This window comes from Tessaracoccus luoxuelianae, assembly GCF_054483915.1.
Window position 1 is genome coordinate 2678160 of sequence record NZ_CM137013.1, and the last position, 224336, is coordinate 2902495.

Sequence of the window (224336 nt, forward strand, 5' to 3'; positions counted from 1 at the left end):
GGCCGCGCACAAAGAGGGTCCCGTCCTCCGCATCGAGAATCTCGGCAGCCAGGGTGATCGACGACGACCCCAGCGCCACCGGTGCGATTCGGACCTCGTAGGGCTTCATCCGGTGGTCCATCTGGGCCACGTAGTCCACGTCCTGGCGAGCCACCAGCCACAGATGCCGACTCCCCGCCGAGCCGGCGCGGGCCATGTCCGGATCCCACGCCGTCGTCGCAGAGATCCGCGCCTGCTGCAGGTAGTCGAACACCTTGGCGTTGTTGATGTGGCCGTAGGAGTCCAGGTCCGTCCAGCGCACGGGCAACGGCACCTTCGTCCCGCGACCCTCGAGCGACGGCGCCGCCAGCGCCCTGAGCGGCTCGGCCTCCACGCGATGGGCCTGAAGGAACTCCCGGTACTCCGGGAGGATCCGCGTGGGCGCCTGCGCCTCGAAATCGAAGGGACACAGCAGCGTCCGGGCGACGACGGCGAGCTCGCCCGCCTGGCGTAGCTCATAGGACAGCGCGATCCGCGCCGCGCCGAGCTCCGCCACGCCGAGCCGGACGTCCACGCCGTCGTCCGAATAGTCGATGGCCCGCCGATACTCCACCTCGTGGCCGACCACGACCACCCCGGCGTCCAGGAGGTCGGAGGCCGGGCCGCTGCGGAGGAACGCCACGCGGGCCTCCTGCAGGTAATCCACCACGATGGCGTTGTTCACGTGCCCCTGCGCGTCCAGATCTGACCAGCGCAGGGGGCAGCGGACCTCGAACACTCAGCCTTCCTGCGGGTACAGGGAGTTGACCAGGTCCGAGTACTTCTCCGTGACGATGGAGCGACGGATCTTCATGTTGGGCGTGACGCCCTCGTTGTCCACCGTCAGCTCGTGGTCCAGGATGGCGAACTGCTTGACCGTCTCCCACCGCTCGAGCTTGGCGTTGACGCGCTCCATCCAACGCTCGATCGAGGCCCGGATCTCGGGACGCCGGCTGAGCTCGGCGTAGCTGAGCCCGCCGTGCCCGTGGTTGTCCGCCCACTTCTGCAGCATCACCGGGTCCAGCACCACCAGGGCGGAGACGTATTTGCGGCCGTCGCCGATGGCGATCGACTGCGCCACGTAGGGGATGTTGGCCTGGATGGCGCTCTCCACCTTCTGCGGGGCCACGAACTTTCCGCCGGAGGTCTTGAAGAGGTCCTTCTTGCGGTCCGTGATCTTGACGTGGCCGGTCGGCGTGATCTCGGCGATGTCGCCCGTGTGGTACCAGCCGTCGGCGTCGAGCGCCTCCGCCGTCTCCTCGGGAAGGTTGTGGTACCCGGGTGTGATGATGGGGCCGCGCAGCAGCAGCTCGCCGTCGTCCGCCAGCTTCCGCTCGATGCCGGGCAGGATGGGGCCGACGGTGCCGAAGTGCGGGTCACGCGGGAGGTCGACGCCGGCGATGGCGCTGGTCTCGGTGGCGCCGTAGCCCTCCACGATGAGGATGCCCGCACCGTAGAACCACTGCTGCACCTGCGGCGAGAGCTTGGCCGCGCCGGAGATCATGAACTTGATGTTGCCGCCCAGCTTCTCCTTGAGCTTGGAGAAGACAAGCTTGTCCGCGACCTTGTACTGCAGCGCCAGGGCCCCCGTCAGCGGGCGGCCCGCGAGGCGGTCGTCGATGGACTGGTAGCCCACGTGGAAGGCCCAGCGGGCGATCCTGCCCTTGAGCCCGGTGGACCCCGTCATGACGGCGGCACGGACCTTCTCGAAGATGCGGGGCGCGCCGCACATGAACGAAGGCTTCACGATGCCGAGGTTCTCGACGATCTTGTCGATGCGCCCGTCGACGGCGGAGGCGAAGCCGTAGTCGAGCTGAACGGCGATCAACGCCTTGCCGAAGACGTGGCTGAGCGGCAGCCACAGGTACTGCAGCTCGTCCGGGCCGATGATGTCCAGGTACTTGGTGGCCGCGCCCTCGTAGACCCAGGACATGTGGTTGAGCCGGACGCCCTTGGGTCGGCCCGTGGTGCCGGAGGTGTAGATCAGGGTGGACAGCGACTCCCGGTGGGTGGAGGAGACCGCCTCGTCGACGGCCTCGGGATGCTCGGCCAGGTAGCGCTCGCCGGATTCGCGCAGGTGCTCGAAGGAGATGATCCGGTCGTCAAGGGTCAGGCCTGTGGTGTCGAACACGACGATGGTGTGCACCTGCGCATCGAACTCGGGCGTGTCGGTGAGCTTGGCCACCTGCTCGGCGTTCTCCGCCACGAAGATCACCGAGTCGGAGTCCTTGACGATGAAGTGGAGGTCCCCGGCCTGCGTGTTCGGGTACACCGTGGTGGTGGCCCCGGCGGCGAGCGCGATCGCGAGATCCATGAAGATCCACTCGATGCGCGTGTTGGAGCAGATCGCGACGCGCTGCTCGTACTGCAGACCGCGTGCGAGCAGTCCGGCAGCCAGACGTTCCACGACGTCGTTGGTCTCCTGCCAGGTCAGCTTCGTCCACCCGGCCGGCATGTCGGCCGCCGCCTCGGGATACATGAAGGCGAGCTTGTTGGGCGTCGCCTCAACGCGCCGCCGGAACATGTGGCCGACGCTGTCGGCCGCCTTCTCCAAGATGTCTTCACGAATACCCACGGTGGCAGTCCCTTCTCACTTTCAGCCAAGACTATCGGGGGTGGCATTGAGCGGGTAGGGGTTTGAGCCGTGGGCGAAGTATCGGCAGGGATACTTGAAAGCTTAACAACCTGCTAGACTGACGGAATGTCCGAACCAGTGAACGGGTGGCTCAGCGAGAGCCAGCAACGCGTCTGGCGGAGCTATCTCCTGGCCAAGACCCACATCGAGGAATACCTGGAGGAGGCCCTGCGCGACTTCGGGCTGAGCCTCGCCGAATACGAGCTGCTCGTGCGCCTGTCCGAGTCCCCGGACCATACCATCCGGATGGGGGAGCTGGCCGCCTCGGTCGGGCACTCGAGGTCGCGCCTCACGCACACCGTCAAGCGGATGGAGCAGGCGGGCTTCGTCAAGCGGACGTCGTGCGCCTCCGACGGTCGCGGGGTCCAGGCCACCATGACCCAGACTGGGTTCGATCTGTTGAAGAAGGCCGCGCCTGCCCATGTGGATTCGGTGCGGCGCGTGTTCGTCGACGCCATGTCCCCGGAGGACTATGTTGCGCTCGGGCGCGCGATGTCGGCGGTGTTGGCGGTGGCAGACTAGGGCGGGTGACCACCACCTCCGCGCCCCACGCTCAGCTGCTCGACCGCCTCGGGGACCTCGCGGGGATCGTCGACACCTCCACGCTCACCCGCGCTCTGTACTCCAGCGACTCCTCGCTGTACCGGGTGGCCCCGCAGGCGGTGGCCCATCCCCGCACCACCGAAGAGCTGATCTCGCTGGTGCGCGCAGCCCTGGACACCGGCACCCCGATCACCGCCCGCGGCGCGGGCACCTCCTGCGCCGGCAACGCCGTCGGCCCCGGCCTGGTCATCGACACCTCCCGGCATCTCAATCGGATCCACTCCATCGACCCGCAGACCCGCACCGCCGTGATCGATCCCGGCGTGGTACAGGAGCAACTGCAGATCGCCGCCCGGCCGTTCGGCCTGAGGCTGGGCCCGGATCCTTCCACCTCGAACCGGTGCACCGTCGGCGGCATGATCGGCAACAACGCCTGCGGCCCCCGCGCGCTCGGCTACGGCCGGATGGCGGACAACGTGGTCAGCTTGGACATCATCACCGGGAACGGCGAGCTGCTGACCCTCGGCGCCGACGACGTGCCCGAGCTGCGCTCGCTGGTGGCGGCCAACCTCGGGGTCATCCGCACCGAGTTCGGCCGGTTCACCCGCCAGGTCTCCGGCTACTCGCTCGAGCACCTGCTGCCGGAGCGGAAGTTCGACGTGGCGAAGTTCTTCGCCGGCACCGAGGGCACGCTCGGCGTGATCGTCCGCGCGACCGTTCGCCTTGTAGCCGACGCCCCTGAGCGGCTCATGGTGGCGCTCGGCTATCCGACGATGGCCGACGCGGGAGACGACATCGCCAACCTGCTGCGCTTCAAGCCCTCCGCGTGCGAGGGCCTGGACCGGCGCATCGTGGACGTGGTGGTCGCCAAGTCGGGCGCCGCCGCCGTCCCGCCACTGCCCGCCGGTGACGGCTGGATGTTCCTCGAGGTGGTCGGCGACGACGCCGCCGAGGTCCGCGCCAGGGCTGAGGCGCTGGCGGCCGCCGCGAAGGCCGGCGAGGGCTGGGTGGTCGACGATCCGGCCCTGGCCTCCCAGCTGTGGAAGATCCGCGCAGATGGCGCCGGCCTCGCGGGCGTCAGCCTGGCCAAGCCCGCCTACGGGGGCTGGGAGGACGCGGCGGTCCCGCCCGCCCAGCTCGGCCACTACCTGCGCGCGTTCGACGACCTCCTGGCCAGGTACGGCCTGCACGGCCTCCCCTACGGCCACTTCGGCGACGGCTGCGTGCACTGCCGGATCGACTTCCCCCTCACCGAACCCGACGGCGCCGCGCGGTACCGCGCCTTCGTCGAGGAGGCGGCCGCGCTGGTGGCGGGCTTCGGGGGCTCGATGTCCGGCGAGCACGGCGACGGACGGGCACGCTCGGCCCTGCTGCCGCACATGTACTCGCCCAAAGCGCTGGAGCTGTTCTCGGGCGTCAAGCAGATCTTCGATCCGAGGAACCTGCTCAACCCCGGGGTGCTCGTCGACCCCGCCCCCGTGGAGGCCGATCTCAGGATGGTGGCCGCCAGCCGGTCACCGTTGTCACTGTCGGAGCCTGAGTTCGTCGAGCAGGTCCACCAGTGCAGCGGGGTGGGCAAGTGCCTGGCGGACACCACGGGCGCAGGCGGGGTGATGTGCCCGAGCTTCCAGGCCACCCGCAACGAGAAGGACTCCACGCGTGGCCGGGCGCGGGCGCTCCAGGAGATGGTCAACGGTTCGCTGATCACCCAGGGCTGGCGCTCCCCCGAGGTGCACGCCGCGCTGGACCTGTGCCTCTCCTGCAAGGGCTGTGCACGCGACTGCCCCACCGGTATCGACATGGCCGCCTACAAGGCCCGCGTCACCCACGAGCGGTACAAGGGCAGGCTCCGCCCCCGCAACCACTACGCGCTGGGCTGGCTCCCCCGCTGGGGTCGGCTCATCACCGCCATCCCCGGGCTGGGCTCGCTGATCAACGTGGTGGGCAAGACCCCCGGGCTCGGGCGGCTGCTGCGCTGGGGGGCCGGCGTGGACGCCCGCCGCGACATTCCCCGCTTCGCCAACCGCAGCGCCCGGAGCCGGATGCCCGCGGTGCCCGCGGGCAGCAAGGGTCGGGTCCTCATCTGGGTGGACTCGTTCTCGGACTGCTTCGAGTCCACCTCGTTCGCCGCCACGGTCCAGGTGCTGGTGCGGCTCGGCTACGAGCCCGAGGTCCTGAACGAGAACGCCTGCTGCGGCCTGACCTGGATCTCCACCGGTCAGCTCGACGGCGCCCGCCGTCAGCTGACCAACGCCGCGGCCGTCCTGGCCCCGTACGTGCGAGACGGGGTGCCGATCGTCGGAGTCGAGCCCTCCTGCACCGCGGTCTGGCGCAGCGATGCCCCCGAGCTTCTCCCGGACAACGCCGACGTCGCCGCGCTCGACGGCACAGTGCTGACTCTGGCGGAGTTCCTGGCCACCGACGCCGACTTCCGCGCGCCGGACCTCACGGGTCACACCATCGTCGCGCAGCCGCACTGCCACCACGCCTCGGTCATCGGTTGGGGACACGACAAGGCGCTCATCGAGTCCACCGGAGCCACCCTGGTCGCGGTGGGCGGCTGCTGCGGGCTGGCCGGCAACTTCGGCGTGGAGCGCGGGCACCACGAGGTGAGCGTGGCTGTGTTCGAGCACGATCTCGGCCCCGCCGTCGAGGCGCACCCGGACGCGATCGTGCTGGCCGACGGGTTCAGCTGCCAGACGCAGCTGACGTCGCTGGCGGGACGGTCCTCGATGTCGCTGGCGGAGCTGCTCGCCACACACTGATCGCGGCGCGCCGGAAACTGAAATGCAACCGGCACCCTCCCCCCGGGCGTAGACAGGACACATCAGTCACAACGCCACAAAGGAGGGGGAGGGACGTGGACGAAGCCCAATTCGACCGGTTCTACGCGAACTCGTATTCCAAGCTCGTGGGCCAGGTCTATGCAATGTGCGGCAACCTGGCCGAGGCCCAGGACTGCGTCCAGGAGGCGTTCATCCGGGCGTGGGACCATCGCAGCCAACTCGACGTGCTCCGCAGCCCCGACGCCTGGGTCCGCACCACGGCCTACCGCCTGGCCGTCAGCCGCTGGCGCAAGGCGCGCCGCGCTCTCCGCCAACCCGACCGGGCACTCGAGCCGGAGCGCACCGTCGAGCCCACACCGGACCGGGTCGCCATCAACCGCGCCCTCGAACAACTGCCAGATGCCCAACGCCGAGCGATCGTGCTCTACCACCTGTGCGATCTGAGCGTCAACGAGATCGCCCAGGAGGTGGGTTCCCCCACCGGCACCGTCAAGGCCAGGCTCGCCCGCGGGCGGCAGACACTCGCCCGCCTACTCAACACCGACTTGGAGGTCCGTCATGCCTGAACACATCCCCCAACTGGACGACCTCGCGGCCCACGCTCAGGAGGCCCCCATGCTCCCCGCTCATGAAGTCCGTCGCCTCGGTGACCGCCGTCGCACCACGCGGCGCGCGGGCCTTGCCGTGGCCGCCGTCGGTGCCGTCGCCGCGCTCGGCGTGGGCGTCTGGGCCGTCACTCCCCTGCTCCGAGGGGCCGACAACCCGGACTGGGCCGCCTCGCCCAGCCCAACCGTCAGCCCCACTTCGAGCCCCAGCGCCTCGCCGGACCCGACGATGTCGCCGAGCCCGACGGAGGCGCCGTCGCCCTCCGCCCCGGCGGGCCCGGTCCCCCCGACGTGGGCCAACGTGCCCACCGTCGAGCTGATCTATCCCTACGAGTGGTCGATGGTGGGGGTGCTGTCCGAGAGCGAGGCCATGGGCGATTCCGCCAAGGGCCTGTGCGACCGTGGCGAGTGGGGAGATCCCACCACAACCCTGGTCCGCTCGTTCGGGATCGAGGGCGAGCTGCCCACCTACGCCATCGTGCTGGGGTACGCCGACGAGGCCGCGGCCTCAGCCGGCTACGACGAGATCCACACCGCCGCCGTCGAGTGCGAGTCGATCATGACGGAGGCGGGCTGGGACCGGGTCAGCTCAGCGGAGGACACCCGGCTGCCGTTCGACGGCTCCACCGTCGACAAGGAACCCACGCGCGCCGCGTACTTCTACGGCATGGCCGTCATGGAGGGCGAGGACATCGGAGTGTTCAACGACACCCTGGTGATGCAGGCCGGCGAGCGCGTGGTGTGGCTGGTCAGCACCTTCGAGGGCATGGACAACAACTGCTCGGTCCTGGCAGGTGACGACGCGGGCCAGTGCTCCTTCGCCAAGTCGATGCCGGAGGTGCTCGAGCTCCTCGTCAAGTAGGCACAACACGCAAGCGCTCCCCGGCCGTGCGGCCGGGGAGCGCTTGGGTGTGCGGGGTCAGCGGGTGAGGCGACGGTGGGTGGAGCGGTGCGGGCGGGCCGCCTCCGGGCCGAGGCGCTCCAGCTTGTTGACCTCGTAGTCGGCGAAGTTGCCCTCGAACCAGAACCAGCGCGGGGTGCCGTCCTCGTCCTCGCCCTCCCAGGCGAGCATGTGGGTGGCGACGCGGTCCAGGAACCACCGGTCGTGGGAGATCACGACCGCGCAGCCGGGGAAGTCCAGCAGGGCGTCCTCCAGGCTTGAGAGGGTCTCCACGTCCAGGTCGTTGGTGGGCTCGTCGAGCAGCAGCACGTTGCCGCCCTGCTTGAGCGTCAACGCCAGGTTGAGGCGGTTGCGCTCACCGCCGGACAGGATGCCGGCCTTCTTCTGCTGGTCCGGGCCCTTGAAGCCGAACGAGGCGACGTAGGCACGCGAGGGCACCTCGAAGTTGGCCACCTTGATGAAGTCCAGCCCGTCCGAGACCACCTGCCAGACGTTGTCCTCCGGGTTGAGGCCGGAGCGATTCTGGTCCACGTAGCTGAAGGAGACCGTCTCGCCGATCTTCACGACGCCGGAATCCGGCTCCTCCTGGCCCGTGATGGTCTTGAACAGGGTGGTCTTGCCCACGCCGTTGGGGCCGATGATGCCCACGATGCCGGCGCGCGGCAGGGTGAAGGACAGGTCCTTGATCAGCACCCGGTCACCGAAGCCCTTCGTGAGCTTTTTGACCTCGAGCACGATCGACCCGAGGCGGGGGCCGGGCGGGATGTTGATCTCGCCCGTGTCCAGCTTGCGGTCGCGCTCAGCCTCGGCCGCCATCTCCTCGTAGCGCTGGAGGCGGGCCTTGCTCTTGGCCTGGCGGGCCTTGGGCGAGGACCGCACCCACTCGAGTTCCTTCTCCAGGATCTTGGCGCGCTTGGCGTCCTTCTTGCCCTCGATCTGGAGGCGCTGGCGCTTGGTGTCGAGGTAGGTGGAGTAGTTGCCCTCGTAGGGGTGGAGCTTGCCGCGGTCCACCTCGCAGATCCATTGCGCCACGTTGTCGAGGAAGTACCGGTCGTGCGTGACGGCCAGGACTGCGCCCGGGTAGGCCTTGAGGTGGCCCTCCAGCCAGTTCACGGACTCGGCATCCAGGTGGTTGGTGGGCTCGTCGAGGAGCAGGAGGTCCGGCTGCTGCAGGAGCAGCTTGCACAGCGCCACCCGGCGGCGCTCACCGCCGGAGAGCACGTCGACGATGGCATCCGCCGGCGGGCACTGGAGCGCATCCATCGCCTGGTCCAGGCGGGCGTCGACGTCCCATGCCTCGTGCGCGTCGAGGTAGGTCTGGAGGTCCCCCATCTCGGCGAGCAGGGCGTCGAAGTCCGCATCCGGCTCGGCCATCTCGTGGCCGATCGCCTCGAAGCGGGCCATCTTCGCCTTGATCTCGGCGACGGCCTCCTCCACGTTCTCCTGAACCGTCTTGCCCTCGGTGAGCGGCGGCTCCTGCAGCAGGATGCCGACGGTGGCCCCCTTCTGCAGCTGCGCATCCCCGTTGTTGGGGCGGTCCATGCCCGCCATCAGCTTGAGCATGGTGGACTTGCCGGCGCCGTTGGGGCCGACGATGCCGATCTTCGCGCCGGGGTAGAAGGAGAGGGTGACGTTGTCAAGGATGACCTTGTCGCCCACCGCTTTGCGCACGTTGTGCATGGTGTAGATGAACTCAGCCACTTGAGAGCCTTTCGAATTGACCGCACGCCAGTATGCCAGCAATCCCCAGGAGACCCGATTCGGCGGTGTGGCCTCAGAGCAGACGGTCCAGCGCGGCCCGGGCGGCGGCGTAGCGGGCCACCTCACCCTCAGCGGGCCGCAGCACCAGCTCGTGGGCCACCGTCGCGACGGAGGCCTCCAGCGCCTTCTTCGCCCTGCGGGCGGCGCGGTTGGCCGATGCGCCGATGGCCAGCTGCGACCCGAAGGACAAGAGGATCCCGGCAGCCACCCCGCCCAGCACAAGCACCGTGGGCAGCGGCACCCGCGGGCCGTCCGCGGGTCCGACGGGCACCGTGGTCAGCTGCCCCAGCCCGAAGTAGGAGAGGACCACGTTGAGCGTGAGCCAGCCCAGACCCACCACGACGGCGCCGATCAGGAGCCACTGCAGGACACGGATCACCTGCCACCACAGCGGCGTCCGCGACACCCGCAGGTCTGTGGCGACGACGGCGCGGTCCAACTCGTCGGCCAGCGTGTGTTCGTTGCTGCGCACGGCCCGGCCAATGGCCTCCTGCCACACCGGCGGCATCCCCTCGCCCAGCTCGGCCGCGACTGCCCGGAGGCCGGAGGACTGCTGCGCGCCTGCCGCGGCTGAGCGGGCCGGCAGCGAGCTGCGCGTCAGCGCCGGTCCCTCCAGCTGCGCCTTCTCCTTCGGCGCGCCGAGCCGCAGTCGCTTGAGGGGGTCCGGCCGGAGCCTTCCGAGCCACTTGACCAGGGGCCAGCCGGTGTGGAGCTGGCCACGGTGGCGCACAGAGGTTCGCACGGCGTCGACGACTATGGGAACGCCGGCGGCGCCCGACAGGTCGGCGGTGAGTCGGCTGACGGTGCCCTTGTCCGCGGTTCCGACGCGCCCCCGGCCGACGGCCTCGTCGAGCGCCCCGGCCGCGACACTCACGTCCGCGGCCAGCCGGGCCGCAGCGGCCCGCTTCCCGGCCGCCACGCGGGCCAGGTGGTCGCGTAGTTCGGCCACGCCCGTGCCGGTGACGGCGCTGGTGGCGATCAGCGGCACGTCGTCCAGGCCGTCGTCGATCAGTAGTCGGCGGATGTGGGCCAGGCACAGTTCGAGCTGGGCCGGGGTGAGCCGGTCCGCCTGGTTGAGCACCACCGTGATCACCTCGCGGTGCTGGGCCAGGGGGCGCAGGTAGTTCTTGTGCAGCGCCGCGTCGGCGTACTTCTGCGGATCGAGCACCCAGACGAACTGGTCCACCACCCCCACCATGCGGTCCACCTCCACGCGGTGCGACGAGGCGGTGGAGTCGTGGTCCGGGAGGTCCAGCAACACCAGATCCGCCATCCGCGGCTCCGGAGGGGCCACCTCGTGGCGGCGCTCCACGCCGAGGAAGTCCAGCAGCGCGACATTGGTGGCCGAGAAGCTGGCCGCCAGCGTGGTGGAGGTGGTGGGGCGGCGGGGGCCCTGTTCGGCCAGTCGAGCGCCTGTCAGCGCGTTGAACAGGGACGACTTCCCGGAGCCGGTGGCGCCGGCCAGCGCCACCACGGTCTGCTCGCCGGCGGCGAGGCGGCGCCCGGCGCGCCCGAGGACGTCGAGGGTTCGCCGCTCCACCTCCTCGGGAATGCGCCCGGCCACCAGGTCCAGCGCCTCGCGCAGCACCTCCAGCTGCTGGGCGACGGCGGCCATCAATCCATCCCCACGGGCTTGGTCAGGTCGTCGAACGCGTCCCGGGCTGCCGACCGGAGGGAGCTGCGGGCGGCCTCGAGCCCGGCCGCGGCCCCCGCTTCCACGGCCAGCGAGTCCAGCACCTCGGTGTAGCGGGCGAGCTCGAGCCCCAGGGCGCCGTCGACGCGGGCCTCCAGCTCCCGCCGCGCCTGCTCGGCCAGCTTGCGGACGGCGTCCTCGCCGAAGACGGCCTCCAGGAGGCGCTGGGCCAGGACCGAGGCGCCGCCCGCGATGCCCACCTCGGCGCCGGTGAGGCCGCCGGTGAGCGTGAACACGTAGATGATGAGCGCGGCGCCGACGGCGTTGGTGCCGAGCGCCAGGAACCGGGCCCGCATCCGCCGCCCGCGACCCTGCTCCTCGACGAGTTGAAGCACATCGGACTGCCAGGCCCGGATGGCGGCGGCCGCGGCCTCGTCGAAGCCTGCCGACGCAGTGGCCAGCGAGGGTTCGGCGACGATGATGTCGCGGCCCCATCGGGTGTGCGACCACGCCACGGCGGTGGCCTCGGCGGCCCGCTCGCCGGCGTCCTTGACGACGGCGGCCAGGTTGTCCGAGATGGCCACCTCGACGGCTTGGACGCGCTCGTCGCCGGTGAACCAGCCGGTGATCCGGTCTCGGAGAGCGCCGATGCGCTGTTCGACGGTGCGCATGAACTCGCCGGTGCCCACCAGGTCCTGCCAACGGCTGAGGATTTCGCCGCGAAGCATGGTGCCGTCGCCGGCGGCCTGGCTGACGTCCGCCGCGGACTGGCGGTAGGCGAGGGCGGCCTGCTCACGGAGCTCCTCGATGGCGGCCTCCTGGCGCGCCATTCCCTCGCCGAGGTCCTTCAGCTGGGTGTCGATGGAGCGCACTGACCCCGCCAGTGTCTGTACCGCCACCTGGGAGCGGGCCTCGGACTGGGCGGCGAGGGACTCCAGCCAGTGCCGGATGCCGGCCACGTCCCCGGCCGGGAGCATGCCGTCCGGCGGCAGCGAGCGTTCCACGACGGCGAACAGCTTGGCCGAGGCCAGCCCGCGCTCGGCCAGCATCTCGGAGAGGTGGCCGGAGACCTCGCCGACTGCGCCGGGCGGGCACCGGTTGACGATGACGCCGACGACGGTGTTGCGCTCGGCGGCGGCGGCCAGGTAGTCCCAGGGCACGGCGTCGGCGTAGCGGGCGGCCGAGGTGACGAACAGCCACAGGTCCGCGGCCAGCAGAAGCTGGCGCGCCAGGGTTCGGTTGGCGTCGTCGACCGAGTCGATGTCTGGCGCGTCGAGCAGCGCCAGGCCCGGCTTGAGGTCCGGGAAGGAGACGATGTGCAGGGCGCGCGAGTCGTGCAGCTGGGTGTCGGTGCGCACCAGCGCGGGCAGCACCTGGTCGCTGCGGAACCAGGCCTCGTCTGCCGGGTTGCACACCAGCACCGGGGACTTGGTGGTGGGGCGCAGGACGCCGGGCCTGGTGACGGAGGCCCGCAGCAGGGAGTTGACGAGGGTGGATTTGCCTGCGCCTGTGGACCCGCCGACGACGGCCAGCAGGGGGGCGTCGAGGCGCGAGGCGCGGGGAAGGAGGTAGTCGCGCACCTGGTGACCCAGCGAAACCGTCAGGGCCCGCAGCTCCTCGGCTCCTGGCAGGGGCAGGGGGAACTGGGCGCCGCCGAGGGCGTCGTCGAGTTGGTGGAAGGCCCGGGCGAGGCTGTCTGCGCCGCTCATCGGGGCCAGTTCCCGCCTACGCCGGCGGGGCCGGGCGCCTGGGGTGGCGGATAGCTGCTGGTCAGCGGGCCGGGGGTGGCGCCGTCGGGCGGTGGGGGCGGCAGGGACCGGGCGCGGCGGCGCTCGATCAGGCGCAGGCCGGTGGTGTCGGTGAGGGCCTTGCCGCGGAGGGCGTCGATCTCGTGGACGAGATCTCTGGCGTGCAGGTCCCCCGCCTCGTCGACGACGCCGCGCGTCATGGAGTTGCGGAGGTAGGCCAGCTCGGTGACGCGCCGCACGAGGGTGGCCGTGTGCCACCAGGTGCGGGGCCCTCTGAAGAGAGCGAACCAGAGCAGCTTGAGCCGCTTGAGGGGGCCGCCGAACACCGCGACATCCTGCTCGGTGAGCCATCCGGCGCGCTGATAGTCGGTGAGCCGGGCACGGATCAGCTGGCCGTTTCCGACGACGCTGACGATCAGGGAGATGATGATCACACCGACGAGCGCGAGGGCGAGGTACCAGGCCCGCTGCAGCTGGTCCATGGGATTGGTGGAGGCGAGGCCGTTGAACAACATGTGGCCGGCGCAGGCGAGCAGGAAGCCGCCCACCGGGGCCAGGACGCGCACGATCCTGCTGCGCGCGCCCAGCCCGATGACCAGGCCCGAGGCCGTCATCAGGGTGAACAGCGGATGCCCGAACGAGGTGTAGACCCCGCGCAGCATGACCAGCTCCATCATGGTCTCGTCCGGGTTGGCGATGGTGATGTCGTTGGTGGCCTGCATCCACACGCGGGCGTAGTAGATGATGTTCTCCGTGAAGGCGAAGCCCGCCGCGGACAGGCCCGCCAGCGCCACCATGCTCAGCCGCGACACCAGCCGCCGCCGCATGAAGATCACCAGCACCACGAGGATCGTGGCCTTGGACAGCTCCTCGATGAACGGCGCCGAGAACACCGCCGCGCGTGATCCGGTGTCCGAGTTGGCTTCTGTGGTGGCCATCATCTCCGCGGCCCACGAGTTGACGTGGATGGACACCCAGGTGGAGGCGCAGGCTCCCCACAGGAACGTCAACAGCCACGCGACCGGCGACGACGCCCGGAAGCGGTCCAGCCAGATGAACAGCGCCGAGTAGGCCAGCGCCGTCCACATCGCCCAGAAGGCGGCCTTTCGGAACGCCTCCGTGGTGATGCCGAGGGTCTGGGTGCCGTCCTCGAAGGTCTGCGGCGGAGCCAGAATCCAGTACTGGGCGTAGACGAAGTACGCGTAGGCCGGGAGGAGGACGAGCGTCATCCAGAACAGCGGATTGGCGAGCATGCGCCGGTACCACGGGCGGGCATCCGGCACGGGCAGCCCGTTGAGGCGTCGCTGCCTGGTGGCGATCTCCGCGGTAGTCATGATGGCGACAGCCTACCCGCCGCGCCTCCGGGACCGGTGAGATGCCGTTACGGTGTGGCCATGCAGAGCTTCTTCGCCTCCATGACGCCCTGGGACCAGCCCGATGGCTCACTCCACGTCTACGTGTTGCCCGACGACGAGGCCGCGGACCGCCTGGAGGACCTGCAGTCCCGGCTGGCCGGGGTGCCGAACCTCCCCGTGATGCCGCGCGCGTGGCTGCACTTCACCGTCAACCGGTTGGCCCAGTTCGACGATCTGTCGATGGCCGAACTGACGCGCCTCGGCGACGCCCTCACCGTCGAGCTGGCCGGCGTCCCGGCATTCGATCTGGAGGTGGGGGCGCCGGAGGTGCACGACGTCGCCGTCGAGTGTGTCGCGGGGTCCACGTCCGGGTGGGAGTCGCTGGTCGACGCGGTGCGCCGCGCCGCCCTGGCCACGTTCGGGGGCACGATGCCCGACCGCCCGTACGCGCCGCACGTGACGCTGGCCTATGCCACAGGGGAGGTCTCCGACGACGAGGTGCGGGGCAGGCTGACGGGCGCTGCGCCGGTGGGTCGGATGCGGGTGGCGACGGCGCACCTGCTGTCCGTGACAGTGCGCCCGGAGCTGGGGTGGTTCGACTTCATCGAGTTGGCCAATTGGTCTCTGCCAACGACGGCGCCCCAGGCAGGACTCGAACCTGCGACCGGCTGATTAGAAGTCAGATGCTCTATCCGCTGAGCTACAGGGGCTGGTCACCTGAGTGTAACGGGCTTGGCCCGAGGGCCTAGATTTGGCTCCCATGAGCGAGAAACTGGTGTGGGTCGACTGCGAGATGACCGGCTTGGACGTCGTCGAGGACGCGATGATCGAGGTGGCCGTGCTCGTCACCGACGGCGACCTCAACGTGCTGGGCGAGGGTGTGGACATCCTCATCAAGCCCAGCAACGCGGCCCTGGCGCAGATGGGGGACTTCGTCCGCGCCATGCACACCAAGTCCGGTCTCCTCGATCAGCTGCCCCTGGGCGTGACCATGGCCGAGGCCACCGAGCAGGTGATGGAATACGTCCGGGCCCACGTGCCGGTGGCCCGCAAGGCTCCGCTGGCGGGCAATACCATCGGGACGGACCGCGCGTTCCTCGCCCGCGACATGCCGGAGCTGGAGCAGTGGGTGCACTACCGCAACGTGGACGTGTCCACCATCAAGGAGCTGTCGAAGCGGTGGTACCCGCGGGTGCACTACGGTGCGCCGAAGAAGGCCGGCAACCACCGGGCTCTGGCGGACATCCAGGAATCCATCGAGGAGCTGCGCTACTACCGCGAGGCGGTCTTCGTGCCGCCGCCAGGTCCGTCGCCGACGGAGCTGCGCGCCATCGCGGAGCGCCATCGCGGGACCCTCACCGGGGCCGCAGGAGAGGCAATTTCGCAGGGCCACTAGGGGTGCGCTATTGTTTCTCAGTCGTCGCGCCCCTGTGGGCTTGACGGCAACATGGTGGGTATAGCTCAGCTGGTAGAGCACCTGGTTGTGGTCCAGGGGGCCGCGGGTTCAAGTCCCGTTACTCACCCCACGCAGAACCCGCCCCGAGCATCTCGGGGCGGGTTTTCTGCGCCATCGGCGCTCACACGGCCAGGTCGCGGTCCGCGAAGAGGCGATAGGTCCCGGCGACGGCAAGCGCGATGATGCCGACAGACAGTGCCACGAACACCGGGTCCAGGGCGCCGTCGGCCATCAGCGTGGCCGCGTCGAAGTACTTGAACGGCGTCAGGAACCTCAGGAAGGCGAGGTCCTCGTTGAGGTTGACCAGGTAGTAGACGAGGAAGGTCAGGAACATCACCGAGGTAGACCTTGAGGCGGCCAGCTTCGGGCGCCTCGACGCCCCCGCAACGAGGGCGCCCACCGCCAGGAAGATGAGTTGAAGGAACAGCAGCCCCACCATCAGGACGGCGACCTCATCGCTGGAGGACCGCCCGTCGCCGAAGAAGCCGACGAAGTAGAGCGACGAGGCGGTGGTCACGAGGTTGAGGACAAGGACATTGACCAGGCCGGCGAGCAGCTTGCCGGTCAGCGCACGGCCACGGGTGATGGGCTTGGCGAACAGGAACTCGGAGGTCCTGTCCCGCTCCTCCTTCGAGATGAGGGTGGAGCCGAGGAGGACGGCGTGTACGGCCCCCATCACGGCCACGTACAGGAACAGCACACCGTAGAACCCGCTCGCCGTCGACAGATCGAAGCCGGTCATCCCGAACACCACCAGGACCGCCTTCGGCAGCGTGGCCATCAACTGCTCCACCGACTGGCCCGCCTCCTCGTAGCCGGCGAACTTCGCCATGCCGGCGCCCACCATCGCCACCATGCCGAGCGACCAGAAGAGCAGCCCCAGGCGGTGGACCTTCAACTCACGCAGAAAGACGTTCATCACTTCTCCTACGCCGACGCCCGCACGTCTTTGCGTACGTAGATCAGGTAGCTCAGTGCGATCGTGACGACGACGAAGGCAGCCAGGACGACGAGGGGCGCGGTTTCCAGGCTCGAGTTGGCGATGATGTGCCCGGTCTCAAAGTACTTGAACGGCGTCAGGAACCAGGCTTCGTCGTTGGCCAGGACGTCTCCCACCACGCCGACGATGTAGAACGCGAAGACAGTGGGCAGAGACACCGCGACCACCGACTTGATCCGGGGAATCGTGACGGCGAACAGCGTCCCGAGGGCTAGGAAGAACAACTGCACCAGGAACAGGGTGGACGCCATGAGAAGGAAGGTCCGAGCCGAGAAGCCCTCTTCGGACAGGACAGAGCCGACGGTGAAGGCGACCGCCGCGAAGACGAGATTGGTGAGGATGAGCAGCGCCAGAGCCGCGCCGAGCTTGGCGGTGACCACGCGGGACCTGGTGATCGGCTTCGACAACAGGAAGTCCGCCGTCTTTCCCGAGGTTTCCTTCGAGATGATCCCGGTCCCGAGGTTCATCGCCTGGATGGATCCGGCGAGGATCGCGAAGCTGAGCAGGTAGCCGAAGAAGCCGTAGATGCTGAAGAAGGTCTCCACCGAGATGTTCAGCGCGTCGAGCACGACCTCCGGGAACTGCCCGAACACCTCACTCATCACCTCGACGTCACGGGTGAACGTGGGATACAGCGCCATGAACGCCACCAGGATCCCGGAGAGGGACAGCACCCAGCTGAGCGTCGACCTGCCGTGGGCCCTCAGCTCCCTCAGGAAGACGTTCACCGCTCGTCCCCCCTCTGGTAGTAGTGCAGGAAGATCTCCTCCAGGTCCGGTTCTTCGACGAGGAGGTCGACGAGGTCCTGCTCGGCGAGCATCCGTGTGACCTCGTTGATCCGGCCGCGGTAGAGGAAACTCGCAGAGTGGTTGGTCACCACAAGGTCGCTCACGCCGTCGATCCGGAAGCGCGACGGGTCCGGCGGCCCGGTCAGCTCCACCCGGAAACGCTTGGTCTGGTTCTCGAGAAGCGTCCTGATCTCCTCGACCTTGATGATCGAGCCCTCCTTGATGATGGCCACCCGGTCACAGAGTCGCTGCACCTCCCCCAGGATGTGCGAGGAGAACAGGATGGTGGCGCCCCTCTGGTTCTCCTCCCTCAGCCGGTGGAAGAACTGCTGCTGGATGAGCGGATCCAGGCCGCCGGTGGGCTCGTCGAGGATGATCAGCTTCGGCTCGTGGGCCAAGCCCTGGATGATCCCGACCTTCTTCTTGTTGCCGTAGGACAGGTCGTCGATCTTCTTCTTCAGGTCCAGATCGAACATCTCGGCGAGCTCCCGGATCCTCACCTCGGTGGCCTTGCGATCTTTGGCGTAGAAGCTCGCCGAGTACTTCAGGAGGTCGATGGCCCGCATGTCGTCGTAGTAGAAGACCTCAGAGGGCAGGTATCCGACCTCCTGCCGGATCTCGGGACCGAATTCGGTGATGTCCTTCCCGAACACGGTCGCGGAGCCGCTGGTGGGGTGGATCAGGCCGAGCAGGGTTCTGATGGTGGTGGACTTGCCGGCCCCGTTGGGCCCGATGAAGCCGTAGATCTCGCCGTCCAGCACCGACATGTCGACATCAACGATGCCGCGGGCGCTGCCGTAGGATTTGGTCAACTTCTGCGTCTCGATGACGTACATCTCTGCTCCGATGAGCGGTGGAAACCACCTCCAATCGTAGCCATCCGCGGTTGACGGAGTGAGCTTCGGGCCACACTGGGATCATGACCGCGATCACTGCCGTGAAGGGCGACATCACCGAACAGAGCGTGGACGCGATCGTCAACGCCGCCAACAACCGGATGCGCGGAGGCGGGGGCGTCGACGGCGCCATCCATCGAGCCGGCGGCCCCGCGATCCTCCGCGACTGCATCGCCCGGTTCCCGACCGGGCTCGCCACAGGAGACGCGGGATGGACCACAGGCGGCGACCTGCCGGCCCGCTGGGTGATCCACACCGTCGGCCCCAATCACGCCGCGGGCCAGCGGGACCGTGCGCTGCTCGAATCCTGCTACCGCCGCGCGCTGGGCGTGGCCGACGAGCTGGGCGCCCGCAGCGTGGCGTTCCCGCTCATCAGCGCAGGGGTGTACGGCTGGCCGCTGAGCGACGCCGTGGCCGCGGCCGTCGAGAGCATCGCGTCGACGTCGACCCGGGTCGACGAGGTGAGGATCGTGACGCCCGCCCAGAGCACGCTGGAGGAGGTCCGGCAGGCGCTCGCGGCGGGGACGCCGCTGCGCATCCTCCGGGGGGTGCGCGCGCTGCACGAGCGCGGCCATCACCGCATCCGGGTCTGGCCGAGCATCAGCCCCTCGGGCATGCACTGGCGCGCCACCCTCACCGCGACGGATCCCGGTGCGGATCGCCCGCCACGCGAGGTGCTCCGCTACACCACCGGCGACCTGACGGGATTCGCCGACGGAGAGGTCACCCTCGCCACCAGCCCCGAGGAGGTGGCCGAGCTCATCCTCGATCAGTGGCCGGGGCTCGCCGCCACGCACGACGATCCTGCCTACGTCGAGTGGTTCGCCGGGCTGCTGAGCCGCGTCGAGGAGGCCGGACGCCTGCCTCTCGCCTCTGCCGACTACTTCGACGACTCCGCAGGCTGGGAGATCGGCTGGGGAAGCGGTGTTCGGTACCCCCACCCACCGGGCGGGGCTTGATGCGCTCAGAAGACCGGACGCCCGCCGGTGACCCCGATCACGGTGCCGCTGACGTAGGACGCCTCGGCCGGGCTGGCGAGGAACACGAAGGCGCCGGCGAGCTCCGACGGCTGGCCCGCGCGGCCCAGCGGGGTGTTTCCGCCGAACGTGGGCATGCCCTCCCCCGGCTTCGTGGCCGGCTGCAGCGGCGTCCAGATGGGCCCGGGCGCCACCGCGTTGACCCTGATGCCCTTCGGGCCCAGGTCGGCGGCCAGGTTGACGCTGAAGTTGTTGATCGCGGCCTTCGTGGCCGCGTAGTCGATGAGCGATTCCGACGGATCGTAGGCCTGGATGGAGCTCACGTTGATGATGCTGGAACCCCTGCCCAGGTACTTGAGTGCCTGTTGGGTCACCCAGAACAGCGCATACAGGTTGGTCTTGAACACGCGGTCCATCTCGTCGGTGGTCACATCGGCCAACCCGTTCTCGCGGCGGGCCCACTGGAAGCCTGCGTTGTTGACGACGATGTCAAGGCCGCCGAGCGCGGAGGCCGCGTCGTCGACGATTCCGCGCGCGACGGCCTCGTCGGTCAGGTCGCCGGGCAGGAGCACGCAGGTCCGGCCCGCCTTCTCCACCCACGTCCGGGTCTCGTCGGCATCGGACTGCTCCTCGGCGAGGTAATTGATGGCGACGTCGGCGCCTTCACGGGCGTAGGCGATGGCCACGGCACGCCCAATGCCCGAGTCTCCTCCGGTGATGAGCGCCTTGAGGCCGGCAAGGCGGTCGCGGCCCACCCACGACTCCTCGCCGTGATCGGGGTACGGGTCCATCGGTGGGGTCAGGCCCGGGGGTTGCTGCTCCTGGGCGGGGAACCCGCCCTTCTCCCCTGCGAGCTCTCGAGCCGACTTGTCCACTGCGTACAGATCCATGGTCATCCTCCCGTGGTTCTCTCTGGTCGGAGCGTTGCCCCTGGAGGGGACGTACCCACTTCCTCTGAGTGGCAAACAACGTCCCGCCTCCCGATTTATGCGGCGCTACCATGAGCGAACCTGCGGGCGAAGGAGTTCACATGGGCAACTGGGGGCCGGGCAACGAGGATCAGGCGGTGGACGTGGACGCGCCAGCTGCCGCGCTACCCGGAAGCCATGGGGTACAGCAGGCCGCCGTCGGGCTGACCGAGGGCGAAGTGACGATGAACCGCGAACTCCTGAGAACGCTGCCTTACTTCCTCGACGGCGGGGAGACCGCCATCCTGGTGTGCGTCGGCCAGGTGCCGGTGGACAAGTCGCTGACGCTCGAGCCGGCGGCAATCGTGTTGACGGACCGGTTTCTCCGCATCATCCGGGAACCCGACGATCAAAGCACCGCGATCAGCATCGACTACCGGGCCCACCCCGATCTCAGGCTGACCTCCGCCCGCGGCATTCTGGCCGACTCGTTGGCCATCGAGTGGCAGGGGGCGGTGGCCGTTCAGGTGTCGGACGTGTCGAAGAACGGACGCAACCTGGAGCCGGCGCTCCTGGAGCTCATCCAAGCGGCACCCTGAGCGTCACCCGGTCAGAGCCGGCCCGCCGATTGGACTTCGCCGGAAGGTAGCGTCTACAGTTGGTCCTCGCGCGCACCGCTAGCTCAACTGGCAGAGCAGCTGACTCTTAATCAGCGGGTTCAGGGTTCAAGTCCCTGGCGGTGTACCAACGTCGTAGCCACGTGGCCCTCGCCCTTCGGGGCGGGGGCCACGTGGCGTTTGTGCCCCACGGGGCCCCTCTTCGATCTGGTCAGCGCCGGACTCATCATCGAATCGCGAGCGACATCAGGTAGCCACTCCTGTGCGCCCATCGCCTCGCGGACCCAGCACATTGCACCTTGTATCGACGCATGTCACTATTTATCTATGTCAATTTGTGAGCAGGTAGACCTACCTGATCCGCTCAGCCCGGAGCGCGCCTCCGAGCTCACCACCGCCCTCAAGGCACTGTCAGACCCCGCACGCCTGCGCATGGTGGCCATGATCGCCGCCGACCCGCGCGGCGAGGCCTGCGTCTGCGACTTCACCGGCTCAATCGACCTGGCCCAGCCCACCGTCTCCCACCACCTCAAGGTGCTGTTCGAGGCCGGGCTCCTCACCCGCCGCAAGGAGGGCACGTGGGTCTTCTACCGCGTGGTGCCCACCAAGCTGGATGAGGTCGCCCAGGCGCTGGGCTCCTTCAGCAAGGGGCCGGCGCCCGAGGTCCACGAATCCGCTCACCTCGAGCTGCCCTCGGCAGGAACCGTCGAGCATGTCCTGGCCCGCGGCGTCGACGAGCTCACCTACCGCTTCACCGGCACCTTCGCCCGCGAGACCGTGGACCGCTACGTCCACGAGTCCTTCCAGACGCTGTACCGCACGGCACGGATCAAGACCTTCGTGCCGGTGCTGGCCGTCCGCTTCGCCCAGGAGCGGCTGACTGCTCTGGCGCAGTCGCAGGGCCACATCGCCAAGACGGTCCCCGAGGTGCTGTTCGTCTGCACCCACAACGCGGGCCGCTCCCAGATGGCCGCCGCGCTCCTCACCGCGATGGCCCCCGGCCGGGTGCACGTGCGCTCCGCCGGCTCGCTGCCTGCCTCCGAGATCAACCCAGCCGTGATCGAGTCCCTCGCCGAGATCGGCCTCGAGCTTGGTCAGGCGTTCCCGAAGCCCCTCACCGACGACGTGGTGCGCGCCGCCGACGTCGTCGTCACCATGGGCTGCGGCGATTCGTGCCCCATCTACCCCGGGAAGCGCTACCTGGACTGGGAGCTCCCGGACCCGGCGGGCCAGTCACCCGACGACGTCCGCCCCATCCGCGACCAGATCTCCGCCAAGCTTCAAGGCCTGCTCGTCGAGCTCGGCATCCCCACCACCTGAAAGGCCCCTGACCCCATGACCGACAAGCCCAGTGTCCTCTTCGTCTGCATCCACAACGCCGGCCGCTCCCAGATGGCCGCCGGCTATCTGCGCCACCTCGGCCAGGGAAGGATCGACGTCCTCTCAGCCGGCTCGGCCCCCGCCGACAGCATCAACCCGGCCGCCGTCGAGGCGATGGCCGAGGAGGGGATCGACATCTCGGCCGAGAGCCCCAAGATCCTCACCACGGAGGCCGTGCAGGTCTCCGACGTGGTGGTCACCATGGGCTGCGGCGACACCTGCCCCTTCTACCCGGGCAAGCGCTATGAGGACTGGGTCCTGGAGGACCCTGCCGGGAAGGGCGTGGAGTCCGTGCGCCCCATCCGCGACGACATCCGCCGTCGCGTGGAGGAGCTGATCGCCGAGCTACTGCCGGCTGCGTGATCAGCGGGTGAGGGCCCGCCGGGTGCGCGCCTCAAGGGAGGTGCGACGGTTGGCGATGGTGTTGATGGTCACCACGAACACCACCAGCCCGAGCACCGCCCCACCGATGGCGATCAGTCGGTCGGTGCGCCAGCCGCCCTCATCGTCGCGAACCTGGGCGGCCACAGCGTCGAACTCGGCCTTGGCGAACTGCTTGGCCTGGTCCACCCCAGCCCGGGCGATGTTCTGCGGCTTGACGGACTCCACCGCATCCGACGTGGCCTGAGCGAGCTTCGCGCGCGCCGCGGCCAGGTCTGCGCGGATCTCATCGACGGATCGTGAGCCATTAGACATGCGGTTCTCCTCAACTGACTGCCCCCAGCCTATTCAACGAAACCAGCCCGTGGTTGGGGGCCCTAGAATGTGGCGCATGACCGCACGCCTGACCACCGGCTCCGCCGCCCCCGCCTTCACCCTCCCTGATCAGGACGGCGCGAGCGTCTCCCTGGCAGATCACGCCGGCGGCACTGTGATCCTCTACTTCTACCCCGCGGCGATGACGCCCGGATGCACCACGCAGGCCGTGGACTTCTCCGAGTCACTGGAGGAGTTCACCGAAGCCGGCTACACGGTGCTCGGCTGCTCGCCGGACCCGGTGGAACGCCTAGCCAAGTTCAAGCAGACCTCTGAAGTGGGCTTCACCCTCCTTGCGGATCCGGGCAAGGCGGTGCACAACCTGTACGGCGCCTACGGCCCTCGCAAGTTGTACGGCAAGGAGATCGAGGGCGTGCTCCGCTCCACCTTCGTCATCGACGTCGACGACGCCGGCGAGGGCATCGTGCGCGTGGCGCAGTACAACGTGAAGGCCACGGGCCACGTGGCCAAGCTGCGGCGCGAGCTGGGTGTCTGAGACCTCGTTCCGCACCATCGACGTCTCGCAGGGCGGTGGCGTCGACGTCGAACTCGAGATCAGGCGGTCGCGGTTCCTCACCCGGCTCCGCAGGGTGTCCACTGAAAACGCCGCCCGCGCCGTCGTCGAGGAACGGCGATCGGCACATTTTGACGCCCGCCACCACTGTTCCGCGTTCGTTCTGGGGGTGGATGGGCGCACCGCCCGCAGCTCTGACGACGGCGAGCCCGCCGGCACCGCCGGGCTGCCGATGCTGCAGGTGCTGCAGAAGAACGCGCTGACCGACGTTGTCGCGGTGGTGACCCGCTACTTCGGCGGCATCAAGCTGGGCGCCGGAGGACTTGTGCGGGCGTACTCCGACGCCGTCGCCGCGGCCGTGGAGGCGGTGGGCATCCGCGAGGTGCGGCTGAGCCGCCTGCTCAGGGTCGACGTGGACTACGCCGAGGCCGGCGCCTACGAGAACCAGCTACGGGGGCTGATCCTGCCGTCCGGCCTGACCGTGGTGGTCGACGGGGTGGAGTGGACCGACCGCGCACACATCACGGTCGCGGTGCAGGCCGGCGGCGAGTCCGACTTCGCGGCGGTGCTGGCAACGATCTCCGGGGGGAGCCTGACAGCGGCGCCAGCCGGCGAGCGCTGGATGGGATAGCTCGCGTATCAGGACGGCTGTTGCGCGCCTCTTCACGGGTGTGACCGCTGGCACGGCGGTCCCAGACGAGGGAGATGACCATGAGCTCCGAACCGATCCGCTATGAGCGCCTCGAACGCGCCGTCCAGGCCCGCGAGGCCCTCACATCACCGCCCGATGAGGGCGTGACCGAGACCCTGTTCCTCACCGGCCGCGAACCCATCCCGGAGGTGCGCCACGTCGAGGTGGTCGAGCCTGTGGTTGCGCTCAGCGACGACAAGACCTTCCGCGTGGACCTGACCATCCCTCGCAAGGCCATCGGCTTCCACTCGTTCGGACCCGGCGTGGACAGCACCAAACTCTCCTCTCGACGACGGTTGTTCACGGAGGAGGAGCACTCCGACGCGGTGGTCGGTTTCCTGCCTGACCACCTGGATCTCCGGGTGAAGCCGGAGAAGCTGGACCGAAGGCTGCGCCGTCGACTCAAGGGCCGCATCCCCAGCCTCGATGACCCGGACGCGAAGTGGGCCACTACCGTCTTCGGCACCGACAACCGCTACGACTTCAGCGACACCGGCTTCCCGTGGTGCACCGCCGGAAGGGTGGAGACGTCCAACGGCGGCTGGGCGTCGGGGGCGATGGTGGGCCCCCGCCACCTCCTGACCTGCAGCCACGCCATCGGCTGGATCGTCAACCCGGACCCGCACGTGGCCGGCTGGATCAAGTTCATGCCCAGCTTCTTCGACGGCAGCACCCCGTTCGGCACGGCATGGGGGATCCACATCTACTGGCAGGAGCAGGTGTTCGGGCCCACCATCGAGGGCACGGAGGAACGGCACGACTACGTGGTGGTTGTGCTCGACCGGCGGATGGGTGACCTGACCGGGTGGATGGGCTCGCGCACCTACTCGGACTCGTGGGACGGCGGCAACTACTGGAGCCACATCGGCTACCCGCAGGACATCGCCGGCGGCAGCCGCCCATGCTTCGTCGGGGACTTCAGCCTCGACGGGCACGACTCCCAGCCGGAGACGGCGCAGGCCATCATGCACCAGGCCGACGTGATCCCGGGCCAGTCCGGCGGGCCCATGTTCGGGTGGTGGGAGGGTGAGCCGTGGCCCCGAGTGGTGGCCGACCAGAGTTGGCAGAACGCCTCCACCAATGGTGCGAGCGGCGGCTCACACATGGTGGACCTCATCATCCGAGCCCGCAACGACTTCCCCTGAGCAGCTCCGCTTAAGGAGCGGCGTGGCAGGTCGACTCCCGCTCCCTGAGGAGGGCCGCCCGCGGAAGCGGCGTGGCAGGTCGACTCCCGCTCCCTGAGGCGGGCCGCCCGCGAAGCGACGTGGCAGGTCGACTCCCGCTCCCTGAGGAGGGCCGCCCGCGGAGCGGCGAGGCCCGTCTCGAAGGGTCGTGACTACCACCTTCGTGCGAATCTCATGGCCGGGTGCGGTGAGCCGTGAGTCGATGTCCGGGCGGCCGTTGTCCAGAGTCCCGTTGTCGACTGCTGGTCTGGTTGGTGGCTGGGGTGTTGAGGCCGCCCGGGCATCGTCTCCCGTCTCCCCGCACTCGGTCTGGGGTGGCGTGCCTGGCCCGGGTGCGGGCCGGCAGGGCGGCGTCGGGGTTGGGTCTGCTTGGGCGGGATGCCAGCTGGGTGATCGTCGGGTTGGGCACCGCTGCGCAGTGCCGCCCTGCAGTCCCCCACCCTTACCTGTCAGGCGCGGGACCCTCCGTGCTCGAACTTGCCCGCGGAGGGCGCAACCTCCGTCGTGGCCAACCCGCCCCATTCCGACAGCTGGGTGAGCAGGGCCGAGCCGCGTAGCGGCGCAGCCCGCGTCGAAGCCAACCCGACCGTCGAGCAGGCCCCGACCAAGTGTTCACATCGGGAACCACGGATGCTCTCGAACCGACTCAACTGTCGGTTGACAAGGCATGTCACTTCCTGGCCTCGACCTACGCGGCATGCTCCCAGAGACAACCAGAAATTGCCTGAATTTCTTTCTGCAGGGGCGGGGTTCTGGGCCCGTTTCTGTCGGTGGCGGGTGACAGAATTGTTCACATGAGCGAGACGGTGGCAGATCTGGGGCAGCGATACATCGCCGCCCTGTGGGACGCCGCCGCATCCATCGGGGCAGACGAGATCGCGATGCAACGCCTGGCCGGGCTGATGGACTCCATCAGTGAGGCCGAAGCCCAACTGGCCGGGCTGCGTCTGCACCTGCTCCACGAGGCCAAGCTCTCGGCCGCGGACGCGGTGATCGACGGTGTGCGGCAGTCGGTGCGCACCACCCCCGCCCAAGCCACCGCGACACTGCGCCTCGCGCAGGATTTGGGGGACCGGTTCCCGCTGATCGGCGCCGCCCTCAACGAGGGCGTGGTCTCCGTGGCGCAAGCTGAGGCGATCGTCGCCGGGCTCAGGAAACTCCCGGCGCGCCTGACCCGCGCCCAGCTGATCGAATGCCAGGAACTGATCCTCGCGCATGTCGACACCCTCGGCCCACAGAGTTACGCACCCTGGCAGCGCGACTGGTGGAGGTGATCGACCCCCACGGGTCGGATGCCGACGACGCCACACGCCTCGCCCGGGAAGAGGCCGCCGCGCGGCGGGATAGGTTCCTGCACCTCGCGCCGGACTTCCACGGGTCGATGCGGATCACCGGACAACTCCCCGTCGCCGACGCCGCCCTCCTCACCGCGCAACTCGACGCCCTGATGCCCGCGGCCTCCACCTACGGCACCACCGGCGAGACCCCCAGCAGGGATGCCCGCCGCGCCGACGCCCTCGTACTCCTCACCCAGCACGCCGCCAGTGGCGGCACCCTGCCCTCGCATGGGGTGGACCGGCCCCAGGTCCACATCACCCTCAACTTCGACACCCTCAAATCCGGCTTGGGTGAGGTCAGCGTCCTCGGAGCGGGCGGGGTCGATGGTTTGTCGGCGGGGGAAGCCCGCCGGTTGGCCTGCGACGCGCGCCTGATCCCGATGGTGCTGGGCACCGCGTCGCGGCCGCTGGACGTGGGGCGGGCGCATCGCCTGTTCACCCCCGCCCTCCGCGCCGCGCTCGTGCAGCGGGACCGGGGGTGTGTGTTCCCCGGCTGTGCTGCTACCCCAGCGGGCTGTGAGGCGCATCACATCGTTCCGTGGTGGCAGGGCGGTGCAACGTGCCTGGCCAACATTACAAGGTGTTAAGCTGCCCTCCTCAACACCCGGCTCGTCGTGCGCGGATGTTGCGCTTGGCGATAACTTGGACTGCGTGACTTGGGACTCCTTCTTGCAGGCCGTGCTGGCGTTCGACTGGTCTGGGCTATTAAAGACCCTGGGCACGCTGGCCGCATCGGCATTTGCCGTGTTCAAGTTCGGCGCGCGTCAGAGTTCACTACGAGAACACATCAAGGGCGATCTTGAGCTAATCGATGAGTTGAATAAGAACTCTCTCCTTAGGGACCACACCGAAGCGTCTGCATGGTTGAGCGGGAAGATCCTACTGGACGTCGCCAAGCTTTCCGGGGCGCCGATAGGGGCTAAGAAGAAGCCCATCCCTTGGGGAACGGTTGTATTCGCCACCTTGGTTGTTGTCGTCTTCGGACTCTGGACATTGGACCTAAATCAGAACGGATTCAATTGGTGGTCTATCGCGACGGGTGCTGTGACTGGGTTGTTCCTGATCAGCATCCTTGGGATGACTACCAATCGCGCAATAAGTCCCGACCAGGACTTGCCACCCGGGGCCGTGCCACTACAGAGCGGCACGGCTAGCGAACAGGTGGCTGGCAGGGTTGCGGCCCTTTCGGTCAACGCCAGCTCACCGCAATTTGGAGCCACCGGAGTCGCTACAGCCGCGCTGGAAGTATTCGAAAAGCTCCAAGGTGGCTTCTTTGAACACGCGCTAGACGAAATGGACCCTCTTTGGCTGGAATGCCGGCTTCGCTCGTGGTTGTGGGGTGGTCAGGTTGAGCTCGGACTCCAGGGCGTGGCGGAACTCGACGCCAAACTCGCGGCCATCCTGAAGGATCGAGTATCCGATCCCCACTGGTCCAACTTCGTCCAGTCCGAATCGCAACAGTTCCAGGATACGTGGCGGGCCTTCGGCCTGATGGGGGCAGGTAGCGCTCGGCGCAGTCTCCTGCCGGGAATGGAAGTCGTGATTCTGGCGCCGATTGGGAATACCGGCGGGTACTACGTACCCACAGCAGCCATGGTGCCCCAGTCGCTGACCTTTCTTATGAGCCTGAATGGCAGCAAATGGCGTCTGGTGAACCATGTCGGAATGGCGCCACCTCTTCCCCAATGGGGCTCTTCTTACTTGAGCGTGGGGTGAGCGTGGATCCGATGGTGGGCGTGTCGGCGGGGTGAAGGGGGTCGAGGCCCTCAAGAATCGGGGTTACCACACCACCTGATCTTCAAGGACCTCGACGATGCCTGATTCTACTTCCTGCTGCCGTGCCTCCGGCGGCTACTGCCAGCGCTGCGACCTTCTGCTGGGCCTGCCCGGGCTCCACGTGATCGGCGTCCAGCGCGACGACGCTGGGCTCAGGGTTGAGGTCGAATCCGTCCGACCGGAGGTGATGGGCTGCCCCGCCTGCGGCGTGATCGCGCATGCCCATGGCAGGCAGAAGGTGAAGCTGATCGACGCGCCGTGCTTCACGGCACCGGTGCGGTTGTGGTGGCGGAAACGACGCTGGCTCTGTCCCGATCCGATGTGTCCGGTGAACTCATTCACGGAACAGAACCCCGACATCGCGCGACCCAGAGCGCTGCTCACCAGCCGCGCCACGTCGTGGGCGATCGGGCAGCTGCGACGGGAGAACGCCTCGGTCCAGGGGATGGCCCGGCAGCTCGGCTGCACCTGGAGGACGCTGTGGCGAGCCGTCAAGCCGATCCTTGAAGCCGCCGCCGACGACGAGGCCCGCTTCGCCGGCGTCACCTCGCTGGGCGTCGACGAACACATTTGGCATCACGTCTCCACCAAGCCCGTCGACCAGGGCGGGCGCGGGCCGAAGGAGTTCACCGGCATGGTCGATCTCACCCGCGACAAGGAGGGACGCGTCCGGGCCCGGCTCCTCGATCTGGTCCCGGGCCGCTCGGGTGAGGCCTACAAGACCTGGCTGCGTGACCGCGGGGACACGTTCCGGAAAGGGATCGCGATCGCCACCCTGGACCCGTTCCACGGCTACAAGAACGCCATCGACGACCAGTTGGAGGACGCCGTTGCGGTGCTCGATGCGTTCCACGTAGTCAAGCTCGGGACGGCCGCGGTCGATGAGGTCCGTCGCCGGGTCCAGCAGGACATCCACGGCCACCGCGGTCGCCGAGACGATCCGCTGTATCGGATCCGCAACCTGCTGCGCGCCGGGCAGGAACACCTCACCGACCGACAGAAGACCCGCCTCGAGACCGCGTTCACAGCCGACGACCGCCACGTCGAAGTCGAGGTCGCCTGGCACTGCGCCCAACAGCTCCGCTCGGTCTATCACCAGTCCTGTCACGCCGACGGGCGCAGGGTCGCGGAGAAGATCCTCGCCACGTTCCCGTCGTGTCCGATCCCGGAGATCGCCCGCCTCGGCCGGACGCTGAACCAGTGGCGCGACGCGTTCCTGGGCTACTTCACCACCGGCGGTGCCAACAATGGCGGAACCGAGAGCATCAACGGGTTGATCGAACTCGCCCGCCGCGTCGCCAGAGGGTTCCGCGACCCCGACAACTACCGCCTCAGAATGCTCCTCATCGGCGGCGGTCTAAGCATCTGACCCCACGCTCAGGTACGAAGAGCCTGAAAAGGATCTGGCCGCGTGACCGCGGGGACACGTTCCGGAAAGGGATCGCGATCGCCACCCTGGACCCGTTCCACGGCTACAAGAACGCCATCGACGACCAGTTGGAGGACGCCGTTGCGGTGCTCGATGCGTTCCACGTAGTCAAGCTCGGGACGGCCGCGGTCGATGAGGTCCGTCGCCGGGTCCAGCAGGACATCCACGGCCACCGCGGTCGCCGAGACGATCCGCTGTATCGGATCCGCAACCTGCTGCGCGCCGGGCAGGAACACCTCACCGACCGACAGAAGACCCGCCTCGAGACCGCGTTCACAGCCGACGACCGCCACGTCGAAGTCGAGGTCGCCTGGCACTGCGCCCAACAGCTCCGCTCGGTCTATCACCAGTCCTGTCACGCCGACGGGCGCAGGGTCGCGGAGAAGATCCTCGCCACGTTCCCGTCGTGTCCGATCCCGGAGATCGCCCGCCTCGGCCGGACGCTGAACCAGTGGCGCGACGCGTTCCTGGGCTACTTCACCACCGGCGGTGCCAACAATGGCGGAACCGAGAGCATCAACGGGTTGATCGAACTCGCCCGCCGCGTCGCCAGAGGGTTCCGCGACCCCGACAACTACCGCCTCAGAATGCTCCTCATCGGCGGCGGTCTAAGCATCTGACCCCACGCTCAGGTACGAAGAGCCCCCAATGGCCCCCCGTGTGGTGGGCTGTCAACGACCCAGCGTTAAGCGAACCAGAGGGCCAGCCAGGACTTGACTTGAACTAGCTAGTTGGCCATTCCCCCCGAGCCGCCTTGGGGACCGGGGGTTTTCCCAGCTATGGGAGGTCAAGAGCAGTTGGCGTCCCCCGCCTCAATGCGCTTCCTGAAGTTCCCAAGAACTGGGATTGCTGCGTACCAGCCGCAGGATTAGTGTTCCGACAATGTGGATCATCATCCAGGCATCATGCCTGGTGGCATCGCTCACGTGGTGGCTATCCCCCGCCTCGCTCCGATTAGCAGATGCCCAATTCAGGAACTTCATCAGCCCTTCCGTCAATAGCGAGTCGTGCCTCTGCAGCAGCCCTCTCTTTGAAGCGTCCTTAATCAGTGGCCCTAGTGCGTTTCCTTGGCAACCGAGTGCTGTGAGGGTTTCCTGGAGGGCTGTCCCTGCATCGGTGATGGCGTTAGCCGGGTCGGAGGCGAGTTCTCGCAGAGCGTCCAGATATGCGGTGTGCGCCTTCTCGAATTGGACGCCAACCAACAGGCGTAAGGTGGGAACCACTACTTTCCGGTGCAGTTCGTCGGACTCAATAGGCACGACTTCAGCGTCAACCACTCGGTATCCAACACGGTGATCCTCGAATGCCTCGTTCACTGTCTCCTCGAAGACGACCGCGAGATTGTGGTGAGAATTGGACGAGGTGAGGGTCTCGCACACAGCACCGATCAGGTCGAGCGCAAGATCGTCCGTGGTGTCCATCTTAAGTAGTTGGCCGCTGTAGACGTTAGCACCTGCCGGAATGCCATTGATTCGCAAGATCTTCGACACGTCGGCAGGAATATCGAGCCATGTGGCGTCCCGTTCGATCATTTCCCACACCGTGCTAATCGAAATCCGGGCCGCTCGGGGGACCTTGTCTGTCCAGAGCTGTTCGCCAGCAGCTTCGCGGGAGTCACGTTCGGCTCGCCGCTTGCGCTGAGAATGAAGTGCCATGTCCGGCATCCTATCGTTGGCCGTGGCCATCGACTCGGCCTCAAGCTGTGGCTTCTGGCGCGTGAGCGTTGCATACTGGATTTCCGCTACTCCCGGGCGGTCCCCGGTGGCACGCCGCAGGCGGGCCGCTTCAGTCCAACTAGCAACATAACTCTCTGGGTTGTGGGGTGGGGTGGGGCCGTGGTCGGGCCTCGGTCCCTTCCCCCTTGGAGCGCGCTTAGGGGTCCCCGGGCATCGCGGAGCGATGTTTGGGGGCGCGCAGGGACCGAGCACGGGCCCATCCCCTTGGCAGAGAGTTACACGGATGGTGTTTTGAATGTCATCCCCGCATCGGTTGCTCTCCAGGACCGTGGGTGAGATTTGAGATGACAGGCCCGCCTGGAGGGGTCGAGCGGCACCGGTAGGCCAGTGCTCCCGCTTATAGCCACCAATTTGAGAGGCCCTTCCCGGGGCGAGCCCGGGAACGCTGAGCCTCTCACCCTCTGAGTTCTTGACGTTGTGGCGTCTCCCTGTGGTCAGGGGCCAGCAGTTCCTGTTGGCTCTGACGGAGGGTTTCGGGCTGTGGTCGTGGATGACGATCCGGTGGCGCGGTTGGCTGGGCAGGTCCCTGCTCGGTGGACGCTGAATGTGTATCCCGGGGCCGGTGAGGCTGGCGGCTGTTTCGTGCCGTCCCTGGTCCGCCGCTCGGTGGGGGTGAAAGGTGCTGCGGCCGATCCTGAGCGGGCAGCGTTGGAGGCGGGGCGCCGGGCTCGCGGGGTTGTCCGCCGGTATTGCGCTCACAACGCCCCTTCGGGTTGCATCGCTACGACTGGGCGCAGGGCTTTAATCCTGACGTGGTGCGGGTCTCGGGTAACACTGCTTCTGAGGTCGTGGCCCAGGCCTGTGAGATTGTCGGGGAGCGGTTCACCCTGGCGTGGTCCTCCGATGAGGTCGATGATTGGCGCGGTGCTCCGGCGCTGTGGCTGCAATGGGGCCTCTGATGCCGCGGTTCGCTGCTGATGTGGTGGCCGCCTGGGTGCAGGCCTCGTGTGATGCTCAGGGGGTGCCGGTGCTGGTCACTGATGCCGGCGTGGTGGCCGATGTGGCGGTACTGCTGACGGGCCGGGCAGCCCCGGGAGGGCCGCAGCGCTTCTGCGCGGGCCCTCCGGGGCGGCCGCCCGTGTCAGAGCCTCCAGACGGCGGTCACTCGGTTGTGGTCCACGCTGCGGGCTCCTGGGCGGCCGGGGCCGATGACGGCATGGTCCATCACGGCGGCCACGATCTGGGTCTGGCGGGATAGGTCCAACCCTGCGAACTGCGCTTCGAGGTCCTGGCTTCGGTTCAGGTCGAGGAAGTCCAGCGCATCGACGCGGGCCGCTTGGGCCAGCTGCCTTCGTCCCGTGTTGATGCGTTGCTCGATGACCTCTCGGGCCTTGCGCCACTCGGGGGCGGTGATCTCACGGCTGGCGTACATCTCTGCCAGCTCCTGCAGCTGGGCGGCGTCCTGGTTGACCTCGGCGGCGATCTTGTCGGCGTCGATGGTGGCGCGGGCTCGTCCGGCGATCGCGTCGAACAGCGCCGGGCTCGCCAACCTGCCCAGCACCCCCCGGCTGACCAGCTCCTCCACCGGTCCCGCCGCGATCATCGTCCCCCCACAGCCGCCGTGATCCGGGCCAGACATACACACATAGCGGCGCCGTTCCTGTCGTGCGGCCGCGAACAGCTTCCCTCCGCACTTGTGACAGCGCAGCATTCCCGACAGCAGATAGCTGCGCGGTGTCCGGCGGCCGGTGGCCTTCCCGGCCTGGACCCTGGCCAACATCGCGTCTCGCTGCTCCGGGGTGATGATCGCCTCCCACACCGCCGGACCCACGATCTGCCCGCCGTGGGCCCGCAACCCTGCCAGCCTCGCCGACAGCAGCATGGTCCTCAGCCCCGTCGATGCCCAGTCCCTGCCGGTGGGGGTCTTGATCCCCTCGCGCTGCGTCCAATCTGCTAAGGACCGCCACGACTCGCCCGCCAGATACCGCGCCACCAGGTCACGGATCACACCGGCCTCGAACTCGTCCACAGTCACCCGATCCACCTGGTAGCCGAACGGCCGGTTCGTCCCGCCCATCGACGGCAACCCCTTCTCGGCGAGCTCCAGGTTCTTGCGCTTGAGGCGCCTGGACTTTGCGTCAGATTCGCCGGCGGCGAAGGCAGCCATCACTCGCAGCATCATGAGCCCGTCACCAGTCGTCAAGTCAGCGTCACCGGTCACGAACTCCACCTGCATCTCCGCGGCCTGACACACCGACACGAACTCCTCAAGCTCGATCGGCCGCCTGGTCAACCGGTCCATGTGATAGATCACCACCGCGTCACGCCGCCCGGCGCGGATGTCCTCGACCAGGCGCCGATACGCCGGGCGCTTCTTCCCGCTGTGCGCGGAAATGTCATTGTCGGCGTACACCTCCGACACCGGCCACCCCAACCGGTCGGCCAACCCCTGGCAGTCGATCCGTTGGCGCTCCACCCCCAGCCCCGTGCCGTCCTGGTCCTGACTGATCCTGGTGTAGATCGCGGCCGCCGTCACTTGCTCGCCCATGAGGGCAGACTAGCAACTCGCTGCCAACCGCGTGTTGCTCTACCCATTCCATCACCGCCTGCTCGAACCGGACCCGCGCCAATCCGAGGAATCCCAATGGCAGGTCCACCTGGATCCGGCCACTGGGCTGCCGTGGTTCACCCCACCCCGGCACATCGACCCGGCGCGCAGGCCGAGGCAGCATCAACGCCACCGGCTACAGCAACTCGCACCCCGCGTCGCGGGACCACCCTGCCCACCCGACCCCGGCCTGCCTGACTCGGTCTCGCCGGTCGTGCCTGAGCGCCGTGCGCCGGATCTCGACGAACTCATCGGCCGCAGCTCCGCCGTCTGGGCTTCCGCCGGCTAGAGGTCAGCCCGCTGGTTCACCAGGGCCCGACGACCCGCTCACGAGTGCAGGGCAGCGGACTCAGTCAGGGATTGATGTTCAGGTCGAGAACCCTCCCCTGAGAGCCAGGGTGGGGGACGGCAGGGCGGTACTGCGTAGCGGTGCCCAACCCGAGGATCGCCCAACCGGCATCCCGCTCAAGCAGGCCCGACCCCCGACGCCGCGCTGCCGAGCCGCACCCGGGACCTGGCAACGCCACAAGCAGGGCGAGTGCGGGGAGACGGGAGACGACGCCCGGGCGGCCTCAACAACCCGACCACAAACCCTGGCCGTGACGACCTCAAGAACATGGACAACGGCCGCATGGGCATCGGCTCACGGCTCACGGCTCACCACACCCGACCACAAAAACTGCGTGAAGGTGGTAGTCACAACCCTTCGAGACGGCACCCGCGCCTTCGGCGGCGCGCCTCCTCAGGGAGCGAAGGGGACAGGCCATGCTTCGCGGGCGGCCCTCCTCAGGGAGCGGTGGTGCGGGCGGCCTCCAGAGCCTTCAGGATGGAGACGCGGGCGTCGCCAGGAGTGGCCGAGAGGATGGGGATACCCATCGTGTTCATGACGCGCACCATCCCCTCCCCCATGTGATCCACCACGACGGCGCTGATCGACTGGTCCTTGAGGAAGCGCACGATGCGCGCGTGGTGCGAGCCGTGGGTGCCGGCGTCGTGGGACATATCCCAGGCCACCTCGTCGATCCGCCACGACGTGACCTCGCCATCGGTGACCTCCGCGACGCCGATCCAGTGCGCCTTGCCCCAGGACGGTGCGGAGTGGCCATCGGGGGTGACGGGTGTGGCGACGAACATGAGGTCCTCCAGTGAGACGAGCGGAGTGGAACCCGCCCACTATCGCACTGGGCGGAGACGAGGCTGAAGGCGGGTGGGATCATCGCACCTGCGCGGTACCGAAGACGGGACTTGAACCCGCACGCCCGAGGGCACAGGAACCTAAATCCTGCGTGTCTACCAATTCCACCACTTCGGCTCGCCCTGTCGGGGGCGCCGTTCAGTCTAGGGGACCCGTCGGCTTCCCGCCCAGCGGGAACCTCTCCGCGACCACATAGCGCGCGCCCGGGTGCGACTCCACCAGGCACAACTCGTCGGCCACCCAACGCCAGCTGGGAAAGGAGTCGAACACTTCGAGCCAACGCACGGCGAGCAGCCCGCGGTTGTGCCGGGCCAGGGTCAGGTGTCCGACGAACCGGGCGCCGTCCGCCGCGACCCCCGCCCTGCTGGCCGCGGCCCGACAACTCGCAGACAGCAACGCCAACCGGTCGTCCGGGGCGGCCGCCGCGAGGCCCAACACCCGGGACCTGGCCGGATCGGGGAAAGCGATGCCGCCGACGAGCTCCACGTCGAACGGCCGCGTCCGGGCCGCCAGCTCCGCCAGGTTCTCCTCCAGCCGCTCGAGGTTCTCCTCCGGCACCTCGCCCATGAACGAGGTGGTGATGTGCCACCCCTCGGGGCGGGTCCAGCGCAGCGACGGTTCGGCGTCGCGTCTGGGCTCCAGCAGGGTGTCCAACTGACGGATGACACCGGCGGGCGGCAGGACTGCGGTAAACATGCGCGCTCCCATGCGGCCAGCGTACGCCCGTCGCTCTCTGGTCAACCGCCCTGAGCCGGACGTAGAGTGAGGCATGGATCCCAGGTCTGCCGCACTTGAGGCTGAGGATGCCAGGCCGCCGGCCGGCACCGACGAACGGTTCGCGGGTTTCGGCGTGGTCGGCCAGCCCTTCTCGTCGGGGCACCTCCTCGCCCTTCGTCATTTTCCGGTCTCGACGGTGGGGCCGGGGTACAACGCTGTCTGGATCAGGGATCCCGCCGGATCCTGGACGATGGCCGCCAACGTCGCCCCTCAGCAGTCCTGCCCCCGGTACTTCGGGGCCGCCCTGGACGGGGAGTTCGAAACAGCTGTCTCGATTGCCTGGACCGGAGACTCGACCCTTCGGGTCCATGTGGGTCACCCCGTGGACCTCGATTGGACGATCACCCTGCGATCCACTCCCCTGACGACGGCGATGTCGGCCGCCTGCAACGCCCTCCCCGATCCGCTGTGGCGAGGTGAGGTGTTCTCCCGGATGATGGGGGCGGTCGCCTCCGCCTTCCTCCGCACCGGCCGGCTGGCGCTGATCGGCGGGACGCCCAATGGACAGAGCTATGTGGCCAGACCGCGCCGCATCTGGCTGGTTGAGGATTCGTCAGCGACGCTGGCCGGGGTTTCTCTCGGCGTCCCGGCCCCGCTTGCCGAGCAGCAGGCGCTGGGCGACTTCTGGTTGCCCCAGCGCGGGCTGTTCATGGTGGGCTGGTCCGCCTTCAGCTAGGGCGTCGCTGACCGACCCGTGACGCGGGCCTCTCCCACGGCGGAGCGCCCTCCACTAGCCTGCCGACATGGGCAGATTCCGCAGTTGGCTGACAGAGATTCCGCAACGGTTCTGGTTCATCCCCGCGCTGTTCATCACCGCGGCGATCGCCGCGTCGCAACTCCTCGTGGGGGCCGATCGCGCGCAACTCCCCCTCCCGGGCGTGGTGGAGGCCTTCCTGTTCGACACCGGCGTCGACGGGGCACGGGCGCTGCTCTCCGCGGTCGCGTCGTTCCTCGGCGTCGCGGGCACAGCATTCTCCATCACCATCTCGGTGATCAGCACCACCTCCACCACGTACGGGCCGCGCCTGGTGCGCAACTTCATGCGTGACCGCAACAACCAGATGGTCCTGGGGGTGCTGGTGGCCACGTTCGTCTACACGCTGATGGTGTTGCGCACCATCCGCTCCGAGAGCGACGACGGCTCCGCCTTCGTGCCGCATATCGCTGTCAACGGCGCCATCGCCCTGGGCGTGGTGGACGTCTTCCTGTTCGTCTGGTTCATTCATCACATCGCCGGATCGGTCCAGGTCGACGCCCTCGTCAAGGGCGCCCGCGACGACTTCCGCCGCGCGGTCAGGAACAACTGGCTCGACCCCGACGACGAGCACGTCGACCACTTCGATCATCCCCGCGATGGTGGCGGCGTCGCGACGCTCGGCCGGTCCGGCTACCTCACCAGGATCGACGTCCGCGACCTCGCCGAGGACCTCACCCAGACCGCCACCTCCGTGCGGCTGCTCAAGCGGGTCGGGGACCAGGTGATGGAGGACGAGCCCTTGGCCCTGGTGTGGCCGGCGGAGGCCGTCGACGTGGCACAGCACAGGATCCGCGACCACGTGCACGTCGGCCCCTCCCGGACGACGGAACAGGACCTGCGGTTCGCGGAGCAACAGGTGGTGGAGCTCGCCGTCCGGGCGCTCTCCCCCGGCACCAACGACCCCTACACGGCGGTCAACGCCGTCGAGGAGGTGGCCGCCGGGGTGCTGACCGCCGTCTCCCGGCCGGACACCGGCACCATCCTCGTCGACGACGACGGGGCCCCGCGCCTGTATCTGAGGCCTGTGCGCGCCGCGGAGATCGTCGATATGCCCTTCGAACACCTTCGCCCGTACGCGCTGAACGCCCGCATCGTGCTGGAGTCGTTGGTGGACCTCGCCGCCAGGATCCGGGTGGCGGCGGTGGACCCCGAGCTGGCCGCCCGGGCCGACCGCCACGTCGATCTGCTGGTGCAGGAGGCCGAGGGTCAACTCACCGCCCCGGATCTGGCTATCCTCAAGCAGTACGTCGCCACGAGCCGGGCGGACTCCGTCACGCAGCCCCCGGCGCGGCCCTGAGCGGTCACCCGTCGTCGTCGACGACGGCTCGCGGGAGCGGGTGGATCCCCGCAGGGCTGAGGGCCGGGTCGTCGACGGGCAGGGTCCTGATCGGCCCCGGACCCGTGGTGCGCGTCTCGAACCGCACCGTCACCCTCCCCAGGCCGGACCCCCACACCCAGCCGCGACCATGCTCGTCGTGGACCACATCCGCCCCGGGATGGAAGCCGCGGCCCCGCACCCCGCTGAGCCCCACGTCGTCGCCGAGGCTCACCTCAGTGACCGTCGACGCGGCCTCCTCGTCACCGAAGAGCCGCTCCTGCGCCGAGGTGGCGAAGTTGCTCACCCCGATCCCCAGCAGCCGCACCCCCTCCCGCACATCCACCTCGCTCAGCAGTGCCAGTCCGGCGGCCGTGATGGCGTCGACGGCGTCGGTGGCACCTCCCAGGCTCCGCGCCACGGTGCGGGTGGTGAAGTCCGGGAACCGCACCTTGACGGTGACGGTGCGCGCGAAGTAGCCGGCACGGCTGAGCCGGCCCGCGACGGCCGCAGCGTCGCGGCGCAGGATCGCCTCCAGTTGGGCGCGGTCCGTGAGGTCCGTGGCGAAGGTGTCCTCCGTCGAGATGGACTTCGGGTCACGCTGGGGCTGCACCGCGCGGGTGTCGCGGCCCCAGGCGAGCGCGGCCAGGCCTTCACCGGCGGCCTGACCCAGCTCACGGATCAGTTCGGCACTGTCCGCGGCCCGCAGGTCCACGACGGTGTGCACGCCGATGGCCGACAGTCTCTGTTCGGTGGCCGGACCTACCCCGGGGATGGATCGCACCGGCAGCTGGGACAGGAAATCGAGTTCCTCGGCGGGGTCCATGATGCGGGCACCGTCTGGCTTGGCCGCCTCCGAGGCGAGCTTGGCCAGGAACTTCGACGACGCCACACCCACGGAGGCCGTCAGACCCTCGGTGCGGGCGGTGAGCTCGGCCCGCAGCGCGGCCACCCGCTCGGGCACCTCGTCGTCGGCCCACCCAGAGGGCCCGAGGTCCACGAACGCCTCGTCGAGGCTCAGCGGCTCCACCAGGGGCGACACCTCCCGCAGGAGCGCCATCACGATCCGCGAGGACTCCCGGTACGCCGCGAACCGGCCTCCCAGGAAGGCGGCGTTCGGCACTCGGCGGCGCGCCTCGGCCCCGGACATCGCGGAGCGTACCCCGAACCGGCGGGCCTCGTAGGAGGCGGTGGCCACCACCCCTCGCGGCCCCGCCCCGCCCACGACCACGGCCTTGCCGCGCAGGCTGGGCTTGTCGCGCTGCTCGACGGCGGCGAAGAAGGCGTCCAGGTCAAGGTGCAGTATGCGGCGTGGCATGGGCCGATCAGCCGGCGGCCGACGGGGTGGGCACGTACTGCGAGAAGTGGAAGCCCTCCCGCACCTCGCGGGAGATCTCCGTCCACTCGCGCGGCGAGATGACCGGGAACCGAGCGTCCCCGTCGGGTTGCTGGTTGACGTGGGTGATGTCCAGCTCGGTGAGGTACGGCCATGCCGCCTCGTAGATCTGCGATCCGCCGCCGACGAAGCACACCCGCTCGGGGGTCTCGGCGGCCAGGTCCAGGGCCTCGGTGATCGAGTGCGCCACCTCGACGCCCTCGTCGCTCCAGTCCGGGTCTCGGGTGACGACGATGATCCGCCGGTTGGGCAGCAGCCCGATCTGCTCGTGGGTGCGCCGCCCGAAGATGAGCGTGTTGCCGGTGGTGACCTTCTTGAAGCGGCGGAAGTCCTCGGGGATGTGCCACAGCATGTCCTCCCCGGAGCCGATCACCCAGTTATCCGCCACGGCCGCGATCGCCACGATCCTCATCGTGGCTCCATCGGCTGAAAGTCGAGCATCCCCCCGTTGGCGTCGATCTGGATCGACCCGGACGCTGGACCGTCGGTGGCCGTGACGCGCACCGTCGGGTCGCCGGCCTCCGTCCACAGCAGCAGCACCTCGGACACGGCACCGGTGAGGTTGGCCCCGGCCATGTCCAGCGCCTGCGGGACGAGCCCGTCGACGAGGTTCAGGTCCGCGAGGCTGACCGGCCCGGCGGCCGTCGATCCGCTCATCTCGATGGGCCCCATGCCCAGCCGCGAGAAGGTGGTGAGCTCGCCGGGCGCGCGGGCCTGAGATCCCACACCGCCGATCTCATCGACCGTGATGCGCAACTCGAGGAGGGAGTCCAAGCCGTGTTCACGCAGCAGCGCCGAGGTCTCGCCCCATCCCTCGAAGTACACGGGGTCCAGGTCGAGGGCTCCCCCGGCCCACTCGGGCTCCGGCATCATCGGGTCCATGACCCCCGAGCCGGACTCGCTCGTCCGCATACCGGAAAAGCTGATCACACCCAAAGCCCCCATCCCGACGATGGCTGCCGCGACGCCGAGCACAACCCGGCGTCCTACTCCACTCGACGACGGGCCGCGGTACACCTCCGGAAGGGGCTGAAATGCCTGCGGCGGCCCAGGTTGGGGGCGCGGATAGGTTGGCGTCACGGGCACGATGTTGGGCTGCGGCAGGCCCTGGAACTGGGCCATGGCGTCGCGGTGGGTGACCGCGGCCAGCACGGCGTTGCTGCGCGCCTCGAACTCGGACTCATCCAGCCGGCCGTCGGCGTAGGCCGTGGACAGCAGGTCCAGGTACCGGTCCCGCTCCTGGAAGGACGGCCGCAGTTCGCTCATGACGGACAGGTTAGCCGCCTACACGGCGATGGGCGCCTTGATGGCGGGGTGCGGGTCGTATCCCACCAGCTCGATGTCTGCCAGAGTGAACGCGTCCAGCTCGGTGACCTCGGGGTTGAGCCGCAGCTGCGGCAGGTCCCTCGGTTCGCGGGTCAGCTGCTCGGCCACCTGATCAACGTGGTTGGAGTAGATGTGCGCATCTCCGAGCGTGTGGACGAACTCCCCTACGCGCAGCCCGGTCACCTGAGCGACGAGGTGCGTGAGCAGGGCGTAGGAGGCGATGTTGAACGGCACGCCGAGGAAGATGTCCGCTGAGCGCTGGTACAGCTGGCAGCTCAGCCGCGCTGGGCCGCCGTCGTCCGCGGGCGCCACGTAGAACTGGAACATCATGTGGCACGGCGGGAGCGCCATGGCTTCCACGTCCGCCACGTTCCAGGCGGAGACGATGTGACGGCGGGAGTCCGGCTTGGTCTTGAGGGACTCGACGACGGCCGCCAGCTGGTCGATGTGGCGACCCTCCGGCGTGGGCCAGGAGCGCCACTGGTAGCCGTAGATGGGGCCCAGGTTGCCGTCGGCGTCGGCCCATTCGTCCCAGATGGTGATGTTGTTCTGGTGCAGCCAGGCCAGGTTCGTGTCGCCGCGGAGGAACCACAACAGCTCGCCGAACACCGACCGGGTGTGCACCTTCTTGGTGGTGAGCAGCGGGAAGCCCTCGGCCAGATCGAAGCGCATCTGGTAGCCGAACACGGACCGCGTCCCGGTGCCGGTGCGGTCCGGCTTGTCCACGCCGGTGTCGGTGACGTGGCGCAGGAGGTCCAGGTACTGCTTCACGCGAGGCCCTTGAGGTAGTCGACGAATCCGCGCACGGCGATGCCGCGGTGGCTGATGGAGTCCTTCTCCTCGGCGCTGAGCTCGGCGGAGCTGACGTCCAGACCGGCTGGGATGAACAGCGGATCGTAGCCGAAGCCGTGCTCCCCCTCGGGGGCCTCAGCGATCCGGCCCGGCATGGTGCCGTGCCAGATCCTCCGCTCCCCGGCGGGGGAGACCATGGCCAGCGCGCACACGAACCGCGCCGTGCGGCGCTCCGTGGGTACTCCGTCGAGCTGGGCCAGCAGCAGCTGGTTGTTGTCCTCGTCGTCGCAGGCCGGGCCCGCCCATCGCGCGGAGCGGACACCGGGCATGCCGTTGAGCTCGTCCACCTCGAGGCCGGAATCGTCGGCGACGGCCATCAGGCCCGTCTCGCGCGCGGCCGCCGCGGCCTTGAGGAACGCGTTGCCCTCGAAGGTGCGTTCGGTCTCGGCGGGCTCAGGGTAGCGGCCGACGTCGCCGAGGCCGAGCACCTCGACGCCCACCCCCTCGGACACCAGGATGCGCCGCAGCTCCGCCAGCTTCTTCGGGTTGTTGGTGGCCAGCACCAGCCGCTCGGGGAGCCTCACGCCAAGGCCTCCCGCTGCAGCCGGGTGAGTTCCTCGCAGCCGGCCGTGCCCAGGTCCAGCAGGGTGCCCAGCTCCTCGCGGCTGAACGGAGTGCCCTCGGCGGTGCCCTGCACCTCGATGAAGGCCCCCGACCCGGTCATCACGATGTTCATGTCCGTGCCGGCCGCCGAATCCTCCTCGTAGGCGAGATCCAGCAGGGCCACACCGTCGGCGTCGAAGCCCACCGACACGGCCGCCACCGAATCCGTGAGCGGCTCCCCCTTCAACGCTCCGAGCGCGCGCAGGTGCTCGACGGCGTCGGCCAGGGCCACATAGGCCCCGGTGATGGCGGCGGTGCGGGTGCCCCCGTCGGCCTGCAGCACGTCACAGTCCAGCACGATCGTGTTCTCGCCGAGCGCCTTGTAGTCCACCACGGCCCGCAGCGAGCGGCCGATGAGGCGGGAGATTTCATGGGTGCGCCCGCCGAGGCGCCCCTTGACGGATTCCCGGTCCGAGCGGGTGTGCGTGGCACGCGGCAGCATGGCGTACTCGGCCGTGACCCAGCCCAGTCCGGAGCCCTTGCGCCAGCGTGGGACGCCGACGGTGACGGAGGCCGCGACGAGCACACGGGTGCGGCCGAACTCCACCAGCACAGATCCCTCGGCGTGATCGAGCCAGCTGCGGGTGATGCGCACCTCGCGGAGCTGATCGGGGGCGCGTCCATCTGCACGGCGAAAGGTCATGGCGCCTAACTTACCGTGGCGGCGGCGATGCTCACCTGCTCGACATTGGTGACGAAACTGCCCAGTAGACGCCGCCCGATGCCGTGGAAGTCCGTGGCGTCTCCGGTGGTGAGGAAGCGGCGCGTGGCCTCACGGGGCTGGTGCCGCAACAGGCCGGCCTGGGTGAGGTGGGAGTAGGTGGACTGCGCGCAGGCTTCGGCCGACGACACCAGCGTCACGCCGTTGCCGAGCACATAGCTGATCACCCCGCTCAGCAGCGGGTAGTGGGTGCAGCCGAGGATCAGCGTGTCGACGTGGGCCTTGGCCACGGGCTCGAGATACTCGCGGGCCACGTCCAGGAGCTCGTCGCCGCCGGTGATGCCCGCCTCGACGAACTCGACGAACCTCGGGCAGGCCTGGGCGGTCAGCGTGATGTGGGGCGCGATGGCGAATGCGTCGTCGTAGGAGCGGGAGTTCACCGTCGACTCAGTGGCCACCACGCCCACCCTGCCGTTGCGGGTGGCCGCGACAGCCCGGCTGGCGGCGGGCAGCACCACCTCGGTGATGGGCACGTCGTAGCGCTCTCGCGCGTCCCGCAGCACCGCCGAGGAAGCGGAGTTGCAGGCGATCACCAGTGCCTTCACACCCTGGGCGGCGAGGAAGTCCAGGCCCTCCAGCGCGAAGGCCCGCACCTCGGCGATAGAGCGCGGCCCGTAGGGCGCGCGCGCGGTGTCGCCGAGGTAGATGAAGTCCTCGTTGGGCAGCTGTTCGACGAGGGAGCGCATCACCGTGAGGCCCCCGAAGCCCGAGTCGAAGACGCCGATGGGCCGCTCGATGAGTTGACTAGTCATCTTCCGCCTCGAAGTCCATCGGGTCCATGCTGACTCCCAGCCGTAGGCACGTGGTGCGCGATTCCATGAGGTCGTCCAGGAGGAATCCCAGCCACTCGATCAGGTCGTGCAGGCCACCGGACTCGACGGCGGCGTCGTCCGGCTCCGCCAGACGCTCCGGGCCGGCCAGCTCGGTGTACCAGAAGAGCCGCAGCGCGCCGAGCACCTTCGCCCAGTCATCGACTCGGCCCAACGCCACGGGCACATGGCCCTCCCACCCCTGGAGGTCCTGTGCGACGGCGCGGGCGGCGGCCACCCGGGCGCGGGCCTGGCTGTGGATCGAGTCACGCCAGAAGTCGTCGGCGCTCTTGGCGTCCGGAAGGGCCGGCGGGAACAGGCGCACCAGCCGCGGATTGCCGAGCATCCGGTTGGTGGGGTCGTCGGAGAGGTCGGAGACGATCTGCTCGAACGGGTCGTCGCTCTCGGTGGGCAGCAGCGTGACCACCTGGGTGACGTACAGCTCGATCATCGAGCGCAGCCCGTCTGCCCGGCCGTCGTTGCCGTCGAACGCCCAGACGATGTCGTCGGGTTCCAGTATCATGACTGCTCCATCGAGGCCCACAGGTTGTAGCCCTGCATCGCCAGCACGTCTCGCTCCATGGACTCGCGGTTGCCCGTGGAGACCACCGCCTTCCCCTCGTTGTGCACCTGCAGCATGAGCTTCTCCGCCTTGTCCAGCGGATATTTGAAGTACTCCTGGAACACGTAGGTGACGTAGCTCATCAGGTTCACGGGGTCGTCCCACACGATGGTGACCCACTGGCCCACCGTCACCGGGGTCTCCGCGGGCGCCTCGAGGATCTCGACTCCGCCATCGCCTGCACTGCTCATGGCCCCAGGATAGGGTGCCGTTCATGACCACCGCGCTGCTCACCGATCACTACGAGCTCACCATGGTGCAGGCCGCGATGAACGCCGGCACCGCCAACCGGCGCAGCCTCTTCGACCTGTTCACCCGCAGGCTCCCCGAGGGCCGCCGCTACGGGGTGGCGGCCGGGCTGGGCCGCGCCGTCGAAGCCATCGAGCGCTTCCGGTTCGACGAGGCAGAGCTGACCTGGCTCCTGCAGCGCGGCATCATCCAGGACAACCTGGCCGAGTGGCTGGCCAACTACCGCTTCAACGGCGATATCTGGGGCTATCCGGAGGGCGAGGTCTACTTCCCCGGCTCGCCCGTGCTCTCCGTCGAGGGCACCTTCGCGGAGGCGTGCCTGCTGGAGACGGTGCTGCTGGCGATATACAACCACGACTCTGCGATCGCCGCGGCCGCCTCGCGCATGACGTCGATGGCCGGCGACAGGCCCTGCGCCGAGATGGGGTCCCGACGCACTCAGGAGTGGTCCGCCGTCGCCGCGGCCCGCGCCGCCTACGTGGCGGGCTTCGCCTCCACCTCGAACCTTGAGGCCGGCCGCAGCTACGGGGTCCCCACGATCGGGACCGCAGCCCACTCGTTCACACTCCTGCACGACACGGAGGAGGACGCCTTCCGGGCGCAGCTCGCCACCTTGGGAGACTCCACCACGCTGCTGGTGGACACCTACGACATCGACGCCGCGATCCGGCTCGGCGTGGAGCTCACCGAAGGCCGACTGGGAGCTATCCGCCTGGACTCCGGTGATCTGGCCATCGTCGCCCGCCAGGCCCGCGACCTGCTCGACGATCTCGGCGCCACCCATACCAAGATCATGGTGACCTCGGACCTGGACGAGTGGCAGATCGCGGCCCTCCAAGGCGCTCCCGTCGACGGCTACGGCGTGGGCACGGCCCTGGTGACCGGCTCAGGGCATCCCACCTGCGGATTTGTGTACAAGCTGGTCGCGCGCGCCGACTCCGACGCGCCGGACGCGTACATGACTGCGGTGGCGAAGAAGTCCAAGGGCAAGAACACGCTGGGCGGTCGCAAGTTCGCGATGCGCCGCCGCGGGGCAGACGGCCGGGCCGAGACCGAGGTGATCGGGCTGGGCACCCCGCCCCGCAACGACGGCGACGACCGGGACCTGCTGGTTCCCGTGATCCAGGGCGGCGAGGTGGTCTACCGGGCCACCCTCGACGACGCGCGCCGCAGGCATCTGGACTCCCTGGCGGAGCTCCCGGTGGGGGCGCTGCGGATCTCGAAGGGCGAGCCCGCGCTCGAGACGCTGATCCTCGACGAGACGGGGGACGAGACCACCAACCCCTATCAGGCGGCGCCGGTGGTGCACAACATCTGACCTCGACGAGGTGCCGCCGGGAGTCACACCAGTCGGTCGTCACCACTCCCAGCGCGACTCCGGCTGCTCGTCGAGCCCGTTCATCACGGCAGCCAGGCGGCGAGGCAGCTGCGCCTTGAAGATGTCCTCCAGCGAGATCCGCTTCCCGCGAAGATCCGAGAGCGGCACCCGCCAGTTGGGGTACTCGTCCACCGTCCCCGGCTGGTTCTGTGTCTGCCGCTCCCCCACCGCGTCGGTCAGCGCCGCGAGCAGCACCTTCGACGGGGTGCGCAGGAGGAACTTGTGCAGCGCTAGCAGCACCTCAACCTGGTCGTCGGTCTGATCGGGGGCCAGGAGCCCGTCCTCGACGAGCTTGGCAAGCCAGCCGGCCTGCTCGCGCTGGGCGGTTTCCAACTCCTCCTGGAGGGGCTCGGTGAGCAGACCCAGGTCGTCCCGCAGCCGAACGTGATCTCCGGCCAGGTAGCCAAGCGTGGGAGGGAGGTCATGGGTGGTCACTGACGCCATGCAGTACTGGCGCCACCACTGGGAATCCAGCGGTTCGCCCTGCATGCCGGCCTCGAACCACAGCACCGAGGTGCCGAGGATGCCCCGGCGCGAGAGGTAGTCACGCACCCAGGGCTCGACGGTGCCGAGGTCCTCGCCCACGATCAGGGCCTGCGCGCGTTGCGCCTCCAACGCCAGGATGCCCACCAGCGCCTCGTGGTTGTTGCGGACGTAGGTGCCCTTCGTGGGGCCCAGGCCCATCGGCACCCACCACAGCCGGAACAGTCCGATGATGTGGTCGATCCGAACCCCACCCACGCGCCGCAGAGCTGCCGAGACCATGGCGCGGAACGGGGCGTAGGCCAGCTCCTCCAGCTTGTCCGGGCGCCACGGCGGCTGTCCCCAATCCTGACCGGCCTGGTTGTACTGATCCGGCGGCGCGCCCACGCTCATCCCCCCGGCGAACACGTCGGGCATCATCCACGTCTCGGCGCCCTGACGGTGCACACCCACCGCGAGGTCCGTGACGATACCCACCGGCATGTTGACCTCCGCGGCCACGGTCTGCGCGGCGGACACCTGCGTCTGGGCCACCCACTGCAGCCACTCGAAGAAGTCCACCTCGGCTGCGTGCTCCTCGGCGTAGGCGGCCACCGCCGGCGACGAAGGCCGGCGAAGCTCCTCGGGCCACTCGGTCCACAGCTGACCGTGGGTCAGGCACAGGCAGGACCAGAGCGCGAAGTTGCGCAGACCGCTGCCCTCACGGCGGCGGAAGTCGTCGTAGGCGATCCGCCGGGCCGAGCGCATGCCGGACTCGTGGATGAGCCGCAGAGCCTCGATCTTCAGCGGCCAGATGGCGTTGCGGTCCACGATGCCGGATGATTCCGCGGCGGCCTGCGCCTGCCGCCGGAGCGCCTTGATCCGCATCCGCACGGAGCGGCCGAGGGTGGCGTACTCCTCGATCGCCTCGGGACGGATGTAGATCGGGTTGATGAAGCGGCGGCTCGCCGGGAGGTAGGGCGAGGGCTCCATCGGGGGGACGGGCTGGGCGGCGTGAAGCGGGTTGATCAGCACGTAGCCTGCGAACTGCTTGGTGCCGGACCAGGTGATCAGGTCCGCGAGGTCCGCGAGGTCACCGATCCCCCAGGACTGCCGCGAGGTCACCGAATACAGCTGCGTGCCGTAGCCCCAGATCCGCTGGTTGCGCATCGCGGGAGGGAAGCCGACGAACGACGGAGTGACGATCAACGAGCCCGTGTGCACGCCGGTGTCCGTGTGCGCCACCACGTGGTGGTAGCCGGTGGGAAGATCCTCGCCCAGCCAGAACGTGGCCTCCCCGATGGCGACCCCGTCCACCCACCGGTCCGGTGCGAAGTTCTCGGACTGCCACGCGGGGCGCGTCTCACCCGATTCGAGGCGCACCTGGACCCGGACCTGCGTGCCGGCGGGGACGTGGATCGCCACGTGCACGCCGCGCCCCTCCTCCACGACGGTGCAGGAGGGGACGGTGCGCAACCAGCGCTCGTCCTCCAGCCTGGTCAGTGCTGCGGCTGCCGTCTCTGGCGTGCCGGCGTCGACGTCGAAGGCGGCGAGCACGGACACGATGGTTTCGGCCGGAATGGGCACGTGGCGGCCCTTCCAGTCCCAGAACTCCTGGGCGATGCCGAAGCGCTCTGCCAACTGGGTCAGGCCGGGGTGGAGGTCATTCACGATGAGGGCCCCTTAGCGGATCTTGAGGACGTGTGTTCTGGCGATCATGTCACCGAGCGTCTGCTTCTCGCGCGTGAACGCGGCGAAGAGTCCGTTGATCACCCAGATCACCTCGTAGAGGACGGCGCTGACGATCCCACGGACCGCCGCCGTGCCCCAGTCCAGCTTGGAGTCCGCGGGGGCGCCCGCCTTGACCACCCGTAGCCCCAGCGCCAACTGGCCGACGGTGGCGCTGAGTGTGCCGTACAGGACCGTCCGGTACGCAGCCATCAGGGCGGCCCCCAGGATGGCGCTGTAGAGCATCGCTGTCCAGAAGTCGTCGCCGGGGAGCGGCAGATCGCCGACGGGGTTCTCCGCGAACACGGTGAGGTCCCGCTGCCAGCGCAGGAGCGCCACCTCGAGCGCAGCGTTGAGACCGAGGGCGCCCGCGACGATCTGGGTGAGGATGCCCAGGAGGATGGAGTCGATGATGAAACCGAGCACGCGCCACCCGAAGCCCGCGTAGGGACGCTCCTGCTGGTAGCGCGTGTCCCCCATAGGCGTGCCGTAGCCCGGTTGTGCGCCGTAGCCCGGTTGCGCGCCGTAGGACTGCTGCGGGTGGGGCTGCGGATGCGATGGCGGCGGACTGTGCGGGTCCCGCGTGGCCTGGGACCAGGCGATACCGTCCCAGAAGCGCTCGCCTCCGGAGCCGGCCGGGTCTGGGTACCATCCTGCGGGCGGCTGCTGGGGGGTGTAGGTCATGGGTCCAAGGATGCCACGAGCAACTCGTTGCGGATGCGCCCGATCCGCCTGCTGACGACGATGGCAGCCACCGATGCGACGCTGAGGACCAGCAGCGGCACCGAGTAGGCCAGCTTCGGCGGCTCGACCATCAGCAGCGCGGTGTAGAGGCCACCGGCCAGCGCGGTGATCACCGCGTTGCCCACGGACTCGGCCACCTGCATCGAGGACTGGTTGCGGCCCTGCTGGAAGGCCGACGACAGACTCATCACGGCCACCGCCGAGCTGGGCATGGTCAGGCCCATGCCGAGACCGCCCACGATCCAGGCGCCCAGCCCCACCCATAGCGGGAGGGCCGGCCACCAGGCGAAGGCGGTGATCGCCGCGATGCCCACCGTCGAGCAGGCCGCACCCCAGGTGACGTAGGAGTCGCGGTGCAGGCGCACCCACGCCTGGGACTGCAGCCAGGAGCCGAGGGTCCATCCGATGCTGCCGACGGTGAGCGCCAACCCCACCTCGAACGGGGTGAGCCCGCGCAACTGCTGGAGGGTGACCAGCAGGATGGTCTCGGCGGCGAAGAAGGATCCGGCCTGGATGGCCCGGGCGAGCACCACGCTGGGGATTCCCGGCCCCACGCCGAGGGTCCCGGGCGCGAGGATCCTCGGAAGACCCCACACCAGCGCCGCAACGCCCAGCACGGCTGAGGCCGCGCTCAGCCAGCCGAGGTCCTGCCCGGCCAGCAGGATGAACGAGGGCCCCAGCGTGACCGCCACCGTGGGCCACACTGCGATGGGCGCGACGGCGTCCTCTCCCGCGCGGAACCGCGCCTGGACGCTGCGCAGGCCCGGTCCGGTCATGAGGAACGCGACCACCACCAGCGGAAGCATGGTGGCGAACACCAGGCGCCAGTCGTACTGCGTCAGCCACGCCGCGAACGGGGGGCCGATGAAGGCCGGCAGCAGCCAGCAGAACGAGACCAGGGCCATCACGCGGGGCCGGTCGCGGGGCTCGAACCCATGCGCCACGGTCACCGACAACGTGAGGTTGAGTGCCCCCGCCCCGAGGCCCTGCACCACGCGGGCCGCCAGCACCACCCACACCGTCGGCGCGAGCCAGCCGAGGATCAGGCCGACGGCGAAGAGGGCGAAGCCCGCGTACATCGGCAACGCCGGACCGCGCGTGTCGGCCACCCGGCCACTGACGATGGTGGCCAGCAGCATGCCCGAGATCATGGTGGTGAACGCCCAGGGGTACAGGTGGGCGGAGTTGAACGACTCCATGATGGTGGGGATCGCGGTGGCCAGCCCGATGGACTGGAAGGCCACCGAGAAGACCGACAGCATGATGCCGACGATGAGCATGCGTTGCCCAGACCCGGTCATTGCCCACCTCCGCCGACTAGTGCCCTGCGCCAGAAGTTCGTTGATGGGTGGCGGTGTCCCAGGGGATGGATCGCAAGGCCGACGAGCGAAGTAGCACTTGGTCGTTCGTCGAGTGAGGAGAACGCGGCGAGGCGCCGCTGGGGGGCCGTCAATCGCAGCGAGCTTCTGGCGCAGGACACTAGCATAGGGGGCATGACTGAGCTCGCCCCCGGATCACAGACCGTCACTCAGGAGCGCACTGAGCTGTTCGAGGACGGCGACCAGGACCGCTTCTCGCACTACGTGCCCAAGGAGAAGCTGGTGGCCGCCATGGTCAACGGCACCCCCGTCGTGGCGCTCTGCGGCAAGGTGTGGGTGCCGACGAAGAACCCCGAGAAGTTCCCCGTCTGCCCGGAGTGCAAGGAGATCTGGCAGTCCATGAACCCCGGCGAGTGAGCCTGCCTCAGTAGCGGTAGCTGTCCGGCTTGAACGGGCCGTACGGGTCCACCCCGAGGTAGCCGGCCTGCTTGTCGGTGAGCGTGGACAGCTCCACCCCGAGGGCGGCCAGGTGGAGCCGGGCCACCTCCTCGTCGAGGTGCTTCGGCAGCGTGTACACGCCGACGGGGTACTCGTCGGTCTTGGTGAACAGCTCGATCTGGGCGAGCACCTGGTTGGTGAACGAGTTGCTCATCACGAACGACGGGTGGCCGGTGGCGTTGCCGAGATTCAGCAGCCGGCCCTCGCTCAGGACAAGGACCGAGTGCCCGTCCGCGAAGCGCCACTCGTGCACCTGCGGCTTGATCTCGATCTTCTCCACATCCGAGCGCGACTCCAGGCCAGCCATGTCGATCTCGTTGTCGAAGTGGCCGATGTTGCCGACGATGGCCTGGTGCTTCATCCTGGCCATGTCGTCGGCGGTGATGACGTCGCAGCAGCCGGTGGCGGTGATGAAGATGTCCGCCCGCTCCACCACCGAGTCGAGCGCCGCCACCTGGTAGCCGTCCATCGCGGCCTGGAGGGCGCAGATGGGGTCCACCTCGGTGACGATGACGCGGGCGCCCTGGCCGCGCAGCGACTCGGCGCAGCCCTTGCCGACGTCTCCGTAGCCGAACACCACGGCCACCTTGCCGCCGATCAGGACGTCGGTGGCCCTGTTGATGCCGTCGATGAGGGAGTGCCGGCAGCCGTACTTGTTGTCGAACTTGGACTTGGTGACCGAGTCGTTGACGTTGATGGCCGGGAACAGCAGCGTGCCCTCTCGGAACATCTCGTAGAGGCGGTGGACGCCGGTGGTGGTCTCCTCGGTGACGCCCTTGACGGAGTCCGCGAGCGCCTGCCAGTCCACGACGCCCTGCGCCTGGCGCAGCGTGTCCAGGACGACGCGCCACTCCTGGGGGTCGCGGTCGGCGGCTTCGGGGACTGCGCCGGAGCGCTGGGCCGCGACGCCCTCATGCACCAGCAGCGTGGCGTCCCCGCCGTCGTCGAGGATCATGTTGGGCTGACCGCCGTCCGGCCACTGCAGGATCTGGCGGGTGCACCACCAGTACTCCTCCAGCGTCTCTCCCTTCCAGGCGAAGACGGGAATCCCTGCGGCGGCGATGGCTGCAGCCGCGTGGTCCTGCGTGGAGAAGATGTTGCACGACGCCCACCGCACCTCGGCGCCCAGCGCCACGAGGGTCTCGATGAGGACCGCCGTCTGGATGGTCATGTGCAGGGATCCGGCGATCCTGGCACCGGCCAACGGCCGGCTGGTGCCGTAGCGTTCCCGCATTGCCATCAGGCCGGGCATCTCGTGCTCGGCGAGGGTCATCTCCCTGCGGCCGAAGTCGGCAAGGGACAGGTCAGCTACGCGAAAATCCACGCCGCCACTCTACCCGGCCGACGGGGCCTCCCCCGACGCGGCGATGTGGGCCAGTGCGAGGTCGTAGCCACCCACCCCGCAGCCGATGATGATGCCCTGGGCCTTGGCCGAGAGCACGCTGTGCTGGCGGAACTCCTCGCGGCCGTGGACGTTGGAGATGTGGACCTCGACGTAGCTGGGCACCAGGGCGGCCGCGTCTGCCACCGCGTAGGAGTAGTGGGTCCAGGCCCCCGCGTTGAGCACGACGGGGGCACCGGCGTCGGCAGCCTCGTGCAACCACGCGATCATCTCGCCCTCATGGTCCGTCTGGCGCACCTCTACGTTCAGCCCCATGCCCCGTCCCGACTCGACGAGGTGGGCCGCCAGTTGAGCGTGGGTGGTGGCGCCGTAGACCTCCGGCTGCCGGGTGCCGAGCCGGCCGAGGTTGGGACCATTGAGGACGAAGACCGTGCGCATGGCGTTAGTCTGCCAGCCCGATCTCAAGGTAGGCGGCGCCGTAGAGCCCGCGCTGCAGGAGGGTGACATAGCGCTCCACGTCGCTGAGGGCCAGGTCCGCGTCCCCGGAGGACAGTCGTGCCACCCGGGCTCCGACGGACTCGGCGCGGGCCGCCAGCCGTTCGGCCACGTCGCTGAGGCGATCGGTCAGCTTGTCGTCGTCGAGCAGGACCAGGCACGGCTGGGCCTCGGCGTCGCCCTCGAGGGGATCCGCGAACGGGTCCTTCGGCTTGACCGCGCGCAGCAGGGTGTCGAGCTCGGAGGCATCTGCTGCCAGGGCGGGCCTGCCGGAGGCGCGGCGGACGGCCTCGGCGATCCTGCGCGAGGCCCGGCCTGCCAGCACCGTGCCGCCCCAGATCAGCGGCAGTGTGTCCGCCAGGTTCAGCGCCATCTCTTTCCCCGGATTCACCGACAGGTCCCGGCCGGGAGCGCACGCCTCCGCCACCAGGTCCGCGGCATCTGCCACGTGGCCGGTATGCACGGCGGGCCCGAGCCCGAGGTCGCCCAGCAGCGACAACACCCCCACCGCGGCGGCCAGGGAATCCGGCTCCAAGGTGGGGATGAGCGTGGTGGCAGAGGAGGAGGTCAGCTGCGCCAGGCGCGAATCCATCGGTGCCGCGACGATCATCATCGAGCCGCGGCGCATGGCCTCCGCGGCGCACTGCAGCACCCATTCGGGGGTGTCGTGATCGCCCAGCACGACGGTGAGGTCCAACGGCCCCACCCACGCGGGGAGCCCTGGGCCGGGCCACGCCATGAACGGCACCGGGCAGGCCACCTCCAGCACGGCGCGCACCAGGCGGGCCTCCGTGCCGAGCGCCAGAATGCCGCGGGGCCTGTCAGCCCGCTCCAGATGGCCGACCGGTTCCGACAGTGCCGCGCGCCGGATCCTCGCCCCGGCCGACGCCAGCCGACGGAGACCCTCATGCGCCTCGAGGCCCGGGTCCTCCAACCTCGAGTCGTCGAAGAACTGCCCGTTCACAGCGTGCTGCGGGCCTGGTCGATCAGGAGCACGGGGATGTTGTCCCGTACGGGGTAGGCCAGGCCGCACGCCTGGTTGGTGCACACCAGCTCGTGCGCGTCGTAGTCCACGGCGAACTTCGCGTGGCACGCGGGGCACGCCGCCACCGCCATGAACTCGGGCGAGAGTTCCATCGTGTTTTCTGCCATCGTCCTTGACCTCCCTTGGTTCTCGGTTCGAATCTACCCGGCCCGGACGAGCCCGAGCACCTCGTCGCGCAGGGCGAGCATCGTGGCCTCGTCGCGGGCCTCCACATTGAGTCTGAGCAGGGGCTCGGTGTTGCTGGACCGCAGGTTGATCCACCACCCGGCCTCAGGGTTGCGGACGCTGAGGCCGTCCACCCGGTCCGCCACGCCCCGGCCCTCGAAGGCGGCCGCCACGCGAGCCGTGCACGCGCCGGCGTCGGTGACGGTGGAGTTGAGCTCGCCGGAGCGGTGGTAGCCGTCGAAGACCGCCGCCAGCGCGGACAAGGGCTGGTCCGCACGCCTGACCAGCTCGATCAGGTGGAGAGCGGCCAGCATTCCGGTGTCCGCGGACCAGAAGTCACGGAAGTAGTAGTGGGCGGAGTGTTCGCCGCCGAACACCGCCCCGGTCTCGGCCATCAGCGCCTTCACGTAGGTGTGGCCGACCATCGACTGCTCCACCCGCCCGCCGTGGCGGGCCACGGCCTCGCCGACGCACCAGGACGTGATGGTGTTGGTGACGATCGTGGAGCCGGGATGCTTGGCCAGCTCCGCCACCGCGATCATGGCGGTGACCACCGACGGGTCCACCACGCCTCCGAGCTCGTCGATGATGAAGCAGCGGTCCGCGTCTCCGTCGAACACCAGGCCCAGGTCCGCGCCGTGTTCGAGGACGGCGCGCTGCGCGTCCACCAGGTTCTCCGGCTCCAGCGGGTTGGCGGGATGGTTGGGGAAGGTGCCGTCGAGCTCCAGGTAGAGACCCACCACGTCCAGCCCGCGTCCCGCCAGCGCGGTGAGCGCGGTGTGTCCGGCCATGCCGTTTCCTGCGTCCACGACGACGGTCAGCTCGCGATCCCCCGTCGGCGGGACCAGATCCCCCAGCTTGTCCGCGTAGGGCTCGAGGGCGTCAAGCTCGCGGTAGCCGCCCGTGGGCTCGGGGCCGAGGACAACGGTGGCGGCGACGTCCCGAAGGCGGGCCATGAAGTCCGCCGGCACCGGCCGCGCGTCCGCCAGGCAGAACTTGATGCCGTTGTAGGTGCTGGGGTTGTGGCTGGCGGTGAACTGGACGCCAGGGAGGCGCAACCAGCCGGAGGCGAACCACAGCTCGTCGGTGGAGCTGAGACCGATGTCCACCACCGAGGCCCCGGCACGCCGGGCGCCGTCGGCGAAGGCGAGCGAGAGCTCGCGGCCCAGGGTGCGCATGTCGCGGCCCAGCACGAACTCGTCAGGGCCGAGCAGCTCGACGAACGCGGCGCCGAGCGCCCGGGCGCCGTCGACGTCCCACTCGGGAGCATGGCCGACGACGATGCCACGGATGTCGTTGGCCTTGAAGATCTGCGGGGCTAGCACGCGGGCCAGCCTATCTCCTGGAGCGGTGCGGCTCAGTCGATCGTCGGCACGAGGCGCAGGTGCCCGCCGCGACCACCTGGCGGCAGCTCCGGGGCTGCAGGGAGGGGTGCCGGGACCGGGTCGTCGTGACGCAGCCCGATGGCGCGCACGGCATCGGCCAGGGCCATGAGATCGTCCGACGGGACGTCCGGGGCGGGCCCGCGACCGTCGAGCGGGAGCCGGATGACCTCCCAGCCCTTGGGGACGCTGGTGCGCTCGGCGTGGACGGCGCACAGATCGTAGGAGCCGGGCTCCGCGGCCAACGCGAGCGGCCCCAACACGGCCGTGGAGTCGGCGTAGACGTAGGTCAGCGTGGCGAGGGCGGGGGCCACGCACGCGGTCCTGGAACATCTGCGCACGGGCTGACGCTACCCGACCACGGGCTAGGGTGGCGGCATGCCACGCAGACGAGACCGGCACGGGCGCGGGATTCGCGGCCCCCTGGCCACCCCCAATCAGTGGACCGGCACAGCCGTGCCGTTGAGCCGGCCCTCCCGCGTGGACTTCTTCAACGACTGCGTCACCTCCGCCATGGCCGCCATCGCGGCGGTGGCCCCGGACGCGCTGAACGGCATCGTCGTGGGCGTGGAGGAGGTGCCGCACCTGAATGTGGCCTGGTCCGGTGACCGCGTGCCGCTCTCGGCCGCCCTGGAGTCCAGCCGGGGCCGGAGGGCGCAGATCGTGATCTTCGAGCGTCCGCTGGAGCATCGGTCATCCTCGCGCAGCCAGCTGCGTCGACTGGTGCACCGCACCATCGTCGAGCAGCTGTCGACGCTGACGGGTCGCAGCATCGACGAGCTGGTGGGCGGCGCCTCCTGGGACGACGAGGACTGAGCAGCTCGGTCAGCGCAGCGCGGGGCGCAGCTCTGCAGGCAGGGTCTGCACCTCTGCGACCGCGGCTGGGCCGACGGGAACCACCACGGTGCCCTCCGGTGTCACCGACACGGCAGCGGCGAGCACCTCGGCGTCCGAGGTGACGGAGACCACCACTGGCCCGCCCTCCGGGACCGGCACCGTGACGCTCTGGCCTGGCCCGATGCTGACCTGCTGGTTGGTGGTCTCTCCCCCGACGGGGGTGAGGCCGACGTCCGCGGTGAGTGTGTCCGATCGGCCGGGGTTGCTCAGCAGCAGGGTCCCCGCCCCGGGGACCAACCCTGTCAGGTCCGTGCCTGGCGCCTCAGCCACGACGGTGGCTCGGGCGCCCGTCGCTCCGGTGACGAGCGCCGCCCCCACCGCGACCGTCGACGTGACCCGCACAGCCGTCGGCTCCCCTGCCAGGGGTGCCGTGAGGTCGATCGAGATGGTGCTCATGGCCGGGATGGAGAGCGAATCGGCCACCGCGGGCACGTACGGCCCTGCCGGCCCCATGCCCTCGATGGACACCTCCGTGCGGTTCTCCGTGGGGTTGCTCACCAGGAGCCGCGACGAGGTGGCGCCCCCCGGGGCGCCGGTGAGCAGGTGCTCGGTGGCCACCGTGGTGGGCGGCGCGAACTGCGTGGGGCGGCCCTCCACCGCAGCGGCGATGAGCGCCACGCGGCCCTGACTGGTACTGAACGCGACGCCGACCGGCCCGGCCGGCGCCAGCACCGACAAGGCGACCCTCCTGCTGACGCCTGGCGCCAGGGCGATCCCCCGGGCCCCCACTGCGGTCACCTCGCCGTCGGGGCCGAGGAGGGTGAGATCCACCGCGGCCGCGCCGGGGTCCGTGTTGACCAGGATGAGCTCCGTGGCGGCGGGGTCCGCGACGAGCACCATCCCGGCGGTCGCCGGGGTGCCGCACGGCGCGAAGGCGCGCTGCGGCTCCTCGACGAGGACGCCCGCCGCAATCGTGTCCTCAGCACGGAGGCCCACCGACCCTGTCACAGGCTCGGCCACCGGTGCGGTGACGGCGCGCTCGGCCCCGTCGAGCCCCGTGACGCTGAGCTCACCGGAGCCACTGACGAGGACTTGACCTGCGGGGATGCAGGTCAACGCCGTGCTTCGGGGAAGCTCGATCACCTCGGCGGCCGGCTTCCGGAGCGGGCTGATCAGCGCCAACCCGACAGCCACGGCCACCACCAGCATGAGGGCCGCCAACGACACGCCCAGTCTGCGGATCATTCCTGCCCCCTCCGCGCCACGGTGGCCGCACCCAGCGTGGGGGCCGCCAGGATCGCCAGGACCGCCGCGACGGCGAGCTGGACGGCGAAGCGCCACGGATGCGGCCGCGGCTGCACGGCCACCTCGCCCGCCGACTGGCCCAGGTCGAAGGTCAGGCGGTCCGCGCCGTCGATCCGCTGGAGAGGCCGTCCGTCGAGGGTGGCCTGCCAGTCCGCGTCCGGTGGCTCCGCGACCACCAGTCTGCGCCCGGCGGCACCCTCCTCCACGCGGCCCTGCACCAACGGCTCGGCGGTCTCGCCGTCGACGACCTGAGACCTGGACACGAGGCCGAGCACGGTCCAGACCACCGTCTCGGCGTCCGCCGCTGCGCTGGTCATTCCCGCCGCGTTGTCCAGGGCAGCCCTCAGCTCGGGGTCGAAGCCCCGCAGCCAGACGTGCGAGGTCCCCAGCGCGGTCAGCTGCTGGGCCACGTCGTCTGGCACCGCCCCGGTGGAGAAGGCCTGGACCAGGGCGCGGAACTCGGCGGAGAAATCCCCAGCCGGATTGCGTTCGCCGGTGCCCCACTGGGGTTGGCGGGCGTCAACGACATTCCACGCGAGGGCACCGTCGTCGGTGAGTTCGATCATGAGGGCCCGGGTGTCGCGCGGGGAGTCCAGCACGTCACGCACGTAGCCGGGGAGCGCCGAGGCGGTGTCGTCCACGGGCCCGTTGAAGCCCACCCCAGCCCACACCCCGGCGGCCAGCAGGCCGCTCACGCCCAGCGCAACAGCCGAGCGGGTCAGAGCCGCGCCACCAAGCTCGGCCGCCACCACGGGCGCGAGCAGCGCCGCCACCACGAGCAGCGCCCACGGGGACAGGAGGACCCGGGCGGTGCCGCCATCGACGGTGACCACCAGCCGCGACAGCAGAGTCCCGATCACCAGCGGGGCGGCGATCCCGGCGATCGCCCACCGCCAGGCCGTGCCGGAGAGCCGCGCCAGGGCCACGACGGCGACGAGGGCCAGCACGGCGAAGAAGGTCACGTTGGCCCACAGCGGCAGCCCCGAGGGGAGGATGCGGCCCACCACCAGTGCGAAGGACGCCGGCGGGAAGTCCGGCCACGCATTCGGATCCACCCCGGTGAAGAGGCGGCCGGGGTGCGCGACGAGATGCCCCAGCCAGGGGGCGAAAAACACCCAGGCCGGCAGGACGCCGACGGCGACGTCCGCCACGCGGGAGCGTTCGCGCACGGCCCAGCCGACGGCGGCGAGGGTGGCCAGCACCAGCAGCACCGGCCACACGAGCGAGGCGATGACCAGCCAGAAGGCGGCGCCCGCCGGCGCCCGGAGCCGCTCCGCCCCGGCGGCCTCGTTGCGGACGACGGCGTGCACCGCCCTGGCCAGCAACGGCCCGACCACGGCCAGCACCATGCCGCTGACGTCGCCGGCGGTGACGAGGCCCAGCAGGATGGTGGCACCGGCCCACGCCGCCGAGACGGCCGCCCCGACCGCGGGCGTCACGCCGAGCCGGCGCAGCAGCGCCAGCGCGGACAGCCCCGCCAGCAGCGGGGTGGCGAGCAGGGCCAGGAAAGCGAACCAACCCGGGCTGCCCAGACCGGCCAGCGAGGCGACCGCCGCGACACCCATCCAGGGCGCCTCACCGCTCAGGTACGCCTCCCACACCGCGCCGATCGACCCCGGGGCCGGAAGCAGACCGCCCCCGGAGACCGCGCCGAGGCCGAGCAGGGTACGGCCGGCCGCGACCGCCGCGACGGCGAGCAGGACCAGCAGCGCGGTCACCGGAGAGATCACCCGGCGGCGCACCGGCCCTCCGGCGAAGTCGTCGCCGGTCAGGTCGTCGAGGGTGGTGTCGGCCTCCCGCAGATCCCGGAACCTCTCCGAGACCCCGGCGCCCAGCTTGTCGACGGCGTGGCGCAGCGGCCAGAAGCGGTTGGGGAGCAGGTCGTCGGGGGTGAGGTCCTCCTCCGGCAGCCGGGCCGCCAGCGCGGCCGTGACCTCGCCGCTGCCCAGGTAGCGGCGTATCGCCGCCAGCTCGGCGCCTGCGTGTCCTGGGGATTTGGCCAGGAGGAAGCCCAGCGCCCGCAGCGTCGAGCCCACCGCGACACCCGCGCGGGAGGCGCCCCGCGCCCCGGCCACCCGGAGCGCCGCCAGCCGGTCGTCCTCGTGCGGGTGCAGGTCCGAGGGACGCTCTCCGGTGCGGCCGGCGCGACGGTGCACCAGCGCGGCGGCGGGCCAGGTCAGCACGCGGTAGCCGACGGCGTTGGCGCGCCACCCCAGGTCCACGCCGTCGCGGTGACGGGCCACCTCGGGAGCCAGTCCGCCGATCTCGCGCCACACCTCGCCCCTGACCAGCATGCCGGCGGTGGACCCGCCCAGGACCTCGCGAGGCTCGGTCTGCTGCTGGTCCACGTCGCCCTCCTCCACCAGCGGCACGCGCTGCCCCCCGGGGGTGATGGCCTGCCCCACCTCCGAGAGGGTGTCGGGGTAGTTGCGCCGCTTGGGCTCGAGGAGCTTCGGCACCACCACGTCGGCCTGACGGGCGCCGTCGAGGAGGTGGGCGAGGGTGTCGGGGTGGGGAGATGAGTCGTCGTGCAGCAGCCAGATCCACTCAGGCTCGGACTCCGCGAGCGCCAGGCTCACCGCCTCGCCGAAGCTGCTGCCCGCGTCTGCGTCCACCAGTTCATCCAGGACGCCCTCGGCGACCGCGCGCAGCACCAGGTCTCTCGAGTCGTCGACCGATCCGGTGTCCACCGCGACGATCCTGCCCGGCCGGGGATCAAGGCGGGCCAGGGCGAGTAGTTGACGGGGAAGCCATTCCGCCGCGTCGTGGACCACCATCACGGCGGTCACCGCAGCGGGTTCGATGAGTGGGGTCTCCCCGGCCGGATCCTCGGAATCGATCCAGGACCAGAGATCCTCGAGGCGTCCGTGCTGCGGTTCGTCAGTCACACTGTCCTCCCGGACCTGGGATTAGCCGGCCGCGCGCTTCAGCTTCCGGCGTTCGCGCTCGGAGAGGCCGCCCCAGATCCCGAAGCGCTCGTCGTGGCCCAAAGCGTACTCGAGGCATTCGGTGCGGACGGTGCAGTTCTGACACACCCGCTTGGCTTCGCGGGTGGAGCCGCCCTTCTCCGGGAAGAAGGCCTCGGGGTCCGTTTGCGCGCACAGCGCGTCAGCCTGCCACGAGAAGGCTCCGTCGTCTCCGAAGAGATCGATGGTCTCATCCACCGTCGCCTCCCTTCGTTGTTGTGAATTACACACGAGTGATTTTGATCGGTCAAGCCGATCAGGCGAATTGGTCCCCCGCATTCTCCCGCACGAGGGCCACCAGCTCCTTCACGCGCTCCGAATCGGCGAGCGGCGCCACCAGGGTGGCGGTGGGTGTGGAGACCACGAGGCAGTCGCGGAGTCCGATGGTGCCGAGCACGTGCCCGGCGCCCGTGGTGTTGATGAGGACGCATCCCTGCGAGTCCAGCGTGACGGTGGCTCCGTCGACGGCGTTGCCGTGCTCGTCCTGGGTCAGGAGCCCGGCCAGCGAGACGAAACCACCCACGTCGCGCCAGTCGATCGCCAGGCCGACGCTCACCACCTCGGCGTCGGTGCGGCCGAGGGAGGCGGGCTCCATCACGGCGTAGTCCACTGAGATCTTCTGCAGCGTGGGGAAGATCTCGTCGAGGAGCCCCGGATCGGCGACGATGGCGCGCACCTTGGCGGCGGTGTCCGGGAGCAGCTGGTCCAGCTGACCCAGCAGTGTCGCGGCCCGCCACACGAACATGCCGGCGTTCCACCAGTACTCGCCGGTGGCCAGGTACTGCTCGGCCACCTCCCGCGAGGGCTTCTCCTTGAACTCCGCCACCCGGTGCACCCCGGGGAAACCGTCGAGCTCCTCGGCGCGGTGGAGGTAGCCGTAGCCGGTATGGGGCGAGGTGGGCAACACGCCGAGGGTCACCAGCGCATTCGGCCGCTGCTCGGCCACCTCGAACGCCAGTGCGAGGCTGCGCTGGAACTCCTCGACGGGCGTGATCACCTGATCCGCGGTGACCATGGCCACCACCGCCTCGGGGTCCCTGTCCGCGACCACCGCTGCGGACCAGGCCACCGCGTTGAGCGAATCGCGGCCCTCAGGTTCCCCCAGGATGTTTCCGGCGGCCAGTCCGGGCAGCTGCCGGGCCACATCCTCGGCGTAGGCGCGTCCCGTGCACACCAGGATGCGCTCCGGCGGCACCAGGCCGACGAGCCTCTCGTAGGCCAGCCGCAGCAGCGAGGACCCTCCGAAGAGCTCCAGCAGCTGCTTGGGCCTGCCCTGCCTGGACAGCGGCCAGAGGCGGGTGCCGGATCCACCGGCCATGATGACGACGTAGCGCATGGTGGGAGGCTAGCGAATCCGGAGGGGCCAAGGCCCCCAATAGGATCGGTCCATGCTCATCAGCGCCCTCCGCCGTCGCGTCGCCCGTCAGGGCTCGCAGCCCCTCCTCACCTACTACGACGGGCACGACGGCTCCCGGATCGAGCTGTCGGCCGTCACGTTCGCCAACTGGGTGGACAAGACCGCCAACCTCATCGCGGACCTGGGCCACGACGACGGCGAGCCGATCGACGTGGCGCTCGCCGAGACCCACCCGGCGCACTGGGTGACGTTGGTGTGGGTGGCCGCGGCGTGGCAGCGCGGCTGCCCGGTCAACCCGGGGATCTCGGGCGCGGAGCTGCTGGTGGTGGGTCCGGGCGACGACCGCCGCGCGGCCACGACGGTGGCGTGCTCGCTGCACCCGCTGGGGCTGGGTTTCCCGGTGGCCCCTGACGGCGCGGTGGACTTCCGGGAGGCGATGGCGCAGCCGGATGCCCACGACCTCTCCCCGCTCGGCGAGTCGACGGTGTGGGACGGCGCCCCTGTGCCGGCGACGGCGCCCAGAGACGGACGGCTTCTGCTCCTGGATCCGCCCGCGGGCTGGGCCACCGTGGCCGGGGCGCTCGTGGCGCCCGTCCAGGGGTCCGGCTCGACGGTGGTGGCAGTGGGGGTGTCGCGGGAACGGGCGGCCGAGATCGCCGCCGCGGAGCGCGCGCTACTGATCTGAGGGCTGCTCCGCCTCGTCCGCCTGCGGCTGGGCCTCCGCCTCGGCCTCGGACTCCGGCTCAGGATCCGGCTCCGGGTCCGGGTCCACCGCCGCGAGGACCGCTCCCCCACCGAGGGTGGCCAGCATCTGACGCACATTGGACAGCTGGGAGGTGATCGAATCGCGGCGCTGGGTCACAGCGGCCAGTTCGCGGTCCGAGTCACGGCGGATGCGATCCGCCCGCGTCCGGGCCTCGCTCACCAACGCGTCGGCCTCACGCTCGGCCTTGACGCGCACGGCCTCGGCCTGCGAGGAGGCGTCTGAGATGATGCGCTGCGCCTCGTTCTCGGCTGCCTGAAGGTTCTCCTCGGCCGCCCGGAGCTGATCGTCGCGCTGGCCCATGGCCGCCGCGAAGTCCGCTGCCGCGGCATCGCGCCGCTCGGCGAGCGTCCGCTCGAAGTCCGCGGCGGCCTGGGCGGCCCTTGCCTGCTGGGACTCGTAGACGGCCTCTGCCTCCTCACGGCGGGTGGCGGCCTCGCGGTCCGCGTGGTCCAGCAGCTCGTCGGCGCGACGCTGGGCGCCGGTGAGGCGCGCCTCCGCGTCGGCCTCGGCGGAGGATCGGGTGTCCACCGCGTAGCGGTCAGCCTCGACGGCGGTGGCCTGCGCGATCCGGGTGGCCTCCTCGATCCGGGCGGCGGCCTCCTCCTGCGCGGCGCGGCGGGTGTCGTCGGCCTCCTCCTCGGCGAGGGAGAGGATCTGGCCCACGCGCTCGCCGAGCTCGGCGAAGGTGGGCCGCGAGGCCACGTGCTGGGCGCGGGCGGCCTCCTCGGCCCGGGCCTGCGCCTCGGCGAGGCGGGCTTCAAGAGCGGCCCGCTCCTGGCCGGCCTCCCGCAGCTGGACGCTCAGCTCACCCAGCTCGGCCCTGGCCGAGTCCAGGGCCTGCTGCAACGTGGCGATCTCGGCGTCGACCTGGGACGGCTCGTAGCCGCGCAGCACGGTACGGAAACTGGGTGTGGTCATGATTCCTCGCTGGGGGTGGGGGTGGTTCCTGGGACGGAAAGTGCTTCGATGACGCCGGAGAGGCTGCTGAGCTGCGCGGTGATGTTATCTCGGCGGCGGGTGAGCCGCGCAACCTCGTCGCGGGCGGACGCGACTGTCTCGCGGGCCCCGGATCGGAGCGCCTCGGCCTCGGTGCGGGCTTCGGCGAGCAGCCTCACCGCCTCCTCGCGGGTGGCACGGGTGCGCTCGAAGGAGGCGCGTTGCGAACGCTCCAGATCCGCTGCCAGCGTCTCGCGCACCAGAGCGGCCGTGGTCTCGGCCTCCGCGCTTCGTTCCTCGGCGCGGCGCACGATCGCTTCGGCCTCGCGTCTGGCCCGGTCCAGCGAATCGGTTGCCCTCGTCTCGGCGTCTGCACGGGTGCGAGTGGCGTGGTCTGCGGCGGCGCGCAGCTCGGCTTCGGCCCGCGCCCGGATGTCGGCGGCGTCCACCTCGGCGGATCGGATGCGTTGCCGGGCCACCTCGACGGCACGGTCCGTGGTCCGCGCGAGCTTGGCCCGCAGTTCCCTGGACCGGGTTGCGTTGGCCAGGTGGGAATCGCGGGTGGAGCGGGCGATGTCGGCCTTGGCTCCATCGAGCAGCGCGGAGACTGTGGTGCGGGCCCAGGCCAGCTGCGCGGCCGCGTCGGCCAGCTGGGCCTGCGAGCGACTCTCCGCGTCGTCGATCAGGCGGGCGGCCTGCGCGGCACCCGCCTCACGCTGGATCTCCACCTCTGCCGCGGCGTCGGCGCGGACCCTGGCCGCCTCGTCGCGCGCCTCCCGGAGCAGGTCGTCCACCTCTGCCGCGCTGCGCCGCGCCTCGGCCTCGGCGTCCGCGCGCACCTTGGCAGCGTCCGCGTCGGCCTGGGCGGCCTGCTCGGCCAGTTCCCGCTCGAAGGCCCGGCGTTCGCGCTCCAGTAGCGCGTCGTGCTCCGCGCGGCGCCGCTCTGACTCCTCGCGGATTCGTCCCGTCTCTGCCTCCGCCTCGGCCACGAGCTCAGCCGCTTGCCGGCGCGCGGCCGCGACCTCCGCCTCAGCCTCGGCGCGGGCGTCGCCGATCACCTCATCGGCTGCGCGCTGCGCGGACTCGGTGATCCGGCCGGCCTGGTCCGCAGCCTCGGTGAGGGCCCGTTGCGCGTCCGCGCGGGCATCGTCGAGCCGGTGACGGACGAACTCGAGTTCGCCTGCCGCCTCGTCGCGCTCCCGGAGGAGGCCGGCGAGTTCCTGCCTGGAGCGCGCCACATCAGCCTCGGCCTCCTCGCGGACCCGGTCCGCCAACCGTTGCGCCTGCAGGAGCAGGCCGCTGGCGGTCTCCGCGGCCCCCATGGTCACTGAGGCAGGCCGCGGACGAACCCGGCCCCCCAGAACAGGTGCATGACGGCGAGCACGACGGGGAACCTGAGCCGCGCGGCCGGGGACAATGACCGGACGCTGGCTGTCGCGGCGGCGACGAACGCGAGGTAGACGGCCGGGGTCAGCAGCAGGCCGGTGAGGGCGTTGTTGCGCAGGATCAGTCCAAGCAGCCCGCCGAGGAGCCCCCCGCCGAGCCCGAGCACGGTGAGTGGAGGCGCCAGGTAGCGCAGCGAAAGGGTCTCCGGGTGACGGCGGGCCACCTCACGGCGCCACTGGCCTGTGGTGTAGAACTGCCTGGCCAGGGCGCGGTAACCGTCCCGCGGGTGATAGACGACGCGCAGGCTGGGCGTGAAGTAGACCAGGTGGCCGGCGTGGCGGAGCCGGTAGTTGAGCTCCCAGTCCTGGGCGCGGTGGAGGGTCTCGTCGAAGGCGCCCACCTCCTGGAGCTTCGCCTTGCGAAACACTCCGAGGAAGACTGTGTCGGCCGGACCCGCCGGGGTGTCGGCGAGGTGGAAGCCGCCGCCACCCAGCCCGAGCCGCGAGTTGTACGCCGCCGCGATGGCCTCCGACAGCGGCGTTGTGCCCTGCGCGTCCATGAGCCCGCCGACGTTGGCGGCCCCGGTCTCCTCCAGGAGTGCCACCGCTGTCTCGATGTAGCCGGGGCTGAGCTCGCCGTGCCCGTCGACACGGACGATGATGTCGTGGCTGGAGTGGTCGATGGCGATGTTGAGGCCTGCCGGGGTGAATCCGGTGGGGTTGTCCAGGACGACCACACGGGGATCCGCGGCGGCGAGCTCGTCGGCGATCTCATGGGTCCGGTCCTCGCTCGGCGCCACCGCGAGCACGATCTCGAGCTCACCCGGGTAACGCTGATCCAGCACGCGCTCCACCGCGGCGCGCAGATGCTTTTCCTCGTTTCGGATGGGCATCACCACGCTGACAGGCTGCACCGAGACTCCTTCCTCCGGTGACAACCTAGCTGACCGAGCAAACGGCGGCCAGATCGGGGGTTTCGGTGAACGGCTTGTCGTCGGCCGCCTGGGCGGAAGGCGAGGCTGCGGCCTCCGACCCGCTCGCCGACGGGGCCGCCGAGGTGGCGGTGGGCTCCGGGGTCGGGGTTGGGGAGAGCTTCTCGTCGACGGTGCTGCGGATCAGCTCGAAGTCCGGGTCCGCCGTGACGATGAGCGGCGGGGAGAAGTTGACCGACGTGATGTTCTGCTCGCGCGCCTTGAGGGCCAGCTCGGCCAGGTCGGCGATCGCGCCGGTGCCGACGTCGGTCTTGAGGAGATCCCCACCCGCCTCGCTGAGCTCGACGAACTTCGTGGCCACCGTCGCCGGGTCGAGTTGCTGGACCATGGCGGACATCACGCACTTCTGGCGCACCATCCGCTCGTAGTCGCTTGACTCGGCGCGGGAGCGGGCGAACCACAGCGCGTGGTAGCCGTCGAGCAGCACGTCTTCGCCGGGGTCGATGTAGCCACTGATCGGGGAACCGCCCCCGCCGATGGGAATCGGCTTGGAGATGTCAAGCCTGATGCCGCCCATGGCGTCGATGAGCGCGCTGAACCCGTGCATATCCACCAGCGCGTAGTAGTTGAGGTCCAGGCCGAGGGTCTCCTCGACCGCCTCCTTCATGGCCTCGAGGCCCGCCTGCTGGCCCGGGTACAGGTCCGCGTGTTCCTCGCCGAGCGTCCAGATGCCGTTGAGCATGCAGCCGTTGTCCTCGCAGATGAAGCCGTCGGGGTACAGCTCGTTCAGGGGCGACGAGTCAGGGAACCGCACCTTCTGCAGGTTGCGTGGTAGGCCGAACAGCACCGTTCGGCCCGTCTGGGCGTCCACGGAGGCCACGTTGATCGAGTCCGGGCGCAGGCCCTGCCGGTCCGCCGCGGAATCCGCCCCCAGGAGGAGGACGTTGTAGCGGCCGTCCTTGATCTCCGCCTCGCCGCCGCCCCCGAAGACCTCGCCGACGTTGCGGGCCGCCACCAGGGCGTTCGCGGCTACCGTGGTGACGCCGCCGACGGCGAGCGCCAGGACCAGCGAGGTGATGGTGAGCACCAGGCGCGGCCGCCTGGGTAGGCGCAGCGGGCGGGCGAGCCGCCAGGAGTCCAGGAGCAGCAGCACCCAGCCCGCGAACAGCACCCACAGCGCGAATCTGACGATCGTGGCCACCCAGGGGGTGAGCAGGACTCCGACGGTGGGGCCGCGCCACAGCCAGAGCCCGAGGAGAACCAGCACGCCGAGCAGCGCCGCCGCGCCGTAGACCCGGCCGGCGATCCGGCCCAGGCCGCGGTTCCCCGCGAAACTCTGCACGGAGCCTGGCACCGCCGCGGACATGAGGATGAACCCGAGGGCGCGCCGCGCGTGGACGGCCTGAGCCTCGGTGGGCTGCGGTGGGGTCACGGGTGCTCCTCTTCGGTGACTCGCCCCAGTTTCGCGCCCTCACCGCGGGAGGCCAAATCTGCCACGCCGTCGGCGCCGGATCTCCGCGGGTATCCTGGCCCGCGGACAGGAGGACCCCGGGTGGTCAATCGCGACGACAACATGGACTGGCTGTACCGGCAGGAGTCTCCGGACGAGCCGGAGCCGACCGCGGTCATGCCCGCCTACCCTCCGCCCACTCGACCCGCCGCGCCAGCCCCGAGCGTCGCGGCTCCCCCGCCTCCGCCCAAGGCGCCGCGGCGCCGCACCCGTCGGCGACGACGCCCGCTGCGGCGGTTCGTCGGCACGATGCTGGTGCTGTGGCTGCTCTTCCTGCTCGTCACGCCGCTGTACGCCTGGGTGATCAGCACCAGGGTGGACGCCACCCCTGCCGGAGACCGGCCCGCCGACCAGCCCGGGACCACTGTCCTGCTGGTGGGCTCGGACGCGCGAGCCGGCGTGGCCGGCGCCCGGACGGACACGATGATGCTGATGCACCGGCCCGCCGTCGGGGACCCGGTGCTGCTGTCGATGCCGCGCGACTCGCTGGTCAGCATCCCGGGGCGATCGGACAACAGGCTCAACGCCGCCTTCGCGTTCGGGGGCGCGCCACTGCTCGTCGAGACGGTGGAGGCCAACACCGGCATCCGGATCGACGGCTACCTCGAGGTGGGCTTCGACGGCGTCGTCGACGTGGTCGACGCCCTCGGCGGGATCGAGGTGTGCCCCACGTTCGACATCGACGACCGCGACTCCCACCTCACGATGTCCGCCGGCTGTCAGAGGGTGGACGGGACCACAGCGCTCGGCTACGTCCGGATGCGTAAGGGCGACCCGAGGGGCGACCTCGGCCGGTTAGACCGCCAGCGCGAGGTGATGGGGGCCATGGCCCGGGAGGTGATCCACCCCATGACCGTGCTCAACCCGGTGCGCTACTGGCAGCTCAACATGGCCGCGGCCCAGTCCCTGGGTCGCGGCGAGGACACCGGGCTGCTGGACATGGCGGCCGTGGCCGCGGGCTTCTTCGCCGCGACCACCGGCTCCGGGATCAGCATGACCGTCCCTGTGGCGGGCACGGGCAACGTGAGCGGGGTCGGCTCAGTGGTCCGCTGGGACGACGCGGCGGCAGCCGAGGTGTTCGCGGCGCTCGCCGCGGGCGACACCACCGGGCTCAGCTCTTAGCGTCCAGGGTCAGGAGTTCTGGCCGGACGCCTCGCGGACGACCGCGCCCTTGGCCCGGGCGGCATCGCGCAGGGACTCCTGGAAGTCCAGCATCCGCTCCATCAGCGCCTCGTCCGAGGCCGCCAGTATCCGCACCGCGAGCAGGCCGGCGTTGCGGGCGTTGCCGATGGCCACCGTCGCGACGGGGACGCCCGCGGGCATCTGCACGATCGACAGCAGCGAGTCCATGCCGTCGAGGAACTTCAGCGCCACCGGAACGCCGATCACGGGCAGCGGGGTGAGGGCGGCGAGCATGCCCGGCAGATGGGCCGCGCCGCCGGCGCCGGCGATGATCACCTTGATGCCGCGCGTGTGGGCCTCGCGGCCGAAGCTCACCATGTCCTCGGGCATGCGGTGCGCCGAGACCACATCGGCCTCGAATGGGACGCCGAACTCGGCGAGCGCATCGGCCGAGGCCGACATGGTGGGCCAGTCCGAATCAGAGCCCATCACGATCGAGACGAGCGGTTCAGGCATTCGGGTCTCCCATCAGGTAGCCGGCCGCGTGGTGCGCCCGGCGGCGGACGTCGTCGAGGTCTGTGCCGAGGCAGGTGACGTGGCCCACCTTCCGGCCGGCCTTCACCTCCTTGCCGTAGAGGTGCACGCGGACTGTGCGGTCGCGCGCGAAGACGTGCATGAGCGCGCCGGTGAGGTCCTTCTCGGCGCCGCCGAGGACATTGGTCATCACCACCACGTCGTCGCGGAGCTCCGGGGAGCCGAGCGGCAGGTCGAGGACGGCCCGGATGTGGTTCTCGAACTGGCTGGTGCGGGCGCCGTCGATGGTCCAGTGGCCGGTGTTGTGGGGGCGCATGGCCAGCTCGTTGACCACGATCCGGCCGTCGCGGGCCTCCATCAACTCCACCGCGAGCACCCCGACGACGCCGAGCTCGGTGGCGATCCGGATGGCCATCTGCTGCAGCCCCGAGGCGCGCTCCGGGTCCAGTCCGGGCGCGGGCGTGACGGTCTCCACGCAGATGCCGTCCGTCTGCACCGTCTCGCTGATCGGGTAAGCCACCACCTGCCCCGAGGGTGAGCGCACGACGATGGCGGAGAGCTCCCGGGAGAAGTCGATGAACTCCTCGGCGACGATGCGGACCCGCTCCCCCGCGGACGTGTGGGCGAGGCCCTCGAACGGAACCTCGGCCTGGTCGTCGTCGTCGAGCTTCCAGACACCCTTGCCGTCGTAGCCCCCACGGGAGGTCTTGGCAATGATGGGCCAGCCCTGGCGTTCCCCGAAGGCGGCCAGATCGTTGACGTTCTCGCACACCGCGAAGGCGGGGCAGGCCACGCCCAGCTCGGCCATCTTCTCCCGCATCAGGGCCTTGTCCTGCGCGTAGACCAGCGCGGCGGGGCCCGGCCGCACGGCCACCTTCCGCGAGATCTCCTCGAGGTGCCGAGTGGGGACGTGTTCGTGGTCGAAGGTGAGCGCGTCGACCCCGTCGGTGAAGGTCATCAGCGTGTCGAGGCTGCGGTAGTCGCCGACGGTGGCGCCCGGGATGACCTGCGCCGCGGACACGTCCGGGCCCTCCGCGAGGAGGCGGACGTCGATGCCCAGCGGGATGGCGGCCTGATGCATCATGCGGGCCAGCTGCCCACCGCCGGCGATGGCCACTGCATAGCGACGAGTCACCGGGGCAGCATACCCAAGCGGCTACTCGTCGTCCTCGTCCTCTTCGCTGAACAGCAGCTCGGTGATGGTCACGTGCACCCGCTCCACGTCCGGCACGTCCGGCAGCCGCAGCGGCTGCCCCGCGGCGGTCTCCAGGATCAGCGTGCCGCAGCCGAGCATCCGGTCCGTGAGCGAGCGCTCGTAGTTGACGTTGTTGATCCGGCGCAGCGGCAGGTCGTGGCCGAGCTTGTTGATGATGCCGCGGCGGGTGATGATGCGGCGGTCCGTGATGGTGTAGGACGAGGTCACCCAGCGCAGGAACGGGATGAGCACCAGGACGAGGAAGAGCACCAGCGCGACGGCGACCGCCACGTAGGTGGCCCACGGCTGCCACTCGGGCGGCACCAGCGCGATGGAGGCGCCGAGCCCGGCGCCCAGGAGGATGAGGATCAGCGCAGGGCCGAGGAGCGCCTTGACGTGGGTGTGCATCGAGGCGATGACCACCTCGTCACGGCCCAGCTGGTTCTTGTCGAGTGCCATGGCGCCAAGTGTGGCACGCGGCCACGACACTCAGGCCAGTGTGGCGTGCACCACGTCGCCCACCGGATAGGTCTCGATGCCGGTGGCGGTGGTGACCTGCAGCCGGCCCCACTCGTCGACGCCGCGGCCGGTCCCCGAGACTCGGCGGTCGCCGTCGAGGATCACGGTCAGCTCAGCGCCGACGGACGCGCACCGCGCCTCGTACTCGGCGCGAAGGTTTCCACGCAGCTGCCAGGAGCGGTAGTGCCGCTCGAAGTGGGTGAGCACGCCCGCGACGATTCGGCTCTGATCGGTCGGGAGCCCCTCCAGCGCCAGCGATGTCGCGGTGGGCACCGGCAGCTGGTCGGCGGCGAGGTCCACGTTGATCCCGATGCCGACGACGGCGCGCGCCCCGTCCGGGTGCTCGATCCGCTCCGACAGGATGCCGCACACCTTGCGCCCCCGGATGAGGACGTCGTTGGGCCACTTCAGCGAGACCGGCGCCCCGCCCCCGGCGAGCTCGCCCACGGCCGACGCGACGGCCATGCCCGCCAGCAGCGAGAGCCAGCCCCACTGCGGGAACTCCTGCTGAGGGGTGAGCAGCAGCGACATCGAGATCGACGTGCCGGGAGGGCTCACCCACTGCCGGTCGAGCCGGCCGCGCCCGGCGGTCTGTTCCTTGGACACGAGGACCGCTCCCTCGCCCGCTCCGGCACGGGCGCGGGCGGCGAGATCCGCGTTCGTCGAGCCGGTGGTCTCGATGACCTCGACCGAGCGCCAGAGCGTCGCGGAGGGGAGCACAGCGGCGATGCGGCCCGCGTCGGGAAGGCTGGACGTCACCGCCACATCGTAGCCAGCGCCACAGGGAGAGCGGCGCCTCTGCGAGTCGTCGCAGGAGGCACTGGACGCCGCACCGGCCGGTGTGACACCGTGGCCAGCACCCTGGACACACCGGCCACGAGCACAGGAGGCAGCGGTCATGACGTCGCCGCACACCACCGTGAGAGTGCTGGTTGCGGCCGTCACGGTGGCATCGCTCGCCCTGTGTCTCACCACCGGACCCGAGGCGGCGAAGGCGCCGGCCACGGCCTGGCCGGTTCTCGTCGCCATGGTCGCGTCCGCGGCCGTCACCACCGTGGCAGTCGCCGGCCTCGGGCAGGGGTGGCGCGGGCTCCGCGCGGTTCTCGTTGCCCTCGCCGTCGTGGCTGCCGCCTATCCCGGCCTGTGGGCGCTGGCTGTGCTCGCCAGCGCGCGGTCCCCAGGCTCGGCGAGCGCCTGGGCCGCGGCCGTCGTCGCGGGGGTCGCGCATCTCCCGCTCATCGGCGCATTCTCCGTGGTTCCGCTGCTCAGCGTCCGCTACCTCGGCCGCGGCACCGGGCGTGCCCTCCTGGTGGCCGTGGTAGCCCTGGCAGTGGGGGCCGCAACCTCGTTCGCGCTGTTCTTCGACGACTTCGAGCCGCTCGCCGCTTCGGCCCCCCTACCCTCGAGCAGCGGCGAGCAGGTGGGCATGGCCATCAACGTCGGCTATCTCGCCACGGTCCTGCTCGGCCCAGCGGTCGCGGTGTTCGCCACCTGGCGAAGCGCCCCCGACGTGGCCGCGGCCCGTCGCCTGGCCCTGGTCGCGGGGTCCGCGCTCACCGGCACGCTCCTGGTCATGGTCTGCGGCGCCCTGGGCGGCACCTCTCCACTGGCGGGAACGGTGGTCCTCGTCGGCATGTATGCGGCGTTCAGCATCGTCGTGGCGGGGTGCGTCCGGGCCCTGGCCATCGAGCTGACGGAGCCGACGATGGCGTCGAGCGAGGCCGCCGCCCGCGACCCGGACACGGCGGACGAGCCGGTGTCTTCCCCGGTCCCCGGCGGGCTGTCGATGCTCACGGCTCGCGAGCGGGAGGTACTCGCGTTGTTGGCTGAGGGGCTCTCCAACGCCGGGATCGCCGCCAGGCTCGTCCTCTCCGAGCGCACCGTGGACGCGCACCTGCGCTCGGTGTTCGTGAAACTCGACCTTCCTCAGGGCGCCCACCACAATCGGCGCGTCCAGGCGGGCAACGCCTACCGGGCATCGGTCGACACATCCGCGGCGTGACGCGGCCCGGCCCCGGACAGGCGACTTAGGCGAAAGGGCCGATGCGGGTCCCAGGGCGCCGCTCCTACGGTCGAAGGCATCGCCATCGGCTCGAGAAGGAGACTCCCATGTCCCGCCCCCTCACCCTGCTGGCCCTCGTGTGGGCACCGTTCCTGTCGATCTTCGTGTTCGCGTCCCAGGGGGACACGAGTGCCCTGCACATCGCCTCCCACCTCCTGGCGCTCGCCCTGCTCATCCCCGCGTCCCTCCTCACGTGGCGGATGCGGCCGGAGGCGCCCGGGAGGGCGTCGCGGTGGATCCTGACCATCCTCTCGGCCAGCGTGCCGGTCGCGGTGCTCGGCCACGTGGGCGAGCTGGCCGTGGCAGTTCTCCGGCTGGCCGAGGACGGCTGGGTGAACCTCGACACGGCCGATATCTGGGAGCACGGCCCGCACGTCACGATCGCCAGTGTGACGATCCCGGCGATGATGCTGAGCATGCTGCTGACCGTCGCCCTGGCGGCTCTCTCGCTGCTCGGTCGACGCTCCAGGCCCGGGACCGTCGAGCCAAGCCACCCCACAATCTGAGCGGCCGGAGGGAGTGGCCCGTCCCGCCGCTATGGTGACCCCATGGAGATCGACATCCACACCACTGCCGGTCGGATCGCGAATCTCGGAGTGCGCATCGATGAAGCTGTGCACGCCGGTTCGGCCGAAGCGGTGGAGAAGCAGCATGCCAAGGGGAAGATGACCGCCCGAGAGCGGATCATGGCCCTCCTCGACGAAGGAAGCTTCGCCGAGTTCGACCAGTTCTCACGTCACCGCACCACCGCCTTCGGGATGGACGCGCGGCGTCCGTTCGGCGACGGCGTCATCACGGGCACCGGGTCCATCCACGGCCGCCCGGTGTGCGTGTTCAGCCAGGACGTCACCATCTTCGGTGGCGCGCTTGGCCAGGTGTACGGCGAGAAGATCGTGAAGATCCAGGACTTCGCGCTCAAGACGGGGGTGCCGATCATCGGCATCAACGAGGGCGGCGGGGCCAGGATCCAGGAAGGGGTGGTCTCGCTCGCGCTCTATGGCGAGATCTTCAAGCGCAACACGCGCGCATCGGGCGTGATCCCGCAGATCTCGCTCATCATGGGCGCCGCTGCCGGCGGCCACGTGTACGGCCCGGCCCTGACGGACTTCGTCGTCATGGTGGACAAGACCTCGCAGATGTTCATCACCGGCCCGGAGGTGATCAAGACCGTCACCGGCGAGGACGTCTCCATGGAGGAGCTCGGCGGCGGCCGCACCCACAACACCAGGTCAGGCAACGCCCACTACCTCGCCGCCGACGAGAACGACGCCATCGAGTACGTGCGCGAGTTGCTGACCTACCTGCCGCAGAACAACCTGGAGGACCCGCCGCTCTTCGACGATGAGGAGGTGGACCTCACCATCACCGACCACGACCGCGAACTGGACCTGCTCGTCCCGGACGCGGCCAACCAGCCCTACGACATGCGGGAGGTCATCCGCAACGTCCTCGACGACGACGAGTTCCTCGAGGTGATGCCCCTGTTCGCCGGGTCCATCATCGTCGGCTTCGGCCGGATCGAGGGCCGCTCCATCGGCATCGTCGCCAACCAGCCCACGGTGTTCGCGGGCTGCCTGGACATCGACTCCGCGGAGAAGGCCGCCCGGTTCGTGCGCACCTGCGACGCCTTCAACATCCCCGTGCTCACCTTCGTCGACGTGCCGGGCTTCCTGCCCGGCGTCGGTCAGGAGCATCAAGGCATCATCCGTCGCGGGGCCAAGCTGATCTACGCCTACGCGGAGGCCACCGTGCCGCTACTCACGGTGATCACCCGTAAGGCCTACGGCGGCGCCTACGTGGTGATGGGCTCCAAGCACCTGGGCGCCGACATCAACCTGGCCTGGCCCACGGCGCAGATCGCGGTGATGGGCGGCCAGGGCGCGGTCAACATCCTCTACCGCAAGCAGATCGCGGCGGCGGAGGATCCGGACACCGAGCGCGCCCGGCTGATCCAGGAGTACGACGATGAGCTCACCAACCCCTACGTGGCGGCGGACCGCGGATACATCGATCAGGTGATCTACCCGCACGAGACGCGGGCACAGGTGATCCGGGCTCTGCGGCTGCTGCGCAGCAAGCGCGAGGCCCTCCCGCCGAAGAAGCACGGGAACATTCCGCTATGACCGAGCCGATGGCCCTGCGCGGCGCGCACCTGAGCGAGGAGGAGGTGGCGGCCGTCGTCGCGGTGCTCCACGCCTCCGCGGGGGCGGAGCAGCTCCGCTCACCGGACGACAGGCCGCTGGCCGGCGGCTGGAAGTCCTACTACCGCACCGTCCGCTCGCCGCTCATGGGCGGGCGGGACGCCTGGCGGACCTACCACAGGATGTAACGATGCGCTTCATCCTCGCCTCCAAGTCCCCCGCGCGGCTTGCTGTGCTGCGCCGGGCCGGGCTTGACCCTGAGGTGATCGTCTCCGGATTCGACGAGCGCCAGGTCCTCGACCCGGTGCCCACCAGGCTCGCCGCCCGGCTCGCCGAGTTCAAGGGCGCCGCGGTCATCCCGCAACTCCACGGCGACTTCGTGCTCCTCGCCTGCGACTCGGTACTCGAGTTCGAGGGCCGCGCGCACGGCAAGCCCGGATCGCGGGAGGCGGCGACCGAGCGGTGGCGGCGGATGCGCGGTCGCGAGGGTCTCCTGCATACCGGTCACTTCGTCGCGGTCCGGCAGGGCGGCGAGGAGACGCGCTCCATCCAGGTGGGGTCCACCGTGGTGCGGTTCGCGGACCTGCCCGACGACGAGATCGAGGCCTACGCGGCCACCGGCGAGCCGCAGCGGGTCGCCGGCGGGTTCACCATCGACGGGCGAGGCGGCGCCTACGTCACCTCCATCGAGGGCGATCCCTACAACGTCGTCGGGGTGTCGCTGCCGCTGTTCCGGCAGATGGTCATCGACGCCGGCGTGCCCTGGCAGTCGCTCTGGCGCTGAACGGGCGCCAGTACAGTTGGCCCGTGCTCCGGATCACCCTCGCCGTCGTCGGCCTGCTCGCGGTGGCGGGCTGCTCGGCGCCGCCGCTCCCGTCCACGCCGACGCCGTCGGTGACCGTCAGCGCCCTCACCGAGGCACCGGCCGACGGCGTGCTGCTCTCGGATCTCGGTTTCCTCAACGCGCCTGCCGGCTTCTCGATTCCGCGGGACGCCGAGATTGAGGAGCGGGTGGACAGCGGCAACAACATCACGGTCGTCCTGAGCTCCCCGACCGGCGACGAGGTGGCCGAGTATCTGCGCCGCCACCTCCCCGCCATGGGCTTCACCGTCACAGCAGACGCGGGAGGGTCGCTGCTGTTCGAGTCGGCGGTCCACGACGGCGCGTTCACCGTCACCGGGGAGCTGTCGGCGCTCAGCCTGCGCACAGACCGCGGCGCCTAGGCTGAGGCCATGGAACTGCTGACCCTGGTGGTGTACGCCGTCGCGGGATTCCTCGCGGGCACCGCACTGTCGATCACCATCTCGGTAGTGATGAGCTTCATCGTGCGCCGCAGGAAGGGACTCGCGTTCGTGTCGCGGCGCCTCAAGGTGCCCCAACGGCTGCTCTTCACGCTCGCCGGAACGGGCCTCGGTGTGGCCATCGCGACGGCCGACCCTGAACCGACGTGGCGGCCCCTCTTCATGCAGGGCCTGCTCATCGTGATCATTCTGGCCGGTGCCTACCTGGGCACGGGCGTCATCAAGGCGGTGGAGGACGGCATCGTCGCCGGTGCACGGGAGGAGGAGGGCACCGACACATCGCGCTTCCGCCGGGTACGCACCCAAATGCAGGTGGTGGCCCGGGTCCTGATCGCGGTGCTCTGGACCATCGCCCTGGGCTGGGCGCTCTTCACCTTCCCCGCGTTGCGCACTCTGGGCGCGTCGCTGTTCGCGTCGGCGGGTCTGCTGTCCATCGTCGCCGGCCTGGCCGCGCAGTCGACGCTGTCCAACGTGTTCGCCGGCATGCAGCTGGCCTTCAGCGACGCGCTGCGCGTGGGAGATCTGGTGGTCTTCGACGGCGAGATGGGCACGGTGGAGGAGATCACCCTCACCTATGTGGTCGTGGGCACCTGGGATCAGCGCCGCTGGATCGTGCCCAGCACGTCGTTCACCACCCAGGCCTTTGAGAACTGGACCCGCGGGCAGGCCCATCTGTACGGCACCGTGGAGTTCGATCTGGACTGGCTGGTTCCCGTCGAGGCGATGCGCGTGGAGCTCCACCACATCGTCGAGGCCAGCCCCCTGTGGGACAGGAAGACCGTGAGCCTGCAGGTCACCGACGCCACCGGTGGGCCCGTGCGGCTGTACGCCGTGGTCTCGGCCGCAAGCTCCGGCGACCTGTGGGATCTGCGCTGCCACGTCCGGGAACAGCTCATCTCGTGGGTCCAGCGGCACGCGATCTACGCGCTCCCACGCACCCGCCTCGAGCCGGAGACCACCCCGGCACCGCCCATTGAGGAGCGCGACGAGTTCGTGGACCAGATGGTCACGGAGTACGAGGCGGAGAAGGCCCAGGCGGAGTCGGGCATCGAGACCGCCGTCATGCCCGCCGTCCGCCAGGGGGAGGCCCCGCCGCGACCCTGGTTCCAGGCCCTGCGGGACCGCTGACCGGGTTCGGGTCCAGTGTCGCGGACCTGTCGCCGCGTGGCCCCCTGGCGTGGATAGACTCCTGACAAAGCCAAATAGAGGAGGTCCTAGAGTGGGCAACGTCGCCGTCTCCAAGGTTCTGGTCGCCAACCGAGGCGAGATCGCCGTCCGTGTCATCCGCGCCGCACGGGACGCGGGCATCGCGTCGGTGGCCGTCTACGCGGACTCGGATTCCGAATCGCTCTTCGTCAAGCTCGCGGACGAGGCGTTCGCCCTCAACGGCGCCACCCCTGCAGACACCTACCTCAACATCCCCAAGCTGCTCGACGTTGCCGCCCGCTCCGGCGCCAACGCGGTGCACCCCGGCTACGGCTTCCTCGCGGAGAACGCGCACTTCGCCCAGGCCGTCATGGACGCCGGCCTGATCTGGATCGGCCCTCCCCCGGCAGCCATCGAGGCGCTCGGAGACAAGGTCCAGGCCCGCCACATCGCGCAGAGGGTAGGGGCGCCGCTGGTGCCCGGCACCGCTGATCCGGTCGCCAACGCCGAGGAGGTGGTCGCGTTTGCGACTGAGCATGGCCTCCCGATCGCCATCAAGGCCGCGTTCGGCGGCGGCGGTCGCGGCCTGAAGGTGGCCCGGACGCTGGAGGAGGTGCCGGAGATGTTCGAGTCCGCCACCCGCGAGGCCGTCACCGCCTTCGGACGCGGCGAATGCTTCGTCGAGCGGTACCTGGACAAGCCGCGCCACGTGGAGACACAGTGCCTGGCAGACAGCCACGGCAACGTCGTGGTGGTGTCCACCCGGGACTGCTCGCTACAGCGGCGGCACCAGAAGCTCGTCGAGGAGGCGCCAGCGCCCTTCCTCACCGAGCATCAGGTGTCCCGGCTGTATGAGTCGAGCAAGGCCATCCTCCGGGAGGCGGGGTACGTGGGCGCCGGCACCTGCGAGTTCCTCGTCGCCCTCGACGGCACCATCTCGTTCCTCGAGGTCAACACCCGCCTCCAGGTGGAGCACCCGGTCTCGGAGGAGGTCACCCGGATCGACCTCGTGCGGGAGATGTTCCGCATCGCCGCCGGCGAGGAGCTCGGCTACCCGGACCCGGAGGTGCACGGCCACTCCATCGAGTTCCGCATCAACGCCGAGGACGCCGGCCGCAACTTCATGCCCGCCCCTGGCACCCTGGTCAAGTGGCACGCCCCCACCGGGCCTGGTGTCCGGGTCGACGAGGGCTACCACGTGGGCATGACCGTCCCCGGCGCGTTCGACTCGCTGGTGGCCAAGCTGATCGTCACCGGGGCGGATCGGGACCAGGCGATCGCCCGCTCCCGTCGCGCCCTGGCCGAGCTGCAGATCGAGGGTATGCCCACCGTCGTGCCGTTCCATCAGGCCGTCCTCAACGATCCGGCCTACACGGCCCCGGATGGCCACTTCGGGGTGCACACGCGCTGGATCGAGACCGAATTCACTGGAGAGATCGCTCCCTACACCGGGGTGCTGGGCGAGGCAGACGATGTGCCCGAGCCGGAGATCGTCACCGTCGAGGTCAACGGCAAGCGGGTGGAGGTGAAGCTGCCCGGCGGCTTCGGTGCCCGACCCGCCTCCTCGAAGGCAGTGCGGAAGCCCACCAAGCGTGACCGCGGCGGCAGCAGAGTCTCCGCCCCCTCCGGCAACGCGCTCACCTCCCCCATGCAGGGCACCATCGTCAAGGTGGCCGTCGAAGAGGGGCAGCAGGTCGGCGAGGGCGAGACCATCGCGGTGATCGAGGCCATGAAGATGGAGCAGCCGCTCAACGCCCACCGCGACGGCGTCATCGTCGGGCTGAGTGTGGAGGCCGGCCAGGCGGTCACAGCCGGGGAGGTGCTCTGCGAGATCGTCGACGCCGAGTGAGCCACGCTTGAGGCCGGGGTTATCGTAGAGAGCATGTTCTCCGGTCTGTTCACCATGATCATGGTGATGGTTGTGGTCAGCATCATCGTGTCCATGACCTCGCGTCGCTCGGCGCCGCCGCCGCATCAGATGCACCGCTGGAACGACCCCTACGCGCTCCCGCAGTCCGGATACCAGCAGCCCACCCCGTATCACCAGCCCAACCCCTACCCACAGCCGGTCTATCCCATCAGCCCCGGCGCGCGGGCGGCCCTGGACGCAGACATCACCACCTTCGGCGGCGAGTTGAGAGACCTGGACCTGGACGTGGTGGGCCGAGAACTCGACGCCGGCGCCCAGGCTGACTACACGCGGGCACTGGACGCCTATGACGGCTCCAAGAACCAACTGGAGCGCGCTCAGACCGACGCCGATGTGCGACGCATTGCGGAGATCCTCGAGGACGGCCGGTTTGCGGTTGCCTCCGTGAAGGCCCGGGTCAACGGGCACCCGCTGCCGGAGAAGAGGCCGCCGTGCTTCTTCGACCCAGCACACGGCCCTTCGACGCAGAACGTGCACTGGGCGCCCCCCGGTGGCGCTGTCCGCGAGGTTCCCGCGTGCGCGTCGGACGCCCAACGGGTCATGACAGGCCTGGACCCGTCGATCCGCCTGGTCCCCATGGGTGCCAGCCAGGTGCCCTACTGGGAGAACCAGCAGTACGCGCCTTGGGCCCAGGGCTATTACGGCCGCTACGGCATGGACCCGGCGCTGCGCCAGATCACCCATGGTGCGCTGATGATCGGCGGGTTCTCCCTCCTGATGGGCCTGCTCGACGACTGACCGGGCGCACCCTGTGCTGCGTCAGACCTGGGACATCAGGCGCCCGCCGCGCCCGTCCCCTCGCGATGAGGATCGTGGGCGGGGTCGTCCAGGAAGCCTCTCCAGCCGTGCAGACCACCCAAGCCGAAGGCCACCTCGACGTTGTGCCGGTGACAGACGACCTCGGGCGGTCCGCTCGACACGACGCGTCCACTGACCAGGATCACGTGGTCCGCGGCCCTCGCTTCGTCGAGGTCGTGGGTGGTCAGGACCACGGTCCTGCCCTCGTTCCCCTCTCCGTGGATGATGCGGTCGATGGTCCGCGCAGAGACGATGTCCAACCCTGTGAGAGGTTCGTCCAGCAGCATTACGCGGTGGTCCTGAGCCAGCCCTTGCGCAACATAGACGCGCTGGCGCTGCCCACCCGAGAGCTCGTGCAGGTGTCGCCCGGCCAGATTCTCGATCTCCATGCGTCGCATGGCATCGCCGACCCGCGCGCGATCGTTCGGCGTGAACGGGCGGAAGTAGCCCACGCTCGGGTATCGAGCCATCCCCACGACTTCCTTGACCGTGATGGGCGTTGAGTGAGGCACCACCGTCGACTGCAGCACGTAGCTGATGTCACCGCGCGCCTGCTGCGGGTCCCCTCCCAGAACCTCCAACCGCCCCTCGGAGACTGGGACGAGACCAGCAACGGCGTGCAGGAGCGTCGACTTGCCGGAGCCGTTCGGGCCGATCACTGCCGTGACCCCGTTGAGCGGGATGGTGAAGCTGGAGGTGGCCAAGGCGGTGTGACTTCCGTACCTGAGCACAACGTCGGTTGCCTCAGCGAAATCGTTGAAGCCCGACTCGACGCTGGTCATCTCGCGCCCGGGGAGCGCCTGCGGCTGGTCCGCAGAGGTCGCGTGCCGTCTCGTCCGCGCTGGGGCAACCTCGTCCGGGTTGGTCGTGAGGCGGGCTCGCACCGTGGTCCACGTCAGGGTGAGAAAGAACGCCACGATCGGGATCAGTGCCATGGTGGCCGACCCGGCGGTGCCAAGGTGGTAGCTGAGCAGAAGCCCGAGCCAGACGGACACGACGGAGATCCCCGCCGCGATGGCCATCATCCGCGGGACGGTGCGGACGACCAGGGCAGCGGTGGCCGGCGGGCCGACGAGCAACCCGAAGACCAACAGGGTTCCGACGGACTGGAAACTGCCGATGACGGCAGCGGCGATGAGCACCAGGAGGACCGCGTGGGCCCTGCCGGGGGCCATCCCCAGCAGCTCGGCCTTCTGCCGGTTGAAGGACAGCGCGAGGAACGGTCTGTACATCACGATGGACACCACGACCACGCCCGCGGCCAGAATCGCCTGCTGGACCAGGTCCTGTTGGGTGACGCCCAGGGCATCGCCGAAGAGGATCGTGGTGAGGCTCCCGGTGTAGGAGTCGACGCTTGAGATGATCACGACGCCGAGGGCGAGCATACCGACGAACAGCAGGCCGATGGCGGTGTCCTCGGTGAGCCGGGTCTGCCGGCTGACGATCTCGATCCCGGCGACCATGACGGCCGCCGCCACCGCAGCGCCCAAGGCGGGGCTGACGTCGAGAACCACTGCGGCCGCGATCCCGGGCACGACCCCGTGAACGAATGCATCACCGAAGAAGCTCATGCCGCGCAACACCAGCCACGTCCCGACCACGGCGCACATGAGCCCGGCCAGGATGCCGCCGAGGAGCGCCCGCTGCTGGAAGCCCAACGCGAAGGGCTCGACGAACCACTCCAGCATCATCGCGACCGTCACGTCCCCGCGAGCGCGTCAGCGATGCGGTGTGCGTTCGTCAGCATCATCGCCTCGTAGGTATCGGCACCGGAGCCGGTCTCGCCCAGGCTGCCCACGTACAGCTCGACCACGGCGACCCGCTGCCCGCTCTCCTGCGCCAGCGCGTCGATCAGTGCTGTCGGGTTCGCGGTGTTGGCGAAGATGGCCTTGACCCCGGCGGCCCGGACCGTCTCAGCCAGGTCCGCCAGCTCTGACGAGCTCGGTTGTGCCAGGGTCGACCCACCGGGGACGACCACGCCCGCAACCGTGAAGCCGTACGCGCGGGCGAAGTACCCGAAGGCGTCATGGTCGGTGACCAGCGTGCGGGACTCAGCCGGGACTCCCTCGAGAATGGTCCGCACCTCGCCGTCTGTGACGGTCAGCGTCGCCGCGACCTGCCTCCCGCACTCGCCGAAGTCAGGATCGCTGCGCACCTTGGCGAGTTCATCGCCGATCAATGTCGCGGCCGTCGCCATCCGGGACACGTCCAACCACACATGGGGGTCCAGAGAGTCCGACGACTCACCGAAGGACTCCGGATCCAGGGCGGGCCCCACCTCGAGAACGGTTGCACCGTCCTCGCGAGCGGTCGCCAGCGCCGACGTGAGCCCTTCTTCCAGACCCAGCCCGTTGGTGATGACGAGGTCGGACTCGACCATCAACGCCACGTCGGCCGACGATGGCGAAAAGTCGTGCGGGTCGGCACCGACCGGCATCAGCGTCGTCACCTCCCCGCCACCACACGTCACCACCTGCTCGGCGACACTCCCCAGGATAGTGGTCGACGCTACGACCGAGACCGGATCACCCGTCGACCCCCCCGTCTGCGCATCAACTCCCCCACAGCCGACCAGGCCGAGCGCAAGCGCCGCAGCACCCGCAATCGCCCGCGCCTTTGACCTTGAGGGGACGCCCCTCACACCGTCACTCCATGCCGTCGACACGACCGACTCCCTTGCCTCTACATACCTGGTAATGAGAATCATTCTACTCAGAAGGTCTTCCGGCGGCCACCGCGCACCCGCGTTAACGGGTCAGAAGAGCGTTGGACTGAGCTCGGGGTCCACCAGTTCGACGGGCTTCGTGGGGCGGCTGGGTTCGTGATGATCGGGGGCCAGCCTGCCCCAGGCAACACCGCTCGCCACCAGCAGATCATCCAGGCTCGAGACGGACGCCCGACGCGCCATGTCCAGTGTGATGAGTGCGCAGGCGACCGCGTCGTGAACGGCGTCGTGGTGATGGTCAAGCGGCACCCCGGCGGCACTGGCCACAGCGTCCAGCGTGTATTCGGGAAGGTCGTAGTGGCGCCGCGCGAGGAGCAGCGAGCACCCGAAGTCGAAGGTTGGCCAGTCGAAGTGGCAGTAGCTGGTCGCTTCGCGGATCACCGAGACGTCGAAGGCTGCGTTGTGGGCCATGACTCGGCGTCCGGTGAGGCGCGCAGCGATGTGGGGCCAGAGCTGTTCAAACGTGGGCTGGCCCTCGAGATGACCCTCCCCGATGCCATGGATCTCGCAGCAATCCGGGTCGAACCAGCCTCGGCCACGAGGAGGGCGCATGAGAGACCCCCAGGTTGCCTCGAGCCGGCCGTCGCGGACGAGGGCCATGCCCACCTGACAGGGCGATCCATGTCGTCTGTTCGCCGTCTCGAAATCGATGGCGATGAAGTCCAGGCTCATCTGGGGACCCCGGCGCTGCCCATGGTTGCTCCTTCTGTGCATTCTCCTGGCAGGGAGCTTACGTCAAGGTTGCCTGACGTTCCTGCCTCGGGGAGACTGGCCCGAGGAGGAGTGCGATGGAACAACGAGTAGCGATTGCTGCGGTGGCCGAGGCTGCAACCGGCGTGGCCCAAGCACAGGCACTCCTTGAGGCCACAGTGGTGCTGGCGCGAGGCGAGGGAGCAACCTGGGCCCAGATCGGCGAGGCGACAGGCGTGAGTCGGCAGGCCGCGCACGAGCGCTGGGGGCGCATTCCACGCCTCGGCTGCCCACGCACGGATTGCACGTGCGGAGACCACGCCGCGGATCCCTGCGCCTGCGGGCACGGCCCGGGCCGGGGGCGTCGACGATCAGTGGCGATGCCGGACCCTGAGCCCAGCTGAACGAGGCAGGGGCCTAGTTGGTAAGGAGGGCCCCGTCACGGTTGTGCAGGCGGCGGGCCGCCTCCGCGATCGAGCCGGACATCGATGGGTAGACGGTGAACGCCTGGCTGAAGTCGTCCACAGTGACCTTCTGCGCCACCGCGATCGACACCGCGTGGATGAGCTCGGAGGCGCGCGGCGCCACCACCACGCCGCCGATGATGATGCCGGTGGTGGGCAGGCAGAACAGCTTGACGAAGCCGTCGGTGAAGCCCTGCATCTTCGAGCGGGCATTCGACGCCAACGGCAGCAGCACGGACGCAACCCGGACGTCGCCGGTATCGGCCTGCTCCTGGGTGATGCCGACGGTGGCGATCTCCGGCGTGGTGAACACGTTCGACGACACTCGGCGCAGATCCATGGGCGTCACCGCGTCGCCCAGCGCATGCCACATCGCGATGCGGCCCTGCATCGCGGCCACCGACGCCAAGGCGAAGACGCCGGTCACGTCGCCCGCCGCGTAGATGTTACGCACGCTGGTGCGCGAGACGCGGTCCACCGAGATGTGTCCCGACGGGGTCATCGCCACCCCCGCCTCCTCGAGCCCGAGCCCGGCGGAGTTGGGGATGGCGCCCACCGCCATGAGGCAGTGCGAGCCGCGAACCTCACGGCCGTCCTCCAGCGACACCACCACCTCGTCGCCCTCACGGCGCGCCGCGTAGGCGCGCGATTCGCTCATGATCTCCATGCCCCGGCGTTCAAAGGCGCGCTGCAGGACGGCGGCCGCGTCCTGGTCCTGGCCGGGCAGCACCTGCTTGCGCGAGGACACCAGCACCACGTCACAGCCGAGTCCGTCGTAGGCGGAGGCGAACTCCGCGCCGGTCACGCCCGATCCCACGACGATCAGCCTCTCCGGCACCTCGCTCAGGTTGTAGACCTGTTTCCAGTTGAGGATCCGCTCCCCGTCGCAGGCCGCCTCAGGCAACTCGCGGGGCGTGGTGCCCGTGGCCAGGAGGACGATGTCGGCCTCGAACCTCTGCTCGCCGGCCCCGGTGCTGGCCACCACGCGGGTGGCGCCGTCGAGGCGGGCGCTGCCGGCCACGAGGTGCACCCCGTCCTGCCGGAGGCGCTGAGCGATGTCTGCCGACTGGGCCTTGGCCAGGGTGAGGACGCGCTCGTTGACCTCCGCCAGGTCCACCCGCACCACGTCCGAGACATCCGTCGCCGCGATGTGAAGGCCGAGCTGGCGGGCGCTCTCGATGCGGACCATGACCTCGGCCGTGGCGATCAGCGTCTTCGACGGCACACAGTCGCTCAGCACAGCGGCCCCGCCCATGCCGTCCCGTTCGATCAGGGTGACCTCGCCGCCGAGCTGGTTGGCCACGAGCGCAGCCTCGTAGCCGCCGGGTCCGCCACCGATGATCACTACCTTCGTCACGTGCCCATCCTTCCACAGCGCCCGGGGTGGGGAGCCTGGCACGCGCCTATGCTGGACCGGGTGAGCGAACCCTTCGAGCATGTGGTGACCGGCCACGGCGGGATGCTTGTGCTGGCCGGCACGGCCGCCTGGAGGTGCTCTGGATGAACGAGTTGCTGACCCGCGCCCAGGAGTGGCGCGACGCTGACCCGGACCCCGACACCGCCGGCCGGCTGGACGAGCTGATCGTCCGGGCCCAGGCCAACGACCACACCATCCGCGAGCCCGCCCTCACGGAGCTCGCCTCCGCCTTCGCGGGACCGCTCGAGTTCGGCACGGCCGGCCTCCGCGGACCTCTCGGGCCGGGACCGGCTCGGATGAACCGTGTGGTGGTGACGCAGGCCGCGGCCGGCTTCGCCCTCTGGCTCTCCGCGAACGGCCACTCCGGCGGCCGTGTCATCGTCGGATACGACGCCCGGCACAAGTCCGACGAGTTTGCCCGCGACACCGCCGAGGTGATGGCCGGTGCAGGATTCGACGTGCTCTGGACCAGCGAGCCCATCCCCACCCCCGTCGTCGCCTTCGGCATCCAGCACTTCGGCTGCGTCGCGGGCGTGGTGGTCACCGCGTCCCACAACCCGCCAGCGGACAACGGCTACAAGGTCTTCCTCGGCGACGGCTCGCAGATCGTGCCGCCGACGGACGCCGAGATCGCCGCGAAGATCGCAGTCGTGGCCGATCACGGGTGGGCCAAGCTCCCCCGTTCGGAGGTGCGCCGCGACATCACCGCCGAGCTCCTGGACGCCTACGTGGCGCGGGCGGCCTCCCTGTACCCGGCCGATTCCGCGCGGGAGCTGGTCTGGGTCCACACAGCGCTGCACGGCGTCGGCGCGAAGACGGTGCGGCGGGTCGCGGAGGCCGTCGGGCTCCCCTCCCCCGTCGAGGTGGCGCAGCAGTCTGAGCCCCACCCCGAGTTCCCCACCGTCGCGTTCCCCAATCCGGAGGAGAAGGGAGCGATCGACCTTGCTCTGTCCTTGGCGGAGGCCGAGGGCGCGGACGTGGTGATCGCCAACGACCCGGACGCGGACCGCTGCGCAGTGGCCGCGGTGGTCGACGGTGTGTGGCGGATGCTCACCGGCGATGAGCTGGGCGCCATCCTCGGTCACGACGCGATCGCACGCGGGGTACCCGGCACGTTCGCGAACTCCGTGGTCTCCTCGACGCTGCTCGGCAGGATGGCCCGCCGCGCGGGTCGCCTGCACGTGACCACGTTGACGGGGTTCAAGTGGATCGGCCGCGTGCCGGACCTGGCCTTCGGCTATGAGGAGGCCATCGGCTACTGCGTCGATTCGCGCGCGGTCCCGGACAAGGACGGGATCACCGCCGCGCTGACGGTGCTGCGGATCGTTGCCGACCTCAAGGTCTCGGGCCGCGCGTTGGCGGACCTGCTCGACGACATCGCCCGCGAGCACGGCCTGACCGCCACCTCCCAGCTGTCGGTGCGCGTGGCCGACCGGTCCCTGATCGCCGACGCCATGACGCGGCTGAGGCGCAACCCGCCGTCGGCGCTCCTCGGGGCCCCGGCGACGGTGCTGGACCTCGCCCACGGCTCGGACACGCTGCCCCCCACCGACGCCATCGAACTCACTGGTGAGCGGGTGCACGTGGTGGCCCGCCCCTCGGGCACCGAGCCCAAGTTGAAGTGTTACCTGGAGGTCCGGCTGGACGCCGAGGAGTCCGTCGACGTGCGCGCGGCGCGGCTGGCCGCGGCGGGACGGCTGGCCGAACTGCGGCGGGAGATGGCAGCCGCACTCGGGGTGGAGGGCTGATCCAGCGCCCGCTGTTCGGCGGCATGGATACAGTTGATTCCATGACGAAGCTTCGCGCCGGTCTCCTCGCTCTACTGATCGCCCTCGCCGTGGCCTGGGTGGGGGTGGTGCCGGCGGCCGCCGACGACTCGGCGCCCATCACCCGCTACGACGTGGACGTGGTCCTGAGGACGGATGGTGTCGCGGGCGTCACCATCGACTTCACCATGGACTTCTCCGCGCTGAGGGGCCGCGGGCCCTACATCCTGCTGCCCACGCTGCAGGAGGACGGCGCGAACCCCGACGAGAACTACGTGTTCAGGTACTCCAACATCTCGGTCTCCTCGTCGACGGGGGCCAACACCCAGGTCCTCCAGGAACAGGACGCCGACATGTTGTCGCTGCGCATCGGCAACGAGAACATCTTCAACACCACCCCTGAGGACTACACCCTCACCTACGACGTGACCGGCCTGATCGCCACGGATCACCCTGTCAGCGGCCTCGATGAGTTCAACTGGGACGTCATCGGCCCCGCCTGGGAATCGCGGTTCTCCAACATCACCGTCGACGTCACCGGACCCGCCGGGCTCGAGCAGGTGGCCTGCTTCTACGGTCCCACCGCCGACACCCCGTGTGAGGCGACACAGTCGGTTGACGCGGCCACCTATACGCTGGCTTCGCTGCCGCCCAACACTCGGATGCAGGTGGTGGCGGGCTACCCGGCCGGTACCTTCCCCGGCGTGACGCAGGAGAAGGCCCGCCGGGTGACCGCGGCCAACGCCTTCGAGCTCACCCCCGCCACCGGTGCCGTGACCGGCGCAGGTCTGATCGCCGCCATCGTCGGGCTGATCGCGGTGCGTCGGCGTCATGCCCGAGACGACGTCTATCTGGGGCTCACCCCCGGCCTCACCCCGCTTTCCGGCCAGGAGGAGCGGGTGGGGACGCGCAGCGGCAAGTTCCCGGTCACTGTCCAGTTCCACCCGCCGAAGGGCGCCACCCCTGGTGAGATCGGCACTCTCATGGACACCACGGCGGACAACGTCGACGTGTCCGCCACCATCGTGGATCTCGCAGTCCGCGGCTATCTGCGCATCATCTCGCAGTCGAAGAAGGACTTCACGCTGGAGGCGCTGCACGCGCCGCCCGGACCCCTGGAGCCGTTCGAGGAGAAGCTGCTGGCCGATCTGTTCCAGGGACGCAGCGTGAGGACGTCGAAGGAGCTGAGCAAGGCGAAGTTCGCCGAGGTGCTGCCGGACGCCCGCAACGGCCTGTACTCCTCCGTCGTGGCCAAGGGCTGGTTCAAGGGCAACCCCACCACCGCACAGATGGTGCCCATCGTGCTGGGTGGCCTGGCGATCGGCGCCGGCCTCCTCTTTGCCTTCGTGGGAGCCGCTGTGGGATGGGGCCTCATCGGCATCCCGCTGGCCGTCTTCGGGATCGGCCTCATCGTGATGTCCAGCAAGTTCCGCAAGCGTACCGCCACCGGCTCGGCCTACCTCGCGCAGGCCAAGGGCTTCGAGTTGTACCTGCGTACCGCAGAGAAGGACACGCTGCAGTTCGAGGAGGGGGAGGACATCTTCAGCAAGTACCTCCCCTACGCGATGGTGTTCGGCGTCGCGGACCGCTGGTCCAAGCTGTTCGCAGACCTCGGCGCGCAGGGCCTCTACCAGGCCAACACCTCGTGGTACGTGGGCGCGGACCTCATGCACGGCTACTACTTCGCCAGCGCGATGAACAACCTCACCCACTCCATGTCGGACGCCATGCAGGCCGCCCGGATGGACGGGATGAGCTCGGCCACCGGCGGCTCCAGCGGCTTCTCCGGGTTCAGCGGGGGTGGCGGCTTCGGCGGCGGTGGCGGCGGCTCCTGGTGAGGATCAGCCGGGGATCGGGGCCCAGCTCGGGCCGGTGACGCCCAGGGTGTCGTCGAGCTTCGCGAACAGCGGGGACGGCTTCGCCAGGGGCGTGCCGGCCGCGATCGGCCGCGACTCCCACACGGCCTGCTGGCCGGCGTAGTCGCCCTGCAGTGTCGGGTAGGTGAGGTCGCCTTCGCTGACTTCGACGATCTGCGGCTGCGCGGCCCACACGCCCTGCCCCCCCAATGCCTCGAAGACCTTCTGCGCGGAGTGCGGCAGGTAGGGGGTGAGCAGCGTGTTGCAGTCCGAGACCACCTGGAGGGCGACGTGGAGGACGGTGTCGCGGCGGGCGGCGTCGTCCTTGAGCTTCCACGGCTCCTGATCGGAGAGGTACTTGTTGGCCAGGCCGACGATGCGCATGGCCTCCGTGATGCCGGCCTTGAATCGGCGGGCAGCGATGTGCTCACCCACCACCTCGAACGCGGTGCGCGACTCGTCGAGCAGCGCGCTGTCTGCGTCGGTCAGCTCGCCTGCCGCGGGCACGGAGCCCACGTTTTTGTGTGCCATCGAGATGGAGCGGTTGACCAGATTGCCCCACTCGTTGGCGAGCTCGAAGTTGGTCCGGCGGACGAACTCGTCCCAGGTGAAGTCCGTGTCCTGGTTTTCGGGCCCGGCCATGGCGATGTAGTAGCGCAACGCATCCGGTCCGAACTCGCCGAGGAAGTCTCCGACGAAGATCGAGGCGCCGCGCGAGCTGGACACCTTGGAGCCCTTCATCGTCATGAACTCTGAGCTGACCACCTCGGTGGGCAGCTGCAACTCCCCCAGCGACGGGCGGATCTCGCCGCCCCTGGTCCCCTGGCCGTTGGCGCCGAGCAGGATGCCCGGCCAGATCACCGAATGGAAGACGATGTTGTCCTTGCCCATGAAGTAGTAGGACCGGGCCTCGGTGGAGTTCCAGTACGCGCGCCACGCCTCCGGGTCCCCGGTGCGCCTGGCCCATTCGACCGAGGCGGAGAGGTAGCCGATCACGGCGTCGAACCACACGTAGATGCGCTTCATGGGGGCATCGCGCCAGCCGTCGAGGGGCACGGGGACTCCCCAGTCGAGGTCGCGGGTGATGGCGCGTGGCCTGATCTCCGCCAGGAGATTGTGGGAGAACTTGAGCACGTTGGGCCGCCAGTCCTCGCGGCTGTCGATCCACTGGCCCAGCATCGGGGCGAGCGCGGGCAGATCGAGGAAGAAGTGCTCTGTCTCGACGAACTGCGGCGTCTCGCCGTTCATCTTGGACTTCGGGTTGATCAGGTCCGCCGGGTCGAGCTGGTTGCCGCAGCTGTCGCACTGGTCTCCGCGGGCGTTGTCGTAGCCGCAGAGAGGGCAGGTGCCTTCGATGAATCGGTCCGGCAGCGTTCGGCCCGTTGATGGCGAGATGGCGCCCATCTGGGTCTTGGCCGTGACGTAGCCGTTGTCGTACAGGGCGGTGAAGAGGTCCTGCACCACGCGGTAGTGGTTGGGCGTGGTAGTGCGGGTGTACAGGTCGTAGGACAGGCCCAACCCCTGCAGATCCTCAACGATCTGCCGGTGGTACTTGTCCGCCGTCTCGCGAGGGGTGAGCCCCTCCGCGTCCGCCTTCACCTGGATGGCCGTGCCGTGCTCGTCGGAGCCCGACACCATGAGCACGTCGTGGCCGGCCATCCGCATGTAGCGCGAGAACACATCGGAGGGGACGCCGAATCCGGAGACGTGACCGATGTGGCGGGGGCCGTTGGCGTAAGGCCAGGCGACGGCGGCAAGAACGTGACTCATGCGCGCCATCCTATCGGCGCGCCGAGGCCTCACTCACGCGGCAGAACGGTGAGCACCCGCTCGATGTGCTCGCGGAACTCCCCCATGAACGCGGTGAGCACTTCCCTGAGTCCGTCGTCGGTGATCGTCCCGTCGGCGTCGATGCTGGAGCCGTCGAGCTTGATGTAGGCCTCCGGGGCGGTCATCAGGCGGGCGTTGCAGAACGCGAGGACCGCACGGAGGCTCTGCTGGGCCACCGCCGTGCCGATGTTGCCGATGGAGGCGCCGATGATCGCCGCCGGCATGTGGTCGAACGAGTTCTGGCCCCAGGGCCGCGATGCCCAGTCGATGGCGTTCTTCAGCGCCCCGGGGATGGAGCGGTTGTACTCTGGCGTGACGAACAGCACGGCCTGGGCGGAGGCGAGCGCGGACTTCAGCGCCTGCGCCTCTGCGGGGTAGGCGGCGTCGTGGTCGGGCGAGTAGAGCGGTAGGTCACCGATCGGGATCTCCGTGAACTCCAGGTCCGGGGGCGCCACCGCGATGAGGGCCTTGGACAGCACGCGGTTGATGGATGTCGAGGACAGGCTCCCGACGAAGTACCCGACGCGGTAGGTGGTCATGACGGTTCCCTTCCGCCGCTCGGCCGGGGCGGCCGTGGCCGGCCACTCGGACTCTACCGACCATCGACGCGCACCGGGTCGGGTTCGAACTCCGGGCTGGATCAGACCTGCCGGGTGGCCTGGGTGAATCGCAGTGACCAGCCCGCAGGGAGTTCCACCCACAGCCCCGAACACGTGAGGTCCTGCTGCGCCCACCGCACCAGACCGGCCCCGGCCGTCACCGTGTCGACGGCGAGGAACCGCACCTCATCGGCCGCTGGCCAGGGCAGATCCCAGGTCTGGGCGCCGTCGGCGCCGTGCGCGACGAAGTCGCGGTGGAGCCTGGCCGCTGCAGGGTCGGAGACTGCTTCCCGGGTGAGGCGAACGAGAGCGGCTTTGGTGCGCGGTGACGCGGAACCCGGCACTGGCGCCGGCACGGGCTCCTCGGGGGGCGCTGTGGAAAAGAGGTCGGGTTCCGGCTCGGTCTGCCCCACCGAGAAGTCCCGGCGCCCGGGGGGACGGTGGGTGTCCGGGAAACCCGGGCCATGGTTGACGGGGTCTCCGCGCTGAAAGGCGGTGGCCGCTGCACGGGCCCGCTCGTCCGCGGCCTCGTTCATCGAGTGTCCGGCGTGGCCCTTGACCCATTCGAACTGGACGGTGCGCCCCTGCAGCGCGGCGTCGAGCTCCTTCATCAACTCCACATTGAGCACCGGCTTGCCGTCACCCTTCTTCCACCCCTTGCGCTTCCAGCCGGGCAACCACTTGGTGAGGGAGTTGATGACGTACTGCGAATCGCAGAGGATCCGGAGTGGCTCGTCGAGGTGCGCGGTGGAGCGGAGCAGGTCGAGTACGGCCATCAGTTCGCCCATGTTGTTGGTGCCGTGGTCCCAGCCACCGGCGGCCCAGATGTCGTCGCTGACGTACCAGGCCCAGCCAGCGGGCCCGGGGTTGGAGAGGGCGGACCCATCGGCGGCAGCAACAATCACGCGCCCGAGCCTAGTGCCATGCGCATACCCGCCCGTGCACCTCACCCGCTCCTTGATTCGCTCACGACTCACCGTCACCCCGCGACAGTCCGGCAGCAACGGGCGGATCAGGGGCTACGAGGTGCTGGTCGGCGACGACCCGTCGAGCCTCGTCAGCGTCGCGGCGGGCACGCTGCCGAACTCATCAGATCCCTCCGTCATCCCCCTCACGGGGAGCGGCGACCTCGTCCGCCTCCGGGTGCTCAGCACCTACGGCGACCAGGCCGACCGCTGGGTCTCCACGGCCGAGTTGAGCGTCACGAGGCTGATCGCGGACAGCCGGCCAGGCACGCGCCGGTGAGTGAGCGGCGGGGTCAGTTAGGCTCGCCAACATGGTTGAGCCCCTGATCCCGCCGCACCCCACCGCCCCCGACACCAAGGACTGGACCTGGGTGACCGAGCGGCCATGCCCCGAGTGCGGCTTCGATCCGGCCGCTGTCAGCCCAGAGGCACTTCCCGGGCTGATCCTCGACGCCTCGGCCCGCTTCCAGAGGGCGCTGGAGGGGCGGGGCGCGGAGCGGCGGCCGCAGCCCACCACCTGGTCGCCCATCGAGTACGCCCGGCATGTCGCGGACGTGTGCGAGGTCATGACCACCCGTCTCAGCCTGATCCTCGCCAGCGACGGCGCGGGGGCCGAGTTCGAGGACTGGGACCAGGACCTCGCGGCCACCGAAGAGGAGTACTGGCTCTCCGATGCCAACGCCACCCGGGTCCTCGTGGGCGAGCGCGCCAAGGCCGCGGCGAAGGCGTGGGCCGAGCCCGAGGGCGAGCAGTGGGAGTGGACGGGGGTGCGCAGCAACGGGTCGCGGTTCACGGCGCTCTCTCTGGGCCGCTACTTCGCCCATGACCTCATTCACCACCTGCACGACGTCGGCGCCTGAGGGCCAGCTGTCATGGTGGTGAGTTCGTCGGGGGTCAAGGTCCGGGCGGAGGGGTCGTCCTAGTGTCGCTCCCTGAGCGCCTCCGGAGGCTCTCAAGGGACATCCCCCGCTGAGAAGCATGACCCGTCTCACACTTCCCAGAGGAGGGGCCGCCCGCGGAGCGTCGTGGCCCGTCTCGAAGCCAACCCGCCCCAGCCCGCCGGGTGAGGAGCCGCGCAGCGGCCTCGAAGCTAAGAAACGTGAGCTGACAAGGTCACCTTCTCACGGCTCCGCGGGAGAACCCTCTCCCTGAGCACTCGTTCGCAGCCTGACGGCGAGCTGTCAGGCGAGCATGCGGGTGCCGTTGGGGGTGACTTCGTAGCGGTAGCCCAGGGGGCTGGACCAGTGGAGCTGGCTTGGTCTGGGTTGGTCGGCGCGCCAGGTACGGGCGGTTTTCGCGCGGTGAACCGTGCGGCTGAGTGGGGCAAGGTTCCCGCTCCGGGTCTGCCCGCGGCAGCCGGATGCGAAGGGTTGGGTGTGGTCCAGGTCCAGGCCGTTGGCTCGCCGTTTGGAGTAGGGGAACATTTCGTGGTCCATGCTCAGCAGCAGGGCCTTCTTCAACCCGGCCGATGGGGCGTAGTGGTCTTCGGCGGGGATCTCGGGCAGATCGATCACAGGCTGCACCGTGACATCCACCCCCGGGAGCAGTTCGGCCAGCAGGGCGGTGGTGATGTGCCCGGCGCGGTCGATGCGGGCGGTGCCGGTGAGCTGGCCGAGGGCGTCGGCGTGAATGTGGACGGCCAGCTCCAGCTTGGGGCGGAGCTTGGCCAGTGGGGTGGTGATGGTGCCACACAACGCGCCGAGGCAGTGCGGATCATGACGCTGCCCACCGTCTACAGGCGCAGGCTCCGCAGGTCCGCCGCCGTAGCCGACTGACCCTGTGTCCGGGGCGTTGGCTGTGGTGGGGGCCGGGGCAGTGTCGAGGGCGACGGCGAGGCTGTCGTGGAGGGCGGGCTGCGCCGCGTGCTGGAGCAGGGCCAGGGCGTAGGCGGGGTTGGCGAGCACTCCGAGGGCTTTGGCGCGCAGGATCGTCTTCGATGTGTCGGGCTGCTCGACAGCCAGCAGGTCGGCGATGCGGTCGACGGCGGCATCCAGGTAGCGGGCGTCGAGCACGTCGAGTCGGCCGGTGAGGTTCATCACCCCCTCGTGCAATCCCCACAGGTGGACTCCGCGCGAGGCGCGCTGCCGCCGCTCACGCTCCGCCGCGCGGCTCTGATCCGCCTCGATGATCATCTTCTTCAACAGCGTGAACGCGGCCGTCCAACCCAACCCGTCCTGCCTACCCAACCACCGATCGGTGACGGCCTCGGCCGCGTCGGTGGGTAGCTCGCGGCACAGGTCGGCGGCCTTGCAGGCCCGCCCGGCCTCAATGCGGCCTTCCTGCGTGGCGGCATAAAGCCGGGGGTGGCGATGCTTCAGGTTCAGCGCGTCGGCAAGTTTGGAGGCGGCGACGATGGGTGGGCAGCGCAGCAGGCCGGCCAGTTCGAGGCCGAAGAACTCGGATACCGGCGGGGTCCCGATTCCCCCGACCACCACCCTGCGCTCGGCGAGCACCTCCAGCACCTGGTCGTAGTCCACGTCGTAGTGTTCCGCGAGGTCACACAGCAGGGTCAGGGTCTGGGCTTCGGCGAAGCGGCGCAGTTCGTCGGCGGAGCGCAACTGCTCCGCGATCTCGTGTGCCTTGTCCTTCATGGGTTCCACGCTATGTCCGACCTCTGACATTTTTGGCTCCCAGCAGGGGCGCCCGGCAGAAATTCTTCGAGAAGTTTTTCTGGGGGTTGCTGGGGGGTCGGCGCCCGTGGCGGGGCCTCGACGCGTCGGGGGCTCCGCCCTCGGTCGGCTCACCCAGCTGTCGGGTGAAGGGCCTCGACGACTCGGGAGAATTGGCTCGTCAGCTCGCGTTTCTTAGGCTTCGAGGCCGCTTCGCGGCACCTCAGCCAACGGGAAGGGCTCCAGCCCGCTTCGCGGCTCCTCAGCCAGCCGGGAGGGTCCCAGCCCGCTTCGCGGCACCTCAGCCAACCAGCGATGAAGGCCCTCGAGGCCCCCGGTTCGCGACCTTTCAGCGAACAGAGGTCTGATGGTTGCCAAGAGGGTGGGGGACGGCAGGGCGGCACTGCGCAGCGGTGCCCAACCCGACGATCACCCAGCTGGCATCCCGCCCAAGCAGACGCAACCCCAACGCCGCCCTGCCGGCCCGCACCCGGGACAGGACCACGCCACAGGGAGGACGAGTGCGGGGAGACGGGAGACGATGCCCGGGCGGCCTCAACCACCCGACCACAGTATGACCAGTGGCCACAGCAAGACCCTGGACAACGGCCGCATGGGCATCGACTCACGGCTCACCGCACCCGACAACGGGATCCGCGTGAAGGTGGCACTCACAACCCTTCGAGACGGGCTACGCCGCTCCGCGGGCAGCCCCCCTCAGGGAACGATGGAGACCGGCCACGCCGCTCCGCGGACGGCCCCCTCAGGGAACGATGGAGACCAGCCACGCCGCTCCGCGGACGGCCCCCTCAGGGAACGATGGAGACCGGCCACGCCGCTCCGCGGGCAGCCCCCCTCAGGGAACGATGGGAAGGGCGGCACCCAGGACGCGAGGGCACATGACCCCCGACGAACTACTGAGACGACCGCTAGCCCAGCAGCCCGTGGCGCCGAGCCGCCGCGACCGCGGCGGTGCGGGACTCCGCGCCCAGCTTGGCGTACGCGTGGACGAGGTGCGTCTTGACGGTCCCCTCGGAGATGAACAAGCGCTTGGCGATCCCCCTGTTGGTGACACCCTCCTCGACGAGGCGGAGGACGTCGAGCTCGCGGGCGCTCAGCGTCGGGACTCCCTGGGCCATGCGCTCCACCACCCGCCCCTCCATGTCCCGCGACAGCACCAGCCGCCCCGCGGCGGCGTCCTGGATCCCGGAGACGATGTCCTCAGGCTCCGCGTCCTTGAGCAGGTAGCCGGCCGCGCCGGCCAGCACCGCGCGCGCGATGTCGGAGTCGTTGTCGTAGGTGGTGAGGATGAGGACGGCCGGCCCGCCCTGCTGGGCCTGCAGCGCCGCCGTGACCCCCACCCCGTCGAGCCCGGGCCCCAGCCGCAGGTCGCACAGCACGACGTCCGGGTGGGTCTCTGAGGCGAGCATCAGCGCCTCCTCGCCTGAGGCGGCGGCGCCCACCACCTCGACGCCGTCGGCCCCATCGAGCAGGGCGCGCAGCCCCGAGCGCACCACGGGGTGGTCATCGACGATCAGCACGCGGGTCACCGCGACACCTCGGCTGCCGGAATCAGCGGGAGCCGCAGCGCCACCGCGGTGCCGCCAGCATCTGACTCCACCTCGACGCCACCCCCGAGCTCGGTGAACCTCTCACGCAGTGCACGCAGCCCGTACCCGCCCAGGGGGCCTGCGACGACGGGGCGCGCCGGGTCGAACCCGACCCCGTCGTCGACGATGTCCAGGTGCACCTCGTCACCGGCGCGGGCCAGCTCGACGTTGATCCGCCCGGCCCCGGAATGGAGCCTCACGTTGGACAGCGCGCCCTGCGCGCCGCGCAGCAAGGCCACCTCGATGGGCGTGGCCAGCCTGGGCAGGTCGGGATCGACGGTGACCGCCCACTCGGCTCCCAGAGCCCCCGCCACGTCAGCGGTGAGGCGCCCCAGGGGCGCCGCCAGGCCTCCCGCCCCTGGCGCTTCGGGCGCCAATGCCATGACGACGCGGCGCGACTCCGCCAGGTTCGCGGCAGCGGTGGCCTCGATCTGCCCCAGCAGGTGGGCAGCAGCGGCGGGATCCACCGCCCGAGTGGCCGCGCGTGCCAGCAGCACGATGGAGGAGAAGCCCTGGGCCAGGGTGTCGTGGATGTCGTGGGCGAGGCGCTGCCGCTCGGCGAGTACCCCAGCCTCGCGCTGCAACCTGGCAGTCTCGTCCTCAGCCCGGAGCACCTCCGCCAACAGCCGTCGGTGCTCGGAGGCCTCGTGTTCGAACAGGAGCACCCCTCGGGCAACGCCCACCGCCACCAGTGCCCCCACCAGCGGTCCCAGGACTCCGCCCACGCTGTGCCCCTCGGCCATCGCCAGCACCGTGACGACGACGGCCAGCGTCACCGCGGTCAGCAACAGTGCGGCGAGGAGGGGCAACACCGAGCCGACCAGCAGCCACAGCGGGAAGACCACCCAGAGGAAGTCCCGCGACAGCACCATCGACGTGACCGAGCCGAGGAACAACACACCCACCCACACCGAGCGCCCGAGGATGCCGAGCCGCGGCTGGAGTGAGAGCCCCGCGACGAAGGCCACCAGCATCATGCCCGCCAGGGCCAGCACCGGCCAGCCGGCTCCCTCGATCCAGGCCAGCGCGGTGGCCACCACCAGCAGCCCCACGAAGAGGAGCGCCTGCCCCAGCCTCAGCCACCAGGCCGCCGAGAACCGCGGGGGGTGGTCGGCCGTCGTCGTCGTCACGCCCCCACGTTAGCGGTGGCCGGGGCGGCGGTCAGTGCCCGGCGCAGGATGACGAACAGGTAGACGAAGGTCCCGCTGAGCACCATGTGGCCGAGTCCGGCGATGCCCGCCCACATCGGCGAGGTCGCGATGGGGATCTCGAGGACCTGCAGCGTCCCCTTGACGATCATGGCCCCGAACGTGAGCCCGAGGCCCACGTTCCACAGCACCGTGAACAGCGTCGTGGCCTTGTCCCCCAGGGCGAAGCTCTTCGCCAGGGCCAGCACCACAAGGAGCATCAACGTGCCCAGCGCCAGCGCGTGGGTGTGGGCGGTGGCGAGCTGGGTGTGGCCGGTGAAGTCGTTGAGCTTGGTCATTTCGCGCCAGTACAGGCCGGAGGCGAGGCCCAGAGCCGTCCAGGTGGCGGCGGAGAAGAAGAGTCTGTTCAGCATGGCTCCGATGCTGCCCGCAGAACCACTCCCCCGTCGCCCGCCCGCTATCCACCGTCCGGTGGACCCACTCTCACGGGCGGGTGAGGATGACGGCGCGGTAGCGCTCGACGAAGCCGGCCGCAGCCGCGGCCTCGAGCCCCGCCAGGTCACCGATGTGGACCTCCAGCGCCCAGCCCCTCGTCAGCGGCACCGCCCCGGCCAGCGACGAGGAGGGACCGTCTGCGGTGAGGATCGCGAAGCCGCCGCAGATGCTCAGGCCGAGCGCCGTGAGCGCCTCCGTCGAGCCGCGCAGAGTCCGGACCGGGGCGGATCCACCGATCCACGCCTCCGCGGCCTGCAGCGCGTCGTCGAGGGCAGCGCCAGGGTCGCCGACGGCCAGGACACCGTGGCCGCTCACCCGCCAGCCGCCGAGCCGCGCGCGGCGGACTCCGGGCCGGGCCTGCTCCAGCGCCCGCTCAAGGTCCTCGGGCCGCGACACCGGCAGCACGCTGCGCTCGGGCACGCGGCGCACCCCAGCCGCCTCCGCTCGAGGCACCCACACCGCGGGACGGTCCTCCGGCAGCAGCACATACCACTGCTCGTTGGCCGCCACCAGGTGGCCGACGACGTCCCGGGCCGTCCCGCCGCTGACCCAGCGCAGGCTGAGCCGCGGCGCCCCGGCAGGAGGTTCGAGGATCACTGCGCCGCGGCGTAGGCCGGGGCGATGACGTGCGCGATGATCCGCTCGCGCTGGTCGTGGGGAAGGAACGCGGCGCGCATCGCGTTGACGGTGACGCGCTCCACGTCGATGAGGGTCCAGCCGAAGGCCTCGCTGAGCAGCGCGAACTCCCGCGACATCGTCGTGGCGCTCATCAGCCGGTTGTCGCAGTTGACGGTCACGTTGAACCCCAGCCGGTGCAGCATGTCCACGGGGTGGCTCGCCATCGTCTGGGCGACCCCGGTCTGCAGGTTCGACGACGGGGACACCTCCAGCGCGATGCGTGCGTCGCGGACGTAGTTGGCGAGCCGGCCGAGGAGCGCCCCGTCGTCCGTGGCGTCGATGTCGTCGGCGATCCGCACACCGTGCCCGAGGCGGGACGCGCCGCACACCTGCACCGCCTCCCAGATCGACGGCAGTCCGAACGCCTCACCCGCGTGGATGGTGAAGAACATGTTGTTGTGCTTGAGGTGGCGGAACGCGTCGACGAATCGCGACGGGGGAAAGCCGTCCTCGGCCCCCGCGATGTCGAAGCCGCAGACGGAGTCGTCGCGGTAGGCCAGCGCCAGCTCCGCGACGTCGGTGGAGGGCTCGGAGTGCCTCATCGAGGTGAGGATCTGCTGGGCGACGATGAGCCGCCCGGCGGCGGCCGCGACGGCCATGCCGGAGGCCAGACCGTCGCGGACCGCCTCGACGATGGCCTCGAGGGTGAGGCCCTGGCGCTGATGCTGTCGGGGAGCGTAGCGCGCCTCCGCGTAGACGACGCCGTCGGCGGCCTGGTCCACGACGAACTCGTGGGCCACGCGGCTCAGCTGTTCGGCAGTCTGCATCGCGGCGACGGTGTGCTCGAACGTTTCGAGGTAGCGCTCCAGGGAGCCGGAGTCCGCGGCCTCGAAGAACCAGTGGCGCAGCTCGTCCGGGTCCGTGGCGGGCAGCTCGTGGCCGTTCTCAGCGCAGTGCTCGATCACGGTCTCCGGGCGCAGACCGCCGTCGAGATGGTCGTGGAGGGCCACCTTGGGCAACGCCCTCAGGTCATCGATGGTGAGCATGCGCCAACGCTACCGTCAGGGGGCAGGTGGGGCGATCGCGTCGAGGTCGTCCGGGCCGAACGCCTGCGGGAGCAGGTCCGCCAGGGTCAGGACCCCGGCCGGGGTCTCCATGAGCAGCCCGCGCCCGCCGTGCTCGAAGAGCAGCTGCCGGCAGCGGCCGCACGGCGTGATGACGTCGCCCTCGCCGTTGACGCAGGTGAACGCCACGAGCCGGCCACCGCCGCCCGCCACGAGGTCTGAGATCAGCCCGCACTCGGCGCACAGGGTGACCCCGTAGGCCGCGTTCTCCACGTTGCAGCCGCTGATGGTGCGCCCATCGTCCACGAGCGCCGCGGCCCCCACCCGATACTTCGAGTAGGGCGCGTAGGCCCGCCCCGCGACATCGACGGCCACTGCCCGGAGCCGATCCCAGTCGACCTGCTGCACAGCTGCCACAACATGACTCATTCTCGGACCACCTGCCGCACCAACGCGCCGGCGGACCGCACCATCGCCACGGTCTGTTGCCGCCAGTCCACGTCCTGACTGCGGTAAGGGCCCGTGGCCAGCGAGATGACAACGGCCGCTGCACGTAGCCGCAGCTCCACCGGGTCCACCCGCCGGTCGAACACCGGCACCCACCTGGCCAGAAGGTCTCTGACCTTGTCCGCCTGGGCCGGGTTCATCCGCTGGATGGTGGACAGGTGCCCGATCAGGCAGGCCAGGTCGTCGGCGCGCCGTCCGGGACCGATGGTGTCCACATCGAGCAGGCCCACCACCCGTCCGTCGGCCACCCGGATCTGGCCCTCGTGAAAGTCACCGTGCGTGGGCTCGTCCCCTGGGGTGAACCCCGCCAGGCCGGAGGTGATTCTCGCAACCAGCGCACCCAGCTCCTCGCCCAGCTCGGGCAGTGTGGCCGACACCATGGCGGAGTAGTGCGCCACGGCGTCCGCCCACGGCGCCCGGCGCTCCAGCGAGGCCACCGAGGCGGGCATCGCATCGAGCAGGTCGATCAGCTGTTCGGGGCCGCAGGGGTCTCCCGGGGTGAACAGGGCGCTGGCGAGGGCGGTTCCAGGGAGTTCCCGCAGGATGAGGAGGTGATCGGGTGTGGCCAGCGCCACCTCCGGGGCCGGGACCCCCGCCCTGCGGAGCATGAGGTGCTTGGCGTGGACGTCTGCGAACACCCGCTCCCGCAGCACCTTGACGTAGAACACTTGGGGCGGGTCCGCGACACTCACCTTCACCACGGCGCGCCGCCGGGGACGATAGCCCACCATGGCCAGCGTCAGCTGATCAGCGGCCACCGGGTGGGCCAGCACACCGCCCACGTTGAGCGTCTCGGCCATCCGCTCCGGGAAGGCGGCCCGTGGCAGCCCCGGCAGGTCCGGATCGTCGGGGTACAGCCACACCGCGACCCTGCGGCGCCCGTCGTCGAAGATCTCGGCCCGCGCGTCCGAGGGGAGCAGCTCCCCTGTCCGGGCGCTCACGCCCAGCAGCTCCGTGCGCTCCCCGTGCGGCCACGCCACCGTGGCGAGGTAGGTGGCGGTCGTGGAGTGCTCCGGGGCGGCGTCGACGTGCTCGATCGCCCAGGTGAGAAGCCGGCCGCCCTGGTGCTCGACGGCGGCGCGCAGCAGCGGCTCGACGCCCGGGCCGGTGAGCAGGCCGAGCCCGTCGTCAGGCATCCGTGTCGTCCTCCGGCAGCGTGTCGCGCCGGATGGAGAACCAGGCGGCGCGCCGGCCGTCCATCTGGGTGGCCTCCAGCGTGAACCAGCCACGGGGACCGTCGACGTCATGGTCCGGGCTGAGCGCCACGGTGGCCCTCGCCCCGAGGTGGGGCAGCTCGCCCAGCTCGGCCATGAAGAAGCCGGCCACCGTGTCGTAGGGCCCCTCGGGAATCACGTAGCCGGTCAGTTCGGCGAACTCCTCGATGGTGGTGAGGCCGTCCACCTCGTCGATCTGGCGGGGCACCGAGGATGACGGGAGGTCGTACTCGTCGGTGATGTCGCCGATCAGCTCCTCCATCAGGTCCTCGAGCGTGACGATGCCTGCGGTGCCGCCGTACTCGTCGCGGACGATGGCGAGGTGGGAGCGGGCTGCGCGCATCGCGGTGAGCGCCCGGAGGATCTTGACGGTCTCCGGGAGGAACAGCACCTCGCGCGCGATGCTGCCGACGTCGCTGTCGCGGGCGGTGCCCTCGATGTCCATCAGGTCACGCACGTGGATGAAGCCGACGATCCGGTCCGGGGACCCCTCGGTGACCGGATAGCGGGAGTGGGGCGCGCCCCGGACCTCACGGTAGGCCAACCCGATCGGCATGTCCGCGGGCAGGAAGTCGACCTCGGTGCGGGGCACCATGACCTCGCGCAGGGAGCGTTCGCCGGCGTCGAAGACCTCGTCGACGATGCGCCGCTCCTCCTTGCCGAGCGTGGAGGACCCCACCACCATGGCACGCAGCTCTTCGTCGGTGACGGCGTTGCGGGAGAGCGTCGGGTCGCCCCCGAGGATGCGCACGAGCGCATCGGTGGAGACACCGAGGAACCAAATGAGTGGCCGGGTCAGCGTCGCGATTCCGGAGACCAGCGGCGCCAGGGCGAGCGCGAAACTCTCGGCGCGCTGCATGGCCAGCCGCTTGGCGGTCAGCTCACCCACCACGATCGAGAAGTAGGAGATGACCACCGTGACCAGGACCAGCGAGAGCGTGCCCGAGATGGGCTCGGCCAGGCCCCTCGACTGAAGCTCGGTGGACAGCGCCTCGGCGATGGTGGCGCCGCCGAAGGCGGCCGACAGGAAGCCAGACAGCGTCACGCCGATCTGGACCGAGGACAGGAACCGGTTGGGATTGCCGGTCAGGCGCTCGATGGCACGGCCGCGCTTCCCCTTGCCGGCAAGCTGCTTGACCTGGCTCTCGCGCAGCGTGATGAGCGCCATCTCGGCGGCGGCGAAGGTGCCGCCGATGATGATGAACAGGGAGATCAGGGCGATGTCGGTCAGCACGAGGCTGGGCTCCTCAGTCAGCGGAAGATGACGGTGCGGTCACCGTCGGCGAGGACGCGATGCTCGGCGACGAGGCGCACGGCCTCGGCCAGGGTCTGCGACTCCTGGGCCTGGCCTTTGCGGACCAGCTTCGCCACGTCCATGGTGTGATCCACGCGCACCACGTTCTGCTCGATGATGGGGCCCTCATCCAGGTCTCCGGTGACGAAGTGCGCGGTGGCGCCGATCAGCTTCACACCGCGGGTGTGCGCCTGGCGGTAGGGGTTGGCGCCCTTGAACCCGGGCAGGAACGAGTGGTGGATGTTGATGGCCCGGCCGGCGAGAAACTCGCAGAGTTCGGGGCTGAGGATCTGCATGTAGCGCGCCAGGACCACCAGCTCGATGCCCTCCTGCTCGACGCGCCGGCGCACCTCAGCCTCGAACTCGGGCTTGGTCTCGGCGGTCACAGCCCGGTGCGTGAACGGGACGCCGAAGAACTCGGCCATGGGTGCCAGGACGTCATGGTTGGCCATGATCCCCACCACGTCGATGGGGAGGTCACCCGCACGCCACCGGAAAAGCAGGTCGTTGACCACGTGGCCGGCCTTCGACGCCAGGATCAGAGTCCGCACGGGGCGGGCCACGTCATCGACGCGGAACCGCGCATCCAGGTCCGCGGCCGCCGCACCCACGGCCGCCGCCAGGGACTCCGGCTCGGCGCCGTGGACCTCGATCCGCGTGAAGAAGTGGCCGGTGTCGGGCGAGGAGAACTGCTGCAGCTCGGTGATGTTGCCATGCGCTGCGACGATGCCGCCGGTGATCGCGTGCACGATCCCCGGCCGGTCGGGGCAGTCGAGCGTAACGACGAGCTGATGCATGGGCGCCATGCTAGCGGGTCACCATCAGCCAGTGATTTTGGGCGATGACGCACCTGGACCGTGAACTTGTTACTCTGCGATCGCGCAACGACGCGCGGCTCAACCTGATGCAACGACGCACAGCCCAGAGGAGACGCCCATCCATGCATGACAGCAGCCCCGACGTGCCTACCGGTGAGATCCCGGCCGAAGACTTCCACCGAGTCCAGCAGTCGCCGGAGTTCGCCCACCTGAAGCGGACGTTCCGGTCCTTCGCCTTCCCGATGACCGCAGTGTTCCTGCTGTGGTATTTCGCCTACGTCCTCGGCTCCATCTTCGCCAAGGACCTGATGATGACCAGCGTGGCCGGCAACCTCACCGTCGGCATCCTGTTCGGCCTCGGCCAGTTCGTCAGCACGTTCCTGATCACCTGGCTCTACATCCGCCACTCGGTGAAGAACGTGGACCCGCTGGCGAGGGCCCTGCGTGAGGATCTGGAGGCGAGCGCGCGATGACACTCCTCGAGACTGAGCAGCTCGGCAACCCGATCATCAACATCGCCATCTTCGCCGCCTTCGTCGTTTTCACCATGGCCGTGGTGATCCGCGTCACCCGCGGCGGCAAGAAGAAGGCCGGAGACTTCTACACCGGCGGCGCCCAGTTCGACGGCCGCCAGAACGGCTTCGCCATCGCCGGCGACTACCTCTCGGCCGCCTCGTTCCTCGGCATCGTCGGGGCGGTGGCCCTCTACGGCTACGACGGACTGCTCTACTCCGTCGGCTTCCTGGTGGCGTGGCTCGTTGCCCTCCTTCTGGTGGCCGAGCCGCTGCGCAACACCGGCAAGTACACGATGGCCGACGTGCTGAGCTTCCGCATGCGGCAGAAGCCGGTGCGTCTGGCCGCCGCCACCTCGACCCTGGCGGTGTCCTTCTTCTACCTGCTCGCGCAGATGGCCGGCGCGGGCGCGCTGGTGTCGCTGCTCCTGGGCATCGCCTCGCCGCTCGGCCAGAACATCGTCATCGCCATCGTGGGTCTGCTCATGGTGGGCTACGTGCTGATCGGCGGGATGAAGGGCACCACCTGGGTGCAGATGATCAAGGCCGTGCTGCTGATCCTGGGCGCCGGGGCGATGACCATCTGGGTGCTGGCCTTCGCAGGGTTCAACCTGTCGACGCTCCTGGGCGAGGCGATTGCCACGTCCGCGGCCGACGGGTCCACTGTGGACCTGCTCGCGCCGATGCAGCGCTACAAGGACCCCTGGGCGCTGATCTCGATGGGCCTGGCCCTGGTGCTGGGCGCCTCGGGCCTCCCGCACGTGCTGATGCGCTTCTACACGGTGCCCACCGCCAAGGAGGCGCGCCGCTCGGTGACCTGGGCCATCGGCCTCATCGGCGCCTTCTACCTGTTCACCATGGTGCTCGGCTACGGGGCCGCGTGGCTCGTCGGGCCCAAGGCCATCTCGGAGATGCCCGGCGGGGCGAACGCAGCCGCACCCGCGCTCGCCTACGAGCTCGGCGGCACCGTGCTGATGGCCGTCATCGCAGGTGTGGCGTTCGCCACCATCCTGGCGGTGGTGGCAGGCCTCACCATCACGGCGTCGGCGTCCTTCGCGCACGACATCTACAACTCGGTCCTCAAGGACGGCAAGGCGGACCCGGCCAAGGAGGTGCGGGTCGCCCGTATCACGTCGGTGACCATCGGTTTGGTGGCCATCGTCGGCGGCATCGTCGCCAACGGTCAGAACGTGGCCTTCCTCGTTGCGCTGGCGTTCGCGGTGGCAGCCTCGGCCAATCTGCCCTCGATCCTGTACTCGCTGTACTGGAAGCGGTTCTCCACGGCCGGTGCCGTCTGGTCGATCTTCGGCGGCCTCATCACCGCGGTGACGCTGATCGTCTTCTCCCCCGCCGTGTCGGGCCTGCCCACGTCGATGTTCCCGAACGCCGACTTCGCCTGGTTCCCCATCGACAGCCCGGCCATCGTGTCGGTCCCAGTGGGCTTCTTCCTCGGCTGGCTCGGCTCCGTGATCAAGCCCGACGGCCCGGAGGTGGCCGACCGTGCTGCCGAGATGGAGGTGCGCTCCATGACCGGAGCGGGCGCCGAGGGCGCGATCGACCACTGATCCCCCCTCTCACGACAGAGGCCCGCCCCCGGCGATGGGGGCGGGCCTCTTCGACTGTCGGGGCTGACCTCAGATGAGGCCGAGCTCGGTGACCGCGTTGCGCTCGTCGACCAGCTCTGCGACGGAGGCATCGATCTTGCCGCGGGAGAAGTCGTTGAGCTCAAGACCCTGGACGATCTCGTACCTGCCGTCCTTGACCGTGCACGGGAACGAGGAGATGAGGCCCTCGGGCACGCCGTAGGAGCCGTCGGACGGGACCGCCATGGAGACCCACTCGCCCTCAGCGGTGCCGAGCACCCAGTCGCGCATGTGCTCGACGGTGGCGTTGGCGGCCGAGGCGGCCGACGACAGGCCGCGGGCCTCGATGATGGCCGCGCCGCGCTTGGCGACCGTGGGGATGAAGGTGTTCTCCAGCCACTCCTGGTCGTTGACCAGCGCGGCGGCGCTCTGTCCGTCCACCTTGGCGTTGAACAGGTCAGGGTACTGGGTGGCCGAGTGGTTGCCCCAGATGGTCATGTGGCTGATGTCGGTGACGGGGCGCCCCAGCTTCGCGGCCAGCTGCGAGAGAGCGCGGTTGTGGTCCAGCCGGGTCAGCGCATTGAACCGCTCGGCCGGAATGTCGGGCGCGTTGCGCTGCGCGATGAGCGCATTGGTGTTGGCCGGGTTGCCGGTGACCAGGACCTTGACGTCGTCGGCGGCGGCGGAGTTGAGCGCCTTGCCCTGCGCGGTGAAAATGGCGCCGTTGGCCGACAGCAGGTCGCCACGCTCCATCCCCGCCTTGCGGGGCATCGCGCCCACCAGCATGGCCAGGTTGACGCCGTCGAAGACCTTGTTGGGATCATCGCCGATCTCGATGTTGACCAGGTTGCCGAAGGCGCAGTCCTGGAGCTCCATGACCACGCCCTCCAGCGCCTTGAGCGCAGGGGTGATCTCCAGCAGGCGCAGCTCGATGGGAGTGTCGCCCAGCAGCGATCCACTGGCGATGCGGAACAGCAGGCTGTAGCAGATCTGGCCTGCGGCGCCGGTGACGGCGATCTTGACGGGAGCAGCAGTGCTCACTTCATTTCCTCTCGTGACGGTCCTTGTCGTCTGACGAAACTGACTCTAGCGGGGTCGCGGCCACCCCGGTCGGGCGGGGCGGGTCTCAGATGATGCGGAAGACGTAGTGCGCGACCAGGATGAACACGACGATCGCGAGCCAGACCATCAGCGTGATCGCCAGCCATCCGCCCTTCGCGAAGGCCAGGGCCTTGGCCTGCGCCGACGGGGACAGGAACAGGTTGCCCTCCAGGATGTTCCAGTGCGTCATCGAGGTGAACACAAAGGTGGTCGACACCGTCACGAGCGCACACCAGGGGCAGATCGCACCGATCACGAAGGTGGACTGGAACAGCAGCCAGTAGGCGAAGATCACACCGAGCAGATAGATCACGTTGGCGGTGAACATGAACCACCGCGGGAACCGGGTGCGGGCCAGGGAGGCCACCGCGATGGTCATCACCACCGGCTCGGCGATGAGACCCAGGAACGCGTTGGGGAACCCGAACACATTGGCCTGCCAGGTGGAGCCCACCTTGACGCAGTCGAAGACGGCGTTGATGGAGCAGCTGAGCACCACGTCGGGATTCTGCGCAATGAGGATGGCGTCGTAGGACAGCACGAAGGAGGCGATGAGGCTGAGCGTGGCGAACACCAGCATCTCCAGGAACAGTACGGTGCGTGACCGGGAGCTGGGGCGGTCCTCGGGGGCTTCTGTCTCGTCCTCGTGGACCATGGTTTCCATGGGCCCCATCGTAACCAGACCGACCCAGCGGGCCATCGCGCGTCAGCTCGAGGGAGGCACCACCAGGGCCACCACTGTGATCGCCAGCCCCATGACGGCCATCACCAGGACGTCGAACCACCGTCGCCGGACCGCCAGCAGCCCCGCCATCTCCGTGGACAGGACGAGCCTCAGCAGCGCACCCACCAGCAGTGCCCCGGCCACCATCAGCGCGGCCCGCCGCCAGTGCCCCAAAGCCGCGTAGCCCACGCCGACGCCCACCACCGCCAACACCCCGAGCAGAGGCCACGGGTTGCTGGGGTAGGACTCGGCTGGCTTGTCCGGCCTATCCGGCATGCAGCGCTTCCGCGCGGTCCACGACGTTGCTCAGCAGCATGGCGCGGGTCATCGGCCCAACCCCGCCCGGGTTGGGCGTCACCCAGGCCGCCTTCTCCCAGACATCCGGAGCGAGGTCGCCGACCGTCTTGCCGTCGACGCGGCTGACGCCGACGTCCACCAGCACGGCGCCCTCGCGGATCATGTCGGCTGTGATCATCCCAGGCACGCCGGCGGCTGCCACCACCACGTCCGCGGCCCGGGTGTGGGAAGCGAGATCCCGCGTCCCGGTGTGACACAGGGTGACGGTCGAGTTCTCGCTGCGCCGGGTGAGGATCAGGCCGAGCGGCCGTCCCACGGTGATGCCGCGACCCACGACGCACACCTCGGCGCCGCGAAGCTCCACGCCGTGGCGGCGCAGCAGCTCGACGATGCCGCGCGGCGTGCACGGCAGGGTGGCGGGCTCGTTCAGGACCAGGCGGCCGAGGTTGATCGGGTGCAGACCGTCGGCGTCCTTGTCCGGGTCGATGAGGCCGAGCGCCCAGTTCTCGTCCAGGTGCCTGGGGATGGGCAGCTGCACGATGTAGCCGGTGACCGCCTCGTCCGCGTTGAGCGACTCGATGGCCTCCCGGAGCTGGGCCTTCGTGGCGTCAGCGGGGAGGTGCACCCGGATCGAGGCGATGCCCACCTCCTCGCAGTCGCGGTGCTTCATCTTCACGTAGCTCTGGCTGGCCGGATCCTCACCGACGAGCACCGTGGCCAACCCCGGCACCACGCCGCGGTCCCGCAGCGCCGCCACCCGGACTGCGAGTTCGGCCTTGATGGCGGCGGCGGTGGCCTTGCCGTCGAGTCTCTGGGCGGTCACGGTGCCTCCTGGTGTCAGTGGAAGAAGTGGCGGGTGCCGGTGAGGTACATGGTGACCCCCGCCGCGGCGGCTGCGTCGATGACCTCCTGGTCACGAACTGACCCGCCGGGCTGCACGATGGCGCGGACGCCGGCGTCGAGGAGGACCTGGGCGCCGTCGGCGAAGGGGAAGAAGGCGTCCGAGGCGGCCACCGACCCGGCGGCACGCTCGCCGGCCCGGGTCACGGCCAGATGGCAGGAGTCCACCCGGTTGACCTGGCCCATGCCGACGCCCACGGAGGCGCCGTCGGAGGCCAGCAGGATGGCGTTGGACTTGACGGCGCGCACGGCCCGCCACGCGAACTCGAGGTCGGCGAGCGTCTGCTCGTCCGCCGGCTCGCCGGCCGCGAGGGTCCAGGCCGACGGGTTGTCGCCGGGTGCGTCGATGGCGTCCGTCTGTTGCAACAGCAGGCCCCCGTCGATCTGCCGCAGCGAGATGCCGGCGTTGATGGCGTCCTGCGCCAGCAGGATGCGGAGGTTCTTCTTGGCGGCGAGGACCTCGACGGCGCCCTCCTCGTAGCCGGGGGCCACGATCACCTCGGTGAACACCTCGGAGACCTGGCGCGCCATGTCCACGCTGACGGGCCGGTTGGCGGCGATCACCCCGCCGAAGGCGGACACCGGATCGCAGGCGTGGGCCCGACGGTGCGCCTCCGCGACGTCCGCCCCGACGGCTATGCCGCACGGGTTGGCGTGCTTGATGATGGCCACGGCGGGGCCGTCGAAATCGTAGGCGGCGCGGCGCGCGGCGTCCGCGTCCACGTAGTTGTTGTAGCTCATCTCCTTGCCGTGCAGCTGCGTGGCGTCGGCGAGCCCGTCGGTGCCGTCCCCGTTGCGGTAGACAGCGCTCGCCTGGTGCGAGTTCTCGCCGTAGCGCAGGTCCGCCACCTTGTGCCACGTGGCGCCCACCCAGGCGGGGAACCCGGTGCCGCCTGAGGTGTCGGTGACCACGTTGCCCATCCATGACGCGACGGCCACGTCGTAGGTGGCGGTGTGCACGAACGCGGCCGCCGCCAGCTGCTTGCGCTGCTGGAGGGTGAAACCGCCGGCTGCCAGGGCCGCCCGCAGCATGGGGTACTGCTCGGCGGAGGTGATCACCGCGACACTCGGGTGGTTCTTCGCGGCGGCCCGCACCATCGTGGGCCCGCCGATGTCGATCTGCTCGACGCACTCGTCCTCGGAGGCGCCGGACGCGACTGTCGCGGCGAAGGGGTACAGGTTGGTGATCACCAGATCGAACGGGGCCACGCCGAGTTCGTCGAGCTGTCTGCGGTGCGTCTCGAGCCGGCGGTCCGCCAGGATGCCGGCGTGCACGTGCGGGTGCAGCGTCTTGACGCGGCCGTCGAGGCACTCGGGGAACCCGGTGACCTGTTCCACGGGCGTCACAGGCACGCCCGCGTTCGCCAGCGTCTTTGCCGTGGAGCCCGTCGACACGATCTCAATGCCGGAGGCGTGCAACTCGCGGCCCAGGTCCGCCAGCCCCGTCTTGTCGTAGACCGAGACCAAGGCTCGGCGCAGCGGGATGAGATCGGTCACGGTTTGCCCTCTTTCCATTCGGCCACGGCCTGGATGAGCAGGCGGCGCTCGGCCACTTTGATGCGCTCGTGGAGAGACTCCACGTCGTCGTCCGGCAGCACGTCCACCGCGCGCTGCAGCAGGATCCTACCGGTGTCCACCCCGGCATCGACCACGAAGACGGTGGCACCGGAAACCTTCACCCCGGCGCGGAGCGCATCGCGGGGACCGTGCATGCCCGGGAAGCTCGGCAGCAGCGCCGGATGCGTGTTGATGGTGCGTCCCCCGAATCGATCGAGGAAGGCCGGGCCGAGCAACTTCATGAAACCCGCGGAGGCCACCAGGTCCGGATCGTAGGCCCCCACGATGTCGCGCAGCGCCGCGTCCCACGCCGCCCGGTCTGCGCCTGCGGCCAGCGGATGGGCCACCGCGGGGATGCCACGCTCACGGGCGCGAGCCAGGCCCTGCGCATCCTCACGGTCAGACACGACGGCGACCACACGGGCATCCACCTCCCCGCCGTCGATCGCGTCGAGCAGCGCCGCGCAGAGGGTGCCGGAGCCGGACAGCAGGACGACGACGTGGGTGGTCACCCGCCCATCCTAAGGGGTGGCGCCGGCCTCAGCCGGCTGGGCGACCGGCCGGCGGATCAGGCCAACGATCAGTCCCGTCACCATGCCGGAGAGCCCTAGGAGGGTCGGCGCGAAGACGGCGAGCTCCGGCACCCGGGCCCCCACGAGGGCGAGCCGGGTGCCGCCCAACCCGCCGGAGCCCAGCGCAGCGAGGACGGTGACGGCGGCCCCGGCGGCGACACCGGACAGGCCCCCCACCAGCGCCGTCTGGTCAAAGCGCGCGCGAGGCCTCGCCCAGGCGACGGCGAGGCCGGCCACCGCCCCGGCCGCCACGCCGACGAGCAGCCACCAGAACGACGTCATGGAGACCTCAGCCCCCACCGGAACGAGGCCGAACGCCGGAATCGCCGGGAGGAGACCGACGTCCGTGGTGGCCATGCTGACGAGGGAGCCATCGCCGACCGTCACCCCGGCGCCCAGCATCCAGGACGCGCAGGCGAGGAGCAGGTTGGGCAGGTAGGCGAGGTGCAGGATCACGAGCAGGAAGAGCCCAACGCCGCCGCCGTCGAGACCCTCGACGATCGCGGTGATGCTGTCGCGGCCCTGGACCAGTGCCACCACCAGCACTGCCGCCGAGCCGGCCAGGACGGTGAGCATGGCGGCCCCCAGCGCCTTCGGCGCGGCGCGCAGCCACGCCGGCCACTCGGCGGTGGGATCGTGGCCCACCCCGCGTGAGGCGCCCCAGAGCCCGGCGATGCCGCCGACCGCCACCCCACCGACCACCGCACGCAGGGACCCTGCGCCGATCGAGGCTGCCAGAAGCGAGAGGGCCGCGGCGTAGACCGCGCCGAAGGTGCCGCCCACCCGGGTGACGATCGCCTCGGTGTCTGCCCAAATTCTCCCCGTGTCGTCAGGGAGGGCCTCCTGCCGCGCCGCCTGCCTGGCCGCCATCGATGCCAACGGGAGGGCGAGGAACACCAGCGCGACGGTCAGCCCCAGAGGCGCCACCGACACCTGCAGGCCCCCGATCACCACGGGCGCCCCGTGCGCCAGAACCAGCAGCCCGGTGGAGAGCCCCAGCGCGTCGGAGAGCTGAGCCTCGGGCGACGTCAGCCAGCCCAGCATCGCCAACGCGCTGAGCACCAGCCAACCCGCCGCCAGGACGGCCAGCGGTCCTCCGACGGCCACCACATACCAGGGCCAGGGCCACTCACGGTGCGTAGCGGGCTCCTGCGCGTCCACGTCCACCGCGACGGTCCGGTGGGTCGCCGTGCGTTTCGCCATCTCTGAAGTCCCCTCGTGGATCTGCGCCTTCGTGTTGCCGACGGCGGTAGGGTTGCCCCACGAAACCCGCTGTCGCGGCCACTGGGAGGTGAATGAGATGCCTGAAAGCGAAGGAAGCCCCAGACGGGCCTGGCTCTCCGACGCGGACACCTCATCCCCGCCGGACACGGACCCTACCCCAGCAGACGACATCTTCCGCCCGCGACGCGGCTCCACAGACGACGCCGCCGCATTCTCGCGCCCGGACTCCGACGAGCCACAGGGCGAGACTCCGATCCCTGCCCCCGTGTTCCCGCGCTCGGCCGGCGAGGTGGCCGACAGCCCCAGCCCTGCGCCCCGCAGGTCCGCCCTATCCTCATCGACCCCCCTCGAGGCGGAGACGCCTGCGCCGCCCCCGCGAACGCAGCCTGCGCGCCCAGGCCTCGCCGTCTGGGCATTGGGAGGCCTGGTGGGGGCACTCGCCGTCGGCATGATCGCCTTCTACGCCTCGAGGGGAGCGGAGCCGGCCACCTCACAGAGCGCCTCACCGAGCGGCTCGGCCGCGGCGTCGGCGAGCGCGAGCCCCACCGTCGTCGCGGCACCGGAGGACCTCGTCACCGGCGAGGATCTGGCCGGCATCGCGGCGGCCGCCTCGTGGTCGGTGACCCACACCAGCACCGCCGCCGCGGACCATGAGGGCCGCGTCGCCTGCCTGAGCACCCAGACCGAAGACCAGAACCCCACCTCCTCACTACAGCGCACCCTCGCCACTTCAGACGAAGACCAGCTCGCCGCGCTGCACCGCATCGAAACCTACGCCTCACCCGCCGCGGCGCAGCAGGTGTTCGCCAACCGCAGCACCGCGCTGGCGAGCTGCGACGAGATCCCGGCCCGGATCGTCCGGGCGACCTCGGTCGAGGGGATGGGCGACGAGGCCTTTCAGATCTCAGTGGTCTTCGAGGACGTGCCCATCCAGTACCACACGCTGCTGATGACACGCGTGGGCAGCGCCATCCAGCTGCTGGACGTGGCCCGGACCAGCAGCCCCGTCGAAGCGCAGCTCGCCGCCGGTGCCCTCGCCCGCCCGCAGGGCACGCTGTGCACCATCGAGGCCGCCACCTGCGCCCCGGAGCCCACCGTCACCGACGCGGTGGTCCCGGCGGCCGAACCCGTCGGCTGGCTGATCCCCTCGGACCTTCCCCGGATCAGGCCCGGGTCCGGCCGGTGGACGGCCTCGGACCCCACAGACCTCACGAGCGCAGGGATGGGGTGCGAGAACCTGACTCTGGTGAGTGAGCCCGGCCCCACCGAGCGGCGGCAGGCCACCTACCTGATGACGCAGGACGACCAGGCGCCGGACACGTTCGGCGTGGACGAGCTGCGCTTCACGTTCCCGGACGCAGCTGGCGCCACGGCCTTCGCCACCAAGCTGGGCAACGCCATCGCCAGCTGCAAGGATCGCGTCAACACAGCCACCGTCAGCGAGCTGCCGGCAGTGACGGGCACCGGCGAGGCTGGTCTGCCGGTCTCCTCGCGTCTCTTCTCCGTCACTCAGGCCACCGCCGACGACACGGGCGTGCCGTACCGGCTCGTCGTCAGCGTGGCCGGGGAGCACGTGTCCTACACAATCATCACCGTGACGGCGGCCTACTCGTTCACCGACGCGCAGCTCACGGAGCTGGCGCTGCGGATCCCGGTGCGGGCCAGCCAGGGCTGACCCGCACCGCGTCAGACCAGGGTGTGGCGCAGGTGCGCGATGGCGTCGCGCACCAGTCCAGCGGTCAGCGACGGGGTCTCCCCCACCAGCACCCCCGCGGCCTCCAACGCCGCCTTCTTCGCCTGTGCGGTACCGGCCGATCCGGTGATGATGGCGCCGGCGTGGCCCATCGTCCGTCCGGTCGGCGCGGTGAAACCGGCCACGTACCCGATCACGGGCTTGGTGATGTGGTCTGCGATGTAGGCCGCCGCACGCTCCTCGGCGTCGCCGCCGATCTCACCGATCATGACGATGAGGTCCGTGTCGGGGTCCTCCTCGAAAGCCTGCAGCACGTCGATGTGCCTGGTACCCACCACCGGGTCACCGCCGATGCCCACCGCCGTCGAGAAGCCGTGATCGCGCAGCTCGTACATCATCTGATAGGTGAGCGTGCCGGACTTCGAGACCAGGCCGATGCGTCCCGGGCCCGAGATGTGGGCCGGGATGATGCCGACGTTGGACTTGCCGGGAGAGATGAGGCCGGGGCAGTTAGGGCCGATGATCCGGGTCCGCGAACCGCGGGCCGCCGCGTGGAACTCGACCGCGTCGTGCACCGGGATCCCCTCGGTGATCACCACGCACAGGCCCACCTCGGCTTCCACCGCCTCCAGGACGGCCTCCTTGGCGAACTTCGGCGGCACGAACACCACCGACACATCGGCATGGGTGGCCGCGACCGCCTCCACCATGGACCCGAACACGGGCACCGGGTCCTCCTCGAACAGGACCGCCTCCCCCGCCCTGCCGGGCGTGACTCCGCCCACGATGCGGGTGCCCGACATGATCATGCGCTGCGTGTGCTTGCGCCCCTCCTTGCCCGTCATGCCCTGGACCAGCACGCGCGAGGACGCATTGATGAAGATCGACATCGGAGTCAGTTCCCTTCGGCCGCGAACCGGGCGGCCGCCCGGGCCGCCTCGTCCATGGTGTTCTTGACAGTGATCAACGGATGATTGGCCTCGGCGAGGATGGCCTTGCCGACCTCGACGGAGTTGCCGTCGAGCCGCACCACAATGGGCAGGCGCGCCTCGGCGCCCAGCATGTCCAGCGCGTTGACGATGCCGTTGGCCACATCACTGCAGGCCGTGATTCCGCCGAAGATGTTGACGAAGACGCTCTTGACCTGCGGGTCGCTCATGATGATGCGCAACCCGTTGGCCATCACGTTGGCCGACGCGCCACCGCCGATGTCGAGGAAGTTCGCGGGACGCGGCCGGCCGGGCAGTTCCTCGCCGGCGGCCGCCACCACGTCGAGGCTGCTCATCACGAGGCCGGCGCCATTGCCGATCACGCCGATGCTGCCGTCGAGCTTGACGTAGTTGAGGTCCAGGTTGCGTGCCTGACGTTCGAGATCCACGTCCCCGGTGGTCTCCTCGTAGCGCTCCCATTCCGGGTGGCGGAAGTCAGCGTTGCCGTCCAGGGTGACCTTGCCGTCGAGGGCGATGATGTCGCCGGCGCCGGTCTTCACCAACGGATTGACCTCCACCAGTGTGGCGTCAGATTCCTTGAAGGTCCGCCACAGCTTCCTGAGCACCGCGGAGACCTTCTGGTGGTCCTCGGGCATGAATCCCGCGTCGGTCACGATGCGTTGAGCCACGGCCTGGGAGATCCCCTCGACGGGGTCCAGGTCCAGCCGGAGCAGCGCCTCCGGCCGCTCTACCGCCAAGGTCTCGATGTCCACGCCGCCCTCGATGCTGCACATCGCGATGAACCCGCCGGCGGCGCGGTCCAGGAGGATGGAGAAGTAGAACTCCTCCGCGATGTCCGCGCCAGGGCTGAGCATGACGGTCTCGACCACGTGCCCCTTGATGTCCAGGCCGAGCACCTCGCCCGCCGTCTTCATGACGGCGTCCTCGCCGCGGGCGAGCTTCACGCCGCCTGCCTTTCCACGGCCGCCCGTGCGGACCTGCGCCTTGATCACCACGAGGTCCGCGCCGAGTTCCAGGTAGGCCGCGCGCGCCTCCTCAGGGGTGGTGGCGATGCGGCCGGGGAGGACGGGCACGTCGAACTGTTCGAACAGGTCGCGGGCTTGATACTCGAGGAGATCCACGGTGGTCCTTCGGTTGGTCGATCAAACTCCGCCAGACTACCCGGCGGCCCGAAGGGACGGAAGGGCCTGACGGATCGGCCCGGCCCGCTCGACCTGGCTCCTGTTGTGCGCACCCGCGGGAGCCACATGTGGTCCTGACAAGCATCGTCTCACGACTCGGACCGCCTCGGCTGCTCGACTTTGAGAGAAACCTGAGAACTGTTAAGGTTTTCTCAGAACCCCCCGAACAAGGCTAGGAGCCAGGTGAACGACGCCACGCCAGTGCGCAACCCCCGTCGCGCCGCGGAGATCGACGACATCGTCGAGATTGACGCCCACCCAGCCCGCCGATCCACGCCTGCCCTGCCGTTTGCCGTCAGCCGTCGCATCGTCGCGCTCGGCGTGGCCGGCGCCCTGTCCGTGAGCGCCCTGTTCGCCTTCGCCTTCACCGCGCGCGACGGTGGCGACACCGCGAGCGAGTCGCTCGACGCCGCCGTTCCCGCCGCCGCCGCGTCTGCCGCGGCCATGGGCTTCGCCGACCGTTCCCAGGAGGTCAGCCGCACCGCGGTGCGGGCCAACCTGACCGAAGCGGTCGCGGACGAGGCCGCCAAGGAGCGCGACGAGACCCTGGACGCTTCCGTCGAGTCCGCCGCACAGACCGAGTGGATGACCAACTCCACCGAACGCCAGCGCCTCATGGACGAGGACATGACGCTCGTGGCCGCGCAGAGCGCGAAGCTGAAGAAGGAAGCCGAAGAGGCGGCCAAGCGCCTCGAGGAGGCCAAGAAGGCCGCCGCCGCTGCAGCAGCGGGCAAGGAGAACCTCAGCTCCCAGGACGTGACCAACCTCACCACCAAGGGCGGCTCGATGCCCGTCAAGTCCAACTACCGCATCGGTGCCGGATTCGGCGCGACCGGAAGCTGGTCGCGGTACCACACCGGCCAGGACTTCCCGGCCCCTGTCGGCACTCCCATCTACGCGGCCGCCTCCGGTGTGGTGCTCAGCCCCACCGCCGGCGGCTGGGCGGGCATCAACGTGGTGATCCAGCACAGCAACGGCGGCTCCACCCTCTACGCCCACATGAGCCGCAAGGTGGTCGGCGCCGGCGAGACCGTTCGCCCCGGGCAGCTGATCGGCTACGTCGGCAACACCGGACGCTCCTTCGGCGCCCACCTCCACTTCGAGTACTACAAGCCGGGCGTGACCCCCGGCGACGTGTACTCCGCCTCGAACCCGATGACCTTCCTCCGCTCGCTGGGCGTGGGCTAAAGCTTCTCCATCGGGGCATGCTTGAGGCTCAGCCTCTTCGTGCCCGCAGACCCGAAGTCCACGTCCACCTTCGTGGCGTCCCCCACTCCGTGGACGGCCAGCACGTCACCCATGCCGAAAGCCGCGTGCAGCACCCGATCCCCCGTGGCCACGCTGAACACCGTCTTCAGCGGCCCCTGCCCTGATCCGAAGCTCGCCACAGACGCCGAGGTCTGACGGTTGCGGGTGGCCGCGGAGCTGGCCCACGTGGTCGTGGCAGCGCCGGTGCGGCGCCAGTCCAGCACGTGCGGGGGCACTTCGTCGAAGAATCGCGACGGCGGGTTGTACTGGGGGGATCCGAAGACCACCCGCACCTGGGACCTGCTGAGGAACAGCCTTCTGCGCGCCCGTGTGATGCCGACGTAGGCCAGCCGACGCTCCTCCTCCAGCTCCTCCGGGTCCGTCAGGGCTCGCATGTGCGGGAACATGCCCTCCTCCATGCCGGTGAGGAACACCGTGTCGAACTCCAGGCCCTTGGCGGTGTGCAGCGTCATCAGCGTCACCACGCCCTTACCGTCCTCGTGGTCCGGCACCTGGTCCGAGTCGGCCACCAGGGCGATCCGCTCCAGGAAGGCCGGCAGGGAGTCGTCCGGCTCAGGCATCCCCGCGACCAGGCCGGACTCGACGGTATCGTCGTCCAGGTCGATCGTGTTGGCCGCCGCAACGAACTCAGCCGCCACCGAGACCAGCTCGATCAGGTTCTCGATGCGGGTCTGGTCCTGCGGATCGACCGATGCCTGGAGCTCGGGCAGGTAGCCGGACTCCTTCAGAATCGACGTCAGCACCTCGTCGGCCGGCTTGCCCTGCGCCAGCATGGCCCGGTGCAGGTTCATGAGGTCCACGAAGCCCTGGATCTGCTTCAGCGATCGGGAGGCCAGCCCCGGGGCCTCCGACGCGCGCTGTAGGGCGTCGAAGAAGCTCAGCCGGTGGCCGGTGGCCAGGGTGGACACCGCGGCGGCCGCCCGGTCACCGATGCCACGCTTGGGCACGTTGAGGATCCGGCGCACGGACACGTCGTCTGCCGGGTTTACGATGGCCCGCAGGTAGGCGATCGCGTCGCGGATCTCCCGACGCTCGTAGAAGCGCACGCCTCCCACCACCTTGTAGGGCATCCCCACCCGGATGAACACCTCCTCGAACGCTCTGGACTGCGCGTTCGTGCGGTAGAAGACCGCTGTGTCGCCATACTGCGACAGGCCTGCATCACTCAACCGGTCGATCTCGTCGGCCACGAACTGCGCCTCGTCCGTCTCGCTGTCGGCCACCCACCCGACGATCAGCTCCCCCTCACCGAGATCCGACCACAGGTGCTTGTCGCGCCTGGACTGGTTGCGCGAGATCACCGAGTTGGCCGCGGTGAGGACGTTCTGCGTGGAGCGGTAGTTCTGGTCCAGCACCACCGTCCGGGCGCCTGGATAGTCCTTCTCGAAGTCCAGGATGTTGCGGATGGTGGCGCCGCGGAACGCGTAGATGGACTGGTCCGAGTCCCCCACCACCATCAACTCCGCCGGCTCGACCAGAGGGGATCCGTCCACCACGCCGCCGACGTCGCCGGCGCACAGCTCCCGCACCAGCGCGTACTGCGCGTGGTTGGTGTCCTGGTACTCGTCGACGAGCACGTGGCGGAAGCGACGCCGGTACTTCTCCCGGACGTCCGGAAACGCCTGCAGGAGGTGCACCGCCGTCATGATCAGGTCGTCGAAGTCCAAGGCGTTGGCCGCCACCAGCCGGGACTGGTACTCGGCGTAGGCCTCGGCAAAAACCTTCTGGGGCGGGGACACCGCCTCTTGGGCGGCCCGCTCGTAGTCCACCAGCTCGTTCTTGAAGGTGCTGACCTTGTTCATCACCGCTCGGACGGGGTAGCGCTTGGGGTCCAGTTCCTGGTCCCGGCACACCAGTGACATGAGACGTTTGGCGTCCGTGTCGTCGTAGATCGAGAAGCTCTTGGTCAGGCCGAAGCGGTCGATGTCCTGGCGCAGGATGCGCACGCACGCCGAGTGGAAGGTGGAGACCCACATCAGCTTGGCACGGTTCCCCACCAGGTCCACGACGCGCTCACGCATCTCGGCGGCCGCCTTGTTGGTGAAGGTGATCGCCAGCACGGAGCCCGGATGGACATTGCGCTGCGAGACCAGATGGGCGATGCGCCGTGTCAGCACCCGCGTCTTCCCGGAGCCTGCGCCCGCCACGACCAGGACGGGAGAGCCGGCGTGCAGCACCGCCTCCCGCTGAGGAGCATTGAGCCCCTCGAGGAGTTGCTCCTCGGAGACCTTCTTGGCTGAGGCGCGCCGCTCGGGCCGCTCCTCCCCGGAACGGGCGGGCGGCGCCTGGTCCGGCTGGAACGCGGCGAACAGGTCCGGGAACAGCGAGTCACTCATGTCGGGGGCCAACACTACCGCCCGCTCAGGCGCTCCTCCCGCCGATATGCTGGCGGCATGCGTGATGCCTTCTCCCGAGGTCGGGTGATCTTCGGCCGGATCACCACCGCCGTGTTGCTGGCCCAGATCCTCTCGATGCTGGCCCTCACCCTCGTCGAGTCACTACGGAAGAAGCAGCGCAAGCTGCGCAAGTTTCCCATCACCAAGCCGGAGCCCATCGGCGTCGGGGCCGACGAGGTGACCGTCTACACCTACGGCGAGCACGTCTACGACGCGATGATCGAGGCCATCGACGGGGCCGAGCACCACGTCTACTTCGAGACCTTCATCTGGAAGGGCGACGCCGAGGGGCTCCGATTCCGCGCGGCGCTCACCCGGGCAGCGGCTCGTGGAGTCCGCGTGCACGCGGTCTGGGACGAGTTCGCAAACCTGGTGGTGCCCCGCGCCTTCTTCCGGGCCATTCCCTCCACCGTCAACACCATGCCCCACCCGGCGTTCCCGCTGCCCTGGTCACCACGCAGCTGGGGCCGCGACCATCGCAAGCTGCTCACCGTCGACGGCAGGGTCGGGTTCATCGGCGGCTACAACATCGGTTCCCTGTACGCCACCGGGTGGCGCGACACCCACGCCCGCATCGTCGGCGACGGGGTGGCGGAGCTTGAGAACGCGTTCGTCGACTTCTGGAACATGCATCCCAGCAAGGTGCGCGACCGGATCGAGCACAACCCTCAGCGCGAGTGGGAGCCCACCGTCCGGGTGCACCGCAACACTCCACGCATCCAGGTGTACCCCATCCGCAACATGTACCTCGAGGCCATCGACCGCGCCAGCCACCACATCTGGCTCACGCATGCCTACCTCATCCCCGACGACGACCTCGTGAGCGCGTTGCGCGACGCCGTGCGCCGCGGCGTGGACGTCCGCATCATCGTGCCCGCACGCTCCAACCACGTGGTGGCGGACTGGCTCTCGCGCGGCTTCTACGCTGAGCTGCTGCGCTCCGGGATCAGGCTCTACCTGTTCCAGGGGGCCATGGTGCACTCCAAGACCGCCACCATCGACGGCCAGTGGTCCACCATCGGCACCGCCAACCTGGACCGCCTCAGCCTGCTGGGCAACTACGAGGTCAACCTCGAGGTCACCGACGAGGGCGTGGCGTCCTACCTGGAGGACGTGTTCCTCACCGACGAGTCGAACTGCATCGAACTGACCGAGGAGAGGTGGCGGGAGCGGTCCCCCGTGGCGAAGGCCACGGAGCTCTTCCTCAGCCCGTGGCGCCCGCTCTTCTGAGGTCTCAGACGAAGACGGCCACCACGACGTTGAGCAGGGTGAGGCCGAGGATGCCCCAGAACTGCCCGTCGGACAAGGTCTCCTTCTTGCGGTTCATGAACACGAACACCGCGATGACGACGACGACCGCCAGCTTGATCCCCACCTTGAGGTGGTTGACCTCCCCGTCACCCATCTCCGCCAGGCCCACCAGCAGCAGACCGGTGACCAGCTGGGTGAGCACTCCGTGGACCATTGCGGCATTGACGGCCCGCGATGGGCCCTTCACCTGCACAAAGGCGCCCCCGAAAAGGGCCGCAAATCCGACGAAGTGTAGTAGCACCAACACGTCATGAATCAATTCCATACGGAGAGGCTATCCCACCCATGAGTCACCCTGAATTGACCCCGAGTTCGCCCGGACAATGACCCTCCAAGTTGTCCATCCGCGCCATATGGTGCATCCTGGACATATGGGAACAATCATTGCTTACATCGTCATCGGCCTCCTCGGCGGGGCTATCGCCAAGGCCATCCTCCCCGGCCGTCAGGGCGGGGGATGGGTCGTCACCATCCTCCTCGGCATCGCCGGCGCACTGCTCGGCGGCTTCCTGGGCGGACTGATCTTCAACGTGTCCTACTCAGACATCTTCTCCGTCTCGGGCCTGATCTTCTCGGTCCTCGGCGCCCTGCTCATCCTGGTCATCTATGGCTGGATGCAGAAGCGCAAGGCCTGATCACACCCGTAGTTCAAGAATAGGGGCGGTGCCGGAGTCATCCGGCACCGCCCCTATTTTCGCGTTTTTATCAGGATCAGATCAGGTGGCGGTCCGTGGCCCACTTCGTCAATTGATGACGATTGGACAACTGCAGTTTGCGCAGCACAGAGGACACGTGGGTCTCCACCGTCTTGATGGAGATGAACAGCTCGCGCGCCACCTCCTTGTAGGAATAGCCGCGTGCGATGAGTTTCATCACCTCACGTTCACGGACGCTCAACCTGTCCAGCTCCTCGTCGATGCCGGACACGTCCACCGCCCCTGAGAAGGCGTCGAGGACGAACCCGGCCAGGCGCGGGGAGAACACGGCATCGCCGGCAGCCACGCGCGCGATGCCCTCCAACAGCTCTTCCGAGCTGATTGATTTGGTGACGTAGCCGCGAGCGCCGGCACGGATCACCCCGATCACGTCCTGTGCCGCGTCCGAGACCGAGAGCGCAAGGAACTTGACCTGGGGGGTCGAGGGCAACACCTGCCGGATCACCTCCGCGCCACCTCCACCCGGGAGGTGCACGTCAAGCAGCACCACGTCCGGCACGGTGGCGGTGATGGCCGCGACAGCCGTGTTCACGTCCTCACCCTCACCCACCACGTCGCAGTGAGGCCCGATCTCATGCCGGACCCCCGCACGGAACATGGCGTGGTCATCGACGATGACCACGCGCAACAGAATCGGTCCGGCCGCCTCGCTCATATGGCGATCTCCACTTTCACCTCGGTGCCCTCGGGGCCTGAACGGATCGCGGCACTGCCGCCGTAGCGATCCATCCGGGCCTTGATCGATTCTCGCACGCCCATCCGCCCCTCCGGTACCGCGTCGACGTCGAAGCCCCGTCCGCGGTCCCGGATGAACACCTCGATGCGCGGGCCGTCAACCTCGGCGTACACGTCCACCCTCGGCGAGCCGGAGTGCTTCGCCGCGTTCGTCACGGCCTCTCCGACGGCCAGCACCAGCGCCTCCACGCGGTCGTCGACAGCGACATCACCCACGCAGACCAGCTCGACGTCGACGGCGAAGTCCGCCTCGACGTCGGCGACCACCCCGCGCAGCGCGGAGCGGAAGGACGCGGCCCGGGTGGACTCGCCGTAGAGCCAGGTGCGCAGCTCGCGCTCCTGGCGCCTCGCGAGCCCCGCGACCGTGACGGGGTCGGAGGCCTGGCGTTGGATGAGCGCCAGGGTCTGGAGGACCGAATCGTGCAGGTGTGCCGCCATGTCGGCCCGTGCCTCGGCGCGCAGCCGCTCCGCGTCGGCTCTCCGCACCCGCCCTCGCTGCTGGTACAGCCACGGGGCCGCCACCACCAGCACACCGGCCAGCAGTACCCCCGAGGCGCCCAACACCCCGGGGAGTTGCGACAGCCCCACCTGGGTGGCCAGGATCCAGCTGGTGCCGGCCCCCACCAGCAGGAGACCTCCCACCAAGCGGACGATGCTCATCGCCCCGCCTCCGCGCGCCACGCGCGACCACAGCCCACCGCGTCCAGGCCTGCCGGGGCGGGGGGTGACCCGCTCGTCCACCTGGAGCCAGATCACGATGACGCCCACGCCGCCCACCACCATGGGCCAGAACAGCGCGGTGGAGATGATCCCACCCGAGACGAACAGCCACAGAAGCCCCACGACGAGCATCCCGCCTGCGACGAGGAGGCCGGAGTCCGCCGCCGGCGCCTCCACGCGCTGCGGCCGCATTCCGCTGCGGCTGGCCGCCGCCAAGCCCACGGGCTCGCCCTCGGCCGTCGCGCGCGGCATGAGAACCCACAGCGCGCCGTACGCGAGCACCCCCGCGCCGGAGAAGAGGGCCAGGACCAGGAATCCGAGCCGCACGTGCGCCACCCGGACACCGAGGTGCGAGGCCAGGCCTGTCGCGACTCCCGCGATGACCTTGCCCTCGCTCTGGCGGCGCAGCGGAACCCGCGCGGGCGCGATGGGAACCGGCAGCTGTGTCATGGCCCCAGCCTGACACGCTGACGACGGGGAGACCAGCGTCCAGGGTCCTTTCCAGGGTCCCCGGCGTCACAACTCAGGTGCCCCTCAGGGGGTCACCCGATGGCGATGCCGGCGCCACCGCACCAGACTGGTGTCCATGTCCACTGAGCTTGATCTGGGGTGGCTCGATCCGAGCCTCGGCGCGTTGCAGCGCCAGGAGTCCGGCATGGGCTCCGGTCTCTGCGCAGCCATCGCCACAAGGATGGGCGTCGACGTGGTCCTGGTGCGGGTCGCGTTCGCCCTGCTGGCCCTCAGCGGGGGCCTGGGCGTGGCCCTGTACGCGTGGGGCACCGCGCTCACCCGCAGCCCCACCGGTGTGCGCCCCATGGACGCACTCCTCCCCGCCTTCGCCCGCTGGACCCCCACGGGCCAGAAGGTTGTGGTCGTCCTCACCACGCTGGCCGCGGTCAGCCTGGTCAGCTCGATCAGCCCACTTCCATGGGGACCCGGCGTGCTTCTCCTGGCCCTTCTCGTGTTGGCCCGCCGGGGCCGGCTCGGCGGCACGTGGTCGCCACCCGCCGCGCCCCAGCCGCAGAACACGCGCACGAACACCAGCGCCGGGGCCGTGAGCGACGACGCCCTGGTGGCCCACTGGCGCTCCCAGATGCACTCCGCCACCGGGCGCGCCCACGACGGTCTGCCCGTCGTGGACCTCTACGCCACTGAGCCCCCCCGCGCCATCCCGTCGGGCCCCCGCCCGAAGGCGGCCTGGCTGATCGGCCTCGGCATCCTCGTGGCGATGCTCGCCACCGGCGCCGTGATGGTCGTTCTCCTCGGCGCCGGACCGGGGCTGGCCCTCGGAGCCGCGCTCGTGGCAGGCGGAACCCTTGCGGTGCTCTACTCGGCGATCGCACGAGCAAAGCGCGTGCCACGGCCCCTGCTCGGTGTGCTGGTGATCGCGATGGTGGCCGGCGGCTGGCTTGCTCCGCGGGCCGCCGAATCCGCGAGTCCGCCGCCGGCCGACGCCTCGATGCTGACCCTCAAGGTCGTCGGGGAGGACCGGGTGGTCGATCTGACTGAGGAGACCGACCTCGCGGGCATCGAACACATCCGGGTGGAGGCGATCGCCTCGGACCTCACGATCGTTCTCCCCGGCGCACCGCTGTCGGTGACCACCAACGAGTTCCTCAGCGATGTCAGCGTCGCGACCGATGACACGGATGCAGCACTGGATCTCACCGTCACGGTCGACGCGACCCTCGCAGACGTCACACTGGAGACAGCACCATGAACCGCCCACCGCTCGATCTGGCCGCCCTGGCCGTCGGCCTCGCCGCCGTCGGCTTCGGGATCGTCCTGATCGTCTCGCCGAGCCTCTCGGCGCCCTTTGTCCAACCGATCCTCGCCGTCATCCTCGTGGCCGCAGGCGCGATCGGTCTCATCTCCTCCCGCGGCCGCACGAATTCCCGAAAGGAACTTCCATGAAGCTCACCCGTCCCAGTACCGGCGCCATGATCGGCGGCGTCTGCGCAGGCATCGCGCGCTACCTCAACCTCGACGTGACCATCGTCCGGATCGCCTTCGTCCTCATCGCCGTCTTCGGCGGCAGCGGCATTCTGGCCTACCTCATCCTGTGGGCCGTCATGCCCAAGGACGAGGGCGGCTCCCTGGCCGAGGAGGGGTTCGACAAGGCCCGCCAGTGGTACGACACCCGCAAGCCGGGCTCCCCCAAGGAGCCCCCGTACGACATCTGAGCCGGGAGGCTACTCCCACTCGATGGTGCCCGGCGGCTTGCTCGTGACGTCGACGACCACCCTATTGACCTCGGGGCATTCGTTGGTGATCCGGGAGGAGATCTTCTCGATCACCTCGTAGGGCAGCCGGGCCCAGTCCGCGGTCATGGCGTCATCCGACACCACGGGCCGCAGGACGATGGGGTGGCCGTAGGTCCGGCCATCGCCCTGCACCCCGACGGACCTCACGTCCGCGAGGAGCACGACGGGGAACTGCCAGATCGCCCGCTCGAGCTTGGCCACGGCCAGCTCGTGGCGGGCGATCGCGTCTGCCTGGCGAAGAATGTTGAGCCGATCCTCGGTGACCTCGCCGATGATCCGGATGGCCAGCCCGGGGCCGGGGAACGGGTGGCGCCACACCATCTCCTCCGGCAACCCCAGCTGCTCCCCGACGGCTCGCACCTCGTCCTTGAACATCTGGCGCAGCGGCTCGATCAAGGTGAACTCAAGGTCATCGGGCAGTCCGCCCACGTTGTGGTGGCTCTTGATGTTGGCGGTTCCCTCACCGCCACCGGACTCCACCACGTCCGGGTAGAGCGTGCCCTGGACGAGGAAGTCGATCCCCCGCTCTCCTGCAAGGTCCCGCGCCGTCGCCTCGAACGTGCGGATGAACTCGCGGCCGATGATCTTGCGCTTCTCCTCCGGGTCCGTCACCCCGGCCAGGGCGCCGAGGAAGCGATCGCGCTCGTCCGCGACCACGAGGTCCACGCCGGTGGCGGCCACGAAGTCCTTCTTGACCTGCTCGGCCTCCCCCTCGCGGAGGAGGCCGTGATCCACGAACACGCACGTCAGTTGATTGCCGATGGCCCGCTGCACGAGCGCCGCGGCGACGGCGGAGTCCACCCCGCCGGACAGACCGCACAGCACCCGGCGGTCCCCCACCTTGGCGCGCACCGCGTCGATGCTCTCGGTGACCATGTTCTCGGCCGTCCAGTCCGGGGTGAGCCCGGCGATGGTGAACAGGAAGTGCTCCAGCACTTGCTGACCCCATTGCGAGTGCAGGACCTCGGGGTGCCATTGGACGCCGGCAAGCTTGCGGGCCAGGTCCTCGAACGCCGCCACCGGCGCACCCGCGGTGCGGGCAAGCACACGGAACCCCTTCGGTGCCCGGCTGACCGAGTCCCCGTGGCTCATCCAGACGTTGAGCGTATTGGGCAGGCTGCCGAGCAGGCACCCGCCGTCATGGATGGACAGCGACGTGCGGCCGTACTCGCGCTGCCCCGTCTTGGTGACGGTGCCGCCGAGCGCCTGTGCCATCACCTGGAAGCCGTAGCAGATGCCCAGCACGGGCACGCCCGCCTCAAGGATCCTGGTGTCCAGACCAGGCGCACCCTCCTCGTAGACCGACGACGGCCCACCGGAGAGGATGATGGCGGCAGGACGCAGCGCGAGGATCGCGTCGGCGTCGAGCGAGGAACTGACGATCTCGGAGTAGACGTTCGCTTCGCGGACGCGCCGCGCGATGAGCTGGGCGTACTGCGCCCCGAAGTCGACGACGAGGACCTTCTCGTGCTGGGCAGTCATGGGAGGGAGTCTATTGCCTTTCCTGCCGGAGCAACTTCGCCCCCGTCGGCGGGAATATCCGGGCGTTGGGGAAGGTTGGCGACGACATGAACATTTACTCTGACGTGACCGCCCTCATCGGGCGCACGCCCCTGGTCCGGCTCAACCGCATCGCCGGCGACAACGCGACAGTCCTGGCCAAGCTCGAGTTCTACAACCCCGCGAATTCGGTCAAGGACCGCATCGGCGTCTCGATCATCGACGCGGCCGAGGCCTCCGGCCAGCTGCAGCCCGGCGGGACCATCGTCGAGGGCACCTCCGGCAACACCGGCATCGCGCTGGCCATGGTGGGTGCCGCGCGCGGCTACAAGGTGGTGCTGACCATGCCTGAGACGATGTCGCTGGAACGCCGCGCACTGCTGCGCGCCTACGGCGCCGAGCTGGTGCTCACGCCCGGACCGCAGGGCATGCGCGGCGCCGTCGAGAAGGCCGAGGAGATCGCGGCTGAGAGGGGCGGCGTCCTCGCCCGCCAGTTCGCGAACCCGGCCAACGTGGAGATCCACCGCACCACCACCGCCGTCGAGATCTGGGACGACACCGACGGCACCGTGGACATCGTGGTGGCGGGCGTCGGCACCGGCGGCACCATCACCGGCGTCGGCCAGGTGCTCAAGGAGCGCAAGCCCGAGGTGAAGATCGTCGCCGTGGAGCCGCAGGAGTCCCCCATCCTCTCCGGCGGCCAGCCCGGCCCCCACAAGATCCAGGGCATCGGCGCCAACTTCGTGCCGGAGATCCTGGACCGCTCCGTCATCGACGAGGTGCTCCCCCGCAACATCGACCAGGCCGTCGAGTTCGCGCGCCGCGCCGCCCAGGAGGAGGGCCTCCTCGTCGGCCTGTCCTCCGGTGCCGCGCTGTCGGCTGCCGTCGAGGTGGCGGCGCGCCCCGAGAACGCCGGCAAGACCATCGTGGTGGTCATCCCGTCGTTCGGCGAGCGCTACCTCTCCACCGTCCTGTTCGAGGGCCTGCTCGAGAAGTGACCTGGCCGGAAAGGGGGCGTCCCGCGGTCGGGGCGCCCCCTTTCCGCGTCCCCGCCTCACTAAGCTGGGGGCCATGCGCATCGTCATCACCGGGGCCTCGGGCAAAGCCGGCCAGGCCACCCTCCGCCACTTCGTCGACACCGCCCACGAGATCGTCGCCACTGACGTCGCCGGACGCCCCGCCTGGTATGGCGGCAAGTTCTATCGGGCGGACCTGACCCAGTTCGGCGAGGCCATGGACGTGCTCTCCGGGGCGGACGCCGTCATCCACCTGGCCAACATTCCTGCGGACTGGATCCACACGGATTCGCACACCCTCAACGCCAACATGGCCATGAACAACAACGTCTTCATCGCCGCGTGGAAGCTGGGGCTCAAGCGGGTGGTCTACGCCTCCAGCGAGACCACGCTCGGGCTTCCGTTCGACGAGGTGCGCTACGTCCCCGTCGACGAGGACCACTACCCGCTGCCCAATTCCACCTACTCGCTGTCGAAGGTGATGACCGAGACCATGGCGGAGCAGGTGTCGCGGTGGGCGGGCATCCCCTTCATCGGGCTCCGGTTGTCCAACATCTTCACGGTCGAGGATTACGCGCAGCAGCCGGCCTTCGCCAAGGAACCCGAGGCGCGTCGCTGGAACCTCTTCGGCTACATCGACGCCCGCGACGTGGCCCGGTCCTGCGAGGACGCGCTGACGGCCAGCCTGTCCGGCTCGCATGCCTTCGTCATCGCGGCAGACGACATCATCCTGGACATGCCGACGCGGGAGGCGCTGGCCGCGATCCACCCCGGCATCGAGGTTCCGGACAGCGTCGGGGAGTTCGGCACGCTGCTCAGCAACCGGGCCGCGAAGGAGCAGATGGGCTTCGCACCCCAGCACTCCTGGCGCGACGAGGTGCCCGCCTGACCCTCAGCCGATGACCGCCCGGGCGGCCCGCTCCCCGGACGCGAGGGCGTCCTGGATCGACGCGCCGGGCAGGTCGTCGGCCACCAGCACCCCGGCGGGCACCGGCATCAGGGCGCGAGCCCCGGGCGGCAGGGCGGGGAGGGCGTGGGTGATGTCATGGCGCACGAGCAGGCGCCAGCGCGAGGCGTCTGCGCCCAGCACGCTGCCCGCCTCCCTGGCGGCGTCGGCGTCCGTCAGAGCGTGGTCTCCCACTGCGCTTGCCTGGACGAGGTGCTGCCCCGCCGGGGCGTAGGACGGCGCGACATTGGACTGGACGCAGGCGTTCGCCAGGCGGGCGCCTTCGCGCAGATCGAGATGCAGGAAGGGCGATCGTGTGGGGGCCTCGTCGGCGGCGAACCACCACGTGGTCACGCCGAGCATGGCCGGTGCGGGAAGCCCCAGCAGCGCCGCGTTGCCGAGCGGCCCGGCCGCCAGCACCACGGTCTCTGCCCGCTCCACGGAGCCATCGGCGAGACGCACCTCGACCCCGCCCGCTCCGGGCCGCACCGCGGACACCCGGGCGCCGAGCCGGATCCGGTCTCTGATCGGCTCGGCGACCTGCAGCGGCACGGCGGCCATGCCCTGGGCGGGGACCGCGGGGGTGGCGAGTGCGAAGAAGCCTGCGAGCCGGCGCACCTGGGACGCCGATGTGGCCCCTTCGGGGTCAAGCGTCACCCCCGAGAAGAACCGCTCGACGACGCGGCGCACAACCGGCGAGAAGCCCGCAGCATCCAGGGCACCGCTCAGGGTGAGGCTCTCCTGCCCGGAGGCCTTCACCCAGCGCGCCACCGCTGCCAGGTCTCCCGGGGTGAGCGGCCCACGCACCAGCCCCGCCGCGTGCTGCGGGTGGCGGGTGGGGTCCGCCAGCACCTGGAGCCCATCGTCGGTGCGCAACGCCGCCCCGCGGCCGAAACGGTGCAGGTCCAGCCTGCCCATGTCCAGGGCGCGGCGGGCCGCCGGGTAGAGCGGGTTGAGCAGCTGGAAGCCGCGGTCGCAACGGAAGCCGTCCACCACGTCGGTGGCCACGCGCCCCCCGACCGCACCGGAGGCCTCAAGCACCAGGACGTCCCTGCCGGAGGCCGCCACCAGCCCCGCGGCCCGAAGGCCCGCCAAACCCGCCCCGATGACGACGATCCGTGCCATGTCAGCCCTCCCCGCGTGCGATCTTCTCGTGGTGGCGGACCACTTCGGCGACGATGAAGGTCAGGAACTTCTCCGCCAGCTCGGGGTCCAGGTCCGCATCGGCGGCGAGCGCCCGGAGCCGCGCGATCTGCTGCGCCTCCCGGGCCGTGTCCGCGGCCGGCAGGCCTGCCTTGGCCTTGAGCTCGCCCACTCGTTGGGTCACCTTGAAGCGCTCGGCCAGGAGGTGGATGAGGGCCGAGTCCATGTTGTCGATGCTTCCGCGCAGGCGCTTCAGCTCGGTCAGTGCGTCGTCCATCGGCGCTCCTCGGGGGTCAGTGGAGGATCAGGTCGATCCTCTGGAAGGACTTGAGGTCTGTGTACCCGGTCAACGCCATCGCCTTACGCAGGCCGCCGGCCAGGTTCATCGTGCCGTCCGGGACCCTCGACGGGCCCAGCACAACCTCTTCCAGCGTGCCGACCTGCTCGAAGAACGAACGCTCGCCGCGCGGGAGCCGCGCGTGCCACGCCTCGCTGCCCCAGTGCCAGCCGCGGCCCGGCGCCTCCGTGGCGCGCGCAAGCGGGGAGCCGACCATGACTGCGTCCGCGCCGCAGGCGATCGCCTTGGCGATGTCCCCGGAGCGGCCCACGGCCCCGTCGGCCAGAATGTGCACATAGCGGCCCCCGGACTCCTCCAGGTAGTCGCGGCGGGCCTCCGCCACGTCCGCCACCGCCGAAGCCATCGGCACCTCGATGCCGAGCACCGACGCGGTGGTGTGCGTGGCGCCGCCGCCGAAGCCCACGAGAACGCCCGCCGCGCCGGAGCGCATGAGGTGCAGCGCCGCGCGGTAGGTGGCCACTCCGCCGACCAGCACCGGAAGGTCGAAGCGGTAGATGAACTCCTTCAGGTTGAGCGTGTCCTGCCCGCCCACGTGCTCCGCAGAGACGGTGGTGCCGCGGACGACGAAGAAGTCCATGCCCGCCTTCTCCAGCACGGGCGCGAACTCCAGGGTGCGCGCGGGAGACAGCGACCCTGCGACCGGGACACCGGCGGCGCGGATCTCGGCCAGGCGGTCACGGATCAGCTCCGCTTTCACCGGTTCGGCATAGATCTCCTGCAACCGCTTGGTGGCCGTGACCTGATCCGATTCCTGCGTGATGCGCTCGTACTGGGGCTGCGGGTCCTCGTAGCGGGTCCAGAGGCCCTCCAGGTTGAGCACCCCGAGGCCGCCGAGCTGCCCCATCCGGATGGCGGTGGCCGGCGACATCACCGAGTCCATCGGCGCCGCCACGATGGGCACGTCGAAGGAGACCGCGTCGATCTTCCAGGTGAGGTCCACCTCGTCCTCGCCCCGCGTGCGGCGCGCCGGAGCGATCGCCACGTCGTCGAAGGCGTAGGCCTGGCTGGCGCGCTTGCTGCGCCCGAGCTCGTACATGGGAACGGTTCTCCTTGGGTCTCTAGCGCGACCAGTAGTTGGGGGCCTCGGCGGTGAGCTGAATATCGTGCGGGTGCGATTCTCGCAGACCAGCCGAGGTGATGCGGACGAACCGCCCGCGCTCCTGCAGTTCGGCAATGGTGCCGGCGCCCGAGTAGAACATGGATTGCCGCAGGCCGCCCACGAGCTGGTAGGCGACCGCGGACAGCGGCCCACGGTAGGCCACCTGGCCCTCGATGCCCTCGGGGATGAGCTTGTCGTCTGCGGTGATGTCCCCTTGGAAGTACCGGTCCTTGGAGTAGGAGGCCTTCCGCCCCCGGGCGGCCATGGCGCCCAGCGACCCCATGCCCCGGTAGCTCTTGAACTGCTTGCCGTTGATGAACACCAGCTCGCCGGGGCTCTCCTCGCAGCCGGCCAGCAGAGAGCCGAGCATCACCGACGAGGCGCCGGCCACGAGGGCCTTGGCGATGTCTCCGGAGTACTGCAGCCCGCCGTCGCCGATCACCGGCACGCCGGCCGGCCGACAGGCCCGGGCCGCATCGTAGATCGCGGTCACCTGGGGCACGCCGACGCCGGCCACCACGCGCGTGGTGCAGATCGAGCCGGGGCCGACCCCCACCTTCACCCCATCCGCGCCGGCCTCCACGAGCGCCTTGGCGCCCGCGTAGGTGGCCACGTTTCCGCCGATGATGTCCACCTCGGCGGCGGCCGGCTCCGCCTTGAGCCGCTTGATCATGTCCACCACGCCTCGGGAGTGGCCATGGGCGGTGTCCACGACGATGACGTCCACGTCCTGCTCAACGAGCGCCATGGCCCGGTCCCAGGAGTCCCCGAAGAACCCGACGGCTGCCCCTACCCGAAGCCTGCCCTGGCTGTCCTTGGCCGCATGCGGGTACTTGTCCGCCTTCACGAAGTCCTTGAGCGTGATGAGGCCCGTGAGCTTGCCCTGCCCGTCGACGATGGGCAGCTTCTCCACCTTGTGCCGGGCCAGCAGCGCCAGGGCCTCCTCAGTGGAGACCCCCTCGGGTGCGGTGACCAGCGGCATCCGCGTCATGACCTCACCGACGGTGCGGCCGGGATCGTCCTCGAAGCGCATGTCGCGGTTGGTGATGATGCCCACCAACGTGCCGTCGGCCTCGACGACGGGGGTGCCGGAGATCCGGTAGGTGGCGCAGATCTCGTCCACCTCCCCGATGGTGGTGTGGGGGCTGACGGTGATGGGGTCACTGACCATCCCCGCCTCGGAGCGCTTGACCTGGTCCACCATGTGCGCCTGGTCCTCGATGGAGAGGTTGCGGTGCAGGATGCCGATGCCCCCCTCGCGCGCCATCGCGATGGCCATCCTGGACTCGGTGACCGTGTCCATGGCCGCCGAGGCCAGGGGCACGTTGAGCCGCACCCGCCTGGTGAGCTGGGTGCTGGTGGCCACCTGGGAAGGGATGATGTCCGACTGGTTGGGCTGCAGCAGCACGTCGTCGAAGGTCAGGCCCAGCGCCGCGAAAGGGCTGGGCACTCCAGCGCCGGTCAGTTCCTCGAACACACGTCCACCTTTTCTTCTCTGCTGCCCCAACTCCGGCCAGTCTATGCGGCAGGGCCCCGCCCGGACGAACCGGACGGGGCCCTGCGGCGCTGTTGAGCGGTCAGCTCTCGTCGTCGCGCTTGTCCACCACGAGGGTCTCGGTGGTGAGCAGGAGCGAGGCGATGGACGCGGCGTTGGCGAGCGCGGAACGCGTCACCTTCACCGGGTCGATGACGCCGTGCTCGACGAGGTTCTCGTAGACGCCGGTCCTGGCGTTGTAGCCGTGGCCGACCTCCATCTCCGCGACCTTCGAGGTGATGACGTAGCCCGCCTCGCCGCCGTTCTCGGCGATCCAGCGGAGCGGCTCGACGAGGGACTTGCGCACCACGTCGACACCGGCCTTCTCGTCGCCCTCGAGACCCAGGTGGTCCGCCAGGACCTCGCCTGCGTGGATGAGGGCGGAGCCGCCACCGGCGACGATGCCCTCCTCGATGGCAGCACGGGTGGCCGAGACTGCGTCCTCGATGCGGTGCTTCTTCTCCTTCAGCTCCACCTCGGTGGCGGCGCCGACCTTGATCACGCACACGCCTCCGGCGAGCTTCGCGACCCGCTCCTGGAGCTTTTCGCGATCCCAGTCCGAATCCGTGCGGGCCATCTCGGCCTGCAGCTGCGCAACGCGGCCGCTGACCTCGGAGTGCTCGCCCGCGCCGTCGACGATGGTGGTGTTGTCCTTGGTGACGAGGATGCGACGCGCGCGCCCCAGCACCTCGAGGCCGACCTGGTCCAGCTTGAGGCCCACCTCGGGGGCGACGACCTGGCCGCCGGTGAGGATGGCGATGTCCTCCAGCATGGCCTTGCGGCGGTCACCGAAGGCCGGAGCCTTGACCGCGACGGAGGTGAACGTGCCGCGGATCTTGTTGACCACCAGCGTGGACAGGGCCTCGCCGTCGACGTCCTCGGCCACGATGAACAGCGTGCCCTTGGCGGCGATGACCTTCTCCAGCAGCGGGAGCAGGTCGTTCATCGACGAGATCTTGCCGCTGTTGATGAGGATGTAGGGATCCTCGAGGATGGCCTCCATCCGGTCCGCGTCGGTGACGAAGTACGGGGACAGGTAGCCCTTGTCGAACTGCATGCCCTCGGTGAACTCGAGCTCGGTACCCATCGTGTTGGACTCGTCGACGGTGATGACGCCGTCCTTGCCCACCTTGTCGAACGCCTCGGCGATCAGATCGCCGATCTGCTCGTCACGGGAGGAGATGGTGGCCACCGACGCCATGTCGGCGGTGGTGTCCACGGGGCGCGCGTTCTCACGGAGGCGCTCGACGACGGCCTCAACGGCCTTGTCGATGCCTCGCTTGAGGCCGATCGGGTTGACCCCGGCGGTCACGGCGCGCAGGCCTGCGTGCACCATGGCCTGGGCCAGCACTGTGGCGGTGGTGGTGCCGTCACCGGCGACGTCGTTGGTCTTGGTGGCCACCTCCTTGGCGAGCTGAGCGCCGAGATCCTCGTAGGGATCGTCGAGCTCAACCTCCTTGGCGACGGTGACACCGTCGTTGGTGATGGTGGGGGCTCCCCACTTCTTGTCCAGGACCACGTAGCGGCCCTTGGGGCCGAGCGTGACCTTGACGGTGTTGGCGAGGGCGTCGACACCGCGCTCAAGCGCGCGACGTGCCTCCTCGTTGAAAGCGAGAATCTTCGGCATGTGTGGTCCTTACTTGCTGACGACGGCGAGGATGTCGCGGGCGTTCAGCAGGAGGTACTCCTGGCCGTCGTACTTGACCTCGGTGCCTCCGTACTTGGAGAAGATCACGATGTCGCCCTCGGCGACGTCGAGCGGGACACGGTTGCCCTTGTCGTCGATGCGGCCGGGGCCGGTGGCGATGACCTTGCCCTCCTGGGGCTTCTCCTTGGCGGTGTCGGGGATGACAAGGCCGGAAGCGGTGGTCTGGACGGCCTCAAGGGGCTGAATGAGGATCCGGTCCTCGAGCGGCTTGATCGTGGTTGCCACGTCAAACACCTTTCTGTCATATCCGACCCGAAGGCCGGCGTGTAGGTCAGTGTGAAGTGGCCGGGCGTCGTCGCGGGTGCCGTCCGACCATTAGCACCCGACAGGGCCGAGTGCCAGCACCTACGTTATCCGGGGTTTAGCACTCAATCAAGCCGAGTGCCAGAAGCGCTGCGGTTGGATCGCCTCGCGATGATGGCAACCGTCCCGTCGACGGTGCGGGCGAGGATGATCGTGGCGGCCGCGCTCCCCTTCGGCTTGAGCTCGCGGCGGAGCGCTGCCGGGTCGACGTCGATGGCTCGCTTCTTGATCTCCAGCGTGCCGATGCCCCGGTCGCGGACGTAGCCGCGCAGCGCCTTGACGGAGTAGTCGAGGACTTCGAGGACCTCGAAGCGGGTGGCCCAAGGCGTGTCGATGGGCGCGTCGGAGGAGAGGTAGGCCACGTGCGGATCCAGCAGCCAGGCCCCCGGGGCAGACTCCCCCACCAGGCCCGCCCGGATGGCGGCGCCGTCCGGCTCGTAGACGTAGCGCCCCAACGGCGCGGCGACGGGCGGCTCATCCCCCCTGCCCACGAGCTCCAGGGCCCCACCCCCGCTGAGCAGCACGGCCGAGCGCCCCTCGGGCAGCCGGTTCCACAGCGACACCTCCACCACGTCGCCACCGTCGCTCACCCATGTGGCGCGCACGCCGTCGGGGATGAGTTCCTTGGGGAGTCCGGGGCCGAGCTTGACGGCCGCGAACCTTGGCGAGGCCAGGTGATCGAGCACCAACGACCACGGTGGGGTGAAGTCCGCCACATTCCAGGTGCGGCCCCTCGAGGTGCGGCGGGCGGGGTCCAGGAACACGCCGTCGCTCTCGGGCAGCACGACCTCCTCGGCTCGCGCCACCACGGCCGGGCCGGCTCCCACGAGGCCGAGGTTCCAGGACGCCACCTCGGCGGTGGCGGGGTCGGCGTCGACGGCGTGCACCGCGAGCCCCGCCTCAGCCAGGGCCATCGCGTCGGCCCCGATTCCGCAGCCCAGGTCCCACACCGTCGCCACCCCGGCCGCAGCGAAGCGCGCCGCGCGCCACCGGCGGACAGGGTCCCGGGTGGCCTGTTCCAGACCCGCGTGGGTGAACAGCATCTCGTCGGCCCGGGCGAACTTGACCCGGGCCCGACGACGCAGCGCCGCCTGCGTCAGCGCCCACGCGGCCTCGTCGGGGCCGAAGCCGGCGCGCAGGCGGGACGCGGCGCCCAGCGACGACGGATCCGGCTCCCGCATCGCGGCCGCGAGGGCGGCCTCCCGCCCGGTCATTCTGCCGAGAACCGCCATCCCACGCTGTGCCCGCCGTCGTAGGGCAGGACGCCGTGGAACTGGGGCACGGTCTCGTCGAAGACCAGTGGCAGGAAGTGCCGGTCCCCGTCCCACATCGGCAGCTCCATGACCGTGTCGACGTCGTGCCAGGCCAGGGTCCCCTCCGGGTTCGAGGGGTACGGCTCGCCGTCGATGCCGGTGACGAGGAACACGAACCCGAACACGTCGCGCCCGTTGAAGCCCGGCCAGGACACTGTGCCGCGCAGCCGCATCGAGGTCACCTCGACTCCGGCCTCTTCGCGGATCTCGCGACGCATCGCCGAGGCGACGTCCTCGTCGCGCTCGACCTTGCCGCCGAGGCCGTTGAACTTGCCGAGCTGCTCGTCCTCGGACCGGGAGATCCGATGCACGAGCAGGACCCGGCGCCGGTCCGGGCTCACGATGTAGCCCAGCGTGGTCAGCTCGGGCGCGTACGCCATGTCAGGGCCGGGGTTGGCGCTGGGTGCGGTCTGTTCCATCGAAGTCCAGCTCGCGGGTGTCGAACTCCACCATCTCGTCCCCGAGCGACCTGAGCAGCTCGTGGCGGGCCTCCCGCCGCTGGCGCTGCTCGATCGGGTCCGGCACGGGCGCGGCCGCCAGCAGGCGCTTGGTGTACTCCTCCTGCGGGTTGAGCAGCACCTGCTCGCGATCGCCCTTCTCCACGATCTGGCCGTACTGCATGACGACGACGCGGTGCGCCAGCGAGTCGATCACCGCCAGGTCATGTGAGATGAACAGGCACGCGAAACCGAAGTCCCGTTGGAGGGCGGTGAACATGGCCAGTACCGAGGCTTGCACGGAGACGTCGAGCGCCGACGTGGGCTCGTCGGCCACCAGCAGGTCTGGGCTGAGCACGAGGGCGCGGGCGATGGAGACGCGCTGCCGCTGGCCGCCGGACAACTCGTGCGGGTACCGGTTGTAGACGGTGCGCGGGAGCTGGACCGCGTCCAGGAGTTCGTGGACCCGCGCCTGCCGTGCCTTGGCGTCGCCCACCTTGTGCACGCTGAGCGGCTCGGCGATGACGTCCCCGATGGGGAATCGGGGGTTGAGTGAGGCGGCCGGGTCCTGGAAGATGACGCCGATCCGCTTGCGCAGGCCCTTGAGCGCCTGGCCCTTGAGGGAGAGCAGATCCTCCCCCAACACGCGGACCTGGCCGGAATCCGACGGGATGAGCCCGAGCAGCGCGCGGCCGATGGTGGACTTGCCCGAGCCGGACTCACCCACCAGGCCGACGATCTCCCCCCGACGAACGTCGAAGCTGACGCCGTCGACGGCGCGGAACGGCTTCTTGCCCGCGCGGTGGTACTCGACCACGAGCTCGTCGACCTCCAGGGCCGCCTCCGCCGTGGGGCTCACCGGGTGGGGGGCCACACCGAACTGTCCGTGCCCCTGGCCGAGCCGCGGCACGGCGGCCAGCAGCTTTTTGGTGTAGGGGTGGGTGGGGTGCAGGAGCACCTGCTCTGCGGGGCCGCGCTCCACGATGTTGCCCTTGAACATCACCGCCACGTTGTCGGCCATGTCCGCCACCACGCCCATGTTGTGGGTGATCAGCAGGATGCCGGTGTTGAGCTTGTCCTTGAGTGATCGCAGCAGGTCCAGGATCTCGGCCTGCACCGTGACGTCCAGGGCCGTGGTGGGCTCGTCGGCGATGATCACCTCGGGGTCGCAGGCCAGCGCCATGGCGATCACCACGCGCTGGCGCATCCCCCCGGACAGTTCGTGCGGGAACTGGCTGGCACGGCGCTCGGCATTCGGGATGCCGACGGCGTTGAGCAGGTCGACGGCGCGGTCCCACGCCTCACGACCGAACGCGACGCCGTGCACCTCCATGGATTCGGTGAGCTGCTCGCCGATCTTGATCACCGGGTTGAGCGCGGTCATGGGCTCCTGGAACACCATGGCGACGCGGTTGCCGCGCAGGGCACGGAGCTGGCGTCCGGACAGCTCTCCGACGCTCTGGTCCGTGACCCGGGTCTGCCCCTGGATCCGGGCCGTCTTGGGCAGCAGCCCGAGTGCAGTGGTGGCGGTGACCGACTTGCCGGAGCCGGACTCGCCCACCAACGCCATCACCTCTCCGGGCTCAACGCTGAGCGTGATGCCCTTGACGGCGTGGACGGTGCCGAACTCGGTGCGGAACTGGACGTCGAGGTCGTCGAACTTGAGGACGTGGTTCTCGCCGGTGAAACGGGGGGTGGTGGTCATGGGAGTACCTCAGTCCATCTGCTGGCGGGGATCGAACGCGTCACGGAGACCGTCACCGATGAAGTTCACGCAGAGCGCGATGGAGACGATGAAGACGCCCGGCCACCAGAAGAGCCACGGGCGGGTGCTCAGCGCGTTCTGGTTCTCGGAGATCAACAGGCCCAGCGACGTGTTGGGTGGCCGCACGCCGAAGCCCAGGAACGACAGCGCCGTCTCCACGAGGATGGCGGCCGAGATCAGCAGGGTGGCGTTCACGATGATGGTGCCCAGCGCGTTGGGCAGGATGTGGCGCACGATGATCCGCCACGAGGACGTGCCGACGGCGCGCGCCGCGGCCACGAACTCCCGCTCGCGGAGCGACAGGACCTCGCCGCGCACGAGGCGTGCCAGGCCGGTCCAGGACACGATGGCCAGCATGCCGGCCAACGCGAAGATGCCGCCGACGTTGCCGGCCATCCGGCCGAGGACGGCGGCCAGCACCAGCGTGGGGATGATGATGAACAGGTCCGTGACGCGCATGAGGAAGGACTCGGCGACGCCGCGGAAGTAGCCGGCGGCCGCACCCACGAGGGTGCCGATGATCGTGGCCCCGATGCCGACGGTGAAGGCGATGGTCAGCGAGTTCTGGGTGCCGAGCATGACCAGGGCGAAGTAGTCCTTGCCGATGGTGGACTGCCCGAAGGGATGATCCCCGATCGAGAACGGCCAGAGCTTCAGGGTGGGGGCCCCGCCCACCTCCTGGATCGGGTACAGGTCCACGTGGTTCTTGGGCCACCATCCGGGGATGGGCCCGAAGCCGATCGACGTGAGGGCGAGCAGGATGATGAGCACCAGGATGGTCAGCGAGATCATCGCGCCGCGGTGCCGGACGAAGCGACGCAGGACCAGTTGGCCCTGTGAGTAGGACTTGTCCGTCGTGGTGGTCTCGTCGGGCATCGACTCGATCTCGTAGTCGGTCTCGTGGACCTCGTCGAGCTGGGCCGGATTGTTGGTGTCAGTCATGAGTGGCCTGCTTCCTAGCGAGAGATCCGCGGATCGAGGATGGCGTAGGCGATGTCGGCCGCCATGTTCATGACCACCGCGGCTGTCCCGGTGACGAGGTAGAACGCCATCACCGGTGCCGGGTCAACCTGGGCGAGGCCCGTGCGGAACAGGTTGCCCATGCCCTGCCAGCCGAACACGGTCTCGGTGATCACCGCGCCGCCGATGAGCCCGGCGAAGTCGAACGCCACGATGGTGGCCAGCGGGATGAGCGAGTTGCGCAGCGCGTGGCGGGTGATCACCTTGCGCTCCGAGATGCCCTTGGACCGCGCGGTCCGAATGTAGTCCTGGTTGAGCACGTCCAGCATCGAGGCCCGGGTGTAGCGGGTGTAGGAGGCGATCGAGATCAGCGTCAGGGCCACGGTGGGCAGCACCAGGTGGGTGAGCGTGTCGATCGAGTGCATCCAGAAGGTCGACTCGTAGTTGGGCGTCATCGAGCCGATGGTCGGGATGGGGCGAGGCTGCTCTTCCAGGTACTGGGCCCAGTTGGAGAGCAGGAGGTCGCTGACCGCCAGCAACGAGGCGAGCAGCGCTGTGACGACGGCGGAGAAGGTGGCCTGGCGCCGGGAGAATCCACCGAGCAGTTGCCCGGCCGCGACCCCGGCCACGATCGCCGCCGCGAAGCAGATGAGCAGTACTGCGACCGAGCCGTTGTCCATGAGGTAGCCGCGCATCGCGATGTACCCGACGAGCGAGACTGCCGCGGTGGCGCCGACGGCGTTGCGGACGCGGTGGTTCTGGAAGCCGGAGGTGAGCATGATCACCAGCGCAGCGGCGCCGAGGACGGCGAGCACGTACACGGGGATGCCGATGGCGGGACGCCGGAACCAGGTCACGGCGTCGAAGTAGATGAGGATGGCCGTCACACCGGCTGCGATGGCTGCGAACGTGATGAGGCGACGCTTGAGGTCGCCCCCCATGGCGGCCTGCAGGATGAACGCCAGCACCACAGCCACGCCGATGATCACCGGCCACGTCAGATCGGCGTCGACGATCCAGTTGTTGAACTCGATGGCTGCGTAGTGCTTGAGCAGCACGCCCAGCCAGAAGACGGGGAGGGAGAAGGCGACGAAGGCGAAGAGTGTGACGCCGTAGTCGAAGCCGCTGTACTGGCGGATGGCGGTGATGATGCCGAGGATCACGCCGGTGGTGATGGCCAACAGTGTGGCGAAGACCACCAGGCGAAGGGTGGAGACTGCCGCGACCGCCACCAGCGCATTGACGGACTGGCCGTTGAGTGCCACGCCGAGATCGCACTGGCCGATGAGACACTTGGACGCGCCCCCCAGCCAGTCCAGGTAGCGCTCGTACCACGGAAGGTTCAGCCCCATCGTCTCGATCCGCTGGCGCATGCGATTCTCGCGGTTCGGGTCGTTGGACTCCCGCAGGTCCTGCAGCGGGTCTCCTGAGTTGATGACCAGCACGTACAGGAGCAGTGACCCCAACAGGAGAATCGCCAGCGAGATCCCCAGGCGTTTCGCGATGAACTTGAGCAAGATCGGTCCTCTGACATGGTTCGGGCGCCTGCGGCGGCACCCATCCGCCGCATACTAGGGCAGGGCTGAACTGTGATGGAAGGTGAACGCGAGGTGGGGCAGGTGGCGCGAACGTCACCTGCCCCAACCGTGCGGGCTGACTAGGCGTCAGTCACGAATCACTTGGCAACCCACTGCGGGGCGTTCCACGACACCTGATCCTGCGTGGCGGTGGCCCGCACGTTGCTCAGGGTGGAGTCGTAGGCGACGACAAGCGGGTGGGCGTACAGCGGGATGCCGTGCAGCTGATCCCACAGTTCCTTCTCGATGATCTTGGTCTGCTCGAGGTGCACCGTCTCGTCCAGGGTGGCGACGAGCTCGGCCCAGGCCGCGTCAACGATCTCGCTGCTGAACTCCGAGGTGTTCTGCGGCTTGCCGGAGGCGTAGATGTTCTCGCCCGAGGTGATCTGACCGGAGCCGGCCCACGCGAACAGGGCCACCTCGTAGTCACCGTTGACGTTGGCGTTGGTGAAGAAGTCCTCGGCGCTGGAGTCGATCACGTTGAAGCCGGCCTCCTTGCAGGAGGACTGGATCGCGGCCACGGTCTCGGTGCGGCGCTGGTTGCCGGCGCGGTAGCCGATGCGCACGTCGATCGGGGTGGCGATGCCGGCCTCGGCGACGAGCTCCTTGGACTTCTCGAGGTCAACCGTGTCGAAGCGGCCGTCGTAGGAGACGCCGACAACCTCGTCGTAGTTGTCCTGGAACGGGAACACCTCGCGGGCGTTCATGAGCACCGTGTCGGGCGCGATCGGCGCGATCAGGGTGTCGACGATCTGCTGACGGGGCACGCAGTGGGCGAAGGCCGTGCGAAGGGTCAGGCCGGTCTCGTTGTTACCGAAGACGTTGTTCTCGCGGAAGTTGAAGTCCAGGTGCTCCCAGGTCAGCGAGGAGCCGGACTCGATGGTGACGGAGGAGCCGAGGGCCTCGAGCTGGCCGACGGTGTCCACCGTGGCCTGGGGCTGGATGACCTGGACGTCCTTGTTGCCCAACGCCTGGACCTGCTGGGCGTCGTCGATGAAGCGGAACACGAGGTCGCGGGTGGCGGCCGGGGTGCCCCAGTAGTCCTCGTTGGCGGTCAGCGTCAGGGAGTTGCCCGCCTGCCAGCTGCCATCCTTGATCATGTACGGGCCCGACGACGGGGTGACGTCTGCCGCGGGCAGCTCGCCCGGGTTGAAGATCCAGCCGGTGTTCCAGAACTCGGCCGCGGACGTCACGGTCTCCGCATCGCGGTCGATGACGGCCTGGGCCAAGGCGCCGGGCTCGAGGCCGGCCTGGGTGGCGATCACGTGCTCGGGAAGCGCCGAGGTGACGATGATCTTGTAGTCAGGGTTGGGGTTGGTGTAGACGACGGTGAACTCCTTGGAGCCCACCTCACCCTCCGGGCCCTCGAGGACGTACTGCGCGAACGAGGTCGAGACGTGGTCGAACACGGCCGCGGCGTCGGGGTTCTCGCCGCTGGCGAAGCCGGGGGCGATGAACTCGGGGTTCTGGGCGGCCCAGTCCATCAGGTAGTCGTTGATGGTGACGGGGGTGCCGTCGGACCAGACGGCCTCCTCGTTGATGGTGTACTTCACCGTCAGCGGGTCATCCGAGGTGACCTCGTAGGTGCCGAAATCGGTGTTGTCGCAGATCGTGCCGTCGGTACCGAAGTACACGAAGCTCGAGAACATGTGGGCGGCGATCACGGAGTTGTACGTGGAGTACGTGCCGTTGGTGATCGAGTTGTAGCCGCTCCAGTCGCCGGGGCCGGCGGTGTAGCGGACCTCGCCGTCGGTGGTCTCGGTGACGCCGACGTCCTGGAGGCAGCCGGCAGCGGCGTCGCCGCCGCCTGTGCCCTCGCTGGCGGACGGGGCGGCCGAGGCGCTACCCGACGCGGTGTCTTCAGGTTCGGTGGGTTCTGGGCTGGTGCAGGCGCCGAGCAGGAGTGCTCCGCTCAAGACCAGGCCGAGGGACACCTTGGTTCCCTGGAACTTCATTCTTTCTCCTAAGTCGTCGAACGACGGAAGAGGCCCGAATGGGCCGAGTGATGCCAGCGAACATAGCCAAGGCACGTTCAAATTGGCTAGGCAATCTGGGGTTTGACACCAGATCGTTACTAACTTGTGTCCTGGCGCGACAAAATCAGACGACGATGGTACTCACGGGCAGTCCCGAGTGCACCGAGAAGCCGAGCCCCGACGGGCGAACGCCGGCCAGGATGGCCTCGCTGCCGACAGCAGCGATCATGGCGCCGTTGTCTGTGCACAGGGCCGGCCGCGGGCGCCGAAGCTCGATGCCGGCCTCCCCGGCCCGCTCCTCCAACAGTGTGCGGAGCCGGGAGTTGGCGGCCACGCCGCCGCCGATGAGGATGGAGTTGACCCCCAGATGCTGGGCGGCGTCGATGGTCTTGGCCGTCAGCACGTCGCACACCGCCTCCTGGAAGCTGGCCGCGACGTCTGCCACCGGCACGTCGCCGCCGTCGAGCCGGCGCTGCTCCACCCACCGCGCCACAGAGGTCTTCAGCCCGGAGAAGGAGAAGTCGAACCGGTGCCTGGCCATGTCGTGCCGGGCGGTCAGCCCGCGTGGGAAGCGGATGAAGGTGGGGTCGCCCTCCTGGGCTGCCCGGTCGATCACGGGCCCGCCCGGGTACGGCAGTCCGAGCAGGCGGGCGACCTTGTCGTAGGCCTCGCCTGCGGCATCGTCGATGGTGGAGCCCACCTCGGTGATCCGGGTGGCGATGTCCTCGACGTGGAGCAGCTGGGTGTGGCCTCCGGAGACCAGGAGCGCCAGCGACGGCATGGGAAGCGGCCCGTGGTCCAGCAGGTCCACGGCCACGTGGCCCACCAGGTGGTTCACCCCGTAGAGGGGCTTGCCCAGGTAGGCCGCCAGGGCCTTCGCCGAGGCGACCCCGACGACGAGGGCGCCGACCAGGCCTGGGCCGGCGGTCACCGCGATGGCGTCGAGCTCCGACAGGTCCACCTCCGCCTTCCCGGCGGCGCGCTCCAGCGCGGGGATCAGCGCCGAGAGGTGCGCCCGGCTGGCCACCTCGGGCACCACCCCGCCGAAGCGGACGTGCAGGTCCACCGAGCTGGCCACCTCGTTGGCCAACAGGGTCCGTCCACGGACGATGCCGACACCGGTCTCGTCGCACGACGACTCGAGCCCGAGCACCAGTGGCTCACTCATCGCTCTCCCTCCATGTCCCACATGCCGACGGAGTCCGCGTCGACGCCCTCCAGCCTGCGCTCGAGAATCAGCGCGTCGGCGCCTGGCCCGTAGTAGTCCGGCCGGGTCGCCACGGCCGCGAAACCATAACCCTGGTACAGCTGGATGGCCGAGGCGTTGGACGCGTCAACCTCCAGCAGCATCCGCCGCGCCCCGTGGCCGATGGCCCACTGGAGGCCGGCCATCAGCATCACGCGGGCGAATCCGAGGCGGCGCTGATGGGGCGCCACGACGATGCGGTGCAGGTCCGCCACGTCGTCGACCAACTGGAATGCGGCCACGCCCACCGCCTCTCCGCTCTTGCGGCGCGCGATGAGCACGAGCCGACCCTCGCCGGTGACCTCCTGGCGCCAGGACGCCTCGGACCATTGCGTGGCGAAGTGCTCCTCCAGCGCGAGGATGTCCGGGAGATCCTCCGCGACGGCCGTCTCGACGATCACCGGGGAGCCCTGAGCCGCGGGAGCGCCGACTTGGGTGCGCCGGGCACGGTGGCGTCCGCCACGCGAAGGTAGTACGGCTCGTCGCCTGCGGGGAGCAGCAGCGGCCACCGGGCCGCGAGCAGCGCGGGGTCCAACGACTCCGGGCCCCGGACGTCCAGCAGTGCCCGGAACGCCGTGGGGACGGCGCCTGCCACGGGAAGGGCCGGTAACGACTCCGGGGCGCTCACCTGCGGGTCTGACACGCGCGTCCCGTCGCCGAGGTAGGTGGCCCAGTACAGCTCTTTGCGGCGGGCGTCCGAGGCGACGACGAACTGGGCCGGGGCGCCCTCCTCCGCCCACTGCCTGGCCACCACATCGAGGGAACACACGCCGTGTGCCGCGCGGCCGGAGGCGTGTGCGAGGGTCCACGCGGTGGCGACTCCGACCCTCAGGCCGGTGAATGGCCCCGGACCCATCCCGACGGCGAACTCGTCGACGTCTCGAAGGCTGATTCCGGCGCGGGCGCAGGCCTCGAGCACCGACGGCATGAGCGACTCGGCGTGGGCGCGGGTGTCCGCCACCACGACGCGGGTGTGCGGATCACCGTCGAGGGCGAGGCCCACCGCGACGACATGGCTGGTGTCTATGCCAAGGGTCCAGGTCATGGCGCCTCCCTGAGGACGTCGAGGGCACCGGCCCACCGGGGCCCGAAGCCGGTGAGGTAGACGGTGCGATCGTCTGAGTCCATCCCGCGGACGATGTCGATCTCGAGACGGTCCTCGGCCAGCCACTCTGCCAACCCGTGGCCCCATTCGACCAGGGTCACGGACTCCGCGAGCGTGGCGTCGAGGTCGATGTCGGCGAGCTCGGAGGCGTCGCCAAGCCGGTAGGCGTCCACGTGGACCAGCCCCGGCCCCCCGCCCCGGGGCGGATGAACGCGCGAGATCACGAACGTGGGCGAGATGATGGGCCCCTCGACGTCCAGCCCCTCCCCGATGCCTTGGGTGAGGGTGGTCTTGCCCGCACCCAGATCGCCTGTGGCGACGATCACGTCGCCCTTGGCGAGCACGCCCGCCAGGGCGCGGCCGAGCCGGCGCATGTCGTCGGCCGTGGGTACGTCGATGACGACGGGGAGGTCTCGGCCCATCCGGAAGCCGTGCGGCTCCGGCGCCACGACGTCGAAGCCGTGGTCCCGCCACCAGTCGACGAGCTGGGGGAACTCCTCACGCGCGAACAGCGAGGCGCGCCGGGCGCCCAGATCCGCCGCGACGGTGAGGGCGCCCTCGACGAGGGAACGCGCCACGCCCTGGCCGCTGGCCGACGGCAGCACCGAGACGCGTCTCAGTGTTGCGGTCCCGTCCGCGAGGTCGACGAGCAGTCCGGCGATGATGCTCCCCTCGCGCTCCACCACGACGCCGTAGCCGTCGGTGAGGGCACGCTCGATGTCGGCAACCTCGTCGGTCAGCGCCTCGGCTGGCGGGTCCACTGGGGGACGCGCCGCGAACGCCGCATGGATGACGTGCAGCAGTTCGGCGGCATCGCCCGGATCGGCGATCCGGATCGACAGGGTGGCGGTGTCCATAGGCGCGAAATCCTACGCCCTCACCAACGATCCCTGCGGCCCCCGCGCTGCCCGCCACGGCCGCCCTCGTAGCGACGGCCACCGCGGCCGCCTCCCTCGGGACGACGGCGCTGAGCCTGCTTGGGTGCGATGAGCTGCTGGTAGTCGGCCTCGGAGATCTCGACACCCGAGGTGGGACGTGCCCCGGTCGCCTCGCGCAGCTCCGCGGAGCCCGGCTCCACCGCGAGGGCAGCAGCCCGCACCCCGGCCTGGCTCAGCAGCCGCTCGGTGGAGCGCTGCTGGTGCGGCAGGACCACCGTGGCCACCACGCCCTCCTGGCCCGCGCGGGCGGTGCGGCCGGCGCGGTGGAGGTAGTCCTTCGAGTCACGCGGCGGATCGACCTGCAGCACCAGCGTCACATCGTCGACGTGGATGCCGCGGGCCGCCACGTCGGTGGCGACGAGGACCGGCACAGTGCCGTCCTTGAACGCAGCCAGGATGCGGGCGCGGGCGCCCTGCGTGAGGCCGCCGTGGAGCGAGCCCGCCATCACGCCCGCCTCGCGGAGCTGGCCGGCGATGCGGTCGGTGCCCAACTGGGTGCGGGCGAACAGCACCGTGCGGCCGTCGCGGTTGGCGATCTCAGCCGTGACCTGGTTCTTGTGGTGGGGGCGCACGATCAGCGGCCGGTGCACCATCGTCGTGACCGAGTTCTGGCTGGAGTCCACCTCGTGCGTGACCGGGTTGTTGAGGTAGGTCCGCACGATCGAGTCGACGGCCGCGTCCAACGTCGCGGAGAACAGCAGCCGCTGCCCACCCTCGGGGGTGGCGTCGAGCAGGGTGCGCACCTCCTTCGTGAAGCCAAGGTCAGCCATGTGGTCGGCCTCGTCGAGGACGGAGATCTGCACCTGGCTGAGGTCCGCGGCGCCCTGCTCCAGCAGGTCGATGAGGCGGCCGGGGGTGGCCACCACCACGTCGACGCCGCGCTCGAACGCGCGGATCTGAGGACCGTAGGCCATGCCGCCCGCGATGAGCGTGAGGTCGAGCCGCATCGCGGCCGCCAGCGGGGAGAGGACGTCGGCGATCTGGAGGGCCAGCTCACGGGTGGGCGTCAGGATCATGGCTCGCGGGGATCCGACGGGGGTCCCCTCCGCCAGCCTGGTCAGCATCGCGAGGCCGAAGGCAAGCGTCTTGCCCGAGCCGGTGCGTCCCCGGCCCAGGACGTCGCGGCCGGCGATGGCGTCGCCGATGGTGGCGGCCTGGATGGGGAACGGGGCGCTGATGCCCTGGCCGGCGAGGACGCGCACCAAGGGCTCGGCAACACCGAGCTCGAAGAAGCCCGACGCCACGTCGCCCTCCACAGCCTCAGCCGTCGTGGCGGTCCAGCTCATCTGGTCCGCCTCGGGAGCGTCGAAGCTGTCCTGGCGGGGCGCGCGGGTGTCGCGGCGGTCATGGCCGCGGCGGTCATCGTGGCCGCGCGGCTCGTGCGGGCGGCGCACGTCGACGTGGGGAGGCATCGAGCTGCGGCGGTGACCGCCGGAGCGATCCCCACCGCGGTCGTCGCGGTCACCCCAGCGGGGACGGTCGTCGCGGGGGCGGTCGTCGCGGCGGGGTCGGTCGTCGCGGGAGCGATCGGAGTAGCGGTCGTCGCGGGGGCGATCGTCGCGGGATCGGTCGCTGTAACGGTCGTCGCGGGACCGGTCGCTGTAACGGTCGTCGCGGGGGCGATCGTCGCGGCGGGGACGATCATCGCGGGAGCGATCGGAGTAACGATCGTCGCGGGGACGATCGTCGCGGCGGGGACGATCATCGCGGGAGCGATCGGAGTAGCGGTCGTCGCGGGGACGATCGTCCCGAACGGGACGGTCATCACGGCGCGGGCGGTCGTCGCGGGCGGGGCGCTCGTCGCGGGCGGGGCGGTCTGAGCCCTCGTCGGTCTTGGGGACGAAGGGACGGTCACCGAACTCCAGCGCGCGGCGCTGCTTGCGGTTGAGCGGGGCGCCCGGGGCCGGGGGCTCGGTGCGGCCGCGACGTTGGGCCTTGAGGCCCTTGGCGGTGCGCTGCTCGGGTGACCAACGGTCTTTCTGGCGTGGTGCGTTCATGATAGAAGAGGTCCTCTGCGGGATAGTGGGCCCTGGATTCGGGCCGCTCGGGCCCACATCGGGGCCCCACGATTTGCCCGCTCATCTGTCACACGCTGGCGTTAATCGCCTTACCGGGCCCGTCGAGTCTACGGTCTCGACCGAGAATCTCCGAATCCACGGTCCTTCGAACGTCACCAGACGTTCATTGAGCGTTTCCCTGACGGAGGTGCCCCGGACACCGCCGTCAGTAAAATTGGGGCTGTGCGAGTTGCCATCGTCGCGGAATCGTTTCTCCCGAGCGTCAACGGGGTCACCAACTCCGTCCTGCGCGTCCTCGAACATCTGAGGGCGACCGGCCACGAGGCAATGGTGATCGCCCCGCAGGCGGGTGACCGCACTCCGCACGAGTACTGCGGCTTCCCCGTCGAGACCGTCACCAGCGTCGGCCTGCCCGGCTACGACGTGGTGAGGGTGGTCACCACCACGTCCTCCTCCATCGCGAGGCTGCTGACCGGATTCGCCCCCGATGTGATCCACCTCGCGGCGCCGTTCGTCGTCGGATACAAGGCGGCCACTGTCGCGGCCAGGCTCGGCATTCCCATGGTGGGCATCTATCAGACCGAGGTGCCCACGTACGCGAGCCGGTACGGCTTCCCACAACTTGAGCCACTCCTCTGGCACCACGTCAGGCAGGTCCACTCCCTCGCCTCACTCAACTTCGCGCCCTCGACGTTCGCCCGCGATCAGCTGATCGACCAGGGGGTGCCTCGCGTCGGTGTGTGGGGGCGTGGCGTGGACTCGGGCCGGTTCGATCCAACCAAACGCAGCACAGAGTTCCGGGCCCTCCATGCCCCGAACGGGGAACGGCTGATCGGCTACATGGGTCGGCTGGCGACGGAGAAACGGGTCGAAGACCTGGCCACGCTCGCGGACATCCCCGGCACGCGCCTGGTCATCATCGGCGACGGCCCACTCCGCCCCCAGCTGGAGGCCGCCCTCCCCCGCGCCGCCTTCCTGGGCGAACTGACGGGCGAGGACCTACCCACGGCCCTGGCCAGCCTGGACCTCTTCGTCCACCCCGGCGAGCTGGAGACGTTCTGCCAGTCCATCCAGGAAGCGAAAGCATCCGGCCTCGCCGTCATCGCGCCGCGACGCGGCGGCCCGATCGACCTGGTGGACCAGTCCCGCACCGGCTGGCTGTACCGCCCCGGAGACCTGGGCGCGATGCGCGGCCATGTGCTGGACCTGATCGGCGACGACGCGAAGCGCGGCGCCTTCGGCCGGGCGGCACGACACTCCACGCTGGACCGGAGCTGGGACACGGTGTGCGCCGAACTGGTGGGTCACTACGCCAAGGCCGTCAGACTCTCGGTGCGGGGCCCCAAGCTCGTCGCCTGAGCAACCGGCTCACCACACCTCGCCGGCTGCAGCAACCTCCACGAGCGCGTCCCTCAGAGACGACGGGATGTCGACGGTGGCGAGTTGCTGCACCATCGCCCATCCGCTCAGTCCCGTGACGGCCCGCCACGCCGCCTCCTTGGCCGTGAACTCGATCTCGGCCGCGTCGATCAGCGCGAACGCGTCGCCCGCCACGTCGCGAGGCGACCGCCTCGCCCCACCCAGGCGCACAGCGACCACCGAACCGAGGTCCACCTCCCCCAGCCTCACCCGGAGCGCGGGCGCGAGAAGTTCGTCGGTGATCCGCACCGGGTGGTCGACGTGCTGCACCATGCCGCCCACCCACACCTCCACCTGTTCGACGGACTCTACTCCCACCACGTCGAGGGCGACCGTCCTGTGGTCCGGCGCCGCGCCGGGGCCGGGCCGCAGGGTCACGGTGAGCGTGGCGGTGCCGTCGGGGTGCGTGTCGAGCACCTGCTCGATCCGAACCTGGCGACGGGCCTCGGGCCCGGGTGCCGCGCTCCCGTCGTCTTCCACCAGGTGCGACACTGCGGTGCCGGGCACCACGCGCAGGTCCAGCGCCCGGGGGGACTCGGACACGTCGGCCATCGGGTCCGCGCTGAGCGCGATGACAGCGCCCGCCCTTGCCAGGACCGGATACCCGCCGAGCCCGCGATGCAGGACCACCGTGCGTCCCCCGTCGTGGCGGTGGCCCGTGAACAGGTCGATCCACGAGCCTTCAGGGAGCCAGGCGCGAGTGGAGGCCAGGTGCGAGGCGCCGTCCTCCGCCGAGGTGAGCGGGGCCACGAGCAGGTGCTCTCCCACCATCGACTGGTTGGGCACCTCGTAGGCCGCCGCGACATCCGGGTGGTCGTGATACATCGGCCGCACCAGGGCCACCTGCTCCGCGTGCGCTGCCCAGGCCGCCGTATAGAGATAGGGCACCAGGCGGTGACGGAGCCGGAGGAACGCGGCCATGATCCGCTCGGCCTCAGGCCCGTAGCCCCAGGGCTCCTTCGACGCGAAGGGGCTCGACGAGGAGTGCAGCCGGTTGATCGGCGAGAAGACGCCCAGCTGGAACCACCGCACCGCCATCTCGACGTCGCGGCTGCCGAACATGTGCCCGCCGATGTCGTGGCTCCACCACGGGTATCCGATGTTGGCGGCCGTGGCGGTGAAGTACGGCTGGAAGTCCAGCGAGTCCCACGTGGTGATCGTGTCGCCCGAGAAGCCCACGGGGTATCGGTGGCTGCCGGGGCCTGAGTAGCGCGAGAACGTCAGGCGCCGCCGCCCACCCCGGCCGGAGTCGTGGTAATGGATGTGGTTGAGCATCCACAACGGGTCCAGCCCGGCCACCGCAGTCGCGCCACCCGACTGCCAGTCGATCCACCAGAAATCCACGCCCTGGTCCTCCAGAGGATGGTGCAGGTGCCTGAGGTAGGCGTCGACGAACTCTCGGGACGTCACATCGAACTCGACGGCGGCGCCCGTTGCCGGGTCGATCCCTACCGCCTCCGCCACGGCCGGGTAGGCCTCCTCGTGCCGACGGACTCCGTCTGCGGGGTGCAGGTTGAGGGTGACGGCGAGCCCGCGCTCATGCAGGGCGGCGAGGAAGGCCTGCGGGTCCGGGAACAGCTCACGGTTCCACGTGTAGCCGGTCCAGCCGGTGCCAAGCTCCGGATCGACGTCGACGACGTGCCAGTCCATGTCGATGACGCCCACCGAGAGCGGGATCCGCTCGGACCGGAAGCGGTCCATCACACCCAGATACTCGTCGGCCCGGTAGGGCCAGTAGCGGCTCCACCAGTTGCCCAGGACGAAGCGGGGCACCAGCGGGACGGGGCCGGTGAGGCGGTGGTAGTCGGACAGCGCGCCCCGATAGTCGCGTCCGTGGGCGAAGAGGTACAGGTCTCGGCCGCTGCCCTCACGCCCGGCCACCCATCCGTCCGGGGAGAGCAGCACCGAGGTGGAGTCGTCCAGCACGGCGAATCCGTAGGTGGCGAGGATGCCCGGTTCCAGGGGGCAGGCGCCGTCCACCTCGTCGAGGGTGCGGGCCGTGCCGAGCAGGTTGCCGCGACCGGGCAGGTTCTGCGGGTAGCTCTCGCCGAAACGCCACGTAGAGTAGTGCGGATCGGATGCGCCACGGGTCAGGGTGACGCTGAGCCCGGAGCCGCTGAAAGGCCCGCCGTCGTAGCGCACGCGCAGGTGATCCGTGCGCACCTCGAGGGACCCGCCCACGACATCGGCGGTGAACTCAGGCACCTCGAAGGAGCGGTTGACGACGGTCTGGGTGCGCTCGTCGACGAAGCGTCCCTCCGGGTGCCACTCAAATCTCAGCAGCCGGCTGGTGAGCACTGTGATGCGGTACGTGGCCCCGGCAATGACGGCATCTGGATGGGCTGGGGCCGGCTGGCCGTCCGACATCGCGAACATGGGCGTCCTCTCCTCGGCGGCCGACCGCCGGCGGCGCCTCAGCTGTCTTCGGTGGGTGCGTGCGTGTGGTAGGTGTCCTGCTCCTCGGTGAACTCCTTCACCGGGGCGACGAGGTCGATGGTCTGTCCGTCGTCGAACTCCAACCTACATTCGATCTCCTCGCCTCCGGCAACAAGCTCGCCGGTCAGGCCCATCAGCATCACATGCGGCCCGCCGGGCGCCAGGTGCTGGTGCTCCCCCGCGGGAATGGGGAGCCCTCCCTCTGCCTCCTGCATCACCATCTGGCCGTCCACCTTGACCATCTCGTGCAGCTCGACCTTCGCCGCGACATCCCCGCAGTCCGCGGAGACCAGCATCCGGTCCTCCTCGGAGGGGTTGGTGAGATTGACGAACAGGGCGGTCATCTCCGGCATCTCGGTGCCGACGGTGGCCCGAACCCAGGGATCCGCGGCGAGGATGCCGGGGGTGGCGCTCTCGGCCTGGGAGCAGGCGGCGAGGGCGACGGCGGCGAGGACGGGGACAGCGAGCTTCCAGTTCACCCTGGGATCATAGCCGAATTTTGATACCCCCGGGGGTACCCCACCGGGGTCTGTGGACATCGGTCCCGCGGGTAGACTGCGCCGCATGTCCACGCAGCACGTCACCCGTCGTGGGGTCTTCGGCTACGCCGGTGCCGCCACCCTGGGCGGCGCTGCCGGTGTGGTCGCCGGTCGGGCGTCCCGAGGGGCAGCGGAGGACGCCGCGACATCCTCAGTGGGCGGTCAGACGTACCCGGCCCACGGCGTGCATCAATCCGGCATCCTGACAGCGCAGCCCGCCGTCGGCCACCTCATCGCCTTCGACCTCCTCCCCCAGACGGACCGCTCCGCGCTCGGACGCCTCATGCGCGTGTGGAGCGCGGACATCGCCGCGCTGATGGCCGGCCGCCCAGCCCCGGGAGACTCCGCCCCGGACCTCGCCCAGGCCGGCGCCTCGCTCAGCGTCCTGGTCGGCCTCGGCCCGCGCATCTTCGACCTGGACGGTCTGAACCCCCAGCGCCCCGCTGGCTTCCAGGAGATCCCCCCGATGGAGCACGACCAACTCCAGCAGCGTTGGTCCGGCGGGGACCTGCTCGTCTGGATCTCCGCCGACGACGCCACCACCACAGCACACGCCGCGCGCCGGCTCACCGCAGACGCCGGCCCTTTCGCCACCAGCCGGTGGGTCCAGGGCGGTTCGTGGCGCCCTGTCGACGCCGAGGGCAACCCGGCGACCGGCCGCAACCTGTTCGGTCAGGTTGACGGCACAGCCAACCCCACCGACGACGCCCTCACCCGCGCCGTGTTCTCCGAGGACGGCTGGCTCTCGGGAGGCACCCAGCTGGTGATCCGCCGCATCGAGATGCACCTGGACGAGTGGGACGATGCCACACGCGACCGCCAGGAGCAGTCCGTGGGCCGGCGCCTCGACACGGGGGCGCCACTCACCGGAGAGGCCGAGCACGACGCCCTGGACCTCGAGGCCATGGCCGACGGGGTGCCCGTGATCGCGGCGGACGCCCACGCCCGCCGCGCCCATCCGTCGCAGAACTCGGGCCGCACCATGCTGCGCCGCGGGCTCAACTACACCCACGACGAGTGGGCCGATGGCGCCCCCGTCTCGACGGCGGGGCTGATCTTCGGCGCCTTCCAGGCCAACATCGCGGAGCAGTACATCCCGGTTCAGCGAATGCTGGACCACGGTGACGCGCTCAACGAATGGACCACGGCCATCGGATCTGCCGTATTCGCGATCCCGCCTGGCTTCGGGCCGGACTCCTACCTCGCGCAAGGACTCCTCGAATGACCGCACCCCTCGTCCGTCCGGCCCGGCCATCGGACCTCCCCGGCGCCGCCGAGGCGCTGGCGGATGCGTTCACCGACGATCCCACCTTCGCCTTCCTCCCGTCCGGCGAGCGCGCGCGGCGGGTGCGGGCCTACATGGGCCATGAGCTCGACGGCGCGTGGACGGTCGATGTGGCGGTCGACGGCACCACCGTGCTCGGAGCCGGACTCTGGCAGCCGCCAGGCTCTCATGTCGACGGAATCGCGGCAGCGGCGAGACACCTGGCGGGCCTCTGGAGCACCCTCGGGAGTCACGCCGTCACCATGCTGCGGGTCGAACGCGAGCTCACCCGGCACCGGCCGCCCGTGCCGCACTGGTTCCTGGGCTATGTAGGCGTGTCGTCAGCTGCGCAGGGCCGGGGCGTTGGCCGGGCGCTCCTCGAGTACCGCCTCGGCACGGTGGCCGAGCCGGTCTATCTCGAGGCGTCCACCGAACGGGCCGCAGCCCTCTACCGTCGCCTCGGCTTCGTGGACATGTGCCGGTTCACCGGCACTCAGATGCCCGCCGTGGGCATGTGGCGCCCGGCCCCGCTGCGCCAGGACTAGGCGGTCACCTTCGCTCCCCATCAGGGGCTCCGGTCCCGGCGGCGTGGCCTATCTCCTTCGCTCCCTGAGGAGGGCCGCCCGCGAAGCGGCGTGGGCCGTGCTTTCGCTCCCTGAGGAGGGCCGCCCGCGGAGCGGCGGGGCCTGTCCCCATCGCTCCCTGAGGAGGGCCGCCCGCGGAGCGGCGTGGCCCTGTCTCGAAGGGTCGTGACTACCACCTTCACGCAGTTCTTGTGGTCGGGTGTGGGGAGCCGTGAGTCGATGTCCGGGCGGCCGTTGTCCATGCTCTTGCTGATCGCCGCCGGTGGATCGGTGGTCGGGTTGTGGAGGCCGCCCGGGCATCGTCTCCCGTCTCCCCGCACTCGGTCCTCCTGTGGCGTTGCCTGGTTCGGGTGTGGGCCGGCAGGGCGGCCTTGGGGTCGGGTCTGCTTGGGCGGGATGCCGGTTGGGTGATCCTCGGGTTGGGCACCGCTGCGCAGTGCCGCCCTGCCGTCCCTCACCCTTGTGTCTATGTGCGGGTTTTTGACCCCTCGAGAGGTCCTGCGGTCGCTTCGCGACGCGGGACGTCAGGGAACGAACTTCCGTCAGGGCACCCGTCCCATCACCGCGACGGCCGCGCTCCGCTTGGGTTCTTGGAGCACGTGTCCCAATTCGTGGAGGCGGGGCGTCGGTCGAGACACCGGACCGGGTGCCAGGGGCTTCGACGCGGGTGCGGCGCTTCGCGCGCGCCCGGCTCACCCAGCTGTCGGGGTAGGCCGGGTTGGCTTCGACGCGGGCTGCGCGGCTCCGCGGGCATGATCGATTCTCAATCGACGGAGGGTCCCGCGACTGGGAGCGAGGGTGGGGGCAGCAGGGCGGCACTGCGCAGCGGTGCCCAACCCGACGCCCACCCAACCGGCATCCCGCCCGAGCAGACCCGGCCCCAACGCCGCCCTGCCGGCCCGCACCCGGGACCAGGCAACCCCACAGACAGGACGAGTGCGGGGAGACGGGAGACGATGCCCGGGCGGCCTCAACCACCCGACCCCAGATCCACCGGCGGCGATCAGCAAGACTCTGGACAACGGCCGCCCGGACATCGACTCACGGCTCCCCACACCCGACCACAAGAACTGCGTGAAGGTGGTAGTCACGACCCTTCGAGACAGGGCCACGCCGCTCCGCGGGCGGCCCTCCTCAGGGAGCGAAGGGGACAGGCCACGCCGCTCCGCGGGCGGCCCTCCTCAGGGAGCGAGGGGGGTGGCCCTCCTCAGGGAGCGAAGGGACAGGCAACGCTCCGCGGGCGACCCTCCTCAGGAGCTACCGTCCTGCCAGTTCAGCGATCACGGCGGGCAGCCTCGCCGCCAGCGCGTCTGGCGGGTACGGGCCGGGGTTCCGCTCGGCGGCGATGGCCTGGACGCTGGCACCCAACACGCCCGCCCGCCACGCCGGGAGCCCCGCAGCCAGCAGGGCTCCGCAGATCCCCGCCAGCACGTCACCGGATCCGGCCTGGGCGGTCCAGGCGGGCCCCCTCACCGCCATGGTCACGCGCCCCGACGGCTCAGCCACGTATTGCGTGGCCCCCTTGAGGAGCACCGCCGCGCCCGTCTGCCGCGACACCTCCCGCACGCACACCAGCGGATGCGCCTCGACGTGGGCACGGGTGCAGCCCAGTATCCGGGCCAGTTCGCCAGCGTGCGGGGTGAGCAGCCACCCGTCGAGTCGCCCCGCGGGCAGCGAGGTGAGCGCGTCGGCGTCGACGACGGTAGGCACCTCGTGGAGTCCCGCGTTCGCCACGCGCCCCTCGGTGCCCTCACCGTCGCCCCACCCGGAACCCACCACCATCGCCTGGGCGCGCCCCTCGCCGATCACCACGCTGGGGAACCGCGACAGGATCAGTCCGGAGGCCACGCGACCGGTGTAGCGCACCATGCCGGCCCCGGCATGCAGGGCACCCGAGACGCCGAGGATCGCGGCGCCCTGGTACTGGTCGGAGCCGGTGTCGATCATCACCACTCCGCGGGTGTACTTGTCCGACGTGGGCACCGGCGCGGGCCACCACCGCGCCACGTCGGCCACCTCGGCCTGCTGCAGCAGCGGAGCGTCTGCCTCCACGCCGATGTCGGCGACGTGCACCTGGCCGCAGCGCGAGGCGGCTGGCTCCTGCACGTGGCAGGGCTTCAGTGCGGCGAACGTGACGGTGCGGGCGGCGCGAAAACTCGGATGCGTCGCCCCGGAGTCCGCGTCGAGGCCGCTGGGCAGATCTACCGACAGCACGGGCACACCCAGGTCCGCGCACGCGTCGGCCATGGTCTCGACCACAGGCGGCAGCCCGGGCCGCGATCCCAGGCCGGTGAACGCGTCGATCACCAGGGCGCACTCCGCGAGGGCCTCGACGGCGGCCGTCGCCTCCACCACCTGGCAGCCGGCCGCCCGCGCCGCGGCGAGGCCACCCTCGTGCGCGCTGCCGGCCACGCACCAGACAGCGACGGCGCGGCGCTGGGCGAGCTGGGCGGCGGCGAACAGTCCGTCTCCCCCGTTGTTGCCGGGCCCGGCCACCACCAGCACCGGGCCCTCCGGGGCGACGGAGGTGGCCACCCGGGCCACCTCGGCCGCGGCTCGTCCCATGAGGTCCACGCCTGGCTCGGCGGCGAAGACCCTCGCCTCGGCCGCGCGCATCCCGGCCGCGGTCACCACGGGCCTCATGCTTCGCACACCACCATCGCCGTGGCGAAGCCACCGTCGTGGCTGATGGACAGATGGATGTGGCGGATGCCCAGCGCCTCCACCCTGGCCGCGACGGACCCGGCGTTGCGGAAGGCCGGGTCGCCGTCGGCGTTCTTGACCACCTCGCAGTCCAGCCATCGCATGCCGCCCGGCGAGCCGAGCGCCTTGGCGAACGCCTCCTTCGCGGCGAACCGGGCGGCCTGGGACTCGATGGAGAGAGCACGCTCGGCCGGGGTGAGAAGGCGCTCATCCAGGCCGGGGCGACGCTCCAGCATGTCCCGGAAACGCTCGATGACACACAGGTCCGTGCCGATACCCACGATCATGGCGCCACTCTAGGGCTGAACCCCTACTCGACGGTGACCGACTTGGCCAGATTCCGTGGCTGATCGACGTCGTGGCCCTGCAGGGTGGCCAACTCGCAGGCGAAGAGCTGGAGCGGGATGATGGCGGCCACCGGCTGCAGCAGCGTGGAGAGCTTCGGCAGCTCGATGAACACCGCCGCCGCGGCACGCGCCTCCTCGTCGTCGGCCTCGGCCAGGACGATCGTCTTCGCGCCACGGGCCCGGACCTCGGCGATGTTGGACACCACCTTGTCCCGAAGCTGGTCCCGGCCGCGGGGCGGCACCACGACGAACACCGGCAGGTCCTCGCGGATCAGCGCGATGGGGCCGTGCTTGAGCTCCCCGGCCGCGAAGCCCTCCGCGTGGATATAGGCCAGTTCCTTGAGTTTGAGCGCCCCCTCCAGCGCGACGGGGTAGCCCACGTGGCGGCCGAGGAACAGCACGGAGGGCTCGTTGACGAACTCGCGCGCCAGGTCCAGGACCTGCTGCTGGTTGTCGAGCATGCCCTGGATGGCATCGGGCATCCGCTCCAACTCGGCCAGGAGTGCCCCGATCTCGTCTCCGTACTTCATGCCACGCACCTGCGCCAGGTAGAGGCCGAGCAGGTAGCAGGCCACCAGCTGGGTGGTGAAACCCTTGGTGGAGGCCACCCCGATCTCGGGGCCGGCGTGGGTGTAGATGACGGCGTCGGATTCGCGCGGGATGGTGGCGCCGTTGGTGTTGCAGATGGCGATCACCTTGGCGCCCTGCTCCCGGGCGTGCCGGATGGCCATCAGCGTGTCGGCGGTCTCGCCGGACTGGGAGATGGTCACCACCAGCGTCATCGGGTCGATGATCGGGTCCCGATAGCGGAACTCGGAGGCCACCTCCACCTCGCAGGGGATGCGGGTCCAGTGCTCGATGGCGTACTTCGCCACCAGGCCCGCGTAGAAGGCGGTGCCGCAGGCGACGATGACGATCTTGTTGATCCGGCGCAGGATCTCGGGGGAGATGCGGATCTCGTCGAGGACAAGTTCGCCGCGCTCGTTGAGGCGCCCGAGCAGCGTGTCTGCCACGGCGCGGGGCTGTTCGAAGATCTCCTTGCGCATGAACCAGTCGTAGCCCTGCTTCTGCGCGGCCTCCAGATCCCAGTCGACGTGGAACTCCTTGGTCGGCGCCGGCGCGCCGTCGAAGGTGGTCACGCTGACCCCGGCGGGGGTGAGCTCGACGATCTGGTCCTGGCCGAGCTCGATGGCGTCCCGGGTGTAGGCGATGAACGCGGCCACGTCCGAGGCGAGGAACCATTCGCCCTCCCCCACGCCGACCACCAACGGCGAGTTGCGCCGCGCGGCGACGATCCGGTCCGGGTCCTGGGCGTCGACGGCCACCAGCGTGAAGGCGCCTTCCAGGCGCGAGACGACGGCGCGCATCGCGGCGAGGAGGTCCAGGCCCGCCTCCAGCTCGCGTCGCAGCAGGTGCGCGGCCACCTCGGAATCGGTCTCGGAGGAGAACTCGACGCCCGGCAGCTCGGCGCGGAGCTGGCCATGGTTCTCGATGATGCCGTTGTGGACGATGGCCACGCGCTCCGAGACGTGCGGGTGCGAGTTCTGGTCCGTCGGCGCTCCATGGGTGGCCCAGCGGGTGTGGCCGATGGCCACGTGCCCGGTGGGAAGCGGATCCGCGGCGATGGCGGCCTCAAGGTTGACGATCTTGCCTGCCTTCTTGCGCCACTCGACGCGCCCCCCGCTCGGCAGGGCGACACCCGCTGAGTCGTAGCCGCGATACTCGAGCCGGCGAAGCCCGCTCAGTACCACATCGAGTCCGTCACGTTGTCCGAGATATCCCACGATTCCACACACGCGAAAAACCGTACATGATGAATGCGCGTTTCTTGACATCCGCGCCTGTGAGGGATCCGCTGCGGTTACACCTTGCGGATGAGGATCGAGTCGACTGCGTGCGACTCGCGCTTCACGAGGATGGCCGTGGCCCGATCCCTGGTGGGCTCGATGTTGAGGCGGAGGTTGAGGCCGTTGATCTCTTCCCAGACCCGGGCGCCGAACGCGACGGCGTCGGCTTCGGACAGCTCCGCGTAACGCCTGAAGAAGCTCCGCTCGTCGGTGAACGCGGTCCGCCGCAGGGTGAGGAAGCGCTCTAGGAACCACTGCTTGATGTGCGACTCGGGAGCGTCGACGAACACGGAGAAGTCGAAGAAGTCGCTCACCGCCAGCCCCGGCTTCCCGTCCGCCTCGACTCGGGCTGGCTGCAGCACGTTCAGGCCCTCGATGATGAGAATGTCCGGGCGCTCCACAGCGATGTGCTCGCCCGCAACGATGTCGTAGACCATGTGGCTGTACACGGGTGCGAACACGCTCGGCACGCCGGACTTCACGTCGATGACGAAGTCCAGCAGCGCCCGCCGGTTGTAGGACTCGGGGAATCCTTTACGCTCCAGGAGACCGCGACGCTCCAGCTCGGCGTTGGGGTAGAGGAAGCCGTCGGTGGTGATGAGGTCCACCCGCGGCTGCCCCGGCGCCCGGCGGAGCAGCTCCTGCAGCAGGCGCGAGACCGTGGATTTGCCCACCGCCACGGACCCGGCCACCGCGATGACGAACGGCGTGCGGTCCACATCCAGTCCCAGGAAGTCATGGCTCTGCGAGTAGAGCCTCCCGGTGTTCTCCATGTAGAGGTGGAGCAGCTGCGTCAGCGGGCGGTAGACCTCCACGAGGTCCCGGTGGGAGGTGGGATCCCCGATGCCGCGGAGTCTGTCGAGGGTGACCTCATCGAGATCGATCTGCGTCGCGTCGGCCAACGCCGCCCACGCGTGACGTTCGAGCGTGACGTACGGTCCGGTCACCGGCACTCCTTCGTGGGGTCGATCGGCAATCGTACAGGGAAGGGCGCCCGCGTACAGTGGGGCGCATGACCGACGACCGCTCCGGGAACCGCCGCGACCCCTACTCCGAGGAGTTCAAGACCTTCATCGTCAGTGGATGGGCTCCGGACCACCACGCACTGCCCGATCGGCTGCCCGCCGCGCGCTACGCGGCCGCCAGGCGGGTGCAGCTCGCGCAGGAGTTCGCCGGCACCACCCTCGTTGTACCGGCCGGTCCGCTGAAGCCCCGCTCCAACGACACCGACTACCGGTTCCGGCCCCATAGCGCGTTCGCCTACTACACAGGCCTCGGCGAGGACAGGGAGCCGGACGCTGTGCTCCTCATCCAGGACGACGACGCCACGCTGTTCTTCCGTCCGCGCGCCCCGCGCACGGACCGGGAGTTCTACGCCGACGCCCGCTACGGCGAGATGTGGGTGGGCCGGCGCGACTCGCTGGAGGAGATGGCGGCCGCTGTCGGACTCCCCTGCCGCGACATCCGCGAACTGGAGGACGTCATCGGCCACGCGTCGGGGCCGCTGGCCGTCATCCGCGAGGCGGACCCGGCGGTCACCGCCCTCGTCGACGGTGCACGCACCGACGAAGACCTCTCGAGAGACGCCGAACTGGAGCGAGCCTCCTCGGAGGCCCGCTTCGTCAAGGACGAGTTCGAGGTGGCCGAGCTGCAGCGTGCCTGCGCCGCCACCGCCGTCGGCTTCGAGGCCGTTGCCCGCGAGCTGCCGCGCGCCGTGGAGCAGGGCCGCGGCGAGCGGTGGGTCGAGGGCATCTTCGAGCTGCACGCACGGCACCTCGGCAACGCCATCGGCTACGACACCATCGCCGCCGGCGGGGATCACGCCAACACCCTGCACTGGATCAGGAACGACGGGGACCTCAGCGACGGAGATCTGCTCCTGCTTGATGCCGGGGTGGAGGTCAACACCCTGTACACGGCCGACATCACGCGCACGCTCCCGGTCAGCGGCCGTTTCACCCCGCCCCAGCGGCGGGTCTACGAGGCCGTCCTCGCGGCGCAGACCGCGGGCATCGCGGCCTGCCGCGACGGGGCCGCCTTCGCTGATGTGCACCGGGCAGCCATCACCGTGCTGGCGGGCTTCTTCGAGGAGCTCGGCATCCTGCCCGTCAGCGCCGCCCAGTCGATGTCGGCCGACGGCGGCCAGCACCGCCGCTGGATGGTGCACGGCACCTCCCACCACCTCGGCCTCGACGTGCACGACTGCGCCCACGCCCGAGCGGAGGAGTACCGCCTCGGCACGCTGCGCTCCGGGATGGTCATCACGGTGGAGCCCGGTGTCTACTTCAAGTCCACGGACCTGCTCGTGCCTGAGGAGTACCGCGGCATCGGGGTGCGCATCGAGGACGACATCCTCATCACGGACTCGGATCCGGTGAACCTGTCCGAGGCGCTGCCCCGCACCGCCGACGACGTGGAGCGTTGGCTGGCCCGGAGCCGCGGCTGAGGCTCAGTCCTCGGACTCCGAGACCACGGTGGAGGTCTGGCCGCGGGTGAGGAGCCCCCGGATCACGCGGGCCACGTCTGCGGGGCGCGCCACCGTCACCTGGTGCGCAGCTTCCGGCACCACGTGCAGCTCGCCGCGCTGCACCGTCTCGGCCACCAGCTCGACGTTGGCGATCGGGGTGGAGGTGTCCCGCTCCCCCGCCACCATCACCACGGGAAGAGTGATGTAGGGCAGGTCGTCCCGGACGTCGTGGGCGGCCAGCGCCCGGCAGAGCTGGGCATAGGAGTGGTCGTCCGCGGCGGACAGCCCCTCCATCACGGCGTCCACAACGGCGGGCTGCTGGGCGCGGAACATCGGAGTGAACCACCGCTTCGTGGTCTCCTCCACCAACTGCTGGGTGCCGGTGGCCTCCACCTGATCCGCGCGGTCCAGCCAGCGGGCCGGCTCGCCGACGGTGGCGGCCGACGCCACCACCACGACACCCGAGAAGGTCTTGTCATAGTCGCGCGCCACGTGCAGCGCGGTTGCCCCGGAGATGGACAGCCCGGCGAAGTAGACGGGCACCTCTGCCCCCACCTCCTCGCGCACCTCGGCCGCGACCTGCGCGATGCCTGCGGCCACCGCGTCCAGGGTGGGCTCGTCGGCGTCGTCCCAGACCGTCCCCAGCCCGGTACCCGGGAGATCGACGAAGACCACACGGGCATCGTCGATCAGCTGGGCCGCCACGGGGGTCCACTGATGGGCGGCGTTGCCCCCGAGGCTGGGCCCGACGAGCAGCACGCGCTCCGCGGGGGTGCCGGGGTTGTAGGTGGTCCAGTTCAGATCCATCGACGTGCTCCTTGGACAGTGGTGGTGAGGGACAACTTACCCGAGGGGGATCCGCTCCTCGGCAGCCCGGGGCACTTACTCGAACAGGGCCGCGCGGGAGCCGGGCCGAGCCGTCAGCATGTCGCGGGCCTGCTGCGCCACCTTGTGCTCAGCGAGCACCTCGTAGCTCGTGGCCACCGTGATCCGGGCGGAGTTGAAGTCGCGCTTACCCCCGGTGAGGGAGTGTGCCAGGGCGCGGAACAGGACACCGAAGACCACGCCCATCGCGAGGCCGACGTAGAGCATGGCGAAGTTGCCGTTACCCACGAAGAGCATCAGCATCACGCCGACGAACAGGCCGGTACTGAGTCCGGACAGGGCGCCCTCGCCGAGCACGGTGGCCCAGGTGCGGCGCCCCGTCACCCGCTCGAGCAGCTTGAGGTCGGTGCCCACGATGAGAAGGTTCTGGACGGGGAACTTCTCGTCTGCCAGGAAGTCCACCGCCGACTGTGCCTCGTCGTAGGTGCCGAATTGTGCGATGTGCTGAGGGTAGTTCAGCTGCATCAGCTTCCGGTTCGCCGGCTCGGTCATGTGCTCCTCCGTCCGCGCGCCAAGGTGGCCTGAGCCAAGCTTACGCCCGCCTCATCAACCATCTCGTCGCCGAGAAGGACGGCGCCGATCCCCGAGGCCGCTCCGCGTGCGGCCGCCGCGACCATCGCCTCCGCGCGCGCCAGGGCCTCCGGCGATGGGGTGAACGCCTCGGCCCCGGCCGCGATCTGGGCCGGATGGAGCACCCACTTGCCGTCGTAGCCGAGGGCGGCGGCGCGTCCGGCCGAGGCGCGGAATCCGGCCGCGTCATGGACCGCGACGTAGGGACCGTCCACGGCCTGCAGCCCCCGGGCCCGCGCGGCCACCAGGATCCGGGCATAGGCGTGGTGCAGTGGGTCCCCGGGATATCCGCCGCTGAGTCCTCCCACCAGCAGCGACGGAAGGCCGAGCGAGGCCATCAGGTCGCCAGGGCCCATGTGCAGCGCCTCCAGGCGAGGGCTGGCCGAGGCGATGTCGTCGGCCCTTGTCAAGGCGACGGCGTCCTCGAGGAGGACCTCGATCCCAATGCGGCCCACGGCGAGCCCGTGGGCGCGCTCCAGCTGGGTCAGCAGCAGGTCCAGCGCCTCCACCTGGCCCGGCGAGGTGACCTTCGGAAGGAACACCGTGTCTAGGCGGTCGCCGGCCCCAGCCACCACGTCGATCACATCGCGGTACGTCCAGGGGGTGGCCCAGCCGTTGACCCGCACCGACACCGTGGGCGCCAGCCAGGTGCGGGCGCGCAGGGTCTCCACGGCGCGCGAACGCGCCTCGTCCTTGGCCGCCGCAGCCACTCCGTCCTCCAGATCCAGGAAGACCTGGTCCACGTCGAGCCCCACCGACTTGTCCAGGAAGCGTTCGCTGGAGGCCGGGACGGACAGCACGGTGCGGCGGGCTCGTGCGGGGCGTTGGTTCATCGTCGGGTCCTTGCGGCTAGATTTGCCCTATGACCGCCAAAGATACGCAGGTTTTCATCTCGCGGGTCATCGGTCTCCCCCTCGTCGACTCCGCCGGTGACCAGGTGGGTCGCGTCAAGGATGTGGTGTGCTACCTGCGCACCGAGGGACGCGCTCCGCGCGTGAAGGGTCTCGTGGCGGAGCTGTTCGCCCGGGTGCGGATCTTCGTGCCCATGATCCGCGTGCACGACATCACCCCCAACCAGGTGGCCATCACCGGGCAGGTGGACGCCCGGCGCTTCCAGCGACGCGAGGCGGAGCTCCTGGTGGCCGGCGACCTGTTCGACAGGAGCATCGAGCGGGCGCGGCCCACCCGGATCCTCGACGTGTCCATGCACATGGTGCGCAACCGGGAATGGGAGCTGGACACGGTGGCGCTGCGCGCGAGCGGCGGCGCGGGGCGGTTCGGCTTCGGGAGCCGCAGCGCACCCCAGCTGGTGTCGTGGCGCGAGATCCCGGACCTGATCCTGGCCAGCGGCCGCACCGCGGCCCATCTCATCGCCGAGTTCTCCGAGATGAAGCCGGCCGACGTCGCCAAGGAACTCCACGACCTCGAGCCCGAATCGCTGGCAGCCGTCGTGGACGCCCTCGACGACGAGTCGCTGGCGGAGGCCATCGAGGAACTCCCCGAGGACGAACAGATCGACATCATCTCCGCGCTCGGAACCGAGCGGGCCGCGGACGTGCTCGGAGAGATGGACCCCGACGACGCGGCGGACCTCCTCCGCGACCTCCCCCCGGACATCGCCGAGGAACTGCTCCAGCGGATGGAGCCGGAGGATTCGGCCGATGTGCGCCGCCTGCTGGTCTACGAGGAGTTCACCGCCGGCGGCATGATGACGCCCGAACCGATCGTGCTGGACACCGACGCCACCGTGGCCCAGGCGCTGGCGTTCGCCCGGATGGACGCCCTGACGCCGGCGCTGGCGTCGATGGTGTTCGTCACCCGGCCCCCTCTCGAGACCCCCACCGGACGCTACGTCGGCGCGGCGCACCTGCAACGGCTGCTGCGGGAGCCGCCGACCACGCTGGTGGCCACACTGCTGGATCAGGACCTCGACCCCCTGTCCCCGGCGGATCCGCTGGCGCAGGTCAGCCGCTTCTTCGCCACCTACAACCTGGTGGTGGCGCCCGTCGTCAACGCCGCCGGGCTGCTGGTGGGTGCCGTCACCGTCGACGACGTGCTGGACCACATGCTGCCGGATGACTGGCGCGGCGACCAGATGGACGAGGTGGAGGCCTCGGACCTCTCCGGCGCCGAGGTGAGCCATGGCTGAGCGCAACCCCCTGTCCCAGCCGGGCGAGCGCAGCTGGCTGCCGAAGGTCGCGGTGGACTCGGAGACGTTCGGCAGCTTCGCGGAGAGCTTCGCCCGCTTCATGGGCACGGCCAAGTTCCTCGTCTACATGACGGTGTTCGTCATCGTGTGGGTGACCATCAACCTGGTGGGGCTCTTCGGCCTCAAGTGGGACCCGTACCCGTTCATCCTGCTCAACCTGTTCTTCTCCACCCAGGCGTCGTACTCGGCGCCACTGATCCTGCTGGCGCAGAACCGGCAGGAGGTGCGCGACAAGTTGAGCCTGGATGAGGACCGGCGGATCGCTGCACAGTCGCGGGCGGACATGGACTTCCTGGCCCGCGAGATCGCCTCCATCCGCATGCACCTGGGGGAGCTCGCCACCCGCGACTTCGTGCGCGGTGAGCTGCGCACGGAGCTCCGCGAGCTGGCCGAGCACCTCGACCGGACGGCGTCGGGACGGTCCCCCTCGGATCCCGAGGCGCTCCGTTGAGCTCCCGTCCCGAGATCCGGTGGTTCGGCGTCGTCCTGCTGGTGGGCCATCTGGCCCTGACGGTGCTGGGCGGGGTCGCGCTGTGGCGGATCGCCGGCGGCTGGTGGGTGGGCGCAGCCGTCGCCGCGCTGTTCATGCTCGGTTACCTGGCGCTGTGGAAGCAGCTTCTGGCGCCCGGCACCCGGCAGAGGCTGAACTACCGTGAGAGGCTCACAGTGGCGCTGGTCGTCGGCCCCGCAGTCGTGGTGCTCGGCAGCCTGTCTGGCCTGTGGCTGCCCGCCCTGATGGCCACCAGCGTTGTCCTCCTCGGCGATGCCCTCAATGAGCGCCCCTAGACTTGCCTCGCCAGCCCACCCCTGCACCCTGAAGGACATCGTGACCGAACACCCCCTGCTCCCCCACATCCGCGCAGCCCTCCACGGAGTGGAGGACCCCGAGATCCGGCGTCCGATCACGGACCTCGGCATGGTCGACGACGTCGCGGTCTCGGACGACGGCGCCGTGCAGGTGCGGATCCTCCTCACGGTGGTCGGCTGCCCGATGCGCTCCGAGATCATCACCCGCGTCTCGACGGCGGTCTCCGCCGTCGCCGGCGTCTCGACGGTCGCGGTGGAGCTGGGGGTGATGAGCGACGAGCAGCGCGAGGCGATGCGCACCATGCTGCGCGGCGGCGAGAAGCAGCGCGTCATCCCGTTCGCCCAGCCCGGCAACCTCACCCGGGTCCTGGCCATCGCCTCCGGCAAGGGAGGCGTCGGCAAGTCCTCCGTCACCGTGAACCTCGCCCTCGCCCTGGCTGCGCAGGGCCGCTCGGTGGGCATCCTCGACGCCGACATCTACGGCCACTCCATCCCTGACCTCCTCGGGCTGGGAGACGCGCGGCCCACCGTCGTCGACGACATGATCCTGCCCGTGCCCGCCCTCGGTGGCCTCAAGGTGATTTCGATCGGCATGCTCAAGCCGTCGCGGGATCAGGTGGTGGCCTGGCGCGGCCCCATCCTGGACCGCGCCCTCACACAGTTGCTCGCGGACGTCTACTGGGGGGACCTGGATTATCTCCTGCTCGACCTGCCACCCGGCACCGGGGATGTCGCGATGTCCCTGGGCCAGAAGATCCCGGGCTCGGAGGTCATCGTGGTGACGACTCCCCAGTCCGCGGCCTCGGAGATCGCGGAAAGGGCGGGCACCATGGCGCACATTCTGGAGCAGCGGGTCATCGGCGTGGTGGAGAACATGAGTTGGATGGAGACGGTGTGCCCGCACTGCTCCGAGCCGCACCGGCTGGAGCTGTTCGGCTCCGGGGGCGGCACCCTGGTGGCCGAGGCACTCACTGAGCGGTTCGTCTACGAGGTTCCGCTGCTGGCGCAGATCCCGTTCGACGAGACGCTGCTCAGCGGCGGCGACACGGGCCGCCCGATCGTCGAGACCCATCCGGAGCATCCGGCCGCGCAGGCCATGGTGTCCCTGGCCGGCGAAGTCGCGGCGAGGAAGCGCGGCCTGCTGGGAACGCGCCTGCCCCTGTCCACCTGACAGGCGGGTGTCCTAGGTGGCGTCGGGGTCGAACGGGGAGTTGACCACCGGCGCCGGGAGCGCGGGCGTCGTCGTCCGGATGGCCTCGACGGCGGCGCCGGCCTCCTTTTCCGCCTCCCGTGTGGTCTGCTTGAGTGAGGCTTCGGCGGCCTGAAGCTCGCGGCGGGCCTCGTCGAGTGCGGCGACCTCCTCGCGCATGTGCTTGGCGATGAACGTCTTGGGGTTCAGGTCGCGAAGCTCAAGGTCCGAGTAGTCCGCGCCGAGTTCGGTGCGCAGGGTGCTGGTGGCGTTGTTGGCGATCCCGCGGAGGTAGATGAACACCCGCGCCGCCTTCCGGGAATACTCAGGAAGCCGCTCGGGGCCGAACATGACGACGCCCAGCACGAGAATGAGGACGAGGTCTATCGCGTCGATGCCGAACACGTCCCCTAGGGTACAGTCTCGACTTCGACCCTCAGCGCACGCCGGTCAGGCGTTTGAACCCGACGGCGGCCCGGTCCAGCAGCGTCGGCGCGAACGGCTCCTCGCCGGGAAGCTGGCCCGAGATGGCCGCGAGCAACGCGGGGGAACCGTTCGTGGTCACCGACACCACGGCCGGCCCGGACTGCCAGAGGCTCACGGTTGGGAGCCCCGAGGCCAGATCGGTGCGGGAGGTCACATGGTCTCCCAGAACGCCCTCCGCCCAGCCGACGACGGCGGTCTCGATGCCGTCCGAGTAGACGAGATTCATCGACGTCGCGCCGTGCCGCTCCGAGGACGAGTAGGCCACCAGCGGCAGACCGCCGATCTCCTGAGGACAGGTGGGGAGTCCCACGCACCATCCGGCGGCGCCGCTGGCGGTGGCCGGCTGGAGGGCGATCAGCTGGGTGAGGGAGTCCTCGTGGAACTGGGCTGTGCCGAGACTGAGCTGCGTGTACCCGACGGCGAGGCTCACCGCCCCCGTGGGGTCATATCTCTCGCCCCACAGCAGCAGACCATTGGTCGCGTCCACCCACCAGCTGGCGACGGCGCCCCCGCCGTCTGAGGCCACCAGCCGCACTGCGGCCCGGCCGGCTACCTGCTCGGGCAGCACGCCCTGGGTGAAGCTCCAGCGCTCTGGGGCGGCCACTGGGCGGGCGGAGAACTCGGGTAGGAAACTCGAGCTGAACCGGTCACCCCGCGCGTCCATCACCTCAAGCTGGCCCCCCTGGCCCTCCACCTTGGTGGTGTGCACGTCCGCGGTGCGGTAGCGGCCCTCTCCGTTGGAGATCCAGACCCGCTGAACGCCGGTGAGGGTGAGGTCGGCCTCCGTGGAGGCCCGGAGCAGGGCGGCGGCCTGTTCGGCGCTGAGCTCTGTGCCCCCGTGGGGCGAGGCCCTGCGCGCGTAGCTGGAGGACTCGCCGAGGTCCGCCCCACGCTCGTAGGCGAGCAGCACGGCACCCACCGCCTCGGTGACGCTGATCGCGGAGCTCGACATGGAGTACTGCTCACGGGCGGACTTCACGGGGTCGGTCAACCGGGCCGGGTCTGGAGCCACGAGCACCGCCAACACCACGACGGAGACCATGACGGCCAGCAGCGCGGCGCCGGATCGGACCGCGAGGCGGGTGCGGCGGCGTCGGAGGGAGGGAAGGTCGCCCATCCCCGCGGCCATGTACAGGGGAGCCTCGGCGTGCTCACCGGCGATCGACTCAAGCTTGGCGGTCAGGGAGTCCGGCGCCGCCGAGCGGCTGCAGCCACTGAGGGTTGTGCACAGCGTGGAGATGGCCGCCACCTCGTCACGGCAGGAGGCACAGCCCGCCAGGTGGTAGCTGACCTGTTCCCACCGCTTGGGCGCCAACGTCCCGTCGGCGAAGGCCGACAGGTCGGGGCGGAAGCGCTCACATCGGTGCACTGAACTCAGGAGACTCCGAGATACCGGCTGCGCCCTTCGCTGGGGGCGCGGTGTGCGAGGGAGTCGCGCAGCGCGGCGCGCCCGCGGGCGATACGGCTGCGGACAGTGCCGAGCTTGACGTCGAGCACCTTTGCGATCTCCTCGTAGCTCAAGCCCTCGATGTCGCACAAGACCACGGCTACCCTCTGCTCCGGGTTCAGTGAGCGCAGGGCCGCGGCGACGTCCGCGTCCAGCTGAGCGTCGTCATGCAGTTCTGCCGGCCCTGTGGCCGCGCCCCAGACATGCTCGGGGGCCACGCTCAACGCGTCCATCCTGATCCGTTGGCGCCTGCGCGCCTGGTCCAGGAAGAGGTTGGTGGTGATCCGGTGCAGCCAGCCCTCGAGGGTGCCCGGCTGGAACGTGTGGATGGACTTGAACACGCGGACGAACACGTCCTGGGTGAGGTCCTCGGCATCGTGCTGGTTGCCGGTGAGACGATACGCGAGCCGATACACCTGCGCCGAATGATCTCTGACGAGTTCCTGCCAGGTGGGCGCGGTCCAGGCAGGCTCCTGGCCGGCCTTCGCCGACCGTGTGCCTTTGAACATCGCTCGCCTCTCCATACCTCTAGGGTGACAGCTCCACCTGTGCGCAGCCTGTGAGTGTGGCTGCCGACTAGGAGTCAACGCTCAACGGGCGCGGTTTGTTCCCTACGCCTCGAATCCGAGGTCCGTCAGCAGCGTCGTGTACCGGCCAAGCATGTCGTCGGCCACGCGCCCCATGGGCGCCCGGCAGGGTCCGGCGTCGAAGCCTCGGGCGGCGAGCGCCGCCTTGACCATCATGCAGCCCTGAGTCGCGAACACGCCCTGGAAGGCGGGCAGCGCGTACCGGTTGGCTTGGATAGCCTCCTCCACGCGGCCGGCGAGGAAGTGCTCGATGATCTCGCGCATGGCCAGCGCCGTGAAGTGCGACGAGGTGCCCACCACGCCCACGCCGCCCACCGCGAGCAACGGCAGGAGGAACGCGTCGTCGCCGGCGTAGTAGGCGAGGTTGGTGCGCGACAGGACTGTCGCGGAGGAGACGATGGCTCCCTTGGCGTCCTTCACTGCCCGGATCTGCGGGTGCGCGTCCAGCCGGATCAGCATGTCTTCGGGGATGGGCAGGCCCGATCGGTGCGGGATGTCGTAGAGCATCACAGGGAGGTCCGTGGCGTCCGCGACCGTCACGAAGTGGTCCTCGAGCGCGTCCTCAGGTGGCCGCGAGTAGTACGGGGTGACCACCAGCAGCCCGTCGACCCCCACCGAGGCCGCCTGCCTGGCGAGCTCGACGGAGTGATCGGTGGAGAAGGTGCCTACGCCCGCGATGACGCTGGCCCGGTCCCCCACCGCCGTCACCACGGCGTCCAGCACCGCACGCTTCTCCTTGTCCGTGGTGGTAGGGGACTCCCCCGTCGTGCCGTTGATCACGAGCCCGTCGTTGCCCAGATCGTCGACGAGATGAGCCGCCAGGCGTGCCACCTGTGCATAGTCCACCTCCGATCCGTCAGCTGTGAACGGCGTGACCATCGCGGTCAGGACGCGTCCGAACAGGGGCTGCATGTCTTCGTCGGTCATCAGTCCTCCGCGATGATGAAGAGCGGGTCGTCGTCGTGGACCACGTCGCCTGCCCGCACGACCACCTCCGTGACGGTTCCGGACACCCCGGCCAGCACCGGGATCTCCATCTTGAGGGTCTCAAGCACGACGACCGCGTCCTCCGCCTGGACCTTCTGGCCGGCTTCCACTGAGACTGAGAGCACCGTTGCGGCGATCTCAGCATTGACGACGTGACTCATGCGCGTCATCCTACTGGCCACTAGGCTGGGCGCGTGAACACGCCTGCCAGCCACTTGGAACCGCCCACCCCCGCCAGTTGGGAATTCGCCGAGGACCACGTGCCCCCCACGGCGGAGATCTCCGAGGCGCGCGACGAGGCCACCATCGCGGGGCTGACGCCCGTGTCGCTCGGCGTGGTGGCCACCCTCAAGGTCCTGACGCGCGCCATCGGCGCCAAGGCCGTGGTCGAGGTCGGCACCATGATGGGCAGCTCCGGCCTGGCCTTCCTCGGCGCCATGGGCACCGACGGCATCCTCACCTCCATTGACGTGGAGGCGGACAATCAGCTGCCTGCGCGCAAATTCTTCACGGCTGCCGGCTTCCCGTCCTCACGATTCCGGCTGATCGCCGGTTCGCCCATCGAGATCATGCCCAAGCTTCGCGACAGCGCCTACGACGTCGTCTTCATCAACGGTGACAAGCTCGAGTACGTCGAGTACGTCGCGGGCTCGCTTCGGCTGCTGCGTTCGGGCGGAATGCTGATCGTCCACGACGCCCTGTGGAACAACCAGGTCGCCGACGACGCGAACGAATCGGACGAGTCCATCATCATCCGGGAGGCGCTGGACGCCGTGACCGCCTCGGAGGCCTACACCCAGGCCCTGCTGCCGGTGGGCAACGGCCTCCTGGTCGCCGTCAAGGACTGACCAGGAGGCCACCGCCTCAGTCGCGGGGGACGACGACGTCCTTGCCCACCACGGTGATGCCCGATTCCGACACCGCGAGCCCGCGTGCCCGGTCATGCTCCTGGTCCACGCCGATCTGCACGCCGTCGGGGACCACCGCGTGCTTGTCCAGGATCGCGCGGCGCACCACGGCGTTCTTGCCGATCTGCACAGAATCCATGAGCACCGACTCGGACACCTGTGCCCACTTATCCACCTGGACGTTGGGGCTGAGGACTGTGCGGTCCACCTCGCCGCCGGAGATGATGCACCCGGCGTTGACGATCGAGTCCTCTGCCCGTCCGCGGATCACGAACTTGGCCCCGGGCGCCTGCACCAGATCCGTCCAGATCGGCCAGTCGTAGTTGTACAGGTTGAACTCGGGCTCGACGCTGACCAGGTCCATGTGGGCCTCGTGGAACGCGTCGATGGTGCCCACGTCCCGCCAGTAGTTGATGTCCTTCTCGGTGGCGCCCGGCACCACGTTGTCCTTGAAGTCGTAGACCTGGGACTCGCCCTGCGCCGTGAACCAGGGGATGATATCGCCGCCCATGTCGTGGCGGGCCGTCGGGTCCTCAGCGTCCGCGCGCAGGGCCTCGACCAGCGCCTGCCGGCTGAACACGTAGTTGCCCATCGAGGCGAAGGACTCCTCCGGCGAGTCTGGCAGGCCGGGCGGATCGGCGGGCTTCTCAAGGAAGCTCTTGATCTTCTTGTCCGGAGCGGAGTCGATGATCCCGAAGGCCGACGCCTCGCTGCGCGGCACCCGGATGCCGGCCACGGTGGCACCGAGCCCTGAATCGATGTGGGCATCGATCATCTGCTCGATGTCCATCCGGTAGATGTTGTCCGCGCCGAACACGACGACGTAGTCCGGATCGGCGTCCCGGATGAGGTTCAGCGACTGGTAGATGGCGTCAGCGCTGCCCTGGTACCAGCGGGGGCCCAGCCGTTGCTGAGCGGGCACGGGAGCGACGTAGTTGCCCAGCATGGTCGAGAAGCGCCACGTCTTGGCGATGTGGCGGTCCAGCGAGTGCGACTTGTACTGGGTGAGAACGGCGATCTGCCGAAGGTTGGAGTTGGCGAGGTTCGACAGGACGAAGTCGATCAGCCGGTACGTGCCCCCGAACGGGACAGCAGGCTTGGCCCGGTCTGCGGTGAGCGGCATCAGCCGCTTGCCCTCACCGCCGGCGAGGACAATGGACAAGGTTTTCGGACGAACGGACATGCCCCGAACCTATTGCCAATTGGGGCCTCCGACAGGGAAATCCACCAAATGACCTCCCCCGGGCTCAACCCGGTGTGACACGATGCCGTCATGACGATGAAACTGTCTTTGTTGACCCGCGAATACCCGCCGACGATCTACGGTGGCGCGGGCGTCCACGTGGCCCAGTTGGTGCCCCAGCTGCGCAGGCTGATCGATGTTGAGGTGCACTGCATGGGCGCGACGCGCGACGGCGCGACGGCGCACGCGGAGGACTTCCCGCCGGGCGCGAACGCCGCCCTCCGGGTACTGGGCGCCGACCTGTCGATGGCCGCCGCCGTAGGCGACGTCGACATCATCCACTCGCATACGTGGTACGCCAACATGGCCGGTCACCTGGCCGGCCTGATGCGCGACGTTCCGCATGTGGTGACGTCCCACTCGCTGGAGCCACACCGCCCGTGGAAGGCGGAGCAACTGGCGGGCGGCTACCGGGTCTCGTCGTGGGCGGAGAAGACGGCCTATGAGGCCGCGGACGCGGTGATCTCAGTCAGCGCAGGCATGCGCAGGGATGTCCTCGAGAGCTACCCGAACCTGGATCCCGCCAAGGTCCATGTCGTCAAGAACGGCATCGACCCGGACGAGTTCCGCCCGGACACCGACACCGACGTCGTCACGGGGCTGGGCGTGGACCTGGACCGCCCGTCGGTGGTCTTCGTGGGACGCATCACGCGTCAGAAGGGCCTGGTCCACCTGGTGCGCGCGGCGGCCGAGTTCGATCCCGATACCCAGCTCGTCCTGTTGGCCGGGGCGCCGGACACCCCGGAGATCGCGGCCGAGTTCGAGGTGGCCTTCGCCGAGCTCAAGGCACGCCGCACCGCTCCCGTGATCTGGGTGCAGGAGATGCTGCCGCGCGCGTCGGTTCGCCAGGTCCTCACCCACGCCACCGTGTTCGCCTGCCCCTCGGTCTACGAGCCGCTGGGGATCGTCAACCTGGAGGCCATGGCCTGCGAGACGCCTGTGGTGGCGAGCGCAGTGGGAGGGATCCCGGAGGTGGTCAACGACGGCGAGACCGGACTGCTGGTGGCCTACGATCCGGCCCAGGCGGGGGACCCTGCTTTCGCCAAGGGCTTCGAGTCCGACTTCGCGACGCAGGTCAACCGCCTGACCCGCGATCCGCAGCTCGCCGACGAGTTCGGCAAGGCTGGGCGCCAGCGCTGCATCGACGAGTTCTCATGGACCAAGATCGCCGAGGAGACGGTGGCGGTCTACGAAGCTGCTATCGGTTCCCGAGGCTAGACACGGACAAGGGCCGCTCCCCACGGGGGCGGCCCTTGGCATGCTCAAGGGGTTCTCAGCCGACGATGCCCTTCAATGCATTGAGGAGGTCGGTGGCCTCGGTGGCGTTCATCTCGACGACGAGGCGTCCGCCGCCGTCGACGGGAACGCGCATCACGATGCCGCGACCCTCCTTTGTGACCTCCATCGGACCGTCACCCGTGCGGGGCTTCATCGCTGCCATCTGCCACTCTCATTCTCTGTGCTCGAACTGTGGACAGGCTCTATTATTCCGCATCAGGGCAAGCAGCCGCCCGCACGGTGCCCAAACCGGCCGGATCACCCTTCCTGGGTGGGCTCCTCAGTGAACGTTTCCGCCGCCTTGGGCCGCTCGTAGGCTCCGCGCAGCAGCAGCTCGTCGATGACCTGCATGTCGTATCCGCGACGGACCACGTCGAAGACCACCTCCGCCTCCGGGACGGCGGTGCCATCGGCCAGCTCGGCGAGATAGCGGTCCACCTGGTCACGGCGATAGCCGGACCAGGCGGTCGGGAGGATGGCTGCCGCGAGGAATTCGGGCGTCACGGGGCCGGCCGGCACCCGTCCGCGGGGACGATCATTGACTGCGTCGGCGGACATCTCACCCAGCCGGCCAAGGCCCGCGAAGGCCGCCAGGCCCAAGGTGACGATGGCCACCCCGACGATCGCGATCCACATGGCTCAGGTCTCGAACTGACCGGGGGTGCCCATCGCGTCGAGGGCCTCCTCGACGTCGTCGGTCACGGTGACCAGCCTCAGATCGGCGCGGGAGATGAAACCGTGTTCCGCCATGGTGTCTCGGACCCAGTCCATCAGGGGATTCCAGTGCGCGGTTCCGAACAGCACCATCGGAAAGTTCTTCACCTTGCCGGTCTGGATCAGGGTGAGCGCCTCGAACAGCTCGTCCAGAGTGCCGAAACCACCGGGCATCGTGATGAAGCCCTGGCTGTATTTGAGGAACATGGTCTTGCGGGCGAAGAAGTAGCGGAAGTTGACGCCGAGACTGATGTGCTCGTTCATCCCCTGTTCGTGCGGCAGCTCGATGCCCAGGCCCACCGACAGTCCCCCGGCCTCGGTCGCCCCCTTGTTGGCGGCCTCCATGATGCCGGGGCCGCCCCCGGTGATGACCGCGAACCCCCGGTGCACGAGGCCCCGGCCGAGCTCGACGGCCGCCTCGTACATGGGGTGGTCAGAGGAGGTGCGGGCCGATCCGAATACGCTCACGGCCGGGGGCAGCTCCTTGAGCGCGTCGAAGCCCTCCACGAACTCGGACTGGATCCGCAGCACGCGCCAGGGATCCAGGTGGCTCCAGGGCATCCGGGTGTGTTGCAGGAGCGCCTCGTCCGCCATGGGTTGGCGGGTGCGCTCCTCACCGCCGAGCTCGACTGCGCCGGAGCGACGCTTGGGCTGGGTCATGGACGTGCTCCTTCTGGGGTGAGCCACCGACGCAGGCCGGCGGCGCACTTGTCGAGGTCTGAGACGCGACAGTACTCGTCGTCCCGGTGGGCGACGGAGGGATCCGCGGGCCCGTAGTTGACCGCGGGGATTCCCAGCTCGCTGAAGCGCGCCACGTCTGTCCACCCGTATTTGGGGCGCGCCGGCTCGCCGATCGCGGCCACGAACTGCTCGGCGGCGGGCCTGTCCAGCCCGGGCCGGGCTGCCTGCGATGCGTCCGCGACCACGAAGTCGTACCCCTGGAACCAGCCGCGTAGCCGTTCGAGCGCCTGCTCGACCGTCTTGTCCGGAGCGAAGCGGTAATTGATCTGCACCGTGGCCGACGGCGGGATCACGTTGCCGGCCATGCCGCCGGTGACCGCCACCGCGTTGAGGCCCTCGCGGTAGACCAGCCCCTCGACCTCGATCTCCTCGGACCGGTATGCGGCCAGGGTAGACAGCACGGGGGCAAGGTCGTGGATGGCGTTGTGTCCCATCCAGGCGCGGGCGCTGTGGGCCGCGATCCCCGTCGTCGTGAGGTCGATCCGGATGGTGCCCTGGCAGCCGCCCTCGATCTGGGCGTTGGTGGGCTCCATCAGCACCGCGAAGTCAGCGCGCACGAGGTCCGGCCTGGCGCGGCTCAGCCGGCCGAGGCCGTTGCGCGCCGCCTCCACCTCCTCGTGGTCGTAGAAGATCCACGTGATGTCTCGCGACGGCGCCGCCAGCTCCTCTGCGAGCGTGAGCATCACGGCCACCCCGCCCTTCATGTCGGAGGCCCCGCGACCCCAGACCCGTGGGCCCTCCGGGTGCTCGACGAGGCGCGAGGGGAGGTTGCCTGCCACCGGCACGGTGTCCAGGTGCCCGGCGATGACCACCCGCTCAGCCCTGCCGAGACTGGTGCGGGCCACGATGCAGTCACCGTCCCGGTGCAGTTCGAGGTGCGGGAGGGCGGCAAGCCGGGCCTCCACCCAGTCCGCGAGGCGGCGCTCGTTGCCCGAGACGGACTCGATGTCCATGATCTCCTGCAGCAACTCCACCAAAGGGTCCATGCCGCGAGCCTAGTAGGTCCGGGTCGAGGCGGGCTCAGGTGAGCCGGGTCATTTCCACGGAGACGAACATCTCGGATCCGCCGGAGCCGGTGTAGATGCCCTTGAGCGGGGCCACGTCCGTGTAGTCACGCCCGAATCCCACCTCCACGTGGGACCCGCGGGGCACGGTCTGGTTGGTGGGATCGAATCCCAGCCACTCGCCGTCGTAGTACTGGATCCAGGCGTGCGACTCCCCCACCATGGGCACCCCGATCTGGGGATCCTCGAGTTGCACGACGTAGCCGGAGACGTAGCGGGCGGGGATACCGATCGAGCGCAGGGCCCCCAGGGTGAGGTGCGCGATGTCCTGGCACACCCCTGCCCTGTGGTCCCACACCTCGCTGGCCAGCGTGTGCACCTGGGTGACGCCGGGCACGTAGTCCACGTGCTCGCGCAGCCTGCGGGCGAGCTCCACCACGGCCTCGCCGGGGGTGGCCGAGGTGCTGCGCACCTGCTGTGCGATGCGCAGCACCTCGCGGTGCGGCCGCACGGAGCGGGTCTGGGTGAGCAACTCCACGTAGCGGTCCTGCAGGTTCGGGTCCTCGAGCCCTGCCCAGCCCACCGGCTCGGCGTCGGGAGCGACATCGTGGATCTCGACGGTGGACGTGGCCACCACCTTCAGGTCCGAGTGGCGCTCGTGGATCTCGAACGCCACCACAGAGGTGCGCCAGTAGTCGCGGTAGGCATGCGTCCAGGCCACCGGGGTGATGTCGAGCCGGGACGAGAGGACCAGCTGCCGCCGGCTCGTCAGGGGTGTCATCCTGGCCTCGTTGAACGAGTCGGAGGCACCGCCGCCGTAGTTGTAGCCCGTGGTGTGCACGATCCGGTACTGACTCACAGGAGGCTCCTTCGCACGTCGATCACCAGGCTCCTCCGACCCACTCGGCCGCGGCCGAGCCCTCGAAATACCGCGCAGACACCGCTTGCGTGGCCTGCGAGCAGACCACCTGCAGCCTGGCCATCTGCTCGGTCAGATCGAGGAGGATCTCCTCAGCGGGAAGGAACTCCAGGTTGGCGCGGGCGGCGCCGAGCAGGCGCGTGGCCGGGTCGTCGGGCCGGATCCGCTGATTGCCGGGGCCCAGCTGTGACAGCGAGTCCACCGCCGTGTTGAGGGTGTAGATCAGGGAGCGGGGGAACAGGCGGTCGAGGATGAGGAACTCAGCGGCGTCGCGGTCCGAGGCCAGCGCCCCGTAGCGCTGCACGAACGCGTGGTGGGCCCCGCAGCCGCTGAGCACGTGGTCCCAGGCGCGCGGGGAGTTACCCACCAGCGACGGCGTGGCAAGGAGCCGGGCCGTCATGTCGATGCGCTCGATGCTCCGGCCCAGAGTCAGGAACAGCCAGCCCTCATCGTGGCTCATGGTGCCGTCGGCCAGCCCCGCGATGACGGCGCAGCGCTCCCGGACGAACTTCACCATGGAGGCCGGCCGCATCCGCTGCAGCCTGCCCCCGCGGACGGCCAGCCAGGTGGTGTTGATGGACTCCCACACCTCTGTCGAGACCGTTTCGCGGGCCCGGCGGGCGGACTCGCGCGCGCTGCCCAGCGCGGCGAGGAAGCTGATGGGCGAGTTCTCGTCGTAGCACAGCTCCTGCAGCACGTCCGGCTCGTCGTCCTTGGGTTCCTGGCCCATGAGGAGCAGCAGGTCCCGGGCCGCCTGCGCTGGGTAGACGCCCGGATCGTCGAGGCGCTGGTGCAGGTGCACCTCGACGATGCGGCAGGTGTCCTCCGCCCGCTCCAGGTAGCGCCCGATCCAGAACAGGGAGTCGGCGATCCGGCTCAGCATGGGGCCACCTCCCCGCTCTGCTGCTGCTGTTCGTGTTGGTGTCGGATCACCCGGTTGAGCACCGGCTCGGACATCGGCACCGAGGATGGCCTGCGTGGCGGTGCCGGCGCGAGCGGCGGGGCAACCGGGCGGCCGGAGGTCAGCACCCACGTGTCCTTCGACCCGCCCCCTTGCGACGAGTTGACGATCAGCTCCCCCTCGGGCAGCGCCACGCGGGTGAGTCCGCCTGGCAGCACGAAGATATTGTCTCCGCCGGAGTTGACGACGAACGGGCGCAGGTCAACGTGCCGGGGCTTGAGTTCCCCGTCGATCATGGTGGGCACCGTGGACAGCTGCACCACCGGTTGCGCGATCCAGCCGCGGGCGTCCTTGAGGATCTGGCGACGCAGCTTGTACAGCTCCTCCTGCGTTGCGCGGGGGCCGATCACGATGCCCTTGCCGCCCGAGCCGTCCACCGGCTTGACCACCAGCTCCGCCAGCCGGTCCAGCACCTCCTCGCGGGCGGCAGGGTCCTCGAGCCGCCACGTGTCCACGCTGGCCAGGATGGGCTCCTCACCGAGGTAGAAGCGGATGAGGTCCGGCACATAGGTGTAGACGAGCTTGTCGTCGGCCACACCGTTGCCGACGGCGTTGGCGATGGTCACGTTGCCTGCTCGAGCGGCGTTGAGCAGCCCGGCGCACCCGATGAGGGAGTCCGCCCGGAACACCGCCGGGTCCAGGAACTCGTCGTCGATGCGCCGGTAGATGACGTGCACCGGGCGGAGCCCCCGGGTGGTGCGCAGCGACACGTGGCCACCGTGGGCCACCAGGTCCCGGCCCTCGACCAGCTCGACGCCCATCATGCGGGCCAGCATGGCGTGCTCGAAGTAGGCGGAGTTGTGCACCCCGGGCGTCAGGACCACGACGGTGGGGTCCGCGATGCTCGACGGCGCGGCGGCGCGCAGGGCGGTGAGAAGCTGCGACGGGTAGTCGTCCACCGCCCGGATCCGGTGCTTGGCGGCGATCTCCGGGAGCGCGGCGTGCACGGCGCGGCGGTTGGTCATCACGTAGGACACCCCCGATGGGCTGCGCACGTTGTCCTCCAGGACGCGGAAGATGCCGTCGCGGCCGCGCACCAGGTCGATCCCGGCGATGTGGACCCGCACCCCGTTGGGCGTGGTGACCCCGGCCATAGCGCGGTGGAAGTGGGGGGAGGAGGCCACCACGTGTCGCGGGATCACCCCCTCCACGAAACAGCGACCCTCCGAGTACACGTCGTCGAGGAAGGCGTCCATCGCGCGGACCCGTTGTTTGCTGCCCGCTTCGACGTGGGCGAACTCGTCGGCCTGCAGGATCCGGGGGACGATGTCCAGCGGGAAGGGTCGCTCCTCACCGCCGATGTCGAAAGTCACGCCCTGGTCGATGTAGATGGTGCGCAGGTACTCGGCCCTGGCCCTGACCTCTTCGATGCCGAGCCGGTCCAGACCTTGGGCGATGGTCTGCGCGGCGGCGCGGATGCCGTCGGCGCCGACCATCTCGTCGAAGGCCTCCCCCGGCGGGTAATCGTCGAACAGCGCAGTCATGGGCACAGGTTAGTGGGGCGCAGGCCTCAGGGCACGCCGGATGGGCATCTGTCACACAACCCTTACCTACCTGTTCGCTGACGGACGCTCAGCGGGCCCAGAATCGCAGCCGACCCGTGACGTGGTGCGCCACTAGACTTGCCGGCATGACCAACGAGACCCGCACCGCCTGGGCCTGGGGCCTGGCCACCGTCCACACCACCGGGGCCGTCCTCGACGCCTGGTACCCCGAACCTCGGTTGGGCTCGGCCGTCACCGACGAGCCACCGTCGCTGCTGGCCGAGGCGCAGCAGGTCGACGAGATCCGTCAGGTGGAATCCAAGGTGGTCCGGGTCGAGATCAAACTCGACGACCCGCCGGAGACGGTCGAGGACGCGTTTCTGCGGCTTCACCTGCTCAGCGCCCGCCTCGTCGCCCCGCACGGGCTCAACCTCACCGGCATCTTCGGGGTGCTGCCGAACAACGCGTGGACCACGCGCGGACCGGTCCGGGTGGCCGACGTCAACCGCGTGCGCATGCTGCTGCATGCCCGCGGCGAGCAGCTCACCGTCTACGGCGTGGACAAGTTCCCCCGCATGGTGGACTACGTCACCCCGCTGGGGGTGCGGATCGCGGACGCGGACCGGGTCCGTCTCGGCGCCCACCTCGCGGAGGGCACCACCGTGATGCACGAGGGCTTCGTCAACTTCAACGCGGGCACCTTGGGCACCTCGATGGTAGAGGGCAGGATCTCCTCCGGCGTCGTCGTTGCCGACGGCACGGACGTGGGCGGCGGCGCCTCCATCATGGGCACCCTGTCCGGGGGCGGCCAGCAGGTGATCAGCCTCGGGGAGCGGTGCCTGCTGGGCGCCAACTCCGGTGTGGGTATCTCGCTGGGCCATGACTGCGTGGTGGAGGCGGGCCTCTACCTCACGGCCGGCACCAAGGTCACCCTCGAGGACGGCACCGTCGTCAAGGCACGCGAGCTGTCCGGCCAGGACGACCTGCTGTTCCTGCGGGACTCGGTGACCGGCGCGGTGCGCGCGCGGCACCGTCGTGGCTCCAAGGTCTCGCTGAACTCAGACCTGCACGACAACTGATGCGCAGAAGCCTCATCGCGACCCTCCTCACCGTGGCCCTGCTTGCGGGCCTCGCCTTCGGGGGATGGTCGGCCTACCGCTACGTGCAGAAGCGCCTCACTCCGCAGCAGTGCACCGTCTTCTTCGACGGCGGCAGCACCGTGCTGACGGCGGAGCAGGCGCGCAACGCGTCGATCATCGTCGCGGTCTCAGTCGAGCGTGGCCTGCCCGAGCGGGCGGCGGTGATCGCGCTGGCCACGGCCTACCAGGAATCGGACCTGCGCAACCTGGACTACGGGGACCGGGACTCCCTGGGCCTCTTCCAGCAGCGGCCCTCCTACGGGTGGGGCACCGAGGAGGAGATCCTGGATCCCTGGTATTCGTCGGCCCGGTTCTACGAGGAGCTGGTCAAGTTCGACGGCTGGGAAACCGGAGACATCAACGACGTGGCCCAACAGGTGCAGCGCAGCGGCTTCCCCGAGGCCTACCGCCAGCATGTGGAGAAGGCGACGGGGGTGGCTGGCGCCCTGCGGGGGTCGCGGCAGGAATCCATCGCCTGCCTGAGCTTCGAGGACTCCCCCACCCCGGACCCGACGGCGTTCGAGCGCGTGCTCGCGGCGCTCGGCGGCGGCGTGAGTGTCGCGGCGGAGGGCGGCACGCTCACGGTCACGGCCGCAGACGAGACGTCGCTCTGGGCGGCGGCGCAGCTCGCCATCGCCAACAGCTACGCCGGGGGCCTCACCTCCGTGGTCGTCGCCGACCGCGAGTGGGTCGCCGGCGAGGGCGCCTGGCGAGACGCCGCCGAGCCCGCCGCCCCGGGCACCGCCGTCCTCACCCTCGGCTAGCGATCAGTTACGCCAGGTCCGCCACAGGTCTGCGTACTGCCCGTCGAGCTCGAGGAGCTCGTGGTGGGAGCCGATCTCGACGATGCGCCCGCCGTCGACCACCGCGATCCGGTCAGCGTCGTGGGCGGTGTGCAGGCGGTGGGCGATCGCGATGACCGCCCTCCCGTCGAGCAGCGCCGCCATCGAGCCCTCCAGATGCCTGGCCGACGAGGGGTCGATGAGCGAGGTGGCCTCGTCCAGCACCAGGGTGTGGGGATCGGCGACGATGAGCCGGGCCAGCGCCACCTGCTGCGCCTGGGCGGGGCTGAGGGGCGTCTTGCCGTGACCCAGCTCGGCGTGCAGACCGCCGGGCAGCTTGGAGACCCACCCCCACGCGTCGACGGCTCGCAGCGCCTGCTCCACCTCGCCGTCGGAGGCGGTGGTCTCGCGCGCCAGCACCACATTGTCGCGGACGGACCCGACGAACACGTGGTGCTCCTGCGTGACCAGGGCCACCTCGGTGCGCAACCGGTCCAGCGGGAGGTCCATGACGTCGACTCCGCCGACGGTCACCTCGCCCAAGCGCGGCCGGTTGATGCCCGCCACCAGTCGTCCCAGGGTGGACTTGCCCGAGCCGGAGGGCCCGACGATCGCCAGTCGCTCCCCGGGCCGGAGATCGACGTCGACGCCGTGCAGGACATCGAAGCCGGCCCGATAGCCGAACCGGAGACCGCTGCCGGTGAGCTTGGCGCCGTCGGGCTGGCCATCGCCGGGGGTCCGGTCGTCCTCCACCTGGGCGACGCCGATGAGGCGGGCGGTGGAGACGAGGCCGAGCTGGAGGTGGTCGAGGACCATGATCACCCGGTCGAGCGGCCCCTGGAGCTGTGCCACGTACAGCGCGGCCGTCGTGATCTGGCCGATCGTCACCCAGCCGTTCGCGTGGCCCCAGGTGCCGAGCAGCACCACGCCCACGAGCGGAAGCTGGAACGATGAGTCCACCATGGCGAAGAGCATGTTGCGCAGCGTCATGGTGTAGCGCTCGGCCTGGGCCGACACCTCAGTGTCCTGATCCAGCTGTGCCACGCGCAGGTCCCCCAGCGCCAGCGCCTCGACGGTGCGGGCGCCCTCGACCGTCTCGGTGGTCGTGGCGTTGATGACGGAGTAGGACCGGGACTCGGTGATGTAACCGGCGGTGGCCCGCGAGAGGTAGTAGCGTCCCCCCACCCACATCACCACTGCCGTGAGCAGCATGGGCATGGTCAGGAGCCAGGAGTTCAGCAGCATCGCGACGAGGGTGGCGCCGATGAGGACCACCGACACGATGAGCGTCGGCAACGCCCATCGCGCGGCGGTGGCCATCTTCGACACGTCCGAGGTGATGCGGGTGAGCAGGTCGCCCGAACCGGAGGACTCCACGTGCCCGAGCGGCAGCCGCAGCACGATGCGCACCACCTCCTCGCGGGCAGCCGCGAGGAGGTCGTAGCCCAGGACAGCGGACGCCCATCGCGCCGCGAAGGTCAGCAGGGCCTGTGCCACGATCACTCCCGCGATGATCATCACCAGTGCGGTGAGCCCCGGCACGTCGAGCCGCCCGCCCGTGACCTGGTCGATCAGGCGGCCGAGCATGAAGGGCGCAACCAACCCCGCAGCGGCCGCGGCGCCGTTGAACCCGATCGCCCAGCCGAGCCTGGCCCGGCGGCCCTTCAGCATCCGGCCGAGGAACCCCACGGCCTGGCCCGAGGTGGCCACCGGGAACCCGTGCTCGGGGTTGCGGGCATCGGCGAACACGGCCAGTGCGGTGCTGGTGCGGATGTGGTGTCGCCTGGCCAGCGCGGCCATCCGGGCGCGCAGGCCGGTGCCGCGGGGTACGTCCAGGCCTTCCTGGAGGCGCGGCCCCGACGGCTCGCTGCGCCAGGTGGAGGCGGAGGACTCCGCCAACAGGTGTTCACTCATCGTCATCCTCCATGCCGCGTGCGATGACGCGGTGGTAGTCAGGGTGGGTCCGGAGCTGATCGTGGCTACCCCGGGCGACCTCGCGGCCTCCTGCGAGCACAGCGATCTCGTCGCAGTGGCGCAGCATCAGCGGGGAGGCGGTGACCACCATGGTGGTGCGCCCGCGACGATGCTCGGCCAACCGCTCGGCGATCCGCGCCTCCGTGTGAGCGTCCACCGCAGACGTGGGCTCGACGAGGATGAGGACCTCCGGGTCAAGCACCAGCGCGCGCGCAAGGACGACACGTTGCCGCTGCCCCCCGGACAGACCGCGACCCTTCTCGTCGATCCGGCCCTGCCAGCCCCCCGGCATGGCGTCGTAGATGTCCTCCGCGGAAGCGACGATCAGCGCCCGCTCCGCCTGCTGGCGGCTGTGGGTGCCCCACGGGTCGACGGCGGTCTGAAGGGTGCCCGCGAACAGGCCTGCGCCGGTGTGGGACACGACGACGAGCCTGCGCAGCGCGGCCATGTCGAGGTCCGTGTAATCCACTCCGTCGGCGGTGACGCCCCATGGTCGGGCAGCCAGCTCGGCGTCGGCCTCCGCGCGCCGCGCCCTGGCTGCGAGCCGCTCGCGCCGCGACGCCTTGAGCGCCCGTCCGGTGAGGTCCTCGTCCTCCGACTTCTCGACGGCGGCCTCGGGCAGGTAGCGGCCGAGCCGGTCCGCGAGCGCGGCGGAGGCGTCCGGGTCGGCCGAGACCACCCCGAGCATCCGCCCGGGATGCACGACCACACCGGATTCCTCGTCCCGGAGCACCGGGACACCGGTCAGCTCCTGACCCGAGGCGCGCCAAGGCACATCGGCCCCCAGGAACGACAACGTCTTCTGCGCGGCGACCAGGCCTTGTGCCCACTTTTGCGCAAAATCGAAGAAGGTCTGCATGGGAGAGGTGAGGAAGAGTGCGTACCCGAAGAAGCTGATCAGCTGACCGACGCTGAGCGCCCCCTCCAGCATCTGGCGTGAGCCCAGGTAGACCAGCGCCACCAGGAGGAGGCCCGAGAGCAGGATGCTGATCGCCTCGACAACCGCCTGCCACGTGCCGAGCCGGACCCCCAGCGCACGCACCTTCTGGGACTGGCGCTCGTAGTTGCGGGCGAAGGTGCGCTCCCCGCCGATCCCGCGGAGGATCCGCAGGCCTGTGGCGATGTCCGTGGCCATCGTGGTCAGCGACGAGCTCTCGGTCCGCTCGGCGCTCTGGGCCCTGGTGAGGGGGCGCAGCACCGGGGTCGAGGCGAGCAGAAGCACCGGGGTGGCGACGAGCACGACGGCTCCCAGCGTCGGAGAGGTCGTCAGCATGAGCGCTGAGGCCAGCAGGAAACTGACCGCCGCCGCGATGACATGCCCGAAGGAGTCGATGGTGGCGCCGAACTGGTCGCTGTCCGAGGAGGCCACGCTCAGCACCTCTCCGGTCGGGACGCGGCGGTTGAGGACGTGCCCGAGGTGCACGGACTGCCGCGACACTCGACGCTGGATGCCGTAGATGCCGAGCAACCACATCCGCACGGCGAAGGTGTGGAACATGATGCCGCCGACGACGCCGACCGCGATGACGCCCAGCAGCAACGCGACCCAGCCGAGGGTGGCGGAGCTGTCGCCGCCGACCACGCCGGCGTCGATGGCACGGCCCAGCAGCCAGGGGGTCAGTGCCGCCGGCACCATCCACGACGATGCGGCCAACGTCATGGCAGGCACCACCCAGCCGTAAGAGCGGATCAGCCAGAACAGGAACCGACTGGGAGAGCGCACGTCCGGGCGCGGGTCGGCAGGGATGGCGGGCGGAAAATCGAAGCGCCCGCGCGGCGATGCATGCATGAAGGGGGTCCTGACGTGCGTCGATCAACGACGCGGCAAGGTTGTTGGATGGAGGTGGGGACGCCAGTGCGTCACGAGGGGCTTGTGCCCCGGCGGAGTCAGGTCAGCGGGCGAAGTACGCGCGCGGCCGACCGAGAACCGCAGAGTGGATCAACATCTGCAGCACCTCCTCCGTGTCGACAACAGGGAAACAGTAAGGACATCGCCCGTCCGTGTCAATCCCGAGAGGCCCCCAGGCGCGCGGCTGCCGCCGCGACCCTCTCGTCCGTTCCCGTCAGAGCGACGCGCACATGCCTGGCCGCCGCGACGCCGTAAAAGTCTCCTGGCGCAACCAGGATGCCCCGCTCGGCGAGCCAGGCCACGCTCGCGCGGGAGTCCTCGTCCCGGGTCGCCCACAGGTACAGGGATCCCTCGGAGTGCTCGATCCGGAAACCGGCCGCCTCCAGCGCCGGCTTGAGCGCCGCGCGGCGGGCCAGATAGCGGGCGCGCTGCTCCTCGACGTGGGCCTGGTCCCCCAGCATGGCGACCATCGCGGCCTGGATGGGCGCGGGAACGATCATCCCGAGGTGCTTGCGGGCGGCCACCAGTTGCTGCACCACAGCGGGGTCACCCGCGACGAAGCCCGCGCGGTAGCCGGCGGCGTTGGACCGCTTGGACAGCGAGCCCACCGCGAGCAGGCCGGTGACATCGCCGTCGTTGACGCGCGGGTCCAGCACCGAGAACGGCTCCGCGTCCCACGCGAACTCGCCGTAGCACTCGTCGCTGGCGAGCACCGCGCCGCGCTCCCGCGCAGCCGCCACGAAAGCCCGCATCTCGTCGAGCGACAGGATGCGGCCAGTGGGGTTGGCTGGGGAGTTGATCCAGATCAGCCTGGAGTCCTCGGGGATGCGCGAGGGGTCGTCCAGCGGCACCGCCCGCGACCCTGCGGTCAACGCGCCCACCTCGTAGGTGGGGTAGGCGCATTCGGGGAACACCACCGCGTGGGATGGGCCGAGGTCCAGCAGCGTCGGAAGCCACCCCACCAGCTCCTTCGTGCCGATGACGGGCAACACGCCCTCAACGGGCAGCGCGACGGCCGCCCAACGGCGCTCCAGGTAGTCAAGGATGGCTCGGCGTGTGGCCGGCGCGCCCCACACGGTGGGGTAGCCCGGCGCGTCAGACGCACTCGCCAAGGCCTCCCGCGCCAGGTGGGGCGTGGGGTCCACGGGGGTGCCGACGGACAGGTCGACGAGGCCGTCGGGGTGCGCAGATGCGGCCCGTTTGGCGTCACTCAGCGTGTCCCAGGGGAAGTCCGGAAGCCGGGCCCCGAGGGCCATCACTCGCCCTGGTGCGGGAGCGCCTCGACGATGGGGTGGTCCTTGGGGATCACGCCGAGCTTGGCGGCGCCGCCAGGCGAGCCGATCTCGTCGAAGAACTGCACGTTGACGTCGTAGAACTGCGCCTGATCCTCCGGCACGTCGTCCTCGTAGTAGATGGCCTCGACTGGGCATACAGGCTCGCAGGCGCCGCAGTCCACGCACTCTTCAGGGTGGATGTAGAGCATGCGATTGCCCTCGTAGATACAGTCCACCGGGCACTCCTCAACGCAGGCGCGGTCCTTCAGATCGACACAGGGCAGACCGATGATGTACGTCACGTTTCACTCCTTCAAGGGCGGACGTGGACAGCTTAGCGTGCCGCGCCGGGGGGCGGATGGCTCGTACCGATCCCTCAGCCGCAGGTGATCCGGTCCCCGGCGCTGTACTTCCACGAGTAGTTCTCCCGCTTGACCACCTCTGAGCCCTGGTAGAACAGGCGCTGCCAGGTGACGGTGAAGCCCTGAATCGGGGCCTGCGGCTCACACGGGGTCTCGGTGACCACTCGCTCGGCGCCGGTGTAGAAGCCGGACTTCACCAGTTCGGTGGACTCCACCTTGGTGTAGGTGCGCTGGGACCAGATTCTGAAGGTGATGGTGCCACGGCTTCCCGAGCTCGCCTTCGTCACGCTGCCCTGGATGATTGCCGGGTACTTGGTGTCGTTCCGGAACCTCATGTCCAGGACGCCGTAGTAGATGGTGGCCTCACGGCCCGCCGGGTACCGGTCGAAGTAGAGGCTGTGGGGCTTGTGCTCCACGTCCTCGTACCCGGCGAAGAAGCCGGCGTTGTACAAGGTGGTGGCGGCCTGCGAGATGCCGCCGCCGGCCTCCTTGACCAGCCGCCCACCGTTGATGACGTAGCCATCGACGTAGCCGTTGGCCGCGGTGCGCGGTCCGAGCGTGTCGTTGAGCGAGAAGATCTCGCCGGGGAGAACCACAGTGCCGTTGACGGAGTTTGCGGCCTGGCTGAGGTTGGTGTTGCGGTATGCCGCGTAAGGGAACCGGGTGGAGTATTCGCCGATCACCTCCGTCGGCGCCAAAGCCTCCGCCTCGGCGGTGGTGAACTCGGGCTCTTCGACGGTGACGGTGGCCGCGAAGGTGCGGGCCTCCCCGGTTGCCGTGGCCGCCGTCTTGACGGCCTCGACGAACGCGTCCAACTCCAGGGTCTCCCCCGTCACCGCGGGCACCACGACTGGCGCGCCGGTGGTGAACCGGTACCCGGCGTCCTTGGCTGTGTTCAGGCCCAGCGCCTTCTCCGCGCCCTCCGCCACAGCAGAGAGGGCCTCGCCGTCGATCACCGGCACCAGTTTTCCGTCCGTGACGGTGAACGTGGTCACGCCGGCGATTGCGGCGGGCGCGATCTCCATCGAAGCGGTCTTGTGGGTCACCGTGACGGGCCCACTGAGGATGGGCTCGGCGTAGGCGGTGACGGCCTCGTCGACCATGGCGTCAGTGACGGCCGGGGGCTGTGCGGCGGTGGCCGCCTCGGCGGTGTCCTGGCTGGCCAGGAAGGCGCCCTCGACGGCGTCGGCCGTGGCGTCCACGTCGAGTTGCTGCCCCTCGACCGCCTCGGTGCGCGCCACTTCGCCGTCCGCGAAGGCGAGTGTGGCGTCCACACCGTCGACGGCGAAGCGGTCGGCGACCGCAGCGACACCGTCGGTCAGCGCCTCCTCATCGACGACACGCACCAGCGCGATCTCTTCACCGCCGGCCAGGGTGGCCAGGATCTCGGCCGGGTTCCAGCTGAACCCGCCGCCCGCCTCGCGGACGGTGGCCTCGAAATCTGCCGAGAGCCCGATCGAGGCCGGCTCCAGGGGGACTGACACGTCGCCGGCGGTGAGCGCTATGGGCGCCTCGACCGCCGGGCCGAGCTCGCTGCGGAGCGTCTCGGCCGCCTGCTCCGGAGACATGCCGCCGATGGCCACGCCCTCCACCGACGCCCTGACGGGCACCTGGTTTCCCGCGACGAAGTAGGACGCGACGTAGACGCCACCCAACACCACCACGGCCCCGGTCCCGACACCGATGGCGATCTTTGTCGCTCTCTTCACATCCACCCCTCAGTGGCGGCAGAAAGGCCGCGCAGTACACCATGGTACGAAACCGCCGACGGCAGCCCCAAATGCCGCTACCGCAGGCGCAGGGCCCAGGGGAGGCTGAGCGCCCCGTGACCGTGCAGACCGGCCTGCGCGGCCAGCCCGGCGAGGATGCCCTCCGCGTCAGGAAGACCCATGCCGCCGGCCGCGGCCTCGCTGGAGGTGGCCGGCTTGATCAGCGCGAGCACCCCGGACTCCCCCAGGTGCGTGAGCTTGATCCCGTCGCGATCGAGGCCCGCCAACGCGCAGGCCCGCTCCACCGCGAGCGCCCTACCGCCGATGTGGTCCACCAGGCCCCGCTCCTTGGCGTCTGCCCCGGTCCAGACCCGCCCGCGGGCGAGCGACTCGAGCTGGGCGTACTCCATGCCCCGGTCCTGCGCCGCGAAGGTGGTGAACTCCAGGTAGACGCGGTCGAGCCAGGCGTTGAGGCGCTCCCAGTCCGCGTCGGAGAAGCGGGAGGCGGATGAGAGGAAGCCGGCGCTTTCGCCGATCGGGAGCGCCTCCCGGATCAATCCGAGCTTGTCGTAAAGGCCTTGAGTCACCATCTTGCCGCCCAGGACGCCGATGGAGCCGGTCAGTGTTGAGGCGTGCGCGACGATCTCGTCGGCGGGCATCGACACATAGTACCCCCCGGAGGCGGCCAAGTGGCCCATCTGGGCCACCACCGGCTTGCCCGCCTCACGGAGCCGGAGGACTGACCGCCGGATGAAGTCAGACGCCACCGCCGAACCGCCGGGCGATTCGACGTCGAAGATGACCGCCTTGACGTCATCGTCGCGCAGGGCGGCACGGAGGTGCTCGTCGATCACGTCCGCCCCGGCCTGCTCGCCGCCCAGGGGGCTGCGCTGGCCGCGGCCGGTCACGATGGCGCCGCGGAGGGTGACCACCGCCACCTTGGGCTGGCCCATCCGGAGCTTCCGCTTGAGCGCCGCCTTCGAGGTGTAGCGGTGGGCGAACAGGAGGTGCTCCGGCTCCGCTCCCCAGGCGCCCAGCGTCGCTGCGTAGGCCTCGTCCCGGTAGCCGATCCGATCGATGAGGCCGAGTTCGAGGGCCCGTTCCGGCGTCACCGGGGCTCCGTTGACCCCCTCCCAGACCTGCTCCGCGCTCAGCCCGCGGCGGCGGGCCACCGCGGCGACGATCTCGTCAACCAGCGACTGCCCGAGCCGCTGCACCATCTCGCGGTTGGCCTCGGTGACGTGGTCTGCCGCATAGCTGTCCGCGGCGGTCTTGTACTCGTGGCGCTGCCCGAACTGCGGCTCCACGCCCACTTTCTCCAACAGCCCGCGCATGAGCGTGATGGTGAGCTCCACGCCGTGGATGCTGAGCATGCCGGTGGGCTGCACCCAGACCTCGTCGGCGGCGACGGCGAGCCGGTAGGCGGCGAGGCCGCCGCTGAGCTCGCCGAAGGACTCGGCCCAGGCCACCGTCGGCTTCTTCTCCCCGAAGGCCTCCACCAGGCCCGCGATCTCCTCGACGTGGGCGAGGAGGGTCTGGGAGGGGACCGCATGGACGATGAGGCCCACGACCCGGGGGTCCTCAGCAGCGTCCGCGAGGTGTTGGCGCAGCGCCCCGAGCGTGGCGCTGTTGATGAGTTGGATGGCCTGCATCGGGTTGGTGGGCCTGGTCACCAACACGCCGCGGGCCATGTCGAGTTCCAGCACGATCGTCTTGTCGCCGATGACCTTGCCCACAACGTCCTTGATGCCCATGCCGCCCAGCATAGACGCCGCCGGCGGCGCCCCCTCGGGTGAGGGAGCGCCGCCGGCGGGAGGTGCAGGTGTCCTCGTCAGAGGACCGACTTGGCGGTGGCTACCACGTTGGCGACGGTGAAGCCGAACTCCTCGAAGCACTTGCTGCCCGAGGCCGAGGCCCCGAAGTGCTCGATGCTGACCGAGGCGCCCTTGGCGCCCAGGTACTTCGACCACCCCATGGCGATGCCGGCCTCGATGCTGACCCGCGCGGTGACGGCGGCGGGCAGGACGGACTCCTTGTACTCGGGCGTCTGCTCGTCGAACCATTCCTGGCAGGGCACGGACACCACGCGGGTGGCGATGCCTTCAGCCTGCAGCGCGTCCTGCGAGGCCAGCGCCAGTTCCACCTCGGAGCCGGAGGCCAGCAGGATGACGGCTGCCTCCCCGTCGGCTTCGCTCACCACGTAGGCGCCGTTGGCGACGCCCTCCGCGGAGGCGAACTTCTCGCCGCGCGGGATGGTGCGGAGGTCCTGGCGGGACAGGATGATGCCGGCAGGGCGGTCGGCGCGGCGCAGCACCTCGCCCCACGCAACGGCGGTCTCGTTGGCGTCCGAGGGACGAACGACGTCGAGACCGGGGATGGCGCGCAGCGAGGCGAGGTGCTCGATGGGCTGGTGGGTGGGGCCGTCTTCGCCGACCCCGACCGAATCGTGGCTCCAGACGAAGATCGTCGGGACCTGCATGATGGCGGCGAGACGCACGGCCGGCCGCATGTAGTCCGCGAACACCAGGAAGGTGCCGCCGTAGGCGCGGGTGAGGCCCGAGAGGTTGATGCCGTTGAGGATGCCGCCCATGGCGTGCTCGCGGATGCCGAAGTGAAGCGTCCGGCCGTACTTGTGGCCGGGCCAGTCGTGCGTGGCGCGCTCCTCGGGCAGGAAGCTGGGCTCGCCCTTCATCGTCGTGTTGTTCGAGCCCGCGAGGTCGGCGGAGCCGCCCCACAGCTCGGGCAGCTGGGGCGCCAGGGCCGAGAGCACCTCGCCGGAGGCGGCGCGGGTGGATTTCTTGCCCTCCTCGAACACCGGAAGGCTCAGGTCCTCCGGCAGCTTGCGGGCAGCGGCGCGCTCCAGCAGCGCCACGCGCTCCGGGTTGGCCGCGGACCAGGCCGCGAACTTCTCGTCCCAGGCAGCGCGGGCCGCACGGCCCCGCTCGGCTGCGTTGGCGCGGGCGTAGTCCACGATCGACTGGTCGACCGCGAACGGCTCCTGCTCGAACTTCAGCGCGTCCTTCAGGGCTGCGATCTCGTCGCCGCCGATCTTCGAGCCGTGCACGGCGTGCATGCCCTGCTTGTTGGGCAGCGGCCATCCGATGACGGTGGTCAGCTTGATGAAGCTCGGCTTGTCGGTGACGGCCTTGGCCGCCTCGATGGCCGCATACAGGGCGTCCATGTCCTCGACGTACTCGGTGCCGCCGTTGGTCCAGTCCACGCTCTGCACGTGCCAGCCGTACGCCTCGTAGCGGGCGTTGACGTCCTCGGTGAACGAGATGTCGGTCTCACCCTCGATGGTGATCCGGTTGTCGTCGTAGATGAGGGTGAGGTTGCCCAGGTTCTGGGTGCCGGCCAGGGACGAAGCCTCGGACGAGAGGCCCTCCTGGAGGCAGCCGTCGCCGGCGATGACGTAGATCTGGCGGTCGAACACGGACTCACCCTGGGGCGCCTCCGGGTCGAAGAGACCTCGCTCGCGGCGGGCGGCCATGGCCATCCCGACGGCGTTGGAGATACCGGCGCCGAGGGGGCCGGTGGTGCACTCGACGAACTTGGTGTGGTGGTACTCCGGGTGGCCGGGGGTCTTGGAGCCCCAGGTGCGCAGGGACTTGAGGTCCTCGAGCTCGAGGCCGAGGCCGCCCAGGTACAGCTGCGTGTACTGCGTCAGCGACGCGTGCCCGGCGGACAGGACGAAACGGTCGCGGCCGAGCCACAGGTCGTCGGAGGGGTCCGTGTTCATGACCTTCTGGTAGAGCAGGTAGGCCACCGGTGCCAGCGAGATCGGGGTGCCGGGGTGTCCGTTGCCGACCTTCTCTACGGCGTCGGCTGCGAGGATGCGGGCGGTGTCGACGGCCCGTGTGTCCTGTTCGGTCCACTCAAGAGTCACGTTTTTCGGTTCCTAACTGATCTGCGACGACCGAGCAAGGCGCCGCGCGAATGTGCGTGACCAGACTATCCTGCGCGGTCGCGCGGGCTGCCAGGGTTCCCACCTGTTGCCGTGGCGCGCAGGAAAGGTTGGGCAGATGCTCAGCGCGGGCCCTCGCCGATGACCGGCGGCTCGGCGGACCAGGGGAACACGATCCACTCGTCGGTGTGCTTCCACACGTGGTCCGGCTCGAGGAGTGTCCCGGACTTCGCGTACAGCACCGCGCTGCGCACGTCCGCCCCGAAGCCGCGCAGCAGCTTGATGACCAGGCCGAGCGTGCGGCCAGAGTCCGCCACGTCGTCGACCACAAGGATCCGCTTGCCCGCGATCGAGGCGGTGTCCAGCATGGGCGCCAGCAGGATGGGGTCAGGGAGTGTCTGGTCCACGTCGGTATAGAACTCCACGTTGATCACGTCGGTGAGCTTCACGCCGAGTGCGTAGGTGAGGCCGCCGGCCACCGGCATGCCCCCACGCGCCACGGCCACGATGATCGAGGGCTGGAACCCGGAGTCGGCCACCATGCCGGCGAGCTCACGCTGGGCGGCGCCGAAGCCCTCCCAGGTGAGGATCTCCTTGTGGGCGAGGTTGGTCGCGTCAGCGTGGTAGGCCATGGCGTCCATGCTAACGGGGCCCCTGCGCATCCACGGGAGGCTCAGGGGTGCGCCTCGCCGAGCACCAAGGTGACGAAGACCACGTCCAGCCAGCGGTCGAACTTGCGGCCCACCTGCGGCAGTCGCCCCGACTCGGTGAACCCGAGCTTGCGGTGGAACGTGAGGGACTCCTCATTGGCGCCATCGACCACGCCCACCATGACGTGCACCCCCCGCCCACGGGCGTAGTCGATCAGGGCCAGCATCAGCATCCGGCCGGCCCCCGCGGCGCGACGGCCCGAACGGATGTAGACGCTGTGCTCGACCGTGTGGGCGTAGCCGGCCAGCGGGCGGAACTGCGCATAGCTGGCATACCCGACCACCTCGTCGCCGTCCTCCAGGACCAACACCGGATATCCGGAGGCGGTCAGGCGCTCCCACCAGGCGCGGCGGTCGTCGAGGCTGACGGGATCGAGTGCGTAGGAGGCGGTGGTCCCGACGCCGGCCTCGTTGTAGATGTCGGTGATGGCCGGCAGGTCTCGGGGCTGGGCGGGACGGATCGTCGGCATGAGCCACATCGTATGGGCTCACGGGCGGGTCCCGCGAGGGTAGCGTGGCCGGCATGACCATCCACCAGGTGCACGGGGCGTGGGGACGCGGGAGCCTCACAACGGTGGGCGGCTGCGTGCTGTCGTGGGCACCGTCGGGCCGAGGCGAGGTGCTGTGGATGGCAGAGGAGGCGCAGCCACAGATCGGGTGGATGTGGCACGGCGGCATCCCTGTGTGCGCGCCGTGGTTCGGCACCGGCCGGGGCGAGTTCCCCGTGCCCTACCCGCATGGGCTCGTCGCCCGCGCGCCTTGGGTGCTGGATCTGCTGGAGCAGAGCGACGACGGCGCCCGCGCTGTCCTCACGGTGGAGCCCGCGGCGATCGAGCACCTGCCGAGCGCGGAGCTCTATCCTCCGGACCTCGGCTACCGGCTGGACGTCCACATGGACCGCCACAGGCTCACAGCCGCCCTGGAGGTCTCCAGCCCGACGCGCGACGTGGTGGTGGATGTGGCACTGCACCCGTACTTCGCCGTCGACGCCCGGCGCGCCTCGGTTGAAGGGCTGGAGGGGGTGCCGTTCCGGGACTTCGCGGCCGACGCCAGGCCCACCTCAGAACATGCGCCGATCGCGCTGGGGCGGCACGTGGATCGCGTGTATGTCGGCGCGCCGGCGGTGACGCTCAGTGACCCGGCGGGCAGCATGCGGCTCTCAGCCGACGGAGCGTCCAACGTGATCGTCTGGAACCCAGGCCCCGGCGGCTCGCAGGTCTCCGGCGACCAGTGGTCCGAGTTCGTCTGCGTTGAGTACGGCTGCGTGCAGGGAGACGCGGTGTCGATCCCGGCGGGCGGCCGTCACACCGTTGCCATGCACGTCGAGGTGTGAGCTGTCGAGCGAAGATCTACTTTCCAGGCATGCCCGGCATGCTAGCTCGAACGGCTCGCTGGCTGTGAGGCGCAGGATCGCCTGACCCAGGCCACTTTCCGTTGCCTGAGGTCGAGGAGCGCAGACACGAGCCTCGGAAACGCGAATTGACGATGTCACGTTCCTGGGGCTTCCGGGCCGCGCTCCGCGGCACCTCAGCAAGCGGGACGGCCCCTGGTCTCACCGGCGAAGGGACCAAGCGGTAGGTCTGGTACCGACTGCGACATCAGACCTGCCGAATAGTCGCCGCCGACTGCCATGGACGCACCTAGAAACCAGGGCGTCGCGCCTTCGCGGAACATCCGAGCATCGGGGCACGCCTCCGCGGACAGGGCCACACGCCACCGCCAGGTGCCGAAGCCGAGGGCGCGGAACCGTGCCCACAGTGGCACCCACTGGTCTGCCTCCTGAGCGTGGGAGGCGGCACTGGCGTCCCGCCTCCGCGGACCCTGGGATCCAGTGCTTCTCCACGGCCGGCCTCGCACGCGAGCCGGCTGGTGGAGCCCTGCCCCAGCCGGGTAGTGTCCAGAGGCACACCAAAAAGCGGTGTCGACATCCCTCGATACGGCTCCCGTGTTTTGCCTCGAGCGGGCATCCCAACCTCTTCCAGCTTGGAGGCCCTCGTGAAACAGCCCGGCACCGTCGAGAAGATCTACGAGATCTTGTCCGGGACCTATCCCACCTACGCCGAGTCCGACGACGAGTGGATGACGAACGGGCTGTCCGACAACTCGTTCCGCAGCACCGTGTCGGTCGCGCTGTCGACCATGACCAGCTCGCCGCGCTGCATCAAGGCCGCCGTCGCCCTTTACAAGAAGGTTGACTCGTTCGCCGGGCTGGCCGCGATGGACGACGACGACCTGCGCGAGACGATCCGCTCGGTCGCGCACTACAACCGCAAGACCAAGACTTTGAAGGCGATGGCCCGACAGATCCTCGACGAACACGGCGGTGAGGTCCCCGCGACCCGCGAGGAGCTGATGGCGCTTCCCGGCATCGGCCGCAAGTGCACCGACATTCTGATGAACACCCTGCATGCCGCACCCACCATCGCCGTCGACACCCACGTCAAGCGCCTCGTGCAACGCCTCGGCCTCGTCGACGCCAGCTTGTCCGCGGAGCAGACCGTCGACCCACTCACCGAGGCCACCCCCGTGTGCTACCGCCAGCATGCCCACGAGTGGCTGATCCAGCACGGCATGAAGGTCTGCGTCGCGCGCACCCCCAGGTGCGGCGACTGCCCTCTCACCGCTCAGTGCGACTACTACAGCGCTAGCTGAGCAGGTGAACGCCCGCAACAGGGACGCTGCCGAGGTGCTTGGCCGGGCCGAAGACATAAGCAGGAGAACAACTAGCTCATCTCGGCAGGATCGAACGCGCTGGCTGCGGCAGATCCGGATGGCTTCAGGCGGTCTTGTCCTGGTTGAGTCGGTCGAGGATCCAGGAACGCACCAGGGTCGACGGTGGAAGGTGCTGGGCATCGGCGGCCTGCTGCACCCGGGCCTGCTCGTCTTCGCTGAGCCGGATCGAGTACACCTTCGTCCGGTTCGGGCGGGACGGTCGCGCCCCCTCCGGGTAGTCGTTCTCGCGGGTTCTCTCAGAGTCATCTCGCAGCCGAGCCGCCAGCGCAGGGTCAATTGTCTTTGCCATGTCTAGTTCCCTCTCGATAGAACCTCAGATCGGCACCGGTTGCCGGCCACGCATTGATCCCGTGCAGATCTCCATCAGCGTCTCGGAACGCGATGACCACCAGCACTCTGCCGGCAGCCATGGAGTAGCCGATGAATCGAGAAGCACCCATCCGTGACTTCGGGTCCGGTTCGAACGCTGCGAGGTCGGGGTCATCCATCACCTCCTGCGCCCAGTTCGGTTCGACGCCACCCCCGCCGGGGTAACGGTCGCCGCGATTTCGGATGTACGCCGCGGACTCGTCGTCCCAGTCGAGTTCCTCTCCCACGTCGCCCAGTGTACCTTGCGTCGGACAATGTAGTACGAACCGGGTTCGTGGCATGTCAGGTGCCGGAGGCCATGTAGGCGGCGAGGATGCAGTTGGGATGCCTGTCGAGGTTCTTGCGGGCGCGGTCGTAGCGCATGGTGGTTCTGGGGTCTGCGTGTCGGGCGGCGATCTGAGAGCCGCGACGGTTGAGCAGAATCGGCCCCTCCGCTCGTCCCGCGACGAACCTTGCCACCCTTGCCGTGAACCTTCAGCACGCGGTGACCATGCTCCTCACCGAGGTCTTGGATGTTGGCACCGCATGCTTCGAAGATCCGGAGTCCGAGCAGTCCCAGCATCACCACCAAGGCGAAGTCGTTGACGTTAGCCGACAGCCGTGAGGCGCTGAGCATGGCCTCGAACTGAAGGTGCGAAAGTCCCAGAGTCGGGGACTCCGGCGGCACGTTGGGGCGCCTGACGTAGTCAGCAGGCGAGGCCGCGAGGACTTGGTGTCGATAACGCAGGTGCGATAGAAGCCTGCCATCACCGTGACCCGACGGCTCACGGTCGAGGGCTGGAAGTGTCGCACTTCCTGCATCCAGCGCACATACAACTCGATCTGCGCCCGACTAGCCTCCAACGGCTCCAGCACCCGCTCGCAGCACCACACCAGATACGCGCGAAGGTCCGACTCAGTATGGACTCGGGTCTGCCCACGGTACCGAGCCAAGTACGCGGCCACCGCCCTGACGAGCGGAGCAGTGGCGCGTCGATGAGCACAGGAAACAGCACAGGGTCAGGACTGGTCATGGCCAGATTCTGCGCCGCCAAGCCCCCTACCTACAGTGCGAATCCAATCGCAGCGCACTGAGGGCGGCAGATCCGGATGTCGCAGTCTCGGTGCCATCCGGTGCAACGCACGCAAGCACGCCCCCGGGGTTCCGGTGACGCTAACCCTCGACGTCACCCCGCGGCCGTCACCCTCCGCGCCAGCAACCCGCTGGCCGACCTCGCCGCCCCTGACCGGTCGGGAGCCGGGCTGGGGATCGTGGGCGGCGACGAGCCGGTCGAGCTCGTGGGCGGCTCGGTATGTCACGGCGTCCACGCGCGAGAATTCGTGGTCGAGGCCACGGCCCGGCGGGTGGAGACTCTGATCAGGCTGGGCATCGTCGACGATGATGCGATGGTCCGCACAGGGTTGACGTTCATCCTCGGCGGCGAGGCCGACATTGAGGTGGCTCGGCAGGCTGTCGACGGCGCCGAGGCAAGCTCGGCGTCGACAAACCGCGTGTCAGCCGCCCTGGTCTGATTACCAGTTCGGCGACTGGTTCGCCACCTGAAAGCACGGAAGGTCCCGAGCTGCTGGACGCTGATCATGCCGCCATGTTGCCGTTGATCCGGCCGCGATCGGAAGGCTCGACGTGAGCGATGACCGACCACGCCCGCGACACCGGCTGACCTACGAGGAGTACCTGGTCGCCGGCTAGTGGTCATCACCGTTAGTTCGTCGGGGGGATGGGTGGTTCAGGTGCGTGCAGTGCAAGGCGGAGGAGTGAGGCGATGCGGGGGCATCATCGATCGAGGACAACGATGCAATGTGCGTGCCTGGGCCGGCTAGACCCCTGGCGAACTAACGGTGACGACCACTAGCGCCGGTGTGTCCGTGGACCGCGAGGGCCAGTTGGACGCGGCTGGTGACCCCAAGTTTGTCGAAGATGCGGGCGAGGTGGGTCTTGATCGTCGGCAGTGACAGGAACAGGCGGCCGGCGATCTCGGCGTTGGTGAGCCCGTCAGCGACCAGGCGCGCGATCTCGGCTTCGCGGGCGCTGAGCCCGTCGAGGGGGTCGGACGCCGTGGGCTGCGGTGCGCGCGTGGCGTGCGTCACCAGCCGCTGCAGGACGCTCGGCGAGAACGACATCGTCCCATCGGCGGCCTGCTGGACGGCCGCCACCAGTTCGGCCGGTGGCGTGTGCTTGAGCAGGAAGCCGGAGGCTCCCGCGTCGAGCGCGCGCAGCAGGAAGTCATCGGTGTCGAAGGCCGTGAGCATCACCACGGTCGGCGGGTGGGTTCGCGCGCGGATGGTGCGGGTGGCCTCGACACCGTCGCACCGCGGCATCCGGACGTCCATGAGTACCACGTGGGGGTGCAGATCGGCGACGCGCGCGGCGGCGTCCAGCCCGTCGGCGGCCTCACCGACCACGGCAATGCCGCCGGCCCCGTCGAGGATCATCCGCAGTCCGGCCCTGATCAGCGGCTCGTCGTCGACGAGCAGCACCCGGATCTGGGTCAGGCCCATGGCAACCATGCGTCCACCCGGAAAGCGCCTGCGTCGGGTGTGGCGGTGAAGCGGCCTCCGATCAGGGCCATCCGTTCGGTCAGCCCGGCCAGCCCCAGACCGGACCCGGGGGCGTCCGCCGGGGTGGCCGGCAGCGGGTTGCTCACCGAGACGTGGACGCCGCTGTCGGGCGCTCCCGTGATCGTGACCGTGACGGGCTGGCCGGGGGCGTGCTTGACGGCGTTGGTGAGGGATTCCTGGACGAGGCGGTAGAGGTGTCCGATCGCGGCCGGGACGGGTTCGCCGGGGCCGATGTCGAGGATCAGGTGGACGGGGCTCCCGGGGGTGTTGGCGGTGTCGACGAGCGTGCCCACGTCGTCGAGGGTGGGCGCGGGGGAGGTGCCCTCCGAGGGCGGGCGGAGGACGGCCAGCACCGCACCGAGTTCGTCCGCAGCGTTCTCCGCGGCCGACCTGATCACCCCGGCCGCCTCGCGGGCGGCGGCGGGGTCGAGGTCGTCGCGGTACTCCAGGGCGCCCGCGTGCAGCGAAATCAGGGCCAGGCGGTGCGACAACGAATCGTGCATCTCGCGGGCGATGCGCGTGCGTTCGGCCTCGCGGGCCTGCAGCAGGCGTGCGGCCTGTTCCCGCCGGGCCAGAACGGCCTCCTGGTGCAGCGAGCGCCACAAGGCGCGCCGGCTGCCGCGGTAGAGGCCGAACAACACCAGGATCGCGATCAGCAGGGCGATCCCGATGGCCTCCTCGGACGCCGTCAGCGTGTTCGCCCCCGGTGGGACGATCAACCACCGGCCCACCGCGTACGCGACACCGAAGGCGACCACGGTCACGAGGATCGGCGGCCAGCGACGGCGTCCGGCGATCGACACCAACACGATCGCGGCCCCCAGCCCCGCCCCGTCAGAGACGCCCGCCAGCGCGATGATCACCAAGGCGTAGCGCAGCACCCGGCGTTCGCGTTCCTCATCCGGCGCCTCCACGAAGCTCGGCGCCCGGTCCAGAACCTTCGGCAACAGCACTTGGGAAGCGACGAGGCCGGCCAGGTTCACCAGCATCGCGGCCGGGCCAAGCCACCCACCCAGCGGCGAGTCCAGATACCCGGGCAGAGCGATCACCATCCCCAGCATCGAGAACACCGCGACCGCGACCAGGAACACCACGCTCCCCTCCCGCAGCCCTCGGGGCACGGAGGCAGCAGGCGCGGGTTGAACGGTCACCGCGCCACCCTAGGCCAGCCGGCGGTGCGAGCGGTGTCGACCGACGGTATGAATCGGAGACCATCCCTTCGGCTCCCGGAGGCACCCGGCCGACCGATACCGCCTTCGGAGTGCCGCCCGACACGATGAGCCCATGACGATCTCCACCACTATTCGCGACACGCCCACCCCCGCTCCGGCGGCCTCGGCCTCTCCTCTTCCCCGCTACCACCGGCTCGCCCGCGCCGAGGCGAACTATCGGTGGTGGCGCCCCCTGGTCACCCTCTTAGCGGCGTCGGTGTCCTACCTCGCCCTGATCCTGCTGGTCCTCACCGGGATAGTCGCCGCCGTGCTGATCAACCCGGCGCTCGAGGCGTCACTAGGCCTGGTGGATGAGCAGACCGACCTGTACAACCCGTACCAGTTCCTGGCGCTGATGGTCACGCTGATCCTGCTGATCCCCGCGGTGATGATCGGCGTGGCCGCCGGACGCCGCCCCGTCGGCACACTCCTGTCCGTCGCTGGACGCCTGCGCACCGGCCTGCTGCTCCGCTCGCTGGCGATCTGCCTCGGCGTGTACCTTGCCGTCCAGTTGGGGTACCTCACTGTGGGCTGGGTCGCCGGCGAGCCGATCACGCCCTCGTGGCACCCGTACAGCGGGTGGCTGATCGCCGGGGCGCTCCTGATCGTGCCCCTCCAGGCCGCCGCCGAGGAGTTTGCGTTCCGCGCGCTGCCCTTGCAGGTGTTCGGCGCTTGGCTCCGCAACCCGTGGTGGGGCATCCTGCTACCCCTCCCCCTGTTCGTCGTCGGACACGCCTACAACCCGCCCGGCATGATCGGCGTGGCCGGCTTCGCGGTGGCGGCGGGTGTGCTGGTGTGGCGCACCGGCGGCCTCGAAGCGGCCATCGTGCTGCACGCGGTGAACAACTCCCTAGGCTTCGTGTTCGGCGCCATCGGCTGGGGCGACCTCAACGCCACCGACGTGACCACCCTCGACGCCGCGGTCTCCCTGGCGACCGTCGCCGTCTGCACCACGCTCATCCTGTGGGTCGACTCGCTCAGGTGACGCGGGCCGATTTACGGCGGTGAGTGATCTCGTGCTGAAGCGCCCGTGCCACCTGGCTACTGCTGCATGAAGAGAACCCACGAGGTGCGGTGGATGAGTGCCTTTCCAGTTGCTGCCAGGAGTGGTGCGCTCGACGCATGCCACACTGCTGTGTATGGCGAACACGCGAGCCGTAGCGCAGTTGGTCCTAGGCGGCATCGGTGCCGCTCTCACTGCTTCAGGCATCATCACCTTCGCAATGACGGCGCCGGGACCGAGCTCCTTCGGGTGGTTCGCCTACGCCCCTCTAGCGGACCAACCGTGGTCCACCACCATGGTGCTGCAGCCCGGACAAGTCTGGGGCTTAGCCCTGGTCTTCGCCGGCTCGCTCGTCGTGAGCGGAGTTGCCGGTTTTCAACTGGGGCTACGTCGTCGTCAGTGATCGCGAAAGGGCAGTCGCGACGGAAGCGTGGTGCGCGCGGCCGGCAGGTGAAGGAGTCCCAGGGTGATGCGATTCATCGTCGAGCTGATCGTCGGCGTCGCCCTGGCGGCGATCGTCACGGCGGCCATCATGGTCACGATGTTCTACTTCGGCCCGTGGGCCGATCCACCGGGGATGGACGAACTGTGGTGGCTGTTGGCGACCGCGGCGGTCCTGCTCGCGTCTGGACGATGGTGGGCACGCCGACGAGCTCCTTGATTGACCGAGGAACTCCACCCACCGCGGCAAGAGCGGATGTTCGCGCTTCACCAACTCCAGCTCAGGTGGAATCGTCTGGTGCCCGGTTCACGCGTCGTGCGGCGGTTCAGCAGGCGGGGCGAGCTGGATCGGCCGGGTCGAACGGGCCGGTCGGCGGGTCGGAGGCGGCTGTCAGGCCCGCCGGGGCGCCGGATTGATGGCGTCCCCGGACCAGCTCATGTTGTCGTCCACACCAACCTCGAACGCCTCAAGAGCGGGATCGGCGAGAACGACGTCCGCGACCGCGCGCTCGCAGCCGAGCAGCGTGAAGCCGAAGTCGATCTCGGTGGCCAGACACCAGACGTGGTCGTCCGGCCATACGAGGTTCGCCGACTGCCCGAAGCTCTCGTCCTCGACCCACGTCTCGTGCGCGGCCAGGGGCGCCCGGAACAGGTGGTAGCGCCGGTGCGGCAGGGCCAACACCGGCTCGGCACCCCCCGGGACCCGGCTCGGCACCGGGACCTCGTAGGTCATCAGATCGGGGTGGTGCGCCTCGACCGCGCCGCCTCCCCAGAACCCGTAGCCCTCCCACACCGCGTAGGTCACGTCCCCAGACGCCTGCAGGTGCGCGACCAGCGCGTCGTGGTCGGGGCGCGGGAGATGGCCATCCGGCGGCCACAGGTTCGGGTGGCGCAGGGTGTCGAACATGTGGCTCCACTGCGCCAGGGGATGCAGGACGCGTCCATTGGACGCCGCGATCTCCCGCCAGCGGCGTCCGTCCGGCAGGGGGTGCAGGACCCGCACATACGCCGCGAAGCCCGTCGGCACCATGGCACCCACCGGAACCCCAGCCGGTCCCCACGGCAGCAGCCGGGGCGCGAGCCAAGCCGACAGGGCGGCGTCCGTCGTGTGGCGAGGCAGGGCCATACCGCAAGGGTAAGGCCGTAGCGCCCCACTCCTGATGTGCGGGAACGGGGCCACCCGCTCGTTGCGGACAGCGTTCAACACGAAGGCATACCGCGCTGCGGCAAGCGGAGCCGACACACGACCCTCGCGCAACCCGCGGCATGTGCGGATGTAGGTCGCGTCACTCAGGACCACACAGTAAGTCGCTACCGCTCGAGAAGTGGGCGACCGGTGGGATCCCCGCCGTGGGGTGTGTCATTTCGATCTGATCGACCCCGACCAAAGGGTTCGGCGGCCGAGAATGTCCGTAGAAACGACCTCGATGGCACTTGGCCTGATCCGCGTTGGGGCCAGGGACTCAGCCCTCCGCGGCTGGCCCGAGTCCCGCGCTGCCCATCCCCAGAGATCGGCACATGTCCCCTCGATCTCCCGCAGCAAAATGTCATGGGTGTCCGGCGTCGCGTACCCCAACGCCCACAACACCACGGGGCGCTTGCCCGTCCGACGCACCTGGACGAACCCCGCCGAAACCCCCGAGAAGAAGTTCACGTCCCAGATCTCGAACTCCTCGATCGAGGAGACATCAATGCTCCTCGCAGCGACCAGACCGCGGTAAATGACCTGCGGCCCCGACTGCGACACCGACAATCCCGCGATGAAGAGCGCCCGGTAGCCGACGATCAGGGCCGGGCTGGCAACGGCCAGCCAGAGCGCGACGCTAGACACGCTGGCTCCAGGCGAGAAGGTCACCCACGTCAGAACAAGCCAGAGCACCACCGGCACCATCCACAACCAGCGGACCCACCTGAGCAACGCTGCCCGAGACCCTGCTCCGCCACTGACCATCAACGACACCCTTCTGCTGATGCCGATCCATCGTGCATCGGAACTCTACCGGCAGGCCTTGTCGCGGACCGTCTCGTATGCCCGAGACGCGGCAATTGCGCGCGTTCAGGCGGTACGGGGCTCAACCACTGTCTCAGCCAGTTGGCTGATGGGACAGGCCTCATCGAGCTCAAGGGTCGCTCCGCCGTAGACGCGGGCTCCGACCGACCCGAGCCTCCAGCGCGCGGAAAAGTCTCTCAGTGCCGCCCCCCCCACGCTCAACCCGATCACACGATCAGTAAGTACCCCAACATCCCTATTGAGACAACGAGAACGTCATGCCACAAGCTGACTTCCTCTATACCAAGCAGGTACGAAAGCCCGTTGATTACGAGGACGGTAAACAAGGCAAGTGTTGAAATGACGCTTGCCAGGATTAGCCACGGCACATCCGCCCCGAAGTAGAAGAACAACCCAGCGGCGCCGAGTGCCGTGAGTAACGTGATGCCCGTCGCAACGACGATCCAGGCCAGCGTGGCCTCGACTACATCCACGCCAAGGAGGCGGTGTTGCCGAAGGACGTCGGCTACCTCTCGGGGGCGAGTCACGAGTGCATGAACGCCAACTACTGCAAGAGTGAGCCATGGACGGCTCCGAGCAAATCGTGAACCACCGACCTTCCTCCGAGCTTGTCGACTCCCTGCCCTAGCCACGTCTATGTCCTTTTCGTCTTGTCATGGACATTGATCCTTGCGCGCCACCGAAGCGATCACAGCCCCATCTGGGCCGGTATCACACCCAGCACCGCCCTCGCCGCGGACAAGTACAGCCCCCACCTTCGATTCACGCTCAGAGACTACCGATGCCCGATTGTGTCTCGACATCCGACTCTCGGCATGACCGTGAAACCGCACAGCCATCCCTTGACACCAGCACCCGAGCAGGCGCGAACTGGGCGCCGCCGCCGCGGCAGGAGGACTCATCCCCTACTTAAGACCGGTCACCCGCCCGAGCCAGGAGCGGCGCGATCACCGTGGTGTAGAGCGGCGCCAGGGTGGGATCAGACCCGTCGAGCGCGACGACGGGATCCGACCAGCGCACGGCGTCGATCTCCGCGGCCGGCTGCACCCGGCCGAGGACCGGATCAGGCCAGCTGAATACGTGCGCGACGACGGTGTGGTCCGGTTCGTTGGCGGCGGCCGCCTCGAACAGTCCCAGGGGCTCCAGCCGGAGGGGATCCAGAACCAGGCCGAGCTCCTCCCGGACCTCCCGGGCGCCGCACTGCTCAGGAGACTCCCCCGGGTCAGGCTTGCCTCCCGGGTTCATCCACATCGACGTGCCGCGCTTGCGCACCAGCAGCACCGCGCCGGTGGGATCGCGCAGCACCACGGCCGTCACGTGGATGCATCGCTCCATGCGGCCGAGGCTACCGCGTTAGGCTGGACGGACCGAGCCGAGAGGGGGCCGACGTGGCCAAGGCACTGATCGTGGTGGACGTCCAGGTGGACTTCTGCGAGGGCGGAGCCCTCGGGGTCGACGGCGGCAACGCCGTGGCCGAGAAGACAGCAGAGCTGCTGAACGGCGATCACGGCTACCGCCGGGTGGTGGCGACGCGGGATCACCACATCGACCCGGGAGCGCACTTCTCCGACAGCCCTGATTTCGTCGACAGTTGGCCGCCCCACTGCGTGGTCGGCACCCCCGGACAGGAGCTTCATCCGGTGCTGCGGGGGTTGGCCTTCGATGCGGTGTTCGATAAGGGCTCCTTCGCGGCCGCGTACTCCGGCTTCGAGGGCACCATCGGGGGCGAGGACGACGGGATCGGACTGGCGCGGTGGCTGGGCCTGCACGGCATCACTGCGGTCGACGTGTGCGGCATCGCAACCGACTACTGCGTGCGGGCCACCGCCATCGACGCGGCGCGCGAGGGGTTCGACACCATGGTCCTCGGCGGGTTGGTGGCAGCCGTGCACGCGGAGAGAGTGGCCCGCGTCGTCGACGAGCTGGCCGACGAGCGCGTGGCCTGGGTGGGCTGAGGTCGCCCCGATCAGCTCTGGACGTACTTGATGAGGTACTCCTGCTCCGTCTGCAGCTGGTCGATCCGGCTCTTGACGATGTCGCCGATGCTGACGATGGCCACGAAGTGCCCCTCCTGCACCACAGGCATGTGGCGGGTTCGGAACTCGGTCATGGCCGCCGCCACGCTGGCGATGTCGTCATCCGGGACGCACACGTGCACGTCGCGGTCGAGGATCTCGCCGATGGTGGCCTCCAGGGCCGCGGCGCCGCGCTCCCCAAGCGCCCGCACCACGTCCCGCTCGCCGGCGATGCCGGTGACCGTCTGGTCGTCGTCGGTGATGACGACGGCTCCGATCCGGTGCTGGGTCATGAGTTTCACGAGGTCCGCGACGCTCTGGTCAGAGCGGGCGGTGATGACAGTGGAGCCCTTGCTGGCGATGACGTCGTTGATGCGCATGGCTCACGGTATCGCCGCCGGAGGGCCCTGCGGAGGCGATTTCGCCGAAAGCCCCGGTTCGGCTACCACCCTTGCGGAACGGCTTCGCGGCCGGACTCCTCAAGGTCGTCGATGCTCTGATCCATCTCGAATGCAGGCAGAGCGGAGGCCGGGATGTTGACGATCTTGGCCGGGACACCCGCCACCGTGGTGTGCGGAGGCACATCGTGGAGCACCACGGAGCCTGCGCCGATCTTCGCCCCTTCCCCCACGCGGATGTTGCCCAGCACCTTCGCGCCGGCGCCGATCATCACCCCTCGGCCGATCTTGGGGTGACGGTCGCCGCCCTCCTTGCCCGAACCGCCGAGGGTGACCTCGTGCAGCATCGAGAAGTCGTCCTCCACCACGGCCGTCTCGCCGATCACGACGCTGGTGGCGTGGTCGAACATGATGCCCTTCCCGATCCGGGCACCGGGGTGGATGTCGACGGCGAACACCTCTGAGATGCGGCTCTGCAGATAGAGCGCGAGCGGCTTCCTGTCATGCATCCAGTAGAAGTGCGCCACCCGGTAGGCCTGGATGGACTGGAAGCCCTTGAAGTAGAGCAGCGGGTTGGCGTAGCCGGGGCACGCGGGGTCCCGGCTCACGACGGCCTGCAGGTCCGCGCGGATGGCACGCTGAATGCACTCGTCGTCGAGGATCACGTCGTGGATGATGTCGCGCAGGCTGAGTGCCGGCAGCGTCGTGTTGTCCAGTTTGGCGGCCAGAATCAGGCTGAGCGCGTCCTCCAGGTCCGGCTGGCTGAGAACCACGGTGTGCAGGAATCCGGCGAGCAGCGGCTCGTGGGCGGCCGCCTCGGCGCACTCGGCCTTGATCGACTCCCAGATCTGGTCGTCGGAGACGATGCGGGTCGGATCCATGGGGAACTCCTTGTGTGGTCGGACGTCTGCCAACGTTACCCACCCCGCGCCTTTGGCAGGGATCAGTCCGCTGACGGCGAACCTCCGGGGCTCCTGGAGGGTTGAGGGACGCTCTCGGGTGGCAGGGTGATCGTGACCGAGCCCGATTCGAGGTCCAACGGTTCCGGCCCCGGGGCCCCCTTGTCGGCCTCGACGATGAGGATCTTGTCAAGGTCGCGCTGCTGACGGACGTACTCCAATCCTGGCTGGAATATCGACATGAAGTCGGACACTGGCTCACCTCCGTGTGTGCCCCCACTGTAGGCACCGATTCGCGGCGTCACTAGTGTCCTGCGCCAGAAGTTCGTTGATGGGTGGCGATGTCCCAGGGGATGGATCGCAAGGCCGACGAGCGAAGTAGCACTTGGTTGTTCGTCGAGTGAGGAGAACGCGGCGAGGCGCCGCTGGGGGCCGTCAATCGCAGTGAATTTCTGGCGCAGGACACTAGCATGAGACGCCCCAACCCGAGGAGTCATAGTGGACCCAAGTGCCAGCATCGTCATCACCTCGGCGCTGATCTTCTACTCGATCGGCGTGTGGGGGGAGCGTCTCAGCGGACGGCTCAAGTGGTGGAATCTGGCGTTCTTCATCCTCGGCCTGATCTTCGACACGATCGGCACCAGCATGATGTTCGACTTCGTCGGGGGCATGACGTTTGATGTCCACGGGATCTCCGGGCTCATCGCGATCCTGCTCATGTTCGTCCACGCCGCCTGGGCGCTGGTTGTGCTGCTCCGCAAGGACGAGGACGCCATCAGGAGCTTCCACAAGTTCAGCATTCTCGTGTGGGCCGTCTGGCTCATCCCCTACTTCAGCCCCATGTTCTTCGCGATGGCCGGCTAGCCACCGCGCACGGGCGGCCCCGTCAGATCACGCGCACCGAGAGGACGCCCTCGATGGCACCGATCTCAGCCGCCAAGGTGTCCGGGACCGTTCCCTCGACGTCGATCAGCGTGTAGGCGAGCTCCCCACGGGACTTGTTGAGCAGGTCCGCGATGTTGAGCCCGGCGTCGGCCAGGAGCGTCGAGATGCGTCCAACCATGTTGGGGACGTTGGCGTTGGCGATCGCCAGACGACGTGTCCTCTCGTATCGGGCGAGCACCGCGTCGGGGAAATTCACGGAGTTGCTGATGTCGCCGTTTTCCAGGAAGGCGCGCAGCTGTGCGGCGGCCATCACAGCGCAGTTGTCCTCAGCCTCTCCCGTCGACGCGCCGAGATGCGGCGTCGCGACGACCGCGGGATGACCGTTGAGCCGCGGCGAGGGGAAGTCGCAGATGTAGCCGCGCAGCTTGTGCCGGTCCAGGGCATCGACGACGGCCTCCTCGTCGACGATGGCCGCGCGCGAGAAGTTGAGCAGTAGCGCCTTGGGCTTCATGAGGGCCAGCCGGTCGGCGCCGAGTAGGCCACGCGTCCCGGCGACGAGGGGGATGTGGAGCGAGACGGCGTCCGAGCGCTTGAGGACCTCCTCGAGCGAGGTTGCCTGCTCAACGGTGGCTGACAGCTTCCAGGCGTGGCCCACCGTGATCTGGGGGTCGTACCCCAGCACGCGCATTCCCAGCGCCGCGGCGGCGTTGGCCACCTGGACGCCGATCGCGCCGAGTCCGATCACGCCGAGAACGCGCCCGGGGAGCTCGAAGCCGACGAACGCCTTCTTGCCCCTCTCGACGGCGTCCTCGACCTCCTCCGGGGTCCCCGTGAGGGAACGGCTGAACTCCACGGACTGCACGATGTTGCGCGCCCCCGCCAGCAGACCGGCCAGGACGAGTTCCTTGACCGCGTTCGCGTTCGCACCGGGGGTGTTGAAGACCGGCACGCCGCGGGCGCTCAGGTCTGCAACTGGCACGTTGTTGGTCCCGGCGCCGGCTCGCGCCACCGCGATCACCGACGCCGGGATCTCCCGGCTGAAGAGGTTGGCGGACCGCACGAGCAGCGCGTCCGGGTTGGGCATGTCTGCCGCGACGACGTAGGACTCCGGAGGTAGTTGCGCCAGCCCGTGCGCGCTGATGGCGTTGAGCGTCTGGACCCGGTAGGCCACGGTCAGGCGTTCCGGCGCTCGAAGTCGGCCATGAAGCCGATCAGCGCGTCGACGCCCTCTGGCGGCATGGCGTTGTAGATGGAGGCACGCATGCCGCCCACGCTTCGGTGACCCGCGAGATTCGTCAGCCCCGCCGCGGCTGCCTCGGCAACGAACGCCTTGTCACGCTCGGGCTTCGCGGTGACGAACGGGACGTTCATCCAGGAGCGGGAGTCAGGGGCGACGGGGTTGGAGTAGAACTCGGACTCGTCGATGAAGGAGTAGAGCTTCGTAGCCTTGGCGGAGTTGCGCGCGGCCATGGCCTCGAGGCCACCGAGGGACTGGACCCACTCGAGGATGAGGCCGAGCAGGTAGACGCTGAAGGTGGGCGGGGTGTTGAGCATGGAGTCGCTGGCGGCCATCTGCGCGTAGTCCCAGATCGACGGGGTGGTGGGGCGGGCGTGGCCGACGAGGTCGTCGCGGACGATGACGACGCACAGCCCGGCCGGCCCCATGTTCTTCTGCGCGCCACCGAAGATCAGGCCGAACTTTTCGACCTCGACCGGGCGCGACAGGATGGTGGAGCTCAGGTCCGCCACGAGCGGCACTGCACCGGCGTCCGGCACGTAGGAGTACTCGACGCCACCGATGGTCTCGTTGGGTGTGTAGTAGAGGTACTTCGCCTCAGGGTTGACCGCGAAGCTCCCCGGCGCCGGGGTGGTCGTGTAGCTCGACGCTGCCTCGTCGGCGATGACGTCGACGACGAGGTCCTGCTTCTTCGCCTCGGAGATCGCCTTCTTCGTCCACTGCCCCGTGTGGAGGACGTTGATCAGGTCACCGGGTGCGGTCAGGTTCATCGGGATGCCGGCGAACTGCCCGTATGCCCCACCCTGGAGGAAGAGGACGCGGTAGTGGTCCGGCACCCCCATGACCTGGCGCATCCGGGCCTCCGCCTCGGCCGCGCAGGCGACGAAGTCCTTGCCGCGGTGGCTGACCTCGAGCACCGACATCCCTGAGCCGAGCCAGTCGGTGAGTTCGGATTGGGCCCGCTCGAGGACGGCGAGCGGGAGCATGGCAGGGCCGGCAGAGAAGTTGTAGACGCGCACGGGCCAAGTCTCGCAGCGTCGGCGCCCGATGACCGAGGGGGTCCACCGAAGCGACGTCGCCGATTCAGCCGGCTCGTTTCCGGGACCGGGTCACGCGCCGCGCAGCGAGGCAGTAGGTTCTGCGGCGTGACGAACTATTCTCAGGCGGACGAAGCAGGCTACTTCGGGCGATTCGGCGGTGCCTATCTCCCGCCGCACCTGGTGCAGCCCATCGCCGAGGTGAAGGCCGCCTATGCCGAGGCCCGCAACGATCCCGCGTTCATGGAGGAGTACGCCCACCTTCTCAAGGCCTACGTCGGGCGCCCGTCGCTGCTGCACTTCGCCGAGAACCTCACTGAGCACCTGGGCGGCGCGAAGATCTACCTCAAGCGCGAGGACCTCAACCACACCGGTTCGCACAAGATCAACCACTGCCTCGGCGAAGGCCTGCTGGCCCGTCGCATGGGCAAGAAGAAGCTGATCGCCGAGACCGGGGCAGGTCAGCACGGGGTCGCGCTCGCCACCGCTGCCGCGCTTCTGGGCCTGGAGTGCGAGATCCACATGGGTGCCATCGATGTGGCGAAGCAGCACCCGAACGTGGTGCGGATGCAGCTGCTCGGCGCGAAGGTCGTCGAGGTCACCGAGGGCGGCGCTTCTCTGAAGGAGGCCGTCGACTCCGCCTTCTCCACCTATGCGCGCGACTTCGAGGACACGTTCTTCGGCATCGGTTCCGTCGTGGGCCCGGACCCGTACCCGTCGATGGTGCGCGACTTCCAGGCCATCGTCGGCCGTGAGGCGCGGGCCCAGATGCTGGAGGCCGAGGGCCGGCTGCCCGATGCGGTCGCCGCCTGCGTGGGCGGCGGGTCGAACGCGCTGGGCCTGTTCACCGCCTTCCTCGACGACGAGGAGGTGCGCCTCTACGGCGTCGAACCGGCGGGTCGCGGTGTCGAGGTCCTGGGCGAGCACGCCGCCACCATGACCACGGGCACCGACGGCGTCCTGCACGGGATGGCCACCAAGGTGATCCAGACGCCCGAGGGCGAGCCCGCCCCCGTGCACTCCATCGCCTCCGGCCTGGACTACCCCGGCGTCGGTCCCCAGCACGCCTTCCTGAACGAGATCGGGCGCGTCACCTACGTGTCGGCCACGGATGCGGAGTGCCTCGACGCGTTCCAGCTGCTGTGCCGCACCGAGGGCATCATCCCTGCCCTGGAGAGCTCGCACGCCGTGGCGCACGCCATGCGGATGGCTCCGTCGATGCCGAAGGACGCGATCGTGCTGATCAACCTGTCAGGTCGCGGCGACAAGGACGTCGATTACGTCGCCGAGGTGTTGTCCTCCCGATAGTCGGCCGGACGTGGCTGCCGGTCATCCCAGTGTGAGCAGGATGGCCGGCATCACGACGATCGCGACCAGAATGGTCACGCTGGTGATGAACGCGCTCGTCTCCACGTCCAACCCGGCCTCTTCCGAGAATCCCGCCACCATGGACGCCACCGGGGCGAAGAGCAGCATCACCAGCACCAGCTTGATGTCGGGGGACAGCGGCAGCGTGAACCAGATTCCCAGGGCCAGGACGATCGCGAAGGTGTAGCGCAGCGCGAGGTATTTGGCGGCGCGCGTGAGCTTGCTGCGGTGCAGCCTGATCTCCAGGCCGATGCCGATCATCAGCATCGCGAGGAAGGGGTTGGCGGCCCCGACGGTGCTGGTGAAGACGATGACCGGGTCCGGTAGCGTCAGGTTGGCCGACCTCATCGCCACGAGGACGAGGTAGGTCACGAAGATGGGCGAGCTGAACACGATCCTGAGGAACGACACGACCGTGGTTCTCTTCGACTGGTCGACCATGCTCATGCCCCAGCCGTATCCCACGCCGGCGGAGGCGAGCGAGTTGCCGACGTCGAACATGGCTGTGTGGACCATCGCGGGCGCACCCATGAAGCCCGAGATGTAGGGCATCGAGAAGGCGCCGATGTTGTAGGTCCCGGAGTGGAATACGCCGAAGGCCTTGGCCCGGGGACCGTTGCGACGGTTGAGCCAGTAGCCCACGACCTGCTGCCCGAGGTTGACGACGAATCCGATCACGACCAGCGACGCGAGCGCAGGAACGAGGTCGTAGCTGTTGAAACTTGTCGCCAGCGCGCAGGGCAACGTGACCCGCAGGACGAGCTTGGAGAAGATCCCGAAGTCGGACGCCTTCACCCAGCCGAGCCGCTTGATGCCGTACCCGATGGCGACGATCAGCACCAGGGACAGCGCCTTGGTCAGGATCTCGGCCACGCGATTCTCCTCCCAGGCGGCGCCCACGAGTGTACTGAGGGTGAACCAGCGTCCGGACGCTGCCGTGCCCGACCCAGACCCCGTGGCGCGACGACGTCGACGCCAGCTATCCCAGTCAAGGAGTCAAGGTCACGCGACTGGCAGGACCAGCTTCTCCCGTTGTCCACAGGCGAAATCCACGGAGGCAGCCCTTCTCCACAGTGAGCTCTGTGGAGTCCCTGCGGGACTCTGCTTGTAGCAGGCTGCAGGCATGGGAATTCGCTACTACGCCTATCCGCTTGCACCCGAGTTCGTCGACAGGGCAACCGAGGATCCGTGGGCCTTCATGTCTGACGACCCGCTCGCCGATGCGTGGGGACCGAAGGAATCTGCTCCCGACATGTTGTATCTCGACAAGTGCTGGAGATACCTGCAGCGGTTGACTACCCCTGGTGTCGCGTGCCCGCGCATCGCGTATGACCTGTTCGAGGGCGACGTCACGCACACATCACGCGGCTGGATCCCATGGATCAAGGTCCTCACACCCGACGCGGTGAGCGAGATCTCCCGAGACCTGTCACTGCTCGACGGTGACGATGTCGACGCACTGCTCGCCCGGGATGATTTCTACACGACCCGCCTTGAAGAGGACCGCAGCTACATCAAGGAGCATTTGCGCTCTGCCCAGGCTTTCACCGCCCGGATGCAGGCGCGCGGATGGGGTTTGGTCTATCTCATCGGATGAGTCCGCTCGAACCTCACGGCTCGGCCCTCACGGACCCCCGCAGGGCACAACTTCGCGGTGGACAGGGCGTGATGTCAGCCATGATCAGCAGTCTCCGCTGGGTCCGCACTGGTGAAGCCAGGTGAGATCACCGCGAGTCCGATGGACCGGGCCGCTTCGCCGAGCCTGTGGTCATAGGTCAGCATGGCGTCGGCATCCATCCGCAACGCGGCCTCAAGGTGAAGCGCGTCGAGGGTGCGAAGGTACGCCATCGGGAGGAACCCAGCGCTCCGATAGAGGGCCCTGTCGAGGGCCGCGAGCGCCACACCATCGAGTACACGAGTCACGTCCCCCTGGTCAAGGCCTTCCCGGACGGCTAATCTGCGCAACTCGGTCTCCAGTAGGTCGCACGACACCAGCGCGCTCGCCGTGTGATCGAGCCAGTCTGCCAGCACAGTGCTCTCCGGCTGCTCGATGAGCAGCGCACCCAGAGCAGACGTATCCACGTAGACGATGTAGCTCACCGTCGCGGCCGATCCCCGCGCAGGTCATCGAGCGTCTCCCCCAGAGACCGCGTCGCGGCCTTCCGCTTAATGCCCAGTGCCGACCAGCCTCCGACCCGCCGAGCAGGCCTGGTGATCGCCAGGCCTGCCCGGGGGGCCTCTATGGGCACGATCCGGCCAACGGGCACTCCGCTGTTGGTCAGGATGAAGGAGTGGCCCTCCCCCACTGCGCGCAGCACCCGTCCGGACTCATTCCGCAGCTCGCGCTGGGACAGACTCTCCACGACAGGTTCCGACGCGCTCATGTCGCCATCGTAGCACCCGTGCTACGTTCAGGCCCGGCAGCACGTGAACTTAGGGTGCAAGCGGCGTTTCTTGACCACCCCTAGGGTCGCCCCGCCCGCCACCGTCTCGCATAGTCAATGGTGACCGCGGTGGTGATCGCCACGCCAACCCATGGCATCCAGATGCCCGCCCCGCTCCAGGTATCGGCGTGGACGATGTTGTTGAGTTCGTCGCTGCGTCTACCCGACGGCTGGAAGCTCGCACGGGCAGTGCCGTCGCCGTCAGGACTTCCATCGAGGTAGATCTGCTCCTTGACAAGGGAGCCGTCATCACTGATCCACGTCCCCACGCTGCGACACCCACGCCGGGCTGGCTCGCAGTCGGTCGCGGTGAAGGTCCCCCATAAGACTGGTTGCCCCTCAGCCGCGTCCAGCGCGGATTCAACTCCCGTGATCGCCATCAACACGGCACACGCAGTCATGATCAAGTAGAAGATGGCGTGCCCAACTCGCCTGAGCACCGCCGCTACACCCCTCCCGGATCCGTCCCAGTGCCTAGACGTTAAACCGGAACTCGACGACGTCGCCGTCGGCCATCACGTAGTCCTTGCCCTCGAGGCGCATCTTGCCCGCCGCCTTGGCCGCGGCCTCGGAGCCGGCCGCCATGAGGTCGTCGAATCCGATCACCTGGGCCTTGATGAAGCCCTTCTGGAAGTCCGTGTGGATCACACCGGCTGCCTCGGGCGCCGTCGCTCCCTTCGGGATGGTCCAGGCCCGCGACTCCTTGGGGCCGGCGGTGAGGTAGGTCTGCAGGCCCAGCGTGTCGAAGCCGACGCGCGCCAGGACATCGAGGCCGGGCTCCTCGACGCCCATCTCGGCGAGGAACTCGCGCGCCTCGTCCTCGTCCATCTCGACCACTTCCGACTCGAACTTCGCGTCCAGGAAGATCGCCTCCGACGGGGCCACCAGCTCACTCATGCGGCCCTTGAGGTCCTCGTCGCCCAGCTCGTCCTGGTCGCAGTTGAAGACGTAGAGGTAGGGCTTGGCAGTGAGGAGGAAAAGGTCCCGGAGCTCGTCGATGTCGAGGCCGGCGGCGCGGACACCCTTGCCCGATTCCAGCGCGTCCTTGGCGGCCTGGTAGGCGGCGAGCTTCGGCAGTGTCTCCTTCTTGATCCGCGCCTCCTTCTCCACCCTGGGGAGGGCCTTCTCGACGGTGGCGAGGTCGGCCAGGATGAGCTCGGTGGCGATGGTGTCGATGTCGTTGGCCGGGTCCACCTTGCCGTCGACGTGCGTGACGTCCTCGTCGTCGAAGACGCGGGTGACCTGGCAGATGGCGTCGGCCTCACGGATATTGGCCAGGAAGGCGTTGCCCATGCCCTCGCCCTGCGAGGCCCCCTTCACGATGCCGGCGATGTCGACGAAGCTGACGGTCGCGGGAATGATCCGCTCGGAGCCGTAGAGCTTGGCCAGCTGCGCCAGCCGAGGGTCCGGCACGCCGACCACCCCGACGTTGGGCTCGATCGTCGCGAACGGGTAGTTCGCGGCGAGCACGTCGTTGCGCGTCAACGCGTTGAAGAGAGTCGACTTGCCGGCATTGGGGAGACCGACGATCCCGATGGTGAGTGCCACGAGGGACGAGCTTACCGGGCCCGTGGCCCCCGACCGAACGAGCCACCCCACCCGACCCACCGCCCTAGCCGAAGCCATTCTCACCAAATTGGGCATCTTTGCGTACTGAAATTCAAACAGGTTAGGGTTCCCTTAGTCGACTCCCCATGAAACTCTGCCAAGAAGGACTGATATGAATCGCACCCGCATCCCCGGCGCCCTCTCCGCCCTCCTCTTCCTCCCCCTCGCCGCGTGCGGCGGCCAGTCCGCAGCCGAGGAACCCGCGGCGGGCGAACCCATCACCGTCACGCACACTCAGGGCGAGACCACGCTCGACGGGCCGGCCGAGCGCATCGTCGTCCTCGATCTCGGTTCCCTGGACACCGTCCGCGCGCTCGGGGCCTCCGACAACGTCGTGGGACTCACCAAGGGCGCAGCGCTCCCCGAGCCGCTCAGCGAGTTCGCAGACGAGAAGTATGCGGACCTCGGCTCCGTCGTCGAGCCTGACCTCGAGGCCATCGCCGCACTGGATCCCGATCTCATCATCGCCGGCTTCCGCACCGCCGCCCTCGTGGAGGAGCTGTCGAAGAACTTCCCGACGATCGACATCACCTTCGACGCGGAGAAGTCGTTCTACGAAGGTATCGAGTATTCGACGAACATCATCGCCAAGGCTGTGGGCGCCGAGGACGAGGCCGCCGAACAGCTCGCGGAGGTTGAGGAGGCCCTCGCGGCCGCACAGGGCAAGACGCCCGGGGGCCAGACTGCCCTCATTCTCATGACCAGCGGCGGCAAGGTGTCGGCTCAAGGCACCGAGTCGCGCTACCGAGTCCTCCACAATGAGCTGGGCTTCGAGCCCGCCATCTCCGACGTCGACGCCGAGGCCCACGGCGACGCCATCTCCTTCGAGGCCATCGCCGAGGCGAACCCCGACGTGCTGTTCGTCGTGGACCGCGACGCGGCCATCGGCCAGGAGGGCCAGGCAGCCGCACAGGTGCTGGACAACGAGTTGATGGCCAACACCACGGCCTGGAGCAACGGCGACGTCACCTACCTCGACGGTGGACGCTGGTACATCATGATCCACGGCGTGGACAACGCTGTGGAGATGCTGAGCGACGCCACGGCCACCAACTGATCGTGACGCCGTGACTGCCACCACCGACGCCACCCGGCGCACTCTGCCCGCCGGCCGCCCCCTGTCCTGGGGGTGGCTCGGCGGGCTCGGCGCGCTTCTGGGCTTGTCGGTGCTGTCGCTGTTCGTCGGCGCCGCCGATCTCTCCCCCTGGGATTTCCTCACCGGGCGCGCCACGCCCGACGACTGGCTCACCTTCACCGTTTCCCGGGTGCCACGAACTCTCGCAGTGCTGTTGGCGGGCGCATCCCTGGCCCTGTCGGGCCTCCTCATGCAGCTGCTCGTGCGCAACCGTTTCGTCGAGCCAGGCACCGTCGGCACGTCCGAGTCCGCGGGCGTGGGCATCCTGATCGCGATCCTCCTGTTCCCAGAGGCGCCGCTCGTGGTCAAGATGGTCCTTGCGATTCTGACCGCCTTGGCGGGCACCGCCCTGTTCCTGCGGCTGGTCAGATCGCTACCGCCGACGGTCCCCGTCGTTGCCGTGCCGTTGGTGGGGATCATGCTGGCCGGGGTGATCGCAGCCGGCACCACCTTCGTCGCCTACCGGCTGGAGCTCATGCAGACCATCGGAATCTGGATGCAGGGTGACTTCTCCGGCGTACTCCGCGGCCGCTACGAACTGCTGTGGCTGCTCGCGGTGCTGGGCGCCCTGCTGTGGTTCTTCGCGGACCGCTTCACCCTCGCATCCCTCGGCGAGGAGCATTCGAAGGCTCTCGGCCTGTCCTACAAGGCCACACTCAATCTGGGGCTGGGCCTGGTCGCCACGTCGAGCGCCATCACGCTGGTGGTAGTGGGAGGGATCGGCTTCGTCGGCCTCGTGATCCCCAACCTCATCGTGCTCTGGCGCGGGGACAACCTGCGGCGCAACATCGGCTGGACCGCCCTCGCGGGCGCCGGATTCGTGCTGGTCTGCGATCTCCTCGCCCGCACCCTCAACCCGCCCTACGAGATCCCCGTGGGGACGGTCTCGGGGGTACTCGGCGGCGTCGTGTTTCTCGTGCTCCTCCTCACCGGACGGATGCGCACCCGATGACCGCCTTGACCACCCCCCGAACCTCGATCGCACCGTCATTCCGGCTGCTGCTCGCGCTGGCGCTGTGCGCGGTCGCCGCCGTCGCGTTCATGACCCTCAACCTCAGCGGCGACCTCGGCTTCATTCTCGAGCTCCGCAGCCGCAAGGTGGCATCGATGATCGTGGTCGGGTGGGCCACCGGGGTAGCGACGGTGGCGTTCCAGACCGTGACCAACAACCGCCTTCTCACGCCGTCGATCATGGGGCTGGATGCCCTGTACGTGTTCCTGCAGTCGCTCCTGGTCCTGACGATGGGCGTGGCGGTCGTGGGGCAGATCGGCGCCTACCCGATGTTCGCACTCAACGTGGCGCTCATGCTGGGGGTGGCAACCCTCCTCACTGAGGTCCTGTTCGGACGGAGGAGCCGCTCGATCTACGTGGTGGTGCTGGCGGGCCTGGTGCTCGGCTCCGTCCTTCGTTCACTGTCATCGCTGATTGCTCGCGTCCTGGACCCCAGCGCCTTCACCGTTCTGCAGGACAACCTCTTCGCCAGTTTCACCGCGGTCAACCCGGAGCTGATCTGGCTGGGCGCAGCCATCGTCACCGCCGCAAGCTTGTGGCTGTGGCGACGGCGCGCGGACCTCGATGTCCTCTCCCTCGGCAGGGACGCCGCCGTCAGCCTCGGCGTCCCCTACCAGCGCACCGTCCGGGGCGTGCTCCTCGTGGCAACCCTCCTGGTCTGCGTCTCCACCGCGCTCGTCGGCCCCATTACCTTCCTCGGCCTGATCGTGGCGGCCATCGCCTACCAGATCAGCGGCACCGGGCGCCACAGCATCGTGATGCCAATGGCAGGGCTGCTGGGCGTCGGCGTGCTACTGGGCGGCCAGACCGTCCTCGAACAACTCCTCGGCCAGGCCACCGTGTTGTCGGTGGTCATCGAATTCGTCGGCGGTATCGCCTTCATCTGGCTCGTGATCCGAAAGGTACGCACATGATCAACGTCAGGAACCTCTCCAAGCGCTACGGCCGCAGCCTCGTGGTCAACGACGTGACGCTGGAACTGCGCGATGGCGGTCTGACCGCGATTGTGGGGGCCAACGGCGCTGGCAAGTCCACGCTTCTCTCGATGATCGCGCGTCTCCTCGAGGCCGACGGCGGATCGATCTCGGTGGGTGACCTGGACGTGGCGACGGCGGACTCACGAGAGCTCGCCAAGCGCCTCGCGGTGCTGCGCCAGTCCAACGATCTTCAGAGCCGCCTCACCGTCGCCGACCTCGTGGGCTTCGGGCGCTACCCCCACTCAGGCGGGCGTCTGACGGCTGACGACCGGCTCAGGATCGACGAGGCGATCGCCTGGATGGATCTTGATGATCTGCGGGACCGTTTCCTCGACGAGATGAGCGGCGGCCAGCGCCAACGCGCCTTCGTGGCCATGGTACTGGCCCAGGACACGCAGTATGTGCTGCTCGATGAGCCCCTCAACAATCTCGATGTGGCCCACGCCCACGCCATGCTGCAGACGCTGCGGCGGGCCGCCGACGAACTGGGCAAGACAGTGGTGATCGTGGTCCACGACATCAACTACGCGGCCTGCTGGGCGGACCAGATCGTCGCGATGAAGGACGGCCGGGTGATGGCCGTCGGCTCCCCGCAGGAACTGGTGCGCCCGGACGTGCTCCGAGACGTCTTCGACCTGGAGATCGAGGTGACGCAGTTCCGGGGACGCCCGATCGCGCACTTCTACCTGCCGGTTCCGCTGTGCACGTCGTGCCACCGTTCCTCGCGGGACGGCTGCTGCCTCGATGGCGCCCCAACCAGACCCGTCTCCCTGACCCTCGGCGCCCGTTCCGGCGCAGCCTGACTAGGCGCCGGCCCAGTACGCCGCGACAGCGCGGGCCAGGAACCACGGGTCCTCCACTCCGCACAGCTCCCGGGCCGAATGCATGCTCAGCAGGCCCACGCCCACGTCGACGGTGGTGATACCCAGCCTGGTGGCGGTGATGGGGCCGATGGTGGAGCCGCACGGCACGGCGTTGTTGGACACGAACGGCTGGGTGGGCACACCCGCGGCGGCGCAGGCCCGCAGCCAGATGGCGGCACCGACGGCATCAGTGGCGTAGCGCTGGTTGGCGTTGATCTTCAGAAGCGGACCGCGGTTGGGCAGCGGCCGGTTCACCGGGTCGTGGTGGTTCGGATAGTTGGGGTGCACGAGATGCCCGGTGTCGGCCGAGACACAACTGGAGCGGGCGAACATGGCACGCGTCTGGTCAAGGCCAAGGCCGAAGCCGGCAGCGATCCGCTCCAGCACGTCCTGCAGCACGGGCCCGCCGGCTCCGCTGGTGGTGGCCGAGCCCACCTCCTCGTGGTCGAAGGCGACGAAGACCGCGACGTCTGCGCCGGCCTCGGCCGAGCTGATCGCTGTGAGAGCGGCATGCGTGCAGGCCAGGTTGTCCAGCCGGCCCGAGGCGAGGAACTCGCGCTCGACGCCGATGACGGCCGGGCGTTGCGTGTCGAAGACGAAGAGATCGTGCAGCGCCACGTCACCGGGCGCGATGCCCGCCAAGGCGCAGAGGTGCTCGATCAGCGACTGCTTCAGCTCCACGGCCACGATGGGCTGCGTCCCGGTCTGCTTGTCCAGGGTCAGCGACTCGTTTGCCCCGCGGTCCAGATGGATCGCGAGCTGAGGGATGCGGGCGACGGGACCTGTGCGCACGAGGTGCACGGCACCGTCGAGTGTGGTCAGGCGGCCCGCGATGCCGAGGTCACGGTCCAGCCACGAGTTCAGCAGGGGGCCGCCGTAGACCTCGACGCCAAGCTGAGTCCATCCAGCGCTGGACAGGTGCGCGCCGGGCTTCAGCTTGAATCCCGGTGAGTCCGTGTGTGTGCCGACGATCCGGAACTCGGCCTCGTGCCCCAGCGTGTCCGGGGACACCCACGCCACGACGGCGCCGTCGCGTACCAGGAACCGCCGGCCACCGACGTCCGACCATGGGCGGCGGGCGTCGACCTCCACGAACCCGGCCAGCCTCAGCTGCGCTGCGATCTGATCCGCGGCATGGAAGGAGGTGGGCGAGGCGACGACGAAATCGGTCAGCTGATCAACGTGGTCCTGGGCTGAAGCGAGCATGGCCCTACGGTAGCCGCGGAATCGGAGGCCGGTTCCGGGCCCCCGGCCGGAGTGGCTGACGGAAATTGTCGGTGGCCCCTGATTGAGTGGACGCATGGACCTGATCGCTCTCCTTCTGAGCCTCCTCACCCTCGTCGCGGGCGCCGCCCTCGGGTACGTCGTCGGGCGCCGTCACGCCGCCTCGGACTCGGGCAGGCGGGCCCGCGCGGACGAACAGCTGGCCCTCTCTGACGCGCGGCAGGAGGTGTCGCGGGCGTGGGCCGAGGCCAGCCGTGCGCGGGAGGAGTCGGCCGTGGTGAAGGCGGAGGTGGCTCAGCACCTGGCCGAGAAGGCGGACCTGCGCACCGCTGCCGTGGACGCGCAACGCCTTCTGGCAGAAGTCCGCGGGGAGACCGCGGCTGTCGAGGCCCGTGTGGCGGCGCTCTCGGCCCAGCGGGACGCTGCGATGGCGCGCGCTGAGCAGCTCGCGGCAGACCGGGAGTCGCTCCTGGACCGCTTCAAGGTGCTCTCGGCGGAGTCCCTGGAGCGTCAGGGCAGGCAGGCCGATGTGGTGGCCGATGCCCGGCTCAAGGCGACCGAGCAGCTGATCACCCCATTGACCGATGGTCTGCGCCAGCTGCAGGAGCGGCTGCAGTCCGTGGAGAAGGACCGCGTCCGGATGGCGGCGGAGCTGGGTGAGCAGGTGCAGGCGGTGCGGCTCTCCGGGGACGCCATCCGCCGCGAGACCGTCAGCCTGAGCAACGCGCTGCGCACGCCTCAGGTGCGCGGGGCCTGGGGAGAGCGCAGCCTGAAGCGCATCGTCGAGATCTCGGGTCTCACCGAGCGCTGTGACTTCGACTCCCAGGCCACCTATACCTCGGACGACGGCCGCTTCCGGCCGGACATGCGGATCAATCTCCCCGCGGGCAAGGTGATCTTCGTGGATTCCAAGGTGCCGCTGAGCGCAGCCCTGGAGGCCTATAACACCGAGGACGAGGAGGCGCAGAAGGCGCACTTCAAGACGTTCTCCGCCCACGTCCGCAAGCACATCGACGACCTCTCGGGGAGGCACTACTGGCAGCTGGATCTCGGCTCGCCGGAGTTCGTGGTCCTCTATCTGCCCTCCGACGAGTTCTACCGCCTGGCGCTGGAACAGGAGCCGGCCCTGCATGACTACGCCACGCGCCGCCAGATCGTCCTGGCCTCGCCCGGGCTGCTCATCCCGCAGCTGCAGATCGTCGCCAACGGGTGGCAGCAGGTGTCGCTCGCGGAGACGGCCGGTCAGGTCTCCAAGCTGGGGCGCGAGCTCTACGACAGGCTTGCCACGCTGGGCCAGCACTTCGACAAGCTGGGACGGTCCCTCGGCAGCGCCGTCCAGCACTACAACAAGGCGGTCGGCGCCGTGGAGACCCGGGTCATGGTGTCGGCTCGCCGCTTCCGCGAGCTGGGGGTCACATCGGAGGAGATCGCGGATCTCGCGCCGGTGATCGAGACCCCGCGCCAGATCGCGGTGCCGGAGATGCTGGAGTTCGACGAGCTGCGCAGCCTCGAGCGCAGCACCGTCGCAGACGACGCGGATCTGCTGGACGGATCCGCCGTGCGCCAGCTGCGTCGACGCACCGGCACCGCAGATTCGTGAGCCTCACCGCAGCGTGGGCGAAGGGCTGGGCGCCACGCTGACCGTGGGGCTGGGAGCCGGGTCGTCTCGAGGTGCCCACGGCCTGGCCAGCAGGACCCCGGCCACCAGCCCCAACGCCACCAGGGCCAGCGCGCGGGTGAGGATGAGGGTCCAATCGGGCCCCTGCTCCGCCACCTCCGGCTCGATGGGCTCCGGGGGCACCTGCGCTGCCGCCATCCATCCATGCTGCCATCCTGTTGGCCCATCCGGCCCCAGACCGCGACAATGAACAGATGAGCGCCCTGTCAGACCTCGCCGTCCAGATCCCTGCCGCCGTGGACAGGCTTGGCCGGATCGCGCACCGCACCCCGGTGCAGCTCAACGCGCGCCTGTCGAGGGCCACCGGATCCGAGATCTGGGTCAAGCGTGAGGACCTGCAGCCGGTCCGCTCCTACAAGCTGCGCGGCGCCTACAACCTCATGGCCCAGCTAAGCGAGGCCGAGAAGCGTGCCGGCGTGGTGTGCGCCTCGGCGGGCAATCACGGCCAGGGCGTGGCGTTCTCGGCAGCGGCTCTGGGCATCAAGGCCACCGTCGTGGTCCCGCACACCACCCCGAGGCAGAAGCGCCAGCGCATCCTCGAGATCGGGCACGGGTTCGTCGAGCTGGTGCTCCACGGCGCCAGCTACGACGACGCCTCAGACGAGGCCGCCCGCCTTGCCGGGGACGGGAAGGTCCTGGTGCCCGCCTTCAACGACCAGCGCACGGCCGCCGGGCAGGCCACGGTGGTGGTGGAGGCCTTCGAGCAGTTGGGGTTCGTGCCGGGGGTGGTGGTGCTGCCGGTGGGCGGCGGCGGTCTCCTCGCCGGCGCGGCCGCGTGGCTGCGCACGCACCATCCCGAGGTGCGGATCATCGGGGTCGAGCCTGAGGGGGCACCGTGTGTGGCCGCCGCCATCTCGGCCGGGCGCCCGGTGACACTCCACGACATCGACACCTTCGTCGACGGCGCGGCCGTCAAGCGGGTCGGCGACTTCACGTTCGAGGTGATCCAGGAGGCGCGCGTCGAGTTGGTGCGGGTGCCCGAGGGACAGGTGTGCTCCGAGATGCTGGAGTTCTACCAGGTCGACGGCATCATCGCCGAGCCGGCCGGGGCGCTGGCCGCCGCGGCCCTGCCCAGTGGCGGCGTGGGTCCCAGGGTGCAGATCCCCAGCGGCTCGCGCGTGCTGGTGCTGCTGTCCGGGGGCAACAACGACGTGTCCCGCTACGCCGAGGTGGTCGAGCGGTCCCTCATCCACGAGGGTCGCAAGCGCTACTTCCTCGTCGACTTCCCCCAGCAACCTGGCGCGCTGCGCATGTTCCTGGATTC

General features: G+C 69.5%; 220 protein-coding genes, 4 tRNA genes and 1 pseudogene (2 of these 225 cut by a window edge). 78 read left to right on the plus strand and 147 right to left on the minus strand.

Features of this window, described 5'->3' with window-relative positions; genetic code table 11:
* Together ACX1D1_RS12260 and ACX1D1_RS12265 are read right to left on the minus strand one after the other, a co-directional pair.
* On the minus strand, positions 1-757 hold the 5' portion of the coding sequence (locus ACX1D1_RS12260) for an acyl-CoA thioesterase (RefSeq protein ID WP_459054733.1). It extends 92 nt beyond the left edge of the window; 757 of the gene's 849 nt are visible here — the first part of the coding sequence; it begins with the start codon at positions 755-757; the stop codon falls past the left edge of the window.
* Positions 758-2593 carry an AMP-dependent synthetase/ligase gene (locus tag ACX1D1_RS12265; RefSeq protein WP_370585774.1) on the minus strand — a complete coding sequence of 612 codons (1836 nt, stop codon included), beginning with the start codon at positions 2591-2593 and terminating at the stop codon, positions 758-760. It abuts the gene before it with no gap.
* 126 nt (positions 2594-2719) lie between these two features.
* Here ACX1D1_RS12265 and ACX1D1_RS12270 point away from each other — a divergent pair, with 126 nt between their 5' ends.
* The 4 genes from ACX1D1_RS12270 (at position 2720) to ACX1D1_RS12285 (ending at position 7449) form a co-directional block, all read left to right on the plus strand.
* Complete coding sequence (locus ACX1D1_RS12270; RefSeq protein ID WP_182783617.1) at positions 2720-3175, plus strand: MarR family winged helix-turn-helix transcriptional regulator; 456 nt, start codon at positions 2720-2722, stop codon at positions 3173-3175.
* Between the two features lie 5 nt (positions 3176-3180).
* Complete coding sequence (locus ACX1D1_RS12275) at positions 3181-5961, plus strand: FAD-binding and (Fe-S)-binding domain-containing protein (protein WP_459054734.1); 2781 nt, start codon at positions 3181-3183, stop codon at positions 5959-5961.
* Between the two features lie 95 nt (positions 5962-6056).
* On the plus strand, positions 6057-6548 hold the full coding sequence (locus ACX1D1_RS12280; protein ID WP_459054735.1) for an RNA polymerase sigma factor: 492 nt from the start codon (positions 6057-6059) through the stop codon (positions 6546-6548).
* The gene (locus ACX1D1_RS12285) at positions 6541-7449 is read left to right on the plus strand and encodes a hypothetical protein (RefSeq protein ID WP_459054736.1); all 909 of its coding nucleotides are present in this window, start codon (positions 6541-6543) and stop codon (positions 7447-7449) included. The genes ACX1D1_RS12280 and ACX1D1_RS12285 overlap by 8 nt, the downstream gene beginning before the upstream one ends.
* A gap of 57 nt (positions 7450-7506) precedes the next feature.
* Here the strand turns inward: ACX1D1_RS12285 and ettA are convergent, their stop codons facing one another.
* The 4 genes from ettA to ACX1D1_RS12305 form a co-directional block, all read right to left on the minus strand.
* Positions 7507-9189 (minus strand): energy-dependent translational throttle protein EttA, encoded by a 1683-nt coding sequence (gene ettA, locus ACX1D1_RS12290; protein WP_459054737.1) that lies wholly within the window; start codon positions 9187-9189, stop codon positions 7507-7509.
* A 73-nt stretch (positions 9190-9262) separates the two neighbouring features.
* On the minus strand, positions 9263-10864 hold the full coding sequence (locus ACX1D1_RS12295; protein ID WP_459054738.1) for a GTPase: 1602 nt from the start codon (positions 10862-10864) through the stop codon (positions 9263-9265).
* Complete coding sequence (locus tag ACX1D1_RS12300; RefSeq protein ID WP_459054739.1) at positions 10864-12591, minus strand: GTPase family protein; 1728 nt, start codon at positions 12589-12591, stop codon at positions 10864-10866. Before ACX1D1_RS12300 ends, ACX1D1_RS12295 begins: the two co-directional genes overlap by 1 nt.
* Positions 12588-13964, minus strand: a complete 1377-nt coding sequence (locus tag ACX1D1_RS12305) for a PrsW family intramembrane metalloprotease (protein ID WP_459054740.1) — start codon at positions 13962-13964, stop codon at positions 12588-12590. Before ACX1D1_RS12305 ends, ACX1D1_RS12300 begins: the two co-directional genes overlap by 4 nt.
* A 60-nt stretch (positions 13965-14024) precedes the next feature.
* Here ACX1D1_RS12305 and ACX1D1_RS12310 point away from each other — a divergent pair, with 60 nt between their 5' ends.
* Complete coding sequence (locus tag ACX1D1_RS12310) at positions 14025-14657, plus strand: 2'-5' RNA ligase family protein (protein WP_182799366.1); 633 nt, start codon at positions 14025-14027, stop codon at positions 14655-14657.
* On the opposite strand, the gene ACX1D1_RS12315 is transcribed toward ACX1D1_RS12310, so the two are convergent.
* Positions 14623-14695, minus strand: a tRNA-Arg gene (locus ACX1D1_RS12315). The genes ACX1D1_RS12310 and ACX1D1_RS12315 overlap by 35 nt on opposite strands.
* 50 nt (positions 14696-14745) lie before the next feature.
* Between ACX1D1_RS12315 and orn the strand changes: the two genes are divergently transcribed.
* Together orn and ACX1D1_RS12325 are read left to right on the plus strand one after the other, a co-directional pair.
* Complete coding sequence (gene orn / locus ACX1D1_RS12320; protein ID WP_459054741.1) at positions 14746-15381, plus strand: oligoribonuclease; 636 nt, start codon at positions 14746-14748, stop codon at positions 15379-15381.
* 54 nt (positions 15382-15435) lie between these two features.
* Positions 15436-15511: transfer RNA gene (locus tag ACX1D1_RS12325), tRNA-His, on the plus strand.
* Positions 15512-15562: 51 nt separating this feature from the next.
* Here ACX1D1_RS12325 and ACX1D1_RS12330 read toward each other — a convergent pair.
* The 3 genes from ACX1D1_RS12330 to ACX1D1_RS12340 are packed head-to-tail and all read right to left on the minus strand — an operon-like array spanning position 15563 to position 18065.
* Positions 15563-16360: an ABC transporter permease subunit gene (locus tag ACX1D1_RS12330; protein WP_459054742.1), complete on the minus strand. Its 798-nt coding sequence runs from the start codon at positions 16358-16360 to the stop codon at positions 15563-15565.
* Positions 16361-16368: 8 nt separating this feature from the next.
* Entirely contained in the window at positions 16369-17169 is an 801-nt protein-coding gene (locus tag ACX1D1_RS12335) for an ABC transporter permease subunit (RefSeq protein ID WP_459054743.1), read from the minus strand.
* Positions 17166-18065, minus strand: coding sequence for an ABC transporter ATP-binding protein (locus tag ACX1D1_RS12340; RefSeq protein WP_459054744.1), 900 nt, complete (start codon positions 18063-18065; stop codon positions 17166-17168). Before ACX1D1_RS12340 ends, ACX1D1_RS12335 begins: the two co-directional genes overlap by 4 nt.
* An 83-nt stretch (positions 18066-18148) precedes the next feature.
* Between ACX1D1_RS12340 and ACX1D1_RS12345 the strand changes: the two are divergent.
* A pseudogene (locus ACX1D1_RS12345) lies at positions 18149-18598 on the plus strand (O-acetyl-ADP-ribose deacetylase); the annotation flags it as partial.
* Positions 18599-19089: 491 nt separating this feature from the next.
* Here ACX1D1_RS12345 and ACX1D1_RS12350 read toward each other — a convergent pair.
* The gene (locus tag ACX1D1_RS12350; RefSeq protein ID WP_459054745.1) at positions 19090-19992 is read right to left on the minus strand and encodes an SDR family oxidoreductase; all 903 of its coding nucleotides are present in this window, start codon (positions 19990-19992) and stop codon (positions 19090-19092) included.
* A 140-nt stretch (positions 19993-20132) separates the two neighbouring features.
* Here ACX1D1_RS12350 and ACX1D1_RS12355 point away from each other — a divergent pair, with 140 nt between their 5' ends.
* From ACX1D1_RS12355 to ACX1D1_RS12370, 4 genes are all read left to right on the plus strand, one after another.
* Positions 20133-20609 (plus strand): hypothetical protein, encoded by a 477-nt coding sequence (locus tag ACX1D1_RS12355; protein WP_459054746.1) that lies wholly within the window; start codon positions 20133-20135, stop codon positions 20607-20609.
* A 72-nt stretch (positions 20610-20681) separates the two neighbouring features.
* Positions 20682-20757, plus strand: a tRNA-Lys gene (locus ACX1D1_RS12360).
* Between the two features lie 197 nt (positions 20758-20954).
* Positions 20955-21947: a metalloregulator ArsR/SmtB family transcription factor gene (locus tag ACX1D1_RS12365; RefSeq protein WP_459054747.1), complete on the plus strand. Its 993-nt coding sequence runs from the start codon at positions 20955-20957 to the stop codon at positions 21945-21947.
* A 15-nt stretch (positions 21948-21962) separates the two neighbouring features.
* On the plus strand, positions 21963-22370 hold the full coding sequence (locus ACX1D1_RS12370; protein ID WP_182783581.1) for an arsenate reductase ArsC: 408 nt from the start codon (positions 21963-21965) through the stop codon (positions 22368-22370).
* Here the strand turns inward: ACX1D1_RS12370 and ACX1D1_RS12375 are convergent, their stop codons facing one another.
* Entirely contained in the window at positions 22371-22703 is a 333-nt protein-coding gene (locus ACX1D1_RS12375) for a DUF3618 domain-containing protein (RefSeq protein WP_182783579.1), read from the minus strand.
* 76 nt (positions 22704-22779) lie between these two features.
* Here ACX1D1_RS12375 and ACX1D1_RS12380 point away from each other — a divergent pair, with 76 nt between their 5' ends.
* The 8 genes from ACX1D1_RS12380 (at position 22780) to ACX1D1_RS12415 (ending at position 30314) form a co-directional block, all read left to right on the plus strand.
* Positions 22780-23259 (plus strand): peroxiredoxin, encoded by a 480-nt coding sequence (locus ACX1D1_RS12380; protein WP_182783577.1) that lies wholly within the window; start codon positions 22780-22782, stop codon positions 23257-23259.
* Entirely contained in the window at positions 23252-23908 is a 657-nt protein-coding gene (locus tag ACX1D1_RS12385) for an IMPACT family protein (RefSeq protein WP_459054748.1), read from the plus strand. The genes ACX1D1_RS12380 and ACX1D1_RS12385 overlap by 8 nt, the downstream gene beginning before the upstream one ends.
* A gap of 80 nt (positions 23909-23988) precedes the next feature.
* The gene (locus ACX1D1_RS12390) at positions 23989-25113 is read left to right on the plus strand and encodes a trypsin-like serine peptidase (protein WP_459054749.1); all 1125 of its coding nucleotides are present in this window, start codon (positions 23989-23991) and stop codon (positions 25111-25113) included.
* Positions 25114-25946: 833 nt separating this feature from the next.
* Positions 25947-26426, plus strand: a complete 480-nt coding sequence (locus tag ACX1D1_RS12395) for a DUF222 domain-containing protein (protein WP_459054750.1) — start codon at positions 25947-25949, stop codon at positions 26424-26426.
* Positions 26423-27076 (plus strand): HNH endonuclease signature motif containing protein, encoded by a 654-nt coding sequence (locus ACX1D1_RS12400; protein WP_459054751.1) that lies wholly within the window; start codon positions 26423-26425, stop codon positions 27074-27076. Before ACX1D1_RS12395 ends, ACX1D1_RS12400 begins: the two co-directional genes overlap by 4 nt.
* A gap of 64 nt (positions 27077-27140) precedes the next feature.
* The gene (locus tag ACX1D1_RS12405) at positions 27141-28205 is read left to right on the plus strand and encodes a hypothetical protein (protein ID WP_459054752.1); all 1065 of its coding nucleotides are present in this window, start codon (positions 27141-27143) and stop codon (positions 28203-28205) included.
* Between the two features lie 97 nt (positions 28206-28302).
* Positions 28303-29634 carry an ISL3 family transposase gene (locus ACX1D1_RS12410; RefSeq protein WP_459054753.1) on the plus strand — a complete coding sequence of 444 codons (1332 nt, stop codon included), beginning with the start codon at positions 28303-28305 and terminating at the stop codon, positions 29632-29634.
* A gap of 86 nt (positions 29635-29720) precedes the next feature.
* The gene (locus ACX1D1_RS12415) at positions 29721-30314 is read left to right on the plus strand and encodes a transposase (protein WP_459056585.1); all 594 of its coding nucleotides are present in this window, start codon (positions 29721-29723) and stop codon (positions 30312-30314) included.
* Positions 30315-30506: 192 nt separating this feature from the next.
* On the opposite strand, the gene ACX1D1_RS12420 is transcribed toward ACX1D1_RS12415, so the two are convergent.
* The 5 genes from ACX1D1_RS12420 to thpR form a co-directional block, all read right to left on the minus strand.
* Complete coding sequence (locus ACX1D1_RS12420; protein WP_459054754.1) at positions 30507-31349, minus strand: hypothetical protein; 843 nt, start codon at positions 31347-31349, stop codon at positions 30507-30509.
* Between the two features lie 1162 nt (positions 31350-32511).
* Positions 32512-33918, minus strand: a complete 1407-nt coding sequence (locus tag ACX1D1_RS12425) for a recombinase family protein (protein ID WP_459054755.1) — start codon at positions 33916-33918, stop codon at positions 32512-32514.
* 846 nt (positions 33919-34764) lie between these two features.
* Positions 34765-35112 carry a NifB/NifX family molybdenum-iron cluster-binding protein gene (locus tag ACX1D1_RS12430; protein WP_459054756.1) on the minus strand — a complete coding sequence of 116 codons (348 nt, stop codon included), beginning with the start codon at positions 35110-35112 and terminating at the stop codon, positions 34765-34767.
* 96 nt (positions 35113-35208) lie between these two features.
* Positions 35209-35290 (minus strand) — tRNA-Leu (locus tag ACX1D1_RS12435).
* 21 nt (positions 35291-35311) lie between these two features.
* Positions 35312-35869, minus strand: coding sequence for an RNA 2',3'-cyclic phosphodiesterase (gene thpR / locus ACX1D1_RS12440; RefSeq protein WP_459054757.1), 558 nt, complete (start codon positions 35867-35869; stop codon positions 35312-35314).
* 73 nt (positions 35870-35942) lie between these two features.
* On the opposite strand from thpR, the gene ACX1D1_RS12445 reads away from it, so the two are divergent.
* Positions 35943-36626, plus strand: a complete 684-nt coding sequence (locus tag ACX1D1_RS12445; protein WP_459054758.1) for a hypothetical protein — start codon at positions 35943-35945, stop codon at positions 36624-36626.
* A gap of 67 nt (positions 36627-36693) precedes the next feature.
* Positions 36694-38004: a DUF2254 domain-containing protein gene (locus ACX1D1_RS12450; RefSeq protein ID WP_459054759.1), complete on the plus strand. Its 1311-nt coding sequence runs from the start codon at positions 36694-36696 to the stop codon at positions 38002-38004.
* 4 nt (positions 38005-38008) lie between these two features.
* Here ACX1D1_RS12450 and ACX1D1_RS12455 read toward each other — a convergent pair whose 3' ends face one another.
* Genes ACX1D1_RS12455 through clpS form a run of 9 tightly spaced genes read right to left on the minus strand, consistent with a single transcriptional unit; the run spans position 38009 to position 44542 of the window.
* A complete protein-coding gene (locus ACX1D1_RS12455; protein ID WP_459054760.1) occupies positions 38009-39340 on the minus strand; it encodes a DNA polymerase IV in 1332 nt (443 codons plus the stop codon).
* A 7-nt stretch (positions 39341-39347) separates the two neighbouring features.
* On the minus strand, positions 39348-39830 hold the full coding sequence (locus tag ACX1D1_RS12460; protein WP_459054761.1) for a dihydrofolate reductase: 483 nt from the start codon (positions 39828-39830) through the stop codon (positions 39348-39350).
* Complete coding sequence (locus ACX1D1_RS12465) at positions 39827-40684, minus strand: DUF1707 SHOCT-like domain-containing protein (RefSeq protein ID WP_459054762.1); 858 nt, start codon at positions 40682-40684, stop codon at positions 39827-39829. The genes ACX1D1_RS12460 and ACX1D1_RS12465 overlap by 4 nt, the downstream gene beginning before the upstream one ends.
* A gap of 18 nt (positions 40685-40702) precedes the next feature.
* Complete coding sequence (locus ACX1D1_RS12470) at positions 40703-41515, minus strand: thymidylate synthase (protein WP_459054763.1); 813 nt, start codon at positions 41513-41515, stop codon at positions 40703-40705.
* Positions 41512-42120 carry an RdgB/HAM1 family non-canonical purine NTP pyrophosphatase gene (gene rdgB, locus ACX1D1_RS12475; RefSeq protein ID WP_182784770.1) on the minus strand — a complete coding sequence of 203 codons (609 nt, stop codon included), beginning with the start codon at positions 42118-42120 and terminating at the stop codon, positions 41512-41514. The genes ACX1D1_RS12470 and rdgB overlap by 4 nt, the downstream gene beginning before the upstream one ends.
* Positions 42117-42842, minus strand: a complete 726-nt coding sequence (gene rph / locus ACX1D1_RS12480; protein ID WP_182784768.1) for a ribonuclease PH — start codon at positions 42840-42842, stop codon at positions 42117-42119. The genes rdgB and rph overlap by 4 nt, the downstream gene beginning before the upstream one ends.
* A 5-nt stretch (positions 42843-42847) precedes the next feature.
* Positions 42848-43672 (minus strand): glutamate racemase, encoded by an 825-nt coding sequence (gene murI / locus ACX1D1_RS12485; RefSeq protein WP_182784766.1) that lies wholly within the window; start codon positions 43670-43672, stop codon positions 42848-42850.
* Positions 43665-44252, minus strand: coding sequence for a DUF2017 family protein (locus tag ACX1D1_RS12490; RefSeq protein ID WP_459054764.1), 588 nt, complete (start codon positions 44250-44252; stop codon positions 43665-43667). Before ACX1D1_RS12490 ends, murI begins: the two co-directional genes overlap by 8 nt.
* A complete protein-coding gene (gene clpS, locus ACX1D1_RS12495) occupies positions 44249-44542 on the minus strand; it encodes an ATP-dependent Clp protease adapter ClpS (RefSeq protein ID WP_459054765.1) in 294 nt (97 codons plus the stop codon). Before clpS ends, ACX1D1_RS12490 begins: the two co-directional genes overlap by 4 nt.
* 23 nt (positions 44543-44565) lie before the next feature.
* On the opposite strand from clpS, the gene ACX1D1_RS12500 reads away from it, so the two are divergent.
* Positions 44566-45918 (plus strand): nicotinate phosphoribosyltransferase, encoded by a 1353-nt coding sequence (locus ACX1D1_RS12500; protein ID WP_459054766.1) that lies wholly within the window; start codon positions 44566-44568, stop codon positions 45916-45918.
* Positions 45919-45957: 39 nt separating this feature from the next.
* Here the strand turns inward: ACX1D1_RS12500 and malQ are convergent, their stop codons facing one another.
* Genes malQ through ACX1D1_RS12515 form a run of 3 tightly spaced genes read right to left on the minus strand, consistent with a single transcriptional unit; the run spans position 45958 to position 50213 of the window.
* The gene (gene malQ / locus ACX1D1_RS12505; RefSeq protein WP_459054767.1) at positions 45958-48111 is read right to left on the minus strand and encodes a 4-alpha-glucanotransferase; all 2154 of its coding nucleotides are present in this window, start codon (positions 48109-48111) and stop codon (positions 45958-45960) included.
* Between the two features lie 12 nt (positions 48112-48123).
* Positions 48124-48852 carry an RDD family protein gene (locus ACX1D1_RS12510; protein ID WP_182784757.1) on the minus strand — a complete coding sequence of 243 codons (729 nt, stop codon included), beginning with the start codon at positions 48850-48852 and terminating at the stop codon, positions 48124-48126.
* On the minus strand, positions 48849-50213 hold the full coding sequence (locus tag ACX1D1_RS12515) for an MFS transporter (RefSeq protein ID WP_182784755.1): 1365 nt from the start codon (positions 50211-50213) through the stop codon (positions 48849-48851). Before ACX1D1_RS12515 ends, ACX1D1_RS12510 begins: the two co-directional genes overlap by 4 nt.
* Positions 50214-50405: 192 nt before the next feature.
* Between ACX1D1_RS12515 and ACX1D1_RS12520 the strand changes: the two genes are divergently transcribed.
* Complete coding sequence (locus ACX1D1_RS12520; RefSeq protein ID WP_182784753.1) at positions 50406-50648, plus strand: DUF3039 domain-containing protein; 243 nt, start codon at positions 50406-50408, stop codon at positions 50646-50648.
* A gap of 7 nt (positions 50649-50655) precedes the next feature.
* Here ACX1D1_RS12520 and ahcY read toward each other — a convergent pair whose 3' ends face one another.
* From ahcY to ACX1D1_RS12550, 6 genes are read right to left on the minus strand one after another with little or no spacing between them, the layout of a single operon-like run.
* Positions 50656-52053 carry an adenosylhomocysteinase gene (gene ahcY, locus ACX1D1_RS12525; protein WP_459054768.1) on the minus strand — a complete coding sequence of 466 codons (1398 nt, stop codon included), beginning with the start codon at positions 52051-52053 and terminating at the stop codon, positions 50656-50658.
* 9 nt (positions 52054-52062) lie between these two features.
* Positions 52063-52509, minus strand: coding sequence for a type II 3-dehydroquinate dehydratase (locus ACX1D1_RS12530; RefSeq protein WP_182784749.1), 447 nt, complete (start codon positions 52507-52509; stop codon positions 52063-52065).
* Between the two features lie 4 nt (positions 52510-52513).
* Entirely contained in the window at positions 52514-53530 is a 1017-nt protein-coding gene (locus ACX1D1_RS12535; RefSeq protein WP_182784747.1) for a phosphoheptose isomerase family protein, read from the minus strand.
* A complete protein-coding gene (locus ACX1D1_RS12540) occupies positions 53527-53718 on the minus strand; it encodes a Trm112 family protein (RefSeq protein WP_459054769.1) in 192 nt (63 codons plus the stop codon). The genes ACX1D1_RS12535 and ACX1D1_RS12540 overlap by 4 nt, the downstream gene beginning before the upstream one ends.
* A 33-nt stretch (positions 53719-53751) precedes the next feature.
* On the minus strand, positions 53752-55101 hold the full coding sequence (locus ACX1D1_RS12545; protein WP_459054770.1) for a phosphohexomutase domain-containing protein: 1350 nt from the start codon (positions 55099-55101) through the stop codon (positions 53752-53754).
* A 32-nt stretch (positions 55102-55133) separates the two neighbouring features.
* Positions 55134-55499 (minus strand): DUF3499 domain-containing protein, encoded by a 366-nt coding sequence (locus ACX1D1_RS12550; protein WP_182784743.1) that lies wholly within the window; start codon positions 55497-55499, stop codon positions 55134-55136.
* Between the two features lie 37 nt (positions 55500-55536).
* On the opposite strand from ACX1D1_RS12550, the gene ACX1D1_RS12555 reads away from it, so the two are divergent.
* Positions 55537-55974, plus strand: coding sequence for a metallopeptidase family protein (locus ACX1D1_RS12555; RefSeq protein WP_182784741.1), 438 nt, complete (start codon positions 55537-55539; stop codon positions 55972-55974).
* 9 nt (positions 55975-55983) lie between these two features.
* On the opposite strand, the gene ACX1D1_RS12560 is transcribed toward ACX1D1_RS12555, so the two are convergent.
* Genes ACX1D1_RS12560 through ACX1D1_RS12575 form a run of 4 tightly spaced genes read right to left on the minus strand, consistent with a single transcriptional unit; the run spans position 55984 to position 61602 of the window.
* Positions 55984-57240, minus strand: coding sequence for a DUF5719 family protein (locus ACX1D1_RS12560; protein WP_459054771.1), 1257 nt, complete (start codon positions 57238-57240; stop codon positions 55984-55986).
* Positions 57237-60188 carry a glycosyltransferase family 2 protein gene (locus ACX1D1_RS12565; protein ID WP_459054772.1) on the minus strand — a complete coding sequence of 984 codons (2952 nt, stop codon included), beginning with the start codon at positions 60186-60188 and terminating at the stop codon, positions 57237-57239. The genes ACX1D1_RS12560 and ACX1D1_RS12565 overlap by 4 nt, the downstream gene beginning before the upstream one ends.
* A 21-nt stretch (positions 60189-60209) precedes the next feature.
* Positions 60210-60464: a WhiB family transcriptional regulator gene (locus ACX1D1_RS12570; RefSeq protein ID WP_459054773.1), complete on the minus strand. Its 255-nt coding sequence runs from the start codon at positions 60462-60464 to the stop codon at positions 60210-60212.
* Positions 60465-60522: 58 nt separating this feature from the next.
* The gene (locus ACX1D1_RS12575; protein ID WP_459054774.1) at positions 60523-61602 is read right to left on the minus strand and encodes a mannose-1-phosphate guanylyltransferase; all 1080 of its coding nucleotides are present in this window, start codon (positions 61600-61602) and stop codon (positions 60523-60525) included.
* Between the two features lie 52 nt (positions 61603-61654).
* On the opposite strand from ACX1D1_RS12575, the gene ACX1D1_RS12580 reads away from it, so the two are divergent.
* The gene (locus ACX1D1_RS12580) at positions 61655-62308 is read left to right on the plus strand and encodes a TIGR03089 family protein (RefSeq protein WP_459054775.1); all 654 of its coding nucleotides are present in this window, start codon (positions 61655-61657) and stop codon (positions 62306-62308) included.
* Here ACX1D1_RS12580 and ACX1D1_RS12585 read toward each other — a convergent pair.
* From ACX1D1_RS12585 to ACX1D1_RS12600, 4 genes are read right to left on the minus strand one after another with little or no spacing between them, the layout of a single operon-like run.
* Positions 62297-63307, minus strand: coding sequence for a DivIVA domain-containing protein (locus ACX1D1_RS12585; RefSeq protein ID WP_459054776.1), 1011 nt, complete (start codon positions 63305-63307; stop codon positions 62297-62299). The two genes, ACX1D1_RS12580 and ACX1D1_RS12585, sit on opposite strands and share 12 nt — an antisense overlap.
* Positions 63304-64653 (minus strand): coiled-coil domain-containing protein, encoded by a 1350-nt coding sequence (locus ACX1D1_RS12590; RefSeq protein ID WP_459054777.1) that lies wholly within the window; start codon positions 64651-64653, stop codon positions 63304-63306. The genes ACX1D1_RS12585 and ACX1D1_RS12590 overlap by 4 nt, the downstream gene beginning before the upstream one ends.
* Positions 64650-65603 carry a glycosyltransferase family 2 protein gene (locus ACX1D1_RS12595; protein WP_459056586.1) on the minus strand — a complete coding sequence of 318 codons (954 nt, stop codon included), beginning with the start codon at positions 65601-65603 and terminating at the stop codon, positions 64650-64652. The genes ACX1D1_RS12590 and ACX1D1_RS12595 overlap by 4 nt, the downstream gene beginning before the upstream one ends.
* Positions 65604-65649: 46 nt before the next feature.
* Positions 65650-67074: an LCP family protein gene (locus tag ACX1D1_RS12600; RefSeq protein ID WP_459054778.1), complete on the minus strand. Its 1425-nt coding sequence runs from the start codon at positions 67072-67074 to the stop codon at positions 65650-65652.
* 120 nt (positions 67075-67194) lie between these two features.
* On the opposite strand from ACX1D1_RS12600, the gene ACX1D1_RS12605 reads away from it, so the two are divergent.
* Positions 67195-68274 carry an LCP family protein gene (locus tag ACX1D1_RS12605; protein WP_459054779.1) on the plus strand — a complete coding sequence of 360 codons (1080 nt, stop codon included), beginning with the start codon at positions 67195-67197 and terminating at the stop codon, positions 68272-68274.
* Positions 68275-68283: 9 nt separating this feature from the next.
* Here ACX1D1_RS12605 and purE read toward each other — a convergent pair whose 3' ends face one another.
* From purE to ACX1D1_RS12625, 4 genes are all read right to left on the minus strand, one after another.
* Positions 68284-68790, minus strand: coding sequence for a 5-(carboxyamino)imidazole ribonucleotide mutase (gene purE, locus ACX1D1_RS12610; protein ID WP_182784723.1), 507 nt, complete (start codon positions 68788-68790; stop codon positions 68284-68286).
* Positions 68783-69892 (minus strand): 5-(carboxyamino)imidazole ribonucleotide synthase, encoded by a 1110-nt coding sequence (locus ACX1D1_RS12615; RefSeq protein ID WP_459056587.1) that lies wholly within the window; start codon positions 69890-69892, stop codon positions 68783-68785. The genes purE and ACX1D1_RS12615 overlap by 8 nt, the downstream gene beginning before the upstream one ends.
* 72 nt (positions 69893-69964) lie before the next feature.
* Entirely contained in the window at positions 69965-70462 is a 498-nt protein-coding gene (locus ACX1D1_RS12620; protein ID WP_182784720.1) for a PH domain-containing protein, read from the minus strand.
* 30 nt (positions 70463-70492) lie between these two features.
* On the minus strand, positions 70493-71281 hold the full coding sequence (locus ACX1D1_RS12625; RefSeq protein ID WP_220491095.1) for a biotin--[acetyl-CoA-carboxylase] ligase: 789 nt from the start codon (positions 71279-71281) through the stop codon (positions 70493-70495).
* Between the two features lie 139 nt (positions 71282-71420).
* On the opposite strand from ACX1D1_RS12625, the gene ACX1D1_RS12630 reads away from it, so the two are divergent.
* The 9 genes from ACX1D1_RS12630 to ACX1D1_RS12670 all read left to right on the plus strand — a co-directional run bounded on the left by ACX1D1_RS12630 (position 71421) and on the right by ACX1D1_RS12670 (position 79841).
* Positions 71421-72524, plus strand: a complete 1104-nt coding sequence (locus ACX1D1_RS12630) for a response regulator transcription factor (RefSeq protein WP_459054780.1) — start codon at positions 71421-71423, stop codon at positions 72522-72524.
* 107 nt (positions 72525-72631) lie between these two features.
* Positions 72632-73090, plus strand: a complete 459-nt coding sequence (locus tag ACX1D1_RS12635; protein WP_182799337.1) for a hypothetical protein — start codon at positions 72632-72634, stop codon at positions 73088-73090.
* A gap of 42 nt (positions 73091-73132) precedes the next feature.
* Entirely contained in the window at positions 73133-74707 is a 1575-nt protein-coding gene (locus ACX1D1_RS12640) for an acyl-CoA carboxylase subunit beta (RefSeq protein ID WP_459054781.1), read from the plus strand.
* Positions 74704-74913, plus strand: a complete 210-nt coding sequence (locus ACX1D1_RS12645) for an acyl-CoA carboxylase epsilon subunit (protein WP_255422434.1) — start codon at positions 74704-74706, stop codon at positions 74911-74913. The genes ACX1D1_RS12640 and ACX1D1_RS12645 overlap by 4 nt, the downstream gene beginning before the upstream one ends.
* Positions 74914-74915: 2 nt before the next feature.
* Positions 74916-75509 (plus strand): Maf family protein, encoded by a 594-nt coding sequence (locus tag ACX1D1_RS12650; RefSeq protein WP_182784944.1) that lies wholly within the window; start codon positions 74916-74918, stop codon positions 75507-75509.
* 23 nt (positions 75510-75532) lie between these two features.
* Positions 75533-75949 (plus strand): hypothetical protein, encoded by a 417-nt coding sequence (locus ACX1D1_RS12655; RefSeq protein ID WP_182784946.1) that lies wholly within the window; start codon positions 75533-75535, stop codon positions 75947-75949.
* A 9-nt stretch (positions 75950-75958) separates the two neighbouring features.
* Positions 75959-77155, plus strand: a complete 1197-nt coding sequence (locus tag ACX1D1_RS12660) for a mechanosensitive ion channel family protein (protein ID WP_459054782.1) — start codon at positions 75959-75961, stop codon at positions 77153-77155.
* A 91-nt stretch (positions 77156-77246) separates the two neighbouring features.
* A complete protein-coding gene (locus tag ACX1D1_RS12665) occupies positions 77247-79022 on the plus strand; it encodes an acetyl-CoA carboxylase biotin carboxylase subunit (RefSeq protein ID WP_459054783.1) in 1776 nt (591 codons plus the stop codon).
* 33 nt (positions 79023-79055) lie between these two features.
* Positions 79056-79841 (plus strand): hypothetical protein, encoded by a 786-nt coding sequence (locus ACX1D1_RS12670; RefSeq protein ID WP_459054784.1) that lies wholly within the window; start codon positions 79056-79058, stop codon positions 79839-79841.
* Between the two features lie 35 nt (positions 79842-79876).
* On the opposite strand, the gene ACX1D1_RS12675 is transcribed toward ACX1D1_RS12670, so the two are convergent.
* The 4 genes from ACX1D1_RS12675 to ACX1D1_RS12690 all read right to left on the minus strand — a co-directional run bounded on the left by ACX1D1_RS12675 (position 79877) and on the right by ACX1D1_RS12690 (position 85137).
* Complete coding sequence (locus ACX1D1_RS12675; RefSeq protein ID WP_459054785.1) at positions 79877-81589, minus strand: metal ABC transporter permease; 1713 nt, start codon at positions 81587-81589, stop codon at positions 79877-79879.
* Positions 81590-81600: 11 nt separating this feature from the next.
* A complete protein-coding gene (locus tag ACX1D1_RS12680) occupies positions 81601-82608 on the minus strand; it encodes a metal ABC transporter solute-binding protein, Zn/Mn family (protein ID WP_459054786.1) in 1008 nt (335 codons plus the stop codon).
* Positions 82609-82656: 48 nt separating this feature from the next.
* Positions 82657-83298: an exonuclease domain-containing protein gene (locus ACX1D1_RS12685; protein WP_459054787.1), complete on the minus strand. Its 642-nt coding sequence runs from the start codon at positions 83296-83298 to the stop codon at positions 82657-82659.
* Between the two features lie 435 nt (positions 83299-83733).
* Positions 83734-85137 (minus strand): NAD(P)H-quinone dehydrogenase, encoded by a 1404-nt coding sequence (locus ACX1D1_RS12690; protein ID WP_459054788.1) that lies wholly within the window; start codon positions 85135-85137, stop codon positions 83734-83736.
* 143 nt (positions 85138-85280) lie between these two features.
* On the opposite strand from ACX1D1_RS12690, the gene ACX1D1_RS12695 reads away from it, so the two are divergent.
* Positions 85281-86945 (plus strand): phospho-sugar mutase, encoded by a 1665-nt coding sequence (locus ACX1D1_RS12695; protein ID WP_182799332.1) that lies wholly within the window; start codon positions 85281-85283, stop codon positions 86943-86945.
* A gap of 41 nt (positions 86946-86986) precedes the next feature.
* The gene (locus ACX1D1_RS12700; RefSeq protein WP_459054789.1) at positions 86987-88801 is read left to right on the plus strand and encodes a DUF2207 domain-containing protein; all 1815 of its coding nucleotides are present in this window, start codon (positions 86987-86989) and stop codon (positions 88799-88801) included.
* Positions 88802-88804: 3 nt separating this feature from the next.
* Here ACX1D1_RS12700 and metG read toward each other — a convergent pair whose 3' ends face one another.
* The 3 genes from metG to ACX1D1_RS12715 form a co-directional block, all read right to left on the minus strand.
* Positions 88805-90589 (minus strand): methionine--tRNA ligase, encoded by a 1785-nt coding sequence (gene metG, locus ACX1D1_RS12705; protein ID WP_459054790.1) that lies wholly within the window; start codon positions 90587-90589, stop codon positions 88805-88807.
* 29 nt (positions 90590-90618) lie between these two features.
* A complete protein-coding gene (locus tag ACX1D1_RS12710) occupies positions 90619-91188 on the minus strand; it encodes an NADPH-dependent FMN reductase (RefSeq protein WP_182784961.1) in 570 nt (189 codons plus the stop codon).
* A gap of 101 nt (positions 91189-91289) precedes the next feature.
* Positions 91290-92153 carry an RNase H family protein gene (locus tag ACX1D1_RS12715; protein ID WP_370585825.1) on the minus strand — a complete coding sequence of 288 codons (864 nt, stop codon included), beginning with the start codon at positions 92151-92153 and terminating at the stop codon, positions 91290-91292.
* A 52-nt stretch (positions 92154-92205) separates the two neighbouring features.
* On the opposite strand from ACX1D1_RS12715, the gene ACX1D1_RS12720 reads away from it, so the two are divergent.
* The gene (locus tag ACX1D1_RS12720) at positions 92206-92493 is read left to right on the plus strand and encodes a discoidin/SUN/FTP domain-containing protein (protein WP_182799329.1); all 288 of its coding nucleotides are present in this window, start codon (positions 92206-92208) and stop codon (positions 92491-92493) included.
* 31 nt (positions 92494-92524) lie between these two features.
* A complete protein-coding gene (locus ACX1D1_RS12725; RefSeq protein WP_459054791.1) occupies positions 92525-93073 on the plus strand; it encodes a DinB family protein in 549 nt (182 codons plus the stop codon).
* Positions 93074-93394: 321 nt separating this feature from the next.
* On the opposite strand, the gene ACX1D1_RS12730 is transcribed toward ACX1D1_RS12725, so the two are convergent.
* The 10 genes from ACX1D1_RS12730 to purU all read right to left on the minus strand — a co-directional run bounded on the left by ACX1D1_RS12730 (position 93395) and on the right by purU (position 103578).
* Entirely contained in the window at positions 93395-94804 is a 1410-nt protein-coding gene (locus ACX1D1_RS12730) for a hypothetical protein (protein ID WP_459054792.1), read from the minus strand.
* A 947-nt stretch (positions 94805-95751) separates the two neighbouring features.
* Entirely contained in the window at positions 95752-96372 is a 621-nt protein-coding gene (locus ACX1D1_RS12735; protein ID WP_182799326.1) for a response regulator, read from the minus strand.
* Entirely contained in the window at positions 96369-97562 is a 1194-nt protein-coding gene (locus tag ACX1D1_RS12740; RefSeq protein WP_182784400.1) for a sensor histidine kinase, read from the minus strand. Before ACX1D1_RS12740 ends, ACX1D1_RS12735 begins: the two co-directional genes overlap by 4 nt.
* On the minus strand, positions 97559-97993 hold the full coding sequence (locus ACX1D1_RS12745; RefSeq protein ID WP_182784402.1) for a DUF2871 family protein: 435 nt from the start codon (positions 97991-97993) through the stop codon (positions 97559-97561). Before ACX1D1_RS12745 ends, ACX1D1_RS12740 begins: the two co-directional genes overlap by 4 nt.
* 70 nt (positions 97994-98063) lie before the next feature.
* Entirely contained in the window at positions 98064-98672 is a 609-nt protein-coding gene (locus tag ACX1D1_RS12750; protein ID WP_182784404.1) for a hypothetical protein, read from the minus strand.
* Positions 98669-99739, minus strand: a complete 1071-nt coding sequence (locus ACX1D1_RS12755; RefSeq protein ID WP_459054793.1) for an adenosine deaminase — start codon at positions 99737-99739, stop codon at positions 98669-98671. The genes ACX1D1_RS12750 and ACX1D1_RS12755 overlap by 4 nt, the downstream gene beginning before the upstream one ends.
* A gap of 15 nt (positions 99740-99754) precedes the next feature.
* Positions 99755-100186: a cytidine deaminase gene (locus ACX1D1_RS12760; protein WP_459054794.1), complete on the minus strand. Its 432-nt coding sequence runs from the start codon at positions 100184-100186 to the stop codon at positions 99755-99757.
* On the minus strand, positions 100183-101400 hold the full coding sequence (locus ACX1D1_RS12765; RefSeq protein WP_459054795.1) for a phosphotransferase: 1218 nt from the start codon (positions 101398-101400) through the stop codon (positions 100183-100185). The genes ACX1D1_RS12760 and ACX1D1_RS12765 overlap by 4 nt, the downstream gene beginning before the upstream one ends.
* Positions 101393-102712, minus strand: a complete 1320-nt coding sequence (locus tag ACX1D1_RS12770) for a hemolysin family protein (protein WP_459054796.1) — start codon at positions 102710-102712, stop codon at positions 101393-101395. Before ACX1D1_RS12770 ends, ACX1D1_RS12765 begins: the two co-directional genes overlap by 8 nt.
* A 17-nt stretch (positions 102713-102729) precedes the next feature.
* Positions 102730-103578 (minus strand): formyltetrahydrofolate deformylase, encoded by an 849-nt coding sequence (purU, locus tag ACX1D1_RS12775; RefSeq protein WP_182784412.1) that lies wholly within the window; start codon positions 103576-103578, stop codon positions 102730-102732.
* Positions 103579-103712: 134 nt separating this feature from the next.
* On the opposite strand from purU, the gene ACX1D1_RS12780 reads away from it, so the two are divergent.
* Entirely contained in the window at positions 103713-104063 is a 351-nt protein-coding gene (locus tag ACX1D1_RS12780; RefSeq protein ID WP_182784414.1) for a DUF485 domain-containing protein, read from the plus strand.
* Positions 104060-105667 carry a monocarboxylic acid transporter gene (locus ACX1D1_RS12785; RefSeq protein ID WP_182784416.1) on the plus strand — a complete coding sequence of 536 codons (1608 nt, stop codon included), beginning with the start codon at positions 104060-104062 and terminating at the stop codon, positions 105665-105667. The genes ACX1D1_RS12780 and ACX1D1_RS12785 overlap by 4 nt, the downstream gene beginning before the upstream one ends.
* Before the next feature lie 69 nt (positions 105668-105736).
* On the opposite strand, the gene ACX1D1_RS12790 is transcribed toward ACX1D1_RS12785, so the two are convergent.
* The 7 genes from ACX1D1_RS12790 to ACX1D1_RS12820 all read right to left on the minus strand — a co-directional run bounded on the left by ACX1D1_RS12790 (position 105737) and on the right by ACX1D1_RS12820 (position 112039).
* Complete coding sequence (locus ACX1D1_RS12790; protein WP_459054797.1) at positions 105737-106726, minus strand: malate dehydrogenase; 990 nt, start codon at positions 106724-106726, stop codon at positions 105737-105739.
* 85 nt (positions 106727-106811) lie between these two features.
* Positions 106812-107450, minus strand: a complete 639-nt coding sequence (locus ACX1D1_RS12795; protein WP_459054798.1) for a vitamin K epoxide reductase family protein — start codon at positions 107448-107450, stop codon at positions 106812-106814.
* A gap of 42 nt (positions 107451-107492) precedes the next feature.
* Positions 107493-107786, minus strand: a complete 294-nt coding sequence (locus tag ACX1D1_RS12800) for a DUF3017 domain-containing protein (RefSeq protein WP_182784420.1) — start codon at positions 107784-107786, stop codon at positions 107493-107495.
* Positions 107776-108630: a bifunctional methylenetetrahydrofolate dehydrogenase/methenyltetrahydrofolate cyclohydrolase gene (locus ACX1D1_RS12805; protein ID WP_459054799.1), complete on the minus strand. Its 855-nt coding sequence runs from the start codon at positions 108628-108630 to the stop codon at positions 107776-107778. Before ACX1D1_RS12805 ends, ACX1D1_RS12800 begins: the two co-directional genes overlap by 11 nt.
* 14 nt (positions 108631-108644) lie before the next feature.
* Positions 108645-110222, minus strand: coding sequence for a bifunctional phosphoribosylaminoimidazolecarboxamide formyltransferase/IMP cyclohydrolase (gene purH / locus ACX1D1_RS12810; RefSeq protein ID WP_459054800.1), 1578 nt, complete (start codon positions 110220-110222; stop codon positions 108645-108647).
* A complete protein-coding gene (purN, locus tag ACX1D1_RS12815; protein WP_459054801.1) occupies positions 110201-110776 on the minus strand; it encodes a phosphoribosylglycinamide formyltransferase in 576 nt (191 codons plus the stop codon). The genes purH and purN overlap by 22 nt, the downstream gene beginning before the upstream one ends.
* A 9-nt stretch (positions 110777-110785) precedes the next feature.
* Complete coding sequence (locus tag ACX1D1_RS12820) at positions 110786-112039, minus strand: cell division protein PerM (RefSeq protein ID WP_182784428.1); 1254 nt, start codon at positions 112037-112039, stop codon at positions 110786-110788.
* Positions 112040-112136: 97 nt separating this feature from the next.
* On the opposite strand from ACX1D1_RS12820, the gene ACX1D1_RS12825 reads away from it, so the two are divergent.
* Positions 112137-113735, plus strand: a complete 1599-nt coding sequence (locus ACX1D1_RS12825) for a hypothetical protein (protein WP_459054802.1) — start codon at positions 112137-112139, stop codon at positions 113733-113735.
* Positions 113736-113746: 11 nt separating this feature from the next.
* Here ACX1D1_RS12825 and sucD read toward each other — a convergent pair whose 3' ends face one another.
* Both sucD and sucC read right to left on the minus strand, forming a co-directional pair.
* On the minus strand, positions 113747-114643 hold the full coding sequence (gene sucD, locus ACX1D1_RS12830; protein ID WP_459054803.1) for a succinate--CoA ligase subunit alpha: 897 nt from the start codon (positions 114641-114643) through the stop codon (positions 113747-113749).
* 5 nt (positions 114644-114648) lie between these two features.
* Positions 114649-115824 (minus strand): ADP-forming succinate--CoA ligase subunit beta, encoded by a 1176-nt coding sequence (sucC, locus tag ACX1D1_RS12835; protein ID WP_182784434.1) that lies wholly within the window; start codon positions 115822-115824, stop codon positions 114649-114651.
* Positions 115825-116067: 243 nt separating this feature from the next.
* Between sucC and ACX1D1_RS12840 the strand changes: the two genes are divergently transcribed.
* Positions 116068-117072: a M23 family metallopeptidase gene (locus ACX1D1_RS12840; protein WP_182784436.1), complete on the plus strand. Its 1005-nt coding sequence runs from the start codon at positions 116068-116070 to the stop codon at positions 117070-117072.
* Here ACX1D1_RS12840 and pcrA read toward each other — a convergent pair.
* On the minus strand, positions 117069-119489 hold the full coding sequence (pcrA, locus tag ACX1D1_RS12845; RefSeq protein ID WP_182784438.1) for a DNA helicase PcrA: 2421 nt from the start codon (positions 119487-119489) through the stop codon (positions 117069-117071). The genes ACX1D1_RS12840 and pcrA overlap by 4 nt on opposite strands.
* Positions 119490-119546: 57 nt before the next feature.
* Here pcrA and ACX1D1_RS12850 point away from each other — a divergent pair, with 57 nt between their 5' ends.
* Entirely contained in the window at positions 119547-120779 is a 1233-nt protein-coding gene (locus ACX1D1_RS12850) for a phospholipase D-like domain-containing protein (RefSeq protein WP_459054804.1), read from the plus strand.
* A 4-nt stretch (positions 120780-120783) separates the two neighbouring features.
* On the opposite strand, the gene ACX1D1_RS12855 is transcribed toward ACX1D1_RS12850, so the two are convergent.
* Entirely contained in the window at positions 120784-121125 is a 342-nt protein-coding gene (locus ACX1D1_RS12855) for a hypothetical protein (protein ID WP_182784440.1), read from the minus strand.
* Between the two features lie 106 nt (positions 121126-121231).
* Here ACX1D1_RS12855 and ACX1D1_RS12860 point away from each other — a divergent pair, with 106 nt between their 5' ends.
* Positions 121232-121495 carry a GlsB/YeaQ/YmgE family stress response membrane protein gene (locus tag ACX1D1_RS12860; RefSeq protein ID WP_459054805.1) on the plus strand — a complete coding sequence of 88 codons (264 nt, stop codon included), beginning with the start codon at positions 121232-121234 and terminating at the stop codon, positions 121493-121495.
* A gap of 76 nt (positions 121496-121571) precedes the next feature.
* Here the strand turns inward: ACX1D1_RS12860 and ACX1D1_RS12865 are convergent, their stop codons facing one another.
* Both ACX1D1_RS12865 and ACX1D1_RS12870 read right to left on the minus strand, forming a co-directional pair.
* Positions 121572-122231: a response regulator gene (locus ACX1D1_RS12865; protein WP_459054806.1), complete on the minus strand. Its 660-nt coding sequence runs from the start codon at positions 122229-122231 to the stop codon at positions 121572-121574.
* Positions 122228-123481 (minus strand): ATP-binding protein, encoded by a 1254-nt coding sequence (locus tag ACX1D1_RS12870; RefSeq protein ID WP_182784446.1) that lies wholly within the window; start codon positions 123479-123481, stop codon positions 122228-122230. Before ACX1D1_RS12870 ends, ACX1D1_RS12865 begins: the two co-directional genes overlap by 4 nt.
* Before the next feature lie 136 nt (positions 123482-123617).
* Here ACX1D1_RS12870 and ACX1D1_RS12875 point away from each other — a divergent pair, with 136 nt between their 5' ends.
* The 3 genes from ACX1D1_RS12875 to ACX1D1_RS12885 are packed head-to-tail and all read left to right on the plus strand — an operon-like array spanning position 123618 to position 125214.
* Positions 123618-124751 carry a PspC domain-containing protein gene (locus ACX1D1_RS12875; protein ID WP_459054807.1) on the plus strand — a complete coding sequence of 378 codons (1134 nt, stop codon included), beginning with the start codon at positions 123618-123620 and terminating at the stop codon, positions 124749-124751.
* A complete protein-coding gene (locus tag ACX1D1_RS12880) occupies positions 124748-124945 on the plus strand; it encodes a hypothetical protein (protein ID WP_459054808.1) in 198 nt (65 codons plus the stop codon). The genes ACX1D1_RS12875 and ACX1D1_RS12880 overlap by 4 nt, the downstream gene beginning before the upstream one ends.
* A complete protein-coding gene (locus ACX1D1_RS12885) occupies positions 124942-125214 on the plus strand; it encodes a PspC domain-containing protein (protein ID WP_459054809.1) in 273 nt (90 codons plus the stop codon). The genes ACX1D1_RS12880 and ACX1D1_RS12885 overlap by 4 nt, the downstream gene beginning before the upstream one ends.
* 9 nt (positions 125215-125223) lie before the next feature.
* Here ACX1D1_RS12885 and guaA read toward each other — a convergent pair whose 3' ends face one another.
* Positions 125224-126777, minus strand: coding sequence for a glutamine-hydrolyzing GMP synthase (gene guaA, locus ACX1D1_RS12890; protein ID WP_459054810.1), 1554 nt, complete (start codon positions 126775-126777; stop codon positions 125224-125226).
* Between the two features lie 86 nt (positions 126778-126863).
* On the opposite strand from guaA, the gene cysK reads away from it, so the two are divergent.
* Entirely contained in the window at positions 126864-127793 is a 930-nt protein-coding gene (gene cysK / locus ACX1D1_RS12895) for a cysteine synthase A (protein ID WP_182784455.1), read from the plus strand.
* 73 nt (positions 127794-127866) lie between these two features.
* Complete coding sequence (locus tag ACX1D1_RS12900; protein ID WP_459054811.1) at positions 127867-128700, plus strand: NAD-dependent epimerase/dehydratase family protein; 834 nt, start codon at positions 127867-127869, stop codon at positions 128698-128700.
* Between the two features lie 3 nt (positions 128701-128703).
* On the opposite strand, the gene ACX1D1_RS12905 is transcribed toward ACX1D1_RS12900, so the two are convergent.
* From ACX1D1_RS12905 to ACX1D1_RS12985, 17 genes are all read right to left on the minus strand, one after another.
* Positions 128704-129882 (minus strand): NAD(P)/FAD-dependent oxidoreductase, encoded by a 1179-nt coding sequence (locus ACX1D1_RS12905; protein ID WP_459054812.1) that lies wholly within the window; start codon positions 129880-129882, stop codon positions 128704-128706.
* A 1-nt stretch (position 129883) separates the two neighbouring features.
* On the minus strand, positions 129884-130177 hold the full coding sequence (locus tag ACX1D1_RS12910) for a chorismate mutase (protein WP_182784459.1): 294 nt from the start codon (positions 130175-130177) through the stop codon (positions 129884-129886).
* A 16-nt stretch (positions 130178-130193) separates the two neighbouring features.
* Positions 130194-131294: a GuaB3 family IMP dehydrogenase-related protein gene (locus ACX1D1_RS12915; RefSeq protein WP_459054813.1), complete on the minus strand. Its 1101-nt coding sequence runs from the start codon at positions 131292-131294 to the stop codon at positions 130194-130196.
* Between the two features lie 22 nt (positions 131295-131316).
* A complete protein-coding gene (guaB, locus tag ACX1D1_RS12920) occupies positions 131317-132822 on the minus strand; it encodes an IMP dehydrogenase (protein ID WP_459056588.1) in 1506 nt (501 codons plus the stop codon).
* 112 nt (positions 132823-132934) lie between these two features.
* A complete protein-coding gene (groL, locus tag ACX1D1_RS12925) occupies positions 132935-134518 on the minus strand; it encodes a chaperonin GroEL (RefSeq protein WP_182784463.1) in 1584 nt (527 codons plus the stop codon).
* A gap of 9 nt (positions 134519-134527) precedes the next feature.
* Positions 134528-134824 (minus strand): co-chaperone GroES, encoded by a 297-nt coding sequence (gene groES / locus ACX1D1_RS12930; protein WP_182784465.1) that lies wholly within the window; start codon positions 134822-134824, stop codon positions 134528-134530.
* A gap of 143 nt (positions 134825-134967) precedes the next feature.
* Positions 134968-136134, minus strand: a complete 1167-nt coding sequence (locus ACX1D1_RS12935) for a class I SAM-dependent methyltransferase (protein WP_459054814.1) — start codon at positions 136132-136134, stop codon at positions 134968-134970.
* Positions 136113-136595: an NUDIX hydrolase gene (locus tag ACX1D1_RS12940; RefSeq protein WP_182784590.1), complete on the minus strand. Its 483-nt coding sequence runs from the start codon at positions 136593-136595 to the stop codon at positions 136113-136115. The genes ACX1D1_RS12935 and ACX1D1_RS12940 overlap by 22 nt, the downstream gene beginning before the upstream one ends.
* Before the next feature lies 1 nt (position 136596).
* Positions 136597-138357 carry an ABC transporter ATP-binding protein gene (locus tag ACX1D1_RS12945; RefSeq protein ID WP_459054815.1) on the minus strand — a complete coding sequence of 587 codons (1761 nt, stop codon included), beginning with the start codon at positions 138355-138357 and terminating at the stop codon, positions 136597-136599.
* A 9-nt stretch (positions 138358-138366) separates the two neighbouring features.
* Positions 138367-139359: an ABC transporter permease gene (locus ACX1D1_RS12950; protein ID WP_459054816.1), complete on the minus strand. Its 993-nt coding sequence runs from the start codon at positions 139357-139359 to the stop codon at positions 138367-138369.
* Positions 139360-139373: 14 nt separating this feature from the next.
* Complete coding sequence (locus ACX1D1_RS12955; protein ID WP_459054817.1) at positions 139374-140894, minus strand: ABC transporter permease; 1521 nt, start codon at positions 140892-140894, stop codon at positions 139374-139376.
* A 158-nt stretch (positions 140895-141052) separates the two neighbouring features.
* Complete coding sequence (locus ACX1D1_RS12960; RefSeq protein ID WP_459054818.1) at positions 141053-142909, minus strand: ABC transporter substrate-binding protein; 1857 nt, start codon at positions 142907-142909, stop codon at positions 141053-141055.
* 145 nt (positions 142910-143054) lie between these two features.
* A complete protein-coding gene (gene tsaD, locus ACX1D1_RS12965) occupies positions 143055-144098 on the minus strand; it encodes a tRNA (adenosine(37)-N6)-threonylcarbamoyltransferase complex transferase subunit TsaD (protein WP_459054819.1) in 1044 nt (347 codons plus the stop codon).
* Positions 144095-144577 carry a GNAT family N-acetyltransferase gene (locus tag ACX1D1_RS12970; RefSeq protein ID WP_459054820.1) on the minus strand — a complete coding sequence of 161 codons (483 nt, stop codon included), beginning with the start codon at positions 144575-144577 and terminating at the stop codon, positions 144095-144097. The genes tsaD and ACX1D1_RS12970 overlap by 4 nt, the downstream gene beginning before the upstream one ends.
* Positions 144574-145221 (minus strand): tRNA (adenosine(37)-N6)-threonylcarbamoyltransferase complex dimerization subunit type 1 TsaB, encoded by a 648-nt coding sequence (gene tsaB / locus ACX1D1_RS12975; protein ID WP_459054821.1) that lies wholly within the window; start codon positions 145219-145221, stop codon positions 144574-144576. The genes ACX1D1_RS12970 and tsaB overlap by 4 nt, the downstream gene beginning before the upstream one ends.
* Positions 145218-146138 (minus strand): tRNA (adenosine(37)-N6)-threonylcarbamoyltransferase complex ATPase subunit type 1 TsaE, encoded by a 921-nt coding sequence (gene tsaE, locus ACX1D1_RS12980; protein WP_459054822.1) that lies wholly within the window; start codon positions 146136-146138, stop codon positions 145218-145220. The genes tsaB and tsaE overlap by 4 nt, the downstream gene beginning before the upstream one ends.
* A gap of 20 nt (positions 146139-146158) precedes the next feature.
* Complete coding sequence (locus tag ACX1D1_RS12985) at positions 146159-148216, minus strand: DEAD/DEAH box helicase (RefSeq protein ID WP_182784484.1); 2058 nt, start codon at positions 148214-148216, stop codon at positions 146159-146161.
* Positions 148217-148459: 243 nt separating this feature from the next.
* Between ACX1D1_RS12985 and ACX1D1_RS12990 the strand changes: the two genes are divergently transcribed.
* Entirely contained in the window at positions 148460-149596 is a 1137-nt protein-coding gene (locus tag ACX1D1_RS12990; protein ID WP_182784486.1) for a glycosyltransferase family 4 protein, read from the plus strand.
* A 9-nt stretch (positions 149597-149605) separates the two neighbouring features.
* Here ACX1D1_RS12990 and ACX1D1_RS12995 read toward each other — a convergent pair whose 3' ends face one another.
* Both ACX1D1_RS12995 and ACX1D1_RS13000 read right to left on the minus strand, forming a co-directional pair.
* A complete protein-coding gene (locus tag ACX1D1_RS12995) occupies positions 149606-152032 on the minus strand; it encodes a glycoside hydrolase family 31 protein (RefSeq protein WP_182799300.1) in 2427 nt (808 codons plus the stop codon).
* 38 nt (positions 152033-152070) lie between these two features.
* Entirely contained in the window at positions 152071-152571 is a 501-nt protein-coding gene (locus ACX1D1_RS13000; protein WP_370585814.1) for a copper chaperone PCu(A)C, read from the minus strand.
* Positions 152572-152656: 85 nt separating this feature from the next.
* On the opposite strand from ACX1D1_RS13000, the gene ACX1D1_RS13005 reads away from it, so the two are divergent.
* Positions 152657-153856, plus strand: coding sequence for a Dyp-type peroxidase (locus tag ACX1D1_RS13005; RefSeq protein WP_182799298.1), 1200 nt, complete (start codon positions 152657-152659; stop codon positions 153854-153856).
* Positions 153853-154440, plus strand: a complete 588-nt coding sequence (locus ACX1D1_RS13010; protein WP_459054823.1) for a GNAT family N-acetyltransferase — start codon at positions 153853-153855, stop codon at positions 154438-154440. Before ACX1D1_RS13005 ends, ACX1D1_RS13010 begins: the two co-directional genes overlap by 4 nt.
* A gap of 1296 nt (positions 154441-155736) precedes the next feature.
* On the opposite strand, the gene ACX1D1_RS13015 is transcribed toward ACX1D1_RS13010, so the two are convergent.
* The 4 genes from ACX1D1_RS13015 to coaA all read right to left on the minus strand — a co-directional run bounded on the left by ACX1D1_RS13015 (position 155737) and on the right by coaA (position 160353).
* Positions 155737-157122 carry an NAD(P)H-hydrate epimerase gene (locus ACX1D1_RS13015; RefSeq protein WP_459054824.1) on the minus strand — a complete coding sequence of 462 codons (1386 nt, stop codon included), beginning with the start codon at positions 157120-157122 and terminating at the stop codon, positions 155737-155739.
* The gene (locus tag ACX1D1_RS13020; RefSeq protein ID WP_182784499.1) at positions 157119-157469 is read right to left on the minus strand and encodes a holo-ACP synthase; all 351 of its coding nucleotides are present in this window, start codon (positions 157467-157469) and stop codon (positions 157119-157121) included. The genes ACX1D1_RS13015 and ACX1D1_RS13020 overlap by 4 nt, the downstream gene beginning before the upstream one ends.
* 23 nt (positions 157470-157492) lie before the next feature.
* Positions 157493-159325: a glutamine--fructose-6-phosphate transaminase (isomerizing) gene (gene glmS, locus ACX1D1_RS13025; protein ID WP_459054825.1), complete on the minus strand. Its 1833-nt coding sequence runs from the start codon at positions 159323-159325 to the stop codon at positions 157493-157495.
* Between the two features lie 65 nt (positions 159326-159390).
* Entirely contained in the window at positions 159391-160353 is a 963-nt protein-coding gene (coaA, locus tag ACX1D1_RS13030) for a type I pantothenate kinase (protein WP_370585816.1), read from the minus strand.
* A gap of 35 nt (positions 160354-160388) precedes the next feature.
* On the opposite strand from coaA, the gene ACX1D1_RS13035 reads away from it, so the two are divergent.
* On the plus strand, positions 160389-161822 hold the full coding sequence (locus ACX1D1_RS13035; RefSeq protein ID WP_459054826.1) for an aminopeptidase P family protein: 1434 nt from the start codon (positions 160389-160391) through the stop codon (positions 161820-161822).
* Positions 161823-161825: 3 nt separating this feature from the next.
* Here ACX1D1_RS13035 and ACX1D1_RS13040 read toward each other — a convergent pair whose 3' ends face one another.
* From ACX1D1_RS13040 to ACX1D1_RS13050, 3 genes are all read right to left on the minus strand, one after another.
* Complete coding sequence (locus tag ACX1D1_RS13040; protein ID WP_182800792.1) at positions 161826-162650, minus strand: alpha/beta fold hydrolase; 825 nt, start codon at positions 162648-162650, stop codon at positions 161826-161828.
* A gap of 75 nt (positions 162651-162725) precedes the next feature.
* Complete coding sequence (locus tag ACX1D1_RS13045) at positions 162726-163220, minus strand: YflT domain-containing protein (RefSeq protein ID WP_182784509.1); 495 nt, start codon at positions 163218-163220, stop codon at positions 162726-162728.
* Positions 163217-164131, minus strand: a complete 915-nt coding sequence (locus tag ACX1D1_RS13050; protein WP_182784510.1) for an HpcH/HpaI aldolase/citrate lyase family protein — start codon at positions 164129-164131, stop codon at positions 163217-163219. Before ACX1D1_RS13050 ends, ACX1D1_RS13045 begins: the two co-directional genes overlap by 4 nt.
* Positions 164132-164160: 29 nt before the next feature.
* Between ACX1D1_RS13050 and ACX1D1_RS13055 the strand changes: the two genes are divergently transcribed.
* From ACX1D1_RS13055 to ACX1D1_RS13070, 4 genes are read left to right on the plus strand one after another with little or no spacing between them, the layout of a single operon-like run.
* A complete protein-coding gene (locus ACX1D1_RS13055; protein WP_182784512.1) occupies positions 164161-165447 on the plus strand; it encodes a magnesium transporter MgtE N-terminal domain-containing protein in 1287 nt (428 codons plus the stop codon).
* Complete coding sequence (locus ACX1D1_RS13060) at positions 165440-165958, plus strand: DUF1003 domain-containing protein (RefSeq protein ID WP_459054827.1); 519 nt, start codon at positions 165440-165442, stop codon at positions 165956-165958. Before ACX1D1_RS13055 ends, ACX1D1_RS13060 begins: the two co-directional genes overlap by 8 nt.
* Entirely contained in the window at positions 165955-166293 is a 339-nt protein-coding gene (locus ACX1D1_RS13065; protein ID WP_459054828.1) for a hypothetical protein, read from the plus strand. The genes ACX1D1_RS13060 and ACX1D1_RS13065 overlap by 4 nt, the downstream gene beginning before the upstream one ends.
* Positions 166280-167485, plus strand: coding sequence for an Mrp/NBP35 family ATP-binding protein (locus tag ACX1D1_RS13070; RefSeq protein WP_459054829.1), 1206 nt, complete (start codon positions 166280-166282; stop codon positions 167483-167485). The genes ACX1D1_RS13065 and ACX1D1_RS13070 overlap by 14 nt, the downstream gene beginning before the upstream one ends.
* Before the next feature lie 12 nt (positions 167486-167497).
* Here ACX1D1_RS13070 and ACX1D1_RS13075 read toward each other — a convergent pair whose 3' ends face one another.
* The 5 genes from ACX1D1_RS13075 to ACX1D1_RS13095 all read right to left on the minus strand — a co-directional run bounded on the left by ACX1D1_RS13075 (position 167498) and on the right by ACX1D1_RS13095 (position 171171).
* Entirely contained in the window at positions 167498-167908 is a 411-nt protein-coding gene (locus tag ACX1D1_RS13075; protein ID WP_459054830.1) for a sec-independent translocase, read from the minus strand.
* Positions 167909-167939: 31 nt separating this feature from the next.
* Positions 167940-169358, minus strand: a complete 1419-nt coding sequence (locus ACX1D1_RS13080) for an anti-sigma factor family protein (protein WP_459054831.1) — start codon at positions 169356-169358, stop codon at positions 167940-167942.
* Positions 169359-169363: 5 nt separating this feature from the next.
* Positions 169364-169945 (minus strand): RNA polymerase sigma factor SigE, encoded by a 582-nt coding sequence (gene sigE, locus ACX1D1_RS13085; protein WP_220489611.1) that lies wholly within the window; start codon positions 169943-169945, stop codon positions 169364-169366.
* Between the two features lie 102 nt (positions 169946-170047).
* Positions 170048-170950, minus strand: a complete 903-nt coding sequence (dapA, locus tag ACX1D1_RS13090; RefSeq protein WP_255422401.1) for a 4-hydroxy-tetrahydrodipicolinate synthase — start codon at positions 170948-170950, stop codon at positions 170048-170050.
* Entirely contained in the window at positions 170950-171171 is a 222-nt protein-coding gene (locus ACX1D1_RS13095) for an acyl-CoA carboxylase biotin carboxyl carrier protein subunit (RefSeq protein ID WP_182784525.1), read from the minus strand. Before ACX1D1_RS13095 ends, dapA begins: the two co-directional genes overlap by 1 nt.
* A 33-nt stretch (positions 171172-171204) precedes the next feature.
* Here ACX1D1_RS13095 and ACX1D1_RS13100 point away from each other — a divergent pair, with 33 nt between their 5' ends.
* Positions 171205-171858 (plus strand): O-methyltransferase, encoded by a 654-nt coding sequence (locus tag ACX1D1_RS13100; RefSeq protein WP_182784527.1) that lies wholly within the window; start codon positions 171205-171207, stop codon positions 171856-171858.
* A 16-nt stretch (positions 171859-171874) separates the two neighbouring features.
* Here ACX1D1_RS13100 and glgC read toward each other — a convergent pair whose 3' ends face one another.
* Entirely contained in the window at positions 171875-173101 is a 1227-nt protein-coding gene (gene glgC, locus ACX1D1_RS13105; protein WP_459054832.1) for a glucose-1-phosphate adenylyltransferase, read from the minus strand.
* A 96-nt stretch (positions 173102-173197) separates the two neighbouring features.
* On the opposite strand from glgC, the gene glgA reads away from it, so the two are divergent.
* The gene (glgA, locus tag ACX1D1_RS13110) at positions 173198-174379 is read left to right on the plus strand and encodes a glycogen synthase (protein ID WP_459056589.1); all 1182 of its coding nucleotides are present in this window, start codon (positions 173198-173200) and stop codon (positions 174377-174379) included.
* Positions 174380-174434: 55 nt separating this feature from the next.
* Here glgA and ACX1D1_RS13115 read toward each other — a convergent pair whose 3' ends face one another.
* The 7 genes from ACX1D1_RS13115 to ACX1D1_RS13145 form a co-directional block, all read right to left on the minus strand.
* Positions 174435-174602 (minus strand): DUF3117 domain-containing protein, encoded by a 168-nt coding sequence (locus tag ACX1D1_RS13115; protein ID WP_182784531.1) that lies wholly within the window; start codon positions 174600-174602, stop codon positions 174435-174437.
* A 95-nt stretch (positions 174603-174697) separates the two neighbouring features.
* Positions 174698-175075 (minus strand): hypothetical protein, encoded by a 378-nt coding sequence (locus tag ACX1D1_RS13120; RefSeq protein ID WP_182784533.1) that lies wholly within the window; start codon positions 175073-175075, stop codon positions 174698-174700.
* Between the two features lie 3 nt (positions 175076-175078).
* Positions 175079-175813, minus strand: a complete 735-nt coding sequence (locus ACX1D1_RS13125) for an LOG family protein (RefSeq protein WP_182784535.1) — start codon at positions 175811-175813, stop codon at positions 175079-175081.
* Positions 175810-176880, minus strand: a complete 1071-nt coding sequence (gene dapE / locus ACX1D1_RS13130; RefSeq protein WP_459054833.1) for a succinyl-diaminopimelate desuccinylase — start codon at positions 176878-176880, stop codon at positions 175810-175812. The genes ACX1D1_RS13125 and dapE overlap by 4 nt, the downstream gene beginning before the upstream one ends.
* A 34-nt stretch (positions 176881-176914) precedes the next feature.
* A complete protein-coding gene (locus ACX1D1_RS13135; protein ID WP_459054834.1) occupies positions 176915-177757 on the minus strand; it encodes a transglutaminase family protein in 843 nt (280 codons plus the stop codon).
* A gap of 22 nt (positions 177758-177779) precedes the next feature.
* The gene (locus tag ACX1D1_RS13140) at positions 177780-178700 is read right to left on the minus strand and encodes an alpha-E domain-containing protein (protein WP_182800799.1); all 921 of its coding nucleotides are present in this window, start codon (positions 178698-178700) and stop codon (positions 177780-177782) included.
* Positions 178694-180262 (minus strand): circularly permuted type 2 ATP-grasp protein, encoded by a 1569-nt coding sequence (locus ACX1D1_RS13145; RefSeq protein ID WP_459054835.1) that lies wholly within the window; start codon positions 180260-180262, stop codon positions 178694-178696. Before ACX1D1_RS13145 ends, ACX1D1_RS13140 begins: the two co-directional genes overlap by 7 nt.
* A gap of 146 nt (positions 180263-180408) precedes the next feature.
* Between ACX1D1_RS13145 and dapD the strand changes: the two genes are divergently transcribed.
* Entirely contained in the window at positions 180409-181341 is a 933-nt protein-coding gene (gene dapD, locus ACX1D1_RS13150; protein WP_182784543.1) for a 2,3,4,5-tetrahydropyridine-2,6-dicarboxylate N-succinyltransferase, read from the plus strand.
* On the plus strand, positions 181341-182165 hold the full coding sequence (locus ACX1D1_RS13155; RefSeq protein WP_182800800.1) for a hypothetical protein: 825 nt from the start codon (positions 181341-181343) through the stop codon (positions 182163-182165). The genes dapD and ACX1D1_RS13155 overlap by 1 nt, the downstream gene beginning before the upstream one ends.
* A gap of 3 nt (positions 182166-182168) precedes the next feature.
* On the opposite strand, the gene ACX1D1_RS13160 is transcribed toward ACX1D1_RS13155, so the two are convergent.
* The 9 genes from ACX1D1_RS13160 to ACX1D1_RS13200 form a co-directional block, all read right to left on the minus strand.
* Entirely contained in the window at positions 182169-184097 is a 1929-nt protein-coding gene (locus ACX1D1_RS13160) for an ABC transporter ATP-binding protein (protein WP_182800801.1), read from the minus strand.
* Complete coding sequence (locus ACX1D1_RS13165) at positions 184090-185946, minus strand: ABC transporter transmembrane domain-containing protein (RefSeq protein ID WP_182784548.1); 1857 nt, start codon at positions 185944-185946, stop codon at positions 184090-184092. The genes ACX1D1_RS13160 and ACX1D1_RS13165 overlap by 8 nt, the downstream gene beginning before the upstream one ends.
* 215 nt (positions 185947-186161) lie before the next feature.
* Positions 186162-187262: a succinyldiaminopimelate transaminase gene (dapC, locus tag ACX1D1_RS13170; RefSeq protein WP_459054836.1), complete on the minus strand. Its 1101-nt coding sequence runs from the start codon at positions 187260-187262 to the stop codon at positions 186162-186164.
* Entirely contained in the window at positions 187262-187582 is a 321-nt protein-coding gene (gene fdxA / locus ACX1D1_RS13175; RefSeq protein WP_182784552.1) for a ferredoxin, read from the minus strand. Before fdxA ends, dapC begins: the two co-directional genes overlap by 1 nt.
* A 74-nt stretch (positions 187583-187656) precedes the next feature.
* Complete coding sequence (locus tag ACX1D1_RS13180) at positions 187657-189351, minus strand: VanW family protein (protein WP_459054837.1); 1695 nt, start codon at positions 189349-189351, stop codon at positions 187657-187659.
* A 77-nt stretch (positions 189352-189428) separates the two neighbouring features.
* Positions 189429-191105 (minus strand): S49 family peptidase, encoded by a 1677-nt coding sequence (locus tag ACX1D1_RS13185; protein ID WP_459054838.1) that lies wholly within the window; start codon positions 191103-191105, stop codon positions 189429-189431.
* Between the two features lie 77 nt (positions 191106-191182).
* Entirely contained in the window at positions 191183-193237 is a 2055-nt protein-coding gene (tkt, locus tag ACX1D1_RS13190; protein WP_182784559.1) for a transketolase, read from the minus strand.
* A 140-nt stretch (positions 193238-193377) separates the two neighbouring features.
* Positions 193378-193887, minus strand: coding sequence for a phosphoribosyltransferase (locus ACX1D1_RS13195; protein WP_182784561.1), 510 nt, complete (start codon positions 193885-193887; stop codon positions 193378-193380).
* 41 nt (positions 193888-193928) lie between these two features.
* Positions 193929-194435: a GNAT family N-acetyltransferase gene (locus tag ACX1D1_RS13200; RefSeq protein ID WP_220491074.1), complete on the minus strand. Its 507-nt coding sequence runs from the start codon at positions 194433-194435 to the stop codon at positions 193929-193931.
* A 53-nt stretch (positions 194436-194488) separates the two neighbouring features.
* Here ACX1D1_RS13200 and ACX1D1_RS13205 point away from each other — a divergent pair, with 53 nt between their 5' ends.
* Positions 194489-195298, plus strand: a complete 810-nt coding sequence (locus ACX1D1_RS13205; protein ID WP_459054839.1) for an aldose epimerase family protein — start codon at positions 194489-194491, stop codon at positions 195296-195298.
* Positions 195299-195960: 662 nt separating this feature from the next.
* Positions 195961-196617: an endonuclease III domain-containing protein gene (locus tag ACX1D1_RS13210; protein ID WP_459054840.1), complete on the plus strand. Its 657-nt coding sequence runs from the start codon at positions 195961-195963 to the stop codon at positions 196615-196617.
* 124 nt (positions 196618-196741) lie between these two features.
* Here the strand turns inward: ACX1D1_RS13210 and ACX1D1_RS13215 are convergent, their stop codons facing one another.
* From ACX1D1_RS13215 to ACX1D1_RS13225, 3 genes are read right to left on the minus strand one after another with little or no spacing between them, the layout of a single operon-like run.
* Complete coding sequence (locus tag ACX1D1_RS13215) at positions 196742-196987, minus strand: YlcI/YnfO family protein (RefSeq protein ID WP_182784575.1); 246 nt, start codon at positions 196985-196987, stop codon at positions 196742-196744.
* The gene (locus ACX1D1_RS13220; RefSeq protein WP_459054841.1) at positions 196971-197294 is read right to left on the minus strand and encodes a hypothetical protein; all 324 of its coding nucleotides are present in this window, start codon (positions 197292-197294) and stop codon (positions 196971-196973) included. The genes ACX1D1_RS13215 and ACX1D1_RS13220 overlap by 17 nt, the downstream gene beginning before the upstream one ends.
* A 55-nt stretch (positions 197295-197349) precedes the next feature.
* Complete coding sequence (locus ACX1D1_RS13225; RefSeq protein ID WP_459054842.1) at positions 197350-197526, minus strand: hypothetical protein; 177 nt, start codon at positions 197524-197526, stop codon at positions 197350-197352.
* Between the two features lie 654 nt (positions 197527-198180).
* On the opposite strand from ACX1D1_RS13225, the gene ACX1D1_RS13230 reads away from it, so the two are divergent.
* Positions 198181-198579, plus strand: coding sequence for a helix-turn-helix domain-containing protein (locus tag ACX1D1_RS13230; RefSeq protein ID WP_459054843.1), 399 nt, complete (start codon positions 198181-198183; stop codon positions 198577-198579).
* A gap of 321 nt (positions 198580-198900) precedes the next feature.
* Here the strand turns inward: ACX1D1_RS13230 and ACX1D1_RS13235 are convergent, their stop codons facing one another.
* Together ACX1D1_RS13235 and ACX1D1_RS13240 are read right to left on the minus strand one after the other, a co-directional pair.
* Positions 198901-199566 (minus strand): response regulator, encoded by a 666-nt coding sequence (locus ACX1D1_RS13235; protein WP_459054844.1) that lies wholly within the window; start codon positions 199564-199566, stop codon positions 198901-198903.
* Entirely contained in the window at positions 199557-200777 is a 1221-nt protein-coding gene (locus ACX1D1_RS13240) for a sensor histidine kinase (protein ID WP_459054845.1), read from the minus strand. Before ACX1D1_RS13240 ends, ACX1D1_RS13235 begins: the two co-directional genes overlap by 10 nt.
* A 133-nt stretch (positions 200778-200910) precedes the next feature.
* Between ACX1D1_RS13240 and ACX1D1_RS13245 the strand changes: the two genes are divergently transcribed.
* Both ACX1D1_RS13245 and ACX1D1_RS13250 read left to right on the plus strand, forming a co-directional pair.
* A complete protein-coding gene (locus ACX1D1_RS13245) occupies positions 200911-201822 on the plus strand; it encodes a CPBP family intramembrane glutamic endopeptidase (RefSeq protein ID WP_459054846.1) in 912 nt (303 codons plus the stop codon).
* Between the two features lie 484 nt (positions 201823-202306).
* Positions 202307-202501, plus strand: coding sequence for a hypothetical protein (locus tag ACX1D1_RS13250; RefSeq protein ID WP_182798548.1), 195 nt, complete (start codon positions 202307-202309; stop codon positions 202499-202501).
* A gap of 171 nt (positions 202502-202672) precedes the next feature.
* Here the strand turns inward: ACX1D1_RS13250 and ACX1D1_RS13255 are convergent, their stop codons facing one another.
* The 4 genes from ACX1D1_RS13255 to ACX1D1_RS13270 form a co-directional block, all read right to left on the minus strand.
* The gene (locus ACX1D1_RS13255) at positions 202673-203407 is read right to left on the minus strand and encodes a hypothetical protein (RefSeq protein WP_344676232.1); all 735 of its coding nucleotides are present in this window, start codon (positions 203405-203407) and stop codon (positions 202673-202675) included.
* 234 nt (positions 203408-203641) lie between these two features.
* Positions 203642-204163 carry a hypothetical protein gene (locus tag ACX1D1_RS13260; protein WP_459054847.1) on the minus strand — a complete coding sequence of 174 codons (522 nt, stop codon included), beginning with the start codon at positions 204161-204163 and terminating at the stop codon, positions 203642-203644.
* A 335-nt stretch (positions 204164-204498) separates the two neighbouring features.
* Positions 204499-204765, minus strand: a complete 267-nt coding sequence (locus tag ACX1D1_RS13265; RefSeq protein WP_459054848.1) for a hypothetical protein — start codon at positions 204763-204765, stop codon at positions 204499-204501.
* 436 nt (positions 204766-205201) lie between these two features.
* A complete protein-coding gene (locus ACX1D1_RS13270; protein ID WP_459054849.1) occupies positions 205202-205627 on the minus strand; it encodes an NUDIX hydrolase in 426 nt (141 codons plus the stop codon).
* Between the two features lie 53 nt (positions 205628-205680).
* On the opposite strand from ACX1D1_RS13270, the gene ACX1D1_RS13275 reads away from it, so the two are divergent.
* On the plus strand, positions 205681-206247 hold the full coding sequence (locus ACX1D1_RS13275; protein WP_459054850.1) for an isochorismatase family protein: 567 nt from the start codon (positions 205681-205683) through the stop codon (positions 206245-206247).
* Between the two features lie 11 nt (positions 206248-206258).
* On the opposite strand, the gene ACX1D1_RS13280 is transcribed toward ACX1D1_RS13275, so the two are convergent.
* The 3 genes from ACX1D1_RS13280 to ACX1D1_RS13290 form a co-directional block, all read right to left on the minus strand.
* A complete protein-coding gene (locus tag ACX1D1_RS13280; protein ID WP_182781854.1) occupies positions 206259-206687 on the minus strand; it encodes a CBS domain-containing protein in 429 nt (142 codons plus the stop codon).
* Between the two features lie 62 nt (positions 206688-206749).
* Complete coding sequence (cysE, locus tag ACX1D1_RS13285; RefSeq protein ID WP_182781853.1) at positions 206750-207586, minus strand: serine O-acetyltransferase; 837 nt, start codon at positions 207584-207586, stop codon at positions 206750-206752.
* Between the two features lie 62 nt (positions 207587-207648).
* A complete protein-coding gene (locus ACX1D1_RS13290; protein ID WP_182798553.1) occupies positions 207649-207858 on the minus strand; it encodes a DUF6191 domain-containing protein in 210 nt (69 codons plus the stop codon).
* Positions 207859-208102: 244 nt separating this feature from the next.
* Between ACX1D1_RS13290 and ACX1D1_RS13295 the strand changes: the two genes are divergently transcribed.
* Positions 208103-208468, plus strand: coding sequence for an HsmA family protein (locus ACX1D1_RS13295; protein ID WP_459054851.1), 366 nt, complete (start codon positions 208103-208105; stop codon positions 208466-208468).
* A gap of 22 nt (positions 208469-208490) precedes the next feature.
* On the opposite strand, the gene ACX1D1_RS13300 is transcribed toward ACX1D1_RS13295, so the two are convergent.
* Together ACX1D1_RS13300 and serC are read right to left on the minus strand one after the other, a co-directional pair.
* The gene (locus ACX1D1_RS13300; RefSeq protein WP_220489022.1) at positions 208491-209660 is read right to left on the minus strand and encodes a phosphoglycerate dehydrogenase; all 1170 of its coding nucleotides are present in this window, start codon (positions 209658-209660) and stop codon (positions 208491-208493) included.
* Between the two features lie 2 nt (positions 209661-209662).
* A complete protein-coding gene (gene serC, locus ACX1D1_RS13305; protein WP_459054852.1) occupies positions 209663-210745 on the minus strand; it encodes a 3-phosphoserine/phosphohydroxythreonine transaminase in 1083 nt (360 codons plus the stop codon).
* 126 nt (positions 210746-210871) lie between these two features.
* Between serC and trpB the strand changes: the two genes are divergently transcribed.
* The gene (gene trpB / locus ACX1D1_RS13310; protein WP_459054853.1) at positions 210872-212071 is read left to right on the plus strand and encodes a tryptophan synthase subunit beta; all 1200 of its coding nucleotides are present in this window, start codon (positions 210872-210874) and stop codon (positions 212069-212071) included.
* A 21-nt stretch (positions 212072-212092) separates the two neighbouring features.
* Here the strand turns inward: trpB and ACX1D1_RS13315 are convergent, their stop codons facing one another.
* On the minus strand, positions 212093-213004 hold the full coding sequence (locus tag ACX1D1_RS13315; RefSeq protein WP_182781848.1) for an AEC family transporter: 912 nt from the start codon (positions 213002-213004) through the stop codon (positions 212093-212095).
* A 250-nt stretch (positions 213005-213254) separates the two neighbouring features.
* Here ACX1D1_RS13315 and ACX1D1_RS13320 point away from each other — a divergent pair, with 250 nt between their 5' ends.
* Positions 213255-213728, plus strand: coding sequence for a hypothetical protein (locus ACX1D1_RS13320; protein ID WP_182798558.1), 474 nt, complete (start codon positions 213255-213257; stop codon positions 213726-213728).
* A gap of 74 nt (positions 213729-213802) precedes the next feature.
* Here ACX1D1_RS13320 and ACX1D1_RS13325 read toward each other — a convergent pair whose 3' ends face one another.
* The 4 genes from ACX1D1_RS13325 to ychF all read right to left on the minus strand — a co-directional run bounded on the left by ACX1D1_RS13325 (position 213803) and on the right by ychF (position 216123).
* Positions 213803-214231, minus strand: coding sequence for a type II toxin-antitoxin system VapC family toxin (locus ACX1D1_RS13325; RefSeq protein ID WP_459054854.1), 429 nt, complete (start codon positions 214229-214231; stop codon positions 213803-213805).
* The gene (locus tag ACX1D1_RS13330; protein ID WP_459054855.1) at positions 214228-214515 is read right to left on the minus strand and encodes a type II toxin-antitoxin system Phd/YefM family antitoxin; all 288 of its coding nucleotides are present in this window, start codon (positions 214513-214515) and stop codon (positions 214228-214230) included. The genes ACX1D1_RS13325 and ACX1D1_RS13330 overlap by 4 nt, the downstream gene beginning before the upstream one ends.
* 80 nt (positions 214516-214595) lie before the next feature.
* Complete coding sequence (locus ACX1D1_RS13335) at positions 214596-214844, minus strand: hypothetical protein (RefSeq protein ID WP_459054856.1); 249 nt, start codon at positions 214842-214844, stop codon at positions 214596-214598.
* A gap of 205 nt (positions 214845-215049) precedes the next feature.
* The gene (ychF, locus tag ACX1D1_RS13340) at positions 215050-216123 is read right to left on the minus strand and encodes a redox-regulated ATPase YchF (RefSeq protein WP_459054857.1); all 1074 of its coding nucleotides are present in this window, start codon (positions 216121-216123) and stop codon (positions 215050-215052) included.
* A 172-nt stretch (positions 216124-216295) separates the two neighbouring features.
* Between ychF and ACX1D1_RS13345 the strand changes: the two genes are divergently transcribed.
* The 4 genes from ACX1D1_RS13345 to ACX1D1_RS13360 are packed head-to-tail and all read left to right on the plus strand — an operon-like array spanning position 216296 to position 220110.
* Complete coding sequence (locus ACX1D1_RS13345; protein WP_459054858.1) at positions 216296-217240, plus strand: siderophore ABC transporter substrate-binding protein; 945 nt, start codon at positions 216296-216298, stop codon at positions 217238-217240.
* A gap of 10 nt (positions 217241-217250) precedes the next feature.
* Positions 217251-218270 (plus strand): ABC transporter permease, encoded by a 1020-nt coding sequence (locus ACX1D1_RS13350; protein ID WP_220490777.1) that lies wholly within the window; start codon positions 217251-217253, stop codon positions 218268-218270.
* Positions 218267-219244, plus strand: coding sequence for an iron chelate uptake ABC transporter family permease subunit (locus ACX1D1_RS13355; RefSeq protein WP_182781841.1), 978 nt, complete (start codon positions 218267-218269; stop codon positions 219242-219244). Before ACX1D1_RS13350 ends, ACX1D1_RS13355 begins: the two co-directional genes overlap by 4 nt.
* Positions 219241-220110, plus strand: a complete 870-nt coding sequence (locus ACX1D1_RS13360; RefSeq protein WP_182781840.1) for an iron ABC transporter ATP-binding protein — start codon at positions 219241-219243, stop codon at positions 220108-220110. Before ACX1D1_RS13355 ends, ACX1D1_RS13360 begins: the two co-directional genes overlap by 4 nt.
* Here the strand turns inward: ACX1D1_RS13360 and ACX1D1_RS13365 are convergent, their stop codons facing one another.
* A complete protein-coding gene (locus tag ACX1D1_RS13365) occupies positions 220111-221376 on the minus strand; it encodes a M18 family aminopeptidase (protein WP_182798562.1) in 1266 nt (421 codons plus the stop codon).
* Positions 221377-221470: 94 nt separating this feature from the next.
* Here ACX1D1_RS13365 and ACX1D1_RS13370 point away from each other — a divergent pair, with 94 nt between their 5' ends.
* The gene (locus ACX1D1_RS13370) at positions 221471-222994 is read left to right on the plus strand and encodes a DNA recombination protein RmuC (RefSeq protein WP_459054859.1); all 1524 of its coding nucleotides are present in this window, start codon (positions 221471-221473) and stop codon (positions 222992-222994) included.
* Between the two features lie 3 nt (positions 222995-222997).
* On the opposite strand, the gene ACX1D1_RS13375 is transcribed toward ACX1D1_RS13370, so the two are convergent.
* Entirely contained in the window at positions 222998-223210 is a 213-nt protein-coding gene (locus ACX1D1_RS13375; RefSeq protein ID WP_182781838.1) for a hypothetical protein, read from the minus strand.
* A gap of 56 nt (positions 223211-223266) precedes the next feature.
* Here ACX1D1_RS13375 and ilvA point away from each other — a divergent pair, with 56 nt between their 5' ends.
* On the plus strand, positions 223267-224336 hold the 5' portion of the coding sequence (gene ilvA / locus ACX1D1_RS13380) for a threonine ammonia-lyase IlvA (protein ID WP_459054860.1). It continues 196 nt past the right edge of the window; only the first 1070 of its 1266 coding nucleotides appear in the window; the start codon lies at positions 223267-223269; the stop codon falls past the right edge of the window.

Coding starts and splice junctions, on each gene's coding strand:
- ACX1D1_RS13280 (WP_182781854.1), bottom strand. CDS start 206,687: ATGCGCATCAACGACGTCATCGCCAGCAAGGGCTCCACTGTCATCACC.
- ACX1D1_RS13255 (WP_344676232.1), bottom strand. CDS start 203,407: ATGGCCCTGCCTCGCCACACGACGGACGCCGCCCTGTCGGCTTGGCTC.
- guaA (WP_459054810.1), bottom strand. CDS start 126,777: ATGACTGCCCAGCACGAGAAGGTCCTCGTCGTCGACTTCGGGGCGCAG.
- ACX1D1_RS12520 (WP_182784753.1), top strand. CDS start 50,406: ATGACTGAGCTCGCCCCCGGATCACAGACCGTCACTCAGGAGCGCACT.
- ACX1D1_RS12650 (WP_182784944.1), top strand. CDS start 74,916: ATGCGCTTCATCCTCGCCTCCAAGTCCCCCGCGCGGCTTGCTGTGCTG.
- ACX1D1_RS12635 (WP_182799337.1), top strand. CDS start 72,632: ATGTCCCGCCCCCTCACCCTGCTGGCCCTCGTGTGGGCACCGTTCCTG.
- thpR (WP_459054757.1), bottom strand. CDS start 35,869: ATGTTTACCGCAGTCCTGCCGCCCGCCGGTGTCATCCGTCAGTTGGAC.
- purU (WP_182784412.1), bottom strand. CDS start 103,578: ATGGCGCCCATGCATCAGCTCGTCGTTACGCTCGACTGCCCCGACCGG.
- ACX1D1_RS12305 (WP_459054740.1), bottom strand. CDS start 13,964: ATGACTACCGCGGAGATCGCCACCAGGCAGCGACGCCTCAACGGGCTG.
- ACX1D1_RS12295 (WP_459054738.1), bottom strand. CDS start 10,864: ATGGCCGCCGTCGCCCAGCAGCTGGAGGTGCTGCGCGAGGCGCTGGAC.
- ACX1D1_RS12800 (WP_182784420.1), bottom strand. CDS start 107,786: ATGCCGGATAGGCCGGACAAGCCAGCCGAGTCCTACCCCAGCAACCCG.
- ACX1D1_RS12645 (WP_255422434.1), top strand. CDS start 74,704: ATGACCGAGCCGATGGCCCTGCGCGGCGCGCACCTGAGCGAGGAGGAG.
- ACX1D1_RS12760 (WP_459054794.1), bottom strand. CDS start 100,186: ATGAGTCATGTTGTGGCAGCTGTGCAGCAGGTCGACTGGGATCGGCTC.
- dapC (WP_459054836.1), bottom strand. CDS start 187,262: ATGGCCCTCGGGGCCCGGCTTCCGGACTTCCCCTGGGACACGCTGAGT.
- ACX1D1_RS13125 (WP_182784535.1), bottom strand. CDS start 175,813: ATGACCCAGCCCAAGCGTCGCTCCGGCGCAGTCGAGCTCGGCGGTGAG.
- purE (WP_182784723.1), bottom strand. CDS start 68,790: ATGCCTGAACCGCTCGTCTCGATCGTGATGGGCTCTGATTCGGACTGG.
- ACX1D1_RS12875 (WP_459054807.1), top strand. CDS start 123,618: ATGTCCACTGAGCTTGATCTGGGGTGGCTCGATCCGAGCCTCGGCGCG.
- ACX1D1_RS12745 (WP_182784402.1), bottom strand. CDS start 97,993: ATGCTGAACAGACTCTTCTTCTCCGCCGCCACCTGGACGGCTCTGGGC.
- ACX1D1_RS13160 (WP_182800801.1), bottom strand. CDS start 184,097: ATGAGTGAACACCTGTTGGCGGAGTCCTCCGCCTCCACCTGGCGCAGC.
- ACX1D1_RS12660 (WP_459054782.1), top strand. CDS start 75,959: ATGGAACTGCTGACCCTGGTGGTGTACGCCGTCGCGGGATTCCTCGCG.
- ACX1D1_RS12900 (WP_459054811.1), top strand. CDS start 127,867: ATGCGCATCGTCATCACCGGGGCCTCGGGCAAAGCCGGCCAGGCCACC.
- ACX1D1_RS12585 (WP_459054776.1), bottom strand. CDS start 63,307: ATGACCACACCCAGTTTCCGTACCGTGCTGCGCGGCTACGAGCCGTCC.
- ACX1D1_RS12430 (WP_459054756.1), bottom strand. CDS start 35,112: ATGTTCGTCGCCACACCCGTCACCCCCGATGGCCACTCCGCACCGTCC.
- ACX1D1_RS13045 (WP_182784509.1), bottom strand. CDS start 163,220: ATGACCGAGCCGGCGAACCGGAAGCTGATGCAGCTGAACTACCCTCAG.
- ACX1D1_RS12985 (WP_182784484.1), bottom strand. CDS start 148,216: ATGAACGCACCACGCCAGAAAGACCGTTGGTCACCCGAGCAGCGCACC.
- tsaD (WP_459054819.1), bottom strand. CDS start 144,098: ATGAGTGAGCCACTGGTGCTCGGGCTCGAGTCGTCGTGCGACGAGACC.
- dapE (WP_459054833.1), bottom strand. CDS start 176,880: ATGGACCCTTTGGTGGAGTTGCTGCAGGAGATCATGGACATCGAGTCC.
- ACX1D1_RS12915 (WP_459054813.1), bottom strand. CDS start 131,294: ATGTACGAGCTCGGGCGCAGCAAGCGCGCCAGCCAGGCCTACGCCTTC.
- ACX1D1_RS13345 (WP_459054858.1), top strand. CDS start 216,296: ATGAATCGCACCCGCATCCCCGGCGCCCTCTCCGCCCTCCTCTTCCTC.
- ACX1D1_RS12595 (WP_459056586.1), bottom strand. CDS start 65,603: ATGCCCATCCGAAACGAGGAAAAGCATCTGCGCGCCGCGGTGGAGCGC.
- ACX1D1_RS12390 (WP_459054749.1), top strand. CDS start 23,989: ATGAGCTCCGAACCGATCCGCTATGAGCGCCTCGAACGCGCCGTCCAG.
- ACX1D1_RS12330 (WP_459054742.1), bottom strand. CDS start 16,360: ATGAACGTCTTTCTGCGTGAGTTGAAGGTCCACCGCCTGGGGCTGCTC.
- ACX1D1_RS13270 (WP_459054849.1), bottom strand. CDS start 205,627: ATGGAGCGATGCATCCACGTGACGGCCGTGGTGCTGCGCGATCCCACC.
- ACX1D1_RS12350 (WP_459054745.1), bottom strand. CDS start 19,992: ATGGATCTGTACGCAGTGGACAAGTCGGCTCGAGAGCTCGCAGGGGAG.
- ACX1D1_RS13205 (WP_459054839.1), top strand. CDS start 194,489: ATGACCATCCACCAGGTGCACGGGGCGTGGGGACGCGGGAGCCTCACA.
- ACX1D1_RS12685 (WP_459054787.1), bottom strand. CDS start 83,298: ATGAGCCTGGACTTCATCGCCATCGATTTCGAGACGGCGAACAGACGA.
- glgC (WP_459054832.1), bottom strand. CDS start 173,101: ATGTCCGTTCGTCCGAAAACCTTGTCCATTGTCCTCGCCGGCGGTGAG.
- ACX1D1_RS13095 (WP_182784525.1), bottom strand. CDS start 171,171: ATGAGTCACGTCGTCAATGCTGAGATCGCCGCAACGGTGCTCTCAGTC.
- ACX1D1_RS12795 (WP_459054798.1), bottom strand. CDS start 107,450: ATGGAAACCATGGTCCACGAGGACGAGACAGAAGCCCCCGAGGACCGC.
- ACX1D1_RS13330 (WP_459054855.1), bottom strand. CDS start 214,515: ATGAGCGCGTCGGAACCTGTCGTGGAGAGTCTGTCCCAGCGCGAGCTG.
- groL (WP_182784463.1), bottom strand. CDS start 134,518: ATGCCGAAGATTCTCGCTTTCAACGAGGAGGCACGTCGCGCGCTTGAG.
- ACX1D1_RS12695 (WP_182799332.1), top strand. CDS start 85,281: ATGAACGAGTTGCTGACCCGCGCCCAGGAGTGGCGCGACGCTGACCCG.
- ACX1D1_RS12640 (WP_459054781.1), top strand. CDS start 73,133: ATGGAGATCGACATCCACACCACTGCCGGTCGGATCGCGAATCTCGGA.
- ACX1D1_RS12785 (WP_182784416.1), top strand. CDS start 104,060: ATGACACTCCTCGAGACTGAGCAGCTCGGCAACCCGATCATCAACATC.
- ACX1D1_RS12460 (WP_459054761.1), bottom strand. CDS start 39,830: ATGAGGATCGTGGCGATCGCGGCCGTGGCGGATAACTGGGTGATCGGC.
- ACX1D1_RS12870 (WP_182784446.1), bottom strand. CDS start 123,481: ATGACACAGCTGCCGGTTCCCATCGCGCCCGCGCGGGTTCCGCTGCGC.
- orn (WP_459054741.1), top strand. CDS start 14,746: ATGAGCGAGAAACTGGTGTGGGTCGACTGCGAGATGACCGGCTTGGAC.
- ACX1D1_RS13185 (WP_459054838.1), bottom strand. CDS start 191,105: ATGGGCATCAAGGACGTTGTGGGCAAGGTCATCGGCGACAAGACGATC.
- ACX1D1_RS12615 (WP_459056587.1), bottom strand. CDS start 69,892: ATGATGCATCAGGCCGCCATCCCGCTGGGCATCGACGTCCGCCTCCTC.
- ACX1D1_RS12310 (WP_182799366.1), top strand. CDS start 14,025: ATGCAGAGCTTCTTCGCCTCCATGACGCCCTGGGACCAGCCCGATGGC.
- ACX1D1_RS12950 (WP_459054816.1), bottom strand. CDS start 139,359: ATGACTGACACCAACAATCCGGCCCAGCTCGACGAGGTCCACGAGACC.
- ACX1D1_RS12860 (WP_459054805.1), top strand. CDS start 121,232: ATGGGAACAATCATTGCTTACATCGTCATCGGCCTCCTCGGCGGGGCT.
- ACX1D1_RS13145 (WP_459054835.1), bottom strand. CDS start 180,262: ATGACTGCGCTGTTCGACGATTACCCGCCGGGGGAGGCCTTCGACGAG.
- dapD (WP_182784543.1), top strand. CDS start 180,409: ATGACCAACGAGACCCGCACCGCCTGGGCCTGGGGCCTGGCCACCGTC.
- ACX1D1_RS13245 (WP_459054846.1), top strand. CDS start 200,911: ATGACGATCTCCACCACTATTCGCGACACGCCCACCCCCGCTCCGGCG.
- ACX1D1_RS12365 (WP_459054747.1), top strand. CDS start 20,955: ATGTCAATTTGTGAGCAGGTAGACCTACCTGATCCGCTCAGCCCGGAG.
- ACX1D1_RS12375 (WP_182783579.1), bottom strand. CDS start 22,703: ATGTCTAATGGCTCACGATCCGTCGATGAGATCCGCGCAGACCTGGCC.
- ACX1D1_RS12765 (WP_459054795.1), bottom strand. CDS start 101,400: ATGCCTGACGACGGGCTCGGCCTGCTCACCGGCCCGGGCGTCGAGCCG.
- ACX1D1_RS12340 (WP_459054744.1), bottom strand. CDS start 18,065: ATGTACGTCATCGAGACGCAGAAGTTGACCAAATCCTACGGCAGCGCC.
- ACX1D1_RS12710 (WP_182784961.1), bottom strand. CDS start 91,188: ATGACCACCTACCGCGTCGGGTACTTCGTCGGGAGCCTGTCCTCGACA.
- ACX1D1_RS13070 (WP_459054829.1), top strand. CDS start 166,280: ATGAGCGCCCCTAGACTTGCCTCGCCAGCCCACCCCTGCACCCTGAAG.
- ACX1D1_RS13015 (WP_459054824.1), bottom strand. CDS start 157,122: ATGAGGCCCGTGGTGACCGCGGCCGGGATGCGCGCGGCCGAGGCGAGG.
- ACX1D1_RS12510 (WP_182784757.1), bottom strand. CDS start 48,852: ATGACCTACACCCCCCAGCAGCCGCCCGCAGGATGGTACCCAGACCCG.
- ACX1D1_RS13200 (WP_220491074.1), bottom strand. CDS start 194,435: ATGCCGACGATCCGTCCCGCCCAGCCCCGAGACCTGCCGGCCATCACC.
- ACX1D1_RS12530 (WP_182784749.1), bottom strand. CDS start 52,509: ATGCGCACGGTCTTCGTCCTCAATGGTCCCAACCTCGGCCGGCTCGGC.
- ACX1D1_RS13060 (WP_459054827.1), top strand. CDS start 165,440: ATGGCTGAGCGCAACCCCCTGTCCCAGCCGGGCGAGCGCAGCTGGCTG.
- ACX1D1_RS12850 (WP_459054804.1), top strand. CDS start 119,547: ATGCGTGATGCCTTCTCCCGAGGTCGGGTGATCTTCGGCCGGATCACC.
- ACX1D1_RS12910 (WP_182784459.1), bottom strand. CDS start 130,177: ATGGACGACGCACTGACCGAGCTGAAGCGCCTGCGCGGAAGCATCGAC.
- ACX1D1_RS13365 (WP_182798562.1), bottom strand. CDS start 221,376: ATGCTCGCTTCAGCCCAGGACCACGTTGATCAGCTGACCGATTTCGTC.
- ACX1D1_RS12580 (WP_459054775.1), top strand. CDS start 61,655: ATGCTCATCAGCGCCCTCCGCCGTCGCGTCGCCCGTCAGGGCTCGCAG.
- ACX1D1_RS13020 (WP_182784499.1), bottom strand. CDS start 157,469: ATGATCGTGGGTATCGGCACGGACCTGTGTGTCATCGAGCGTTTCCGG.
- metG (WP_459054790.1), bottom strand. CDS start 90,589: ATGAGTCACGTTCTTGCCGCCGTCGCCTGGCCTTACGCCAACGGCCCC.
- rph (WP_182784768.1), bottom strand. CDS start 42,842: ATGACCTTTCGCCGTGCAGATGGACGCGCCCCCGATCAGCTCCGCGAG.
- ACX1D1_RS12905 (WP_459054812.1), bottom strand. CDS start 129,882: ATGGCACGGATCGTCGTCATCGGGGCGGGTTTGGCGGGCCTTCGGGCC.
- pcrA (WP_182784438.1), bottom strand. CDS start 119,489: ATGAGTGACTCGCTGTTCCCGGACCTGTTCGCCGCGTTCCAGCCGGAC.
- ACX1D1_RS12680 (WP_459054786.1), bottom strand. CDS start 82,608: ATGATTCTCATTACCAGGTATGTAGAGGCAAGGGAGTCGGTCGTGTCG.
- ACX1D1_RS12270 (WP_182783617.1), top strand. CDS start 2,720: ATGTCCGAACCAGTGAACGGGTGGCTCAGCGAGAGCCAGCAACGCGTC.
- ACX1D1_RS13320 (WP_182798558.1), top strand. CDS start 213,255: ATGGGAATTCGCTACTACGCCTATCCGCTTGCACCCGAGTTCGTCGAC.
- tsaE (WP_459054822.1), bottom strand. CDS start 146,138: ATGGACACCGCCACCCTGTCGATCCGGATCGCCGATCCGGGCGATGCC.
- ACX1D1_RS13235 (WP_459054844.1), bottom strand. CDS start 199,566: ATGGGCCTGACCCAGATCCGGGTGCTGCTCGTCGACGACGAGCCGCTG.
- sigE (WP_220489611.1), bottom strand. CDS start 169,945: ATGTTCAAAGGCACACGGTCGGCGAAGGCCGGCCAGGAGCCTGCCTGG.
- ACX1D1_RS12355 (WP_459054746.1), top strand. CDS start 20,133: ATGGGCAACTGGGGGCCGGGCAACGAGGATCAGGCGGTGGACGTGGAC.
- ACX1D1_RS13355 (WP_182781841.1), top strand. CDS start 218,267: ATGACCGCCTTGACCACCCCCCGAACCTCGATCGCACCGTCATTCCGG.
- ACX1D1_RS13005 (WP_182799298.1), top strand. CDS start 152,657: ATGTCCACGCAGCACGTCACCCGTCGTGGGGTCTTCGGCTACGCCGGT.
- ACX1D1_RS12885 (WP_459054809.1), top strand. CDS start 124,942: ATGAAGCTCACCCGTCCCAGTACCGGCGCCATGATCGGCGGCGTCTGC.
- ACX1D1_RS13040 (WP_182800792.1), bottom strand. CDS start 162,650: ATGGATCTGAACTGGACCACCTACAACCCCGGCACCCCCGCGGAGCGC.
- ACX1D1_RS12500 (WP_459054766.1), top strand. CDS start 44,566: ATGACCACCGCGCTGCTCACCGATCACTACGAGCTCACCATGGTGCAG.
- ACX1D1_RS13115 (WP_182784531.1), bottom strand. CDS start 174,602: ATGGCAGCGATGAAGCCCCGCACGGGTGACGGTCCGATGGAGGTCACA.
- ACX1D1_RS12960 (WP_459054818.1), bottom strand. CDS start 142,909: ATGAAGTTCCAGGGAACCAAGGTGTCCCTCGGCCTGGTCTTGAGCGGA.
- ACX1D1_RS12575 (WP_459054774.1), bottom strand. CDS start 61,602: ATGCGCTACGTCGTCATCATGGCCGGTGGATCCGGCACCCGCCTCTGG.
- sucD (WP_459054803.1), bottom strand. CDS start 114,643: ATGTCGATCTTCATCAATGCGTCCTCGCGCGTGCTGGTCCAGGGCATG.
- ACX1D1_RS12935 (WP_459054814.1), bottom strand. CDS start 136,134: ATGGCGGTTCTCGGCAGAATGACCGGGCGGGAGGCCGCCCTCGCGGCC.
- ACX1D1_RS12820 (WP_182784428.1), bottom strand. CDS start 112,039: ATGGCGAAACGCACGGCGACCCACCGGACCGTCGCGGTGGACGTGGAC.
- purH (WP_459054800.1), bottom strand. CDS start 110,222: ATGGAAAGAGGGCAAACCGTGACCGATCTCATCCCGCTGCGCCGAGCC.
- ACX1D1_RS13055 (WP_182784512.1), top strand. CDS start 164,161: ATGACCGCCAAAGATACGCAGGTTTTCATCTCGCGGGTCATCGGTCTC.
- ACX1D1_RS13215 (WP_182784575.1), bottom strand. CDS start 196,987: ATGGCAAAGACAATTGACCCTGCGCTGGCGGCTCGGCTGCGAGATGAC.
- ACX1D1_RS12420 (WP_459054754.1), bottom strand. CDS start 31,349: ATGGCACTTCATTCTCAGCGCAAGCGGCGAGCCGAACGTGACTCCCGC.
- ACX1D1_RS13195 (WP_182784561.1), bottom strand. CDS start 193,887: ATGGCCTACCACGCTGACGCGACCAACCTCGCCCACAAGGAGATCCTC.
- glgA (WP_459056589.1), top strand. CDS start 173,198: ATGAAACTGTCTTTGTTGACCCGCGAATACCCGCCGACGATCTACGGT.
- ACX1D1_RS12995 (WP_182799300.1), bottom strand. CDS start 152,032: ATGTTCGCGATGTCGGACGGCCAGCCGGCCCCAGCCCATCCAGATGCC.
- ACX1D1_RS12940 (WP_182784590.1), bottom strand. CDS start 136,595: ATGGCGTACGCGCCCGAGCTGACCACGCTGGGCTACATCGTGAGCCCG.
- ACX1D1_RS12730 (WP_459054792.1), bottom strand. CDS start 94,804: ATGAAGGACAAGGCACACGAGATCGCGGAGCAGTTGCGCTCCGCCGAC.
- ACX1D1_RS12555 (WP_182784741.1), top strand. CDS start 55,537: ATGCCACGCAGACGAGACCGGCACGGGCGCGGGATTCGCGGCCCCCTG.
- ACX1D1_RS12515 (WP_182784755.1), bottom strand. CDS start 50,213: ATGACCGGGTCTGGGCAACGCATGCTCATCGTCGGCATCATGCTGTCG.
- cysE (WP_182781853.1), bottom strand. CDS start 207,586: ATGGATCCGACCCGCATCGTCTCCGACGACCAGATCTGGGAGTCGATC.
- ACX1D1_RS12465 (WP_459054762.1), bottom strand. CDS start 40,684: ATGAGCGAACTGCGGCCGTCCTTCCAGGAGCGGGACCGGTACCTGGAC.
- ACX1D1_RS12630 (WP_459054780.1), top strand. CDS start 71,421: ATGACGTCGCCGCACACCACCGTGAGAGTGCTGGTTGCGGCCGTCACG.
- murI (WP_182784766.1), bottom strand. CDS start 43,672: ATGACTAGTCAACTCATCGAGCGGCCCATCGGCGTCTTCGACTCGGGC.
- ACX1D1_RS12490 (WP_459054764.1), bottom strand. CDS start 44,252: ATGATACTGGAACCCGACGACATCGTCTGGGCGTTCGACGGCAACGAC.
- ACX1D1_RS12370 (WP_182783581.1), top strand. CDS start 21,963: ATGACCGACAAGCCCAGTGTCCTCTTCGTCTGCATCCACAACGCCGGC.
- ACX1D1_RS13165 (WP_182784548.1), bottom strand. CDS start 185,946: ATGCATGCATCGCCGCGCGGGCGCTTCGATTTTCCGCCCGCCATCCCT.
- ACX1D1_RS13010 (WP_459054823.1), top strand. CDS start 153,853: ATGACCGCACCCCTCGTCCGTCCGGCCCGGCCATCGGACCTCCCCGGC.
- clpS (WP_459054765.1), bottom strand. CDS start 44,542: ATGAGCAGTGCAGGCGATGGCGGAGTCGAGATCCTCGAGGCGCCCGCG.
- ACX1D1_RS12300 (WP_459054739.1), bottom strand. CDS start 12,591: ATGAGCGGCGCAGACAGCCTCGCCCGGGCCTTCCACCAACTCGACGAC.
- ACX1D1_RS12675 (WP_459054785.1), bottom strand. CDS start 81,589: ATGCTGGAGTGGTTCGTCGAGCCCTTCGCGTTGGGCTTCCAGCAGCGG.
- ACX1D1_RS12410 (WP_459054753.1), top strand. CDS start 28,303: ATGCCTGATTCTACTTCCTGCTGCCGTGCCTCCGGCGGCTACTGCCAG.
- ACX1D1_RS12945 (WP_459054815.1), bottom strand. CDS start 138,357: ATGACCACCACCCCCCGTTTCACCGGCGAGAACCACGTCCTCAAGTTC.
- ACX1D1_RS12380 (WP_182783577.1), top strand. CDS start 22,780: ATGACCGCACGCCTGACCACCGGCTCCGCCGCCCCCGCCTTCACCCTC.
- cysK (WP_182784455.1), top strand. CDS start 126,864: ATGAACATTTACTCTGACGTGACCGCCCTCATCGGGCGCACGCCCCTG.
- ACX1D1_RS13050 (WP_182784510.1), bottom strand. CDS start 164,131: ATGAACCAACGCCCCGCACGAGCCCGCCGCACCGTGCTGTCCGTCCCG.
- ACX1D1_RS12540 (WP_459054769.1), bottom strand. CDS start 53,718: ATGGCAGAAAACACGATGGAACTCTCGCCCGAGTTCATGGCGGTGGCG.
- ACX1D1_RS12395 (WP_459054750.1), top strand. CDS start 25,947: ATGAGCGAGACGGTGGCAGATCTGGGGCAGCGATACATCGCCGCCCTG.
- ACX1D1_RS12445 (WP_459054758.1), top strand. CDS start 35,943: ATGGATCCCAGGTCTGCCGCACTTGAGGCTGAGGATGCCAGGCCGCCG.
- ACX1D1_RS12455 (WP_459054760.1), bottom strand. CDS start 39,340: ATGCCACGCCGCATACTGCACCTTGACCTGGACGCCTTCTTCGCCGCC.
- ACX1D1_RS12825 (WP_459054802.1), top strand. CDS start 112,137: ATGCCTGAAAGCGAAGGAAGCCCCAGACGGGCCTGGCTCTCCGACGCG.
- ACX1D1_RS12855 (WP_182784440.1), bottom strand. CDS start 121,125: ATGGAATTGATTCATGACGTGTTGGTGCTACTACACTTCGTCGGATTT.
- ACX1D1_RS12285 (WP_459054736.1), top strand. CDS start 6,541: ATGCCTGAACACATCCCCCAACTGGACGACCTCGCGGCCCACGCTCAG.
- ACX1D1_RS12560 (WP_459054771.1), bottom strand. CDS start 57,240: ATGATCCGCAGACTGGGCGTGTCGTTGGCGGCCCTCATGCTGGTGGTG.
- ACX1D1_RS12725 (WP_459054791.1), top strand. CDS start 92,525: ATGGTTGAGCCCCTGATCCCGCCGCACCCCACCGCCCCCGACACCAAG.
- ACX1D1_RS12780 (WP_182784414.1), top strand. CDS start 103,713: ATGCATGACAGCAGCCCCGACGTGCCTACCGGTGAGATCCCGGCCGAA.
- ACX1D1_RS12865 (WP_459054806.1), bottom strand. CDS start 122,231: ATGAGCGAGGCGGCCGGACCGATTCTGTTGCGCGTGGTCATCGTCGAT.
- ACX1D1_RS12755 (WP_459054793.1), bottom strand. CDS start 99,739: ATGCTCACCATCGATGACCTGAGGGCGTTGCCCAAGGTGGCCCTCCAC.
- ACX1D1_RS12620 (WP_182784720.1), bottom strand. CDS start 70,462: ATGGCACTCGACAAGAACCAGCTGGGCCGTGACGAGGTGGTCATCGCC.
- ACX1D1_RS13155 (WP_182800800.1), top strand. CDS start 181,341: ATGCGCAGAAGCCTCATCGCGACCCTCCTCACCGTGGCCCTGCTTGCG.
- ACX1D1_RS13120 (WP_182784533.1), bottom strand. CDS start 175,075: ATGTGGATCGCGATCGTCGGGGTGGCCATCGTCACCTTGGGCCTGGCG.
- ACX1D1_RS12700 (WP_459054789.1), top strand. CDS start 86,987: ATGACGAAGCTTCGCGCCGGTCTCCTCGCTCTACTGATCGCCCTCGCC.
- ACX1D1_RS13140 (WP_182800799.1), bottom strand. CDS start 178,700: ATGCTGAGCCGGATCGCCGACTCCCTGTTCTGGATCGGGCGCTACCTG.
- ACX1D1_RS12450 (WP_459054759.1), top strand. CDS start 36,694: ATGGGCAGATTCCGCAGTTGGCTGACAGAGATTCCGCAACGGTTCTGG.
- tsaB (WP_459054821.1), bottom strand. CDS start 145,221: ATGACCTGGACCCTTGGCATAGACACCAGCCATGTCGTCGCGGTGGGC.
- ACX1D1_RS13035 (WP_459054826.1), top strand. CDS start 160,389: ATGACCGACGACCGCTCCGGGAACCGCCGCGACCCCTACTCCGAGGAG.
- ACX1D1_RS13370 (WP_459054859.1), top strand. CDS start 221,471: ATGGACCTGATCGCTCTCCTTCTGAGCCTCCTCACCCTCGTCGCGGGC.
- ACX1D1_RS12880 (WP_459054808.1), top strand. CDS start 124,748: ATGAACCGCCCACCGCTCGATCTGGCCGCCCTGGCCGTCGGCCTCGCC.
- ACX1D1_RS12670 (WP_459054784.1), top strand. CDS start 79,056: ATGTTCTCCGGTCTGTTCACCATGATCATGGTGATGGTTGTGGTCAGC.
- ACX1D1_RS13375 (WP_182781838.1), bottom strand. CDS start 223,210: ATGGCGGCAGCGCAGGTGCCCCCGGAGCCCATCGAGCCGGAGGTGGCG.
- ACX1D1_RS13360 (WP_182781840.1), top strand. CDS start 219,241: ATGATCAACGTCAGGAACCTCTCCAAGCGCTACGGCCGCAGCCTCGTG.
- ACX1D1_RS12425 (WP_459054755.1), bottom strand. CDS start 33,918: ATGGGCGAGCAAGTGACGGCGGCCGCGATCTACACCAGGATCAGTCAG.
- dapA (WP_255422401.1), bottom strand. CDS start 170,950: ATGACCGACGAAGACATGCAGCCCCTGTTCGGACGCGTCCTGACCGCG.